This window comes from Delftia sp. WSY_22, assembly GCF_043104185.1.
GTDB classification, from domain to species: Bacteria; Pseudomonadota; Gammaproteobacteria; order Burkholderiales; family Burkholderiaceae_C; genus Comamonas; species Comamonas tsuruhatensis.
The window spans coordinates 1-226,789 of sequence record NZ_JBICKN010000035.1 but is presented as its reverse complement, the minus strand read 5'-3'; the positions used below and the strand labels follow the sequence as shown (position 1 = coordinate 226,789).

The 226,789-nt window shown below is 67.0% G+C and carries 191 protein-coding genes, 13 tRNA genes, 1 other RNA gene and 1 pseudogene (1 of these 206 cut by a window edge); 84 read left to right on the top strand and 122 right to left on the bottom strand.

Annotated elements, in window-relative coordinates; translation table 11 throughout:
• The 18 genes from ACF8NF_RS18975 to folC form a co-directional block, all read right to left on the bottom strand.
• Positions 1-2,669, bottom strand: partial view of an efflux RND transporter permease subunit gene (locus ACF8NF_RS18975; protein ID WP_016450796.1) — the 5' portion only. The gene continues 421 nt to the left of window position 1, outside the view; 2,669 of the gene's 3,090 nt are visible here — the first part of the coding sequence; the start codon lies at positions 2,667-2,669; its stop codon lies beyond the left edge, outside the window.
• A 4-nt stretch (positions 2,670-2,673) separates the two neighbouring features.
• Positions 2,674-3,891: an efflux RND transporter periplasmic adaptor subunit gene (locus ACF8NF_RS18970; RefSeq protein WP_016450795.1), complete on the bottom strand. Its 1,218-nt coding sequence runs from the start codon at positions 3,889-3,891 to the stop codon at positions 2,674-2,676.
• A 41-nt stretch (positions 3,892-3,932) separates the two neighbouring features.
• Positions 3,933-5,387 (bottom strand): TolC family protein, encoded by a 1,455-nt coding sequence (locus tag ACF8NF_RS18965; RefSeq protein WP_016451428.1) that lies wholly within the window; start codon positions 5,385-5,387, stop codon positions 3,933-3,935.
• Positions 5,388-5,613: 226 nt separating this feature from the next.
• Positions 5,614-5,982 (bottom strand): hypothetical protein, encoded by a 369-nt coding sequence (locus tag ACF8NF_RS18960; RefSeq protein ID WP_017407525.1) that lies wholly within the window; start codon positions 5,980-5,982, stop codon positions 5,614-5,616.
• A 278-nt stretch (positions 5,983-6,260) separates the two neighbouring features.
• A tRNA-Asp gene (locus ACF8NF_RS18955) sits at positions 6,261-6,337 on the bottom strand.
• A 44-nt stretch (positions 6,338-6,381) separates the two neighbouring features.
• Positions 6,382-6,457, bottom strand: a tRNA-Glu gene (locus ACF8NF_RS18950).
• A gap of 39 nt (positions 6,458-6,496) precedes the next feature.
• Positions 6,497-6,572: transfer RNA gene (locus tag ACF8NF_RS18945), tRNA-Ala, on the bottom strand.
• A 13-nt stretch (positions 6,573-6,585) separates the two neighbouring features.
• Positions 6,586-6,662: transfer RNA gene (locus tag ACF8NF_RS18940), tRNA-Asp, on the bottom strand.
• Positions 6,663-6,706: 44 nt separating this feature from the next.
• Positions 6,707-6,782: transfer RNA gene (locus tag ACF8NF_RS18935), tRNA-Glu, on the bottom strand.
• A gap of 71 nt (positions 6,783-6,853) precedes the next feature.
• Positions 6,854-6,930, bottom strand: a tRNA-Asp gene (locus tag ACF8NF_RS18930).
• A gap of 44 nt (positions 6,931-6,974) precedes the next feature.
• Positions 6,975-7,050, bottom strand: a tRNA-Glu gene (locus ACF8NF_RS18925).
• Positions 7,051-7,088: 38 nt separating this feature from the next.
• Positions 7,089-7,164, bottom strand: a tRNA-Ala gene (locus tag ACF8NF_RS18920).
• A 70-nt stretch (positions 7,165-7,234) separates the two neighbouring features.
• Positions 7,235-8,641: a glutamate--tRNA ligase gene (gene gltX / locus ACF8NF_RS18915; protein ID WP_392451029.1), complete on the bottom strand. Its 1,407-nt coding sequence runs from the start codon at positions 8,639-8,641 to the stop codon at positions 7,235-7,237.
• Positions 8,638-9,852 (bottom strand): O-succinylhomoserine sulfhydrylase, encoded by a 1,215-nt coding sequence (locus ACF8NF_RS18910; RefSeq protein ID WP_017404950.1) that lies wholly within the window; start codon positions 9,850-9,852, stop codon positions 8,638-8,640. The genes gltX and ACF8NF_RS18910 overlap by 4 nt, the downstream gene beginning before the upstream one ends.
• Before the next feature lie 195 nt (positions 9,853-10,047).
• Entirely contained in the window at positions 10,048-11,556 is a 1,509-nt protein-coding gene (gene purF / locus ACF8NF_RS18905) for an amidophosphoribosyltransferase (protein ID WP_016449259.1), read from the bottom strand.
• 133 nt (positions 11,557-11,689) lie between these two features.
• Positions 11,690-12,181 (bottom strand): CvpA family protein, encoded by a 492-nt coding sequence (locus ACF8NF_RS18900; protein WP_016451425.1) that lies wholly within the window; start codon positions 12,179-12,181, stop codon positions 11,690-11,692.
• Positions 12,182-12,230: 49 nt separating this feature from the next.
• Positions 12,231-13,163, bottom strand: coding sequence for an SPOR domain-containing protein (locus tag ACF8NF_RS18895; protein ID WP_016449257.1), 933 nt, complete (start codon positions 13,161-13,163; stop codon positions 12,231-12,233).
• A gap of 71 nt (positions 13,164-13,234) precedes the next feature.
• Positions 13,235-14,557, bottom strand: coding sequence for a bifunctional tetrahydrofolate synthase/dihydrofolate synthase (gene folC / locus ACF8NF_RS18890; protein WP_016449256.1), 1,323 nt, complete (start codon positions 14,555-14,557; stop codon positions 13,235-13,237).
• 79 nt (positions 14,558-14,636) lie between these two features.
• Here folC and ACF8NF_RS18885 point away from each other — a divergent pair, with 79 nt between their 5' ends.
• The 4 genes from ACF8NF_RS18885 to argG all read left to right on the top strand — a co-directional run bounded on the left by ACF8NF_RS18885 (position 14,637) and on the right by argG (position 17,778).
• A complete protein-coding gene (locus ACF8NF_RS18885; RefSeq protein WP_016449255.1) occupies positions 14,637-15,014 on the top strand; it encodes an ArsC family reductase in 378 nt (125 codons plus the stop codon).
• Positions 15,015-15,141: 127 nt separating this feature from the next.
• Positions 15,142-15,882, top strand: coding sequence for a glycine zipper 2TM domain-containing protein (locus ACF8NF_RS18880; RefSeq protein WP_016449254.1), 741 nt, complete (start codon positions 15,142-15,144; stop codon positions 15,880-15,882).
• Between the two features lie 123 nt (positions 15,883-16,005).
• Positions 16,006-16,323: a pyrimidine/purine nucleoside phosphorylase gene (locus ACF8NF_RS18875; RefSeq protein WP_016449253.1), complete on the top strand. Its 318-nt coding sequence runs from the start codon at positions 16,006-16,008 to the stop codon at positions 16,321-16,323.
• 120 nt (positions 16,324-16,443) lie between these two features.
• The gene (argG, locus tag ACF8NF_RS18870; protein ID WP_016449252.1) at positions 16,444-17,778 is read left to right on the top strand and encodes an argininosuccinate synthase; all 1,335 of its coding nucleotides are present in this window, start codon (positions 16,444-16,446) and stop codon (positions 17,776-17,778) included.
• Between the two features lie 201 nt (positions 17,779-17,979).
• Here argG and ACF8NF_RS18865 read toward each other — a convergent pair whose 3' ends face one another.
• Positions 17,980-18,879 (bottom strand): LysR substrate-binding domain-containing protein, encoded by a 900-nt coding sequence (locus ACF8NF_RS18865; RefSeq protein ID WP_392451028.1) that lies wholly within the window; start codon positions 18,877-18,879, stop codon positions 17,980-17,982.
• A gap of 137 nt (positions 18,880-19,016) precedes the next feature.
• Here ACF8NF_RS18865 and ACF8NF_RS18860 point away from each other — a divergent pair, with 137 nt between their 5' ends.
• Together ACF8NF_RS18860 and ACF8NF_RS18855 are read left to right on the top strand one after the other, a co-directional pair.
• Entirely contained in the window at positions 19,017-19,886 is an 870-nt protein-coding gene (locus ACF8NF_RS18860; protein ID WP_017407584.1) for an MBL fold metallo-hydrolase, read from the top strand.
• A 98-nt stretch (positions 19,887-19,984) separates the two neighbouring features.
• Entirely contained in the window at positions 19,985-20,347 is a 363-nt protein-coding gene (locus ACF8NF_RS18855) for an SPW repeat protein (RefSeq protein ID WP_016451422.1), read from the top strand.
• Between the two features lie 101 nt (positions 20,348-20,448).
• Here ACF8NF_RS18855 and murB read toward each other — a convergent pair whose 3' ends face one another.
• Positions 20,449-21,549: a UDP-N-acetylmuramate dehydrogenase gene (gene murB, locus ACF8NF_RS18850; RefSeq protein WP_016449248.1), complete on the bottom strand. Its 1,101-nt coding sequence runs from the start codon at positions 21,547-21,549 to the stop codon at positions 20,449-20,451.
• Positions 21,550-21,653: 104 nt separating this feature from the next.
• Between murB and ACF8NF_RS18845 the strand changes: the two genes are divergently transcribed.
• From ACF8NF_RS18845 to ACF8NF_RS18835, 3 genes are read left to right on the top strand one after another with little or no spacing between them, the layout of a single operon-like run.
• Entirely contained in the window at positions 21,654-22,139 is a 486-nt protein-coding gene (locus ACF8NF_RS18845) for a YajQ family cyclic di-GMP-binding protein (protein WP_012206580.1), read from the top strand.
• A 36-nt stretch (positions 22,140-22,175) separates the two neighbouring features.
• Positions 22,176-22,841 (top strand): TIGR02281 family clan AA aspartic protease, encoded by a 666-nt coding sequence (locus ACF8NF_RS18840; protein ID WP_016451421.1) that lies wholly within the window; start codon positions 22,176-22,178, stop codon positions 22,839-22,841.
• Positions 22,842-22,881: 40 nt separating this feature from the next.
• Positions 22,882-23,871, top strand: a complete 990-nt coding sequence (locus ACF8NF_RS18835) for an HD domain-containing phosphohydrolase (protein ID WP_279494858.1) — start codon at positions 22,882-22,884, stop codon at positions 23,869-23,871.
• A gap of 37 nt (positions 23,872-23,908) precedes the next feature.
• On the opposite strand, the gene ACF8NF_RS18830 is transcribed toward ACF8NF_RS18835, so the two are convergent.
• The 7 genes from ACF8NF_RS18830 to ybaK all read right to left on the bottom strand — a co-directional run bounded on the left by ACF8NF_RS18830 (position 23,909) and on the right by ybaK (position 32,823).
• Entirely contained in the window at positions 23,909-25,669 is a 1,761-nt protein-coding gene (locus ACF8NF_RS18830; protein ID WP_279494856.1) for an FAD-dependent oxidoreductase, read from the bottom strand.
• Entirely contained in the window at positions 25,648-27,192 is a 1,545-nt protein-coding gene (locus ACF8NF_RS18825; protein ID WP_034363641.1) for a polyamine aminopropyltransferase, read from the bottom strand. Before ACF8NF_RS18825 ends, ACF8NF_RS18830 begins: the two co-directional genes overlap by 22 nt.
• 87 nt (positions 27,193-27,279) lie before the next feature.
• Positions 27,280-29,424 carry a TonB-dependent receptor gene (locus tag ACF8NF_RS18820; RefSeq protein WP_392451027.1) on the bottom strand — a complete coding sequence of 715 codons (2,145 nt, stop codon included), beginning with the start codon at positions 29,422-29,424 and terminating at the stop codon, positions 27,280-27,282.
• Positions 29,425-29,611: 187 nt separating this feature from the next.
• Entirely contained in the window at positions 29,612-29,830 is a 219-nt protein-coding gene (locus ACF8NF_RS18815) for a DUF350 domain-containing protein (RefSeq protein ID WP_016449242.1), read from the bottom strand.
• An 18-nt stretch (positions 29,831-29,848) separates the two neighbouring features.
• Positions 29,849-31,381, bottom strand: a complete 1,533-nt coding sequence (locus ACF8NF_RS18810; RefSeq protein WP_151019346.1) for a DUF4178 domain-containing protein — start codon at positions 31,379-31,381, stop codon at positions 29,849-29,851.
• Between the two features lie 98 nt (positions 31,382-31,479).
• Positions 31,480-32,160, bottom strand: coding sequence for a glycerol-3-phosphate 1-O-acyltransferase PlsY (gene plsY / locus ACF8NF_RS18805; RefSeq protein WP_016451416.1), 681 nt, complete (start codon positions 32,158-32,160; stop codon positions 31,480-31,482).
• Between the two features lie 168 nt (positions 32,161-32,328).
• Entirely contained in the window at positions 32,329-32,823 is a 495-nt protein-coding gene (gene ybaK, locus ACF8NF_RS18800; RefSeq protein WP_012206589.1) for a Cys-tRNA(Pro) deacylase, read from the bottom strand.
• Positions 32,824-32,880: 57 nt separating this feature from the next.
• On the opposite strand from ybaK, the gene ACF8NF_RS18795 reads away from it, so the two are divergent.
• Genes ACF8NF_RS18795 through ACF8NF_RS18785 form a run of 3 tightly spaced genes read left to right on the top strand, consistent with a single transcriptional unit; the run spans position 32,881 to position 34,264 of the window.
• Positions 32,881-33,429, top strand: a complete 549-nt coding sequence (locus tag ACF8NF_RS18795) for a DUF2975 domain-containing protein (RefSeq protein WP_016449239.1) — start codon at positions 32,881-32,883, stop codon at positions 33,427-33,429.
• Between the two features lie 2 nt (positions 33,430-33,431).
• Positions 33,432-33,647 (top strand): helix-turn-helix transcriptional regulator, encoded by a 216-nt coding sequence (locus tag ACF8NF_RS18790; RefSeq protein ID WP_013801570.1) that lies wholly within the window; start codon positions 33,432-33,434, stop codon positions 33,645-33,647.
• Complete coding sequence (locus tag ACF8NF_RS18785; RefSeq protein WP_392451026.1) at positions 33,644-34,264, top strand: hypothetical protein; 621 nt, start codon at positions 33,644-33,646, stop codon at positions 34,262-34,264. The genes ACF8NF_RS18790 and ACF8NF_RS18785 overlap by 4 nt, the downstream gene beginning before the upstream one ends.
• Positions 34,265-34,301: 37 nt before the next feature.
• On the opposite strand, the gene ACF8NF_RS18780 is transcribed toward ACF8NF_RS18785, so the two are convergent.
• The 3 genes from ACF8NF_RS18780 to ACF8NF_RS18770 form a co-directional block, all read right to left on the bottom strand.
• On the bottom strand, positions 34,302-35,363 hold the full coding sequence (locus ACF8NF_RS18780) for an aldo/keto reductase (RefSeq protein ID WP_034347720.1): 1,062 nt from the start codon (positions 35,361-35,363) through the stop codon (positions 34,302-34,304).
• Positions 35,364-35,467: 104 nt separating this feature from the next.
• A complete protein-coding gene (gene hppD, locus ACF8NF_RS18775) occupies positions 35,468-36,562 on the bottom strand; it encodes a 4-hydroxyphenylpyruvate dioxygenase (protein WP_016449235.1) in 1,095 nt (364 codons plus the stop codon).
• 21 nt (positions 36,563-36,583) lie between these two features.
• Complete coding sequence (locus ACF8NF_RS18770; protein ID WP_016451412.1) at positions 36,584-38,008, bottom strand: amino acid permease; 1,425 nt, start codon at positions 38,006-38,008, stop codon at positions 36,584-36,586.
• A 320-nt stretch (positions 38,009-38,328) separates the two neighbouring features.
• Between ACF8NF_RS18770 and ACF8NF_RS18765 the strand changes: the two genes are divergently transcribed.
• Positions 38,329-38,976, top strand: coding sequence for a TetR/AcrR family transcriptional regulator (locus ACF8NF_RS18765; RefSeq protein ID WP_016449233.1), 648 nt, complete (start codon positions 38,329-38,331; stop codon positions 38,974-38,976).
• On the opposite strand, the gene ACF8NF_RS18760 is transcribed toward ACF8NF_RS18765, so the two are convergent.
• The 4 genes from ACF8NF_RS18760 to ACF8NF_RS18745 form a co-directional block, all read right to left on the bottom strand.
• Positions 38,949-39,860, bottom strand: a complete 912-nt coding sequence (locus tag ACF8NF_RS18760; RefSeq protein ID WP_061287831.1) for a LysR family transcriptional regulator — start codon at positions 39,858-39,860, stop codon at positions 38,949-38,951. The genes ACF8NF_RS18765 and ACF8NF_RS18760 overlap by 28 nt on opposite strands.
• A gap of 83 nt (positions 39,861-39,943) precedes the next feature.
• The gene (locus ACF8NF_RS18755) at positions 39,944-41,035 is read right to left on the bottom strand and encodes an ABC transporter ATP-binding protein (RefSeq protein ID WP_016449231.1); all 1,092 of its coding nucleotides are present in this window, start codon (positions 41,033-41,035) and stop codon (positions 39,944-39,946) included.
• Between the two features lie 6 nt (positions 41,036-41,041).
• Positions 41,042-42,781, bottom strand: a complete 1,740-nt coding sequence (locus ACF8NF_RS18750) for an iron ABC transporter permease (RefSeq protein ID WP_016451410.1) — start codon at positions 42,779-42,781, stop codon at positions 41,042-41,044.
• A 97-nt stretch (positions 42,782-42,878) separates the two neighbouring features.
• On the bottom strand, positions 42,879-44,207 hold the full coding sequence (locus ACF8NF_RS18745; protein WP_016451409.1) for an ABC transporter substrate-binding protein: 1,329 nt from the start codon (positions 44,205-44,207) through the stop codon (positions 42,879-42,881).
• 209 nt (positions 44,208-44,416) lie between these two features.
• Here ACF8NF_RS18745 and ACF8NF_RS18740 point away from each other — a divergent pair, with 209 nt between their 5' ends.
• On the top strand, positions 44,417-45,394 hold the full coding sequence (locus ACF8NF_RS18740; RefSeq protein ID WP_017404109.1) for an alpha/beta fold hydrolase: 978 nt from the start codon (positions 44,417-44,419) through the stop codon (positions 45,392-45,394).
• 35 nt (positions 45,395-45,429) lie between these two features.
• Here ACF8NF_RS18740 and ACF8NF_RS18735 read toward each other — a convergent pair whose 3' ends face one another.
• Positions 45,430-47,964, bottom strand: coding sequence for a penicillin acylase family protein (locus ACF8NF_RS18735; protein ID WP_244387945.1), 2,535 nt, complete (start codon positions 47,962-47,964; stop codon positions 45,430-45,432).
• A gap of 185 nt (positions 47,965-48,149) precedes the next feature.
• Between ACF8NF_RS18735 and ACF8NF_RS18730 the strand changes: the two genes are divergently transcribed.
• Positions 48,150-48,530 (top strand): hypothetical protein, encoded by a 381-nt coding sequence (locus ACF8NF_RS18730; RefSeq protein ID WP_034363630.1) that lies wholly within the window; start codon positions 48,150-48,152, stop codon positions 48,528-48,530.
• 152 nt (positions 48,531-48,682) lie between these two features.
• On the opposite strand, the gene ACF8NF_RS18725 is transcribed toward ACF8NF_RS18730, so the two are convergent.
• The 4 genes from ACF8NF_RS18725 to ACF8NF_RS18710 form a co-directional block, all read right to left on the bottom strand.
• On the bottom strand, positions 48,683-49,432 hold the full coding sequence (locus tag ACF8NF_RS18725) for a sterol desaturase family protein (protein ID WP_016449226.1): 750 nt from the start codon (positions 49,430-49,432) through the stop codon (positions 48,683-48,685).
• A gap of 19 nt (positions 49,433-49,451) precedes the next feature.
• Positions 49,452-50,444: an LD-carboxypeptidase gene (locus tag ACF8NF_RS18720; protein WP_252653222.1), complete on the bottom strand. Its 993-nt coding sequence runs from the start codon at positions 50,442-50,444 to the stop codon at positions 49,452-49,454.
• A gap of 286 nt (positions 50,445-50,730) precedes the next feature.
• The gene (gene tadA / locus ACF8NF_RS18715) at positions 50,731-52,050 is read right to left on the bottom strand and encodes a tRNA adenosine(34) deaminase TadA (RefSeq protein ID WP_392451036.1); all 1,320 of its coding nucleotides are present in this window, start codon (positions 52,048-52,050) and stop codon (positions 50,731-50,733) included.
• A 60-nt stretch (positions 52,051-52,110) separates the two neighbouring features.
• Positions 52,111-53,370 carry a branched-chain amino acid ABC transporter substrate-binding protein gene (locus ACF8NF_RS18710; RefSeq protein WP_016449223.1) on the bottom strand — a complete coding sequence of 420 codons (1,260 nt, stop codon included), beginning with the start codon at positions 53,368-53,370 and terminating at the stop codon, positions 52,111-52,113.
• A gap of 465 nt (positions 53,371-53,835) precedes the next feature.
• Here ACF8NF_RS18710 and ACF8NF_RS18705 point away from each other — a divergent pair, with 465 nt between their 5' ends.
• A complete protein-coding gene (locus ACF8NF_RS18705; protein WP_016451402.1) occupies positions 53,836-55,842 on the top strand; it encodes a U32 family peptidase in 2,007 nt (668 codons plus the stop codon).
• Here the strand turns inward: ACF8NF_RS18705 and ACF8NF_RS18700 are convergent.
• Entirely contained in the window at positions 55,806-56,087 is a 282-nt protein-coding gene (locus ACF8NF_RS18700) for a hypothetical protein (RefSeq protein ID WP_012206611.1), read from the bottom strand. The genes ACF8NF_RS18705 and ACF8NF_RS18700 overlap by 37 nt on opposite strands.
• A gap of 10 nt (positions 56,088-56,097) precedes the next feature.
• Entirely contained in the window at positions 56,098-58,440 is a 2,343-nt protein-coding gene (locus ACF8NF_RS18695) for an FdhF/YdeP family oxidoreductase (RefSeq protein WP_392451025.1), read from the bottom strand.
• A 128-nt stretch (positions 58,441-58,568) separates the two neighbouring features.
• Here ACF8NF_RS18695 and ACF8NF_RS18690 point away from each other — a divergent pair, with 128 nt between their 5' ends.
• Complete coding sequence (locus ACF8NF_RS18690; RefSeq protein WP_013801551.1) at positions 58,569-59,027, top strand: GNAT family N-acetyltransferase; 459 nt, start codon at positions 58,569-58,571, stop codon at positions 59,025-59,027.
• A gap of 12 nt (positions 59,028-59,039) precedes the next feature.
• On the opposite strand, the gene ACF8NF_RS18685 is transcribed toward ACF8NF_RS18690, so the two are convergent.
• Positions 59,040-61,802 (bottom strand): LuxR C-terminal-related transcriptional regulator, encoded by a 2,763-nt coding sequence (locus tag ACF8NF_RS18685; protein WP_392451024.1) that lies wholly within the window; start codon positions 61,800-61,802, stop codon positions 59,040-59,042.
• Between the two features lie 177 nt (positions 61,803-61,979).
• Here ACF8NF_RS18685 and ACF8NF_RS18680 point away from each other — a divergent pair, with 177 nt between their 5' ends.
• The 15 genes from ACF8NF_RS18680 (at position 61,980) to ACF8NF_RS18610 (ending at position 78,328) form a co-directional block, all read left to right on the top strand.
• A complete protein-coding gene (locus tag ACF8NF_RS18680) occupies positions 61,980-62,762 on the top strand; it encodes an SDR family NAD(P)-dependent oxidoreductase (RefSeq protein ID WP_016451398.1) in 783 nt (260 codons plus the stop codon).
• A 134-nt stretch (positions 62,763-62,896) separates the two neighbouring features.
• A complete protein-coding gene (locus ACF8NF_RS18675) occupies positions 62,897-64,081 on the top strand; it encodes an acetyl-CoA C-acetyltransferase (RefSeq protein WP_012206616.1) in 1,185 nt (394 codons plus the stop codon).
• Between the two features lie 69 nt (positions 64,082-64,150).
• Positions 64,151-64,975, top strand: coding sequence for an ABC transporter ATP-binding protein (locus ACF8NF_RS18670; RefSeq protein WP_392451023.1), 825 nt, complete (start codon positions 64,151-64,153; stop codon positions 64,973-64,975).
• Positions 64,959-65,684, top strand: coding sequence for an ABC transporter ATP-binding protein (locus ACF8NF_RS18665; RefSeq protein WP_343739506.1), 726 nt, complete (start codon positions 64,959-64,961; stop codon positions 65,682-65,684). Before ACF8NF_RS18670 ends, ACF8NF_RS18665 begins: the two co-directional genes overlap by 17 nt.
• A 5-nt stretch (positions 65,685-65,689) precedes the next feature.
• The gene (locus tag ACF8NF_RS18660; protein ID WP_392451022.1) at positions 65,690-66,562 is read left to right on the top strand and encodes a branched-chain amino acid ABC transporter permease; all 873 of its coding nucleotides are present in this window, start codon (positions 65,690-65,692) and stop codon (positions 66,560-66,562) included.
• Between the two features lie 130 nt (positions 66,563-66,692).
• Positions 66,693-67,721, top strand: a complete 1,029-nt coding sequence (locus ACF8NF_RS18655; protein WP_343739504.1) for a branched-chain amino acid ABC transporter permease — start codon at positions 66,693-66,695, stop codon at positions 67,719-67,721.
• Between the two features lie 29 nt (positions 67,722-67,750).
• Complete coding sequence (locus ACF8NF_RS18650; protein ID WP_392451021.1) at positions 67,751-68,629, top strand: enoyl-CoA hydratase-related protein; 879 nt, start codon at positions 67,751-67,753, stop codon at positions 68,627-68,629.
• A 143-nt stretch (positions 68,630-68,772) separates the two neighbouring features.
• Positions 68,773-69,999, top strand: a complete 1,227-nt coding sequence (locus tag ACF8NF_RS18645; RefSeq protein WP_016451392.1) for an ABC transporter substrate-binding protein — start codon at positions 68,773-68,775, stop codon at positions 69,997-69,999.
• 34 nt (positions 70,000-70,033) lie between these two features.
• Complete coding sequence (locus ACF8NF_RS18640; protein WP_043819689.1) at positions 70,034-71,689, top strand: long-chain-fatty-acid--CoA ligase; 1,656 nt, start codon at positions 70,034-70,036, stop codon at positions 71,687-71,689.
• Between the two features lie 12 nt (positions 71,690-71,701).
• The gene (locus tag ACF8NF_RS18635; protein WP_343739501.1) at positions 71,702-72,784 is read left to right on the top strand and encodes a CaiB/BaiF CoA-transferase family protein; all 1,083 of its coding nucleotides are present in this window, start codon (positions 71,702-71,704) and stop codon (positions 72,782-72,784) included.
• 9 nt (positions 72,785-72,793) lie between these two features.
• The gene (locus ACF8NF_RS18630; protein ID WP_034363617.1) at positions 72,794-74,356 is read left to right on the top strand and encodes a long-chain-fatty-acid--CoA ligase; all 1,563 of its coding nucleotides are present in this window, start codon (positions 72,794-72,796) and stop codon (positions 74,354-74,356) included.
• A gap of 25 nt (positions 74,357-74,381) precedes the next feature.
• Entirely contained in the window at positions 74,382-75,530 is a 1,149-nt protein-coding gene (locus ACF8NF_RS18625) for an acyl-CoA dehydrogenase family protein (RefSeq protein WP_047218395.1), read from the top strand.
• A gap of 77 nt (positions 75,531-75,607) precedes the next feature.
• Positions 75,608-76,498, top strand: coding sequence for an SDR family oxidoreductase (locus ACF8NF_RS18620; RefSeq protein WP_216295578.1), 891 nt, complete (start codon positions 75,608-75,610; stop codon positions 76,496-76,498).
• A gap of 17 nt (positions 76,499-76,515) precedes the next feature.
• On the top strand, positions 76,516-77,328 hold the full coding sequence (locus tag ACF8NF_RS18615; RefSeq protein WP_046241661.1) for a crotonase/enoyl-CoA hydratase family protein: 813 nt from the start codon (positions 76,516-76,518) through the stop codon (positions 77,326-77,328).
• Between the two features lie 262 nt (positions 77,329-77,590).
• Positions 77,591-78,328, top strand: a complete 738-nt coding sequence (locus tag ACF8NF_RS18610; RefSeq protein WP_343739500.1) for a 3'-5' exonuclease — start codon at positions 77,591-77,593, stop codon at positions 78,326-78,328.
• Here ACF8NF_RS18610 and ACF8NF_RS18605 read toward each other — a convergent pair.
• The gene (locus ACF8NF_RS18605) at positions 78,325-79,383 is read right to left on the bottom strand and encodes a diguanylate cyclase (RefSeq protein ID WP_227472559.1); all 1,059 of its coding nucleotides are present in this window, start codon (positions 79,381-79,383) and stop codon (positions 78,325-78,327) included. The genes ACF8NF_RS18610 and ACF8NF_RS18605 overlap by 4 nt on opposite strands.
• A 434-nt stretch (positions 79,384-79,817) precedes the next feature.
• On the opposite strand from ACF8NF_RS18605, the gene ACF8NF_RS18600 reads away from it, so the two are divergent.
• A complete protein-coding gene (locus ACF8NF_RS18600) occupies positions 79,818-81,107 on the top strand; it encodes an O-acetylhomoserine aminocarboxypropyltransferase/cysteine synthase family protein (RefSeq protein ID WP_016449204.1) in 1,290 nt (429 codons plus the stop codon).
• 7 nt (positions 81,108-81,114) lie between these two features.
• Here ACF8NF_RS18600 and ACF8NF_RS18595 read toward each other — a convergent pair whose 3' ends face one another.
• The 4 genes from ACF8NF_RS18595 to ACF8NF_RS18580 all read right to left on the bottom strand — a co-directional run bounded on the left by ACF8NF_RS18595 (position 81,115) and on the right by ACF8NF_RS18580 (position 85,598).
• Positions 81,115-82,179, bottom strand: coding sequence for a hypothetical protein (locus tag ACF8NF_RS18595; protein ID WP_016449203.1), 1,065 nt, complete (start codon positions 82,177-82,179; stop codon positions 81,115-81,117).
• Between the two features lie 86 nt (positions 82,180-82,265).
• Positions 82,266-83,576, bottom strand: coding sequence for an ergothioneine biosynthesis protein EgtB (gene egtB / locus ACF8NF_RS18590; RefSeq protein ID WP_203400603.1), 1,311 nt, complete (start codon positions 83,574-83,576; stop codon positions 82,266-82,268).
• A complete protein-coding gene (gene egtD / locus ACF8NF_RS18585; protein ID WP_043790104.1) occupies positions 83,563-84,621 on the bottom strand; it encodes an L-histidine N(alpha)-methyltransferase in 1,059 nt (352 codons plus the stop codon). The genes egtB and egtD overlap by 14 nt, the downstream gene beginning before the upstream one ends.
• 362 nt (positions 84,622-84,983) lie before the next feature.
• Positions 84,984-85,598 (bottom strand): OmpW family protein, encoded by a 615-nt coding sequence (locus ACF8NF_RS18580; RefSeq protein ID WP_016449200.1) that lies wholly within the window; start codon positions 85,596-85,598, stop codon positions 84,984-84,986.
• A 230-nt stretch (positions 85,599-85,828) separates the two neighbouring features.
• Here ACF8NF_RS18580 and ACF8NF_RS18575 point away from each other — a divergent pair, with 230 nt between their 5' ends.
• The 5 genes from ACF8NF_RS18575 (at position 85,829) to ACF8NF_RS18555 (ending at position 92,493) form a co-directional block, all read left to right on the top strand.
• Positions 85,829-86,344: a sigma-70 family RNA polymerase sigma factor gene (locus ACF8NF_RS18575; protein WP_016449199.1), complete on the top strand. Its 516-nt coding sequence runs from the start codon at positions 85,829-85,831 to the stop codon at positions 86,342-86,344.
• Positions 86,341-87,378 carry a FecR domain-containing protein gene (locus tag ACF8NF_RS18570; protein WP_016449198.1) on the top strand — a complete coding sequence of 346 codons (1,038 nt, stop codon included), beginning with the start codon at positions 86,341-86,343 and terminating at the stop codon, positions 87,376-87,378. The genes ACF8NF_RS18575 and ACF8NF_RS18570 overlap by 4 nt, the downstream gene beginning before the upstream one ends.
• Positions 87,379-87,480: 102 nt before the next feature.
• Positions 87,481-89,952 carry a TonB-dependent siderophore receptor gene (locus tag ACF8NF_RS18565; RefSeq protein WP_016449197.1) on the top strand — a complete coding sequence of 824 codons (2,472 nt, stop codon included), beginning with the start codon at positions 87,481-87,483 and terminating at the stop codon, positions 89,950-89,952.
• Positions 89,953-90,231: 279 nt separating this feature from the next.
• On the top strand, positions 90,232-91,755 hold the full coding sequence (locus ACF8NF_RS18560; protein ID WP_343739499.1) for a hypothetical protein: 1,524 nt from the start codon (positions 90,232-90,234) through the stop codon (positions 91,753-91,755).
• Positions 91,756-91,872: 117 nt separating this feature from the next.
• Positions 91,873-92,493, top strand: coding sequence for a glutathione S-transferase family protein (locus ACF8NF_RS18555; RefSeq protein ID WP_016449195.1), 621 nt, complete (start codon positions 91,873-91,875; stop codon positions 92,491-92,493).
• A 36-nt stretch (positions 92,494-92,529) separates the two neighbouring features.
• On the opposite strand, the gene ACF8NF_RS18550 is transcribed toward ACF8NF_RS18555, so the two are convergent.
• Entirely contained in the window at positions 92,530-92,865 is a 336-nt protein-coding gene (locus ACF8NF_RS18550; RefSeq protein WP_141834648.1) for a type II toxin-antitoxin system YafQ family toxin, read from the bottom strand.
• Positions 92,865-93,161 (bottom strand): type II toxin-antitoxin system RelB/DinJ family antitoxin, encoded by a 297-nt coding sequence (locus ACF8NF_RS18545; RefSeq protein WP_043790100.1) that lies wholly within the window; start codon positions 93,159-93,161, stop codon positions 92,865-92,867. Before ACF8NF_RS18545 ends, ACF8NF_RS18550 begins: the two co-directional genes overlap by 1 nt.
• A 262-nt stretch (positions 93,162-93,423) precedes the next feature.
• On the opposite strand from ACF8NF_RS18545, the gene ACF8NF_RS18540 reads away from it, so the two are divergent.
• A complete protein-coding gene (locus tag ACF8NF_RS18540) occupies positions 93,424-93,678 on the top strand; it encodes a hypothetical protein (RefSeq protein ID WP_016451380.1) in 255 nt (84 codons plus the stop codon).
• Positions 93,679-93,711: 33 nt separating this feature from the next.
• On the opposite strand, the gene ACF8NF_RS18535 is transcribed toward ACF8NF_RS18540, so the two are convergent.
• From ACF8NF_RS18535 to ACF8NF_RS18500, 8 genes are all read right to left on the bottom strand, one after another.
• Entirely contained in the window at positions 93,712-94,518 is an 807-nt protein-coding gene (locus ACF8NF_RS18535; protein WP_392451020.1) for a hypothetical protein, read from the bottom strand.
• Positions 94,519-94,550: 32 nt separating this feature from the next.
• Complete coding sequence (locus ACF8NF_RS18530) at positions 94,551-95,201, bottom strand: hypothetical protein (RefSeq protein WP_392451019.1); 651 nt, start codon at positions 95,199-95,201, stop codon at positions 94,551-94,553.
• 318 nt (positions 95,202-95,519) lie between these two features.
• Positions 95,520-96,497, bottom strand: a complete 978-nt coding sequence (locus ACF8NF_RS18525; RefSeq protein ID WP_016449189.1) for a DUF808 domain-containing protein — start codon at positions 96,495-96,497, stop codon at positions 95,520-95,522.
• Between the two features lie 125 nt (positions 96,498-96,622).
• Entirely contained in the window at positions 96,623-97,855 is a 1,233-nt protein-coding gene (locus ACF8NF_RS18520; RefSeq protein WP_016449188.1) for a VWA domain-containing protein, read from the bottom strand.
• Complete coding sequence (locus ACF8NF_RS18515) at positions 97,852-100,419, bottom strand: DUF5682 family protein (RefSeq protein WP_034363577.1); 2,568 nt, start codon at positions 100,417-100,419, stop codon at positions 97,852-97,854. Before ACF8NF_RS18515 ends, ACF8NF_RS18520 begins: the two co-directional genes overlap by 4 nt.
• A gap of 62 nt (positions 100,420-100,481) precedes the next feature.
• A complete protein-coding gene (locus ACF8NF_RS18510) occupies positions 100,482-101,564 on the bottom strand; it encodes an AAA family ATPase (protein ID WP_016449186.1) in 1,083 nt (360 codons plus the stop codon).
• A gap of 66 nt (positions 101,565-101,630) precedes the next feature.
• A complete protein-coding gene (locus ACF8NF_RS18505) occupies positions 101,631-103,385 on the bottom strand; it encodes a DUF5691 domain-containing protein (RefSeq protein WP_016451377.1) in 1,755 nt (584 codons plus the stop codon).
• On the bottom strand, positions 103,382-104,842 hold the full coding sequence (locus ACF8NF_RS18500) for an SWIM zinc finger family protein (protein ID WP_392451018.1): 1,461 nt from the start codon (positions 104,840-104,842) through the stop codon (positions 103,382-103,384). The genes ACF8NF_RS18505 and ACF8NF_RS18500 overlap by 4 nt, the downstream gene beginning before the upstream one ends.
• 481 nt (positions 104,843-105,323) lie before the next feature.
• Here ACF8NF_RS18500 and ACF8NF_RS18495 point away from each other — a divergent pair, with 481 nt between their 5' ends.
• Together ACF8NF_RS18495 and ACF8NF_RS18490 are read left to right on the top strand one after the other, a co-directional pair.
• A complete protein-coding gene (locus ACF8NF_RS18495; RefSeq protein ID WP_016450772.1) occupies positions 105,324-106,643 on the top strand; it encodes a putative DNA modification/repair radical SAM protein in 1,320 nt (439 codons plus the stop codon).
• 15 nt (positions 106,644-106,658) lie between these two features.
• Positions 106,659-107,498 (top strand): TIGR03915 family putative DNA repair protein, encoded by an 840-nt coding sequence (locus ACF8NF_RS18490; RefSeq protein WP_392451017.1) that lies wholly within the window; start codon positions 106,659-106,661, stop codon positions 107,496-107,498.
• Between the two features lie 78 nt (positions 107,499-107,576).
• On the opposite strand, the gene purL is transcribed toward ACF8NF_RS18490, so the two are convergent.
• Entirely contained in the window at positions 107,577-111,611 is a 4,035-nt protein-coding gene (gene purL / locus ACF8NF_RS18485) for a phosphoribosylformylglycinamidine synthase (RefSeq protein ID WP_392451016.1), read from the bottom strand.
• Positions 111,612-111,789: 178 nt separating this feature from the next.
• Here purL and map point away from each other — a divergent pair, with 178 nt between their 5' ends.
• Both map and ACF8NF_RS18475 read left to right on the top strand, forming a co-directional pair.
• Complete coding sequence (gene map / locus ACF8NF_RS18480; protein ID WP_016450769.1) at positions 111,790-112,605, top strand: type I methionyl aminopeptidase; 816 nt, start codon at positions 111,790-111,792, stop codon at positions 112,603-112,605.
• A gap of 89 nt (positions 112,606-112,694) precedes the next feature.
• Positions 112,695-115,328, top strand: a complete 2,634-nt coding sequence (locus tag ACF8NF_RS18475) for a [protein-PII] uridylyltransferase (RefSeq protein WP_046986780.1) — start codon at positions 112,695-112,697, stop codon at positions 115,326-115,328.
• Between the two features lie 81 nt (positions 115,329-115,409).
• Here the strand turns inward: ACF8NF_RS18475 and ACF8NF_RS18470 are convergent, their stop codons facing one another.
• Positions 115,410-116,903 carry a nucleobase:cation symporter-2 family protein gene (locus tag ACF8NF_RS18470; protein ID WP_016450767.1) on the bottom strand — a complete coding sequence of 498 codons (1,494 nt, stop codon included), beginning with the start codon at positions 116,901-116,903 and terminating at the stop codon, positions 115,410-115,412.
• Positions 116,904-117,194: 291 nt separating this feature from the next.
• On the bottom strand, positions 117,195-117,734 hold the full coding sequence (gene def / locus ACF8NF_RS18465) for a peptide deformylase (RefSeq protein WP_016450766.1): 540 nt from the start codon (positions 117,732-117,734) through the stop codon (positions 117,195-117,197).
• Between the two features lie 263 nt (positions 117,735-117,997).
• Here def and ACF8NF_RS18460 point away from each other — a divergent pair, with 263 nt between their 5' ends.
• The 4 genes from ACF8NF_RS18460 (at position 117,998) to ACF8NF_RS18445 (ending at position 118,840) form a co-directional block, all read left to right on the top strand.
• Positions 117,998-118,429, top strand: coding sequence for a YbaN family protein (locus ACF8NF_RS18460; RefSeq protein ID WP_392451015.1), 432 nt, complete (start codon positions 117,998-118,000; stop codon positions 118,427-118,429).
• An 86-nt stretch (positions 118,430-118,515) separates the two neighbouring features.
• Positions 118,516-118,591: transfer RNA gene (locus tag ACF8NF_RS18455), tRNA-Asn, on the top strand.
• A 52-nt stretch (positions 118,592-118,643) separates the two neighbouring features.
• Positions 118,644-118,719 (top strand) — tRNA-Asn (locus ACF8NF_RS18450).
• Between the two features lie 45 nt (positions 118,720-118,764).
• Positions 118,765-118,840, top strand: a tRNA-Asn gene (locus ACF8NF_RS18445).
• 44 nt (positions 118,841-118,884) lie between these two features.
• On the opposite strand, the gene ACF8NF_RS18440 is transcribed toward ACF8NF_RS18445, so the two are convergent.
• The gene (locus ACF8NF_RS18440; RefSeq protein ID WP_016447407.1) at positions 118,885-119,211 is read right to left on the bottom strand and encodes a hypothetical protein; all 327 of its coding nucleotides are present in this window, start codon (positions 119,209-119,211) and stop codon (positions 118,885-118,887) included.
• A 237-nt stretch (positions 119,212-119,448) separates the two neighbouring features.
• On the opposite strand from ACF8NF_RS18440, the gene aat reads away from it, so the two are divergent.
• The 3 genes from aat (at position 119,449) to ACF8NF_RS18425 (ending at position 121,932) form a co-directional block, all read left to right on the top strand.
• A complete protein-coding gene (gene aat, locus ACF8NF_RS18435) occupies positions 119,449-120,234 on the top strand; it encodes a leucyl/phenylalanyl-tRNA--protein transferase (protein ID WP_016451369.1) in 786 nt (261 codons plus the stop codon).
• Positions 120,231-120,980: an arginyltransferase gene (locus ACF8NF_RS18430; protein ID WP_016451368.1), complete on the top strand. Its 750-nt coding sequence runs from the start codon at positions 120,231-120,233 to the stop codon at positions 120,978-120,980. Before aat ends, ACF8NF_RS18430 begins: the two co-directional genes overlap by 4 nt.
• 127 nt (positions 120,981-121,107) lie before the next feature.
• Positions 121,108-121,932: an IclR family transcriptional regulator gene (locus ACF8NF_RS18425; RefSeq protein WP_016447410.1), complete on the top strand. Its 825-nt coding sequence runs from the start codon at positions 121,108-121,110 to the stop codon at positions 121,930-121,932.
• Positions 121,933-122,021: 89 nt separating this feature from the next.
• Here ACF8NF_RS18425 and ACF8NF_RS18420 read toward each other — a convergent pair whose 3' ends face one another.
• From ACF8NF_RS18420 to ACF8NF_RS18390, 7 genes are all read right to left on the bottom strand, one after another.
• Positions 122,022-123,119 carry a serine hydrolase gene (locus ACF8NF_RS18420; RefSeq protein WP_016447411.1) on the bottom strand — a complete coding sequence of 366 codons (1,098 nt, stop codon included), beginning with the start codon at positions 123,117-123,119 and terminating at the stop codon, positions 122,022-122,024.
• A 119-nt stretch (positions 123,120-123,238) separates the two neighbouring features.
• Entirely contained in the window at positions 123,239-124,777 is a 1,539-nt protein-coding gene (locus ACF8NF_RS18415; protein ID WP_016447412.1) for a 2-isopropylmalate synthase, read from the bottom strand.
• Between the two features lie 98 nt (positions 124,778-124,875).
• The gene (gene leuA / locus ACF8NF_RS18410) at positions 124,876-126,561 is read right to left on the bottom strand and encodes a 2-isopropylmalate synthase (protein ID WP_203400596.1); all 1,686 of its coding nucleotides are present in this window, start codon (positions 126,559-126,561) and stop codon (positions 124,876-124,878) included.
• 226 nt (positions 126,562-126,787) lie between these two features.
• On the bottom strand, positions 126,788-127,621 hold the full coding sequence (gene pssA, locus ACF8NF_RS18405; RefSeq protein WP_012206663.1) for a CDP-diacylglycerol--serine O-phosphatidyltransferase: 834 nt from the start codon (positions 127,619-127,621) through the stop codon (positions 126,788-126,790).
• A 210-nt stretch (positions 127,622-127,831) separates the two neighbouring features.
• Entirely contained in the window at positions 127,832-128,848 is a 1,017-nt protein-coding gene (gene ilvC / locus ACF8NF_RS18400; RefSeq protein ID WP_016447414.1) for a ketol-acid reductoisomerase, read from the bottom strand.
• A 73-nt stretch (positions 128,849-128,921) separates the two neighbouring features.
• Positions 128,922-129,413 (bottom strand): acetolactate synthase small subunit, encoded by a 492-nt coding sequence (ilvN, locus tag ACF8NF_RS18395; protein WP_012206665.1) that lies wholly within the window; start codon positions 129,411-129,413, stop codon positions 128,922-128,924.
• A 154-nt stretch (positions 129,414-129,567) separates the two neighbouring features.
• Positions 129,568-131,349, bottom strand: coding sequence for an acetolactate synthase 3 catalytic subunit (locus ACF8NF_RS18390; RefSeq protein WP_016447415.1), 1,782 nt, complete (start codon positions 131,347-131,349; stop codon positions 129,568-129,570).
• Positions 131,350-131,625: 276 nt separating this feature from the next.
• On the opposite strand from ACF8NF_RS18390, the gene ACF8NF_RS18385 reads away from it, so the two are divergent.
• The 6 genes from ACF8NF_RS18385 to ACF8NF_RS18360 are packed head-to-tail and all read left to right on the top strand — an operon-like array spanning position 131,626 to position 135,132.
• Positions 131,626-132,198, top strand: a complete 573-nt coding sequence (locus ACF8NF_RS18385) for an RNA polymerase sigma factor (RefSeq protein ID WP_016447416.1) — start codon at positions 131,626-131,628, stop codon at positions 132,196-132,198.
• Positions 132,195-132,653, top strand: coding sequence for a DUF3619 family protein (locus ACF8NF_RS18380; protein WP_026062765.1), 459 nt, complete (start codon positions 132,195-132,197; stop codon positions 132,651-132,653). Before ACF8NF_RS18385 ends, ACF8NF_RS18380 begins: the two co-directional genes overlap by 4 nt.
• A gap of 20 nt (positions 132,654-132,673) precedes the next feature.
• Positions 132,674-133,525, top strand: a complete 852-nt coding sequence (locus ACF8NF_RS18375; RefSeq protein ID WP_016451365.1) for a DUF3106 domain-containing protein — start codon at positions 132,674-132,676, stop codon at positions 133,523-133,525.
• Positions 133,526-133,547: 22 nt separating this feature from the next.
• Complete coding sequence (locus tag ACF8NF_RS18370) at positions 133,548-134,090, top strand: RDD family protein (RefSeq protein ID WP_338500135.1); 543 nt, start codon at positions 133,548-133,550, stop codon at positions 134,088-134,090.
• Between the two features lie 38 nt (positions 134,091-134,128).
• Positions 134,129-134,542, top strand: a complete 414-nt coding sequence (locus ACF8NF_RS18365; protein ID WP_016447420.1) for a diacylglycerol kinase — start codon at positions 134,129-134,131, stop codon at positions 134,540-134,542.
• On the top strand, positions 134,539-135,132 hold the full coding sequence (locus ACF8NF_RS18360; RefSeq protein WP_016447421.1) for a TIGR00730 family Rossman fold protein: 594 nt from the start codon (positions 134,539-134,541) through the stop codon (positions 135,130-135,132). Before ACF8NF_RS18365 ends, ACF8NF_RS18360 begins: the two co-directional genes overlap by 4 nt.
• 88 nt (positions 135,133-135,220) lie before the next feature.
• On the opposite strand, the gene ACF8NF_RS18355 is transcribed toward ACF8NF_RS18360, so the two are convergent.
• A complete protein-coding gene (locus tag ACF8NF_RS18355; protein WP_012206673.1) occupies positions 135,221-135,559 on the bottom strand; it encodes a P-II family nitrogen regulator in 339 nt (112 codons plus the stop codon).
• Positions 135,560-135,630: 71 nt separating this feature from the next.
• Entirely contained in the window at positions 135,631-137,280 is a 1,650-nt protein-coding gene (locus ACF8NF_RS18350) for an NAD+ synthase (protein WP_016451363.1), read from the bottom strand.
• Between the two features lie 86 nt (positions 137,281-137,366).
• Between ACF8NF_RS18350 and ACF8NF_RS18345 the strand changes: the two genes are divergently transcribed.
• A complete protein-coding gene (locus tag ACF8NF_RS18345; protein WP_016447423.1) occupies positions 137,367-138,584 on the top strand; it encodes a GNAT family N-acetyltransferase in 1,218 nt (405 codons plus the stop codon).
• 3 nt (positions 138,585-138,587) lie between these two features.
• Here the strand turns inward: ACF8NF_RS18345 and ACF8NF_RS18340 are convergent, their stop codons facing one another.
• The 4 genes from ACF8NF_RS18340 to ACF8NF_RS18325 form a co-directional block, all read right to left on the bottom strand.
• Positions 138,588-140,414, bottom strand: a complete 1,827-nt coding sequence (locus tag ACF8NF_RS18340) for a methyl-accepting chemotaxis protein (protein ID WP_392451014.1) — start codon at positions 140,412-140,414, stop codon at positions 138,588-138,590.
• 500 nt (positions 140,415-140,914) lie between these two features.
• Positions 140,915-142,684: a methyl-accepting chemotaxis protein gene (locus ACF8NF_RS18335; RefSeq protein WP_203400591.1), complete on the bottom strand. Its 1,770-nt coding sequence runs from the start codon at positions 142,682-142,684 to the stop codon at positions 140,915-140,917.
• A 180-nt stretch (positions 142,685-142,864) separates the two neighbouring features.
• A complete protein-coding gene (ppa, locus tag ACF8NF_RS18330) occupies positions 142,865-143,392 on the bottom strand; it encodes an inorganic diphosphatase (protein WP_013801496.1) in 528 nt (175 codons plus the stop codon).
• Positions 143,393-143,540: 148 nt separating this feature from the next.
• Positions 143,541-144,083 (bottom strand): DUF962 domain-containing protein, encoded by a 543-nt coding sequence (locus tag ACF8NF_RS18325; protein ID WP_016451358.1) that lies wholly within the window; start codon positions 144,081-144,083, stop codon positions 143,541-143,543.
• A 62-nt stretch (positions 144,084-144,145) separates the two neighbouring features.
• Here ACF8NF_RS18325 and ACF8NF_RS18320 point away from each other — a divergent pair, with 62 nt between their 5' ends.
• The 9 genes from ACF8NF_RS18320 to ACF8NF_RS18280 all read left to right on the top strand — a co-directional run bounded on the left by ACF8NF_RS18320 (position 144,146) and on the right by ACF8NF_RS18280 (position 152,414).
• Positions 144,146-144,985: a Crp/Fnr family transcriptional regulator gene (locus ACF8NF_RS18320; protein WP_026062890.1), complete on the top strand. Its 840-nt coding sequence runs from the start codon at positions 144,146-144,148 to the stop codon at positions 144,983-144,985.
• 61 nt (positions 144,986-145,046) lie between these two features.
• On the top strand, positions 145,047-146,480 hold the full coding sequence (locus ACF8NF_RS18315) for an aldehyde dehydrogenase family protein (protein ID WP_016447428.1): 1,434 nt from the start codon (positions 145,047-145,049) through the stop codon (positions 146,478-146,480).
• 73 nt (positions 146,481-146,553) lie between these two features.
• Entirely contained in the window at positions 146,554-147,228 is a 675-nt protein-coding gene (locus ACF8NF_RS18310; protein ID WP_392451013.1) for a DUF2889 domain-containing protein, read from the top strand.
• Complete coding sequence (locus tag ACF8NF_RS18305) at positions 147,177-147,962, top strand: SDR family oxidoreductase (protein ID WP_016447430.1); 786 nt, start codon at positions 147,177-147,179, stop codon at positions 147,960-147,962. The genes ACF8NF_RS18310 and ACF8NF_RS18305 overlap by 52 nt, the downstream gene beginning before the upstream one ends.
• A 65-nt stretch (positions 147,963-148,027) precedes the next feature.
• Positions 148,028-149,164, top strand: a complete 1,137-nt coding sequence (gene moaA, locus ACF8NF_RS18300) for a GTP 3',8-cyclase MoaA (protein ID WP_016447431.1) — start codon at positions 148,028-148,030, stop codon at positions 149,162-149,164.
• A gap of 62 nt (positions 149,165-149,226) precedes the next feature.
• Positions 149,227-149,922, top strand: a complete 696-nt coding sequence (gene mobA, locus ACF8NF_RS18295) for a molybdenum cofactor guanylyltransferase MobA (protein WP_392451012.1) — start codon at positions 149,227-149,229, stop codon at positions 149,920-149,922.
• Positions 149,923-149,951: 29 nt separating this feature from the next.
• Complete coding sequence (glp, locus tag ACF8NF_RS18290) at positions 149,952-151,289, top strand: gephyrin-like molybdotransferase Glp (RefSeq protein ID WP_392451011.1); 1,338 nt, start codon at positions 149,952-149,954, stop codon at positions 151,287-151,289.
• Between the two features lie 14 nt (positions 151,290-151,303).
• Positions 151,304-151,636 (top strand): thioredoxin family protein, encoded by a 333-nt coding sequence (locus ACF8NF_RS18285; RefSeq protein ID WP_016451353.1) that lies wholly within the window; start codon positions 151,304-151,306, stop codon positions 151,634-151,636.
• Between the two features lie 46 nt (positions 151,637-151,682).
• Positions 151,683-152,414, top strand: coding sequence for a TetR/AcrR family transcriptional regulator (locus tag ACF8NF_RS18280; RefSeq protein ID WP_223275354.1), 732 nt, complete (start codon positions 151,683-151,685; stop codon positions 152,412-152,414).
• Positions 152,415-152,461: 47 nt separating this feature from the next.
• Here the strand turns inward: ACF8NF_RS18280 and ACF8NF_RS18275 are convergent, their stop codons facing one another.
• The 7 genes from ACF8NF_RS18275 to ACF8NF_RS18245 all read right to left on the bottom strand — a co-directional run bounded on the left by ACF8NF_RS18275 (position 152,462) and on the right by ACF8NF_RS18245 (position 159,637).
• On the bottom strand, positions 152,462-153,439 hold the full coding sequence (locus ACF8NF_RS18275) for a tripartite tricarboxylate transporter substrate binding protein (protein ID WP_026062757.1): 978 nt from the start codon (positions 153,437-153,439) through the stop codon (positions 152,462-152,464).
• Positions 153,440-153,493: 54 nt separating this feature from the next.
• On the bottom strand, positions 153,494-154,315 hold the full coding sequence (locus tag ACF8NF_RS18270) for a TauD/TfdA family dioxygenase (protein ID WP_016451352.1): 822 nt from the start codon (positions 154,313-154,315) through the stop codon (positions 153,494-153,496).
• Positions 154,316-154,356: 41 nt separating this feature from the next.
• Positions 154,357-156,600 (bottom strand): molybdopterin cofactor-binding domain-containing protein, encoded by a 2,244-nt coding sequence (locus ACF8NF_RS18265; protein WP_392451010.1) that lies wholly within the window; start codon positions 156,598-156,600, stop codon positions 154,357-154,359.
• Positions 156,578-157,024 (bottom strand): (2Fe-2S)-binding protein, encoded by a 447-nt coding sequence (locus tag ACF8NF_RS18260; protein ID WP_017404538.1) that lies wholly within the window; start codon positions 157,022-157,024, stop codon positions 156,578-156,580. The genes ACF8NF_RS18265 and ACF8NF_RS18260 overlap by 23 nt, the downstream gene beginning before the upstream one ends.
• A gap of 51 nt (positions 157,025-157,075) precedes the next feature.
• Entirely contained in the window at positions 157,076-158,161 is a 1,086-nt protein-coding gene (locus ACF8NF_RS18255) for a porin (RefSeq protein WP_026062163.1), read from the bottom strand.
• A gap of 223 nt (positions 158,162-158,384) precedes the next feature.
• Entirely contained in the window at positions 158,385-158,831 is a 447-nt protein-coding gene (gene rnhA, locus ACF8NF_RS18250) for a ribonuclease HI (RefSeq protein ID WP_016447441.1), read from the bottom strand.
• Positions 158,828-159,637: a class I SAM-dependent methyltransferase gene (locus ACF8NF_RS18245; RefSeq protein WP_160855587.1), complete on the bottom strand. Its 810-nt coding sequence runs from the start codon at positions 159,635-159,637 to the stop codon at positions 158,828-158,830. The genes rnhA and ACF8NF_RS18245 overlap by 4 nt, the downstream gene beginning before the upstream one ends.
• A 19-nt stretch (positions 159,638-159,656) precedes the next feature.
• Here ACF8NF_RS18245 and gloB point away from each other — a divergent pair, with 19 nt between their 5' ends.
• Positions 159,657-160,430 (top strand): hydroxyacylglutathione hydrolase, encoded by a 774-nt coding sequence (gene gloB, locus ACF8NF_RS18240; RefSeq protein WP_016447443.1) that lies wholly within the window; start codon positions 159,657-159,659, stop codon positions 160,428-160,430.
• Positions 160,430-161,968, top strand: a complete 1,539-nt coding sequence (locus ACF8NF_RS18235; protein ID WP_154833864.1) for a transglycosylase SLT domain-containing protein — start codon at positions 160,430-160,432, stop codon at positions 161,966-161,968. Before gloB ends, ACF8NF_RS18235 begins: the two co-directional genes overlap by 1 nt.
• A gap of 67 nt (positions 161,969-162,035) precedes the next feature.
• On the opposite strand, the gene ACF8NF_RS18230 is transcribed toward ACF8NF_RS18235, so the two are convergent.
• The 5 genes from ACF8NF_RS18230 to dnaX form a co-directional block, all read right to left on the bottom strand.
• Positions 162,036-163,121 carry an ABC transporter substrate-binding protein gene (locus ACF8NF_RS18230; protein WP_016447445.1) on the bottom strand — a complete coding sequence of 362 codons (1,086 nt, stop codon included), beginning with the start codon at positions 163,119-163,121 and terminating at the stop codon, positions 162,036-162,038.
• Between the two features lie 84 nt (positions 163,122-163,205).
• Complete coding sequence (locus ACF8NF_RS18225) at positions 163,206-163,637, bottom strand: MAPEG family protein (protein ID WP_374007287.1); 432 nt, start codon at positions 163,635-163,637, stop codon at positions 163,206-163,208.
• A gap of 45 nt (positions 163,638-163,682) precedes the next feature.
• Positions 163,683-164,273, bottom strand: a complete 591-nt coding sequence (gene recR, locus ACF8NF_RS18220; RefSeq protein WP_017404532.1) for a recombination mediator RecR — start codon at positions 164,271-164,273, stop codon at positions 163,683-163,685.
• 146 nt (positions 164,274-164,419) lie between these two features.
• Positions 164,420-164,752: a YbaB/EbfC family nucleoid-associated protein gene (locus tag ACF8NF_RS18215; protein ID WP_012206701.1), complete on the bottom strand. Its 333-nt coding sequence runs from the start codon at positions 164,750-164,752 to the stop codon at positions 164,420-164,422.
• Positions 164,753-164,799: 47 nt separating this feature from the next.
• On the bottom strand, positions 164,800-166,968 hold the full coding sequence (gene dnaX / locus ACF8NF_RS18210) for a DNA polymerase III subunit gamma/tau (RefSeq protein ID WP_392451009.1): 2,169 nt from the start codon (positions 166,966-166,968) through the stop codon (positions 164,800-164,802).
• Positions 166,969-167,068: 100 nt separating this feature from the next.
• Here dnaX and ffs point away from each other — a divergent pair.
• Positions 167,069-167,165: signal recognition particle sRNA small type (ffs, locus tag ACF8NF_RS18205), an RNA gene on the top strand.
• Between the two features lie 65 nt (positions 167,166-167,230).
• Here the strand turns inward: ffs and ACF8NF_RS18200 are convergent.
• Positions 167,231-168,607 carry a TIGR03862 family flavoprotein gene (locus tag ACF8NF_RS18200; protein WP_392451008.1) on the bottom strand — a complete coding sequence of 459 codons (1,377 nt, stop codon included), beginning with the start codon at positions 168,605-168,607 and terminating at the stop codon, positions 167,231-167,233.
• Positions 168,608-168,878: 271 nt separating this feature from the next.
• Between ACF8NF_RS18200 and trxA the strand changes: the two genes are divergently transcribed.
• Together trxA and rho are read left to right on the top strand one after the other, a co-directional pair.
• Complete coding sequence (trxA, locus tag ACF8NF_RS18195) at positions 168,879-169,211, top strand: thioredoxin TrxA (protein ID WP_016447450.1); 333 nt, start codon at positions 168,879-168,881, stop codon at positions 169,209-169,211.
• A gap of 266 nt (positions 169,212-169,477) precedes the next feature.
• Positions 169,478-170,740, top strand: a complete 1,263-nt coding sequence (gene rho / locus ACF8NF_RS18190) for a transcription termination factor Rho (protein ID WP_016447451.1) — start codon at positions 169,478-169,480, stop codon at positions 170,738-170,740.
• Positions 170,741-170,806: 66 nt separating this feature from the next.
• Here rho and ACF8NF_RS18185 read toward each other — a convergent pair whose 3' ends face one another.
• Complete coding sequence (locus ACF8NF_RS18185) at positions 170,807-172,216, bottom strand: CoA transferase (protein WP_288897574.1); 1,410 nt, start codon at positions 172,214-172,216, stop codon at positions 170,807-170,809.
• Between the two features lie 100 nt (positions 172,217-172,316).
• On the opposite strand from ACF8NF_RS18185, the gene ACF8NF_RS18180 reads away from it, so the two are divergent.
• The 4 genes from ACF8NF_RS18180 (at position 172,317) to ACF8NF_RS18165 (ending at position 177,129) form a co-directional block, all read left to right on the top strand.
• Positions 172,317-173,510, top strand: a complete 1,194-nt coding sequence (locus ACF8NF_RS18180; RefSeq protein WP_016447453.1) for a citrate synthase family protein — start codon at positions 172,317-172,319, stop codon at positions 173,508-173,510.
• Positions 173,511-173,624: 114 nt separating this feature from the next.
• A complete protein-coding gene (locus ACF8NF_RS18175; protein WP_012206708.1) occupies positions 173,625-173,870 on the top strand; it encodes a type B 50S ribosomal protein L31 in 246 nt (81 codons plus the stop codon).
• Positions 173,871-174,025: 155 nt separating this feature from the next.
• Entirely contained in the window at positions 174,026-175,765 is a 1,740-nt protein-coding gene (locus tag ACF8NF_RS18170; RefSeq protein ID WP_016447454.1) for a hypothetical protein, read from the top strand.
• Entirely contained in the window at positions 175,762-177,129 is a 1,368-nt protein-coding gene (locus ACF8NF_RS18165) for an MATE family efflux transporter (RefSeq protein WP_154833859.1), read from the top strand. The genes ACF8NF_RS18170 and ACF8NF_RS18165 overlap by 4 nt, the downstream gene beginning before the upstream one ends.
• A gap of 28 nt (positions 177,130-177,157) precedes the next feature.
• Here ACF8NF_RS18165 and phoR read toward each other — a convergent pair whose 3' ends face one another.
• From phoR to pstS, 7 genes are all read right to left on the bottom strand, one after another.
• Positions 177,158-178,552, bottom strand: a complete 1,395-nt coding sequence (gene phoR / locus ACF8NF_RS18160) for a phosphate regulon sensor histidine kinase PhoR (RefSeq protein ID WP_016447456.1) — start codon at positions 178,550-178,552, stop codon at positions 177,158-177,160.
• Between the two features lie 120 nt (positions 178,553-178,672).
• Positions 178,673-179,368 (bottom strand): phosphate regulon transcriptional regulator PhoB, encoded by a 696-nt coding sequence (gene phoB, locus ACF8NF_RS18155; protein ID WP_016447457.1) that lies wholly within the window; start codon positions 179,366-179,368, stop codon positions 178,673-178,675.
• A 20-nt stretch (positions 179,369-179,388) separates the two neighbouring features.
• Positions 179,389-180,090, bottom strand: a complete 702-nt coding sequence (gene phoU / locus ACF8NF_RS18150; protein WP_016447458.1) for a phosphate signaling complex protein PhoU — start codon at positions 180,088-180,090, stop codon at positions 179,389-179,391.
• Positions 180,091-180,103: 13 nt separating this feature from the next.
• A complete protein-coding gene (gene pstB / locus ACF8NF_RS18145) occupies positions 180,104-180,886 on the bottom strand; it encodes a phosphate ABC transporter ATP-binding protein PstB (protein WP_016447459.1) in 783 nt (260 codons plus the stop codon).
• Between the two features lie 38 nt (positions 180,887-180,924).
• Positions 180,925-181,788 (bottom strand): phosphate ABC transporter permease PstA, encoded by an 864-nt coding sequence (gene pstA, locus ACF8NF_RS18140; RefSeq protein WP_034347746.1) that lies wholly within the window; start codon positions 181,786-181,788, stop codon positions 180,925-180,927.
• Between the two features lie 17 nt (positions 181,789-181,805).
• Positions 181,806-182,744, bottom strand: coding sequence for a phosphate ABC transporter permease subunit PstC (gene pstC, locus ACF8NF_RS18135; protein WP_016447461.1), 939 nt, complete (start codon positions 182,742-182,744; stop codon positions 181,806-181,808).
• Positions 182,745-182,916: 172 nt separating this feature from the next.
• A complete protein-coding gene (pstS, locus tag ACF8NF_RS18130) occupies positions 182,917-183,957 on the bottom strand; it encodes a phosphate ABC transporter substrate-binding protein PstS (protein ID WP_016447462.1) in 1,041 nt (346 codons plus the stop codon).
• Positions 183,958-184,206: 249 nt separating this feature from the next.
• Here pstS and ACF8NF_RS18125 point away from each other — a divergent pair, with 249 nt between their 5' ends.
• Complete coding sequence (locus ACF8NF_RS18125) at positions 184,207-185,691, top strand: Ppx/GppA phosphatase family protein (protein ID WP_016447463.1); 1,485 nt, start codon at positions 184,207-184,209, stop codon at positions 185,689-185,691.
• A 116-nt stretch (positions 185,692-185,807) separates the two neighbouring features.
• Here ACF8NF_RS18125 and ppk1 read toward each other — a convergent pair whose 3' ends face one another.
• On the bottom strand, positions 185,808-188,000 hold the full coding sequence (gene ppk1 / locus ACF8NF_RS18120) for a polyphosphate kinase 1 (protein ID WP_370690595.1): 2,193 nt from the start codon (positions 187,998-188,000) through the stop codon (positions 185,808-185,810).
• Positions 188,001-188,461: 461 nt separating this feature from the next.
• Here ppk1 and ACF8NF_RS18115 point away from each other — a divergent pair, with 461 nt between their 5' ends.
• Both ACF8NF_RS18115 and ACF8NF_RS18110 read left to right on the top strand, forming a co-directional pair.
• Positions 188,462-189,433: a Ppx/GppA family phosphatase gene (locus tag ACF8NF_RS18115; protein ID WP_252652159.1), complete on the top strand. Its 972-nt coding sequence runs from the start codon at positions 188,462-188,464 to the stop codon at positions 189,431-189,433.
• A 109-nt stretch (positions 189,434-189,542) separates the two neighbouring features.
• A complete protein-coding gene (locus ACF8NF_RS18110) occupies positions 189,543-191,396 on the top strand; it encodes an EAL domain-containing protein (protein WP_016451338.1) in 1,854 nt (617 codons plus the stop codon).
• Between the two features lie 86 nt (positions 191,397-191,482).
• On the opposite strand, the gene glmM is transcribed toward ACF8NF_RS18110, so the two are convergent.
• The 4 genes from glmM to ACF8NF_RS18090 form a co-directional block, all read right to left on the bottom strand.
• On the bottom strand, positions 191,483-192,826 hold the full coding sequence (gene glmM / locus ACF8NF_RS18105; protein ID WP_252652158.1) for a phosphoglucosamine mutase: 1,344 nt from the start codon (positions 192,824-192,826) through the stop codon (positions 191,483-191,485).
• A gap of 16 nt (positions 192,827-192,842) precedes the next feature.
• Positions 192,843-193,679 carry a dihydropteroate synthase gene (folP, locus tag ACF8NF_RS18100; protein ID WP_016447468.1) on the bottom strand — a complete coding sequence of 279 codons (837 nt, stop codon included), beginning with the start codon at positions 193,677-193,679 and terminating at the stop codon, positions 192,843-192,845.
• A gap of 138 nt (positions 193,680-193,817) precedes the next feature.
• Positions 193,818-195,740, bottom strand: a complete 1,923-nt coding sequence (gene ftsH / locus ACF8NF_RS18095) for an ATP-dependent zinc metalloprotease FtsH (RefSeq protein ID WP_016447469.1) — start codon at positions 195,738-195,740, stop codon at positions 193,818-193,820.
• A 171-nt stretch (positions 195,741-195,911) separates the two neighbouring features.
• Positions 195,912-196,565 carry an RlmE family RNA methyltransferase gene (locus ACF8NF_RS18090; RefSeq protein WP_016447470.1) on the bottom strand — a complete coding sequence of 218 codons (654 nt, stop codon included), beginning with the start codon at positions 196,563-196,565 and terminating at the stop codon, positions 195,912-195,914.
• Positions 196,566-196,596: 31 nt separating this feature from the next.
• Here ACF8NF_RS18090 and ACF8NF_RS18085 point away from each other — a divergent pair, with 31 nt between their 5' ends.
• Positions 196,597-197,070, top strand: a complete 474-nt coding sequence (locus tag ACF8NF_RS18085) for a YhbY family RNA-binding protein (RefSeq protein ID WP_012206726.1) — start codon at positions 196,597-196,599, stop codon at positions 197,068-197,070.
• 13 nt (positions 197,071-197,083) lie between these two features.
• Positions 197,084-197,878: a glycosyltransferase gene (locus ACF8NF_RS18080; RefSeq protein WP_392451007.1), complete on the top strand. Its 795-nt coding sequence runs from the start codon at positions 197,084-197,086 to the stop codon at positions 197,876-197,878.
• 66 nt (positions 197,879-197,944) lie between these two features.
• On the opposite strand, the pseudogene ACF8NF_RS18075 reads toward ACF8NF_RS18080, so the two are convergent.
• The 21 genes and pseudogenes from ACF8NF_RS18075 to rpsB form a co-directional block, all read right to left on the bottom strand.
• Positions 197,945-199,308: pseudogene (locus tag ACF8NF_RS18075) on the bottom strand (IS3 family transposase).
• A 101-nt stretch (positions 199,309-199,409) separates the two neighbouring features.
• On the bottom strand, positions 199,410-199,853 hold the full coding sequence (locus ACF8NF_RS18070; protein ID WP_392451006.1) for a DUF4149 domain-containing protein: 444 nt from the start codon (positions 199,851-199,853) through the stop codon (positions 199,410-199,412).
• A 44-nt stretch (positions 199,854-199,897) separates the two neighbouring features.
• Complete coding sequence (gene greA / locus ACF8NF_RS18065; protein ID WP_016447473.1) at positions 199,898-200,374, bottom strand: transcription elongation factor GreA; 477 nt, start codon at positions 200,372-200,374, stop codon at positions 199,898-199,900.
• A 251-nt stretch (positions 200,375-200,625) separates the two neighbouring features.
• Positions 200,626-203,874, bottom strand: coding sequence for a carbamoyl-phosphate synthase large subunit (gene carB, locus ACF8NF_RS18060; RefSeq protein WP_016447474.1), 3,249 nt, complete (start codon positions 203,872-203,874; stop codon positions 200,626-200,628).
• The gene (gene carA / locus ACF8NF_RS18055; RefSeq protein WP_016447475.1) at positions 203,867-205,039 is read right to left on the bottom strand and encodes a glutamine-hydrolyzing carbamoyl-phosphate synthase small subunit; all 1,173 of its coding nucleotides are present in this window, start codon (positions 205,037-205,039) and stop codon (positions 203,867-203,869) included. Before carA ends, carB begins: the two co-directional genes overlap by 8 nt.
• Positions 205,040-205,213: 174 nt before the next feature.
• Complete coding sequence (locus ACF8NF_RS18050) at positions 205,214-206,005, bottom strand: RNA methyltransferase (RefSeq protein ID WP_046238473.1); 792 nt, start codon at positions 206,003-206,005, stop codon at positions 205,214-205,216.
• Between the two features lie 64 nt (positions 206,006-206,069).
• Positions 206,070-206,777: a ribonuclease HII gene (gene rnhB / locus ACF8NF_RS18045; protein WP_016447477.1), complete on the bottom strand. Its 708-nt coding sequence runs from the start codon at positions 206,775-206,777 to the stop codon at positions 206,070-206,072.
• On the bottom strand, positions 206,740-207,930 hold the full coding sequence (lpxB, locus tag ACF8NF_RS18040) for a lipid-A-disaccharide synthase (RefSeq protein ID WP_016447478.1): 1,191 nt from the start codon (positions 207,928-207,930) through the stop codon (positions 206,740-206,742). Before lpxB ends, rnhB begins: the two co-directional genes overlap by 38 nt.
• Positions 207,931-207,951: 21 nt before the next feature.
• On the bottom strand, positions 207,952-208,749 hold the full coding sequence (gene lpxA, locus ACF8NF_RS18035) for an acyl-ACP--UDP-N-acetylglucosamine O-acyltransferase (protein ID WP_017404505.1): 798 nt from the start codon (positions 208,747-208,749) through the stop codon (positions 207,952-207,954).
• A gap of 7 nt (positions 208,750-208,756) precedes the next feature.
• The gene (gene fabZ, locus ACF8NF_RS18030) at positions 208,757-209,197 is read right to left on the bottom strand and encodes a 3-hydroxyacyl-ACP dehydratase FabZ (RefSeq protein WP_012206736.1); all 441 of its coding nucleotides are present in this window, start codon (positions 209,195-209,197) and stop codon (positions 208,757-208,759) included.
• Positions 209,194-210,201, bottom strand: a complete 1,008-nt coding sequence (gene lpxD / locus ACF8NF_RS18025) for a UDP-3-O-(3-hydroxymyristoyl)glucosamine N-acyltransferase (protein WP_016451336.1) — start codon at positions 210,199-210,201, stop codon at positions 209,194-209,196. The genes fabZ and lpxD overlap by 4 nt, the downstream gene beginning before the upstream one ends.
• A gap of 24 nt (positions 210,202-210,225) precedes the next feature.
• Entirely contained in the window at positions 210,226-210,735 is a 510-nt protein-coding gene (locus tag ACF8NF_RS18020; protein WP_016447481.1) for an OmpH family outer membrane protein, read from the bottom strand.
• Positions 210,735-213,032 carry an outer membrane protein assembly factor BamA gene (gene bamA, locus ACF8NF_RS18015; RefSeq protein WP_016447482.1) on the bottom strand — a complete coding sequence of 766 codons (2,298 nt, stop codon included), beginning with the start codon at positions 213,030-213,032 and terminating at the stop codon, positions 210,735-210,737. Before bamA ends, ACF8NF_RS18020 begins: the two co-directional genes overlap by 1 nt.
• A 45-nt stretch (positions 213,033-213,077) precedes the next feature.
• The gene (gene rseP / locus ACF8NF_RS18010) at positions 213,078-214,448 is read right to left on the bottom strand and encodes an RIP metalloprotease RseP (RefSeq protein ID WP_047470468.1); all 1,371 of its coding nucleotides are present in this window, start codon (positions 214,446-214,448) and stop codon (positions 213,078-213,080) included.
• Between the two features lie 82 nt (positions 214,449-214,530).
• Positions 214,531-215,709, bottom strand: a complete 1,179-nt coding sequence (ispC, locus tag ACF8NF_RS18005) for a 1-deoxy-D-xylulose-5-phosphate reductoisomerase (protein WP_212646540.1) — start codon at positions 215,707-215,709, stop codon at positions 214,531-214,533.
• Positions 215,706-216,560: a phosphatidate cytidylyltransferase gene (locus tag ACF8NF_RS18000; protein WP_034365565.1), complete on the bottom strand. Its 855-nt coding sequence runs from the start codon at positions 216,558-216,560 to the stop codon at positions 215,706-215,708. The genes ispC and ACF8NF_RS18000 overlap by 4 nt, the downstream gene beginning before the upstream one ends.
• A 13-nt stretch (positions 216,561-216,573) precedes the next feature.
• Positions 216,574-217,320 carry a polyprenyl diphosphate synthase gene (uppS, locus tag ACF8NF_RS17995; RefSeq protein ID WP_016447486.1) on the bottom strand — a complete coding sequence of 249 codons (747 nt, stop codon included), beginning with the start codon at positions 217,318-217,320 and terminating at the stop codon, positions 216,574-216,576.
• Between the two features lie 35 nt (positions 217,321-217,355).
• On the bottom strand, positions 217,356-217,916 hold the full coding sequence (gene frr, locus ACF8NF_RS17990; RefSeq protein WP_016447487.1) for a ribosome recycling factor: 561 nt from the start codon (positions 217,914-217,916) through the stop codon (positions 217,356-217,358).
• A 43-nt stretch (positions 217,917-217,959) separates the two neighbouring features.
• Positions 217,960-218,682: a UMP kinase gene (pyrH, locus tag ACF8NF_RS17985; RefSeq protein ID WP_016447488.1), complete on the bottom strand. Its 723-nt coding sequence runs from the start codon at positions 218,680-218,682 to the stop codon at positions 217,960-217,962.
• A 65-nt stretch (positions 218,683-218,747) separates the two neighbouring features.
• The gene (tsf, locus tag ACF8NF_RS17980) at positions 218,748-219,644 is read right to left on the bottom strand and encodes a translation elongation factor Ts (RefSeq protein WP_016447489.1); all 897 of its coding nucleotides are present in this window, start codon (positions 219,642-219,644) and stop codon (positions 218,748-218,750) included.
• Between the two features lie 114 nt (positions 219,645-219,758).
• A complete protein-coding gene (gene rpsB / locus ACF8NF_RS17975) occupies positions 219,759-220,511 on the bottom strand; it encodes a 30S ribosomal protein S2 (RefSeq protein ID WP_016447490.1) in 753 nt (250 codons plus the stop codon).
• Positions 220,512-220,878: 367 nt separating this feature from the next.
• Here rpsB and ACF8NF_RS17970 point away from each other — a divergent pair, with 367 nt between their 5' ends.
• Together ACF8NF_RS17970 and ACF8NF_RS17965 are read left to right on the top strand one after the other, a co-directional pair.
• Complete coding sequence (locus ACF8NF_RS17970; protein WP_212646539.1) at positions 220,879-222,150, top strand: FAD-dependent oxidoreductase; 1,272 nt, start codon at positions 220,879-220,881, stop codon at positions 222,148-222,150.
• Between the two features lie 45 nt (positions 222,151-222,195).
• Positions 222,196-223,776 carry an NAD(P)H-hydrate dehydratase gene (locus ACF8NF_RS17965; RefSeq protein WP_392451003.1) on the top strand — a complete coding sequence of 527 codons (1,581 nt, stop codon included), beginning with the start codon at positions 222,196-222,198 and terminating at the stop codon, positions 223,774-223,776.
• A gap of 6 nt (positions 223,777-223,782) precedes the next feature.
• Here ACF8NF_RS17965 and rnr read toward each other — a convergent pair whose 3' ends face one another.
• Positions 223,783-226,350 (bottom strand): ribonuclease R, encoded by a 2,568-nt coding sequence (gene rnr / locus ACF8NF_RS17960; protein ID WP_392451002.1) that lies wholly within the window; start codon positions 226,348-226,350, stop codon positions 223,783-223,785.
• A 34-nt stretch (positions 226,351-226,384) separates the two neighbouring features.
• On the opposite strand from rnr, the gene ACF8NF_RS17955 reads away from it, so the two are divergent.
• Together ACF8NF_RS17955 and ACF8NF_RS17950 are read left to right on the top strand one after the other, a co-directional pair.
• Positions 226,385-226,469: transfer RNA gene (locus tag ACF8NF_RS17955), tRNA-Leu, on the top strand.
• A gap of 159 nt (positions 226,470-226,628) precedes the next feature.
• Positions 226,629-226,713: transfer RNA gene (locus tag ACF8NF_RS17950), tRNA-Leu, on the top strand.
• Positions 226,714-226,789: the final 76 nt, after the last annotated feature.

Sequence of the window (226,789 nt, the reverse complement as noted above, 5' to 3'; positions counted from 1 at the left end):
TTGACCGAGTTGAACAGCAGGAACAGCAGGAAGAAGATGGCCACGATGGTCAGCGGCACGATGATCTGCAGCGTGCCCATGGCGCGCTCCATGTTCTCGAACTGGCCACCGTACTTGAAGTAATAGCCATCGGGCAACTGCACTTCACTGTCGATGCGCTGCTGCACTTCGGTCACGAAGCCGCCCAGGTCGCGCCCTTCCACGTTGGCTCCCACCACCACGCGGCGCTTGCCGCCTTCGCGGCTGATCTGCGCGGGGCCGTCCACCAGCTCGATGCGGGCCACGCTGCTCAGCGGCACCTGGGCGCCCGTGGCCGTGGTCAGCAAGGTGGCGCCGATGGCGGCGGGCGAGCCGCGGAACGGCTCGGGGAAGCGAACCACCACGTTGTAGCGGCGCTCGCCCTCGTAGACCGTGGTCACTTCCTTGCCGCCGATGGCCGACTCGATCACGCCCTGCACGTCGGTGACGTTCAGGCCGTGGCGGGCGATCGCCTTGCGGTCGATATCCACGGTCAGAGCCTGCTGGCCTGAAAGGCGCTCGACGCGGATGTCCGTGCTGCCCGGCACGCTCTTGAGGATGCGTGCGACCTGCTCGGACACGTCGCGCAGCTCGCTCAGCTCGTCGCCGAAGACCTTGATGGCCAGTTGCGAGCGCACGCCCGTGACCATTTCGTCCACGCGCTCGGAGATCGGCTGGGACAGCACGATCTGCACGCCCGGGATCGAGGACAGGCGCTGGCGGATGTCTTCGTCGATCTCATCCTGGGTGCGGTCGGACTCGGGGTCCAGCAGCACGATGGGGTCGGACTCGTTGGGGCCTGCGGGATCGGCCGGCGATTCGCCGCGTCCGAGCTTGGAGACCACGCTGAGCACGCCGGGCACTTCGGCCACGGACTTCATCGCCGCCATTTCCATGCGGATGGACTCGTCCAGCGAGATGCTGGGCACGCGGTTGATCTGCGGCGTCAGCGCCCCCTCCTTCATGGTGGGCATGAAGGACTTGCCCAGCAGCGGGAACAGTCCCAGCGAGCCCAGCAGCAGCGCCACGGCCACGGCCAGCGTGGCGCGGTTGCGCGCAGTGGCCAGGTCCAGCAGGCGCAGGTAGTGGCGCTTGAGGAAGGCGATCAGGCGCGTGTCATGGTCCGCGCCGCCCTTGAGGAAGTACGAGCACAGCACGGGCGACAGGAACAGCGACACGGCCAGCGAGACGGCCAGCGAGATCGCGATGGTCAGCGCCAGCGGGCCGAACATCTTGCCTTCGATGCCTTGCAGCGTCATCAGCGGCAGGAACACCAGGATGATGATGGCGATGCCGAAGATGGTGGGCGTGGCCACCTCGGTGGTGGCCGACAGCACGGTGCGCACGCGTGCGCCCATGCTGTCGCCGGCCTGGCCGAGCTTGTGGAACACGTTCTCCACCACCACCACGGTGGCATCGACCATGAGGCCGATGGCGATCGCCAGCCCCCCCAGCGACATGAGGTTGGCCGAGATGCCCCAGCGGTTCATCATGATGAAGGTGGTCAGCGGCGTGATGATCAGCGTGGCCACCACGATCAGGCTGGAGCGCACGTCACCCAGGAAGATGAAGAGCACCACGACCACGAGCAGGATGCCCTCGATCAGCACCTTGCCCACGGTCCACAGCGCCGAGTCGACCAGGTCGGTACGGTCGTAGTAGGGAACGATCTGCAGGCCGCCGGGGAGCATGCCCTTGGAGTTGATCTCCTGCACGCGCTCCTTCACGCGGGTGACCACCTCCTTGGCATTGCCGCCGCGCATCATCAGCACGATGCCGGAGACGCCTTCGGTATAGCCGCCCTTGATGATGGCGCCCTGGCGCACTTCCTGGCCCAGCTGGACCTCGGCCACATCGCGCACGAAGACCGGCACGCCGCCTTCCTGCTTGAGAACGATGTTGCCGATGTCATCCAGCGACTGGACCAGGCCCACGGCGCGGATCAGGTACTGCTCGGTGACCTGGGGCAGGATGCCGCCGCTGGCATTGGCGTTGTTGTCGGCGATGGCCTGGACCACATGGCGCACGGACAGGCCGTAGTGGCGCAGCCGGCCGGGATCGACCTCCACCTGGTACTGCTTGACGTAGCCGCCCTGCGAGTTGATTTCGGCCACGCCGGGAATGGAGCGCAGCAGCGGGCGCGCCACCCAGTCCTGGATGGTGCGGCGCTCGGTCAGCTCCTCGGGCGTGAGGGCCCGCTTGCCGTCGTCGGGATGGTCCAGCGTGTACTGGTAGACCTCGCCCAGGCCCGTGGACACCGGCCCCAGCACGGGGATGATGCCTGCGGGCATGCGCGGCGTGACCTCCATCAGCCGCTCGGTGACGAGCTGGCGTGCAAAGTACACGTCGGTGGCATCGGTGAAGACCAGGGTGATGATGGACAGGCCGCTCTTGTTGAGCGAGCGCATCTCCACCAGGCCCGGCATGCCGGTCATGGCGATTTCCAGCGGCACGGTCACGAAGCGCTCGATTTCCTCGGGCGAACGGCCTGGCGCCTCGGTGGCCACCTGAACCTGGACGTTGGTCACGTCAGGAAAGGCATCCACCGACAGATTCATGGCGGCGCGCAGGCCGAAGCCGCACAGCACCAGCGAGAGCACGATCACGATGAGCCGCTGGCTCAGTGCGGCCCGGATCATGGAAGCGATCATGGGCTTACTCCAGCTCTGCGCGCTTGCGCTCGTTGTTCAGGTGGAAGGCACCCGTGGTGACGATGACCGTGCCATCGGCCACGCCCTTGTTCACGGGGCGCATGCCGCCGCTGGCGGTGCCCAGCTCGACGGGCGTGAGGCGGTAGTGGTTCTCGCCCTTCTTGACGAAGACATGGTCGCGGTCGTTCTCGCGCACCACGGCCTCGGCCGGCACGGCCAGCAGCTGGCGCACCTCGCCCTGGATGCGCATGGTGGCCAGCATCTGGGGCTTGAGGTCGCGCTCGGGGTTGTCCACCTGGGTGCGGATGGTGACGGTGCGGGTCTCGGGCGTCACGGTGTCGCCCACATGCACGATTTGGCCGGACAGCACGCGCTCGCCCAGGGCGGGCACGGCGATCTCCACGGCCTGGCCGGCACGCACGCCGCTGGCCATCTGCTCGGGGATCGCGCCCACCACCCAGACGCTGCTCAGGTCGGCCACGGTGAACAGCGGATCGCCGGGCTGGGTCACCTGGCCGGAGCTGACCTTGCGCTCGATCACCACGCCGGCCCCTGTGGACAGCACGGCCGCATGCGACTGCAGCGTGCCCTTGTCGCGCAGCTGGGCGATGGCGCTGTCGGGAATGCCGATCAGGCGCAACTGGTCGCCGGCAGCGCGCTGCTCGGCGCGCGCAATCGACAGCTCGGACTCGCGGCGCTGCAGCTCGGCCGAGCCGATGACGTCGGCGGCTATCAGCTGGCGCGCGCGCTCCACGCCGCGCTCGGCCAGCGTGGCGGCGGAGTGTGCACGCAGATAGGCCAGCTGGGCGGTGGTCAGCTCGGGGCTGGCCACGCGGGCCAGCACCTGGCCCGCGCGCACGCGGTCGCCCACTTCGACCAGCACTTCGGTCACGCGTCCCGTGGCGGCCGCGCCAATGCGGGTGACCTGGCGCTCATTGGCCTCGATGCGGCCGGACACCTCCTGCAGCAGCGCGATCTGCGCCTGCGCCACGGGCTTGACGGCGAAGTTGGGCGCCATCTCGGCGGTGACGCGGACCTCCATCGGGTCCTGCTCCTGCGCAGCGGCCGCTGCGGGCGCCGCCTTGGCTTCGGCCTCTTCGTTCTTGCCGCAGGCGCTCAGCGCCAGCGTTGCGGCCAGCAGGCCGGCCAGGGCCAGGGAGTTCACCAAGGTGCTGCTGCCTGCGCGGGCGGCGATGGGTTGCGGATGCATATTCAAGGACATGTTCGTTTCTGATTTCGGGTGTGAGGCAGGGACGGCGCGCTTCACAGCGCGGACGGATCGTCGTAGCGGCCCGCCAGGTATTCGAGCTGTATGCGCGCCGCCTGCAGCTGGTAGCGCGCGTCGAGCAGGTCTGCACGGATGGAGCGCAGCACGCGCTGCGCATCGAGCACATCGAGAATGCCGCGCTCGCCGAAGCGGTAGGCGGCCTCGGCCACGCGCAGGGCCGACTCGGCCTCGCGCACCGAACCCTGGCTCAGTGCCTGGGTGCGCAGTCGCGCCATCTCCAGCTCCTTCCAGGCCTGCAGCGTCTGCTGGCGCAGCTCGATCTGCCGGCCTTCCAGCTGCAGACGCGCGCGCTCCAGCTCGGAGGCCGCCTCGTCGATGGGGCCGCGGTGCTGGTCGAGCAAGGGGATCTGGATGCTCACGCCCACCGTGTTCAGGCGCACATCGGGCTCGCGCGTCTGGCCGTAGCGCAGCTCCACGCCCGGCCAGCGCGAGGCCTTGGCACCGTCAAGCCGCGCCTGGGCACGCTCGACCTCCGCCTTGAGCTGGCGCAGTTCGGGATGCTCCATGGGATCGATCTCGCCCATGTCCTCGATGCGCAGCGGATCCTCCAGCGACACATCCAGGCGGAAGCGCACGGGCAGCTGGCCTGCGGCCAGGCGGCCCAGCGCCAGCTGCGCCTGCTCGGCACGCAGCCTTGCGGTCTGCTCCTGCTGGCGCGCCTGGATGATTTCGGCATCGGCCTTGATGATTTCGTAGCGTGCCGCCTCGCCGCTGTCCACGCGGACGCGGACGCGCTCATGGGCCTGCTCCAGAAGGCGCACCGCCTCCTTGGCGGCCTCGACCTCCGCCTCGCGCAGCACCATCTCGTAGGCGCGCAGCCTCACCTGGGCCACCAGCGCATTGCGCGTGGTCGCCACGAAGTGCACCGAGCCCTGCTCGCCTGCCCTCGCGGCCTCCACGCGCGCACCGCGCACGGCGGGGTTCTCGATGGGCAAGGCCACGGCCCAGCCCTGCACCGTGCCGGCTGCCGCGCCCGGAACGCGGGCGCTGTTGCGGCCCTGGTTCCATTCGAGCTTGGGATTGGGCAGCGCCGAGGCGCTGACCACGCCTGCGCGCGCCGTGGTCCGGGACTGCTCGACAGCGCGCAGATCGGGGTTGTGGTCCAGCACGGCGCGAACGACCTCGTTCAGGCTCAGCTGGGGCAGGCGCTGTGCGGCGGCCGAAGCCACCGAAGGCGCCTCTGCGGCCGAACCGGCCTTCGGCACGATCGGCGTACGGGACGCCGCGGCCTCGGCGGCCTCGGCGGCGGCCGGAGCCGCCTGCGTCAGGGGCGCCTGGGACGCCTGGGGCTTGCCAGGGGGATGGGCCTGCGCCGAAGCGCCAGCACCCCAGCCCACCAGCAGGCTGCAGATCGCGCCTTGCAGGACCTTGCGCGAACAGGATGGAAAACGGGCGGGGGCCATTCCCGCCAATACCGTTGGATTCACCATGGCATGCATCTGCCGCAAAGCGACAGTCGAGGGGTTGAGTAAGAGATGGGCCCTTCCCTGCGGACCACGCGGGAACGGGCATGGCCGCGCCGTGCGCAGTCAGCGCGCGGACGACGGCATGGCGTGCACGCCAGCAAGGCGCGCACGAGCAGTGATCAGGCAGTGGGATGCGTCAGCCGACTAGGGGCGCAAGGGGCACAAGGCATGCCTGCGCCGCAATATGCGGTCAGCCGAGCAGGGAAGGTCTTGGAGGGCGCAGCAGCTGGCCCGGGGCGGGCGACAGGTGCGCCTGGGAATAGGTCGAAGGCGGGGCCCACAGCGACACCACCTGCACGGCGATGGGCTCGGGCGGCCAGTACATCTCGGCGGAACGGTCCTCGCCGCAGGCCAGCAGGGCCAGCAGCTGGCGCTTGTTGCCGCTGTGTGCCGTCAGCTCGGCAAACTCGGTCTCGTCGTCTTCCTCCACTTCCGCGAGTTCCTCGAGGAATTCCTCATCGATGGTCACGACGGGATGGTGCGCCAGCAGGCCATCGCCTTCCAACCCATCGGAAGATGCCGAAGCTGCCACCTGCCCGCAGAAGATGGACAGCAGCATCAGCAACGAAAAAACAAACGATGGCGCAAGGCGCATGGAGCGGGGCAGACGAGTCGGTGAAAGATGGACGCCCTGCAAACAGGACACCGTCTATTGTTACGAATGTTGAGGGAAAGTTCCGGGTTTGCCCTTAAAAAATCTGGGCAATAGATCGTGTTTTGTGCACAAAGGCTTTCCATGTGAAGAAGTCACACCAAAAACCGCAACAACCAGAAACAAAAAAGCCACCTTGCGGTGGCTTCTTGTCTGCGCAAACACGAGGGTCTGCACAAGGAATCTGGCGGAGTGGACGGGACTCGAACCCGCGACCCCCGGCGTGACAGGCCGGTATTCTAACCAACTGAACTACCACTCCTGGCAGGCAACTTTTGCGCTCTTGCGAGCCAAGTGTTGCAAACTTGGCGACCCTACGGGGATTCGAACCCCGGTACTCACCGTGAAAGGGTGATGTCCTAGGCCTCTAGACGATAGGGTCAATCCTAGAACTTGCGTTACAAACTCAAGTCTCGATTTTTGGTGGAGGTAAACGGGATCGAACCGATGACCTCTTGCATGCCATGCAAGCGCTCTCCCAGCTGAGCTATACCCCCAAGAATTCGATACTGGCGGAGTGGACGGGACTCGAACCCGCGACCCCCGGCGTGACAGGCCGGTATTCTAACCAACTGAACTACCACTCCTGGCAGACAGCTTTTGCGCTCTTTCGAGCCAAGTGCTGCAAACTTGGCGACCCTACGGGGATTCGAACCCCGGTACTCACCGTGAAAGGGTGATGTCCTAGGCCTCTAGACGATAGGGTCACAGCCTGTGATCCGCCGATAAAAAAGCGCCTTCGTGTTTCAAAGGCGCTTACATACCAAGCGGCAAATTTTGGCGGAGTGGACGGGACTCGAACCCGCGACCCCCGGCGTGACAGGCCGGTATTCTAACCAACTGAACTACCACTCCTGGCAGACAGCTTTTGCGCTCTTGCGAGCCAAGTGCTGCAAACTTGGCGACCCTACGGGGATTCGAACCCCGGTACTCACCGTGAAAGGGTGATGTCCTAGGCCTCTAGACGATAGGGTCAATCCTAGAACTTGCGTTACAAACTCAAGTCTCAATTTTGGTGGAGGTAAACGGGATCGAACCGATGACCTCTTGCATGCCATGCAAGCGCTCTCCCAGCTGAGCTATACCCCCTTCATGCTGCAATCGCTGCTTCTTGTTAGTTGCTGCGTTTGCATCAGAGACTCGAATTATAGACAGGTTTTCAGCGGTTTTTCAAACGCGGCAGAATTTTTTCACGACCCAGCAGCTCCAGCACCGCGTCCACCGAAGGCGTGTGCGCCGTGCCCAGCGTCAGCACGCGCACCGGCATGGCCAGTTGCGGCATCTTCAGGCCCTGGGCCTTGAGCACTTCCTTGATCAGGGCAGCAATGGCTTCCTTGCTCCACTCCACCGAGGCGATGCCTTCGGCGAAGGCGTCCAGGGTGGGCGCCACGGCGTCGGTCACGTGCTTTGCCAGGTCCTCGGCGTTGCGGTCGAAGGCGTCCACATAGAACAGGCGCACCCAGCCGGCCAGATCGACCAGGGTTTCGCAGCGGTCCTTGAACAGGGCGCAGATGCGCGGCAGGCGGTCGTCTGCGTCGAGCAGGGCCTGGTCCAGGCCGGTCTTGAGCACGAAGGGGCGCACCAGCTCTGCCAGGGCCGCGTCGTCCAGCGCCTTCAGGTGCTGGGCGTTGACCCAGCGCAGCTTGGCCTCGTCGAACTGGCCAGCGCTGCGGCCCAGATGGTCGAGGTTGAACCACTCCAGGAACTGGGCGCGGCTGAAGATTTCGTCGTCGCCGTGGCTCCAGCCCAGGCGGGCCAGGTAGTTGACCATGGCGTCGGGCAGGTAGCCTTCGTCGCGGTACTGGGTGACGGCCTTGGCGCCGTTGCGCTTGCTCATCTTCTCGCCCTGCTCGTTGAGCACGGTGGGCAGATGGGCGAACACTGGCACGCTGGCGCCCAGGGCCTCGAAGATGTGGATCTGGCGCGGCGTGTTGTTGACGTGGTCGTCGCCACGGATGACATGGGTGATGGCCATGTCCATGTCGTCCACGCAGACGCAGAAGTTGTAGGTGGGCGTGCCATCGGGGCGCGCGATCACCAGGTCGTCCAGCTCGCTGTTCTGGAACTCGATGCGGCCCTTGCACTTGTCTTCCCAGGCCACGACGCCGCCCTTCGGCGTCTTGAAGCGCAGCACGGGACGCACGCCTTCGGGCACGGGCGGCAGCACCTTGCCTTCCTCAGGGCGCCAGGTGCCGTCGTAGCGCGGCTTTTCCTTGTTGGCCATCTGGCGCTCGCGCAGGGCGTCGAGTTCTTCCACGCTCATGTAGCAGGGGTAGACATGGCCCGAAGCCTGCAGGCCGGCCAGCACCTCCTTGTAGCGGTCCATGCGCTGCATTTGATAGAACGGACCTTCGTCATGGTCCAGCTGCAGCCAGGCCATGCCTTCGATGATCACGTCCACCGAGGCCTGGGTGGAGCGCTCCACGTCGGTGTCCTCGATGCGCAGGATGAAATCGCCGCCCGTGGCGCGCGCAAAGGCCCAGGGATACAGGGCCGAGCGGATGTTGCCCAGGTGGATGAAGCCCGTGGGAGACGGGGCAAAACGGGTACGTACTTTTTGTGTCATTGCAGGGTATCCAGTCCGCGGGAGAGATCGTTCTTGAGGTCGCCCAGGTATTCCAGTCCGACGGAGATGCGCAGCAGGCCCTGGCCGATGCCGGCGGCACGGCGCTGCTCTTCGCTCAGGCGGCCATGCGAGGTGCTGGCCGGATGGGTGATGGTGGTCTTGACGTCGCCCAGGTTGGCCGTGATCGAGCACACCCGGGTGCTGTCGGCCACATGGAAGGCGTTGGCGCGCAGCTGTTCGGCGCCCTCGCCCACCACGTCGAAGGACAGCACGCCACCGCCCATGCCGTTTTGCTGGCGCATGGCCAGCTCGTGCTGCGGGTGGCTGGCCAGGCCCGGGTAGTAGACGCGGGCGACCTTGGGATGGGCCTCCAGCCAGGTGGCCAGCTCCAGCGCGGAGGCGCTTTGCGCCTTCACGCGCAGGGACAGCGTCTCCAGCCCCTTGAGCACCACCCAGGCGTTGAACGGCGCCAGGTTCAGGCCGCCGCTGCGCAGAAAGGTGCCCATGACCTTGTCCACCAGTGCCATCGTGCCGCAGACGGCGCCCGACATGACACGGCCCTGGCCGTCCAGCAGCTTGGTGCCGGAGTGCACGACCAGGTCGGCGCCGAACTTGGCAGGCTGCTGCAGCACGGGCGATGCAAAGCTGTTGTCCACGGCCAGCAGCGCGCCATGGGCGTGCGCCAGCTCGGCCAGCGCGGCGATGTCGCACAGGTCGGTCAGCGGGTTGGTCGGCGTCTCGGCGAACAGAAGGCGCGTGTTGGGACGGATGGCCGCCTTCCAGGCCTGCACATCGGTCTGCGAGACAAAGCTGGTCTCCACGCCAAAGCGCGCCATCTCGCCGCCCAGCAGCTTGATGGTGGAGCCGAACATGGACTGCGAGCAGATCACATGGTCGCCGGCCTTGAGCGTGGTCAGCGCCACGAGCAAGATGGCCGACATGCCCGTGGACGTGGCCACCGCGCATTCCGTGCCCTCCATGGCGGCCAGGCGCTGCTCGAAGCTGGTGACCGTGGGGTTGGAGGTGCGGCTGTAGGTGTAGCCGGGCTCTTCATTGGCGAAGCGGCGTGCGGCCGTTGCACAGTCGGGCTGCACGAAGCTGCTGGTCATGTACAGGGCTTCGCTGTGCTCACCCCACTGGCTTCGCTCCACGCCCACGCGCAGGGCCAGCGTATCGGGATGCAGGCCTTCGGGAAGTGTCTTGTTGGTCACGTTGATGGTCCTTGGGGATCGGGCGCAGCCCGCCAGCGGTGGCGGTGCCCGGAAAAAAGGAGCTAGAAGCACTTGTCACCTGGCGGCTTCCAGGGCCTTGCGGCCCTGGACGCTCCAGCACCAGCGCTTTTAGCTCATTTGTCAAAAAAGGCGGGCCACAGGCCCGCCCGACATTGTCACTGAATGCCCTGGCGCTCAGGCTTCCTGGGCATTGGGCAGGGACAGGCGCGACGCATCGCTGGCCTCTTCCTCCCCGCCCCGGTTACGACCCTCGTTGAGCGCCGTGACCTCGTCCTCGGAGATGTCGCCCGTGATGTAGACGCCGTCGAAGCACGAGGCCTCGAAGCCCTGCACCTGCGGATTGATCTTGCCCACGGTCTGCTTCATGGCGGCCACGTCCTGGTAGATCAGCGCGTCGGCGCCGATGACCTGGCGGATTTCCTCGACCGTGCGGCCATGCGCCACCAGTTCGGCGCGCGTGGGCATGTCGATGCCGTAGACGTTGGGATGGCGCACCGGAGGAGCGGCCGAGGCCAGGTAGACCTTGACGGCGCCGGCGTCACGCGCCATCTGCACGATTTCCTTGGAGGTGGTGCCGCGCACGATGGAGTCGTCCACCAGCAGCACCTTGCGGCCCTTGAACTCGCTGCCGATGGCGTTGAGCTTCTGGCGCACGGATTTCTTGCGCGAGGCCTGGCCCGGCATGATGAAGGTGCGGCCCACGTAGCGGTTCTTGACGAAGCCTTCGCGGTAGGGAATGCCCAGCAGCTGGGCCAGTTGCATGGCGCTGGGCCGGCTGGATTCGGGAATCGGGATGATGGCGTCGATCTCGTTGGGCGGCACGGTGGAGACCACGCGCTTGGCCAGCGTCTCGCCCATGTTCAGGCGCGCCTGGTAGACGGAGATGCCGTCGAGCACCGAGTCCGGACGGGCCAGGTATACGTACTCGAACACGCAGGGGTGCAGCTCGCTCTTTTCGGCGCACTGGCGGGTTTCGACCTGGCCGTCGCTGTGCACGAACACGGCTTCACCCGGAGCGACATCGCGCTCGAGCTGGTGCAGCGTGCCTTCCAGGGCCACGGATTCGCTGGCCAGCATCACCGTGCCGTCGGCGCTGCGGCCCATGCACAGGGGACGGATGCCGAAGGGGTCGCGGAAGGCCAGCAGGCCGTAGCCCGCAATCAGCGCGATCACGGCGTACGAGCCCTTGATGCGCTTGTGCACGGCGCTGACGGCCTGGAAGACGTCTTCGCTCTTGAGCGGTGCGCCGCTGCTGGCGCGGGCCAGCTCGTGGGCCAGCACGTTGAGCAGGACTTCGGAGTCGCTCTCGGTGTTGGTGTGGCGGTGGTCGGTGTCCGACAGTTCCTCGCGCAGCTGCTTGGCGTTGGTGAGGTTGCCGTTGTGCACCATGACGATGCCGAAGGGCGCGTTCACGTAGAAGGGCTGGGCCTCTTCCTCGCTGGTCGCGTTGCCGGCCGTCGGGTAGCGCACCTGGCCCAGGCCCACCGTGCCCGGCAGGGCGCGCATGTTGCGGGTGCGGAACACGTCGCGCACCATGCCCTTGGCCTTGTGCATGAAGAACTTGCGTTCCTGCTGGGTCACGATGCCGGCGGCATCCTGGCCACGGTGCTGCAGCAGCAGCAGGGCGTCATAGATCAGTTGATTCACGGGCGCGGTGCTGACTACACCAACGATTCCACACATAGTTGCGTTCCATCCGTTTGCGAAGGTCGCCCTTCGCTGTCTGGGCCGTAGCAGCCACCCATTGGCCACGCCTGCGCCCGATTTCTCTATCCAAACTGTTTCTGCCAGCCGACTCCTGCGCTGCAGCGCCTTGTCATGCAGCCGGCAGATAGCGTCCCCATTCCTGCGGCAGCTGCGGCAAAACCGCAGCCAGCGCCTGCATCAGCCACGGCGCCAGGGCTGAATCCTGCCACCACTGTCCCTGGTGCAGCGGCGTGTAGCTGATCACCATCGTTGCCACCAGGGCCAGCAGCGCCCCGCGCAGCACGCCGAACAGCGCGCCCAGCGTGCGGTCCACGGGCCTCAGGCCCACCGCCTCGATCAGCCGGCGCGACAGCCAGGACACCAGGCCCCAGCCGAACAGCGCCAGCACGAACAACAGCACAAAGCCTGCGGCATAGCGCAGCTGCATGTCCCAGTCCTGCATGGGCAGCCACAGCGCCACGTCGGCCGCCCAGATGCGGGCCACGACGAAGGCCACCAGCCAGCCGAGCAGCGACAGCACCTCATACACCAGCCCGCGCCAGGCGCCTAGCAGCATCGATGCCAGCACGCAGGCCAGCAAAACCCAGTCCACCGTGGACATACGCTATCTCTGTGCGCCTGTGCTGCTTTGCAAGATGTACGTCACCGCCTCAGAGCTTGAGCACCGACGCCGGCAGGCCCTGGCCCTTGACGCGCGCCGCCGCCTTGTCGGCCTCGGCACGGCCGTTGAACGGACCCACACGCACACGCGTGCGCTTGCCGTCCTTGGTGTCCACCACCTGCGTGAAAGTCTTCAGGCCCGCCAGCTCCAGCTTGGCGCGGATTTCCTGGGCCTTGCCGGCATCGGAGAAGGCGCCGACCTGCACGATGAAGCGCTCGTCCGTCGCCGCAGCAGCCGCCGGTGCCGCCGGTGCGCTGCGACCTTCCAGCAGGGCCCGGGCACGCGCGGCGTCGTCGCTCCTGGACGGCTCGGGCTTGGGTTCGGGCTTTGGCTTCGGCTCGGGTTTGGGTTCGGGCTTGGGCTCCGGCTTGTGTTCGGGTTTGGCCGGCTCGGGCTTGGGCCTGGGTTCCGGCTTGGGCTCGGGTTTGGTCTCAGGCTTGGCGGCGGGCTTGGGCTCAGGCTTTGCCTCGGGCCGGGTTTCGGGCTTTGCTTCCGGCTTGACCGGAGCCACCTGCGAGACGGCTGGCGCCACGGGCACGGAAGGCCTGCCCATGGGAACCTCTTCCTCGTCGGCGCCCAGCGAGGCCTGGGCCGGCACGCGGCCTGCCGGGGAAGCGGCGCCCTGGTGCGGATGGGCGTCCACGGCATTGGCGCCGGGCACGACCAGAGGAGCGACCTTGTCGCGGTCGGGAATCTCGATGGGGATGTCCACGGGAATCGGACGCGGCTGGGTGTCGAACAGCAGGGGGAATCCCACCACGCCCGCCAGGACCAGCACGGCCGCGCCGATGAGGCGGTGGCGCGCCCGGCGGCGCATGACATCGACGCTTTCCGCCTGTCCCAGCCGTGTGGGCCGCCTCGATGCGGACGACGAATCACCGTCGTCTTTTTTGCCGGGCCAACGAAAATTGAAAAATGCCATGGAGTGCGGACTCGTTCAGATCGGCCACCACAGGCAGCCACGATGGCCGTTTGCGGTGCGGATCACTGGATTCAGGTGCCCAGATGCTTGGCGTTCAGCCGGGGCGGGCCGTCCTGCAGCACGCCGCCCACCGTGAAGAACGAGCCAAAGACCACGATTCTATCAGTGGGACCTGCGGCAAGAACCGCGGCATCCAGCGCCAGCTGCGGGTTTGCGAAGGTGGCCAGCGAGATCTCGCGTGGCACGCCCGGCGCGGGCGGCAGGGCTTCGATCTTCTGGCGCAGCACCTCGGCGCTCTCGGCGCGCGGCGTGGGCAGGTCGGTCAGATACCAGCGGTCGATCAGCGGGGCAATCCTGGCCAGCATGGGAGCCAGGTCCTTGTCGTGCATGGCGCCGAAGACCGCATGCGTGCAGGGAAAGTAGCCCATGGCATCGAGGTTGGCCGTCAGCGCCGCCACCGAATGCGGGTTGTGCGCAACATCCAGCACCAGCGTGGGCTGGCCCGGAATGATCTGGAAACGGCCCGGCAGCTCGACCATGGCCAGCCCCGTGCGAACGGCCTGGGCCGTGACGGGGAGGCGGCTGCGGATGGCTTCGAGCGCGGCCAGCGCACCCGATGCATTGACCAGCTGGTTGGCGCCGCGCAGCGCCGGATAGGCCAGGCCCGCATAGCGCCGCCCGCGTCCGGCCCAGCCCCACTGCTGCTTGTCGCCCGAGAAATTGAAGTCCTGGCCCAGGCGCCAGAGATCGGCGCCAATGGCCTGTGCATGGTCCAGCACGCTTTGCGGCGGCATGGGATCGCTGACCACCACAGGCCGGCCGGCGCGCATGATGCCGGCCTTCTCGCGGCCGATGCTCTCGCGGTCCGGCCCCAGGAATTCCACATGGTCGATGTCGATGCTGGTGATGACGGCGCAATCGGCGTCGATCACATTGGTGGCATCCAGCCGCCCGCCCAGGCCCACCTCGAGAATCGCCACATCCAGCCTGGACTGGCTCATCAGCCGCAGGATGGCCAGCGTGGTGAACTCGAAATAGGTGAGCGCCACTTCCGTGCCCTGCACGCGCGCCTGCTCCACGGCCTCGAACTGCGGCAGCAGCTCGGCGGCCTTCACGATCTCGCCGCCCACGCGGCAGCGTTCCTCGAAATGCACCAGATGCGGCGATGTGTAGACGCCGGGGCGAAAGCCCGATTGAAGCGCCACGGCCTCCAGCATGGCGCAGGTCGATCCTTTGCCGTTGGTGCCCGCCACCGTGATCACGGGGCAGTCGAAACGCAGGTCCAGGCGCTGGGCAACTTCGCGCACGCGATCCAGGCCCAGCGCAATATTCTTGGGGTGCAGGCGCTCGCAATAGGCGAGCCATGCATCCAATGTGGGAAATGAGGTGTGCATACTGCGCGCTATTGTTACCCAGGGACAGTGTCCTTATGGGGTCCTCGCCATCCATTGACTGCGGCAACTGCAACCAATCATGACCACTGCAAACACTGTGACGCTCTACGGCATTCCCAACTGCGACACCGTCAAGAAGGCCCGCGCCTGGCTCACCGACCAGGGCATCGCCTACGAATTCCACGACTTCAAGAAACAGGGTGTTCCCGCCGAGCAGTTGCCCGCCTGGATGCAGGCTGTCGGCTGGGAAAAGCTGCTCAACCGCCAAGGCACGACGTGGCGCAAGCTCGATGCCGACACCCAGGCCGCCGCCCAGGATGCGGCCGGTGCCGCAGCCCTCATGCAGCAGCAGCCCAGCGTCATCAAGCGCCCGGTCGTCCAATGGCCGCAGGGACGCATCACCGTGGGTTTTGCGCCCGACGCCTGGGCAGAGATGGCCCACGGGGGCAAGCGCTGACTCTGCCATCAGGCCTGGAACAGCTTATTACGTGGATTTACGCGACCGCAAACTGCTTTCCAGGCCCGAGGAATACACTTGCATGGAGCCTGGCAGGAAATACCGCCAGCGCAACAGGAGTGCAATCATGAAATCCCTGGTTCTTTTGACGCTGGCGGCCACGACCGCCACCGTGGCCCTGGCCCAGGAGCAAGGCCGGGTGCTGTCGGTGACCCCGGTGACCCAGCAGGTGGCCGTGCCCCAGCAGGTCTGCCGCGATGAAAACGTCTATACCGGCCAGCGTACCTCGGGCGCGGGCGCCGTTCTGGGTGCCCTGGCGGGCGGCGTGGTCGGCAATGCCATCGGCCATGGCGGCGGACGCGCGGCCGCCACGGCGGCCGGCGTGATCGGCGGCGCCATGCTGGGCAACCAGGCCGAGGCCACGGGCCAGCCCCAGTACCAGACGGTGCGCAACTGCACCACCCAGACCTACTACCAGAACCGCGCCGTGGCCTATGACGTGGTCTACGAGTACGCAGGCCGCAACTACACGACGCGTACCACCACGCCGCCCGGGGACTGGATCGCGCTGAGCGTGCAGCCCGCCGCCAACAGCGCGGCCTATGGCAGCAACGGCTACTACGGCACCAACCAGCCGCCCCAGGCCGCGTACTCCACCGCACCCGTGCCGCCGCCCGTGGTCTACCAGAACAACTACTACGACGGCGGTGGCTACTACGCCCCCCAGCCTGTGCAGCCCGTGTATTCGGCCGGTGACTATGTGGCTCCCGTGGTGATTGGAGCAGCCCTTGCTGCCGGCGTGTACTACGCCTCGCGCCCCAGCTATCACGGCTGGCGCGGCGGCTACCGTCATGGCTGGCGCCGCTGAGACGGACCTGCGCATGCAAAGCCCCGACAAGGGGCTTTTTGCATGGCGGCGGCCAGCACGTACGGGCAGCGGCCGGGTGCTGGCCTAAAATGGGCGGTTTAGTCCACCCTCTGCCCAGCTTCCATGACCACCGAAACCATCTCTGGCATCACCCTGACCACCAAGGCCAATGTCTATTTCGACGGCAAATGCATCAGCCACGGCTTCACGCTGGCCGATGGCACGAAGAAGTCTGCCGGCGTGGTGCTGCCCAGCCAGCTGACCTTCGGCACGGCCGCCGCCGAGATCATGGAATGCGTGGCCGGTTCCTGCGAGTACAAGCTCGACGGCACGGACCAGTGGCTGACCTCCAAGGCCGGCGAGTCCTTCCAGGTGCCTGCGAACTCCAAGTTCGACATCCGCGTGACCGAGGCCTACCACTACATCTGCCACTACGCCTAAGAGCGCCTGAGCGCCTGGGCAGACCGACGCATTCGCCCTGACGGCGCCCAGGCGCCTTCCGTGTTTTCCGGCAGCCGCGTCCCGCACGCCAGCCGCCATCGTTATTGAGAGAAGCATCGTATGGAAACCATCCTGCAAAACGTCCCCGTCGGCCAAAAGGTCGGCATCGCCTTCTCGGGCGGCCTGGACACCAGCGCCGCCCTGCGCTGGATGAAGAACAAGGGCGCCCTGCCCTACGCCTACACGGCCAACCTGGGCCAGCCCGACGAGGCCGACTACGACGAAATCCCCCGCAAGGCCATGGAGTACGGCGCCGAGCAGGCCCGCCTGATCGACTGCCGCGCGCAGCTGGCCGGCGAAGGCATTGCCGCCATCCAGGCCGGCGCCTTCCACATCTCCACGGGCGGCATCACCTATTTCAACACCACGCCCCTGGGCCGTGCCGTGACCGGCACCATGCTGGTGGCCGCCATGAAGGAAGACGACGTCAACATCTGGGGTGACGGCTCGACCTTCAAGGGCAACGACATCGAGCGCTTCTACCGCTACGGCCTGCTGACCAACCCCGCTCTGAAGATCTACAAGCCCTGGCTGGACCAGACCTTCATCGACGAGCTGGGCGGCCGCGCCGAGATGTCGGCCTTCATGACCAAGGAGGGCTTCGGCTACAAGATGAGCGCCGAGAAGGCCTACTCGACCGACAGCAACATGCTGGGCGCCACGCACGAGGCCAAGGACCTGGAGTTCCTGAACAGCGGCATCCGCATCGTCAACCCCATCATGGGCGTGGCGTTCTGGAAGCCCGAGGTCGAGGTCAAGGCCGAGGAAGTGTCGGTGACCTTCGAAGAAGGCCGCCCCGTGGCCCTCAATGGCAAGGAAATCGCCGATCCCGTGGAGCTGTTCCTGGAAGCCAACCGCATCGGTGGCCGCCACGGCCTGGGCATGAGCGACCAGATCGAGAACCGCATCATCGAAGCCAAGAGCCGCGGCATCTACGAAGCCCCCGGCATGGCCCTGCTGCACATCGCCTACGAGCGCCTGGTGACCGGCATCCACAACGAGGACACCATCGAGCAGTACCGCATCAACGGCCTGCGCCTGGGCCGCCTGCTGTACCAGGGCCGCTGGTTCGACCCGCAGGCCATCATGCTGCGCGAAACCGCCCAGCGCTGGGTGGCCCGCGCCGTGACCGGCACCGTGACGCTGGAGCTGCGCCGCGGCAATGACTACTCCATCCTGAACACCGAATCGCCCAACCTGACCTACGCGCCCGAGCGCCTGTCGATGGAAAAGGTCGAGGACGCGCCCTTCAGCCCCGCCGACCGCATCGGCCAGCTGACCATGCGCAACCTGGACCTGATGGACACCCGCGACAAGCTGGCCATCTACGCCAAGGCCGGCCTGCTGTCCCTGGGCACCAGCACCGCCCTGCCCCAATTGGGCGGCAAGGAATGACCTACACCCCCTGAGCGGCTGACGCCGCTTCCCCCTCTCTACTCGCTTCGCGAGGGAGGGGACGACGCCCTCGCTGCGGGGCGGCCCTTGCTCGGCGTCCCTGGCATGGGACGCGCCCGCCAAGCACGCGACGCCATGGGCCAGAAAATCGCACACTTGCATCCCACAAGCCGCCGCAAGGCGGCTTTTTTTACGCCCCGGCTACCAGTGCGCGCCCTCGAAACGCTGCACGAGAAAATCCAGCAGCGCCCGCACGGCCACCGGCAGATGGCGGCGCGAGCTGTACAGCGCATGCACGGTCAGCGGCTGCGGGCGCCAGTCGGGCAGCACCAGCTCCAGCTGGCCGTTTTGCAGCATGGGCTGGACCAGGTAGGTTGGCTGCAAGGCAATGCCGGCGCCTTCGACGGCAGCGGCGGCCAGCACGGTGGCTTCGTTGGCGTTGAACCAGGTGGTGACGGCGATCTGCTGCTCATCGCCTCCATCGTCACGGCGAGTCAATTGCCAGACATTGCGCCCCACGCGCATGTGTCCCAGGCAGCGGTGCGCCTGCAGCTGGGCCGGTGCCTGCGGCCGGCCAGCCGCATCCAGATAGGCGGTCGAGGCCACCAGCACCGATTCGCAGACGGCCAGCGGCCGGCCGATGAGTGCGGCGCCCGGATCGGCGCTGATGCGTATGGCCAGGTCGATGCGCTGCTGCACCAGGTCCAGCGCGCCGTCGTCCACCAGCAGGTCGATCTTGAGGTGCGGGTGCAGCCGCATGAACTGCGCAATGGCCGGCGCCATCTGCGCATGGCCGAAGGACATGCTGCAGGTCACGCGCAGCAGGCCGCGCAACTGGCTGTCGCCGGCGCGCATCTCGCCTTGCACCTCATCGGCCAGGGCCAGCATCTGCTGGCTGTAGCGCAGGCACTGCGCACCGGCATCGGTGAGCGAGACACGGCGCGTGGTGCGGTGCAGCAGGCGCGCGCCCAGCCACTGCTCCAGCGACTCCACATGGCGCGTGGCCATGGCGCGCGACAGGTCCAGCCGCTCGGCCGCCGCCGTGAAGCTGCCGCATTCGGCCACCGTGGCAAACACCTGCATCGCCAGCAATCGGTCCATGGATATGCTCGATTTCTGCAACAAACAAGCGCATATTCTGCCGTTTATCTGCTCGATTTCAAAAACTAAAGTACTACCCATGGCAGCACGGCGCTGCCACCCGTTTCTGTCTTGTGCTTTTTTCAAAGGAAATCGACATGCTTCGCACCACCTTGCTTTCGCTCACCCTGGCCCTGTCGGCCGGCCTGTCCCATGCCCAGGCGCCCGCCCCGCTGCAAATGAAGGTCTACCAGGCCGACGAACACAGCTTTGCCGTGACCTCCACCCTGATCACCGGCGCCAAGGAGGCCGTGGTCGTGGACAGCGGCTTCACCCGCGCCGACGGCCTGCGCATTGCCGCCAATGTGCTGGACAGCGGCAAGCAGCTGACCACCATCCTCATCAGCAATGCCGACCCCGACTACTACTTCGGCGCCGAAGTGCTCAAGAGCCTGTTCCCGCAGGCCAAGGTGGTGGCCACGCCGGCCGTGCGCGAGAAGATCGAGTCCAAGCTGCAGGGCAAGCTGGCCTTCTGGGGCCCCAAGATGGGCGCCAACGCCCCCAGCCATCCCGTGCTGCCCGAGGCCCTGCAAGGCAATACGGTGATGGTGGACGGCCAGGCGCTGGAGCTGCGCGGCACCACCGGCCCGCTGGCCCACCGCCCCTATGTCTGGGTGCCTGCGCTGCAGGCCATCGTCGGCAACGTGGGCGTGTTCGGCAACCTGCATGTCTGGACGGCGGACACGCAAAAGAGCGCCGAGCGCAAGGCCTGGCTGGCGCAGCTGGACGAGATGCAGGCCCTCAAGCCCGCCGTGGTCGTGCCCGGCCACATGCAGGCCGGCACGGCCATGGACGCCAGCGCCATCGCCTATACACGCGACTATCTCCAGCGTTTCGAGGCCGCCGCCGCCAAGGCGGGCAACAGCGCCGAGCTGATCGGTGCCATGAAGCAGGCCTACCCGCAGGCCGGCATGGCGCTGTCGCTGGACATCGGCGCCAAGGTGAACAAGGGCGAGATGCCATGGTAAGCATGCACTTTCGCAAAAATCCTCATGGAACCTGCATGCTGCGCCCTTGATCCAACCAGCTGCCGCCCTCATTCGTCGTGGCGGCAGGAGGTGCAGCCATGAAATACATGAAGCATTGGCAGGACCCGCTCAACGTCCTGCTGGGAGTCTGGTTGGCAGTCTCGCCCTGGGTGCTGGGGTTCCAGGACCAGATGGCGCCCACAGCCAACGGCGTGGTCATCGGACTGGCGCTGATTGCCGCTGCGCTGGGAGCCATCTTCATGCCCCGCGCGTGGGAGGAATGGACCGAAGGCCTGCTGGGTCTGTGGATGGTGATCTCGCCCTGGGTGCTGGGCTTTGCCGGCCAGATGGACGCCATGCGCAATGCCGTGGTGTCGGGCATCGTGGTGCTGGTGCTCGCGCTGTGGGTGCTGATGACCGACAAGGACTATATGGACTGGCGCAGTCACTCCGCCCACTGAGGCGCTGATGCGCAGCGGCCCGCAGGCGGCAATGCCCTGCGGGCCGCTGTTTTTTTGCCGCCGTGCCCCTCAAGAACCGCCCAAGGACCGCCCAAGGCCGCTCAGACCACGACGGGCTCGGGCTCCAGGCGGATGCCGAATCGCTCGTAGACGCTGGTCTGTATCGCTCCGGCCAGCGTCATGACCTCGCCGCCCGTGACGCTGCTGTCCACGCTGTGCCGGTCGCCCCGGTTGACCAGCACCAGGGCCTGCTTGTCATACACCCCGGCGCGGCCCATGGACTTGCCCTTCCAGCCGCAGGCATCGATCAGCCAGCCGGCGGCCAGCTTGATGGAACCGTCGTCCATGGGGTAGTGCACGATGCGGGGCTCGCGCGCAATGATGTCGGCACACTGCTCGGGCGTCACCGTCGGGTTCTTGAAGAAGCTGCCCGCGTTGCCGATGTGCTCCGGATCGGGCAGCTTGGCGCGGCGGATCTCGCACACCCAGTCGAAGATCTGGCGGGCCGTGGGCTCGGCCACGCCCGCCTCGGCCTGGCGGCGCTGCAGGTCCAGGTAGCCCAGGCCGGGCTTCCAGTCCTTGGGCAGGGCCAGGCGCACGCGCGTGATCACGGCGCGGCCCTTGAGGCCCATGCCGCGCGGCGGCACGCCGCTCATGCGCGCACGCGCCACGGGCGTGGGCTCGGCCGGCGCATGCTTGAACACCGAGTCGCGGTAGCCGAAGGCGCATTGCGCGGCATCCAGCGTGAAGGACTCCCCCGTGGCCAGGTCGATGGCATCCAGCGACTCGAAGCGGTCCTGCAGCTCCAATCCGTAGGCGCCGATGTTCTGCACCGGCGACGCGCCCACGGTGCCGGGAATCAGCGCCATGTTCTCCAGGCCGCCGTAGCCCTGCGACAGGGTCCAGGCCACCAGGTCGTGCCAGCGCTCGCCGGCACCGGCCTCGACGATCCAGTGGCGATCGGTCTCGCGCAGCAGGCGCATGCCCGCTATCTCCATCTTGAGGACCACGGGATCGACGTCGCCCGTGATCACCACATTGCTGCCGCCGCCCAGCACGAACACGGGCTGGCGGCCCCACAGCGGATCGGCCAGGAAATGGCGCACGTCCTCGTCGCTGCGCACGCGCACCAGGGTGTGGGCACGGGCGGCGATGCCGAAGCTGTTGCAATGCTGCAGCGGAACATTTTTCTCGACTAACATCAGCCGGATTGTCGCACCGCCTCCCTGCGCCGCCGGCCCCGCGCCCGCATCGCCCGGCCGCGCGCTGCGGTACTTTTTCAGAACATTTACAGGAAATATTTGCCATGCCTTCTTTTGACACCGTGTGCGAAGCCGACTTCGTCGAAGTGAAGAACGCCGTGGAGAACACCGCCAAGGAAATCGGCACACGCTTCGACTTCAAGGGCACCTCGGCCGCCATCGAGCTCAAGGACAAGGAAATCACGCTGTTCGGCGATGCCGACTTCCAGTTGCAGCAGGTCGAGGACATCCTGCGCAACAAGCTGACCAAGCGCAGCGTGGACGTGCGCTTCCTGGACATCCAGAAGGCCCAGAAGATCGGCGGCGACAAGCTCAAGCAGACCATCAAGGTCAAGAACGGCATCGAGGCCGAGCTGGGCAAGAAGCTGCAAAAGCTGATCAAGGACAGCAAGCTCAAGGTGCAGGCCGCCATCCAGGGCGACGCCGTGCGCGTCACCGGCGCCAAGCGCGACGACCTGCAGGCCGCCATGGCCCTGATCCGCAAGGACCTGGCCGACCATCCCCTGTCCTTCAACAACTTCCGCGACTGATCGCCTGGCACCCGCCTCTGCGCCACAAGCCACCCCATGCGCCACCTACGTGCCGTACTTCTGAGCCTGGCCGCAGCGGCCGCGCTGGCTCCACCGTCGGCGACGGCGCAGTCCGTGGCGCTCAGCGGCGTGCTGGGCAGCAAGGCCTTGCTGGTCATAGACGGCGGCACGCCGCGCGCGCTGGCGGCGGGCGAAAGCCTGCAGGACGTGCGCGTGCTGCAGGTATCGGGTGACACGGCCGAGGTGGAAATCAAGGGCCGCCGCCAGACATTGCGCCTGGGCGAGGCGCCCATCAGCCTGGGCGGCCGGGGCGCGGCGGCGGGCGATCCCGCGCTCGGCCGGCGCGTGGTGCTCAAGGCCGACAACCGGGGGCACTTCATCGAACGCGGCCAGATCAATGGCAAGACCATGGTCTACATGGTGGACACGGGCGCCAGCTCGGTCGCCATCGGCCGGTCCGACGCCGAACGCATGGGCCTGCCCTTTCTCAAGGGCCAGCCGGTGATGATGCGCACCGCCAACGGCGATGCCCAGGGCTGGCGCCTGCGGCTGGATTCGGTGCGCGTGGGCGATGTCGAGGTCTTCGGTGTGGACGCCGTGGTCGCCCCTCTTCCCATGCCCTATGTGCTGCTGGGCAACAGCTTTCTTGCCCACGTCCAGATGACCCGCCAGGGCAGCGAGATGGTGCTGGAGCGGCGCTGATACGGCCTGCATGCGCCCCGCTTCCCGCCCCCCGCCAACGATGAGCCGACGCCCCGACGATTCCTACGAAGACCTGCTGGGCCTGTGGTCCGACCTGGAGGCCGCACTGTCCGTGCTGCTGTCCGCGCCGCTGCAGGTGCAGGGCTTCCTGGTCAAGCTGCAGCAGATCGACCTGTGGCTGCAGGAGCTGATCGCCCACGACAGCGATGCCGCGCTGTACCTGATGTTCCAGCGCGCCTGCTCGTCCACCGTGGGCTACAGCGCCTCCCATGCCCTGGTCTGCGCCTGCCTGTGCCATGTGCTGGCGCGCGAGCTGCGCCTGGACGAGTCCGAACACCGCACCCTGGTGTATGGCGCACTGACCATGAACATCGGCATGAACGCGCTCCAGGACGAACTGGCGCTGCAGCGCGAGCCGCTGACCCCCGCCCAGCAGCAGGCCGTGCAGCGCCACCCGCTGCACAGCCAGGCCCTGCTGGCGCGGCTGTTCGTCAACGATGCGCTGTGGCTGGAGCTGGTGGGCCACCACCACGAGGCCGTGCCGCAGCAGCCGCTGTCCACGCTGGCGCCCGTGCAGCGGCTGGTCCGCATCCTGGGCACGGTGGACCGCTACGCCGCCCTGATCAGCCCGCGCAAGTCACGCGAAGGCCGCAGCGCCGCCGAGTCGCTGCGCGCGCTCACCCAGCAGCAGCGCTACTCCGACGAGGTGGGCTTCGCGCTGGTGCGCGCCGTGGGCCTGTGCCCGCCGGGCACCTATGTGCGGCTGGACAACGGTGACATCGCCGTGGTGCTGCGCCGTGGCGAGCCGCCGCAGCCGCCGCTGGTGGCCAGCGTGATCGGCGCCGACGGCGCGAGCCTGTATCCGCCCGTCATCCATGAAGGCGAGGACGGCCCCCGCATCCGCTCAGCGCTGGCGCGCGCCGCCATCACGCTGGAGCTGGACCCGCGCACGCTGGCCCAGCTGGGCGTGCTGGCCGCACGCGGCAGCCAGTCGCTGTACCGCATGGTGCAGATGCCGGGCAACATCTGAAGCGCCTGCCACGCGCATGTGGCCACCGCGAACAGCCTCAGGTCCGCGCGCCAGCCCACAGGCCCGCATGGTGGCCACGCGTGAAGGCCTCCTCCAGTACCGAGTAGCCGGCCCAGTCGGAATGTGCGAACCACAGGCGGCGCGTGCCCGGCGTGGGCAGCAGGGCCACGCGCTCGCCGGCGCACAGCGCGCTGCGCCCCCGGTGCAGCGACTGCAGCGCCACCTGGCTGAGCAGCTGCTGGTCACCGGGCCGGGGTATGGCCATGGCGTGGCCGTAGCGCGTGATCTCCATGCGCGTGGCCTTGTGCAGCAGGTCGGGATGGGGGACGAGCAGGCTGCCGACGATGCGGTCCCGCCAGAAGCCGAAGGGCTGGCCCAGCAGTTGGGCGCGCCCGTCAGGCCAGTCGCCCAGCGCCTGGTAGTAGCTGAGCACCGTGGGCCGGGGCGTGAGCCGGTCCAGGCCCTGGTGGCCCGCGTCCACATAGCCCAGGCCGCCCGCATTCGGATCGGCAAACAGCACGTTGTCCCAGGCCGGATCGGCGCCGGGCCGGTCGGCCAACGGCCGCTGCAGATGGATGTTGGCCACCAGCCAGGGCGCCCAGTCCAGCCGGCCGGCCACCGCGCGCAGGAAGTCCGGCGCATCGCGCACCACGCGTGCCGCGATGAAGCTGGGCAGGGCCACGATGCAGCGCGCGGCCAGCCAGCGCTCGTGCTGCTGGCGACCGTGGTGGTAGACGTCGATCTCCACGCCATCGGCACTCTCGGCAATGGATAGCACGCTGCAATCGGTCTGCAGGTCGGTGGAGCCCAGCCCGGCCACCAGTTGCTGCGACAGCCAGCCATTGCCCTGGGGCCAGGTCAGCACGGCATCACCCGTGTCTTCGGGCGTGCGCTCATCCTGGCGGCGCGGGGCCGAGAAGCCGTGGCGGCTGGCGAAATAGTGCAGGCCCGCCCAGGCCGACACCCGCGCCAGGCCCGCGCCGAAATCGTCGCGGCAGCAGTACTCCAGATACCAGATCAGCTGCGCATCATCGATGCCCTGCTGGACCAGCCAGGCCTGCATGGTCTGGCCGTCCAGCGCGGCATGGGCGGCGGGCAGCCGGCCCTGGCGCTGCCAGACGCGGATGGACGGCATGGCAAAGGGCGCCCTGTCCATCTCCTGGGCCACGCTGCGCGCAAAGAGTTCGTACTGCGCCAGCGTGCGCGGCGCCACGCCATCGACGGGCAGCAGGCCCTCATGCCAGGCGCCCTGCCAGAACAGGCGCTCCTGCGGGCTGTGGCACAGATGGCGCTCGTCGTACTGCCAGCGGCCTGCGCGGCGCTGGCGCAGGCCCAGGGCTTCGAGCCAGTCCTGGACCTCGGATGCATCGTCGCCAGGCAAGGGCAGATAGTGGGCGCCCAAAGGACAGGCCAGCCCGGACATGCTGCCGCCCTGGCTGTTTCCGCCCATGGCCGGCTGCGTGTCCAGCAGTGCCACACCCTGCACCCCCGACAGCTCCAGCGCCCGCGCAGCCGCCAGGCCCGCCATGCCGCCACCGGCGATCACCACGTTGGCGCGGTGCACCACGGCCGGCGCCGGCAGCGCCAGGCCCTGGCCCAATCGCTGCCAGAACGCGCGCAAGGCATGGCCGCGCTCCAGCGCCACGCCGCTGAAGCCACCAGGCAGGTCTTCCAGACGAGGCGGCGTTGGCGTGCAGCCGACCAGGCCTGCGGCCGCACCGCCGGCCAGGCCCTGCAGCCATTGGCGCCGGCTCCACAAAGACGGGCGGTCGGGGCTCAACGCTCCACCCTGCCCCATTCGCGTTCGTAGGTATTGACCAGCACCTGGTTGGACAGGCGGTTGACCTCGGCCGGCACACGCGCCATGTCCAGCGGAAAGTCGAACATCAGCGCCATGGTCTGCGCGCTCAGAAAGCGCAGGCCCGCAGGCAGCGCATCGGGCTCGCGCCAGGGCCGGTGGCTGGCGATGACGAAGCCCCACTCGCCAAAGCTGGGCACATGGGCGTGGTAGGGCGTGGCCTGCAGGCCGATGGATTCGATGGTCTGCACCACGGTCCAGTAGCTCTTGCGCGCTATCAGGGGCGACGTGGTCTGCACCACGGCGTAGCCGCTGGCGGCCAGGCGCTTGTCCAGCAAGGCATAGAAGCTGTTGGTGAACAGCTTGCCGATGGCGAAATTGGTCGGGTCGGGGAAATCGACGATGACCACGTCGAAGGTGTCCCCGCCCTGCTGCAGCCAGTGGAAGGCATCGGTGTTGACGATGCGCACGCGCGCATCGCTGAGCGCATCGCCGTTGAGCCGGCGCAGCATGGCGTTGTCCTTGAACAGGTCGGTCATGGCCGGGTCCAGTTCCACCAGGGTGACCGACTCCACCGAGGGGTACTTGAGCACCTCGCGCACGGCCATGCCGTCGCCGCCGCCCAGCACGGCCACGCGCTTGGGCGCGCCATGCGCGGCCATCACGGGATGGACCAGGGCCTCGTGGTAGCGGTACTCGTCGCCTTGCGCGAACTGCAGGTTGCCATTGAGGTACAGCCGCGCGCCCTGGCGTCCCTGCGTCACCACGATGCGCTGGTAGGGCGAGCTGCTGGAGAGCACGATGCGGTCCTGGTAGAAATGGTCGTCGGCCAGGCGCGTCAGATGGTCGGCTCCCCAGATGCCCGTGCCCAGCAGGGCCAGCACGGCCGCGCAGGCCAGGGCATGGGCGCGCGGGCGCCGCAGTTCATGCCGAAACAGCAGCAGCGCCCAGACCGCCACCGCCGCGTTCATGAAGCCGAACAGCAGCCCCGTGCGCACCAGGCCCAGCTTGGGCACCAGCAGCAGCGGAAATGCCAGCGACACGGCCAGCGCCCCCAGGTAGTCGAAGGTCAGCACCTGGGACACCAGGTCCTTGAGCGTCACATTGCGCTTGAGGATGCGCATCACCAGCGGAATCTCCAGCCCCACCAGCGTGCCCACCACCAGCACCATGCCGTACAGCAGGAACCGGAACGCGCCGGGCGCGTAGGCATTGGCAATGAACAGCGTGGCCGGCAACGCACCGCCGATCAGGGCCACCATCAGCTCGATGCGCAGAAAGTGCGCAGGCAGGTGGTCCTCGAAATAGCGCGACAGCCAGGAGCCTATGCCCATGGCGAACAGGTAGCTGCCGATGATGGTGGAGAACTGCAGGACGGAATCGCCCAGCAGATAGGAAGCCAGCGCGCCCGCAGCCAACTCATAGAGCAGGCCGCAGGCCGCGATCACGAAGACGCTGACCAGCAGGGCGATGTCGATGGGGCGCGCCGGCTGCGCGCCGGCAAGAGAGGCTGAGGTTTGCACGGCCGGTATTGTGCGCGATGCGCCCCCCGTGTGCGCGAGAGGCGCCGTGCAACGGGAGAAGGCGCCGCGCGCCTCCTGGGGGTTCCGTCAGAACTGGTAGTTGGCGCTGACCAGCACGCTGCGCGGTGCGCCCGGCATGGAGCTGGAGCGCCAGTACTGCTTGTCGAACAGGTTGGACAGGGCCACGGTCACGGTCCAGGCGTCCTGGCGCCAGCCCACCAGCGCATCCCAGCGCGAGTAGCCGGGCAGGATGGCCGTGTTGGCGGCGTTGGTGAAGCGGCTGCCCGTGTAGGTCACGCCGACTTCGCCGTACCAGGGTCCCTTGGGCGCATAGCGCAGGAACAGGTTGCCGTTGCGCTTGGCCGTGTCACGCAGGTACAGGCCGACGTTGGCGGGGTTTTGCGCGTCTTCAGCCACCTTGGCCTCCATGAAGGCCACGCCGCCGCGCACATACCAGGAATTGGCCACGCGGCCGGCCGCGCTGAACTCGATGCCGCGCGAACGGTCCTTGCCCCGGATGGCCCAGATGTAGGGATCATTCTCGGGATCGGGGCGGTAGCGGATGTTGTACTTCTCCAGCTGGTAGACGGAGACCTGGGTGGACAGCGCACCGCCCAGCCAGTCGCTCTTGACGCCGACCTCGGACTGGCGCGAGTACTGGGGCTCGTCGTCCGGCACCGCGCCCACGGCGGTTTCCACGGTCAGGATGCCGCGCCCGCCATAGGGCGAGTAGCTCTTGTTCCAGGACGCATAGAAGCTGTGCTCGCGCACCGGCTGCCACACCACGCCCACGCGCGGGCTGAAGCCGTTGCCGTCGGTCTTGCGCGTGAGGTTGGCGATCTTGTTGGTGCTCTGGAAGTCATAGCTGTCGTAGCGCAGGCCCAACAGCAGCTTCCACTGTTCGGTCAGGCTGACCAGGTCCTGCATGTACAGCGCCTGGCCCTTGCCCTTGTGATAGTTGTCCTGGGTCGGCTTGCCCTGCGCCGGACGGCTGGGCCAGACGATGGGCTGCAACGGTTCATAGGCGAAGGTGCTGCCGGGCTGGCCGACGCGCGGCGCGCGCTCTTCCTCGCTGGCCTCCAGGCCCACCAGCAGATCGTGCCGGATGCTGCCCGTGCTGAACTTGCCCGTCAGGTCCAGCGTGTTGGACAGCGTGGTGTTGCGGGTCTGCTGCCAGGCGTAGTTGGGCGTGATCTTGCCGGTCGCGGCACGGTAGGTGCCGGCGAAGTAGTGGTCGAAATCCTGGCTGGCCTCGCGCTTGCTGGCCACCCAGCGCAGACTCCAGCGGTTGTTGAAGTCGTAGGACAGGTCGGAGCGCAGCACGCGCAGGCGGTCTTCCACATAGTCGCCCGGCGCCGCAAAGCCCTTGCGGATGGAGACACCGGCCGGCAGCTGGTCATAGACCGGACCGCGATCGGGCACGCGCCAGACGTTGTCATAGGTGTACTGGCCGGTCCAGCGCCAGCCCGTGCGCGAGTCCACCAGGATGCTGGGCGAGACCATCTCGTTGCGGTTGCGTATGCCTTCGCGGAAGCTGTGGGCCTGCTCGCGGTCGGCCGTCAGTCGCACGGCCACGTTCTCGTTGAGCACGCGGTTGATGTCGATGGTGCCGCCCACGTTGTCCCAGGAGCCGCCGCGCAGCGTGATGCTGCTCTTGGCATCGAAACGCGCCTGCTTGCTCACCATGTTGACCACGCCGCCGCCTGCGCTGCGGCCATAGAGCACCGAGGCCGGGCCCTTGAGGATCTCGATGCGCTCCACATTGGCGGTGCTGCGGCGTACCTGGCCGCTCTCGCGCACGCCGTCGCGGTAGATGTCGCTCTCGTCGGCCTTGAAGCCTCGGATGTACACGCCTTCGCCGCGCATGTCATAGCTGGTGTTCACGCCGGGAACGCCGTCCAGCATGGTGGCCAGGTCGTTGATGCCGTAGCTCTTGTACTTGTTGACCTCCAGCGTGTCGATGGTCTGCGGGATGTCCTTGGGCGCCAGGTAGGTCTTGGTCGCCGTGGTCACGCCTTCGGGCCGCACGTCGTCAGGGTCGTACTGGGAGGCGTTGACCTGCAGCGTGGGCAGGGTGTGGGCCTGTTGAGGCTGCGTCTGCGTCTGTGCCTTGGCCGGATCGGCTGGGGCGGCCTCCTGGGCATGGACCGCACCCGCCAGCGCGGTGGTGATGATGCCAGCGGTCACACCCACTGAAAGCCTTGCCCTGCGGGCAGCTTGATGGTCTGTCATGGAAACCCTCTCTTCGAATGAAGGGGGCGATTTTATTTAGAATGCAAACGAATATCATTTGCAAACTCACTATCAACAAGGAATTTGTTGCAACGCAGCAACGCCGCCATGCGCAGCGCAGCCGCACCTTTTCAGGCGGGCTGCGTGTCGGCAGGAGATGGGGAATGCAGGGGCCAGGCGGCCCCGTTCAGTGGATGGCGGCAGCGACGATGATGCTGATGCCCAGGCACATGGCGGCCACCACCATGGCCAGCGCCTTGTTGTGCTTCTCGACGATCTCGGCCCACATGTCCACGGGTGTGATCTTGTCGATGATGAAGAAGCACAGCCAGAACACCACCACGCCCACCAGCGCATAGAGGATCGAGCCGAAGAAGGCGGCGGGGTTGAGCCAGTCGAAGTTCATGATCAGTTTCTCCGTTGTTTACTTGTGGCTGCCGCCCGAGGTGTAGCCACCCCAGGAGCCGCCGCTGCTGCGGGTGTAGCTGTTGCAGTTGGCGTCGGTATTGGGGTCGCAGTTGGGGCGCGATGCGCAGCCGCGCAAGGTGACGAACACCAGCCAGAGGATGAGCAGCCCGATGATGATGGTCCACAGCCCGAAGCGGCTGCCCGACATCACGCCGACCTGCGAGCGGTCACGCAACTGCTTGAGGCCGAAGGCCATTGCCAGCGTGGTTGCCGAGACGGCGCTGCCATGCGACCAGGTGGTCTCGCCGCTCTCGGTCTCGCTGGCCAGGAAGGCCTTGTTCTGCGCGCCTGCGCTCACATAGTCCACATTGCGCGTGGTCTGGCCGCGCTGCACGGGCCAGTAGAACTCGCCCAGGGCGTAGGTGGTCTCGGCCGTGTAGCGCGATTCAAGCTGGTACTGCCGGCCCATGTACTTGGCCGTGCTGCGGTTCTTGGAGAGCTTGGGCACGCCCGTGGTCACGCGGGCCATGCTCCAGCCATCGGAGGAATCGACCAGGAATGCGAAGCCGGCCTTCTGGTTGAACAGCAGGTACTCCTCCCAGCCAAAGCTCTCGTCGTCGCCAGGCTCCTGGCCCATGCGGTGCTGAAAGCCCACCACCTGCCATTGCTGGCCTTCCAGCACACCCTTGCTGCCCAGCGGGATGGCCGGGCGCACGGGCTCGTTCTGTTCCGCATAGGCCAATTCCTTGCCAATGCCCTGGCTCAGGTCCACCAGCGATCCGCAGCTGGGGCAGCTCAGGCTCTTGGTGGTGGAAAAGCGCACGGGCACCACGGCGCCGCACTTGGGGCAGTTGAAGTGCCGGCCCTGCTCACCCTTGAGCGAGGCGCCGTCGCGCAGCCCCTGCATCCTGAGGTCGTCCAGCACCACGCGCTCGCCCAGGCTCAGCGCGGGCGGCTGGACGGAGAAGTCCACGGACAGCACCTGGCCCTGCTCGCTGCGCAGCTCCACCAGCCGGTACGGTGTGCCGGGCTCGGGCAGCTGCGCCAGCTCGCCCTGGGCCGATACCAGCCGCGCGTTCTGCACGCTGCTGACCGTGAAGCTCTTGCCGCCCAGCACACGCTGCGAACCCAGCAGCCAGTCGGAGGCCTTGAACGACCCGTTGCGCAGGGCCTCGGCCTCCCAGGGCCAGGACCAGACGAACTGGCCGTTGTCCTCGCTCAGGAAGCCCAGCGCGCCATCGCTGAACGCGGCCACCCATTCGCTCCAGGCGCCCGCCTCGCTCTTGAGCTGCAGCCGCCCGACCAGGGTGAAGTGCTCGGGCTTGCCGTTGCGCAGCATCTGGCCCGTGGCGCCGATGCGCAGGGGGCTGTAGTCCTCGAAGACCTCGGCCATGGAGCCACGGCGCTGCAGCACATCGCCCTGGCGCACCACGGTGCTGCGGCAGAACTCGCAGACGGCATAGCTGGCCTGGGCGCTGGCAAATTCCACGGGCGCGCCGCAGCCGGGGCATGGTGCGCGGTATACGCGCTGCGATGGACTGGATGCCATGTGTGAAGGTCGTCAGTGAAGAGAGGGCCTGGAGCGTGACCGGCCGGCCACGCCCCGCACGCAAGCTGCGCCCGTGGTGCGCAGCGCGGCGGCGACGGTCAATGCGGCTTGCCTTTGGCCGTGCCGGGCTTGGCCGCGGCGGCTGCCGGGTCGGCCTTTTTGCTGCCCAGCCTGGATTCCTTGCCGGCCATCAGGCGCTGGATGTTCTCGCGGTGGCGCCAGATCAGCAGGGCCGCCATGGCGACGATGGCGGCGGCAATCGGTGTCTCGGCATACCAGACCACGCCGCTGCACAGCAGGTAGTAGACGGGAGCGAACACGGAGGCCACCAGGGCCGCCAGCGAGGAATAGCGGAAGAACACGGCAATGATCAGCCAGGTCAGCGCCACCGCCAGGCCCAGCCAGACGCTGATGCCCAGCAGCACGCCCAGGGCCGTGGCCACGCCCTTGCCGCCCTTGAAGCGGAAGAACACCGGGTACAGGTGGCCCAGGAAGGCAGCCAGCGCCACCATGGCCACCGTGCCATCGCCCATGCCGAAGCGGCTGCCGAACCATTGCACCAGGGCCACGGGCAGCCAGCCCTTGGCGGCGTCCAGCAGCAGGGTGACGGCCGCTGCCGCCTTGCTGCCGGAGCGCAGCACATTGGTGGCACCGGGGTTGCCGCTGCCATAGGTGCGCGGATCATTCAGGCCCATGGCCCGGCTGACGATGACGGCGAACGACAGCGAGCCGATCAGGTAGGCCGCCACGGTGGCGAGAAGGGGGTAGAGCGCGTTCAATTGAAGTCCTTGGCCGGTCTGTGGAGCGCCGGCGCGCGATCCGGCCGGCCCTGATGGCCCGCCCTCCCTGATCGCCGACACATGTTTTTCATCAGGACCTGCGCGAACCCGGTGGAGGCGGCGGCCGCCTTCCCGTGGGCGCAAGTCGTGTTCATTTCTTCAGGGCATCTATTCTGCCAGCGCGCAGTGCACGGGCCGTGCATCCAGCAGCTGCACGCAGACCTGCGGGTCCAGCTGCACCAGAAAGCCCCGGCGCCCGCCGTTGATGGCGATGCGCGGCAGCGCCAGGATGCTCTCTTCGATATAGACCGGCATGTCGCGGCGCGTGCCGAAGGGCGAGGTGCCGCCGACCAGGTAGCCGCTGTGGCGGTTGGCCACCTCGGGCTTGCAGGGCTCCACGCTCTTGGCGCCGATCTGCCGCGCCAGGTTCTTGGTGGAGACCTTGCAGTCGCCGTGCATGAGCACGATCAGCGGCCTGGCGTCCTGGTCCTGCATCACCAGGGTCTTGACCACCATGTGCTCGTCCAGCCCCAGGCTGGCCGCGCTGTGCTCGGTGCCGCCGTGTTCCAGGTACTCATAGGGGTGCTCGGTGAACTCCACCTTGTGCGCGCGCAGCAGTTGGGTGGCCGGTGTCTCGCTGACATGAGAGTTTTTCTTGGACATGAATTTTTTATCGTTTTACAATAAATATTTATCGATTCATCAATACAAGGCTGCGCCATGAACTATACGCCCCACGCCGCAGGCAACGCCCTGAGGCGCCACTCCCAGGCGGCGCGCATCCTGATTGCGCTCGGTGCCGTCGCGCTGCTGGCCCTGCCGGCAGCCGCCCTGCTGTCGCCGCAAGATCTTTCGGGCCAGGCGCAAGGCCTGCTGGGCATGCCGCCCGGCCAGCCGCTGGACATGGCTGCGCGCTGGCGCACCGCACTGGTCAGCCTGCTGCCCGTGGGCTGCGGGCTGTATGCGCTGCGCCAGTTGTGGACACTGTTCGGCGAATACCTGCAGGGCCGTGTCTTCGGCCAGCAGGCGCAGCACGCCCTGATGCGCTTTGCCTGGACGGTGCTGGCGGGCGCGCTGGCCCTGCCCTTCACGCGCGCGCTGATGTCGGTGGCCGCCAGCATGGGCAATCCGCCAGGGCAGCGCTTCGTCACGCTGGGCCTGTACTGGCACGATGGCCTGCTGGTCCTGCTCGGCGTGGTGCTGGTCTCCATCGCCCATGTGATGCTGCAGGCGCGGCGCATCGCCGACGAGAACGCGGGCTTCGTCTGAGCATGCCCATCATCGTCCACCTCGATGTGATGCTGGCGCGCCGCAAGATGCGTTCGCGCGAACTGGCCGAGATGGTCGGCATCACCGAACAGAATATTTCCCTGCTCAAGAGCGGCAAGGTGCGCGGCGTGCGCTTCGACACGCTGGAGCGCATCTGCGAGGCGCTCCAGTGCCAGCCCGGCGACCTGCTGGAATGGGTGGCAGGGCCCGAGGCTTGAGCAGCGGACGGCTGCGGCTGATCGCGGGCCTGCTGCTGTCGCTGCTGCTTCATGGGGCGCTGCTGTGGCAGGGTCTGGCCCCGGACAATGCGCGGCCCGGCACCGGGCAGGCCGAGGCCCACCGCCTTCAGGTGGTCTGGGTCGAGACGCCGATGCCGATGCCGACGCCGACGCCGGCCCCCTCTCCTGCTCCAGCGGCTGCCCGGCCCGGACCGGCGCCCGCGCCCGCGCCTGCGCGACGGCCGGACACCGCCGCCGTCGCACCGCCATCAAGGCAAGGCGCAGGGGCTGCAAAGGCCACGGAGCAGGCCGCGACAGCCGCCGCGCAAGCGCCTGTGCTCGCCGACACCGAGGCCGCTCCGGACGCCGCGCGCAGCGCCAGGGCCATGGGCCGCCTGCTGGACTCGGCCGCAGGCCGCGAGGCCGTGCAGTCGGCGGCCCGGCAGGGCCTGGTCAGGCCCCAGATCCCTGCGCAGCGCGAGGACCCGCTGGCCAGCGGCATGCGCGAGGCCGCCCAGGGCGACTGCATGAAGGGCGAGTTCAAGGGCGGCGGCATGGGCCTGCTGAGCCTGCCCATGCTGGCGGCCGCCGCGCTCAAGGGCGAGTGCAGCCGCTGAAGGCGCAGAGCCTAGGCCTATTGCGCAGGGCCGAGGCCTATTGCGCAGGGTCGCGCACTTCCCAGCGGATGGCGTCGATGGCCGACAGCAGTTCGGGCGACAGTTGCGTGCCCCAGGCGTTCAGGTCCTCATCGAGCTGGGCCACCGAGGTCACGCCGATGATGGTGCTGGCCACCTGCCACTTGGTGTAGCAAAACGCCAGCGCCAGCTGCGTGGGCGTCATGCCATGCTCGCGCGCCAGCGCGTTGTAGCGGCGCGCGGCGGCCAGGGCTTCGGGCCGGCCCCAGCGCTGCTTGCGCACGGACTCGTAGCGCGCAATGCGTGCGGCCTGCGGCGCAGCGGGATCGGTGGGCGCATGCACGTCGAACTTGCCCGTGAGCAGGCCGAAGGCCAGCGGCGAATAGGCCAGCAGCGAGACACCCAGGCGGTGGCAGCTTTCATCCATGCCGTTTTCCCAGCTGCGGTTGAGCAGGCAGTAGGCGTTCTGCACCGAGGCCACGCGCGGCAGGCCGTGCTGCTCGGCCAGGCGCACGAATTCGTGCACGCCCCAGGGCGTTTCATTGGACAGGCCGATGTGGCGCACCTTGCCTTCCCGGACCAGGCGGCCCAGCGCCTCGAGCTGCTCGTGGATGCCGGTCTGCGAGCTTTCCTTGGCCGGGTCGTAGTACAGCTGGCCGAAGGCCGGCACGTTGCGCTCGGGCCAGTGGATCTGGTAGAGGTCGATCACGTCCGTGCCCAGGCGGCGCAGGCTGCCTTCGCAGGAGGCGGCGATGTCGGCCGCCGTCATGCCCTTGCCCTCGCGCACCCAGGGCATGCCCCGCGAAGGACCGGCCACCTTGGTGGCCAGCACGACCCTGGCGCGCGCGCCGGGGCGCTGGGCGAACCAGCGGCCGATGATGGTTTCGGTGGCGCCGCAGGTTTCGGCGCGTGCGGGCACGGCATACATCTCGGCCGTGTCGAAGAAGTCCACGCCGCGCTCCAGCGCGCGGTCCATGATGGCAAAGGCCTCGGCCTCGCCGACCTGCTCGCCGAACGTCATGGTGCCCAGGCAGATGGGGCTGACTTGCAATGCGCTTTGACCGAGCGCCACCGGTTGCATCGAGGGGGAATTCATGGGCACCGAGTGTAGGGCCGCCCGTGTTTACCCTGACGACAGCGCGCCCACCCGGCCAGGGCCGGGTGGGCGCGCTGCGTCCGTCGGGATCAGGCGCCCTGCGGTGCCTCGGCCTGCAGCACGCCGCGGTTGATCTGGTCGCGCTCCATGGACTCGAACAGGGCCTTGAAATTGCCTTCGCCGAAGCCCTCGCGGTAGTTGCCCTTGCGCTCGATGAACTCGAAGAACACGGGGCCCAGCATGGGCTGGGAGAAGATCTGCAGCAGCAGGCGCGGCTGGCCGCCCTCGGTCGTGCCGTCCAGCAGGATGCCGCGTGCCTGCAGCTCGCCCACGGGCTGGCCGTGGCCGGGCAGGCGGCCTTCCAGGTTCTGGTAGTAGATGTCGTTGGGCGCGGTCAGCAGCGGAATGCCGGCCATCTGCAGCTGGTCGATGGAGTCCAGCAGGTTGTCCGTCAGCAGCGCGATGTGCTGGATGCCCTCTCCGTTGAACTGCATGAGGAATTCCTCGATCTGGCCGCCGCCCTGGCGCGATTCCTCGTTCAGCGGGATGCGGATCAGGCCGTCGGGCGCCGTCATGGCCTTGGAAGCCAGGCCGGTGTACTCGCCCGAGATGTCGAAGTAGCGGATCTCGCGGAAATTGAACAGCTTGCTGTAGAAGTCCGCCCAGTAGGTCATGCGGCCGCGGTAGACGTTGTGCGTCAGGTGGTCCACCACCTGGAAGCCGTGGCCCTTGGGGTTGCGGTCCACGCCGGGCAGGAACTCGAAGTCGATGTCGTAGATGGACTTGCCTTCGTCGAAGCGGTCGATCAGGTACAGCGGCGCGCCGCCGATGCCCTTGATGGCCGGCAGGCGCAATTCCATCGGGCCGGTGGGAATTTCCACGGGCTGCGCGCCCAGCTCCAGCGCGCGCTTGTAGGCCTGGTGCGCATCCTTGACGCGGAAGGCCAGGCCGCAGGCCGAGGCGCCGTGCTCGGCAGCGAAATAGGCGGCCTGCCCCGGCTCATTGTTGATGATGAAGTTGATGCCTCCCTGGCGGTACAGCAGCACGTTCTTGGAACGGTGCCTGGCCACCAGCGTGAAGCCCAGCTTCTCGAACAGCGGCTCCAGCACGCCGGGCGTGGGCGATGCGAATTCCACGAATTCGAAGCCCATCAGGCCCATCGGGTTGTCGAACAGGTCTGCCATGGTTGGTTCTCCTTGAAGGTTTCAACGGGGGATGTGCGCGGGTTCCAGTACGGATTCCAGCACAGGCGTGGGACGTTGGCGGAACACGAGGCGATAGGCCCCGTACACCACCAGGACCCAGATCGGAATGGCCAGCGCGGAGGACCGCACCGACGGTGTCAGCAGCATCACGCCCACCACCAGGGCCATGGCGGCCAGGCAGATGGCATTGGTCAGCGGCGCGGCCGGTGCGGGAAAGCCCAGCACGGTCCCGCGTGCCGCATGGGCCCGGCGAAAGCGCCAGTGCGCCACGATGATGATGGTCCAGGTGATCACCAGGGCCGCCACGATCAGCGACATCAGCAGCTCCAGCACGCCGGCCGGCGCCACATAGTTCAGCACGATGGCCAGCGCCGTGAAGATGGCCGGATAGACGATGGCCCGCACCGGCACGCCGCGGCGGTTGACCTGCATCAGCGAGCGCGGCGCATTGCCTTCGCTGGCCATGCCGTACAGCAGGCGGCTGTTGCTGTAGACCATGCTGTTGTAGACCGACAGCGTGGCCGTGAGAATCACGAAGTTCAGCAGATGGGCGGCCACGTTCTCGCCCAGGCCCGAGAACACCAGCACGAAGGGGCTGCTGCTGTAGGTGTCGCCGCCGGCCTTGAGCTGGCCCAGCAGGTCGGTCCAGGGCATCAGCGACATCAGCACGGCCATGGAGCCGATGTAGAACACCAGCACGCGGTAGATCAGCTGGTTCACGGCCTTGGGGATGACGGTGCGCGGCTGGTCGGTCTCGGCCGCCGCGAAGCCCAGCATCTCCACGCCACCGAAGGCGAACATGATGAAGGCGAAGGCCATCACCAGGCCTGAGAAGCCGTTGGGGAAGAAGCCGCCGTGCGTCCACAGGTTGCGCACGGTCTGCTCGGGCCGGTCGGCGCTGAACAGCAAATACAGGCCTGCGCCGATCATGGCCATCACGGCCACGATCTTGATCAGCGCGAACCAGAACTCGAACTCGCCATAGGCCTTGACGTTGATGAAGTTCACGCCGTTGATCAGCACGAAGAACACCGCCGCCGTCACCCAGGTGGGTATGCCGGGCCACCAGAACTGGATGAACTTGCCTGCGGCCGTCAGCTCCAGCATGCCCACGAGCACATACAGCGCCACACAGTTCCAGCCCGCCAGAAAGCCCGCGAAGCGGCCCAGGTAGCGGTTGGCGAAATAGCTGAACGAGCCCGCGTTGGGCTCTTCGACCAGCATCTCGCCCAGGAAACGCATGATGAAAAAGATGATCAGCCCGCCAATGGCGTAGCCGAGCAGCACGGACGGGCCGGCCAGCTCGATGATGCCGGCCGAGCCCAGGAACAGGCCCGTGCCGATGGTGCCGCCCAGCGCGATGAGCTGGATGTGGCGGTTCTTGAGCCTGCGCTCCAGATGGCCCTGCGAAGAAGAACTGTGCATCAAGGGGGTGCTCCGGCTCTCAGCAAGGCGCGCGGCGGCGCAGGGGTTGGAACACTTCGGTGGTCTTCACGGCAATGTCTCCTCGTGGGGTGCCTGTTGGAATGCGGGGCCTTGTGCGCCCCTTGTTGATGGGTATCAACTATAAAAAACAATAAATTATTATTTCTTGTAATTTATCCCTATGGACAAGCCCAAGAAGAAGGAGTAGCGAAGGCCATCGACGCATTGCCGCCCGCCATGCCGCACTGCGGCAACGGTTGAACGCCCGCAACAAACAAAAACAATCTACTATTATTTTTTTGCCCTCTGGAGCCCAGAACATGACGACGTCCGCCACGCAGCGGCGCGCACGCACGCCGCAGACCGAGCGTGTGGAGACAACGCAACGCAAGATCATCGACTCCGCCCTGGCGCTGCTGCGCGAGGGCGGCTTCAAGAGCGCCACGCTGCAGGCCATCGCGCGCGGCGCCGATGTGTCGCTGGGCGCGCTGCAGCACCACTTCGAGAGCCGCGATGCGCTGATGGAGCGGCTGGTCATCGAGGTCATGGAGCCGCTGAGCGACCAGGGCACGGTCTGGCCCGACAAGGCCCTGCCCCTGCGCGAGCGTGCCGAGGCCTTCGTCACCCTGGCCTGGGACAACATCTTCGGCGCGGCCAACTACCAGGCGGCCTGGAGCATGTTCTTCGGCTGCAAGGCCTCCCCCTCGCTGTTCGACCGCGTGGACGCGCGCCGGGTACATGTGGACAGCGTGTTCTACACCCGCTTCCTGGACGTCTTCCCCGAGATCGCGGCCCACCATCCCCGCCCCCAGGGCTTTGCGGCCATGGCCTTCGCCATCCTGCGCGGCACCGGCGTACTGGAGCTGTTCGAGGTGGGCGAGCAGGAACGCCAGGGCAGCCTCGATGCGCTGGTCGAGGCCATCGTCCAGGCAGGCACCCCTCAGGCCGGCGGCGGCGCCGCCGCCTGAACCTCGGTCAACCCCCAGACCCTGCGCAGCTGCGACAGCGTGGCCACCAGGGCCGGGTCGTGCTCGGCCTCGCGCGGGTGGATGAAGCCCAGCTGCGCCGACACGCGCGCATGCGGCCAGATGGCCACGCAGCCATGCTCGGCCGCGGCCAGGGCGCGGTCCTCGCGCAGCAGCGCCAAGCCCAGGCCGGCGCGCACCAGGCTCTCGGGCGCGGCGGCGGCATCGCTTTCCACGATCTGATTGGGGCTCAGCCCCTGGCGGGCGAACAGCGCCAGCAGCAGGGCCTGCTCATGGTGCTGCGCTGGCGCGCCGATCCAGGGCAGTTGCGCCAGGTCCTTCCAGCCCGATTGCAGGACGCGCTCGCGCAGCGCGGGCGGCGCCGCCACGCGGTAGTGCAGTGTCTGCAGCACCAGCGCGCCCAAGTCGCGCGGCATGTGGGCGCCGATGTAGAACGCGCCCTGCAGGCCGCCGGCCGCGACCTGCGCGCGCAGCTCCTCGGCCCAGCCATGGCGTGTCTTGATGTCCAGCAGCGGCAGCGCCTCCACCAGGCCATGCAGCAGCGAGCCCAGGCGCAGCGCCTCGGGGTCGGCCACCGTGCCCAGCAGCAGCTGGCCGGTGACCTCGCCCTGCAGCTCGCGGGCCTGGCCCTGCAGCCGTCCTGCCGCATCCAGCACCTGCCGGGCGGGCTCCATCAGGGCCTCGCCGGCCCGCGTGAGGCTGATGCGGCCCGGGCGCCGGTCGAACAGCGCCACGCCCAGCTCTTCCTCCAGCGCCTTGATCTGGGCCGTGATGGCGGGCTGCGTCAGGTGCAGGGCCTCGGCCGTGCGCGTGACGCTGCCCAGCGTGGCCGCCGTGACGTAGGCGCGCAGCTGATACATCTCCATGGGCGGCCAGCCTAGCGCAGGCGCCAGGGCCTGCGGCCCGGGCAGGCCCGGGTGTCAGGGAACATCCCTAGCCGTCTCATCGTTCACTCATCGAGGTAGCGCAGCTGCGTGGGCTCGATGCCCAGGCGCACCGGCATGCCCATGGGGAACATGGCAATGCCCGCGTAGTGCGCCTGGTCGGCGACCACCGCCACCTCGCCCACGCGCACGCGGTAGCGCGAGAACTCGCCCAGGAATTCGGCGCTCTCGATCTGCCCTTCCACCCACACGCGCGAGGCATCGCCCGCATCGTCGCGCACCGCAATCTGCACCTGGTGCGGCCGGAAGGCCAGCGCTGCGCGCCCCGGCACGGGCGGCTGGGCCGGGCGCGGCAGGGTCAGCGTGCCCAGGCCCGGCACCTTGAAGACCAGCGACTCGCCTGTCGTCGGCAGCACCTCGCCCTCCAGCACATTGGCCGTGCCGACAAAGCCCGCCACGAAGCGGTTGGCCGGATAGTCGTACAGCCCAGCCGCCGAGCCCACCTGCTGCAGCACGCCCTTGTCGAGCACGGCCATGCGGTCGGCCGTGGTCATGGCCTCTTCCTGGTCGTGGGTGACGAAGATGGTGGTCAAGCCCAGCTTGCGCTGCAGGCTGCGCAGTTCCTCGCGCATCTGCACGCGCAGCTGCTTGTCGAGGTTGGACAGCGGCTCGTCCAGCAGCAGCAGCTTGGGCGCGATGACCACGGTGCGCGCCAGCGCCACGCGCTGCTGCTGCCCGCCCGACAGCTGGCCCGGGCGGCGCTGCGCGTACTGCGACAGGCCCACCAGCTCCAGCACCTCGCCCACCTTGCGGCGGATGGTGTCGCGGCTTTCGCGGCGCTCGACCAGGCCGAAGGCCACGTTGTCGTACACCGTCATGTGCGGCCACAGCGCGTAGTTCTGGAACACCATGCCGATGTTGCGCGCATGCGGCGGCACGCCCGTGATGTCCTGCCCGCCCACCAGCAGCTCGCCGCGCTGGTGCCGGTTGAAGCCCGCGATCAGCCGCAGCAGCGTGGACTTGCCCGAGCCCGAAGGCCCCAGCAGCGCGAAGAACTCGCCGGGCTCGATCTTGAGGTTGACGTCGCGCAGCACTTCGTTGCTGCCGTAGCTCAGGCTGATGTGCCTGCATTCGAGGGAGACAGGGTCCAGGTGCATGGCGTTTCACTCCGAAGTCGATTGCACGGTGGCGCGCGAGCGCTCCACGAAGCGGTGCGAGAAATACGTGCCCAGGCCGACCACGACCACGGCCAGCACGCCCAATGCCGCACCGGGTCCTCGCCCCGAGATGCTTTGCATGTACAGGTAGATGCCGTAGCTCATGGGCGCCTGGCTCTGGGCCGAGGCCAGCATGATGGTGGCCGACAGCTCCACCGCCGCCGTGATGAAGCTGGTGACGAAGCCGGCCAGGATGCCGCCGGCCATCAGCGGCACCATCACGCGCCGTATCACGCTGGTACGGCCCGCGCCCAGGCTTTGCGCGGCCTCCTCCAGCGAGATGTGCACCTGCTGCAGCGCCGCCATGCACGAGCGCAGCGCATACGGCAGCCGCCGCACCGCATAGGCCAGCATGATCAGCACCCAGGTGGTGACGATGGGCGTATCGGTGAAGGGCAGGTTCACGCCCTTGAACAGCCGCAGGTAGCCGATGGCCAGCACCAGCCCCGGAATCGCCAGCGCCACCGAGGCCAGGTAGTCCAGCCACTGCCGGGCAGGCAGCCGGGTGCGCAGGATCAGGTAGGCGATGGCGGTGCCGATCACCACGTCGATGCCCGCCGCCATCAGGCAGTACAGCAGCGTGTTGCCGATCATGTAGCCCGAGTCGGTGAACACCGTGGCGTAGTGCTCCAGCGTGTAGCTGTCGGGCAGCACCGAGAAGCTCCAGACCTTGGAGAACGACATCAGCAAGATGCCGATGTGCGGCGCCAGCACCACCAGCAGCACAAGGGCGATCCAGCCATAGGCCAGCAGCGCCTCCCAGGCCGACAGCCGGCGCTTTTGCAGCGCGCTGCCGCCCTTTTGCAGCGTGGCGTAGTCCTTGCCCTTCATCACCCGCGCAGCCAGCCACAGGGCGACGATGGAGAACGCGATCATGATCACGCTGATCACATAGCCCAGCGGATCATCGAGCCCCACCGAGGTGATGCGCAGATAGGCCTGGGGCGCCAGCATATTGGTCACGCCCATCACCAGCGGCGTGCCCAGGTCGTCGAACACTTTCACGAACACCAGGGCCGCGCCCGCCAGGTAGCCGGGCATGGCCAGCGGAAAGATCACGCGCCGGAACAGCCGGAAGCCACGCGAGCCCAGGTTCAGCGCCGACTCCTCCATGGCCCCGTCGATATTGCGCATGGCCGCCACGAGGTTGAGCAGGATGAACGGGAAGTAGTGGATGCTCTCCACGAAGATCACGCCCGTCAGCCCCTCCATGATGGGCACGGTGAAGCCGAACCAGTCGTCCAGCAGCAGGTTGACCGAGCCGCTGCGCCCGAAGATCAGCTGCAGCGCCACCGCCCCCACGAAGGGCGGCATGATCAGCGGCAGCACGCCCAGCGTCTGTATCAGCAGCGCGCCCCGGAACTCGAAGCGCACGGTCAGGTAGGCCAGCGGCACGGCGATCAGGCTGGCGAAGAACACGCTGGCCAGGGACACGCCCAGGCTGTTGAAGAACGACTCGCGGAAGACGGTCTGGCCGAAGAAATTGCCGAAGTGCCCCAGCGTGAGCCCGCCGCCTTCATTGATGAAGGCGGTGTAGACCACCATGCCCACGGGCACGATGAGAAAGGCCAGCAAAAAGGCCAGGATCAGCGCGAAGGCCAGCCACGGCCCCCAGCCCGACGGAATGCGCCGTGCGCGCGCAGCAAGGGGGGCGGCGCCGGGCGCCGCCATGGAATCGATGCTCATGCGAATGCTCCGCAGCGAAAGAGACTGTCAAGGGGAGTGCATGCAGGCGCCCGGTGCCGGGCCCCTGCGCCACCTACCACGCCACCTACTGCGCCACCTACCGGGCCAGGCCGCGCGCCTCGGCCGCCAGCTTGGCCGCGCGCTCGTAGTTGGCACGCGCCTTGTCGGCCCACATCTGCTCCAGGCCCGTCAGCTCCTTGGACACGGCCACATCGCGCCGGCTCTTGCGGAACAGCTCCAGGAACTGCTCGTCCTTCACATTGGCTTCGCCCACCAGCGGCGAGTAGGCGATGTCGCGCGCCTGCGCCAGCAGCTCCTGTCCCTTGGCATTGGGCTTGGCCTGCAGGGCCTTGTGCGCCTCCTGGATGGCGCGCGTGGCCGCCTGCAGCTCCTTGAGGCGGAAGGTCACCATCTGGTCGAAGAGGCTGATCACCACGGCATAGCGCGACTCGGACAGATTGGCATCGAACTGCACCTTGGCGCGCTGCGCCACCTCCTGCGGCACGGGGTAGCCGGCCGGCGCCTTCAGCTGGCTGTAGGGCAGGATGGGCAGGCGGCTGATCTTGGGGTCGAACAGCAGCTGCTGGCCCGGCACCGACATGGTGAAGGCCATGAACTTGCGCGCCTCGTCGGCATTCTTGGCGCCCGCGATCAGCGCGATGTTGGCCGGCACCACGGCCGTCATCGCCGGGTAGGCGAAGTCCACCGGAAAGCCCGAATACTTGCCCGCCAGCCCGAAGAAATCGATCACGATGCCTATGCCGTACTGGCCGTTGTTCACGCCATCGGGCACGGCAAAGCTGCGGTCGGTCACGGCGGCGGCGTTGCCCATCATGGACAGCAGCTGGCGCCAGCCCTTGTCCCAGCCCTCGCCCTGCAGGATGGTCTCCACCGTCAGCTGCGTGGTGCCCGAGCGCGAGGGCGAGGAGATGGCGATGTGGCCGAAGTACTCGGGCCGCGTCAGGTCGCTCCACTCCTTGGGCGCCGCCAGCTTGTGCGCCTTCAGGTAGCGCGTGTTCCACATGATTCCGTAGCCGGCCAGCGCCTGGCCGTAGTACAGGCCCTGCGGGTCGTTGAGCGGGTAGTTGCCGATCTTGGCGGGCGCGGCCGGATTGCGCGTCTCGGGCGCGGCGGTCAGCAGCTTGTTGCGCGCCAGCACCTCGAAGGCATCAGGGGCGCTGGCCCACATGATGTCGGGCCGCTGGCCCTCGGGCAGCTCGCGCACATAGGCCACGGCGGCCGTGGTGTTCTTGTTCAGGATCTCGATCTTGATCCCCGGATTGGCCGCCTCGAAGGCCTTCTGGTAGGCCGTGGTCAGCTCCTTGGGAAACGAGGTCAGCACCGTCACCGTGCCGGCCTGCGCCGCCATGGCGGCGCCCCACAATCCTGCGGCCATGGCGGCCGTCAGCCATCTGCGTTGCTGCATTGCTGTCTCCTTCGGGTTGTTGTGCGGTCGATCTGCAACCCACTGTAGGCAGCGCCGGCCCGGCCGGCCAATCATTGTTTCTGATGCCGTGCATCAGCGGCGGCGGCGCTCGGGTTACTACCTGCGGGTCTGCCGCCACAGGGAAATCCCGCGCCACCGCTGTCCCGCCCCTGACTGCTGCACAGCAGCAAACCGGAATAATCGGCGGGATGCTGCAAGCCCCCTCTTCCCTCCCCGCCACGGCCGCTGAAGAAGCGCCCATCTACGCTCCCACACGCCCCTGGCGCTCGCGCATGGTGCCGGTGCGCACCATGGAGTACCACGTGCGCGAGTGGGGACCTGTGGATGGCGATCCCGCGCTGGCGCCGCTGGTGCTGGTGCACGGCTGGATGGATGTGGCGGCCTCCTACCAGTTCGTGGTCGATGCCTTTGGCGAGGCCTTCATGGCGGGGCGCCGCATCATCGCGCCGGACTGGCGCGGCTTCGGCCTGAGCCGGCCGGCCTGGCCTGCCGACCGGCATGACTTTGCCGACTACCTGGGCGACCTGGACCATCTGCTGGACACCCTGGCGGGCGATACGCCCGTGGACCTGGTGGGCCACAGCATGGGCGGCAACGTGTCCATGATGTATGCGGGCGCGCGGCCTGCGCGCATACGCCGGCTGGTCAACCTCGAAGGCTTCGGCATGCCGGCCACCCGGCCCGACCAGGCGCCTGCGCGCTATGCGCAGTGGATGGACGAGCTGCGCCAGCTGCGCAGCGGCGGCATGGAACTCAAGAGCTATGACAGCGTGCAGGACGTGGCGCGCCGGCTGATGAAGACCAACCGCCGCCTGCCCGAGGACAAGGCGCTGTGGCTGGCCCACCACTGGGCGGCGCCCAATGCGCAGGGCCGCTGGGAAATCCTGGGCGACACGGCGCACAAGCTCATCAGCGCGCAGCTGTTCCGCGTGGAAGAAATCCTGGCCCTGTACCGTGCCATCACCGCGCCCGTTCTGGCCATCGAAGCCAGCGACGACAGCCTGGGCATGTGGTGGAAGGACCGCTACACGCTGGCCGAGTACCACGAGCGCATCGGGCAGATTGCCGACTGCCGCACGGCCGTGGTCCAGGACGCCGGCCACATGCTGCACCACGACCAGCCGGCGGCCGTGGCCGGGCTGATCGAGCAATTCCTCGGCACCTGAGGCCTGCGCGCGCCGCTGCTGCAACCTACTGCAACCTACTGGGGCCGCAGCATCATGGAATGGCGCCAGCGCGCGGGCGCCATCTGCAGCGGCCGGTAGCGGCCGTCGGCCCATTCGGCAGACATGTCCGCATAGCGGCTGGACAGGGCCACGCCGCTTTGGCCGGTCTGGTAGATGAACAGCGAGCGCTCGGGCTCGGCCAGGTCGTAGATGGCGCGCAGCGATGCCGCATGGCGGTTGGCGAACGGCGCCCTGGCATCGCCGGGCAGGTACTGGCCCACGTTGACGGTGTAGCTGTCGCCGCCCGATGGCACGCTGACATTGAAGATGCCTGCCAGCAGCCCCACGCTGCCCAGCGGCCGGTGGCTGCTCAGGGCCGCATGCACCGCGCCCCAGCGCCAGCGGCCCAGGTCGCTGCCCTGCGTGGCCTGCAGGCGCGCCAGCGCCCGGTCCAGCGCCTGGCTGACCTGGGCGCTGCAGCCCGCCGCTGCGCACCACCAGCCATCGCGGCGCTCCAGCATGCCTTCGATGCCCGCGCGGTAATCGCGCTTGCCATAGGTGGCCGCAAAGGTCTGCGCACCAATGCGCGGGATCACCAGGCCGCGCGTGAGTTCGTCCACCCAGGCGGCAAAGATCAGGGGCGCGGCCTGCGCGGCATCCATGCGGCCGTCGAACTGCGCCATCACCCGGCGCGCCTGCCCGGCCAGCGGATGTGTGGCCGGCGCTTCGTCCAGGGCCTTGAGCATTTGCGGCAGCAGGGCGCGGGCGGCCAGCGAGGTCTGGTCGTTCTGGATGGAGGCCATGCTGACCACGTCGTGCCTGTCCTTCGCATCGATGAGTTCGGTGATGCGCTGGTGCCGGTACGGCAGGCTCCAGTCCTGGGTGAGGAAGTGGGCATAGCCCTCGCGCGTGATGCGCTGGTTGGCGGTGGCCAGATAGCCCTGCGCCGTTCCATCGTCCTGCGGGGCCTGGTCGTAGGGCAGCCAGCCCTGCCAGTCGTAGCGTGCCTCCCAGCCCGGCGCGGGCGCCACGCCGCGCAGGTCGTTGTCGGCCGCGCGCAGCGGCACCCGGCCTGCGGCCTTGAAGCCGATGTCGCCATGGACATCGGCCGCGACGATGCTCTGCATGGGCGAGTGGTAGTCGGCAAAGGCCTCGAACAGCTGGGCCACGCTGCGCGCCTCGTTGGCGCGCAGGCCGGCCTGCACGGTGAGGTTGTCGGTGTCCAGCGCGGCCCAGCGCAGGGCCACGGCGTAGCGGCGCTTGTCGAGCACGGCCTCGTACTGGGGCTGCACATCGCTGATCACGGGGCCGTGGCGCGTGCTGCGCAGCGTGAGCTGCACATCGGCCCGGCCCTTGACCCTGATGCGCTCGCTGCGCTCGGTGAAAGGCGCCCAGCCGTCCGGCGTGCGGTAGCGGCCCGGGTTGCCTGGATCGATCTGCTCCAGGTACAGATCCTGCACATCGGGATTGGTGTTGGTAAAGCCCCAGGCCACCTCGCGCGTGCGCCCCAGCACCACGAAGGGCAGGCCCGGCAGGGTGGCCCCCACCACATCGATGGGCGCCAGCGGCGTGCCGTCCTGCGCATGGCCGGCGGGCGACTGCAGGCGCGCGTAGTACCAGATGGCGGGCGCGCTCAGGCCCAGATGGGGATCGTTGGCCAACAGGGGCTTGCCGCTGACCGTGCGGCTGCCCGACAGCACCCAGTTGTTGCTGCCCTTGCCGTCGTTGGTGCCCGCATCGCGCACCATGTCGCGGGACCAGCGGGCCCAGGCATCGCTCGCCTCGCCGGCAGCAGCCACCTTGGGCGCAGACGCCGCCTGTGCCTCCTGGCGGTACACGCCCAGCCCCCGGTAAAGCGCGGCCAGATCGGTGGCGGTGGCCGGCGCCTCGCCCGGATAAGGCGGCATCAGCTGCCACAGCTGCTGTGTGTCCAGTTGCGAGAGCGCGGCCAGCCGCGCGAACTCGTTGCCCCAGTTGCCGCCCAGGTCCAGCGCCATCATCAGCGCCCAGCCCACGCTGTCCTCGGGCGCCCAGGCCGAGCTGTCGCCTCCGCCCGGCGTGGTGCCCAGCAGCATGAATTCGGGCACCTGCGGATGCTGGCGCATGGGCAGGGCCGCATAGAAGGCCGCGATGCCCTCGCTGTAGGCCTGCAGCGCCTCCCGCGCGTTGGCGGGCAGGGATGCGTACTGGCGCCGCGCCGCGCCGCGTATGTCCAGCGCACGCATGAGCTTGTCGGTGTCCAGCGTGGCCGGCCCGAGGATCTCGGACAGCGTGCCGTGCATCAGGCGGCGGTTGAACTCCAGCTGCCAGCCGCGCTCCTGCGCATGCACATGGCCCAGCGCGCGCCACAGGTCCTGCGGCGTGAAGGCGCTGATGTGGGTGATGTCGGCCTCGTCGCGCCGCACGCGCACGGGCTGCTCCAGGCCGGCCAGCGTGAGCTGTCCGTCGAGCACCGGCTGCACGCGCACGGCATAGATGGCCACCGCGCTGCCGGCCAGCAAGGCCGAGCCGACCAACGCCACGGCGCCCACGCTCCACCATCGCGAGTTCAGGATTCGCATGATTCCCATTCTTCTCCCCTCCCCCTGCCTTTTTTCATATCGTAGTGTTGCAGTTTGTAGCATATGAACTGGTCCATTGCTCACATTGCTCACGACGAATCGTCAGCAAGTCTGGTCCCGCCTTCAGGCGACAATCAGCGCCCGCCCTGCGCAAATGGATGCAGGGCGCCAGACAGAAACAGGAAGTACCAGGAATGTGGCCTTTCAGCCTCTTGAAGAAGCTCAGCCAGGACCCGCCCGTGGGCCAGCCCCGTGGTGACTACATAGGCTGCTACCTGCTGGGAACCGAGGCGCCGGGCCAGGCCGGCGTCAGCTACGTCTCGCTGGCCACCACGCGCGAGCAGCTGCAGGCCGATGCCCGCGCCTACCTTGAAGGCTTCGTGCGCGACCACCCCGAAGCGGCCGACACCGACCTGTCCGCCATCCGCTCCCTGCTGGAGAACCTGCCCCAGCGCCTGGACGCCCACCTGTCCGGCGACACGCGCGCGCCGCTGGCCGAGCAAGGCGGCACCGTGCTCTTCCTGCGCACCGGCATGCGCGCCCGCCGCAAGGAAAACGGCCGGTATCTCGAATAGCAGTCAGCCCCCACCGCCACCGTACAGAGCCTCAAAAACTGGCGCGGCCAAGAACAAGGGACAGCGAGCAAGGGTCTACGCCGGCCGCGCCACCCCGCAGCGAGGCTGTCGCCCCCCCCCCGCGAAGCGAGAGGGGAAAGGCGCGCAGCGCCTCAGGGGGAGTTCTGCTTGTGCACGTCTTGCCAGCGCAGCATGTCGGTCACGCGCTCGGCCTTGTCGGCATCAAAGCCCAGGCGCTCCACCCGCTCGGCCGGATTGGCCCAGGTGCCGAACAGCAGGTCCCAGACGGGCAGGCCGTAGTTCTGCGCATGGTGGCCGTACTGGTGGTGCACGGTGTGCATCTCGGGCCGCTGCACGATGTATCCCAGCCAGCGCGGCGTGCGGATGTCGGCATGCAGGAACAGGTCGAACGCCCCCGTGAGGCCGATGGCGAAGGCGGCAGCCAGCGGGCTGGCCCCCAGCACCCAGTAGCTGGACAGCGCGCTCAGCAGCACGGCGGCGGCCGTGTCCATGGGATGGGCGAAAAACGCCGTGAGCGCCTCCACGCGCGGCGCGCTGTGGTGCAGCTGGTGGAACAGGCGCCACAGCGTGTCCGACCGGTGCGTGGCGCGGTGCCACCAGTAAAAGACAAAGCTGGTGAGCACAAAGCTCAGTGCGCCCACGGCCCAGGCCGGCCATTGCCGGCCCACGTCCAGCAGCGCATGGCGGCGGATGCCGTCCGAGAACAGATGGCCTACCGCCAAGGTGGTGGCCAGCGTGCCCAGGCCCAGCAGCGTGGACAGGATCAGCCAGCGCCGGTCGCAATGGTTGCGCGAGGCCGGCGCGATCACCTCGCGCGTGAAGATGCCGACGAACATCAGCGCCAGCAGCGGGTAGGCCGCGAACTCCCACATCTGCAGCATGCCGTCTGCTCCTTGCCGCTCAGTGCACGTGGCCCCAGTAGATCAGCGCATCGCGCCCTTCGACCGACAGCGACACGGGCGCGCCCACGGGCAGCATCACCTTGGTCGGCACATGGCCGTAGGGCAGGCCCTGCAGCACGGGGCACTTGACCTGGCTGCGCAGCCAGTCGATCACGGTCTGCAGCTTGAAGCCCTTGTCATGCGAGCTGAGCTTGAACTCGCTGAACTGGCCGAACACGATGGCCTTTTGCTGGGCCAGCACGCCCGCATGCAGCAGCTGGGTCAGCATGCGCTCCACGCGGTAGGGATGCTCGCCCACGTCTTCCAGGAACAGGATGCCGCCCTTGATCTGCGGGAAGTACGGCGTGCCCAGCAGGGACACCAGCACGGCCAGGTTGCCGCCCCACAGCGTGGCGCCGCCGCTGATGTAGAAGTCCTTGACGGCAGGCTTGCCGTCTTCGCGCAGGCCGATCTTCGGCATCTGCCAGCCTGCGCCCTCGCCCTGGCCGCTGAGCAGGTCGTTGAAGCAGTCCAGCATGATGTCGTCCACGCCGCCCTCGTCGTCGGGGCGGCCGAAGTCGTGCACCAGCAGCGGGCCGGCCCAGGTGGTGGCGCCGGTCCTGGCCAGCAGGGCCAGCGACAGCGCCGTGAAGTCGCTCAGGCCCACGAAACGCGTGCCGCCTGCGATGGCCTTGGCCACGGCCTTGTACTTGATGCCCGGCAGGATGCGCGTGAGGCCGTAGCCGCCGCGCGTGGGCAGCGCCAGGTCGGCACCGCTGGCCGCCGCACGGTCGATGGCCGCCAGGCGCGTGGCGTCGTCGCCGGCAAAGCGCTGGTGGCTGCTCAGCGCATCGGCATCGATCTCCACCTGGTGGCCCATGGCCTCCAGGCGGCGCACGGCCCGCTTGAAACCGGCCTTGTCGCGCACGGCGCCGGCGGGCGAGTAGATGTAGATGTGGCGCGGACCCTGGTCATGCGCGTGGCCGCAGCAGCTGCCGTCGGCGGCGTGCACATGCTCGTGGTCGTGGGCATCCCCATGGTCATCGGCACGCCCGTGGCCATGCGCGCAGCACTGGCCGTCGGCTGAATGCACATGCTCGTGCGAGTGATCTGCGGGAGCAGAAACGGGGGCTGAAACGGTAGCGGTAGCGGCTGCCGTTTTGCGGGGGGTGCGGGAACTGCGCGAAGTGGCCAAGGTGGTTCCATGCCGGCCCTGGCCGGCATGCTCCATATTGCAAGGGGAGTGAAGACGGGGACCTGGCGCCGCGCAGCCCCGGCAAGGGGCCGGCGGCGCTGGCCTATGGGCGGAAGTATTCCACAGCGTCGGCCACCATGCCGGCTGCGCACAGGGGAACCCAATGGCCGCACGGGGATAGGCGCAGCTGCGCCGGCGGCAGCTGTGGCAGCGCCTGCAGCCAGGCCTGTCGCCATGCGGGCGCGGGCAGCAGCACATCGTGCTCGCCGCCTTGCACCCACAGGCGCTGCTGCTGGCTCCACGGCACCAGCAACGCCATCGGCAGCGGCGGCATTTCGGCCTGCACGCGGGGCCAGGCCTGCAGCGCGGCGCGGTGGCCGGGTTGGGAAAACGGCAGGTTCCAGGCCTGCGGCTGTGCGCCGGCCTCCTCGCCCGCCTCGCGCATGGCGCGGCCCACGGGCCATGACGGCTTGCGCGCCGCCTGCGCAAACCATTGCATGCAGGCATGGGGCGCCGGGCCTGCGGGCCAGGCATTCATGAGCCAGGCGCCGCAAAAACGGGCGGGCTCGGCCTGCGCCACGGCCAGGCCCAGGTGCACGCCATCGTCATGGCCGACCAGCACGATGTTCCGCAGGTCCAGCGCCAGCACCAGCTCGCGCAGCACTTGCACATGCCAGGCCGCGCTGTGCGCCTTGTCCTTCTTGGGCTGGTCGCTGCGGCCAAAGCCCGGCAGGTCGGGGACCACCACGCGATGGCCGGCCTGGAGCCAGCCGGGCAGCATGGGCTGGAACAGCTGGCCCCATGCCGGGCTGCCGTGCAGGCACAGCCAGGTCAGCGGTGCATCGTGCGGTCCTTCATCGACCACGGCCAGGCGCAGGCCTGCCAGCGCCGGCAGATCGCTGCGCCACTGCGGCTGGGCAAAGCCGCCGAAGGTGGAATCCGCATGGCGCAGTGCCGTGTCCTTGAGCGGATGCGGCTGGGCCGCGCGCTGCTCGGCGCGGCGCGTGCGAAAGAAGTCCGACATCAGGGCCGCGCATTCGCCGGCCAGCACGCCGCGCGTCACCTGCGTGTGGTGGTTGATCTGCGGCAGCGCAAACACGTCCAGCACCGATCCGGCCGCGCCCGTGCGCGGCTCGGCCGCGCCATAGACCACGCGGCCCAGGCGCGCATGCAGCATGGCGCCGCTGCACATGGTGCACGGCTCCAGGGTCACGTAGAGCGTGCAGTCGTCCAGCCGGTAGTTGCCCAGGTGCGCGGCCGCATCGCGCAGCGCCAGCACCTCGGCATGGGCCGTGGGATCGCCGTGGGCCACGGGCGCGTTGCGGCCCCGGCCGATGATGGCGCCGTCCTTGACGATGACGGCGCCCACGGGCACCTCGCCCGCCCCGGCAGCGGCGCGTGCCAGCTCCAGGGCGGCGCGCATCCAGGCCTCGTCGTCGGCCTGCGGCAAGAAAGGGGGTTCGGCAGCCACGTTGTCAGCGCGTCAGGGCAGCGCCTTGCGCACGCCCTGCGCGTAGTGGTACAGCGTGACCACCGGCGCCTGCAGCTCGCCCTGGGGCGTGAAGGCAATCGGCGCCGTCACGCCCTCATACCGGGTCTGGCGCAGATAGGGGATATAGGCATCGGGCCGGATGGAGTCGGCCCGCACCATGGCCTGGGCCAGCACCATGGTGGCATCGTAGGCGTAGGGGCTGAAGACCTGGTACTGGTCGGCAAAGCGCTGGTCATAGCGCTGCTTCCAGGCGGTGCCGCCCGGCATGCGCTCCAGCGGGCTGCCGCCGACGGCGCAGGTCACGTTGCGCAGCGGCGCCGCGTTGCCGGCCAGCTCGGGCAGGCGCAGCGTGCACTGGCCGTCGCCGCCCAGAAAGCGCACCTTGTCCATGGCCAGCTGGGCCATCTGCCTGAGCATGGGGCCGGCCTGGGCATCCAGGCCGCCGAAGAAGATGGCGTCGGGCTTCTTGCCCTTGATGGCCGTGAGGATGGGGACGAAGTCCGTGGACTTGTCGCCGGTGTACTGCTTGTCCACGATCTCGATGCCCTGCTCGCGCGCCTGGGCCTCGAACAGCGCCACGATGCCCTGGCCGTAGGCCGAGCGGTCATCGATGATGGCCACGCGCTTGACGCCCAGCTTGCCCACGGCGTGGGACACCAGCGCATCGACCATGGCGCGGTCGTCGGCGATCACGCGGTACGTGGTGTCATAGCCCGACTGGGTGATGGCCGGGTTGCTGGCCGCAGGCGTGACCATGACGATGCCGCAGTCCTGATAAATGGACGTGGCCGGCAGCGTGGTGCCCGACTGCAGGTGGCCGACCACGGCCGCCACCTTCTTGTCGCACAGGCGCCGGGCCAGGGCCACGGCCTGGCCGGGGTCGCCGCCGTCGTCGCCGGCCTCCAGCTTCCAGTGCAGCTTGCGCCCGCCGATCTCCAGGCCCTTGGCATTGAGATCGTCCAGGGCCATGCGCACGCCGTTTTCCTCATCCTTGCCCAGGCTGGCAATGGGGCCGGACACCGGCCCAGCATGGGCAATGCGCACCACCAGGGGCGCATCGGCTGAACCCGGTGCAGCGGGCGCAGCGGGTGCAGCGGCCGTACCGGGTGCAGCCGCCGCAGCGGAAGCCCCTGCCGCCTGCCCGTTGGCCGGGCCGCTTCCCGGCAGCGCCCAGGCCAGGCCGCCGCTGCCCAGCATGGCGCACAGCAGGGCCGGGCCGGCCCACGGGAAATGGCGAATCGAGGCGTGCATGGCAACTCCTGGAAAAAACGGTCAATCAGTGAAACGGCGCCTTGGCCAGCGAAATCCGCTGCGGCGTGGCCAGTCTGGCGCTGCCCGGCCGGTCAAGGACTGGCGCAGCGAAAGCGCACCAGGCAGAGGGCGGAGCAGGCACGGGCCAGGGTGTCCGGCATGGCGGCCCGGCCCGTGCAGTGCGCATCCTAAAGGATAGGCAAAAACCGGCGCTGCGCGTCCGGGCATCGGGCGCATACCCCCTGGCGCGCGTTTTTTCGGGGCTGCGGCGATAATGCTGCGCCTCACCGCAAGCGGGCTGCGAGGTTTTCGTCGCCGGGCCGCCCCAAGACAAAAAGCGGCCCCCTTGGGGGGCAGCGGACCTTGCGCAGCAAGGGTAGCGTGGGGGCCAGTTTCCCCCGCATTGCGCCCGACGCCCGGCCCCCACGCCGGTGCGGGTACGAACACAGAACACCACAAAGCCCCATGTCCCTCCTGCCCCACCAGCTCGAACTCCTGTCTCCCGCGCGCGATGCCGACATCGGCATCGAGGCCGTGAACCATGGCGCCGACGCCGTCTACATCGGCGGCCCGGCCTTCGGCGCGCGCGCCACGGCGGGCAACGACATCCGCGACCTGCAGCGCCTGATCAACCACGCGCACCGCTTCGGCAGCCGCATCTTCATCACGCTCAACACCATCCTGCGCGACGATGAACTGGAGGCCGCGCGCAAGATGGCCTGGCAGATCTACGAGGCCGGTGCCGACGCGCTGATCATCCAGGACATGGGCCTGCTGGAGCTGGACCTGCCGCCCATCCAGCTGCACGCCAGCACCCAGACCGACATCCGCACGCCCGAGAAGGCGCGCTTCCTGCAGGATGCCGGCCTGTCGCAGATCGTCGTTGCGCGCGAGCTGGACCTGCAGCAGATCGCCGCCGTGCGTGCGGCCACCGACCCGGCGCGCACCACCATCGAATTCTTCGTGCACGGCGCGCTGTGCGTGGCCTACTCGGGCCAGTGCTACATCACCCACGCCCACACGGGCCGCAGCGCCAACCGCGGCGACTGCAACCAGGCCTGCCGCCTGCCCTACGAGGTGCTGGACGCGAGCGGCCGCATCATTGCCCACGAAAAGCACGTGCTGTCCATGAAGGACAACAACCAGAGCGACAACCTGCGCGCACTGATCGACGCCGGCGTGCGCAGCTTCAAGATCGAGGGCCGCTACAAGGACATGGGCTATGTGAAGAACATCACGGCCCACTACCGCAAGCTGCTGGACGAAATCATCGAGGAGCGCGAGTTCTCCGACACGCCGCTGGCGCGCTCGTCTTCGGGCAGCACCACGTTCAGCTTCACGCCCGACCCCGACCAGAACTTCAACCGCGAGTTCACCGACTACTTCGTCAACGGCCGCAAGGACGACATCGGCGCCTTCGACACGCCCAAGACACCGGGCCGCGCCATCGGCTGGGTCACCAAGGTGGGCGAGAACTTCGTGGAGATCGAGACATCGAGCCGCGACACCGAACTGCACAACGGCGACGGCCTGTGCTACTACGACCTGCAAAAGGAACTGGTGGGCCTGCAGATCAACCGCGCCGAGTCGGTGGATGCGAAGAAGTCGCTGTGGCGCCTGTTCCCCAAGGACCCCATCGCCGGCTTCAAGGATCTGCGCAAGGGCCTGGAAGTCAACCGAAACCGCGACATGGCCTGGGTGCGCACGCTGGACAAGAAGTCCAGCGACCGCCGCATCGGCCTGTGGGCCGAACTCAAGGAAACGCCCGACGGCTTTGCGCTCACGCTGACCGACGAGGACGGCTTCACCGCCACCGCCGCCATCGTGCAGGAACACCAGGCCGCCACCGACGCAGCCCGTGCCGAGGCCACGCTGCGCGAGCAGCTGGGCCGCTTCGGCGCCACCATTTTTTCCGTGCATGACATCGGCCTGCAACTGAGCCAGCCCTGGTTCGTGCCGGCCTCGGCCCTGAACCAGCTGCGCCGCGACGCCGTCGCCGCGCTGGAGGCCGCGCGCCAGGCCGGCTTCGTGCGCCTGCCGCGCGCCCTGCCCGTGGAGCCGCCCGTGCCCTTCCCCGAGGACACGCTGACCTACCTGGCCAACGTCTACAACCAGAAGGCGCACGACTTCTACATCAAGCACGGCGTCAAGGTCATCGACGCGGCCTACGAGAGCAAGGAAGAAGAAGGCGAAGTCAGCCTGATGATCACCAAGCATTGCGTGCGCTTTTCCATGAGCCTGTGCCCCAAGCAGGCCAAGGGCGTCATCGGCGTCAAGGGCACGATCAAGGCCGAGCCGCTGCAGCTGATCAACGGCAAGGAAAAACTCACGCTGCGCTTCGACTGCAAGCCCTGCGAGATGCACGTGGTCGGCAAGATGAAGCGCGCGGTGATCAACCAGCACGCCAAGGAAATGCAGGAGTTTCCGATGCAGTTCTACCGCACGCGTCCCGTGCCCTCGGCCAGCGCCTGACAGGCCTCGGCCTCCACCCACAAGCGCCCGCGCTCCGTCAGGGCCGCCAGCCACCGCCCCTCTTCCTGCTCCAGCCTGACCCAGCCCGGCCCCGGTGTGCCGGCAATGGGCGCATCGCCCATCAGCGCCAGGCAGCGCATGAGCACGCTGGCGCCCTGCCCCAGTCGCTTGCCCAGCCTGGGCAGGGACATGGGTGCGGGCTCGGTGGCCAATTCGCGCAGGATGGCGGCGGCCAGTTCTTCCATGCCTTGCACTTCAGGCCGCCATTTCTTCCAGCGCGGGAGACGGCACGGCAGGCAGCCGGTGCGCCACCAGCTGCACGGGAATGGACTTGGAGCTGGGCGTGCCGGCCACGATGGCCGTGGCCGACAGCGGCACCAGCGGATTGGTCTCCGGATAGTAGGCAGCGATGCAGCCGCGCGGAATGTCGTAGGCCACGAGCCTGAAGCGCTCGGCGCTGCGCTGCTGGCCGTCATCCCACACCGTCTGCAGGTCCACCCAGTCGCCATCCCTCATGCCCAGGGCGCGGATGTCCTCGGCATGGATGAAGACCACGCGGCGCTGTCCGAAGACGCCGCGGTAGCGGTCGTCCATGCCGTAGATGGTGGTGTTGTACTGGTCGTGCGAGCGCGTGGTGAACAGCGTGAACACCGGCGATGCGCCGGGGCTGCGCGCGGCGCGTGCGCGGTGCACGGGCGTGTCGCGCGGCACGGCGTGCACGAAGAAGCCGGCCTTGCCCCGGGGCGTCTCCCAGATGCGCTCGCTTGCCGCATTGCGCAGCTTGAAGCCGCCCGGCACGGCCACGCGCGCGTTGAAGTCGTGGAAGTCGTCGAAGACCTGCTCGATCAGCTCGCGTATGCGTGCATAGTCGCCAGCCAGCTCCAGCCAGGGCACGGGCCGCTGCGCGCCCAGCGTGGCGGCAGCCAGGCGCGCGACGATGGCGATCTCGCTGAGCAGGTGCTCGGACGCAGGCGGGTTGATGCCGCTGGAGATATGGACCATGCCCATGGAGTCCTCCACCGTCACGCCCTGCGGCCCGGTGGCCTGCATGTCGATCTCGGTGCGGCCCAGGCAGGGCAGGATCAGCGCCTCGCGGCCGTGCACCAGGTGGCTGCGGTTGAGTTTGGTGGTCACATGCACGGTCAGGTCGCAGCGGCGCAGCGCCTGCCAGGTGGCATGCGTGTCGGGCGTGGCCGCCGCGAAGTTGCCGCCCAGCGCGAAGAAGACCTTGCCCCGGCCCTCGAGCATGAGGCGGATGGACTCGACCACGTCCACGCCGTTGGCGCGCGGCGGCTCGAAGCCGAAGACCTGCTGCAGCCGGTCCAGCAGCGCGGCCGGCGGCTTCTCCCAGATGCCCATGCTGCGGTCGCCCTGCACATTGCTGTGGCCGCGCACCGGGCAGGCGCCCGCACCCGGGCGGCCGATGTTGCCGCGCAGCAGCAGCAGGTTGACCAGCATCTGCACGGCGGCCACCGAATGCATGTGCTGCGTGATGCCCATGCCCCAGCAGACGATGGTGCTGCGGGCGGCGATGTAGACCTCGGCCGCCGTCTGCATCTGCGCGCGGCTCAGGCCGGACTCGGCCTCGAGCAGGCCCCAGTCCTCGGCCCGCAGGTCCTCGGCCAGGGCCTCGAAGCCGGTCGTGTGTTCGGCGATGAAGGCATGGTCCAGCACGCCGCCGCACCCGTGCCCCAGTGCATCGTCCTGCGCGATCACATGCTTCATGATCCCCTTGACCGCCGCGATGTCGCCGCCCACGCGCAGCTGGAAGTAGTGCGTGCTGATGGGCGTGGCGCCCAGGGTGGCCATCTCCAGCTTGCTTTGCGGGTCCTGGAAGCGCTCCAGCCCGCGCTCGCGCAGCGGGTTGAAGCTCAGGATGCGCGCGCCGCGCTTGTGGGCTGCGCGCAGCTCGCCCAGCATGCGCGGGTGGTTGGTGCCGGGGTTCTGGCCGAAGATGAAGATGGCATCGGCCTGCTCGAAATCGGCCAGCTGCACCGTGCCCTTGCCCACGCCGATCTGCGGCTTCATGCCGCTGCCGCTGGGCTCGTGGCACATGTTGGAGCAGTCGGGGAAATTGTTCGTGCCGTAGGCGCGCACGAACAGCTGGTACAGGAAGGCCGCCTCGTTGCTGGCGCGGCCCGAGGTGTAGAAGATGGCCTGGTTCGGGTCGGGCAGCGCGTTCAGGTGGCGGGCAATCAGCGCAAAGGCATCGTCCCAGCCGATGGGCCGGTAGCGGTCGCTGGCCGCGTCGTACACCATGGGCTCGGTGAGCCGGCCCTGGTCTTCCAGCCAGAAATCGCTTTGCGCCATGAGCTCGGCCACCGTGTGCCGGGCAAAGAATTCGGGCGTCACGCGGCGCGCCGTGGCCTCGGCCGCCACGGCCTTGGCGCCGTTCTCGCAGAACTCGAAGGTGGAATGGTGGTTGCGGTCGGGCCAGGCGCAGCCCGGGCAGTCGAAGCCGTCGGGCTGGTTGGCCGACAGCAGCGTCTTGGCGCCCTTGACGGCGATATCCTGGCGCATCAGGGCCTGGCTCACGCTGCGCAATGCGCCCCAGCCGCCAGCGGCGCCCTTGTAGAACTCGATCTTTTGTTCGGACATGGGCCGGGAGTGTTCCGCCTGTCCATGATCCAGGTCAAATCACATCTCCAAATGGAGAGATTCAGCAAAGATATGAGCACGGCATCCTTGCCCTGCGCCATGCTGGCAACCTCCGCCCCGGACCACCGATGAACTCCACAGCCATACACACCGCCATCCCCGAAGACGCCGCGCTGATCGCGCCGCTGTTCGATGCCTACCGCCAGTTCTACGAGCAACCTGCGGATGCCGACGCGGCGCTGGCCTTCATCACGGCGCGGCTGGAGCGCGGCGAATCCGTGATCCTGCTGGCCCGCCGACCGGACGGCAGCGCCCTGGGCTTTTGCCAGCTCTATCCCTCGTTCTGCTCGGTGCTGGCCGCGCCCATCTACGTGCTCTACGACCTCTTCGTGGTGCCCGATGCGCGCCGCCTGGGCGTGGGCCGCGCCCTGCTGCTGGCGGCCGAAGCCCATGCCCGCGCCACGGGCCATGCACGCATGGACCTGACCACGGCACGCAACAACCTGCGCGCCCAGGCGCTGTACGAGTCGCTGGGCTGGGTGCGTGACGAAGTGTTCCTGACCTATGCGCGCCATCTGCAGGCTTGAGACGCCAGCGGCCTAGCGCAAAACCCGCAGCTCCCGCGCCAGCGCCACGGCCTGGGTGCGGCTGCGCGCGCCCAGCTTGAGGTTGATGCTGCGCAGGTGGGTGCGCACCGTGCTGTCGGAGACGAAGAGCTTCTCGGCCATGGCCGCATTGGAGTAGCCCGAGGCCAGCAGTTCCAGCACGCGCAGCTCCTTGCGGGTCAGGGGCTCGGCAAGCGCCGTGGCCGGCGCCGGGCCCTGGGGCGCATCCGCTGCCTGCAGCTCGGGGGGATCGGCGGGCTCGGCAGGCTCGCCCAGGGCAGACAGCAGCCGCTGCGCATGGGCGGCCGCCTCCGGCTCCGCCGCTTCCGTGCGGCGCGACAGTGAGGGCGACAGTGAAGGAGACAGTGAGGGCGACAGCACGCGCTGCAGCACGGGCGCGAGCAGCGGCCCCTCATCGAGCATCAGGCGCACAAAGCCTTCGCTGGCACCGTGGCGCAGCGGCTGGGCCAGCATGGCGGCGGCGGCGTCCAAGTCGCCGCAGCCTGCCTCGGCCAGCGCGCACAGCACCTGCAGCTTGAGGCTGCGGTGGCGGCGCCCGCGCAGTTGCGCATCGGCCAGCAAGGGGGCGATGGCATCGCGCACGGCACGGCAGTCGCCAAAGTGCAGACCCCAGCGCAGCCGGGCGATGGCGATGTCCTCCACCTCGTGCGGCGGCAGGCGCAGGCGTTCCACGCGCGGCCATACGCCAGGGTCGTCGGCACGCTCCAGCGCCTCGGACGCGGCCGCCCGGTTGCCCTGCAGCACGAAGATGCGCGCATGTTCCAGCCGCGCGCTGGCCGTCACGCGCGGCAGCTGGCGCTCGTGCCCCAGGTATTCCAGTTCGGTGAGCAGGCCCACGGCGGCATCCACGTCGCCGCGCAGGAAGGCGATGCGCGCGCGCATGCGGTAGCTGGCGATCACGTGGTCGGGCAGGCCCACATCGCGTGCCAGCGGCAGGTAGACCTGCAGCAGGTGATCGGCGCCATCGATGTCATTGCCCTCGTAGAGCACCCCCGCGTACAGGACGCCTGCCCAGGCATTGCCGTTGGTGGGGTTGTAGGCCGCGCTGCGCGGCGTGGCAGCCAGCGCCACCCTGAAACGCGCTGCCGCCTGGCGCAGCCGGCCGGCGGACAGGTCCAGCACGCCTTCCATGGCCTCGGTGTACATGCGGCTGAACAGGCTGCCGGCCTGGGTGCTGCGTGCCGCATCCAGCAGGCGGCGGGCCTCGTCGGTATCGCCCAGCACCGATGCCACGTAGGCCATGGCATTGGTCAGCGAGCTGTCCGCAAAAGGCCGGCAGCTGGGCAGGCGCGCCAGCGCCTCGCGGCCCAGTGGTGCAGCCTCTTCCACGCGGTCCATCATGGCCAGCAGCAGCGGCCGCAGGGCGATGACCAGGGCCTGCGCGGCAGGGTCGGCGGCCATGCCGGGCTCCAGCGCATCCAGCCACAGCTGTGCCTGCACGGGACCGCGGGTGAAGCAGTCGGCATAGGCGGCCACGGCCTGCAGCAGCGGCTCGCGCGCCAGCAGCGGCGCCGGCAGGGCCGTGAACCAGCGCGACAGCAGGCGCATGCGGCCCTGCTCCATCAGCGCCTCGGCATGGCGCCGCAGCAGCGCCAGCGCATGGGGCGGGTCGCCGCCCTCCAGCGCATGCTCGATGGCCGGCACCGGCCGGCCGCAGGATTCGTACCAGCCGCTGGCCGCCAGGTGCAGGCGCTGCACCTCGCCGGGGCGCTCGCGCTGCAGCTGGGCGCGAAGGAAGTCGGCAAACATGCTGTGGTAGCGCCAGCTGCGCCTGCCCTGCCCTTCGTCGGCCAGCGGCAGCAAGAACAGATGGGCCTGCTCCAGCGCCTGCAGCATGGCGGCGCCATCGGCGCGCGGCACCAGGGCCTGGCAGACCTGGGCATCCAGCGTGCGCAGGATGCTGGTGCGCAGCAAAAAATCGCGCACGGGCGCGGCCTGCTGTGCCAGCACGTCCTCGGCCAGGTAGTCGGCCACGGCACGCTCCGAGCCCGAGAAGCGCTCGATGAAGTCGCTGTGCGCCCCATACCGCTCCAGCGCCAGCGAGGCCAGCCACAGCGCGCCTATCCAGCCTTCGGTCTTGTCCACCAGGCGCGCCACGGCCTCGCGCGGCAGCGCGCAGCCGCGCAGGCGAAAGAACTCCTCGGCCTCGGCCGCTGAAAAGCGCAGCAGCGCCGCATCGATCTCCAGCAGCTGGCCGCTGGTGCGCAACCGCCCCAGCCCCAGGGCCGGCAGCGCGCGCGAGCCTATGACCAGCCGGCCGTGCACGGGCAACTGCTCCATCAGCTGGCGCACCAGGCCCAGCACGGCATCGTTGTGCAGCACCTCGAAATCGTCGATGAACAGCGCAAACGACCGGCCTTCGCCGGCCAGCGACTGCAGCGCCCGGGACAGCTCGCCCGGCCCGTCCGCCTCGCGCTCGGCCATGCCGCCCAGGCCGCGCACGGCCGCACCCAGGCATTGCAGAAAGCGCGAGACATCGTTGTCGGCGGCATCCAGCGTGAGCCAGGCCGTGGCCTGCCCTTCGGCCTGCAGGCGCTCGCGCATCTGGCGCATGGCCGTGGTCTTGCCGAAGCCGGCCGGCGCACGCACCAGCACCACGCGGGCGCGCAGCGCCTCGGGCCAGCGCGCGGCCACCGCCAGGCGCGCCACCTGGGCTGCGGCCGCGCGCGGCGGGCTCAGCTTGGCCTGGGGCACATAGCCGGAACCGGGAGCAGGAATGGGCACTGGGGACGGCATGCGGGCGAGGAGCACATGGCAGGAGTGAAGGAGCGGGCACTTTCGTCGGTTTCGACGATGGCGGCAATGCGGGGTGATTCCTAGACTGGCCTGCAGATCATAGGCAGCGCAGCGCGCCCTGTCGCGAGCCAAGGCGACAGAGCGCGCGGCAAAGACTCTCACAAAGGAGACCCACACATGAAGCTTGACGCAAGCATCAGCGCCGTCGTCACGGGCGGGGCATCGGGCCTGGGCGCGGCCACCGCGCGCCGCCTGGCCGCCAGGGGCGTGCGCGTCGCCCTGTTCGACCTCAACGAGACGGCCGGGCAGGCGCTGGCGCGCGAGACAGGCGGCCTGTTCTGCCGCGTGGACGTGACCGACGAGGCCAGCGTGGACGCGGGCTTTGCCCAGGCCCGCGCGGCCCACGGGCAGGAGCGCATCCTGGTCAACTGCGCGGGCACGGGCAATGCCGTCAAGACGGCCAGCCGCGACAAGGCCACGGGCGAGATCCGGCACCTGCCCGTGGCCAATTTCGACCGCATCATCCAGATCAACCTGGTGGGCACCTTCCGCTGCATCGCCAAGTCGGCGGCGGGCATGCTCACGCTGGAGCCGCTGGCCGACGGCGAGCGCGGCGCCATCGTCAACACGGCCTCGGTGGCGGCGCAGGACGGGCAGATGGGCCAGGCCAGCTACTCGGCCAGCAAGGCCGGCATCACGGGCATGACCCTGCCCATTGCGCGCGACCTCATGGGCGAGGGCATCCGCGTGAACACCATCCTGCCCGGCATCTTCGACACGCCGCTGCTGCAGGGCGCGCCCGACAACGTGAAGGCGGCGCTGGCCGCCTCCGTCCCCTTCCCCAAGCGGCTGGGCCAGCCCGACGAATACGCCCACCTGGCCGAGACCATGATCACCAACGGCTACTTCAACGGCGAGTGCGTGCGCCTGGACGGCGCCATCCGCATGGCGCCGCGTTAGGCGTACCGCCCAGGCACCACGGCAGGCACCGTCCCCGCGTTTTCCCTGGCCGGAATCGTCGCTTGCGACGATGCCCGGCCCGCGCCGGCCGGGCCACCATCCCCCCCAGGAATACAGGAACAGGAGACATATCCATGGCACAGGCATACATCGTCGCCGCCACGCGCACGGCAGGCGGCAAGCGCGGCGGAAAGCTCTCGGGCTGGCATCCGGCCGATCTCGCGGCCCAGGTGCTGGACGAGCTGGTGCGCCGCAGCCAGGCCGACCCGGCCCAGGTCGAGGACGTGATCATGGGCTGCGTCAGCCAGGTCGGCCAGCAGGCGACGAACGTGGCGCGCAACGCCGTGCTGGCCTCGTCCCTGCCCGAGTCCGTGCCGGGCACCACGGTGGACCGGCAGTGCGGGTCGTCCCAGCAGGCCCTGCATTTCGCGGCCCAGGCCGTGATGTCGGGCAGCATGGACATGGTGATCGCCGCAGGCGTGGAGAGCATGTCGCGCGTGCCCATGGGCACGCCCAACGCCCTGCCCGCCAAGGCCGGCCTGGGCGTGTACATGAGCCCGGCCATGCAGCAGCGCTATCCGGGCGTGGAGTTCAGCCAGTTCATGGGCGCCGAGATGATGGCCGGCAAGTACGGCCTGGCCAAGGACCAGCTGGACGCCTATGCGCTGCAAAGCCATGAGCGCGCCGTGCAGGCCGCGCGCGAGGGCCGCTTCGACCGCGAGATCCTGGCCGTGCAGGCGCGCAGCGCCGAAGGCGGTGCCGAGGGCGAAGGCCAGCCGCACACGGTGGATGAAGGCATACGCTTCAACGCCACGCTGGAAGGCATTGCCGGCGTCAAGACCATCCGCGAAGGCGGCTGCGTGACCGCCGCCACGGCCAGCCAGATCTGCGATGGTGCCAGCGGCGTCATGGTGGTCAGCGAGCGCGGCCTCAAGGCCCTGGGCGTGCAGCCGCTGGCGCGCATCCACCACATGAGCCTGCTGGGGCATGACCCGGTGATCATGCTGGAGGCCCCCATCCCCGCCACCCAGGCCGCGCTGAAGAAGGCCGGCATGCGCATCTCCGACATCGACCTGTACGAAGTCAACGAGGCCTTTGCCCCCGTGCCCCTGGCCTGGCTGCAGGCCACGGGCGCGGATCCGGCGCGGCTCAACGTCAACGGCGGCGCCATTGCGCTGGGCCATCCGCTGGGCGCCTCGGGCACCAAGCTCATGGCCACGCTGATCCACGCCCTGCATGCGCGCGGCGGGCGCTACGGCCTGCAGACCATGTGCGAGGGCGGCGGCATGGCCAACGTCACCATCATCGAGCGCCTGTAGGCGCCGCCATGCCACCGTGCGACCGGCGCGGCCCGCGCCGGTCACCCACCATCGGGGGGAGGGAAAGCCATGAGCCAGGACTCGCAGCCCCTGCTGCGCATCGAAGGCGTTTCGCTGCGCTTCGGCGGCATCGTCGCGCTGGACGGCGTGAGTTTCGATGTTGCGGCAGGCCAGATCTGCGGCCTCATCGGCCCCAACGGTGCGGGCAAGAGCAGCCTGTTCAACTGCCTGTCGCGGCTGTATGCCTGGCAGGCCGGCCACATCCGCTTTCGCGGCCAGCCGCTGGCCACGCTAGCGCGCCACCGCATGGCCGCGCTGGGCATGGGCCGCACCTTCCAGAACCTGGCCCTGTTTTCCAGCATGACGGTGGCCGACAACGTGCGCCTGGGCACGCACAGCCACCAGCACGCCGGCTTTGTGCGCGACGCCCTGCGCCTGCCCGGCGTGCGCAGGTGCGAGGAAGAAGCCCGCGCCCAGGCGCAATCGCTGATGGCCCTGCTGGAGCTGACGGGCGTGGCAGAGCGCCGCGTGGCCGACCTGCCCTTCGGCACGCAAAAGCGCGTGGAGCTGGCACGCGCCCTGGCCTGCCGCCCGCAGTTGCTGCTGCTGGACGAGCCGGCCTGCGGCCTCAACCATGAGGAGCTGGCCGGCCTGGGCGACCTGATCCTGTCGCTGCGCGACCGGCTGGGCCTGACCGTGCTGCTGGTGGAGCACCACATGGGCCTGGTCATGCGCGTGAGCGACAAGGTCGTGGCGCTGAACCTCGGCCGCAAGATCGCCGAAGGCACGCCGGGCGAGGTCCGCTCCGATGCCGAAGTCATCCGCGCCTACCTGGGTTCGGACATGCAGCCGCAGGATCAGGACAGGGAGGTGGCGCATGCCGGCACTGCTTGAAATCCGCGGACTGCATGCGGCCTACGGGTCGGTGCGCGTGCTGGACGGCATCGACATGGACCTGGCCGAAGGCCGCGTCACGGCCCTGCTGGGCGCCAATGGCGCGGGCAAGACCACCACGCTGCGCGCCATCTGCCGCCACCTGGTGGACACACGCGGCGAGGTGCGCCTGGCCGGCGAACGCATAGACCGGCACAGCACCGAGCGCATCGCGCGCCAGGGCGTGGGCCATGTGCCCGACGGGCGCGGCACCTTCGCCCAGCTCAGCGCCGAGGAGAACCTGCGCCTGGGCGCGCAGGCCCGGCCCACGCGCGCTGCCCGTGCCGACGTGGGCGGCGATATGGAGCGCATGTTCGGCTACTTCCCCCGCCTGCGCGAGCGCCGCACCCAGCAGGCCGGGACGCTGTCTGGCGGCGAGCAGCAGATGCTGGCCATTGCCCGCGCCCTCATGGGCCGCCCGCGCCTGCTGCTGCTGGACGAGCCCTCCTTCGGCCTGGCGCCGCTGGTGGTGCGCGACATCTTCGGCATCCTGCGGCGCATCAACGCCGAGCAGGGCATGACCATCCTGCTGGTGGAGCAGAACGCGCGCCTGGCGCTGGAGCTGGCGCACAGCGCCTACCTGCTGGAGACCGGCCGCATCGTGCTGCACGGCCCCAGCGAAGCCATGCGCCGCAACGATGCGGTGCGCCAGGCCTATCTCGGGGAGTAGCGGCCATGGACGCCTTCATCCACCAGTTGCTGGCCGGCCTGGCCACGGGCGGCATCTACGCCACCGTGGCCCTGGCCCTGGTCATGATCTACCAGGCCACGCACCACATCAATTTCGCGCAGGGCGAGATGGCCATGTTCTCCACCTTCATCGCCTGGGCGCTGCTGCAGGCGGGGCTGCCGTACTGGTGGGCCTTCCTGGCCACGGTGGCGCTGTCCTTCGTGCTGGGCGCGGCCGTGGAGTTCGCCATCATCCGCCCCATGCACAAGGCGGCGGACCTGGCCCAGGTGGTGGTCTTCATCGGCCTGCTGATCGTCTTCCACAGCCTGGCCGGCTGGATCTTCGGCTACACCATCAAGGAGTTCCCCAGCCCGTTCCCGGCCGACGCCTGGTACGGCAGCGCCCTGATGTCGGCCCATGAGGTGGGCACCATCTTCGTGGCGCTGTCCATCGTGGCCCTGCTGTTTGCCTTCTTCCGGCTCACGCCGCTGGGGCTGGCCATGCGCGCGGCCGCGCAGAACCCAGCCTCCTCGCGCCTGGTGGGCATCTCCGCGGGGCGCATGCTGATGCTGGGCTGGGGCCTGGCCGGCGCCATCGGCGCGGTGGCCGGGATGATGGTGGCGCCCGTGGTTTTCCTTGATCCGCACATGATGAGCGGCGTGCTGCTGTATGCCTTTGCGGGCGCGCTGCTGGGCGGCATCGACAGCCCCGCGGGCGCCGTGCTGGGCGGCTTCATCGTGGGCGTGCTTGAAAACCTCGTGGGCAGCTACGTGGTCGGCACCGAACTCAAGCTCTCGGTGGCCCTGGTGCTGATCGTGGGCGTGCTCATCGTGCGGCCGGCCGGGCTGATGGGCCGCAAGGTCGTCAGGAGGGTTTGAACAATGTCCCCCCTGAGCGGCTACGCCGCTTCCCGTTGCACGGCGCCCCCTCTCTCGCTACGCGGGAGGGGGACGACACCCTCGCTTTTGGGCCACGCCAGTTTTGTGCCAAACGCCCTGGAGAACAATGATGTCCACACGATCCGCCTCCTCGTCTGACGCGCTGGTCGCCTCCACCAGCGCGCGCCGCCCCCTGCCCCTGGGCACGGTACTGATCGCGGCGCTGGCGCTGGCGGCCTGCTCGCTGGTCTTCGTGGCCAAGGGCTACCAGCTGTTCCAGGCCACCATGGTGCTGGCCTATGCCGTGGCCCTGGTGGGGCTGAACATCCTCACGGGCTACAGCGGCCAGATCTCGCTGGGCCATGGCGCCTTCTTCGCCATAGGCGCCTATGCGGCCGGCATCCTGATGGACCGCGCAGGCCTGGCCTACTGGCTGGCCGTACCTTCAGCAGGCCTGGTGAGCCTGGCGGCGGGCTACCTGTTCGGGCGGCCCGCGCTCAGGCTGGAAGGGCTGTACCTGGCGCTGGCCACCTTTGCGCTGGGCGTGGCCATGCCCCAGCTGCTCAAGTACCGCCACCTGGAGGCCTGGACCGGCGGCGTGGGCGGCATCGTGCTGACCAAGCCCGAGGCGCCCTGGGGCCTGCCGCTGGATGCCGACCAGTGGTTCTACCTCTATGCATTGGCCGTGGCGGCGCTGCTGTTCTGGATGGCGCGCAACCTCATAGACAGCGGCAGCGGCCTGGCGCTGCGCGCCATCCGCGACCACGCCATGGCGGCCGAGGCCATGGGCGTGGACAACGCGCACTGCAAGTCCATGGCCTTTGCGATTTCGGCCGGCTACACGGGCGTGGGCGGCGCGCTGTCGGCCATTGCCGTGCAGTTCGTGGCGCCCGACTCCTTCACCATGTTCCTGTCGATCTCGCTGCTGGTGGGCGTGGTGGTGGGCGGCGTGGGAACGCTGTGGGGCGCGCTGTTCGGCGCCCTGTTCATCATGTTCATCCCGGGGCTGGCCGAGCAGGTGTCCAAGGCCGCGCCCTGGGCCGTCTACGGCACCGTGCTCATCGTCTTCATGTTCGCCATGCCCGGCGGCGTGATGGGCCTGCTGCACCGACTGGGCCGACCGGGCCTGCACCTGCCCCGGCAGCGGCCGCGTGCCTGACTTTCCATCCCCACCCACAGGAGTCCCCCATGAATTCCAGTCCGGCCGTCCGCATGGAACGCCACGGCCACAACGGCGACAGCGGCAACAACGGCGAGATCGCACTCATCGTCCTCCAGGACAGCGCCCGCATGAATCCGCTGGGCAGGCCCTTGCAGCTGCGGCTGCGCGAACTGCTGGCCGAGGTGCGCGAGGACACCTCCCTCCGCGCCCTGGTGCTCACCGCCGAGGGCCGGGGGTTTTGCGTGGGCGCGGACCTGTCGTCCATGGGCGGCGCACAAGGCGGGGCACAAGGTGGGGCACAAGGCGGGGCCCAGGCCGATGGCCGCACGCTGGGCGCGCAGACGGCCGACAACATGCAGCAGCTGTCCAACCGCCTCATCCTGGACCTGCAGCAGCTGCCCGTGCCCGTGGTCTGCGCCATCAACGGCGCGGCAGCCGGGGCCGGCGTGGGCCTGGCCCTGGCCGGCGACGTGGCGCTGGCGGCGCGCTCGGCCTACTTCTACCTGCCTTTCCTGCCGCGCCTGGGCATCGTGCCGGACCTGGGCACCACCTGGTTCATCGAGCGCCGGCTGGGCCGTGCGCGCGCCCTGGGCCTGTCCCTGCTGGGCGACAGGCTGGGCGCGCAGCAGGCCGCCGACTGGGGCCTGGTCTGGGCCTGCGTGGACGACGAGGCCCTGCGCGAGCAGGCCCTGGCCACGGCCGCCCGCCTGGCGCGGCTGCCGGCCGGTGCCGTGCTGGAAGCCCGCCGCGCACTGGACCATGCAGCCGCTTCCACGCTGGAGCAGCAGCTTCACTACGAGGCCGAACGCCAGCGCGAGCTGGTGGGCGCGCCGGCCTTCATGGAAGGCGTGCAGGCCTTCATGCAAAAGCGCGAGCCCGTGTTCGCGCCACGCCAGCCGGGCTGACCACCGCGCCTTCCCGACGCACCTTGCTGCGCCCGCACATGCATTCGTCGGAATCGACGATGGGCGCGCTCCGGGCCGGTTCCTACCATGGACCGGCCAACACAAGAAAAGCGGGCACGGCGCCCGCAAGCCAGGAGACCACCATGCGCAACCCCTTCGCCCGCGGCCCCCGGGCCCTGATCGCCTGCCTGGCGCTGGTCCTGCCGGCCGTCACCCCGGTGCCAGCCCAGGCCCAGACCCAGACCCAGACCCAGAAGAAGTACGACACCGGCGCCAGCGACACCGAGATCCGCATCGGCAACTTCGTGCCCTACTCAGGTCCCGTGTCGGCCTATGGAACCATAGGCAAGACCCATGCGGCCTACTTCGCCAAGATCAACGCCGAGGGCGGCATCAACGGCCGCAAGATCACCTACCTCTCGGCCGACGACGCCTACAACCCCGCCCAGAGCGTGGAGCAGACGCGCAAGTTGGTCGAGCGCGACGGCGTGCTGCTGATGTTCGGCGCGCTGGGCACCTCGCACAACCAGGCCGTGCATCGCTACATGAACCAGCGCAAGGTGCCCCAGCTGTTCGTCTCCACGGGCGCCACGCGCTGGGGCGATCCGAAGAACTTCCCCTGGACCATGGGCTGGCAGCCCACCTACCAGCTCGAAGGCCGCACCTTCGCCCAGCACATCCTGGCCACGCGGCCCCAGGCCAAGGTGGCCGTCCTGATGCAGAACGACGACTTCGGCAAGGACTACCTCAAGGGCGTGCTCGACGGATTCGGCGAGCAGGCCAAGCAGCGCATCGTCGTGCAGCAGACCTACGAGGTCGGCGACCCCACGGTGGACAGCCAGATGGTGGCGCTCAAGGGCTCGGGGGCGGACACCTTCATCAACATCAGCACGCCCAAGTTCGCGGCCCAGTCCATACGCAAGGCCGCCGACATCGGCTGGAAGCCTGCGCACTACCTGGTCAGCGTCTCGCTGTCCATCAGCTCGGTGCTCAAGCCCGCGGGCCTGGACAACGCGCGCGGCGTGATGACAGCCAGCTACCTGCGCGAGCCCTCGGACCCCACCAACCAGGGCACGCCCGAGCTGGCCGGCTACCTGGCCTTCATGAAGCAGTTCTACCCGGCCGGCGACCCCAACGATTCGCTCAACGTCATCGGCTACTCCCAGGCCCAGACCCTGGTGCAGGTGCTCAGGCAGGCAGGCGACGAGCTCACGCGCGCCAACATCATGAAGCAGGCCGCCAGCCTGAAGATGGACCTGCCCATGCTCTACCCGGGCATCAGCCTGCAGACCGGTGCGGACGATTTCTTCCCCATCAAGAAGATGCAGCTCGTGCGCTTCGACGGCAGCCGCTACGCGCCCGTGCAATGACCCCGGCCTTCAGGACAACGACAGGAGACACCCCATGCCCGCCTTGCAAGGACTGATGCAGGACCGCCCGCTCATGATCTCGTCGCTGATCGAGCATGCGGCGCGCTTTCATCCGCACACCGAGATCGTCTCGCGCCTGCCGGAAACCCGGGACGGTGGCCTGCACCGCACCGACTGGGCCGGCATGCGCCGCGCCTCCTGCCAGGTGGCCAACGCCCTGCAGTCGCTGGGCGTGCAGCCTGGCGAACGCGTGGGCACGCTGGCCTGGAACAGCTGGCGCCACCTGGCGCTGTACTTCGGCGTCTCGGGCAGCGGCGCGGTGCTGCACACCATCAACCCGCGCCTGTTTCCCGAGCAGATCGAATACATCGCCAACCATGCCGAGGACCGGGTGCTGTTCTTCGACGTGACCTTCGCGCCGCTGGTGGAAAAGCTCGCACCGCATCTGAAGACCGTCACCACGTATGTCTGCATGAGTTCGCGCGAGCACATGCCCGCGCTGGACCTTCCCGGCCTGCACTGCTGGGACGAGCTGGTGGGCAACCAGAGCGAGGACTTCGACTGGCCCGAGTTCGACGAGCGCACGGCCTCCTCGCTGTGCTACACCTCGGGCACCACGGGCCACCCCAAGGGCGTGCTGTACTCGCACCGCTCCACCGTGCTGCACACGCTGATGGAGCTGGCGCCCGACACCTTCGGCCTGAACGCGAGCGAGACCGTGATGCTCATCGTGCCCATGTTCCATGCCAATGCCTGGGGCACGCCCTATGCGGCGGCCATGGCCGGCGCACGGCTGGTGCTGCCCGGCCCCCACCTGGACGGCCAGAGCGTCTACGAGCTCATGCGCGACGAGAAGGTCACCTTCTCCCAGGGCGTGCCCACCGTGTGGCTGATGCTGTTCCAGTACCTGGATGCGCATCCTGACATCGACCCGCGCGCGCTGGGCGTCAAGAGCATAGGCATCGGCGGCGCGGCCGTGCCGCGCGCCATGCTGGAGCGCTTCGAGAACCAGTTCGGCGCCCAGGTCGTGCAGGGCTGGGGCATGACCGAGACCAGCCCCATCGGCGTGGTCAGCAAGCTGCTGCCCCGGCACGACGCGCTATCGGGCGAGGAACTGGTCAAGGTCAAGCTCAAGCAGGGACGCGGCGTCTGGGGCGTGGACCTCAAGATCGTGGACGACGACGGCCGGCCCCAGCCCTGGGACGGCCAGGCCCGGGGACACCTGCGCGTGCGCGGCCCCTGGATCGCCAGCGGCTACTTCAAGGGCGAAGGCGGCTCGCCCGTCGATGAGGAAGGCTTCTTCACCACGGGCGACGTGGCCACCATCGATGCCGACGGCTTCCTGCAGCTGGTGGACCGCGCCAAGGACGTGATCAAGTCGGGCGGCGAGTGGATTTCCTCCATCGACGTTGAGAACGCCGCCATGGGCCATCCCGGCGTGGCCGAGGCCGCCATCATCGGCGTGGCCCATCCCAAGTGGCAGGAGCGGCCGCTGCTGCTGGTGGTGCCGCGCGCAGGCCACAGCGTCAGCCGCGAGTCCATGCTCGACTTCCTGTCCACGCGCATCGCCAAATGGTGGCTGCCCGACGATGTGCTGCAGGTGGCCGAGCTGCCGCACACGGCCACGGGAAAACTGCTGAAGACCAAGCTGCGCGAGCAGTACAAGAACCATCCACTGCCCACGGCCTGAAAGGAGACCTCCATGCCAGGACCGCTTGAAGGCGTGCGCGTGGTCGAGTTCGCGGGCCTGGGCCCGGGGCCGTTCTGCGCCATGCTGCTGGCCGACATGGGTGCCGAGGTGCTGCGCATCGCGCGGCCCGGCACGCCGGTCGATGCGCAGGACATCACCACGCGCAGCCGCAGCCAGGTCGAGATCGACCTGCGCGGCGAGGAAGGCCAGACCTCGGCCCTGGCGCTGATCGCACGCGCCGATCTGCTGATCGAGGGCTTTCGGCCCGGCGTGATGGAGCGCCTGGGCCTGGGCCCCGAGCCCTGCCTGGCGCGCAACCCGCGCCTGGTCTACGGCCGCATGACGGGCTGGGGCCAGCACGGGCCGCTGGCGCATGCGGCGGGGCATGACATCAACTACATCGCCATCTCCGGCGCCCTGCACGCCATCGGCCGCGCGGGCGAGGCGCCCGTGCCGCCGCTCAACTACGTGGGCGACTTCGGCGGCGGCGGCATGCTGCTGGCCGTGGGCCTGCTGGCCGCCCTGCACGAGGCCGGGCGCAGCGGCCGGGGCCAGGTCATCGACGCGGCCATGACCGATGGCACGGCCCTGCTGTCGGCCTTCATGTACGGCTTCAAGGCCAAGGGCCAGTGGAGCAACCAGCGCGGAGAGAACCTGCTGGACGGCGGCGCGCACTTCTATGACACCTATGCCTGCGCCGACGGCAAATACATCGCCATAGGCGCCATCGAGCCGCAGTTCTACGCCGAGCTGCGCCAGCGCTGCGGCATACAGGACCCGCTGTTCGACGCGCAGCTGGACGCCGCGCGCTGGCCCCTGCTCAAGCTGCGCCTGGCCGACGTGTTCCGCACGCGCACGCGCCAGCAGTGGTGCGAGCTGCTGGAAGGCAGCGATGCCTGCTTCGCCCCCGTGCTCGACTGGGACGAGGCGCCCCAGCACGCCCACAACCGCGCGCGCGCCACGTTCACCGAGGCCGGCGGCGTGCTCCAGCCCGCGCCGGCGCCGCGCTTTTCGCGCAGCGTGCCCGAGCAGCCCCGCCCCCCGCGCGCCGCCAGCCTGCAGGACACGCTGGCCGCCTGGAATGCCCGCTCCTGAGGAAACCCCATGCCCATGTATCTCACCCAGGCCATCCACAAGGGCCGCCGCGAAAGGGCCGGCGCCACGGCAGCCATCTGCGGCGCAGAGCAGGCCAGCTGGTCGCAGCTTGCGCAGCGCATCGAACGCTGCGCCGGCCTGCTGCGGGCGCTGGACGTGGCGCCCGGCGACCGCGTCGGCATGATGGGCCTGAACTCCATCCGCTACCTTGAATACTTCTATGGCTGCTGGTGGGCAGGCGCCGCGGTCAACCCCGTCAACATCCGCTGGAGCGCGCACGAGGTGGCCTACTCGCTGGACGATTGCGACACGCGCGTGCTCTTCGTGGACGATGCCTTCGCGCCCCTGGTGCCCCGGCTGCGCGAGCTGTCCTCCAGCCTGCGCACCGTGGTGTTCTGCGGCACGGGCGCCGCGCCCGAAGGCGCGCTGCACTACGAGCAATTGCTGGCCGCCGCCACGCCCTGCGCCGACGCGCTGCGCAGCGGCACCGACCTGGCCGCCGTGATGTATACGGGCGGCACCACGGGCCGGCCCAAGGGGGTGATGCTCAGCCACGACAACCTGTTCATCAACGCCCTGTCCAATGCCAGCAACGTGCCGCGCCAGCATGTGAAGGTGGGCATGGTGGTCACTCCCATGTTCCATGTGGCCGGCTGCGGCCTGGCCCTGCTCATGGCCCAGCGCCTGGTGCCCCAGGTCATCGTGCCGGCCTTCGACGAGCTGGCCATCCTGAACGGAGTGCAGCAGCACGGCGTGAACGAGCTGTTCCTGGTGCCCACCATGATCCGCCGGCTGATCGAGCATCCGCGCATGGCCGAATTCGACCTGTCCAGCCTGCGCCTCATGCTCTATGGCGCAGCCCCCATAGACGCCAGCCTGCTGGAGCGCGCCATGCAGGCGCTGCCCGGCGCCGACTTCGCCCAGGCCTACGGCATGACCGAGCTGTCGCCCACCATCGTGTCCATGGGCCCGGCCGAGCACCGCCCCGGCCCGCAGCGCGAGCGCCTGCTGCGCGCGGCCGGCCGGCCCGTGACCATTGCCGAGGTGCGCATCGTCGATGGCGAGGGCCGCGAGCTGCCTGCCGGCGAGGTGGGCGAGATCACGGCACGCGGCCCCATGGTCATGCAGGGCTACTGGAACAGGCCCGCCGAGACGGCCGCCGCGCTCAAGGACGGCTGGATGCACACGGGCGACATGGGCCGGCTGGATGCCGACGGCTACCTCTTCGTCGTGGACCGGCTCAAGGACATGATCGTCAGCGGCGGCGAGAACGTGTATTCGGCCGAGGTCGAGAACGCCATCGCCCAGCTGCCCCAGGTCGCCATGTGCGCCGTCATCGGCGTGCCCGACGAACGCTGGGGCGAGCGCGTGCACGCCGTGATCGTCGCGCGCGAGGGCCAGCCGCTGACCGAGGCCGAGGTCATCGCCCACTGCCGCGAACGCATCGCGGGCTACAAGTGCCCGCGCTCGGTGGAGTTCCGCAGCGAGCTGCCGCTGTCGGCCGCCGGCAAGCTGCAGAAATTCCAGCTGCGCGAGCCCTACTGGCAGGGCCGTGAACGCCGCATCAACTGAACCCCTCAATCCACCGGTCCAAGCCATGCCACTGCAACTGACACGCTCCTGGAGCACCCCCGAACTGGAAAGCCTGCGCGCCACCGCCGTGCGCTTTCTGGAAACCGAAATGCAGCCGCAGGACGAGGCCGCACGCCAGCGCGGCAACGTGGGCCATGCCATCTGGCGCCGCGCCGGCGAGCTGGGCCTGCTGTGCACCGACATCCCCGAGGACTACGGCGGCGGCGGCGGCGACTTCCGCCACGAGGCCGTGATCCACGAGGAGATGGCGCGCCGCGCCCTCTCGGGCATGAGCAACTCCGTGCATTCCATCGTGGCCCACTACCTGCTCAACCACGGCACCGAGGCGCAAAAGCGCAAGTACCTGCCCGCCATGGCGCGCGGCGAGCTGGTGGGCGCCATCGCCATGACCGAGCCCGGCGCGGGCTCGGACCTGCAGGGCGTGCGCACGCGCGCAGAACTCAGGGACGGCCGCTACCGCATCAACGGCAGCAAGACCTTCATCACCAACGGCCTGCTGGCCGGCCTGATCCTCGTGGTCTGCAAGACCGACCCGGCCCAGGGCGCGCGCGGCACCTCCATCCTCATCGTGGAGACCCGGGACTGCGCGGGCTTTCGCGTGGGCCGCGTGCTCGACAAGATGGGCATGAAGGCCCAGGACACCTCGGAGCTGTTCTTCGACGACGTGACCGTGCCGCAGGACGCGCTGCTGGGCGGGCGCGAAGGCCAGGGCTTCTACCAGCTCATGGGCGACCTGCCCTACGAACGCCTGATCATCGGCCTGGCCGCCCTGGCCTGCATGGAAGGCGCCTACGAGGCCACGCTGGCCTACGTGCGCGAGCGCCGCGCCTTCGGCCAGGCCATTGCCGACATGCAGAACACCCGGTTCAAGCTCGCCGAGGTGGCCACCACCCTCACCGTGGGCCGCGCCTTCATCGACCGCTGCGTGGAGCAGCTGGTGGCCGGCACGCTGGACACGGCCACGGCCTCCATGGCCAAGCTGTGGGGCTCGGAAGCGCAGGGCCGCGTGCTCGACGAACTCGTGCAACTGCATGGCGGCTACGGCTACATGAACGAATACATGGTCACCCGCATGTACGCCGATGCGCGCGTGCAGCGCATCTACGGCGGCACCAGCGAAATCATGAAGGAAGTGATCTCGCGCGCGCTCTGACGCTCCGATCCCCTGGCGGCGCCAAGCGCTGCCGCAGTCCCCCTATACCTTCCCCGGCAGCACAGGAGACAGCAGCCATGACCCTCGACGACCTCATCTACAAGCCCGGCCTGCTCCAGGGCGAACGCATCCTCGTCACCGGCGGCGGCACCGGCCTGGGCCGGGTCATGGCCGAGGCCTTTCTCATGATGGGCGCCGACATCCACCTGTGCGGCCGGCGCGGCGCCGTGGTCGAGCAGACCGCCCAGGAGCTGATGCAGCAGCACGGCGGCCGGGCCGTGGGCCATGCCTGCGACGTGCGCCAGCCCGAGGCCGTGGAGCAGATGATCGAGGCCATCTGGGCCGACGGCGGCGCGCTCACGGGCCTGGTCAACAACGCGGCCGGCAACTTCGTGAGCCGCACCGAGGACCTGTCCATGCGCGCCTTCGACGCCGTGGCCAACATCGTCATGCGCGGCAGCTTCAACCTCACGCTGGAGTGCGGCCGCCGCTGGCTGGCCGAGGGCCGCAAGGCCAGCGTGCTGTCCATCCTCACCACCTGGGTCTGGAACGGCTCGGCCTTCACCGTGCCCTCGGCCATGGCCAAGTCGGGCGTGCATGCCATGACGCAGTCGCTGGCCGTGGAATGGGGCAACCGGGGCATACGCTTCAACGCCATCGCGCCGGGCCTGTTTCCCACCGAAGGCATGAGCGCGCGGCTGAACCCGCAGGGCGGCGAGCATGTGCGCGCCGACAACCCCATGGGCCGCAACGGCCGCATGCCCGAGCTGGCCAACCTGGCCGTCTTCCTCATGAGCCGCCAGGCCGAGTACCTGACGGGACAGACCATCGCCATAGACGGCGGACAATACCAGGCGACGGGCGGCAACTTCGCCGGGCTGGCCAGCTGGAGCGACCAGGACTGGGCGAATGCGCGCAGCGCCATCGAATCGCGCAACGCGGCCGACCGCCAGCAAAGAACCGCATAGACACAAGGAGACAAGCCATGAGCCAAGAACGCGTGCGCATATCGGTGGACCACGGCGTGGCCGAGGTGACCCTGGCCCGGCCCGACAAGATGAATGCGCTGGACCCCGCCATGTTCGACGCCCTGATCGACGCATTGGCGCGTCTGCGGGACACGTCCGGGTTGCGCGCCGTGGTGCTGCATGGCGAGGGGCGCGCCTTCTGCGCGGGCCTGGACATGGGCAGCATGGCCGGCATTGCCGACGGCCAGCAGACGGCAGACATGACGGACCTGGCCGCGCGCACGCACGGCATTGCCAACCGCTTCCAGCAGATCTGCTGGGGCTGGCGCGAACTGCCCGTGCCCGTGATCGCCGCCGTGCACGGCGTGGCCTACGGCGGCGGCCTGCAGCTGGCGCTGGGTGCGGACATCCGCCTGGTGGCCGAGGATGCGCGGCTGTCCATCATGGAAATCAAGTGGGGATTGGTGCCCGACATGGCCGGCTGCGCGCTGGCCGCGCCGCTGGTGCGCGGCGACGTGCTGCGCGAGCTGGTCTACACGGGCCGCATCGTGCCCGGCCCCGAGGCCGTGGCCCTGGGCCTGGCCACGCGCGTGAGTTCCGCGCCGCTGGAGGAAGCGCGCCATCTGGCCCGTCAGATCGCGGCCAGCAGCCCGCACGCCATGCGTGCGTCCAAGCGCCTGATGCAGCTCAGCGAAACGGCATCGCCCCAGGACATCCTGCTGGCCGAGGCGCGCGAGCAGCAGGCCCTGCTGGGCAGCGCCAACCAGGCCGAAGCCGTGCGCGCAGGCCTGGAAAAACGGGCCCCGGTGTTCAGCGACCAAGGCCTTTAGACACCTCTTGAAACAACCACCGGACCCTGCCCACGGGTCCGGCGCGGCCATCCGTAATTACCCTTAATCGACGCCCTTTCGCCACTGCGCTGATTTTTTAGGCATTCCGTGGAAAGCCTTGCGGGGCGCGGATTCGGCAAGTTACACCCGGAGTTTTCCACAACTCCGTCCACATGCATCGGGGATAAAAACCCGGGGCCGAAGGGACATGCAGGAGCAGGCATACTTGACGGCTCGCCTCGGCCTCCCCCCCCCCTTTCCCATGCCCCGCCTGCACGCCCCCAGCAAGGAAGACAGCCGCCTGCTGCCGCCTTTTTCCGCCCTGCCGGAACGCTGCATCCACGTGCCCGCCACCGACGCCGAATTCGCGGCCGCCCGCGCCGCGCTGATGGCCGCGCCCGTGCTCGGCTTCGATACCGAGAGCAAGCCTCTTTTCCACGCCAGCCAGACCGACACCGGCCCCCATGTGGTGCAGTTGGCCACCTGCGACCAGGCCTGGCTGCTGCAGCTGCACCATACGCAGGCACGCGCGCTTGCGGCCGACGTGATGGCCAGCGAGGCCATCTGCAAGGCCGGCTTCGGGCTGGACCATGACCGCAGCGCGCTGCCCGCGCGCCTGGGCGTGGCGCTGAACAACGTGATCGACCTGGACCGCGTGTTCAAGCGCCATGGCTACGCCAGCTCGGTAGGCGTGCGCGCGGCCGTGGCCCTGGTGCTGGGGCAGAACTTCCAAAAGTCCAAGAAGATCTCCACCTCCAACTGGGCTGCACCGCAACTGAGCCTGGCCCAGCGCCACTATGCGGCCAACGACGCCCACGGCGCCGCCATGGTGCATGCCGCGCTGCCGGGCTGGGAGCTGCGCCAGCCGGCAGCGGCCCAGCGGCCTTCCAGGCCTGCGCTTGAACCGCGCGGGCCGCGCGAGTCCAGCGCCCCGCAGACACCGCGTCCGCCCCGCACCGCTCGCCTGCTGCAGGCTGCGGTCGCGCCGGCCAAGTCCTAGAGCGTTTCTTCTTCCTTCACCAGCCGCACCCGGTCCCGGCCTGCGCGCTTGGCCTCGTAGAGCATGGCGTCGGCACGCGCGAGCGCCTGCTCCAGCGTCTGGCCCGGCGCCATCCAGGCCACGCCGAAGCTGGCGGTGATGCGCACCTCGTCGGGCAGCCCGCTGAAGCCCATCAGGCGCAGCTGGGTCTGTATGCGCCGGGTGATCGACTGCACGGCCAGAGGGTCCGCACGCGGCAGCAAGGCCACGAACTCTTCCCCGCCAAAGCGGGCCACCAGGTCCTGCTGGCGCGTGCTGCGCAGCAGCAGTCGCGCAAAGCGCTGCAGCACTTCGTCACCGGCCGCGTGGCCCCAGCCGTCGTTGACCCGCTTGAAATGGTCCAGATCACAGACCAGCACGGCGGCTGAAAGCTGAGGGTGCTCGGCCCGCCGGCGCTGCACCTCCTCCTTGAAGGCGCGCCGGTTCAGCAGCCCTGTCAGCGGATCGCGGTCGCGTTCCTCATGCAGCTCCTGCACGGTGTCGCGCACCGCCGCCGCCAGGAACACAATGGCGAACAGCAGGCCGAACACCAGCAGGCTCAGCTGCTTCGCCAGGCACGCGGAAGAAACGCCCAGCCATTCACTGGCCGCGTCGGCCGGTGGCGAGGCGCCAGGCGGTGTCAGCCACAGCGCACGAACGAAAAAGCTCAGCGCAAAGACCACGAACACCCCCAGCAGCAGCCGGTCCCAGTCCGTACCGGGATGCCTGCGCGGCAAACGCCACAGCGGCAGGGCCAGTTGCAGTCCCAGGCCGAAATTGAGCACATGCTGGCGCGCCTGCGCATCGGGAACGACCCAGGCGTAGTAGCCCAGCACCGCCAGCACTGCGCTGCCAAAGACAGCCGCCAGCGGCGCATCCGGTCGCACGCCCTGGCGCATGGCCATGGCCTCGGTGATGAACCAGGCCGCACACAGCTGCAGCGCGGCCGTGGCCAGCGCATTGACGGGCACGGCCGCAGGCCGCTCCAGGACCTGCAGCAGCAGCGCCAGGCTGAATCCGGTGAAGGCGAGGGACATGCTGCGCAATTCGCGCCGGGCACGCAGATGCCGCCAGCAGACATAGAAACAGCCGGCCAGCAGCGAGGTGCACAAGGGCACCGCCAGCGCCAGAAAATGTCTTGCTGTCAACGTCACCATCAACTCCCGAATGGAGTCTAGCGATCAGGTCACGTTACAACACGTTGTTAACAAAAATACACATTCACTCACGATCCTGGCAAAGCCAGGCCGGACATATCTGCGCACGGCAGAGGAGCAACCGGTCTGCGGCGTATATGTTCGTAACCAACGCATCGTTGGGCACCGGAGGCCGGCACGCCACAATGCCAACCGTCCTCCGCTTGTAAAACCTCAGGACTTACGCAAACAGGATGCGGGAACGCGCCGCTGCCCATGGCAAATGGCCCGCCCTGCCCTTCTTGCGTAAGCCGTCACCAGAAAGGCAATCTTCCATGCGCATCGAAACCCTGGCCGTCCACGCCGGCTACTCGCCCGACCCCACCACCAAGTCGGCCGCCGTGCCCATCTACCAGACCGTGGCCTATGCCTTCGACAGTGCCCAGCATGGCGCCGACCTGTTCGACCTCAAGGTGGCCGGCAACATCTACACGCGCATCATGAACCCCACCACCGACGTGCTGGAAAAGCGCGTCGCGGCGCTGGAAGGCGGCATTGCCGCCGTGGCCGTGGCCTCGGGCATGGCCGCCATCACCTATGCCATCCAGGCCATCGCGGAGGCAGGCGACAACATCGTCTCGGCCAGCACGCTCTACGGCGGCACCTACAACCTGTTCGCCCACACCTTCCCGCAGCAGGGCATCACGGTGCGCTTTGCCGATCCGCGCGACCCGGCCAGCTTCGCCCAGCACATCGACGAGAAGACCAAGGCCATCTTCATCGAGTCCATCGGCAACCCGCTGGGCAATGTCACCGACATCCGCGCCCTGGCCGACGTGGCCCACGCCCATGGCGTGCCGCTGATCGTGGACAACACCGTGCCCAGCCCCTACCTGCTGCGCCCCATCGAGCATGGCGCCGACATCGTGGTGCACTCGCTGACCAAGTACCTGGGCGGCCACGGCAACAGCGTGGGCGGCGCCGTCGTGGACAGCGGCAAGTTCCCCTGGGCCGAGCACAAGGCCCGCTTCAAGCGCCTGAACGAGCCCGATGTCAGCTACCACGGCGTGGTCTACACCGAAGCCCTGGGCGAGGCAGCCTACATCGGCCGCGTGCGCGTGGTGCCGCTGCGCAATACCGGCGCCGCACTGTCGCCGCACAATGCCTTCCTCATCCTGCAGGGCATAGAGACGCTGGCCCTGCGCATGGACCGCATCTGCGAGAACACCCAGAAGATCGCCGAGACGCTGCAAAGGCATCCCAAGATCGAATGGGTGCGCTACGCCGGCCTGCAGGACCATCCCGACCACGCCCTGGTGAAGAAGCAGCTGGGCGGCCGCGCCTCGGGCATCCTGTCGTTCAGCCTCAGGAACGGCAGCGGCGACAGCGACACCCGCGCCGCCGGTGCGCGCTTCCTGGATGCGCTGCAGCTGTTCACGCGCCTGGTCAACATCGGCGACGCCAAGTCCCTGGCCACGCACCCCGCATCGACCACGCACCGCCAGCTCGACGCCGAGGAACTGGCCAAGGCCGGCGTCACCGAAGGCATGGTGCGCCTGTCCGTGGGCATCGAGCACATCAGCGACCTGCTGGCCGACCTGGAGCAGGCGCTGGACAAGGTCTGAGACGCCCTCAGCGCCTGCGCGAGCGCTCGCGCAGTTCCTGCGAGGAATAGAAGATCAGCGGGTCCGGCGTGCGCTGCGGATTGGCGCAGGGCTCGATGGCATGGCCGCGCGGCGGGGCGCAGCGGGCCAGGTCACGCAGCTGGGCCTGGGTTCGTTCGGCATGGCGCGCGGCGGTCTCTCCTTCGGAGGGGCGGCTGCCGGGCACGATCAGGCGCAGCTCCATCTTGCGGATGGCCGGCTCCACGGCGTAGGTGCCCTGGAACTGCAGCACCACGCGGCGCTCGGGCAGGTCCACCGTGGCCAGCACGGCACGCATGGGCACGGGAATCATCGCTCCCGACTGGTAGCGCACCAGCACGAAGGGCGCAAAGGGCTTGGGCAGCTTCAGCGCCAGCGTCTGGCCCTTGCCGTTTCCATTGCCGTTACGCGCATCGGCACGCACACGCAGCTGTCCGCCATCGGGCAGATAGCGGTCCAGCCGCCAGCCGGTGGCCACGCGCTGCGCGCCCACACAGGGCGCGTAGTAGTACTCGGTGGGGTCGGCATCCTTGCCCGTGTACAGCATCTGGGCGCCTTCATGCTCGGTCAGCGTCTTGATGGCCGCATCGGCGCCATCCGCCTGGGCGCCGACCAGCGTGCCGCCGCGCACGAACACGCCCGTATACGGGAACCAGGTGGTGCGCTGGTTGGCCACGGCGCCATAGGGCTTGCATTCGGTGGACATGCTCTGGTCCTGCATGTCGGCATGCGGGGCCACGGGCTCGCCGCCCTGGCCGCCGCCCTGGTCGGCCAGGGTCAGGCGGCCATCGGACTCGATGGTGAAGGTGGCCTTGGCCACCATGGAGTAGTAGCGGCCGGCTGCGTCTTCGCCGATCAGCAGCAGGCTGGGCAGGGGCGTGAGGTTGGCCACCTCGGGCTCGGCGCGCGGCGTGTCGGCCGGGGCCTGGGCAGGCACCTGGGGCCGGGGCTGCTCCTGTGGCTGGCTGGGCGCCGGAGCCTGGGGCGGCGCAGTGGCGCAGCCGGCAAGGACCAGGGACAGCGGCATGGCAAGAACAAGCGAACGCAACAACATGGAACTCCCTCGGATCATTGAGGCCGACGATGCTACTGCATGCACCGGCGGGCGGCGCAATGCATGGGGATGCGGCAGGGGCAGGCTCAAGCCGGATCCCGCGCCAGCCGCAGGCCGGTCATCTGCCAGCGCGCCTGCGTGGGAAAGAAATTGCGGTAGCTGGCGCGCACATGGCCTGGCGGCGTGAGGCAGGAGCCGCCCCGCAGCACATACTGGTTGACCATGAACTTGCCGTTGTATTCACCCACGGCGCCCTCCGCGATCTGGAAGCCCGGGTAGGCGCCGTAGGCGGACTGGGTCCATTCCCAGACCTCGCCCAGCGCAAGGCTGCCGGGCTGCATGGCGCGCGGGTGCACGGGGCCGGGAGGCTCGTCGTGCTCGGGGCGCTGCGCCATGGGCGCGGCAAAGGCCGCCTCCCATTCCGCCTCGGTAGGCAAGCGCGCGCCGGCCCAGCGCGCATAGGCGTCGGCCTCGAAAAACGAGATGTGGCAGACGGGGCGGCGCCCGTCCAGCGCCAGCGCGCCATGCAGGCTGAACTCCTGCCACGTGCCGTCCGATGCGCCATCCAACGCGCCGCCTGCATTGCGCCGCCAGTACCAGGGATGCTCCAGTTGCTGCGCGCAGCGCCAGTCCCAGCCTTCGGCCAGCCACCACTGCGGCTGGGCATAGCCGCCGTCCTCGACGAAGCGCAGGAACTCGGCATTGCTCACGGGCCGCTGCGCGATCTCGCAGCCTTGCACAAACACCTCGTGGCGCGGGCGCTCGTTGTCGAACGCAAAGCCCTCGCCGCCATGGCCCACGGCATGCATGCCACGCGGCACGGTCTGCCACTGCAGCGGGGCAGGCGTTCCATCTGCCGGCCCAGGCGCAGGCATGCCCTCTTCCTGCTCTCGATAGGCAGGCCACAGCGGGTGGCACGACAGCAGGTGCTTGATGTCGGTCAGCAGCAGTTCCTGGTGCTGCTGCTCATGCTGCAGGCCCAGCTCCAGCAACGCGGCCAGACGCGCAGGCGGCTGCGTGCCCCAGTCCTCGAACATCTGCAGCATGCGCTGGTCCACCGCCTCGCGGTAGGCCAGCACCCGCGCCAGCGAGGGCCGGGTCAGCAGCCCGCGCTGGGCACGCGGATGCCGCGCACCCACCTGCTGGTAGTAGGAGTTGAACAGCACGCGGAAGTCGGGATCGAAGGGCGGCACGCCGGGCGCGTGCTCGGCCAGGACAAAGGTCTCGAAGAACCAGGTGGTATGCGCCAGATGCCATTTGGCAGGGCTGGCATCGGGCATGGACTGTACGCAGGCATCCTCGGCAGACAAGGGGGCGGCCAGCAGCACGGTGGTCTGGCGCACGGCCTCGTAGCGCTGCACCCAGCGGAAGACGGCGGGCATTTCACGCATGGGCATGGATCACGGCAAACCACTGGCGCTCATCGGTCCAGACCTGGCAGGCCCCGAAACCCGCACAGGCCAGCATGTCCAGGAAGTCGGGCAGCGGGTATTTGTAGCTGTTCTCGGTGTGTATGGTCTCGCCGGCCGCGAAGTGCCGCAGCCCCTGGGGCCAGCCCACGATCAGCGGGCGCCGCGCGCGCAGGTGCATTTCGATGCGCGAGTGCTCGGTGTTGAAGAAGGCCACATGTTCCCAGTCGCTCTCGTTGAAGTCACTGCCCAGAAGGTGGTTCACATGGCTGAGCAGGTTGAGGTTGAAGCGCGCCGTCACGCCCTGGGCATCGTCATAGGCAGGCTCCAGCCACTGTATGGGTTTGGGCAGGTCTATGCCGATCAGCAGCCCACCGTCGTCGCTGAGCAGGGCCCGCATCTGGCCCAGCATGCGCTGGGCCTGTTCAGGGTCGAAGTTGCCTATGGACGAGCCCGGGTAGAACAGCAGCCGGCCGGCCTGCGGGATATAGGGCGGCAGGGCCAGCGGCTCGGTGATGTCGGCCGTGACGGCATGGGCCTGCAGCTGCGGAAACTCCTCGGCCAGGCGCCGCACGGACTGGCGCAGGAAGGCGCCCGCAATGTCCACGCCCACGAAGTGCCGTGGACGCAGGCTGCGGCACAGGCCGCGCACCTTTTCGCAGTTGCCGGCACCCAGCTCGATCAGCACCTCGCTGCCGCGCAGGGCCTCGGCCATGGCCGGACCGGAGTCGGCCAGGATGGCAGCCTCGGTGCGCGTGGGGTAGTACTCGGGCAGCCGCGTGATCTGCTCGAACAGGTCGCAGCCGCGTGAGTCATAGAGAAACTTGGGCGAGACCCGGGCCTGCGGCTGCATCAGCCCGTGCTGCAATTCGGCCAGGGTTGCTCGCAGGGCGCTGTCTGCCAGCTCCGGCGCAGCCTCTCTCCTGCCACCTTCGGCCGGTGTGCGCGGGGCCGAAGGCAGGGGCAGGGGCACGCGCTGGGCGCGCGACGCCAATGGAGGGGAAGACACGGAATGATCGTGGGCATACAGCATGGTGGGGGCCTCGCGTTGTGCGCCGACCGCCTCAGCATGGTGAATGCCGCGCCCCCGCCTTGCAGCGGGGAGCGGTCGCCAAGGGGGCGGGCAGCCAGAATGAAGCCTGCAAACTGGCGTCCCGCCTCGCAAGGCGCGCGCCGACAGGCCGAGGCACCAGCCTAGGCGCCCGCCCCGGGCACGCGGGTAGGACAGTTTCCAGCGAGCGTGTCTTTTTCATGACCTGCAGATCTGGTGCGCTGCAGCATGCCGGACGAAAAAAATCCGGTATGCCGCGAACGGCATACCGGACCAAGTACCCATCCTTGCCTCACTACGCGCTGCCGGATGAAGCAGCGCGTGCCTCGCTCATGATCCGAAGATCAGAAGCGATAGCCCAGTCCCACGCCAACCAGCACGGGGTTCACCTTGAAGGTGCCCACCTTGGTGCCGCCAGCGCGCACGTCCGTCTCGATGAAGACCTTCTTCACGTCGAAATTCAGCGACCAGTTCTTGTCCAGCGCATAGTCGAAGCCGATCTGCAGCGCGCCGCCAAAACTGTTCTTCTTGATGGAGGGGTTCAGCGCGGCCTGCACGGCGGGATCGAAGTTCACGCTGGAAAAGCGCGTGAAGTTGACACCGGCGCCCACGTAGGGCTTGAACGCGCCGAAATTGGTGAAGTGGTATTGCGCCAGCAGCGTGGGCGGCAGGTGCTTGAGGCTGCCGATCTGACCCAGGCCGTTGGCACGCAGGTCATGCTTTTGCGGGTAGGTCAGCACCAGCTCGGCCGCGATGTTGGGCGTGAAGAAGTAGGACACGTCCAGCTCGGGCATCCACTTGTCATTGATCGACAGGCCCAGGCCCGTGCTGTCCTTGTTGACGCTGTCCAGGTGGACGGCGCGCACGCGCACCATCCAGGGGCCTTCGGCCTGCTGCGCAAAGGCGGCACCCGACGACAGGGCGCAAACGGCAGCAACGGCGAGCAGAGTTCTTTTCATGATGGAGAGTCTTGGAGTAGCCCGGGGCAAATCCCGTAGCTGTATTGCAGCAGGGGCAGGCAAGGCCGGTCTTGTCCTAGCTCAAATCCGAAGGTGGGCGCCGTCGCATGGCCGGATCGCGTTGGATGCATGCAACGCCATGCGCGGCAGGCCAGTTGCGGCCAGGCTGCAGCCATTGCTCAAATAGAATGCGAATCATTATCAAATCCGCTTTCCCAGGAACCCGCTCCATGGCCGCCGCGCCTTCGCACCCCGATATCGCCCTGCTCTACAGCGACCACCACGGCTGGCTGGTGGGCTGGCTCAGGCGCAGGCTGGGCAATCCCTGCGATGCGGCCGACCTGGCCCAGGACACCTTCATTCGCGTGCTGGGCAAGCCCCAGTCCCTGCATGGCGTGCGCGAGCCGCGCGCCTGGCTCACCACCATCGCCCACGGCCTGGTCGTGGACCACACACGCCGCGCCGCGCTGGAGCGCGCCTGCCTGGACGCCATCGCCAGCCTGCCCGAGCCGCTGGCGCCCTCGGCCGAGGAGCGCCATCTGCTGATCGAATCCCTGGTGCGCATGGACAACCTGCTGGCCGGCCTGCCGCCCAAGGCCCGCAGCGCCTTTCTGCTCTCCCGCCTGGAAGGCCTGAGCTACCCGGAAATCGCCCTGCAGCTGGGCGTGTGCCTGAGCTCCGTCGAGAAATACATGGCCACCGCCATACGCCACTGCCTTGCCCTGCGCAGGGAACTGACGGCGTGAGCACAGACCAGGCCCCCCAGGCGCTGGAACAGGCCATTGCCTGGGCCGTGCGGCTGGCCTCCGGCACGGCCACCGATGCCGACCGCGCCGCCTGCCAGGCATGGCGCAGCAGCCACGCCGCGCACGAACAGGCCTGGCAACAGGTCCAGGCTGTCGAGGCCCAGTTCGCCCTGCCCGCCGGCCAGGCGGGACTGGCCCACGGCGTGCTGCGGTCCGCCGGCCCAGGGCCGGCGCGAGGCCGGCGCGCAAGCCTGCAGCGGCTGCTGTTCCTGGGCCCCGCTGCCCTGCTGCTGGGATCCATGGCTTGGCGCTGGGCTGCACCGCGCGAGCAGATCGCGCTGGAAACGGCCATTGGTGAGCGCCGCAGTACCCTGCTGGCCGACGGCAGCCGCCTGCACCTGGCACCGGACACGCTGGTGCAGGTGGATTTCACCTTGCTGCGCCGCGTGGTCCGCCTGGCACGCGGAGAGATCTTCATCGACACCGGCAGCGACCCGCGCTCCCTCGCGGGCCGACGCTCCTTCTGGGTGGAAACGCCGCTGGCCCGCTTCGAGGCCCTGGGCACCAGCTTCGGCGTGCGCCACGAAAAACACCCGGACACGGCCACGCGCCTGTACGTCACCGAGGGCCGCGTGGCCATCCATGTCAGGGCGCTGGACGGCACTGCGCCAGACCTCCTCGACGCCATCGTCGCCACCTCCGGCGAAACCCATGTGCTGCACGCCGGCCAGCACCGCCCTGTGCGCCTGCCCGACGAAGGCCTGGTGCCCGACGCATGGACCGACGGCGTACTGGTCGCCCGCCGCATGCGCCTGGACGCCTTCGTGACCGAGCTGTCACGCCAGACCGGCATGCCCATGGAATGCGCCGACGACGTGGCTGCCCTGCGTGTTTCAGGCGTATTCCAGCTGGACGGGCCGGATCCGGCGGGTCGTGCGCTGGCCGCCATTGCCCGCACGCTGCCTGTGCGTGTGGAGCGCGGACAAGGTGCAGCCAGCGGTGCCCGCAGCGCCATGCGCCTGGTCAAAGCCTGAGCCGGAATTTTTTCAGGCAGTCATTACGGGTTTCACACCGCCCGTTCGGCATAGGAGCAAAGACATCGCTTTTTCCTTTGCCGCTTCTCAAGGACTGCCTCCATGCCCAGCCTGCCCAGCACCCGCCGCGCCGCCCATCCACCCTCGTGCACACGCCCCACGGCGCTGGCTGCACAGGCCTTGATGCTGGGCCTGTTGATCACGCTGGGCCTGCCCATGACCGCCCTGGCCCAGAGCCCGAGCTCCGCCCCGGATGCCAGATCCATCCGGTTCGACCTGCCGGCCGGTGAACTGGAGACCAGCCTGCACAGCCTCGCGCGCCAGGCAGGCATCACCCTCTCGTTCGATCCAGCCCTGGTCCAGGGCCGACAGTCGGCGGCGCTGAGCGGTACGCGCGGCGTGCACGAAGGGCTTGCCGCCCTGCTCGCCCCGCACCAGCTGCAGGCCACGCGCACGGCCGAAGGCGGCTGGGCCGTGCACCGTGCGCGGCCCGGGGCCGCGGCCGAGCATGCGCTGCCCACCGTGAACGTGCTGGCCGATGCCGAGCATGAAAGCGCCTGGGGCGCCGTGCCCGGCTACGGGCCGCGCCGCAGCGCCTCGGCCATGAAGATGGATGTGCCGCTGCTGGAGACGCCGCAGCAGGTCAGCATCATCGGCGAGGCCCAGATCCGCGACCAGGCCATCTCCAGCGTGGCCGAAGCCGTGCGCTACAGCGCGGGCGTGCGTCCCATGGACTACGGCATCACCGATGACGACGTGGCCGTGCGCGGTTTCTATCTGACCGGCACGGGCCTGTACCGGGACGGCATGCGCATGGTCCACAACGGCTTCATGACCAACCTGGAGCCGTATGGACTGGAGCGGCTGGAAGTCGTGCACGGCCCGGCCTCGGTGCTGTACGGCCAGTCCGCGCCCGGCGGCCTGATCAATGCCGTCACCAAGCGCCCGCGCGCCGGCATGCAGCGCGAAGTGGGCGTGGAATTCGGCAGCCACGACCGGCGCCAGCTCACGGCCGACATCGGTGGCGCCATCAATGAACAGGGCACGGCGCTGGCACGGCTGACCGTGCTCAAGCGCGAATCGGGCACGCAGTGGAACGGCCTGCGCGCCGACCGCAGCTACATCGCCCCCTCCTTCACACTGCTGGGCGAGCGCACCAGCCTCACCGTGCTGGCGCAGTACCAGGAGGACGAAACCGGCTTCGTCATCCCCTACTACCGCCAGACGCCTGCGGGCTGGTCGGCCACGGACATCAACGTCAGCGGACCGGGATCTGGCCACCACAAGCGCAACGCCAGCGTGGGCTGGCTGCTGGAGCACCGGCTGAACGACCAGCTCACGCTGCGCAACAACCTGCGCTACCTGGACGGCCGCAACGACCGGCGCGAGATGCGCAACCGGGGCCTGACGGCCGACCAGCGCGGCATGGCACGCCTGGCCATGGTGCGGCCCGACGCCGAACAGACCTGGGTCATGGACACGCAGATCGAAGGCCGCCACCGGACGGGTGCCGTCTCGCACCAGTGGGCCGTGGGCTTCGACTACTACCGCTCCAGGCTCGACTGGCGCATCTACTCGCTCAACGGCGCCGTGGCGCCGCTGGACCTGGTCAACCCCATCCACATCGCGCCGAACTGGAATGACAACTACCTCAGCGACCGCGCGCTGGCCCGCACGCACCAGGCGGGCCTGTACGTGCAGGACCAGATCAAGTTCGGCGAGCGCTGGGTGCTCAGCGCCGGCCTGCGCCGCGACAGCGCACGCATAGACACCGACTACGACGCGCGCGCCGCAGCCAACGCGCCCTTCGCCATCACCACCGTGCGCCGCACCGACAGCGCCGTCACCGGACGACTGGGCCTGATCTACCTGGCGCCCAGCGGCCTGGCTCCCTATGTGTCCTTCAACAACTCCTTCCAGCCGCCGCTGACCACGGTCACGGCCACCGACGCCAACGGCAGGCCCTACGAGCCCGAGACTGCGCGCCAGTTCGAGGCCGGCCTGCGCTACGCGCCGCCGTCGACCGGCTACACGCTCAGCGCCGCCGTGTTCGACCTGCGCAAGCGCAATGTGCGCACGCCATCCACACTCAACCCGCGCTTCGACGTGCAGACCGGCGAAGTGCGCAACCGGGGGCTGGAGCTGCAGGCCCAGGGCGAGATCGGCGGCGGCTTCTCGGCCATTGCGGCCTATACCTACCTCGACTCCAGGGTCACGCGCAGCAACAACGCCATCGAGATCGGCGCGCGCCCCGGCGCCACGCCGCGCCATGCCGCATCGCTGTGGGGCAAGTACCAGCGCGGCGCCCTGGAGCTGGGCCTGGGCCTGCGCCACATCAGCGCCACGCCTGGCGAGCTGCCCATGGACGGCGTGAAGACCCCCATGAACGACGCCTACACGCTGTGGGACGCCATGGCCGCCTACACCACCGGCCCGTGGCGCTTCTCGGTCAACCTCAGCAACCTCACCGACAGGCAGTACCGCACGCAATGCAACACCTTCCGTGGCGGCGCGCAATTCTGCGCGCTGGGCTTCGGGCGTGAGGTGCGTGTGGCTGCGGCCTATCGGTTCTGAGTGCCGCCATTGCTGCCCGCCAGGGCGGGAGCAATGCAGGCCCCGCTCTTGGAACAACGCCTGGCGGACAGCAACAGACCGCCCACTCGGCATGCATCTGCAGCACGCTCGGTGCAGCTTCCATCCGGCACAGCGCATCGCGGACCTGCTCGTCTGGATCGGATGGCGTTGCACCGCCGCAGCTGCATTGGTTCAGCCGCGCACCACGCCATCGACTTGACATTTCGCCCAGTCCACACCGCGCTCTGCTGGCGACAATCAGGTCTTTGAAAGGCGCGCATGCACTACGGCAAATCCCAGGCCATTGGAGACAAGAGCATCTTCATCATCGACACCGCCATGAGCGTGGTCGATGGCCGGCTCTACTACGAGTACTGCAACAAGGGGGACAGCACAACGTCCTTTCTGCGCGCCGTTGATGTGGCCACCGGCAACGTGCTCTGGGACCACCGCATGCGCGAGAGCGAGGGCATGTCGTGGTTCGTGGACGAGCGGCATCTGATGCTCTGCGACCAGGTGCTTGATGCCCGCACCGGCGAATGCCTGTTCGACTTCCATGCCGTGCCGGGCATGCAGGCCAGGCATTGGCCCGTTCCCGTGGAGCTGGACGCGCATCGCTGGCTCGTCGCGATGGAGGAGAGCAGTCCCGAGGGCCGCTATCTGCTGCTGGACCGTCGCACCTGGCAGGGCAGCACGCTGGCGCTGGGCCTGCAGGGTGCGTTTGTGCTGGAGGGGGCGGTCTACGGCTGGATCGTCCACCCTGAGCGCTCGGAGCTGCGGCGCTGGCATGAAACAGACGGGCACACCGAGCATGTGCTGTGGGTGGACAGTGCCCGCGACCTGTACTCGCCCGCCATTGCAGGCGCGTGGGCCGTGTTCGGCCCCGGCAGCAGAGACCACGTGGACATCGATGCACCCTGGCTTCGCATCCATCCTTGCAGCGGCGAAGTCCTGGCCATCACACCTCCCGTTCAACCTGACGATGAGCGCCGGCATGTGCATGCCCAGCGGGCAGCGCATCGTGACGGCGTGGTCTATTTCTGCTTTGCACGCCAGGGCATGTATGGCTATGACATTCGCAGCAACCGTTTCGGACCGTGCCTGTCGCCTACCCATGTCAGCGCGCCGCAATGCCATGCCGGCGTCCTCTATGGAATACAGGACAGGCACGAGGACGGCATGGAGCGGGCCTATCTTGTCGCCGTGGACCCGGACACCGGCGCCCCGCTTTGGGAAACCCCGTGCAGCAGCCGCAACTACAGGCATCTGAGCGTGAGCGAATGCGGTGTCTTTCTAGGCATTGCGGGCGGCAAAATCCAGCACCTTCCGCCAGCGGGCCGCAGGCGCAGCACCCCAACGGCAGAGCCTGCCAAACGCGCCGAAAGCGCCAAAAGCGCCAAGGCAGCCACCGGGCCGGTACGCACCGTGCCGCCCGAGTCTCCCTATGCACACATGCTGGACGACATGCCCACGCTGCTCGATGCCCTGCAGGCGCGCGCCTGCGCGCAGAGCCCGAATAGCACCCTCACGGCCGTGGCCGTCTCCAAGCCCTGGGCCATGGTGGCCTGCATCGAATATGGCGAGGACCCCGACTTCCCCCATCTGCGCCTGCTGGATCTGCAGACCGATGCCTGGATCGCGCTCGACTGCAACGACCTGATCGACGCCCCCATGATTGAAGGCATCACGTTCGTGGATGGCCAGGACGGGAAGCTGGACCTGCTACTGCATGACGGCGGCCGCCACACCATCCACATTGACCTGCCCGCACGCACCGTGCGCTGGAATGCCGAGCAGGCATAGGACAAGACAACGATGCCGCTTGCACGACCGTGCAATCCGCACTAAGTTGGAGGGCCGGTCCGGCCATCGGCGCCGACGGCAGAATCTGCCCGTATCCCACTCCTACCCGTCTCTTTCATGACCACCCTCAAGCTCTACTACGCTCCCGGCACCTGCGCCCTGGCCGCCCGCATCGCCCTGATCGAGGCCAATGCGCCCCATGAAGTCGTCAAGCTCGATTTCTCCAAGGGCGAGCAGCGCAGCCCCGAATACCTGGCCATCAATCCCAAGGGCCGCGTGCCCGCCCTGGTGACCGAGCGCGGCGTGCTCACCGAAACGCCGGCCCTGCTCGCCTATATTGCCCGGCGCTTTCCCGAAGCCCGGCTTGCCCCGCTGGACGATGCCTATGCCTTCGCCCACATGCAGGAGTTCCACGGCTACCTGTCCTCCACCGTGCACGTGGCCCACGCCCACGGCCGGCGCGCAGGCCGCTGGGCCGATGACGAGGCGGCCATTGCCTCCATGCAGCGCAAGGTGGCAGCCAACATGGCCGAATGCTTTGGCGTGATAGAGCGCCATTACCTGGGCGACGCGCCCTGGGTGCTGGGCTCCGACTATTCCGTGGCCGACGCCTATCTGTTCACCATTGCCGGCTGGCTGGAGGGCGACGGCGTGGACATCGCCGGCTTCCCCAAGGTGCAGGCGCACTTCAAGCGCATGGGCGAGCGCGCTGCCGTGCGCGGGGCGCTGGGGAGCTGAGAGGGAGAGGCTGCCCGCGGCCTGCGATGGCCGCGCTCAGCCAAACAGATCGCTGTGGGTTCCAAGGCGCTTGAAGATGACGATCTCCATGTCCTTGGCTTCGGGATGCGGATCAATGCGATAGATCAGCAGGAAGTCCCCTCCCAGATGGATATCCCGATCGCCCGCGTCCCATTCATCGTCGGCGATCAAGGCGTGATCGCTCCACTGCGCCGCCAGCACCTGCTGCGCCGTGTGGGCAATGAGCAGGCCGCCGACCTGGTTCACCAGTGTCATGTCGTAGCGGCCTGATGCCGCCATGCGCTGGTAGTCCTTCTTGAAGGTCTTGGTGTACGCGATGGTGCGCAGCCTGTAGCCCTTCTTGCCGGCCATCAGGCTTCATCCCTTTCCATGGCCTGCAGCATGGCTTCAACAGAGGCATGTCCAGGTTCACCGCCTCTGGCGATTTCTCTCGCCTCCAAAGTGGCCTGCCGGTTTGTCTCTCTACGCAGCCGCATCGCCTGCACCTGCTCCGCCGTCAGCCGCAGGTCAAAGGGAATCCCGTTGTGCAGCACAACGCCCTGCAGAAACATGCGCACGGCGGCGTTCACATCCATGCCCAGCGTAGAAAGTATGTCGGCAGCGCTGTCGTAGATCTTGTCATCTACGGTAGTACGGATGATGGTCATTTTTTGCTCCTTTGAGGTCACTTGCCGACATATTCTAGGCAATCTCAAATCAACTGTTGCTGCAACCTTCCACACGCATTCACTTGCAAAAACAAAAAACCAGACAGCCATTCGTAAATTTCCCTTGGCAGTCCACCAAGCCCCGGGCCTCTACCGCCGCCCCCAAGCCTTGCCTACAGTCGCCAGGACAGGCAGGGGCGTTGCGCAAGGCGGCGCCTTTTCGCCATTCCAGAAACGACGGATTCAGACGACAGGGTGGAGCATGCAAAGACAAGCCAGGGTGATTGCCATCAACAACCAGACAGGGCTCATCGGTCTGCAGCCGGAGGGAGAGGACAGCTGCGTGCTGGCGCAGCAGCTCGATACCCGCCCCGTGAATACGGGCCAGATGCTGTCAGGGGAGATGGACAGCGTGGGCATGGAGACGTTTGTGAACGCGCAGACGCAGGACCGCATCGAGGTCTTTGTCGAGGCCTACGGGCTGTCTGCGGAGGCCGTGGAGCTGGCGATGCGCTGAGTGGGCCGGCCAGCGAAGGCGCGGGTGCCGGTCTCAAGGCCGCGCCCACTGCGCCAGCGTGTGCCGCGCCAGCGCCTCGACATCCAGCGGAGACCGGGGGTCCACCGCCAGCTCTCCCAGCATCACCATGGCCTCGGGAATCTGGTTGCGCTCGCGCAGCAGCAGGGCCTTGTTCAGCAGCAGAAAGCCGCGGGTCTGGGCATCGGGGCCGGCCTTCAGGCCGCTGTGCAGCAGGGCAAGGCATTGGTCGGGGTCGTCCTCCATCAGGGCGGCTGTCTTCCAGGCGGGAGCGAAGCCAGGGGTTTCGCGGGTCATGGCCAGGGCGGCCTGGCGCACCTTGCTCCTGTCGGTCTCCCACTCCAGGGCGAGGTAGCGCAGATAGGTGCCTTGCGGGAGCTTGCCATCGCGCTCCATGCGCAGGCTGTGCACGGCCGTCTTGGCCGTGAAGAAACCCCTGGGAGCCATTGCATCCACGCGCCGGTAGTGGCGATAGGCCGCATCGAAGTCCTTTTGCAGCAGGTAGGTGAATGCGGCGTCGTAGACGGGATAAGGCCAGTCCGGCGCCAGCTTCGAGGCGGTCTCGAAATGCGCCAGCGCAGCCCGGTTGTCACCGCGCTGCCCTGCGGCGCGGCCCAGGGCATGGGCATCGCGCGCCGCCTGGCTGACGGGTGTGGCGCGGGGCAGTTCCCAGCTGAAACGGCCATCGGCCTTGTCCAGGTCGCTGCGCTTGAGCACGCGGCCGGCGCTGTCCTTGAAGACGATGTCGTCGGCTGCCATGGCGGGCGCTGGCGCCATCAGCTGCAGTGCCAGGGCCATGGCGGCAAGCAAGGGGAGCTTCATGGTGTGCTGAGCTTGGTTCGGGAAAGCCGATATTAGGGCGCAGACGCAGACGCAGACGCAGACGCAGACGCAGGAGCGGAGCCGGCAGAAGGGGATTCACCTGCAGGCCTGCCAGTTGAGGGGGCCGTGGCGGCGGCACGCCTTCCCCTGCCCCTGGCGCGCGGGCGGGCAAGGTGATTCATTTGCCATTCCAGCGATTCGGTATCGAAGTCGAAGGCATCCAGCAGGGCAATGGCTTTCCTGGCCTCCCTGAAGTCCACTTCCGTGACGGGCGGACTGTGCCGCAGCGACAGATCGTGCTTGAGCAGCCATTGCTGCAGATCGGCCAGCGCGACGATGGAGATGCCCTGGTTGATGAGCTGTGACGCGGTGACTTGCGCCAGCATGGCCGGCGTCAGTTGCCTGCAGGAGCGCAGGCCCAGGACCTGCCTGAGCTTGGCCACCAGGGGAGTGCGCAGCTCGAACTGGGGCAGGCTCTCGAAATGGGCCAGGGATTCGAGGTACAGGTCCGGCTCCGCATGTATGGCGTCCAGGTCGTTGGGCAGATTCAGCAGTTCGCAGATGCGATTGAGGGCGGTGCGTGCGCGTTCGGTGCCGAGTTTCTCGGCCTTGCCCGCTTGCGCGACCGAGCAGCCGGCGATGACGGAGCGCAGCACATTGGCCTTGGTGAGATTGGAAATCATGGAATCCCCCTGATGAAAATCCAGGGACCCGCGCGGAATCAGCTTCAGCCGCCCGGTCCCGACAATGGCTCTGGCGCGGCGATGGGCCGTTCACGGAACCTCGGAGGCCGGCAGGCGCAAGTGCATTGCGCCGCCGCCAAGGGACAGGAGGACGCCAGGCCTTGCAGAGTTCCAGGGGAAATGCACGTGCTTGCGCCCACAGTCAAATGCAATGCGCTGAGGTGCAAATTCCATGCAGATTCCATCGAAAAGGGGGCCTGACGGCCCCCCTGGTGTGCTCTGCCGGCTGCAGCCCCGGCAGGCCTTGCTTGCGGCGACTCAGCGGCGGCGCAGGCGCTTGATGCCTTCGACAGCCGCCAGCACGATGGCGCCGGCCACGATGCCGGCCACCGCGTTGAGCACATTCACCGCCAGCACGCGCCACAGGCCGCCCAGCGCGCCCTGGGCCACGGCATCGCCCAGGCCCTCCACGGCGTGGTGCAGCGCAGGCACGCCGTGTACGAGGATGCCGCCACCCACCAGGAACATGGCGGCCGTGCCCGCAACGGACAGCCCCTTCATGAGCCAGGGCGCGGCGGCGACGATGCCCCGGCCCAGCGCGCGGGCCGCGGCGCTGGCACGCTGGCCCAGCCACAGTCCCAGGTCATCGAGCTTGACGATGCCGGCCACCAGGCCATAGACGCCCAAGGTCATGATGAGGGCAATGCCCGCCAGCACGGCGACCTGCTGCCCGAACGGCGCCGAGGCCACGGTGCCCAGGGTAATGGCGATGATCTCGGCCGAGAGGATGAAGTCGGTGCGCACGGCGCCCTTGATCTTGTCCTTTTCCATGGCGACGAGATCGACGCTCGCATCGGCATTGGCCTGGGTGAGGCGCTCGCGCTCCACGGCATCTTCCTCGGGCGAATGCAGGAATTTGTGGGCCAGCTTCTCGCAACCCTCAAAGCAAAGAAAGGCGCCGCCGACCATGAGCAGCGGCGTGACAGCCCAGGGAATGAAGGCGCTGATGAGCAGCGCCGTCGGCACGAGGATGACCTTGTTGACCAGCGAGCCCTTGGCCACGGCCCAGACCACGGGAATCTCGCGCTCGGCGCGCACGCCCGTGACCTGCTGGGCGTTGAGGGCCAGGTCATCGCCCAGCACGCCGGCCGTCTTCTGCGCAGCCACCTTGGTCATGACGGACACATCGTCGGCCATGGCCACGCTCTTGCGGGCCGCGACCTTGGTCATGAGGGCCACGTCGTCAAGGATCGCTGCAATATCGTCAAGCAGCATCAGCAAACCAGCACCAGCCATCGCGTTTCTCCAGTGAATTGTTGGGGGGCCTTGCGGCCTGGGCGCCATCATGGGGCACGGGCATGTCCTGCCCGTGTAGGAGAGGCCCGGCGGCCGGCCGGGCCACCGGCCTGAGCGGCCATCCGCTACTTGCTTGTCTTGAAGCCCTGCCCTGCCGCCCAGGCCGCCACGTCGTCGCGGCGGATGGCGGCGGCCATGAGCTGCGGGAAGGCGTCCGGCGTGCAGGCAAACGAGGGCACGCCCAGCGCGGCCAGCTTGGCGGCCAATTGTGCATCGTAGGCAGGCGCGCCTTCGTCGCTGAGCGCCAGCAGCGTGATGAACTGCACGCCCGACTCCACCAGCTCGGAGGCACGTCGCAGCAGGCCGCTTTCCACGCCGCCTTCGTAGAGGTCGGAGATGAGCACGACGATGGCATTGCGCGGCTCGCTGATCAGGCCCTGGCAGTAGCCCACGGCGCGGTTGATGTCGGTGCCGCCGCCCAGTTGCACGCCGAACAGCACGTCCACGGGGTCGGAGAGTTTGTCGGTCAGGTCCACCACCGCCGTGTCGAAGACCACCAGACGGGTAGCGACGGCCGGCAGGCTGGCCATGACGGCACCGAAGATGCTGGAGTAGACGACGGAGTTGGCCATGGAGCCGCTCTGGTCTATGCACAGGATGACTTCGCGCTGCGGGCGGCGGACCTTGCGGCCGTAGCCGACCAGGGTCTCGGGCACGATGGTGCGGTAGTCGGGCTGCCAGTGGCGCAGGTTGGCGCGGATGGTGCGGTTCCAGTCGATCTCGGAATGGCGCGGGCGGCGGTTGCGCTGGCTGCGGTCCAGCGCGCCCGAGACGGCGCTGCGCATGGGCTCTTCCAGGCGGCGCATGAGGTCGTCCACCACCTTGCGCACGACGATGCGCGCGGTCTCCTTGGTGTTCTGCGGGATGACGGAGCCCAGGGAGATGAGGTCGGCCACCATGTGCACGTCGGGCTGCACATGCTCCAGCATTTCGGGCTGGAGCATGAGTTCGCGCAGGTTCAGGCGCTCCATGGCGTCGCGCTGCATGACCTGCACGACCTGGCTGGGAAAGTACTTGCGGATGTCGCCCAGCCAGCGGGCCACGCTGGGCGAGGAATTGCCCCGGCCGCCCCGGCGCGAGAGGCTGCCGTCCTTGTTGTCTTCTTCGTAGAGCGCGGCCAGGGCCTTGTCCATCTCTTCGAGGGAGCCGCCCTTGGCGCCCAGCCCGCCGCAGCTGCCCTCGGCCGGCTGGCCCAGCACCAGGCGCCAGCGTTGCAGCCGGTTGGTGGGCTGGACAGCGGGGTCCTGCGGATCGGCGTCGGCAAGGGATGCATCGTTCACGGTGGCAGCGGTGTTCATGGCTGGGCCTCCTGCGGGCTGGACAGCAGTTGCGCGGGCAGGTTCAGGCCCAGCAGTTGATCGAGTACGGGAAGGGCAAGCACGGCGCGCGCCTCGTTCCAGGCGCCGTCGTCACCGCCGCCTGCCGCGCCTGCGGCACCTGCGGATGCAGCCGCCACGACGGCCGCACTGCCCTGCCCTCGCCGGGCCTTTTCGCCCAGACTCTGGCGGTCATGGTTGGAGAAGGCCGAGAAGCTGCGGCGCACCAGCGGCAGGATCTGGGTGAACTGGGTCTCGCCCAGCTGGGCCAGCCAGGCATCGACGGCGCCCCAGATGGCGTCGTCGTGCAGCAGCACCAGGGCCTGGCGGTTGAGAAAGCCGTCCAGCCAGGCGGCAGCGTCCAGCGGCGGCACGCCCAGCGAGAGATTGCGGCCCAGTTGCGTGGCCACGGCCTCGCTGTCCAGGCGGTGGGCATCCAGCAGCAGGCGGCAGGACGTGCCGCGCAGCAGGGCCGCGCCGGCGTCGCCCAGTGCAATGCTGCGCAGGGCGCCGAACCAGACCTCGCGCGGCTCCTCGGCATCGCGCAGGCGCAGGGCTTCATGGGCCTGCAGCACCGTGGCCTGCATGTGCCTTGCGGCGTCTTCATCCAGCGCCATGCAGGCCAGGGGCAGGCCGATGGCGGCACGCAGCGCCATGCTGTCGATCACCGTGGCCAGCGCCTGGGTGTCGGTCTGGCGCACGCTGCCGTAGCGCAGCACATTGGCCAGCGGCGGCAGCGCCTGCATGAGCTGGGAAACGTCGCCGGTGCTGGCAGAGCGGTCGGCCAGGTCGTGCATGAGGGCATCGACCAGGTGCGGCAGGTCGGCCAGCAGGGCGTCGTCGATGGTCTTGGCCAGCTCGGGCAGCGGTGTCTCGGGCGTCAGCGCCTGGCGCACCTTGGCGGCTGCAGCCTGCACCAGGGTGCCGCCGTAGCGGCTGGCCTCGATGACGCGCACGGCCAGCTCGGGCTCCCACTGCAGCTGCCAGCTTTCGCGGAAGGTGCCCCGGTTGCGCTGCTGGTCGGTGGTGACGCTGCCCCACTCTATGCCCAGCAGGCGCAGCCGGTGCAGGAAGTGGCTGCGGTCGCGGTCCGTGTCCTTGCGCAGGTCCAGGGCCAGGACCTTGGCGGCCGCCTCGGGCTTGAGGCGCAGGCTTTTTTGCTGCTGCTCGATGTCGCGCTGCAGCGGCACCTGGGGCACGTCGGCGGGCACGCCGCCGATGCGGTCGCCCACGCTGAGTTCGCGCTCGATCAGGCGCAGCGGAGCGCGCTCGCCCATGCTGATGACGGTGACGATGGCCTCGTCCAGCTCGGGCAGGCCCGGGCTGGCGTGGCCGCGCAGGGCGGCCAGGCTTTCGGCCAGGCGCGTGGCCTCGATGATGTGGGCGCTGGAGCAGTCCAGGTCCTTGGAACGCAGCAGATGGGCCACGCGCGCCAGCCAGCCGACGGTGCGCCGGGTGCTGGCGCGTGCCGGGTCGGCAGCAGGTGCGGACTGGAGCAAGGACTCGGGCGCAGGCTCGGAGCAGCGCCACAGGTGTTCATACCAGCCCGGCGAATCCACGCCCGCTCCATAGCCGCTGGACGAGCACAGGTTGCGGTAGGTCCAGGGCGCCCAGGTGGCCTGGACCTTGGCCTTGGGCAGGCCCTTGAGCGTGGCGGCATCGGCCTTGGCGGTGACCTGGGCCTGCAGGGCCGGCACATGCCATGCGCCGCAGACCACGGCAATGCGCTGATGGCCGGCCTTGACGGCCTCGCGCATGCACTGGCGCATCCAGGCTTCGCGCAGCGCCTCGCGCCGGGCGTGGCGTTCTCCGCGCACTTCGTTGGGCAGCTCGGCGCGCACCACGGCCATGGCTTCGGCAATGCCCTCGAACAGGGTGGCGCCGTCGCCGCGCTCCTCGACCATGCGGTTCCACCAGCTTTCGCCGTCGGGGTAGCCTGCGGCCTCGGCCAGCAGGTCCAGCGGATCGCGCCAGTCCCGCCTGCCGGGGTCCGAGGGATCGACGGCGAGGTCGGCAGCCGGCACGGACTGCGTGGTGTCGTCGCGGTCCAGGGCCTCGGCGGCATTGCTCTGGAGCTGGCCGCCGTCTGCCGCAGCGGCGCCGGAATCGGAGCCGGTGTCTGCATCCTGGCCTTCATCGCCCGCATCCTCGCCTGCATCACCTGCATCTGCTGCCGCCGCCTCGGCCCGGCGCCGCTCCTGCTCGGCCATGTCCAGCGCCATGCGGTGGGTCTGGGGCAGGTCGATGAAGCGCGTGGCCACGCCCTGGCGCGCCGCCCATTGCAGGGCCTGCCATTCGGGCGAGAACTCGGCGTAGGGATAGAAGGCGGCATGGGCCGGGCTGTCCTGCACATAGACCAGCATGGCCACGGGCGGCTGCAGGTCGGCATGCTGGAGCATGGGCAGCAGGGACTCGCCCTCGGGCGGGCCTTCGACCAGCAGGCAGTCGGGCTGCAGCTGCTCCAGGGCCTGCAGCAGGCTGCGCGCGCAGCCCGGGCCATGGTGGCGGATGCCGAAGAAATGAAGCGGATTGGCAGAGGTGGCCATACGGGAAGTGCGCAGGAGATGCGCAGAAGATGCGGTCGGTCAGCGGAGCGGGAGTGCGGGCTTCAGAGCTGCTCGCGGCAGGCGCGGTACAGGTCCTTCCAGTCGCTGCGCTCCTTGACCACGGTCTCCAGGTATTCCTTCCAGACCACGCTGTCCTGCACCGGGTCCTTGATCACGGCGCCCAGCAGGCCCGAGGCCACATCGCCCGCGCGCAGCACGCCGTCGCCGAAATGCCCGGCCAGCGCCATGCCGCTGTTGATGACCGAGATGGCCTCGGCCGTGGACAGCGTGCTGCTGGGCGACTTCACGCGCACGGTCTTGCCGTCCTCGGTCTGGCCGTTGCGCAGCTCGCGGAAGATCTGCACCACCCGGCGCACTTCCTGCAGGGCCGGCGGCTCGGCGGGCAGGGCCAGGGCGCGGCCCTGCTCGGCCACGCGCTTGGTGACGATCTGCACTTCCTCGTCCTGCGATGCCGGCACGGGCAGGACCACGGTGTTGAAGCGGCGCTTGAGCGCGCTGGACAGCTCGTTCACGCCCTTGTCGCGGTTGTTGGCCGTGGCGATGACCGAGAAGCCCTGCACGGCCTGCACCTCGGTGCCCAGCTCGGGCACGGGCAGTGTCTTTTCGGACAGCACGGTGATCAGCGTGTCCTGCACGTCGGCCGGGATGCGGGTCAGCTCTTCGATGCGGGCGATCTTGCCCAGCTTCATGGCGTTGACCAGGGGGCTGGGAATCAGCGCCTTCTCGGACGGGCCATGGGCCAGCAGCTGCGCGTAGTTCCAGCCGTAGCGCAGTTGCTCCTCGCTGGTGCCGGCCGTGCCCTGCACCAGCATGGTGGAGTCGCCGCTGACGGCGGCCGACAGGTGCTCGGACACCCAGGACTTGGCCGTGCCCGGCACGCCGTACAGCAGCAGGGCGCGGTCGGTGGCCAGGGTGGAGACGGCGATTTCCATCAGGCGCGGATTGCCGATGTACTTGGGGCTGACCTCGAAGCCGTTGCCGAGCTTGCCGCCCATCAGGTACTGGAGCACGGCCCAGGGCGACAGCTTCCAGTTGGGCGGACGCGGACGGTCGTCCACCTTGCGCAGGGCTTCGAGTTCTTCGGCGAATTGCTGTTCGGCATGCTGGCGCAGGACTTGGCTCATGGTGTGCTTCCGGAAAGGGATGGGAATGGGATTCGGTAGGGGGTGGGTGGCAAAGCGGGCCCGGCCTCAGGCCTGGCCGCGCAGTGCGATGAAGGCCTGGTGCAGGCCCAGACGCAGCTCGACGATGCGCTCCAGGTGGCCGCGCATGCGCTCCTCGTCCCAGGGCCGCGCGCGGCTGCGTTCGAGGCGCGCCTGCTGCTGGGGCGTGAGGGGAATGGCCGGGGCGGCTGTTGCTGCAGATGCCGAAGCGGCTGCGGTCTCTGCAACAGGCTCGGCCGGGGGCTCCGGCGCGGGCTCGACCTGTGCATCCAGCACCGAGGGCTTGCGCCACAGCTCGGCAAAGCGCTCCAGCGCGGTCACGTCCAGCATGCGCGCGCAGGACAGCAGGGCCTGGTCGGCGCGGTAGCTGTGCCAGTTGCCCGTGATCTGCTTGCCGCCCACGGCCACATGCAGTGCCTCGGTCAGCCGCGCCGACAGCGCGGGCGAGAGCAGTTCGGCACCGCCCAGCGACTGGGACATGCCCTCGATGGCGTCGATGAGCTTGTGCCTGTCGCGCTCGAACTGGGCAATCCAGCGGGACTCGCGTTCTTCGGGGGACAGCCGGGCCATGAGGGCGGGCAGCAGCGCATCGTGGCGCATGTCGCGGCCCAGGGCCTGGGCGGCATCGATCCATTCCACGTCCAGCTGGTACTGCAGGGCCCGCACCCAGCCCTGGCGCAGCGAGGATTTCCAGTCGCTGCGACGGCTCCACTCCATCACTTCCAGGGGCGTCAGGCCCAGGGCCCGGGTCCAGAAGGACACCGGGGTGAGCTGCACCATCTGCTCCAGCAGCCAGGCCTTCTTGCCGCCACGGAAGTAGGCATCAGGCTTGAGCGTGATGCCGTCGCGCTCCCATTCCTTGAGGCCTTCCTCGGGAGGCTCCACGATCCACTGGCCCTTGTCGTCCTGCTGAAGCATGGACTGCATCCAGCCCATGACGCGCTGGCTGTGCGCGCTGTCCGGCAGGCACGAGAGCATTTGTGCGGCGTTCTCGCGGATTTCCTTGCTGCGGTCGGACAGCAGTTTTTCGAGCAGCGGCTCGTCGTCCATGCCCAGCCCCACGGTCAGTGCCTGGACCATGGGCAGGCGCTCCTTGGCGCCCAGTTCCTTCAGGCTGCCTTCCAGCCGCGCACGGGCCTGGGCGGCATCGGCCGCGCGCTCGCTGCGCAGCAGGGCCACGCGCTGCTCGACCGAGCCCTCCTGCCAGACCAGTTCGGGGTCGGCGGTTTCCTCCACGCCGCTGGCATAGCTCCATTGCGGATTGAGCGCGCCCAGCCAGCGCCCGCGCTCGCCCAGCACCGGGGCCAGCCACTGGCGCAGCTCCACGGACTGGCGGCCCTGCTCCAGCGCAGGCACCAGCAGGTCATGGGGCAGGCGCTGGCCCGCCTGGTCCAGGGTGCGCAGCATCGAGGCCTGCAGCTCGAACGGCCCGTCCTTGAGCACGTCGCCCATCAGGGTCTGCAAGCGAGCATCGGCAGGCGCGGGGCGCGATTCTGCAGGCGCCGCGGCCGGCACGGCCAGCGGCGCCGGCAGGCGCACCTGCGCGCCGGGCTGCCAGCCTGCGCGCTCGAACACGGCCGCCACGGCGCTGGCGCGCAGCAGTTGCTGGGCGGGCGAGTCGCCGGGCAGGTCCGCCCGGGGCAGCAGCGCGGCCTGCACGGCCTGCTGCGACCACGGGGCAGACGGATCAACGCCCGAAGCCAGCGCAGGCGGCACGGCCAGCCGGTCCGAGCCGACCATGGCCGATTGCTGCAGCGCAGTCCAAAGTTGTGTGTTGCTCATACCGGTTCACCCTGGTTCTGCCAGATACATTGCCGGGCGCTTTCGCCCTCGCGGGCCTGCCAGGCGCTCAGCAGGCGCCAGCGGCCCACGGCCGGGCCGGGCTCCCATTCGCCAAACAGCTGCATGGGCGCGCCGCCGCTGAGCGCCAGCAGGCGCCAGGCTTCGGCATCGTCAATGGCCACGGGAACGGGTTGCACAGGCGCGGCAGTGCCGTCGGCAGACACGCCGGGCGCAGCCGCCGATGCGCCCGGCGCATCGGGCCAGGCCGCAAACCATTGGCCCTGGGCAGGCACCAGGCGCAACCCGTCCTGGCACAACGGCTGCGTGGCCTGCAGCGGGTTGGCGGCAATGCGCCGGCCCATCTGCTGCAGGACGTCGCCCACGGCCGAGGTGTCCAGCGGGCTGGCGCCCTCGGCAGGCAGCGCAGGCCCGTTGCCGTTGGCGGCAATGGCGCGCAGCGGCGCATGGCCCGGGTAGAAATTCAGCGCGCAACCGTAGCGATGGCCAGGCACCCAGGCCGATTCGAAGCCGCGCCCGCCCTGCGCATAGTCCAGCACCAGGGCCATGCGGCCCGTGCGCTGCCCGTGCAGCCAGACGCGGCGCTCCATGAGCCGGCCTTCGCGCTCGATCATGCGCAGGCCGGCCACCAGCCATTCGTCCTCGACCAGCTGGCCGCGGGCCTGCACCTCGGCCTTGTCCATGGGCCAGCCCAGCGCGGCCATCACGTCGGCCTTGACCTCGGGGCTGAGCGATTCACGGCGGCGCACGGCGTCGATGATCAGCTGCCAGTGGCCCAGCTGCACCAGCATGTCGCGCGGCCAGTCGCGGTGGCTGCCCACCAGATCCCGGCAGTCCTTGATGCGTGCCGCCATGCCCGTGGCCTGCGCATCGACCATGCGCGCGGCCATGGTGTTCCAGCGCTGGCGCATCTGGGAGTCGCCGGCCTGGTTGGCCAGGCCCGCGCGCACCATGTCCTGCATCCACAGCGACAGTTCCTGCAGGCCCGCCTCGACCTTGTCCCAGCGCTTGTCTTCGCGCCTGGCCTGCTGCCTGGCCGCAACCTCGGGATCGGGTGGCGGCTCGGCCGCCGCGGCGGCTGCCTTGGCCTCCTTCTTCTCGGCCTTTTCCTGGCGGCTGTCCAGCCAGGTCTGCACCCAGGCCGGTGGATCGCCGCCCTCGGTGACCTGGCCGCCCGCACGCATCAGCATCAGCGCCAGCCCATGCTTGCAGGGGAACTTGCGGCTGGGGCAAGAGCATTTGAAGGAGGGTCCCGACAGGTCCACCTGGGTCTGGTAGGGCTTGCTGCCGCTGCCCTGGCACTCGCCCCACACCGCCACATCGTTGGCACCCATGGTGGGCCATTTGGCGGGCGATTGCAGCCCCTTGGCGGCCTTGCTGGAGGAAGCGTCCGGCGATAGCGCCAGCACTTCGCTCTCTGTTCCTAATACACGCGACACCGAAGCTCCCTCTCCAAGTGTTTGTCATCGCCAGGCGCATTGAATGAAGAAACGACCGCGCCCGGCAAGCCCGAAAGCCTATCAGCAATAGTTATCGGCAATTTGAAACAAATCACAACAACGTCAAACCTCTCTCCCATGAACCGGGAACCCCATGGCGCGCAGCCAGCTGCGCTATATCAGCGCATGCATTGATGGCACCAAGCCGTACCAGCCTTCAGACATTGCAAAAAGACGCAGGAAACACGCATTCACCATTTCCTGCGATGCACATCGCCACCCATTGAAAGCAAGCACTCATTCCGCACTGAAAACGGTTTCATTCCATTGCACTGGCAACCATTGCAATCCGCTGGCCATTGCGATAGCCCGACAGTGCGTTCAAACCGGAGCCAGGCAAGGCCGGACCAGACCCTGGCTGGGGGATGGGCTCTCGAAAAACCGGATGTGCCAGGCAAATATACTGTATATTCATACAGCAATGGAGCTGCAACGCAAACTTTTCATCCTCGCCGACGCCGCCAAGTACGACGCCAGCTGCGCCTCCAGCGGATCGCAGGGGCGCGACTCGCTGGACGGCAAGGGCATGGGCTCGGTCACCGGCATGGGCATCTGCCACAGCTATGCGCCCGACGGGCGCTGCATCTCGCTGCTCAAGATCCTGCTGACCAATGTCTGCATCTTCGACTGCCGCTACTGCATCAACCGCAAGAGCTCCAACGTGCAGCGCGCCCGCTTCACGGTGGCCGAGGTGGTGCAGCTGACGCTGGACTTCTACCGGCGCAACTGCATCGAGGGGCTGTTCCTGTCCAGCGGCATCATCCGCTCCAGCGACTACACCATGGAGCAGCTGGTGGAAGTGGCCCGCCGCCTGCGCGAGGAGCATGACTTTCGCGGCTACATCCACCTCAAGACCATCCCGGATGCCGCCCCCGAATTGCTGGCCCAGGCAGGCCGCCATGCCGACCGCCTGAGCATCAATGTGGAACTGCCCACGGCCAGCGGCCTGGCGCAGTTCGCGCCCGAAAAGGACGGCCGGCGCATACGCCAGGCCATGCAGGGCGTGGACCGGCATGTGCAGGCCTGGCGCGCGGCCACGCGCGAGCAGCGCCAGGCGCAGTCCCTGCCCGGCGCGCCCGCGCAGCGCGCCGCCGTGCCGCGCTTCGCGCCGGGCGGGCAGAGCACGCAGATGATCGTGGGCGCCGACCGCGCAACCGATGCCGACATCCTCGAGTCCAGCCATACGCTGTATGCGGGCTACGGCCTGCGCCGCGTGTACTACTCGGCCTTCAGCCCCATTCCCGATGCCTCGCGCGACCTGCCGCCGCAGGCGCCGCCCCTCATGCGCGAGCACCGGCTCTACCAGGCCGACTGGCTCATGCGCTTTTACGGCTACGGGGCGGGCGAGATCGCGGCGGCCAGCCGCCACGGCATGCTGGACCTGGAGATCGACCCCAAGCTGGCCTGGGCACTGGCCAACCGCCAGCAGTTCCCCGTGGACCTCAACCGTGCTCCGCGCAGCCTGCTGCTGCGCGTGCCGGGCCTGGGCACGCAGACGGTGGAGCGCCTGCTGGCGGCGCGCCGCGTGCGCCGGCTGCGGCTGGACGACCTGCTGCGGCTGCGCGCCCCCGTGCAAAAGGCCCTGCCCTTCGTGCTGATCGACGGCCACCGGCCCCTGCTGGGCGAGACCGACTCGGCCGCGCTGCGCACGCGGCTGATCGCGCAGTCACAGGCCAGCCAGGCCCAGGCGCGGCACAGCGGCATGCGCGTGCAAAGCGCACTGCAGGCCAGCCTGTTCTAGAACCTGGAGCACGCCATGCACGGACAGGCCCTCACCATCGAACTCGACAGCCCTGACGACTGGCCCGGCTTTCGCGCAGCCTGCCGGGCGCTGCTGGCCCACGGCGCCGACCCCGCCCTGGTGCGCTGGCGGTGGCCCGACACGCGGGGTGCGCAGCCACTCGGCGCGGGGGTGGATCTGTTTTCCAGCGCGCCGCAGCAGGCCATGCCCGCCTCGGCACTCGCCGGGCTGGCCGGCCCCGGCGAGGCAGGGCTGTCCCTGTCGGACACCCAGATGTCCGCCCTGCGCCATGCCTGCATGCACCGCGCGGCAGGCCGCTTCGAGCTGTGCCACCGCTGGCTGGCGCGCATGCAGGCCCGGCCCGAACTGCGGCTGGATGCGCTGGATGCGGAATGGCGCGCCATCGAGGCCCTGGCCCGCCCCGTCTCGCGCGAGATCCACAAGATGCACGCCTTCGTGCGCTTTCGGACGACACAGCGACCGGACCTGCCCGAGCTGCACATCGCCTGGTTCGAGCCCGAGCACCACATCGTGCGCGCGGCGGCACCCTTTTTCTGCAAGCGCTTTGCCAACATGCACTGGGCCATCCTCACGCCGCAGTGCAGCGTGCACTGGGACGGCCATGCGCTGCGCCTGGCGCCCGGCGCGCGCCGCAGCGATGCCCCGCCAGCCGACGCGGGCGAGGCCCTGTGGCTGACCTACTACGCCAGCACCTTCAACCCCGCGCGCCTGAAGGAGCAGGCCATGCTGCGCGAGATGCCGCGCCGCTACTGGCACAACCTGCCCGAGACGGTGCTGATCTCCACCCTGGTCCAGCAGGCCCGCGCGCGCACGGCGCAGATGCTGGCGCCGTAACGGCAGCCGCCAAAAAGAAACAGAAAAAAGAAAAGGCCCCGAAGGGCCTTTGTCTGCTTTGCAGCGTCGCTCAGTGCATCAGCCCAGCCACTTGCGGGCGTTGCGCCACACGCGCATCCAGGGGCTGAATTCCGACTTGTCGCCGTTGGTCCAGCTCATCTGCACGTTGCGGAACACGCGCTCGGGGTGGGGCATCATGGCCGTGAAGCGGCCATCGGCCGTGGTCACTGCCGTCAGGCCGCCGGCCGATCCGTTGGGATTGAACGGGTACTGCTCAGTGGCCTTGCCGTGGTTGTCCACGTAGCGCATGGAGGCGATGGCCTTGTCCGCATTGCCGCGGAAGCGGAAGTTGGCAAAGCCTTCGCCGTGGGCCACGGCGATGGGCAGGCGGCTGCCGGCCATGTCCTGCAGGAACAGGCTGGGCGACTCCAGCACTTCCACCATGGACAGGCGCGCCTCGAAGCGGTTGCTCTGGTTCTGCGTGAAACGCGGCCAGTCCTGGGCGCCGGGAATGATATCGGCCAGTTCGGCAAACATCTGGCAGCCATTGCACACGCCCAGGCCGAAGGTGTCGCTGCGGCCGAAGAACTGCTGGAACTGCGCGGACAGGCTGTCGTTGAAGGTGATGGAGCGCGCCCAGCCGATGCCGGCGCCCAGCGTGTCGCCGTAGCTGAAGCCGCCGCAGGCCACCACGCCGGCGAAGTCCTGCAGCTGCGCGCGGCCGCTTTGCAGGTCGGTCATGTGCACGTCCACGGCGTCGAAGCCGGCCTCGGTGAAGGCGTAGGCCATTTCCACATGGGAGTTCACGCCCTGCTCGCGCAGCACGGCCACGCGGGGCCGCGCGCCCAGGTTCAGGAAGGGTGCGGCCGGGTTCTCGGCCGGGTCGAACGTCAGGTGCAGGTGCATGCCCGGGTCGGCAGGCTCGCCGGCTGCGGCATGCTCGCTGTCGGCGCAGGCCGGGTTGTCGCGCTGCTGGGCAATCTTCCAGCTGACGGCATCCCAGACCTGGTGCAGGTCGCTGAGCGAGGCGCCGAAGACGGACTTGGCATCGCGCCAGACCTGCAGCTCGCCCTTGCCCGCATCGACCTTGGACGAGACGGGGCGCGTCTTGCCGATGATGTGGCTGCAGGTGGACAGGCCATGCTCGCGCAGGGTCTGCAGCACGGCGGCGCGGTCGGCCGTGCGGATCTGCAGCACGGCGCCCAGCTCTTCGTTGAACAGCGCGCGCAGCGTCATGTCGTCGCGGCGGCCGCTGATCTGGGAGGCCCAGTTCTTGCCTTCGCCCGAGTCCATGCGGCTGTCGCTGATGCCGTCGCCTTCGGTGACCAGCATGTCCACGTTGATGGCCACGCCCACATGGCCGGCAAAGGCCATCTCGGCCACGGTGGCCAGCAGGCCGCCGTCGCCCTTGTCGTGGTAGGCCAGGATCTGGCCCTTGGCGCGCAGGTCGTTGACGGCATCGACCAGGGCAATCAGGTCCTTGGCGTCATCGAGGTCGGGCGTCTCGTTGCCGGTCTGGCCCAGCACCTGGCCCAGGATGGAGCCGCCCATGCGCATCTTGCCGCGGCCCAGGTCCACCAGCACCAGGGTGCTGTCGTCTTCCGAGGCGTCCAGCTGGGGCGTGAGCGTGCCGCGCACATCGTCGATGGAGGCAAAGCCCGTGATGATCAGGCTGACCGGCGAGGTCACCTTCTTGACCTGGCCGCCCTCGTTCCACTGGGTGCGCATGGACAGGCTGTCCTTGCCCACGGGGATCGAGATGTCCAGCTGCGGGCACAGCTCCATGCCCACGGCCTTGACGGTGGCGTAGAGCGCCGCGTCTTCGCCGGGCTCGCCGCAGGCCGCCATCCAGTTGGCCGACATCTTGACCCTGGACAGTTCGATGGGCGCGGCCAGCATGTTGGTGATGGCCTCGGCCACGGCCATGCGGCCCGACGCCGGCGCGTTGATGGCCGCCAGCGGCGTGCGCTCGCCCATGGCCATGGCCTCGCCCTTGAAGCCCTGGAAATCGGCCAGCGTGACGGCCACGTCGGCCACGGGCACCTGCCAGGGGCCGACCATCTGGTCGCGGTGGGTCAGGCCGCCCACGGCGCGGTCGCCGATGGTGATCAGGAAGCGCTTGGAGGCCACGGTGGGGTGGGCCAGCACGTCGATCACGGCCTTTTCCAGGGGCACGCCGGTCAGGTCCATGGGGGGCAGCTCCCGCTGCACGGTGGCCACGTCGCGGTGCATCTTGGGCGGCTTGCCCAGCAGCACGTTCATGGGCATGTCCACGGGGAACTTCTGGTCGCCCGAGGCCACGGCCGTGTCCTCCAGCACCAGCTGGCGCTCCTCGGTGGCCGTGCCGATCACGGCAAACGGGCAGCGCTCGCGCTCGCAGAAGGCCGTGAATTCGGCCAGCGATTCGGGCGCGATGGCCAGTACATAGCGTTCCTGGCTTTCGTTGGACCAGATTTCCTTGGGCGCCAGGCCGGATTCCTCCAGGTTGACGGCGCGCAGGTCGAAGCGCGCGCCACGGCCCGCATCGTTGGTCAGCTCGGGGAAGGCATTGGACAGGCCGCCGGCACCCACGTCGTGGATGGCCAGGATGGGGTTCTTGTCGCCCTGGGCCCAGCAGTGGTTGATGACTTCCTGGGCGCGGCGCTCGATCTCGGGGTTGCCGCGCTGCACGGAGTCGAAGTCCAGCTCGGCCGCGTTCGTGCCGCTGGCCATGGAGCTGGCAGCGCCGCCGCCCATGCCGATGCGCATGCCGGGGCCGCCCAGCTGGATCAGCAGGGTGCCGGCGGGGAACTCGATCTTGCGCGTCAGCTCGGAGTCGATCACGCCCAGGCCGCCCGCGATCATGATGGGCTTGTGGTAGCCGCGCATCACGGCATCGGCACCCACGCCGACCTGCTGCTCGTACTCGCGGAAATAGCCGGTCAGGTTGGGACGGCCGAACTCGTTGTTGAAGGCCGCGCCACCGAGCGGGCCCTCGATCATGATCTGCAGCGGGCTGGCGATGTGCTCGGGCTTGCCCACTTCGCTGCCCCACAGCTTGGAGACCGTGAAGCCCGACAGGCCGGCCTTGGGCTTGGAGCCGCGGCCCGTGGCGCCCTCGTCGCGGATCTCGCCGCCCGCGCCGGTCGATGCGCCGGGGAAGGGAGAGATGGCCGTGGGGTGGTTGTGCGTCTCCACCTTCATGAGGACGTGGTTGACGGCCTTCTTCTTCTGGTAGCTGGGCGCCTTGATCTTGTCCAGGGCTGCCTCGAAGGTGGCGACGAAGCGCTCGACCTCATGGCCTTCCATGATGGAGGCGTTGTCCGAGTACGCGACCACCGTGTGCTGGGGCGAGACCTGGTGCGTGTGGCGGATCATGCCGAACAGGCTCTTGTCCTGGGCCACGCCGTCAATGGTGAACTGGGCGTTGAAGATCTTGTGGCGGCAGTGCTCGCTGTTGGCCTGCGCGAACATCATCAGCTCCACGTCCGTGGGATTGCGCTTGAGGCCCTTGAAGGCGTCGACCAGGTAGTCGATCTCGTCGTCGGCCAGGGCCAGGCCCCATTGGCGGTTGGCAGTCTCCAGCGCCGCGCGGCCGCCGCCCAGCACATCGACGAACTCCATGGGAGCGGCTTCCAGGGCGGAGAACAGCTGCTCGGCCTCGGCGCGCGTGGCGAAGACCGATTCGGTCATGCGGTCGTGCAGCAAGGCGGCGATCCGTGCAGTCTGCTCGGCCGAAAGTTCAGGCGCGCTGCCCAGCACATTGCTCAGCAGGCCCGTCTTGAAGGCGATGCGGTATTCGGTGATGCGCTCCACGCGGAACACGCCCAGGCCGCAGTTGCGGGCAATGTCCGTGGCCTTGGAGGCCCACGGGGAGATCGTTCCCAGGCGCGGCGTGACCACCAGGGCGGCACCGTCGGCCGGGCCTTCGTAGGGATCTCCATAGGTCAAGAGCGCCTGGAGGCGCTCTTGCAATGCGGGCGTGGGTGCGGCGTCCGTGGCCACCAGGTGCACGAAGCGCGCGGCAATGCCGGTGATTTTGGGATGGATGGCGACCAGGTCGGTCAGAAGCTGCTGGGCGCGGAACGAGCTGAGAGCGTTTCCACCCTCGAACTGTGTCAGATGCAAGGTCACGTGGCGGCCTGTTGGGTGAGGAGGCTTGTGAAAAGCGCCCTGCGGCCCCGCCCGGCTGGGGGCAGGCCGCAAGGCGCTGAATCGGTGAGGCCGCCATTTTACCGGGCTGCGCCGTCCCGGTGGCGACAGCCGCCCCTTACCCCTGCACGTCCAAAGGCGCAATGGGATAATTGCGGGCATGAGCATCACCATCAAGAGCGCCGAAGACATCGCAGCCATGCGCGTGGCATGCCGCCTGGCTTCGGAAGTGCTGGACTACATCACCCCCCACATCAAGCCCGGCATCACCACGGCCGAGATCGACCGGCTGGGCGCCGAATGCATGGCGCAGCAGGGCACGGTCTCCGCCACCATCGGCTACCAGCCGCCTGGCTACCCGCCCTATCCCGGGCACCTGTGCACCTCGGTCAACCATGTGGTCTGCCACGGCATCCCCAACGACAAGCCGCTCAAGAAGGGCGACATCGTCAATGTGGATGTCACGGTCATCACCAAGGACGGCTGGTACGGCGACAACAGCCGCATGTTCCTGATCGGCGAGTGCTCCATCGCGGCCAAGCGCCTGTCGGCGCTGACCTTCGACGCCATGTGGCTGGGCATCCAGCAGGTCAGGCCCGGCGCCACGCTGGGCGACATCGGCAACGCCATCCAGACCTTTGCCGAAGGCCACGGCCTGTCGGTGGTGCGCGAGTTCTGCGGCCACGGCATCGGCCAGAAGTTCCACGAAGAGCCGCAGATCCTGCACTATGGCCGCCCCGGCACGGGCACCGTTCTCGAAGAGGGCATGGTCTTCACCGTCGAGCCCATGCTCAACCTGGGCAGGCGCGAGATCAAGGAACTGGGCAAGGACGGCTGGACCATCGTGACCAAGGACCACAGCCTCTCGGCCCAGTGGGAACACACCCTGGTGGTCACCAAGACGGGCTACGAAGTCATGACCCTGTCGGCCGGCTCGCCCGCGCTCCCGCCCTTCGTGACCGCCACGAGCTGCTGAGGCTCGGCATGTTTCTTGCGTGATGCGCAGGCAAAATGGCACTGCGCCCGGGGCACCCGCTCCAGGCGCCTCCCCTGCCCTGGCCGCGCATGAAACAGATCACTGACCACACTCCTTCCAACTCTGCGCCCGCAGCCCCGGATTCGCTGGAGCAGTTGCGCGCGCAGTACGCCCTCGATCGCGGACGCTGGATAGGCTCGCTGCTGGCGCCCACCATGGGCCGGCGCGGCGTGCGCCTGGTGCTGCAGCACCTGAGCGATCTGGCCGACACGCTGCTGCGCGCGCTGTGGCACCGCGCCGGCATGCCTGCCGAGGCCTGCCTGGCCGCCGTGGGAGGCTATGGCCGCGCCCAGCTGTTTCCCTACTCCGACATCGACGTGCTGGTGCTGCTGCCGGCCACCGGCACGGCAGACCCGGAGCTGACCTCGCGCATAGAAAAGTTCATCGGCAGCTGCTGGGACGCGGGCCTGGAGATCGGCTCCAGCGTGCGCACGCTGGCCGAATGCCTGCAAGAGTCCGGGCGCGACCTCACCGTGCAGACCGCCTTGCTGGAGTCGCGCCGCATCTGCGGAAACGAGCCGCTGTTCGGCGAGTTCCAGCAGCGCTACCAGGCACAGATGAATGCGCGCGCCTTTCTGTCCGGCAAGCTGCTGGAAATGCGCCAGCGCCACAACAAGTACGAGAGCACGCCCTACTCGCTGGAGCCCAACTGCAAGGAATCGCCCGGCGGCCTGCGCGATCTGCACACCATGATCTGGCTGGCCCGCGCCGCAGGCCTGGGCCACAGCTGGCAGGCCCTGGCGGAAAAGGGACTGATCACCGATTTCGAGCGCCAGCAGCTCGAAGACAACGAGGCCATGCTCAGCCTGATACGCGCGCGCCTGCACGCCGTGGCGGGCCGGCACGAGGACCGCCTGGTCTTCGACCAGCAGACCGCCGTGGCCGAGGCCTTTGGCTACCGCTCCACCTCGGCCGAGGGCCGCAAGCTGGCCATGCGCGCCAGCGAGACGCTGATGCGCCACTACTACTGGGCAGCCAAGGCCGTGACCCAGCTGTGCCAGATCCTGCGGCTGAACATCGAGGAGCGCCTGAACCCGCGCCCCACGCCGCGGATCCGGCTGAACTCGCGCTTCTACGAGAAGGCCGGCACCATCGAAGTGGCCAGCGACGATCTGTACGAGCGCGAGCCGCATGCCATCCTCGAAACCTTCCTGATGTACGAGACCCATGTGGGCCTCACCGACCTGTCGGCACGCACGCTGCGCGCGCTGTACGGCGCGCGGGACCTGATGGATGCGGCCTTCCGGCGCGACCCCGTCAACCGCGCCACGTTCATGAAGATCCTGCAGCAGCCCAGCGGCATCACGCATGCCATGCGGCTGATGAACCAGACCTCGGTGCTGGGGCGCTACCTGTGGCCCTTCCGGCGCATCGTGGGCCAGATGCAGCACGACCTGTTCCACGTCTACACGGTGGACCAGCACATTCTCATGGTGCTGCGCAATGTGCGGCGCTTTTTCATGGCCGAGCATGCGCATGAGTACCCGTTCTGCTCCCAGCTGGCCAGCGGCTGGGACAAGCCCTGGCTGCTGTACGTGGCCGCGCTGTTCCACGACATCGGCAAGGGCCGCGGCGGCGACCACTCCATCATCGGCGCCGTGGAGGCCAAGCGCTTTTGCCGCGCCCACGGCATTGCGCGCGCCGACGCCGAGCTGATCGAGTTCCTCGTGCGCGAGCACCTGACCATGAGCCAGGTCGCGCAAAAGCAGGACCTGTCGGACCCCGAGGTGATCCAGGCCTTTGCCGAGCGCGTGGGCAACGAGCGCAACCTCACGGCGCTGTACCTGCTCACCGTGGCCGACATCCGTGGCACCAGCCCCAAGGTGTGGAGCGCCTGGAAGGGCAAGCTGCTGGAGGACACCTATCGCCTGACCCTGCGCGTGATGGGCGGCCGCGCGCCCGACGCGGCCGCCGAGATCGAGGCGCGCCGGCGCGAGGCGCTGGTGCAGCTGGCGCTGACGGCCCAGCCCTTCGAGTCCCACAAGAAGCTCTGGGACACGCTGGGCGTGGACTACTTCATGCGCCACGAGGCCGCCGACATCGCCTGGCACACACGCCACCTGTCGCGCCACGTGGGCACCACCCGCCCCGTGGTGCGTGCGCGCCGCTCACTGGCGGGCGAGGGACTGCAGGTGCTGGTCTACGCACCCGACCAGCCCGATCTGTTCGCGCGCATCTGCGGCTACTTCGACCGCGCAGCGTTTTCCATCCTGGATGCGCGCGTGCACACGGCCCACAACAGCTATGCGCTGGACACCTTCCAGGTGGTGGCGCCCGCCATGCAGGAGCAGTACCGCGAACTCATGCACATGGTCGAGAACGACCTGGTCGCCGCCCTGATGGAGGGCGGACCGCTGCGCGAGCCCTCGCCCCGGCGCCTGTCGCGCCGCGTCAAGAGCTTCCCCTTCGCGCCGCGCGTCACGCTGCGACCCGACGACAAGGCCCAGCACTGGCTGCTGTCCATCTCGGCCACGGACCGCGCCGGCCTGCTCTACACCGTGGCGCGCATCCTGGCCCAGCACCACCTGAGCGTGCAGTTGGCCAAGGTCAGCACGCTGGGCGAGCGCGTGGAGGACAGCTTCCTCATCGAGGGTGCGGAGCTGCAGAACAACCAGCGCCAGCTGCTCATAGAGACCGAGCTTTTGCAGGCCCTGGCAGTCTGAGCCGATTGCGCAAAAAAAGCCCGCCCTGTTGTGCAGGGCGGGCTCGTCGGGTTCATGCGCTGGCAGGCGGGGATGCAGCCATCAGTGCATGGCGGACGCAGGCGCCGACACCGTGGCCACTTGCTTGCCCTCGCGGTCATAGAGCTTGCCGTCGACCACCCGGTCGCCATCGGCCAGGGCAGACAGCACAGCCTCGCTGAGCACGCGCTCCGATCCGGCGCCGAACACCGATGGCTCTTCGGGGTTGCCCTGCTTGAAGTGGTTGAAGACCAGGTTCAGCAGCAGCACGGTCACCGCAGTGGAGCTGATGCCCGAATGGAACATGGTGGCGAACCAGTCCGGGAAGTGGTGATAGAAGTCCGGCTTGACCATGGGCAGCACGCCCATGCCGATGGACGCCGCCACGATGATCAGGTTCATGTTGTTGTGATAGTCCACCTTGGCCAGCGTGCGGATGCCGCTGGCTGCCACCGTGCCAAAGAGCACCAGGCCCGCGCCGCCCAGCACCGAGGGCGGCACGCAGGCCACGATGCGCCCCATGATGGGCAGCAGTCCGAAGGCGATCAGGATCAGCCCGCTGAAGGCCACCACATAGCGGCTCTTGATGCCCGTGACCGCGACCAGGCCCACGTTCTGGGCAAAGGCGCTCTGCGTGAACGAACCGAAGAACGGGGCCACCACGCTGGACAGCATGTCGGCACGCAGGCCGTCGGCCAGGCGGCGCGAATCCACGCGGGTGCCCACGATGTCGCCCACGGCCAGGATGTCGGCCGAGGTCTCCACCAAGGTCACCAGGATCACGATGGACATGGAAAGCGTCGCCGCCAGGCTGAAGGTCGGCCAGCCGAAGTGCAGCGGCATGGGCACGGCGAACCACGCACCGCTGCCCACCTCGGAAAAGTCGGACTTGCCGATCATGGCCGCCACCGCCGTGCCGATGACGATGGCCAGCAGGATGGACAGGCGCGAGATCATGGCGTTGCCCAGCTTGCTCAGCGCCAGCACGATGACCAGGGACAGCCCGGCCAGGCCGATGTTGCCCATGCTTCCGTAGTCGGCCGCCTGGGGATTGCCACCCATGGCCCAGTGGGCGGCCACCGGCATCAGCGACAGGCCGATGATGGTGATCACGCAGCCATTGACCAGCGGAGGAAAAAAGCGCGTGAGCTTGGAGAAGATGGGCGCGATGATCAGGCCGAACACCGAGGCAAAGAGCACGGCGCCCAGCACCCCCTGCATGCCGCCGCCCGTATGCAGGATGCTGACCATGGTGGCCACGCCCGAGAAGGACACGCCCTGCACCAGCGGCAGGCGCGAGCCGAAGAACGGAATGCCCAGCGTCTGCAGCAGCGTGGCCAGCCCGCCCATGAAAAGGCAGGCCGTGATCAGCAGGCCCGTGTCGGCCGCCGACATGCCCGCCGCATTGGCCATGACCAGGGGCACGGCCACGATGCCGCCGTACATGGTCAGCACATGCTGCAAACCATAGAGGGTGTTGGCCGTGAGGCCGAGTTGCTCGTCCTCCGGGCGGATGTCTGCGCCCAGGGCCGGCGCATTGCCAGAACTTTTTTCCATCGCTGTCTCCTTGTCCTCTTGTTCACAGAACGCCGGACAAGTACGCGGCAGCCGGATGGCGGCAGGCGCGCCCCCGCGCACCCTTTGCCGCCGACCCGATAGGCCGCGCTCTCCTGCATCCTGCATCGCGAAGCCCGGTGGCTGCTTGGCAGCTCTTGGCGGGCGCACGCACACAATCCCCGCCTTCGCGGGAAGTGCCACTGTACGGCGCCAGCATGGAAAAATTGTCTACCGATTTGTATACAAAGACCTGACCGCAGATCCTGGAATTACAGCGGCAAGCAAGTCCGCTCAGTCATCCTCGGCAGCGCTGATGCCGGGGAACAGCACATCGGTGAAGCCGAACTGGCGGAAGTCGCGCATGCGCATGGGATAGAGCTTTCCCCAGAGGTGGTCGCACTCATGCTGGACCACCCGCGCATGAAAGCCATCCACCGTGCGATCGATCGCATCGCCAAAGACATCGAAGCCCGTGTAGCGGATACGGCTCCAGCGCGGCACCATGCCACGCATGCCGGGTACGGACAGGCAGCCTTCCCAGTCCATCTGTTCGTCTTCGCCGATGGGCGTGATGACCGGGTTGATGAGCACGGTGCGCGGCACCACCGGTGCATCGGGGTAGCGCGGATTGGGCAGGCCGGAGCCGAACACCACCATCTGCAGGTCCACGCCAATCTGCGGCGCGGCCAGCCCCGCGCCATTGGCGGCATGCATGGTGTCCAGCAGGTCGCTGAGCAGCAGGTGCAGTTCGTCGGTGTCGAATTCGGTCACGGGCTGGGCGACGCGCAGCAGGCGCGGATCACCCATTTTCAATATGGTGCGTACAGTCATGGCAGTGCACGGTGATGCAGGAAATGCGGGTCGCCAAGCATAGCGGGCGCACCGCGCACCTTGACCACACCCACCTGCTTCGCCCCCCCGATCCCCCCCTCTCGGCCCCCTTGGCCGCCATGGCCACACCGCGCTGGCACAATCGCAGCATGCCCAGCACCGCCAGAGAGTCAGCCGCCGCGTCCCCAGAGGACCGTGACACAGGCGCGCAGCAAACACCCGCGGCACAGGCCCGGCAGCCGGATGCCACTGCGCAGGCAGGCATGGCGCAGGCGCAGGCGCAGGCGCAGGCCTTCAATGATGATGATCCCCCTCCCCTGCACCGCATGCCGGCCGCGCCGTTGCGCTGGGCGCTGCAGCTGTTTGCCTGCCTGAGCCTGGCGACGGGCATTGCCGGCATCTTCATTCCAGGATTGCCCACCACGGTGTTCGTGCTCATGGCCGGATGGGCCGCGGCGCGCAGCTCGCAGCGCATGCACACCTGGCTGTGGCGCCATCGCCTGTTCGGGCCCATGCTGCGCAATTGGGCGCGGGGTGGCTGCGTGAGCCGGCGCGCCAAATGGAGCGCCAGCGCCATGATGAGCCTGTGCGCCGTCATCCTGCTGTGGACACGCCCGCCCGCCTGGGTACAGGCCGTGGCGCTGACGTCCATGGGCTGCGTGCTGGTGTGGCTGTGGTTCAGGCCAGAGCCCTGAGAATGAAGGCCTGCGGCAGGCCTGCTGAAAAAAATTCCCCGAGTTTTCTGTGACGTGTTTTTTACGTCATATAATCTAGGTCTTGTTCCTCAATAGCTCAGTTGGTAGAGCGCCGGACTGTTAATCCGTAGGTCCCTGGTTCGAGCCCAGGTTGAGGAGCCAAAGAATTTCAAGACCCTGCAATCGCACAGGATCTTTGTCGACAGACACGTATTCCTCAATAGCTCAGTTGGTAGAGCGCCGGACTGTTAATCCGTAGGTCCCTGGTTCGAGCCCAGGTTGAGGAGCCAAATTTCAGCGGCCTTGCAATCGCACAGGGCCCAGCACCAACATATTCCTCAATAGCTCAGTTGGTAGAGCGCCGGACTGTTAATCCGTAGGTCCCTGGTTCGAGCCCAGGTTGAGGAGCCAGATGAAAAGCCCGCATGCCAGCGCATGCGGGCTTTTTTGTTTGCTCAGGCGGCGCGCACCATGCCGACAGTCGGCGTGCTCGGCGCTGCGGCAGGGGCGGCCGACTCTACGGTGACAGGCTTGCCGTGCTTGGCATGTGCGCGACGCGCACCGTGCGCAGCGCGCGCTTGCTCCACGCCCTCTTCCCATGCACGCAGCTCTTCCTCCAGCCGCGCAGCCCGCTCCGCATACATGTCCGCAGAGGACTTGTAGTATTCGGCAGCAATGGTGTGCTCCAGCATCGCCATGCGTGCCTCCTGCAGGTAGGCCCGGGTGCGACGGATATAGCGCGGCTCGGCAAGGCTTGCGCCAAAGATTTTGCTGAAAAACATCGCTCATCCTCCTTCGATGTCTTCGCAGCGAAAGCCATGCATCCGCAAGAAGACAAGCCCAGGATAGCCAACCCGGCCTGGCGGCGCTGTCCCCTGGCGGGACAAGGCCGCGTAGGAGGTTCACTTACCCCGGCCAGGCGATGCTCTCGCATCCACGCAACCCTCTTCACCATGGTTTGTGCAAGACTGCGGCTGCAGAGAAGCACGAATCCATTATTTTTCAGTCCGTACCCGATCATGTCCCACCCCCTCCCATGGCTCATTCCCCACCAGGCCTTCCCTCCTGTGGAAACGGCATGGGGCCCCAACGACCCGATTCCGGGCCTGCTGGCCGCAGGCGGCACGCTGGATGCGGCGCACCTGCGCATCGCCTACAGCCAGGGCATTTTTCCCTGGTTCAGCGAAGGCCAGCCCACGCTATGGTGGTCGCCCGATCCACGCATGGTGCTGCAGACATCGCAGTTCCGGCTGCACCGCAGCCTGCGCAAGACATTGCAGCGCTTTCGCTCCACCGCCGGCTGCGAGATCCGCATCGACAGCGCTTTCGAGGCCGTGATGCAGCACTGCGCCCAAACGGTGCGCCGTGATCAGGATGGCACCTGGATCGTGCAGGAAATTCTCGACGCCTATACCGAACTGCACCGCCAGGGTGCAGCCCACAGCGTGGAAACCTGGATCGACGGGCGCCTGGTGGGCGGCCTGTACTGCGTGGCGCTGGGCCGCGCCGTATTCGGCGAGTCCATGTTCGCGCATGCCACAGACGCATCCAAGATCGCACTGTCGGCACTGGTGGCGCTGTGCCGGCACCAAGGCGCCGCGCAAATCGATTGCCAGCAGGCCACGCAGCACCTGGCTTCGCTGGGCGCGCGCGAGATGCCCCGCTCCCAGTTCCTGCGCACCGTGGCAGAGCAAAGCCAGCTGCCGCCCATGCACTGGCAATTCGAAAACGTATACTGGAACGAGTTGCTGCCGCCGTCCGGTGATGCCGGCAGCACATCACCGGCTGCCGCCAGCACACCATGACGCACCCGAACGATCTTCCGCTGCAGGCCCTGCAGTTCTACGCCACAGCCGCCTATCCCTGCAGCTACCTGGATGGCCGGCTGGCGCGTTCGCAAGTGGCCACGCCCAGCCACCTGATCCAGAACAGCGCCTATTCGGAGCTGGTCTCCCTGGGGTTTCGCCGCAGCGGAATGTTCACCTACCGGCCGTATTGCGATGGTTGCCGGGCCTGCGTGCCCATGCGCATCCTGGTCCACGATTTCCGCCCGGACCGCAGCCAGCGCCGCGCCGCCGTGCGCCACGCCGATCTCACGGCATCGATCCAGCGCCTGCATTACTCGAACGAGCATTACCAGCTGTACCTGCGCTACCAGCAAAGCCGTCACAGCGGCGGCGGCATGGACCACGACAGCGTGGACCAGTACACGCAGTTCCTGCTGCAAAGCCGCGTCAACTCACGGCTTGTGGAGTTCCGCGCACCGGCGGCCGACGGCGCAGTCGGCAGGCTGAAGATGGTCTCCATCCTCGATGTGCTGGAAGACGGGCTGTCCGCCGTCTACACCTTCTACGAGCCCGATGACCAGGCCAGCTACGGCACGTTCAACGTGCTGTGGCAGATCGATCAGGCACGCTCCATGAGCCTGCCCTATGTCTATCTGGGCTACTGGATCGCCGACAGCCAGAAGATGAATTACAAGGCGCGCTTTCTTCCCCATGAAGTGCGCGTGGACGAGCGCTGGCAGCGCGTGGATCAGCTCCCACGCTGATATGGCGCCACCGCGCCCTTTTCAGCGACATTTCTTATGCACATGGCCGCTGTTTGCAGGCGGCACATATGCCGCCAAGCCATGCCCGCCGCTAGAATGACCGAATCCCGAAATCCCCTTGCGCCTCATGAAAAAAGACGATAACGCGGCCTCGCCCAAGCCCAGCGTCCAGGTCCTGGAACGCATGTTCACGTTGATCGACGTGTTGGCCTCGCGTGAGGAAGCGGTATCGCTCAAGGAGATCAGCGAGCGCACCGGCCTGCACCCCTCCACCACGCACCGCATTCTCAACGACCTGGCCATTGGCCGCTTCGTCGACCGCCCCGAATCGGGCAGCTACCGGCTGGGCATGCGCTTCCTGGAGCTGGGCAACCTGGTCAAGGCCCGCCTGAGCGTACGCGAAGCGGCCCTGATTCCCATGCGCCAGCTGCACAAGCAGATCCAGCAGCCGGTCAGCCTCAGCGTGCGCCAGGGCGATGAAATCGTCTATGTGGAACGCGCCTACAGCGAGCGCTCGGGCATGCAGGTGGTGCGCGCCATCGGCGGCCATGCGCCGCTGCACCTCACATCCAATGGCAAGCTGTTTCTCGCGGCCGATGATGCGCAGCAGGTGCGCGCCTACGCCACACGCACCGGCCTTCCCGGCAAGACGCACTTCAGCATCACGCGGCTTGCCGACATGGAAAACGAGCTGGACAAGGTACGCCACCATGGCGTCGCCCGCGACAACGAGGAGCTGGAGCTGGGCGTGCGCTGCATGGCCGCCGGCATCTATGACGACCAGGGCAAGCTGGTGGCCGGCCTGTCCATCTCCGCTCCCGCCGACCGGCTGGACGAAAGCTGGTTGTCCAAGCTCCAGGCCACCGCGCAGGAGATCTCGGGCGCCCTGGGCTTCAATGCGGTCCGCCCTGCAGCCCCGCCCCCCAATCCCTACGCGCGCAGCAGCCACTGATCTGCAAGCAGCCATCCGCAAGCAGCAAGACCGGTCATCAAAAACAACAAAGGCGCCCAGGGCGCCTTTGTTGTTGAGGGGGAGGAAACTCAGCCCTTGACCTTGTGGATCATGGAATCGCCGGCCACCTGCCCCATGGATTCCACCCAGTGGCGTACGCGCTCGGCATCGCCCAGGCGGCTGAACTTTCCGGCGGAGTCCAGGAAGACCATGATGATCTTGCGGCCAGCCACCTGCGCCTGCATGACCAGGCAGCGACCCGCTTCGGAGATGTAGCCGGTCTTTTGCAGGCCGATATCCCAGGTCGGGCTCAGCACCAGGCGGTTGGTGTTGTTGTACTGCAGCGTGCGGCGGCCCACGGCCACTTCATAGCCGGGCGAAGTGGTGTACTCGCGCACCAGCGGATCACTGTGCGCCACATTCACGAGCACGGCCAGATCACGGGCGCTGGACTGGTTGCGGCTGGACAGCCCGGTGGGCTCCACGTAACGGGTATCCGTCATGCCCAGCAGGCGCGCCTTGGCATTCATCTGCTGGACGAAGGCATCCAGGCCACCTGGGAAGGTGCGACCCAGCGCATGGGCAGCACGGTTTTCGCTGGACATCAGGGCCAGGTGCAGCATTTCGGCACGGGTGAGCGTGGTACCCACGGCCAGGCGCGAACTGCTGCCCTTTTCGGTATCCACATCATCCTGCGTGATGGTGATGGATTCATCCATGGGCAGATGGGCCTGGGAAATCAGCAGACCCGTCATCAGCTTGGTCAGCGAGGCGATGGGCAGCACGGCATGGTCGTTCTTGCTGAGCAGCACTTCGTGGGTGTCCTGGTCCATGACCAGGGCCACGCTGCTCTTGAGATCAAGAGGATCGGCCACTGCATGCAGCCCGGCCATCTGCCCGAACGACAGGCGTGGCTCGTAGGCAACGGCACGAATGGGGCTGGCAGCGCTGCGGGCGGCCACGCGGCTGGGCTGGCGCGCGCTCTTGGCAACGCGCTTGCCCTGGGGAGCCGCCGTGGCGCGCTCCTTCACGGCCTTCTTCTTGACAGGGGCCACGGCCACCTGTTTCTTGGCAACTTTCTTGGCCGGTGCGGCATGCGCGCCCGGGGCAGTGAGAGCACAACTCAGGGCCAGCAACGAGAGAACCTGAGCAAATCGACCGAGGCGGGCACGGCGTAGGGTGGGCATGAGAAATGCTCCAAGCAGCAAGAATTTGTGACTAGACCTTACATTAATCGAAAAAGTCGCACTGTGACAATAACTTGTGCGACTTTTCGATAATTTAAATGAAATTATAAGGCGAGTGCTTACCCCTGCGCAGCCACGACCTCTGCATTGCTGTGTAATTTGTTCAACGCGCTCAGATAGGCCTTGGCCGAGGCCACGACGATGTCCGGGTCCGCGCCCACGCCGTTGACCACGCGCCCGCTGCGCTGCAGGCGAACGGTCACTTCGCCCTGGCTCTCGGTGGAGCCGCTGATGGCGTTGACCGAGTACAGCAGCATCTCGGCACCGCTCTTCACCTCGGACTCGATGGCCTTGAACGAGGCATCGACCGGGCCATTGCCGTCGGACTGGGCCTTGATCTCACGGCCATCGCGGCTGAACACCACCGACGCGTGTGGGCGCTCACCCGTTTCGCTTTGCTGGGCCAGCGAGATGAACTGGAAGGGATCGGCCTGCTGATGCGCATCCTGCTCGGTCACCAGGGCCAGGATGTCCTCGTCGAAGATTTCACTCTTGCGGTCGGCCAGTTCCTTGAAGGCCGCAAAGGCAGTGTTGATCGCGGCCTCGCTGTCGAGTTCCACGCCCAGCTCCTGCAGGCGCTGCTTGAAGGCATTGCGGCCGCTGAGCTTGCCCAGCACGATCTTGTTGGCGCTCCAGCCCACATCCTCGGCACGCATGATTTCGTAGGTGTCGCGCGCCTTGAGCACGCCATCCTGATGGATGCCCGAGGCGTGGGCGAAGGCGTTGGCGCCCACGACGGCCTTGTTGGGCTGCACCACGAAGCCTGTGGTCTGGCTGACCATGCGGCTGGCAGCCACGATGTGCTGGGCGTCGATGTTGACGTCAAGGCCGAAGTAGTCCTTGCGCGTCTTGATGGCCATCACCACCTCCTCGAGCGAGCAGTTGCCCGCGCGTTCGCCCAGGCCGTTGATGGTGCACTCGATCTGGCGCGCCCCGCCAAGCTTGACGCCGGCCAGCGAGTTGGCCACGGCCATGCCCAGGTCGTTGTGGCAATGCACGCTCCAGACGGCCTTGTCGCTGTTGGGCACGCGCTCGCGCAGGTTCTTGATGAAGGCGCCGTACAGCTCCGGAATGGCGTAGCCCACGGTGTCGGGCACGTTGATGGTGGTCGCGCCTTCGGCAATCACCGTCTCGATGACGCGGCACAGAAAGTCCGGGTCGCTGCGGTAGCCGTCTTCGGGGCTGAACTCGATGTCGGCGATCAGGTTGCGCGCAAATCGCACCGACTGGCGCGCCTGCTCCAGCACCTGCTCGGGCGTCATGCGCAGCTTTTTCTCCATGTGCAGCGCACTGGTGGCGATGAAGGTGTGGATGCGCGCGCGGCTGGCGTCCTTCAGAGCCTCGGCCGCACGGGCGATGTCGCGGTCATTGGCACGGGCCAGCGAGCAGATGGTGGAGTCCTTGATGGCGCGCGCAATGGCCTGCACCGACTCGAAGTCGCCATTGGAACTCGCCGCAAAACCGGCCTCGATCACATCGACCTTCAGCCGCTCGAGCTGGCGCGCGATGCGCAGCTTTTCGTCGCGGGTCATGGAGGCACCGGGCGACTGCTCGCCGTCACGCAAGGTGGTGTCGAAAATGATCAATTGGTCGGTCATGGGAGTCTCGTCTTTCTTGTGGATGCGAATCTCCTGCCCACGGGCAGGTGATGAAAAAAGCCGGTGCGCTTGTGGCTGCACCGGCTAGGCAATGGAATTTAAGCGGCAACCGCCTCCTGCACCGTCACCTTCTCGGCAGAGGGCACGCGCTGCAAGCCCGACATGATGGCCCGGAACGAAGCGGAGACGATATTCGCATCAACCCCGACGCCGTAGCACACGTGCAACTCGTCCACACGCAGTTCCACGTAGGCAATGGCCTTGGCATTGGCACCCTCGCCGATGGCATGCTCGTTGTAGTCCAGCACGCGCACGGTCCGGCCGCTGTGCTCGCTCAGCGCCTGCACGAAGGCATCGATGGGCCCCGTGCCTTGCGCCTCGACCGTGCGCTTGCCGCCGTCAACGGACAGATCGGCCGACAGGCTGACCACGCCGTCGTTCTCGCTCAGGCGGTAATGCGGGGCCTGTACGGATTGCAGGCCGTACTCGCGCTGGAACAGCGCCCACAGGTCGGCCGCGGCCAGCTCCTTGCCGCTGGCGTCCATCTCGCGCTGCACCACCTGGCTGAACTCGATCTGCAGGCGGCGCGGCAACTGGAGGCCATACTCGCTTTCAAGCAGATAGGCGATGCCGCCCTTGCCGGACTGGCTGTTGACGCGGATCACGGCCTCGTAGCTGCGGCCCAGGTCCTTGGGGTCGATGGGCAGATAGGGCATGTCCCAGATGTCGCCGTCCTTGCGATCGGCGAAGGCCTTCTTGATGGCATCCTGGTGCGAGCCCGAGAACGAGGTGTAGACCAGATCGCCCACATAGGGATGGCGCGGATGCACGGGCAGCTGGTTGCAATGCTCGACCGTGCTGCGGATGCCGTCGATATCGGAGAAATCCAGGCCAGGAGACACGCCCTGGATGTACATGTTCAACGCCACGTTGACCACATCGAGGTTGCCCGTGCGCTCGCCATTGCCGAACAGGCAGCCTTCAAGGCGGTCCGCACCGGCCATCAACGCCAGCTCGGCCGTGGCCGTGCCCGTGCCGCGGTCATTGTGCGGATGCACGGACAGCACGATGGAGTCGCGGCGCTGGATGTGGCGATGCGTCCACTCCACCATGTCGGCGAAGATGTTGGGCGTGGAGTGCTCCACGGTGGTGGGCAGGTTGATGATGCACTTGCGCTCGGGCGTGGGCTGCCATACATCGGTGACGGCATCGATGACGCGCTTGGAAAACTCCAGCTCGGTGTCCGAATACATCTCGGGCGAGTACTGGAAGGTCCACTGCGTCTGGGGATAGCCGGCAGCGATCTCGTTGAACATGCGGGCATTGGTGGTGGCCAACTCGACGATCTCGTCCTCGCTCATGTTCAATACCACGCGGCGCATCACGGGCGCGGTGGCGTTGTAGAGGTGGACGATGGCCCGGGGCACGCCTTCGAGCGCCTCGAAGGTACGGCGGATGAGGTGCTCGCGCGCCTGGGTCAGCACCTGGACGGTCACGTCATCGGGAATGCGGTTTTCCTCGATGAGCTTGCGCATGAAGTCGAACTCGACCTGGGACGCGGAAGGAAAGCCGACCTCGATTTCCTTGAAGCCGATCTTCACCAGCTGCTCGAACATGCGCATCTTGCGATCGATGTCCATGGGCTCGATCAGCGCCTGGTTGCCATCGCGCAGGTCCACGCTGCACCAGACCGGGGCCTGGGTGATCACCGCATCGGGCCAGCGGCGGTCTTGCAGGCGGACCGGAGCGAACGGACGGTACTTGGTCGAAGGGTTTTGCAACATGGCTGAAGTGCTTTCTATCGTCTAGGTAAAAACAAGACCCACCTGCTCCAGCGACCCCACAAACGCAAAACGGCCCGTCGCTGGTGCAAACGGGCCGTGAAAGTAGGAATGTACGCGCGCGCTACTGTCTCTGCCCGTGGGACATCAGTAGTAGAGCTAGCGACAGGTATTGCATGCGGGTCACTTTAGCACAGGTTCTCAGGCGCTGTGAAGATGCTGCGGCGCATCATTTGTGCAGGCCGCGCTCTTCAGGCTCATCGGTCGAGGTGCTGATGACGCTGGTGCGCTGGCCCTTGGCCTTGCGCCATGCATAGACGCCGTAGCCCGAGAAACCGTAGAGCAGGAACACGCCGAACAGCACGATGGGCGGATGGATATTGATGATGGCAATGCCCAGGGCGATCAGCACGATGGCCGCAAAGGGCACGCTCTTCTTGAAATGCACGTCCTTGAAGCTGTAGAAAGGCACGTTGGTGACCATGGTCAGGCCCGCGTACAGCGTCAGGAAGAACATGATCCAGGTGATCTGCGTCCAGCTCAGCCAGGCATCCTGGCCGCGCAGCAGGCCCGCCTCGTCCAGCAGCCAGATGAAGCCGGTGACCAGCGCTGCAGCGGCGGGCGAAGGCAGGCCCTGGAACCAGCGCTTGTCCACGGTGCCGGTGTTGACGTTGAAGCGCGCCAGCCGCAGCGCAGCGCAGGCGCAATAGACGAAGGCTGCAATCCAGCCCCAGCGGCCAATGCCCTTGAGCGCCCACTCATAGGCGATCAAGGCGGGAGCGGCCCCGAAGGACACCATGTCCGACAGCGAGTCCATCTGTTCGCCAAAGGCGCTTTGCGTATTGGTCATGCGTGCCACGCGGCCGTCAAGGCTGTCGAGCACCATGGCGCAGAACACGCCTGCGGCAGCCAGTTCAAAGCGGCCATTCATGGCCATCACGATGGCGTAGAAGCCACCGAACAGCGCAGCCAGCGTGAACAGGTTGGGCAGGATGTAGATACCCTTGCGGCGCTTGCGCACCACCACGCCTTCGATTTCGTTGGACTCATTGTGGTTTTGCATCAATCCGGCCTCCAGCACAGCGCACGCAAGCGTGAGCAGCTATTAAAACGATAGTATTCTAAGGGAGCGGACAGTGCCGCCCCGAAAGGGTCAGTGTACCTGCGCGCTGCCCCCCTTCTGTGCACGAAAAAGGCCACCCGTCGGGGTGGCCTTGTCCTGCACCTTGCGTAGGCCGCATGCGCGACCCATGCAAGATGGAATGCAGCAATCTCAGTTGCGGCTCTGGTCAACCAGCTTGTTCTTGGAGATCCAGGGCATCATGGCGCGCAGCTGACCGCCCACCTTTTCGATGGCGTGTTCGGCGTTCATGCGGCGGCGGGCCGTCATGCTCGGGTAGTTGGTGCGGCCTTCCTGGATGAACATCTTGGCGTATTCGCCGGTCTGGATGCGCTTGAGGGCAGCACGCATGGCTTCGCGCGACTTGTCGTTGATGACTTCTGTACCCGTCACGTACTCGCCGTATTCGGCGTTGTTCGAGATCGAGTAGTTCATGTTGGCGATGCCGCCTTCGTACATCAGGTCCACGATGAGCTTGAGCTCATGCAGGCACTCGAAGTAGGCCATTTCGGGAGCGTAGCCGGCTTCGGTCAGGGTCTCGAAGCCCATCTTCACCAGTTCCACCGCGCCGCCGCACAGAACGGCCTGCTCGCCGAACAGGTCGGTCTCGGTTTCTTCCTTGAAGTTGGTTTCGATGATGCCGCCCTTGCCGCCACCGTTGGCCATGGCATAGGACAGGGCCAGGTCACGGGCCTTGCCGGACTTGTCCTGGTACACGGCGATCAGCGAAGGCACGCCGCCGCCCTTGAGGTATTCGGAGCGCACGGTGTGGCCAGGGCCCTTGGGGGCGACCATGATCACGTCCAGATCGGCGCGCGGCACAACCTGGTTGTAGTGGATGTTGAAGCCGTGGGCAAAGGCCAGCGTGGCGCCTTGCTTGATGTTGGGGGCCACGTTGTTGGTGTAAACCTCGGGGATGTTCTCATCCGGCAGCAGGATCATGACCAGATCGGCGGCCTTCACGGCGTCGTCGACTTCAGCGACGGTCAGGCCAGCCTTGGCGACCTTGTCCCAGGAAGCGCCGCCCTTGCGCAGGCCGACCACGACCTTCACGCCGCTTTCGTTCAGGTTTTGAGCGTGTGCGTGGCCCTGGCTGCCGTAGCCGATGATGGCAACGGTCTTGCCCTTGATCAGGCTCAGGTCACAGTCCTTGTCGTAGAAAACTTTCATGTTGGCTCCAGGCTTCGTGTGTGTGTAGGGGTTGAAAGGGGAAGGGGACAGGTTTCAGGTGCGTTGCAGCGCATCAAACGCGCAGAATGCGTTCGCCGCGGCCGATGCCGCAGGAGCCGGTACGCACGGTTTCCAGAATGGCCGTGCGGTCCAGCGCCTGCAGGAAGGCGTCGTTCTTGGATTGGTCGCCGGTCAGCTCGACCGTGTAGCTCTTTTCGGTCACGTCGATGATGCGACCGCGGAAGATGTCGGCCATGCGCTTCATCTCCTCGCGTTCCTTGCCCACGGCGCGGACCTTGACCATCATGAGCTCGCGCTCGGTATAGGAGCCTTCCGTCAGGTCCACGACCTTGACGACCTCGATCAGGCGGTTCAGGTGCTTGGTGATCTGCTCGATCACGTCTTCGGAGCCATTCGTCTGAATGGTCATGCGCGACAGCGATGCGTCTTCCGTGGGAGCCACGGTCAGCGATTCGATGTTGTAGCCGCGGGCCGAGAACAGGCCCACCACGCGCGACAAGGCTCCCGGCTCGTTTTCGAGCAGCACGGCAATGATGTGTTTCATGAAAGAAAGATTCCTCTTTTCGCCGCCCTCCCCCGGCGCCGGTAAACGTCGGGCTTGGCAGGCAATAGATTCGTCAAGGGGTTGCCGCCTTGAGGGCGGCTACTGAAGAAGATGCGGCAGGAACAGGCCCTGGCGAACCCAGCCAAGGGCTCGCTCAGAGGTCGTCAGCTCCCAGCAGCATCTCGGTGATCCCACGGCCGGCCTGCACCATGGGGAATACATTCTCGGTGGGATCGGTGCGGAAGTCCATGAACACCGTCCGATCCTTGAGCTTGCGGGCCTCGCGCAGGGCGGGCTCCACGTCCTCGGGGCGCTCGATCAGCATGCCCACGTGGCCATAGGCCTCGGCCAGCTTCACGAAGTTGGGCAGCGAGTCCATGTAGCTGCTGCTATAGCGGCCCGAGTACTCGATCTCCTGCCACTGGCGCACCATGCCCAGGTAGCGGTTGTTCAGCGACACCACCTTGACCGGCGTGTTGTACTGCAGGCAGGTGGCCAGCTCCTGGATGTTCATCTGGATGGAGCCTTCGCCCGTGATGCAGAACACCTCGGATTCAGGCTTGGCCAGCTTGATGCCCATGGCGTAGGGCAGGCCCACGCCCATGGTGCCCAGGCCGCCGGAGTTGATCCAGCGGCGCGGCTCGTCGAAGCGGTAGTACTGCGCAGCCCACATCTGGTGCTGGCCCACGTCGGACGTGATGTAGGCATCGGCGTCGCGGGTCATGTTCCACAGCGTCTCCACCACGTACTGCGGCTTGATGACCGAGCCGTCGCCACGGCTGTACTGCAGGCAGTCGCGGCTGCGCCAGCCTTCGATGGTCTCCCACCACTGGCCCAGGGCCGCCGCGTCGGGACGGGCGCTGGCCTCGCGGATCATGGAGATCAGCTCGGTCAGCACTTCCTTGACGTCGCCGACGATGGGCACGTCCACCTTCACGCGCTTGGAGATGGAGGAGGGATCGATGTCGATATGGATGATCTTGCGCTCCACCGACATGAAATGCTTGGGGTTGCCGATCACCCGGTCGTCGAAGCGCGCACCCACGGCCAGCAGCACATCGCAGTTCTGCATGGCGTTGTTGGCTTCGATGGTGCCGTGCATGCCCAGCATGCCCAGGAACTTGCGGTCGCTGGCCGGATAGGCACCCAGGCCCAGCAGCGTATGCGTGACCGGGTAGCCCAGCATGTCCACCAGGGTGCGCAGCTCGTTGCAGGCATTGCCCAGCAGCACGCCGCCACCCGTGTAGATATAGGGACGCTTGGCAGCCAGCAGCAACTGCAGCGCCTTGCGGATCTGGCCGGCATGGCCCTTGCGCACCGGGTTGTAGGAGCGCATCTCCACCTTTTCGGGGTAACCGGTGTAGAGAGCCTTCTTGAAGGACACATCCTTAGGGATGTCCACCACCACGGGGCCGGGGCGGCCGGTGCGCGCGATGTGGAAGGCCTTCTTCATGGTGTCCGCCAGCTCGCGCACATCCTTGACTAGGAAGTTGTGCTTGACGATGGGGCGGGTGATGCCGACGGTGTCGCACTCCTGGAATGCATCGGTGCCGATGTAGGCCGTCGAGGTCTGGCCGCTGATCACGACCAGGGGAATGGAATCAGTGTAGGCGGTGGCAATGCCGGTGACGGCGTTGGTCAGGCCGGGACCCGAGGTCACCAGGGCCACGCCGACTTCACCCGTGGCACGGGCAAAACCGTCTGCCGCATGCACAGCCGCCTGCTCGTGGCGCACCAGCACATGCTGAATGGTGTCTTGCTTGTAGAGGGCGTCGTAGATGTACAGGACCGCACCGCCCGGATAGCCCCAAAGCTGCTTGACGCCTTCGGCCTGCAGGGACTTGACGAGGATCTCGGAGCCCATCAGCTCCTGGGATGCATGGGACTGCGACGCCGCTGCTGCCGCGCTGGAGTACTCGGCTTTGGAAATTTCCATGATCAACCTTTGTGAATTTCTCTAACGAAAAACCTTGGGTGCCCCTTGCCTGAAGCCCTTGTGAGGCCGGTGCGGGACTTAGGACCAACAGACATGGGCGAGTGAGTAAACGCCGGACCGTGACCCGTTTGCCTTTTTGAATTGCAGCAGACATTATCGCACTGCAACAAGCCTGTGCGCCATCGTGCGAAAAAAATTGACACTGCGGTGCGATAATCGGGTCCCGCGTCCGTTCAGCCCCCCTCAACGAGCCCCTCATCCGGGCCTGCGTTCCTTTTGGCAACCGAGCAAGAACTATCCGACTTCCTCAAAAGCGTAGAAAAGCGTGCCTTCAAGCGCAGCTTTTTCCACGTCCGGGACGAGGAGGCGGCGCTGGACATCGTGCAGGACAGCATGCTCAAGCTGGCGCAGCACTATGGCGACAAGCCCATCACCGAGCTGCCCATGCTCTTCCAGCGCATCCTGTCCAACAGCACCCTGGACTGGTTTCGCAGGCAAAAGACGCAGAACGCCCTCTTCACCCGCATGAGCGATCTGGAGGCCTCGGCCGGCGACGATGCGGACTTCGACTGGCTCGAGACCTACGCCGACTCCGCACAGAACGGCGAAACCGCCCGCAGCGCCGAGGATCTGACCGAGCGGGCGCAGATTTTGCAAAGCATTGAAAAAGAGATACAGGAGCTGCCGGCGCGTCAACGCGAAGCATTCCTGATGCGTTATTGGGAAGAGATGGACGTTGCGGAGACCGCTGCCGCGATGGGGTGTTCCGAAGGAAGTGTAAAAACACATTGTTTCCGCGCCATCCAGACATTGAGCAAGGCACTGAAGGCCAAAGGAATCGAGCTATGAAGACTGCGCCCACTCTCACTCTCCACAGCGAAATGGCGGCCGACCGCATCGCACGCCGGATCACCGCGCGCCTGGGTGACGGCGAGGCGTTGCTGCCATACGACATCACCGAGCGGCTGCGCGCTGGGCGCGAGCGCGCCCTGTCCGTTCGCCGGCGCGAACTGCGCGCTGCGCCCGTGCAGGCTGCCAGCGCAACCCAGGCTCAGGGTGGCACCATGACGCTGGGCTCTGGCGACGAAGGCGGCACCTGGTGGCGCGCGCTGATCTCGGCCGTGCCGGTGCTGGCCCTCATCATTGGCCTGGTGGTCGTCAACGTGCAGACCGATCAGATTGGCCTGACCGAGGTTGCCGAGGTCGATACGGCCCTGCTGACCGATGACCTGCCCCCTGCCGCCTATGCCGACCCCGGTTTCATCCAGTACCTGAAGACTTCGGCCACCAACACGGAACGCTGATACCCGCCTTGCCTGCCTGCATGCCCACTGATTCACGCGCCGCGTTCCACCGATCACCCGCCGCCATCCTGGCGGCGGTGCTGTTGATGGCGCTGGCCTGGACCGGCTGGCGCGTCGTGCAACAGGTGCGGCTGGCGCCCAGCACGGTGTCGCCGGCCACCATTGCGGCCTCCAAGACCCTGCATGGCGACGCAGCCACGCGCCAGCGCGCCACGGCCCTGGCCTCAGGCCCACGCTGGGCCGAGCTGACGCCTGCGCAAAGCAGGGTGCTCGAGCCCCTTTCCGAGCGCTGGTCCATGATGGACGCGCTGCAAAAGCGCCGCTGGATGGCATTGGCCGAAGGCTGGGACAAGCTCAGCGAAAAGGAGCAGGAAAAGCTGCGCGACCGCATGCAGACCTGGTCCAGCCTCAGCGCCCAGCAGCGCAGCCAGGCCCGCCTGAATTTCGCCCTGACCAACCGCCTTGCCACGGACAAGCGAGCCCAGTGGGAGGCCTACCAGGCGCTCAGCGACGAAGAAAAACGCCTTCTGGCTGCACGCGCCGCGCCCAAGGTCAAGGGCGCCGCCAACGCCATACAGCCCGTGGCGCCCAAGCGTCTGGCGCGGATTCCTGCGGCCTCGGTGGCACCGGCCACCATTCCGAATCCCCCCAAGATTCCACCAGCCACCATCTACAATCCGCCGCCTCCGGTTCCACCGGTCGCGCCGCCTTCGGCCGTGGAAACCCATCCCGTGCGCCCGCCTGCGCTGGTGGAGACAGCCCCGGTGGAAGTGCCTTCGGCCACACCCATGCCCTTGCCGCCCATGGAACTGCATGACGGCGCCGAGGCCACCCCACAGCCCTCGCACGGCGAAGCAGCCCCTTCGCATTGATGCAGCGCCCCGACACGCCCGCATGACGAACGCCACCTCCCCCGCCTCCACGGCAGCCGGCTCCGCCGCCGATCCACGGATGGCCCCGCGCCTGGCCCGGCGCATGGCCTGCTGGCTATATGAGGGCATGCTGCTGTTCGGCGTGGTCTTCATCGCCGGATATCTGTTTGGCACCTTGTCTCAGACGCGCAACGCCATGGACAACCGCCATGCGCTGCAGGCCTTCATGTTCGTGGTGCTGGGCATCTATTTCGTCTGGTTCTGGTCCAAGGGGCAGACATTGGCCATGAAGACCTGGCACATCCGCCTGGTGGATGCTGCAGGCCAGCCCGTCAGCCAGCCGCGCGCACTGCGGCGCTATGTGCTGAGCTGGATCTGGCTGCTGCCACCGCTGGCGGCCTACTCCACCGGCGTGCCGGCCTTGACCACCTTGGTGCTGCTGGTGCTGTGGGTGGCACTCTGGGCCCTGCTCAGCCGCCTTCATCCGCGCCGCCAGTTCTGGCATGACGCCTGGGCCGGCACACAGCTGATCCACCAGGCCCCGCCGCCCAGGAAAAAACGCTGAGCGGCAAAGGCAGCATCGCATCTCCTACACTCCCCAGCATGCCCGCCGCTTCACCCAAGTCCAACGACAGCACGCCTGTCAATCCCCAGAAAAGCCGCACGGGCCTGAACCGTGTCTGGCACGCTGCGGGTTATTCGCTGTCCGGCCTTCGTGCCGGATGGAATGAGAAAGCCTTCCGCCAGGAAGCGCTGGCCGCCATCGTGCTGATCCCTGCCGCCTTCTGGCTGGGACGCAGCTGGATCGAGGTCTCGCTGCTGGCGGGCACGGTCTTGCTGGTGCTGATCGTGGAATTGCTCAACAGCGGCATCGAGGCCGTGGTCGATCGCATAGGCCCCGAATGGCACGCCCTGTCCAAGCAAGCCAAGGACATGGGCAGCGCCGCCGTGCTACTGGCGCTGCTGCTGTGCACGGGTGTCTGGCTGGCGGCTCTCTATCAACGGTTCATTGCATGACAAATCCCACGTTTTCCATTTGTGTGTATTGCGGCTCGCGCCCCGGCGACCAGCCCGGATTCATCGAGGCCGCCCGCGCCACCGGCCGCTGGATTGGCGAGCACGGCGGCCAGTTGGTCTACGGCGGCGGGCGCAGCGGCCTGATGGGCGAGGTGGCCGAGGCCACGCGGCAGGCCGGTGGCCGCGTCGTGGGAGTGATCCCGCAGGCGCTGGTGGACAAGGAGCTGGCCAACCATGCCTGCGACGAACTGCACATCGTCCAGACCATGCACGAGCGCAAGGCCATGATGGCCGAGCGCAGCGATGCCTTCGTCGCCCTGCCCGGCGGCATAGGCACCTTCGAGGAATTGTTCGAGGTCTGGACCTGGCGCCAGCTGCGCTACCACGACAAGCCCATCGGCCTGCTCAATGTGGACGGCTACTACGACAGCATGCTGCAGTTCCTGCAGACCTGCGTGGGCCATGGCTTCATGGGCGAGTGGCAGATGGGACTGATAGAAAGCGGCAGCGACATCCCCGCACTGCTGCAATCCCTGGTGCAGAACGCCGGCACGGGCCTGGAAACGGCCCCCTTGCGCGCCGTGATCTGAAACGGAAACGGCCACCCGTTCAGGGGTGGCCGCTGGAATCCGGATGTCGAGCCCAGGGCGCCGCGCGCGCCCTGCACTGCTGCCGGGTTCAGATGGCTCCGTCGTCGAGTTCGCCAGTACGGATGCGCACCACGCGCTCCACGGCGGTGACGAAGATCTTCCCGTCACCGATCTTGCCCGTGCGGGCCACGTTGACGATGGCATCCACGCAGCGGTCCACGTCTTCCGTGCGGACCACCACCTCGATCTTCACCTTGGGCAGGAAGTCCACCACGTACTCGGCGCCACGGTAGAGCTCGGTATGGCCCTTCTGGCGACCAAAGCCCTTGACCTCGGTGACGGTCAGGCCGTTGACGCCGCAGTCGGCCAGTGCCTCGCGGACCTCTTCCAGCTTGAACGGCTTGATGATGGCGGTGATCATTTTCATGGGGTGAACTCCTCAGTGCATGCAATACGGGGCAAGACGGCCGGCCAGGAAACCCCGCCGCCTCAGGTGCTTCAAGCGCGAAAGCGGTTGGTGATCGGGTAGCGCCAGTCCTTGCCGAAGCTGCGGCGCGTCAGCCGCGGCCCCACGGGCGCCTGGCGGCGTTTGTATTCGTTGATCTGGATGAGGCGCGTCACTCGCTCCACATCGGCGCCGGCATATCCGTCGGCCACGATGGAGGCGATGCTTTCGTTATTTTCCATGTATCGGCGCACGATGGCGTCGAGCACCTCATAAGCGGGCAGGCTGTCCTGGTCTTTCTGGTCCGGGCGCAGTTCGGCGCTGGGCGGGCGCGTGATGATGCGATCCGGAATGGGGTCCAGCCCCGTGCCGAACGGATCGTTGGCATTGCGCCAGCGCGCCAGCGCAAAAACCTCGGTCTTGAGCACGTCCTTGATCACGGCAAAGCCGCCGGCCATGTCGCCATAGAGCGTGCAGTAGCCGGTGGACATCTCGCTCTTGTTGCCGGTGGTCAGCACCACGGAGCCGAACTTGTTGGACAGGCCCATCAGCAAGGTGCCGCGGATGCGGGCCTGCAGGTTCTCTTCGGTCGTGTCCTCGGCGCGGCCCGCGAAGGCCGGGGCCAGGGCGGCCTTGAAGGCCTCGAACTGGGGCGCGATGGAGATTTCGTCATAGCGCACGCCCACACGCTCGGCCATATCGCGCGCATCGATCCAGCTGATGTCCGCCGTATAGGGCGAAGGCATCATCACCGTGTGCACCTTGTCCGCGCCCAGCGCATCGACCGCAATCGCCAGCACCAGGGCCGAGTCGATCCCGCCCGACAGGCCCAGCAGCGCGCCGGGGAAACGGTTCTTGCCCACGTAGTCGCGCACGGCCAGCACCAGGGCGGACCACAGCGCCGGCAGGTGCTCCACCGGTGGCTGCACATCGGCGGCCAGCGTCAATTCCTGCGCGCCGGCACGCACTTCCACCAACGGCAGCGCCTCGGCAAAGGCCGCCGCGCGTGCGGCAATGCTGCCGTCGGCGTGCACGGCAAAAGAGCTGCCATCGAAGACAATTTCATCCTGGCCACCGACCAGATGTGCGTAGACCAGGGGCAGGCCGGTCTCACGCGCACGTGCAGCCAGCGTGGCTTCACGTTCGGCCTGCTTGCCCTCATGAAAGGGCGAAGCATTGATCACGGCCAGCAATTGCGCACCCGCCGCGGCAGCCGCGCTTGCCGGCCCGGGATGCCAGGCGTCCTCGCAGATCAGCAAGCCCACGCGAACTGCCTGGACCTCGACCACGCAAGGCGACTGGCCGGCCACAAAGTAGCGCTGCTCGTCGAACACGCCGTAGTTGGGCAGGCATTGCTTGGCATAGCTGCATTCCACGCGCCCGTCGCGCAGCACGCTGGCCGCATTGCGCAACGCGCCACCAGCGCCGGGGTCGCGCCAGGGATGGCCCAGCACCAGCGCCAGGCCCGGCCATTGCGCGGTCTCCAGCGCCAGCTGCTGCACGGCCTGATCGCAGGCGTCCAGAAAGGCGGGACGCAGATAGAGGTCTTCGGCCGCATAGCCGCACAGGGCAAGCTCGGGAGTCAGCAGCAAGCGCGCTCCCGTGGCATAAGCTTCACGGGCTGCGGCAATGATTTTCTGGACATTGCCGGGCAGATCGCCCACGACAAAGTTGAGCTGGGCAGTGCAGATGGAGAGCGTCATGGAATGCAATGGAGCCAACAGGGCCGACAAGGCCACCCCACAGCGCAAGGCGGCAGCGCGCGTCACACGGGCCTGCAAGGAATGGCATGGCTGAAACCGCAATTATCACCCGCGTGCTGGACAGCGTGCAGCAGCTCGATGCCCAGGCCTGGAATGCGCTGCTGGCATCGCAGGCTGCGCCCACCCCCTTCATGCGCCACGAGTACCTGAGCGCGCTGGAATCCAGCGGCAGCGCCGTACCGCAAACCGGCTGGGCCGCCCGCGTGGTCACGCTCTGGCAGGGCGGCGAGCTGGTCGCCGCCTGTCCGGTCTACGCCAAGGCGCATTCCTATGGCGAGTACGTGTTCGACTTTGCCTGGGCGCGCGCCTACGCCCAGCATGGGCTGGATTACTACCCCAAGGGCGTGCTCGCCGTGCCTTTCACGCCTGTGCCGGGCAGCCGGCTGCTGGCACGCACGCCGCTGCTGCGTGCGGCCCTGGTGCGCGCCGTGCGCGAATGGGCCCAGGCGCAGCAGCTGTCTTCCCTGCATTTGCTGTTCAGCGATGCCGAGGATCTGGCCGCCTGCGATGCCGACGGCTGGATGCAGCGCAGCACCGTGCAGTTCCACTGGAGCAACCAGAACGCCGGGGGTGCGGGCCACCGGGACTTCGACCACTTTCTGTCCACGCTGAACCAGGAAAAGCGCAAGAAGATTCGCCAGGAACGGCGCAAGGTGCACGAGGCCGGCGTGCGCTTTCGAGCAGTGCACGGCCCCGACATGAGCGCCCAGGACTGGGCCTTCTTCTACCGCTGCCACGAACGCACCTATCTGGAACACGGCAACGCCCCGTACCTCCAGCCGGCCTTCTTCGAGGCCATGGCGCACCAGATGCCCGAGAACTGGCTGATGTTCGTCGCCGAGCGCGACGGCCAACCCATGGCCTGCAGCCTGATCGCACTCGATGCGGCAGCCGCACGGCTTTCGGCCGGCAGCTGCGACCGCGACACGCCGCAGATCCCGCAGGGCACGGCCTACGGCCGCTACTGGGGCGCGCTGGAGCGCGTGGACTGCCTGCATTTCGAGGCCTGCTACTACCAGCCTATCGCCTGGTGCATAGAACGCGGGATTGCGCACTTCGAGGGAGGCGCCCAGGGCGAACACAAGATGGCGCGGGCGCTGCTGCCCGTGGTGACGCCCAGCGCCCACTGGATTGCCCACCCGTCCTTCGCCGACGCCATCTCGCGCTTTCTGGACCGCGAGGGCGAAGGCATGGCCGGCTACCTGCAGGAGCTGCAGGCGCACAGCCCGCTGCGCCAGGACTGAGGCTCAGAAGGTTTCCCAGTCGTCATCGCCCTGACCGAGCTGGCGCGGAGCCGGCTTGCCTGTTGCTGCGGGCCCAGGGCGTGGCTGGATGGGAGGCGTGGCATCGCGTTCAAGCCGGCGGGCCAGTGTCTCGCCACCCGCTGCAGCACCGCCGCCCCCCAAGGCCGCAGGCCGTGCGGGGCTGGCCGGCGGGTTCGGCCGGACAGGCTGCGCTGCGGCGCGTGGCGCGGCGCCGGCCTGCGCCACCATCCTGTTGGGCGCATGCGCATGGCTGTCCATGGCACCGCGCGGCAGCTGGAACACGGCCACGGCCTCGACCAGGTCCTGCGCCTGCTTGCGCAGCGAGGCAGCGGCGGCCGCGCTTTCCTCGACCAGGGCAGCGTTTTGCTGCGTGGTCTGGTCCATTTGCGTGACGGCTTCGCTGACCTGGGCGACGCCGGAGCTCTGCTCGGTACTGGCCGCGCTGATCTCGCCCATGATGTCGGTGACCTGGCCGATGGCAGCCACCACTTCGGTCATGGTCGTGCCTGCGCGGTCCACCAGTTGCGAGCCCTGCTCCACACGCTCCACGCTGGCCGTGATCAGCGCCTTGATTTCCTTGGCCGCCTCGGCGCTGCGCTGCGCCAGCGAGCGCACCTCGCCCGCGACCACGGCAAAGCCCCGGCCCTGCTCACCGGCACGCGCAGCCTCCACCGCGGCATTGAGCGCGAGGATGTTGGTCTGAAAGGCAATGCCGTCGATCACGCCGATGATGTCGCCGATGCGCCGGCTGCTGTCATTGATGCCCTTCATGGTTTCCACGGCCTCGGCCACCACGTCGCCGCCGCGGCGCGCAACGCTCGATGCATTGAGCGCCAGCTGATTGGCCTGGCGTGCGTTGTCGGCGTTCTGGCGCACGGTGGAGCCCAGCTCTTCCATGGATGCCGCCGTCTGCTCCAGCGCGCTGGCCTGCTCTTCCGTGCGGCTGGACAGGTCGGCATTGCCGGAGGCAATCTGCGCACTGGCCGAGGCCACGCCTTCGGCGTTCTGGCGCACGCTGCGCACGGTCTGCACCAGGCTCGATTGCATGCGCTGCAGCGCGCCCAGCAGCAGGCCGGTTTCGTCATGGCGGTCGATGTGAATGGTCCCGCCCAGATCGCCATTGGCCACGCGGTCTGCGGCATCGACCGCATGGGCCAGCGGCGTGCGGATGGAGCGCGTCAGCCACAGCCCGGCCAGCACGGCCAGCAGCACGGCGGCCAGCGCCGCCACGCTGAGGACGACGACCGAGCGCCCATAGACAGCCTCGGCATTGCGGCTTTCCTGCACGGCCGCATCGCTGTTGAGCTTGACCAGCAGATCCAGCGTGTTCGACGAATCGTTGTAGAGCTTCAGCGACTCGCCGCCCAGCACGGCCTGGGCCTTTTCCTTTTCGCCCTGGCGTGACAGCGCCAGCACCTGCTGGCTCAGTTGCTGGTAGCGCTCGCGTTCCTGGAGCAGTTGGGCGTAGAGCCTTCGCTCTTCGTCGGAAGACAGCAGCGGCTCGTAGGCCTTCTTGCGCTCGGCCAGGCGGCGCTGCAGTTGCTCCAGCTGCTTTTCCGAATCGTTCTTGTAGGCGACATCATCATTGTTGACGTGGCGCACCTCCAGCAAGCGGGTACGCACGACATCGGTGCCTATCTGGTTGATCACTTCCACGCTGGGCATGGCATTGCCGGTGATGACTTCCATGCTGGTGCGCATGGAGCGCAGTTGCACCAGGGCCGCGGCCACCACGGCCAGCAGCAGCAGCACCAGCAGGCCGAAGGTGCCCAGCATGCGCGTTGAAATCTTGAGGTTTTTCACATTCATCTCTCTTGTAGAGGTCCCGTCATCTTGTTGCGTCTTGCTCTGTCTCGCGCCATGGGCAGGCTATCAGCCAGGCCCGGCGCGAACCTTGCAGAAACAGCCCAGCCGCACCGGCCGATGGCAGCTGGCAGGCAAGGCTTGGGGAGGGGGAGGACGGGACCCCGCGGGAGCGCGGTCTGCTGGATGGCCGATGGCCGCCAGGCCAGGCGGCCATGAGAACAAGGTAATCATGGGATATCCCTTCGTTCCGAGCGAACGAGGCCAGGAGCGGCCGTTCCTCAATCTGTAAGAATAGGACTACATCTATTTACATTCTGCCAGTATCCAAGCATTGTTCAGGACAAGTTCAGGTACTTGCAGTAGGCAGAAACCTTCACTGGAGGATTTGCGCCACAGCCTCCTGCCACCCGGCGTGCGCAAGCTCAACGCAGCACGCAAAAAGAAAGCGGCCCCATGCAGGGCATGGGGCCGCCAGAGGATGGGGCACAGCTGCGGGCAAGGCCTCAGAACGCGGCCCACTCCTCGTCGTCGGCGGTCGCGGTCCTGCTGACCTGGGCTGGCGTGGCAGTTTTCGCTGGCCGGGCTGCGATGGGCGCCAGGACCGGCGGTGATGCCAAAGGGGCGGCCGCCGTTGCGCGCGGCACCGCCACGGCCGCCTTGGCGGTCTCAGCCACCTCGGGGACCGCTGTCGAGTCTCCCGGCGCCGTGCGAAACACCGATACCGATGCCACCATGGCCCGCGCCTGCTGCTGCAGCGACTGGGCAGCGGCCGCACTTTGCTCGACCAGGGCGGCGTTCTGCTGGGTGGCCTGGTCCATTTGCGTGATGGCATCGCCCACCTGGGCCACGCCCGCGCTCTGCTCGCTGCTGGCGGCGCTGATCTCGCCCATGATGTCGGTCACGCGCCGGATGGCGGCGACGATTTCGGACATGGTCTCGCCGGCCTTGTCCACCAGCTGCGTGCCCTGCTCCACACGCTGCTCGCTGGCCTGGATCAAGGCCTTGATCTCCTTGGCCGCCTCGGCACTGCGCTGGGCCAGCGTGCGCACCTCGCCGGCCACCACGGCAAAGCCCCGGCCCTGCTCGCCAGCGCGGGCCGCCTCCACGGCGGCGTTCAGCGCCAGGATATTGGTCTGGAAGGCAATGCCGTCGATCACGCCGATGATGTCGGCGATCTGGCGGCTGCTGTCGTTGATGCCCTTCATGGTGTCCACCACCTGGGCCACAACCTCGCCGCCACGCGCGGCAATGCCCGAGGCGGAGGCAGCCATCTGGTTGGCCTGGCGCGCGTTGTCCGCGTTCTGGCGCACGGTGGCGCCCAGCTGCTCCATGGAGGCTGCGGTTTCTTCCAGAGCACTGGCCTGGCTTTCGGTGCGCGCCGACAGGTCCGCATTGCCCTGGGCGATCTCGCCAGCGGCCAGCGCCACGCCGTGCGCATTGCCGCGCACATCGCCCACCAGCTCGGCGAGCTTGCGGCGCATGTCCTCCTGTGCGTTGATGAGCTGGCCCATTTCATCCCGGCGCCGGCTGGTGACCGGCTTTTCCAGATGGCCGGCCGCCACATTGCGCGCCACGGCCACGGCCTGGGCCACCGGGCCGGTGACCGCACGCGTGATGGCCCAGCCCACCAGGGCCGCAATCGCCACCACCGCGGCCAGCGTGCCCAGCACCCAGATGCGGGCCAGGTCAAAGCCTGCCTGCGCCTGCTGCCGCGCCTGCTCGCCCGCCTCGCGCTGCAGGGTCAGCAGGCGGCCGGCGCTTTCGGCCAGCTTGCCGAACTGCGCCTCGGACTCGCCGGCGAACATCAACCCCATCTCGTCGGCCATGAAGGCCTGCTCCTCGGTGGTGGAATAGTTGCCGGCGCGCGCACGCTCCAGCAATCGCGCATGCATGGCCAGGAACTGTTGCTTGAAGCCGAGGTAGTCGTCGAAGGCCGCGCGCAAGGCCTGCTGGTCGATCAGCGAACGCAGGGCCGTCTCATGCTCGCCAATGGTCTGCAGCCGGTCCTGCACCTGCTTGGCAAAGCCATCGACCTCGGCCAGGCTGCGCGCGGAGGCAATGCCGGCCTCGTGGCGGCGCAGGCGGTTGTATTCGGATCGCATGGCGCCCGCATGGAACATGCTGGGCAGGGCCACATCCGACAAATGCAATGCGTTGCGGTGCATCTGCGCCAGTTGCAACCAGGCTACCGCCCCCAGAACCGCCGAGAACAGGACCATGATGAGGAATCCCATGCCCAGCTTCGTGCCCATGCGCCAATCTGCCACCTTCATTTGCTCGCTCCCGGGCCGATGTCCCCATCAGCGCCTGATTGATCTGTCCAAACCCTGATCCATGACAAAACAAAAAACGCACCCGGCGCCTAGGCACTGGGTGCGTTTCAAATTGTATCAACTGCGAAGCGGGCATTTACCTCAGCGCAGTTGAGACTCCCTCGACGGGAGTGAAAGGGATCAGCCCTTGTAGTTGGCGATGCCGTCCACGACTTCCTTCTTGGCCTCGTCCACGCCCTTCCAGCCCAGAACCTTGACCCACTTGCCCTTTTCCAGGTCCTTGTAGTGCTCGAAGAAATGCTGGATCTGCTTGAGGGTGATCTCGTGGATGTCTTCCAGCGTGTTGATCTTGTCGTAGGCGGGCAGCAGCTTTTGCGTGGGCACGGCCAGGACCTTGCCATCCACGCCGGACTCGTCTTCCATGAGCAGGATGCCGATGGGGCGGCAGGCCACGACCACGCCCGGGGGCAGCGGGAAGGGCGTCATCACCAGCACGTCCACCGGATCGCCGTCGCCGGACAGCGTCTGGGGCACATAGCCGTAGTTGGCCGGGTAGTGCATGGCCGTGCCCATGAAGCGGTCCACGAAGACGGCGCCGCTTTCCTTGTCCACTTCGTACTTGATGGGATCGGAGTTGGCCGAGATCTCGATCACGACGTTGAAGGATTCAGGAGCGTTCTTGCCCGGTGTGACTTTGTCGAAAGACATGATGGATGAGGAGAGTTGAAACAAAAAAGCCCCCGCAGGGGGATAGCAGCGTGATTTTAGGCGCAGGCACACGCCCCCACGGATGGCTCCGCAGGAACGCCCGCCATGCTAAGGGCGCAAGCCTGCGCCAAGCTTGCAGCGCCCGGTCTCAGGCGTGTGCCCCGCCCGCGCGCCGGCGCACGGGGCCGCTGCGCTGCTCCACCGCATGCTGCACTTCGCGGCGCAGGCCCAGTGCAAAGCCCAGCTCGGCCAGCACGAACAGGGGTCCGATGACCAGGCCCAGGATGTCGTCCAGGAAGGCTGGCTTGCGGCCCTCGTAGTAGTGGCCCACGAACTGGATCACCCAGCCCACGGCAAAGATGCCCAGCCCCCATCCCAGCCAAGCCCCCAACGGCAGCATGGCGATGGGCTGTGCCAAGGCCAGCATCAGGGCAAGCACCACAGCCATGGCAATGCCGTAGCGCAGGTCCAGCAAACAGTAGTAGATGCCTGCCGCCAGCGCCGCCAGCAAGGCCAGGCTCAGCGGCAGGGCAGGCAGGCCGTCGCCCAATGGCATCGCCCATTGCAGACGTGCCAGCAGGATCACCACGGCCCACATGATCAGCGGCACGCCAAAGAAGTGCGTGAGGATGTTGCGTGGATCACGGTGATAGTCCGCGTACTGGGACAGTTGGTCGATGAGGGTTTTCATAGGCTGCACCGGCAGTGGATGTTGCGCAACCATGGTGGTGTCATCAAGGATTGGCGTCTGTCATGAATCCGACACAAGCCTCATCGCACACCTCGGGCTTACCCGCACCGGCAGCTCCGGCAGCCACGGCAACTGCCGCCGCCACGCGCGGCGTACGGCGCCGCGCAGTGGCCGGTCCGCCGGGCATGGCCGATCTCTGGGCCACCGTCGAGGCAGGCCGCTGGTTCCACGCCCTGCCGCCAGAGCTGGCCGCGCAGCTCAAGGCACTGGCCCAGCCCCGCACGCTGGCCGCAGGCGACTGGCTGTTTCGCCGGGGCGACCCGCCCTGCGGCCTGTACGCGGTGGCGCGTGGCGCCCTCAGCATCTCGGGCACGGCCGCCTGCGGCGAGCAGGCCCGCACGGCGCTGCTGGCCCTGGTGGAGCCGCCGATGTGGCTGGGAGAGATTGCCCTGTTCGATGGCGCACAACGCACGCACGATGCCCAGGCCGCCACGGCCTGCATCGTGCTTCACGTGCCCCAGGCACCGCTGATGGAGTGGCTGGCCGCCCACCCCGGACACTGGCAAGCGCTGGCGTTGCTGCTGACGGACAAGCTGCGCGTGTGCCTGGTGGCGCTGGAAGAGCACACGCTGCTGCCGGCCCCCCAGCGCCTGGCGCGGCGCCTGGTGCGCATGGCCGAAGGCTTTGACCAGTGGCAGCCCGACGGCCAGGGCCGCCAGCGCTGGCGGCGCGAGCTGGATGTGTCCCAGGAGCAGCTGGCGCGCATGCTGGGCCTGTCACGCCAGACCACCAACCAGATCCTGCAGGAGCTGCAACTGGCCGGCTGCCTGCAGTTGCGGCGCGGCAAGATGGAGGTGCTGGACCGCCAAGGCCTGCGCGACGCGGGCTGGCCTGCGCAGTAAGCAGGCGCGCTGCAACGCCCGGGACTGGACAAGCGTCCCGGGCGCCCCACAATCGGGCTCCATGCAATACCACCACATCGGCAATGCGTCCGTGCCCACGGAATCGGGACGCACGATCCCCGTGCTGGACCCGTCGGACGGGCAGGCTTTCGACGAGCTCCAACGCGGCTCGCCCCAGGACATCGACCTGGCCGTGCGCTCTGCGCGCGAATGCCAGGACAGCGTCTGGAGCAAGCTCTCGGCCGCCGAACGCGGGCGCCTGCTGATGCGCCTGTCGGGCAGCGTGCTGCAGCATGCCGATGAACTCACGGCCATCGAGCAGCGCGACTGCGGCAAGCCCACGCGCCAGGCCCGCGCCGATGCGCTGGCGCTGGCGCGCTACTTCGAGTTCTATGCAGGCGCCTGCGACAAGCTGCACGGCGAGACCCTGCCCTATCAGCAAGGCTACAGCGCCCTGACCTGGCGCGAGCCCCACGGAGTGACCGGCCATATCGTCCCCTGGAACTACCCCATGCAAATCCTGGGCCGCAGCGTGGGCGCGGCGCTGGCCGCGGGCAATACCTGCGTGGTCAAGCCCTCGGAAGACGCCTGCCTGTCCGTGCTGCGCGTGGCGCGGCTGGCCACCGAGGTCGGCTTTCCGGCAGGCGCCTTCAATGTGGTCACCGGCCTGGGGCACGAGGTGGGCGAGGCCCTGGCGCGCCATCCAGGAGTGGACCACCTGAGCTTCACGGGCAGCCCCGGCGTGGGCACGCTGATCCAGCAGGCTGCGGCCGAACGGCACTGCCCCGTCACGCTGGAGCTGGGCGGCAAGAGTCCGCAGATCGTGTTCGCGGATGCGGACCTGGACGCCGCCGTGCCCGCCATCGTCAACGCCATCGTGCAGAACGCCGGCCAGACCTGCTCGGCAGGCTCGCGCGTGCTGATCGACTCGCTGATCTACGAGCCGCTGCTCGAACGCCTGGGCCAGGCCTTCGAGGCGCTGCGCGTGGGTCCGGCCGCCATGGACCTGGACCTGGGTCCGCTGATCCGCGCCAGCCAGCAGCAGCGTGTCTGGGATTTCCTGTCCGACGCCCAGGTGGCAGGCATTGCCGTGGTGGCGCAGGGCCAGATCGTGGAGCATGCGCCCGACAGCGGCTTCTACCAGGCGCCCACCCTGCTGCGCGACGTGCCACCCGAGCACCGGCTGGCGCAGGAAGAGATCTTCGGCCCCGTGCTCTGCGCCATGCCCTTCCATGACGAGGACCATGCCGTGCAACTGGCCAACGGCACGGCCTACGGCCTGGTGGCCGGCCTGTGGACCCGTGACGGCGCGCGTCAGCTGCGCCTGGCGCGGCGCCTGCGCTGCGGCCAGGTCTTCGTCAACAACTACGGGGCGGGTGGCGGCGTGGAGCTGCCCTTCGGCGGCGTCAAGTCCAGCGGCCATGGCCGCGAAAAGGGCTTCGAGGCGCTCTATGGCTTCACCACGCTGAAGACCGTCGCCATACGGCATGGCTGATCTTTGCGCATGACGGAAAATCGCAAGGTGCCCGGCGCCAGCCGACCGCACGCGACAGAAAGAAGAATTCCCCATGCCCTTGTCTCCCGTTCCCGACCGCACGCCCCAGCATGAACGCGACGTGCGCTACCGCAGCTACGCCCGCGCCGATGGCCTCTGGGACATCGAAGGCGAGCTGCGCGACAGCAAGACCCATGACATCGAACTGAGCGGCGGCCGCCACATGCCGGCCGGCACGGCCATACACCACATGTGGATACGCACCACGGTCGATGCCCGCCTGGCGGTGCAGGCCATCGAGGTCGTCATGGACTCCCATCCGCTGGGCCACTGCCCCGAGGCCACGCGGGCCCTGCAGAAAATGGTCGGCTGCAGCATGGCGCGCGGATGGCGCAAAGCCATCAACGAGAACCTGGGCGGCGTGGCCAGCTGCACGCATCTGCGCGAGCTGCTGTTCAACATGGCCACGGCCGCCTTCCAGTCCGTGCCCGGCGTCTTTGGCGATGCCGACCCCAACCAGCCGCCACGCCACCTGGGCCAATGCCTGGGCTGGGACTTCAATGGCCCCGGCGTGGCGCGCTACTACCCGCAGTTCGTGGGCTGGCAGCCTGGCACAGACGGCGTGGCCCCGACCCCGGCGACCACAGCAACCACCGAAACCCAGGGGCCTGACCCCCGACCGAGGAGCAAAGCCCGATGCGTGTCCAGGACAAATCCATCATCGTCACAGGCGCCGGCAGCGGCATAGGAGCCGGCATCGCCATGCGGCTGGCCGCCGAAGGCGCGCATATCGTCGTCAACGACATCGACCGCGAGGCCGGCACGCGCGTGGCACAGGCCATCAACGCCGTGGGCGGCCGCGCGCTCTATGTGCAGGCGGACATGACGCAGGGCGAACAGGTCAAGGCCCTGGTGGCCGCCACGCTGCAGGCCCACGGCCGGCTCGATGTCTTCGTCAACAACGCAGGCTGGACGCACCGCAACCGTCCCATGCTCGAAGTCAGCGAGGCCGAGTTCGACCGGGTCTATGCCATCAACGTCAAGAGCATTTATCTCTCGGCCATCCACGGCGTGCCGGCCATGCGCGCCAATCCGCCGATGGCCGATGGCCGCCCCGGCGGCGGCAGCTTCATCAACATCGCCTCCACGGCAGGCCTGCGCCCGCGCCCGGGGCTGACCTGGTACAACGGCTCCAAGGGCGCCGTCATCGTGACCAGCAAGTCCATGGCCGCGGAACTGGGCCCGGAGAACATCCGCGTCAACTGCATCAACCCCGTCTTCAACCCCGACACAGGCCTGGCCGCCGAGTTTGCCGGCGGCCCCGTGGACGAGGAGCGCCGCGCGCGCTTTCGCGCGACGATTCCGCTGGGCCGCTTTTCCACGGCGCTGGACGTGGCCAATGCCGCGCTGTATCTGGCCAGCGACGAGGCGGCCTTCATCAGCGGCACCTGCATCGAGGTGGACGGAGCGCGCTGCGTCTAGACGCAGATCAAGATCTGCAGGCTTGCGCAGAGCCTGGACATAGGCATTCGGGCAAAATCGCGGGCATGGCAGAACGAGTGATCCCCCTGGTCGACGAGCGCGCCCCGACTCGCCCGGCCACCGTGCCAAGACTGCTGCAGGCGCCCACCGGCGATCTGCGTGACAGGCTTGGCCGGCCGCTGCGCGACCTGCGCATCAGCATCACCGACCGCTGCAACTTCCGCTGCAGCTACTGCATGCCCAAGGAAGTCTTCGACAAGAACTACCGCTACCTGCCGCACGGCTCGCTGCTGAGCTTCGAGGAGATCACGCGCACGGCCCGCCTGTTCGTGCAGCATGGCGTGCGCAAGATCCGCCTGACCGGCGGCGAGCCGCTGCTGCGCAAGAACGTGGAAACGCTGGTGGAGCAGCTGTCTGCCCTGCGCACGCCCGACGGCCATCCGCTGGACCTGACGCTGACCACCAACGGCTCGCTGCTGGCGCGCAAGGCCCGGGCGCTCAAGGCGGCCGGCCTGAACCGCGTCACCGTCAGCCTGGACGGGCTGGACGACGCGGTGTTCCGCAGCATGAACGACGTGGACTTCCCGGTCTCCGACGTGCTGGCCGGCATCGAGGCGGCCCAGGCGGCAGGCCTGGGCAACATCAAGGTCAACATGGTGGTCAAGCGCGGCACCAACGAGGACCAGATCCTGCCCATGGCGCGCCACTTCCAGGGCACGGGCGTGACCTTGCGCTTCATCGAATACATGGACGTGGGCGCGACCAACGGCTGGCGCATGAACGAGGTCCTGCCCTCCGACGAAGTCATCGCCCGGCTGCGCGCCGAGCTGCCCCTGGTGCCGCTGCAGGCCAGCAGCCTGGGCGAGACCGCCGTGCGCTGGGGATATGCCGATGCGCAGGGCCTGCACGATCCCTCGCTGGGCGAGGTCGGCGTGATCAGCAGCGTCACCCACGCCTTTTGCGGCGACTGCAACCGTGCGCGCCTGTCCACCGAGGGCCGGCTGTACCTGTGCCTGTTCGCCTCCGAAGGCTGGGACCTGCGCAGCCTGCTGCGCAGCGGCGCCAGCGACGAGGAAGTGGCAGCCGCGCTGGCCCCCATCTGGCAGCAGCGCACCGACCGCTATTCCGAACTGCGCGCCAGCCTGCCGTCCAGCACGGACACGCAGCGCAGGCGCATAGAGATGAGCTACATCGGCGGCTGAGCCCGCGCGTCGCGCGCGGCTCCCTTTCCCCTTCCCCTCGGTTTCTCCATCACAAGCCACACATGCCCGTTTCCTCCCTGCCCGACACCCTGCCCTTGAGCGACATCACGGGCTGCGTGCTGGCAGGCGGGCGCGGCATGCGCATGGGCGGCATCGACAAGGGCCTGCAGCCCTTTCTGGGCCAGCCGCTGGCAGCCCATGCGCTGGACCGCCTTGCGCCCCAGGTCGGGCATCTGATGCTCAACGCCAATCGCCATGCCGAGGCCTATGCGCAACTGGGCGCCCTCTATGGCGCCCCGGTCTGGCCCGATGCCGAACCCGACTACCCCGGCCCGCTGGCCGGCTTTCTGAGCGGCCTCACCCATTGCCAGACACCCTGGCTGGTCTGCGTGCCCTGCGACACGCCGCTGTTCCCCCTGGACCTTGTACAGCGGCTCGCGCAGGCTGCGCTGGCGCAGCAGCCTGCGGCCGACATCGTCGTCGCCCATGGCTGGGAACGCTCGCTTGATACAGATCAATCCAGGCTGCGTGCCCAGCCCGTGTTCTGCCTGATGCGGTCATCGCTGCGTGATAGCCTGCAGTCCTTCATACGTTCGGGCGGCCGCAAGATCGATGCCTGGACGGGCCAGCACCGCTGCGCCACCGCCCTCTTCGATCGCGCGGACGACAGCCCGCTGGCCTTTGCCAACGCCAACACGCAGCAGGAGCTGCAGGCCCTGGCGCAGGCCGCGGCCTGTGTGCCCGTGACGCCGCCGTGACCGGCCTTGCCCCACCGGATTCCGTTCTGATGACCGCCACCTTCCAGCCCGCCTCCGCCCCCATCGCCTCCGCCCAGGACCTGAGCGTTGATCAGGCACTGTCCCAGCTGGCCAGCCTGCTGCAGCCCCTGGGCCCGGTGGCGGATGTGGAAACACTGGCGCTGGCCGACGCGCTGGACCGCATGCTGGCCGAAGACATCGTCTCCCCCATCGACGTGCCCGCACATGACAACGCCGCCATGGATGGCTATGCCTTCGACGGCAACCAGCTGCAGGCCGGCGCCCCGCTGGTGCTGCGCGTGGTCGGCCAGGCCCTGGCCGGCAAGCCCTGGCATGGCACGGTGCGGGCGGGCGAGTGCATCAAGATCATGACGGGCGCCGTGCTGCCGCCCGGTCTGGACACGGTGATCGCGCACGAACGCACCGAGCCCGCCGATGCGGCCTCGCCCGACCATGTACGCATCCCCGCCGGCAGCGTGCGCACCGGAGACAACCGCCGCAGGCGCGGCGAGGATCTGAGCCAGGGCTGCGTGGCGCTGGCGGCGGGCCAGCGCCTGCATCCGGCAGCCCTGGGCCTGATCGCCAGCCTGGGCCAGTCTCAGGTGCATGTTCGCAGGCGGCTGCGCGTGGCCTATTTCTCCACGGGCGATGAAATCCTGCACCCCGGCACGGCGCTGCGCGAAGGGGCGGTCTACGACAGCAACCGCTTCAGCCTCATCGGCCTGCTGCAGCGCATGGGCGTCAAGGTGCTGGACCTGGGCGTGGTGGCCGACCAGCCCGAAGCCTTGCAGGAGCGCCTGCGCGAAGCCGCCTCCCTGGCCGACGTGGTGCTGACCAGCGGCGGCATCAGCGCGGGCGAGGCCGACCATACGCGCGCCATGCTGCAACGCATGGGCAGCGTTCATTTCTGGCGCTTGGCCATGCGGCCCGGCCGGCCGCTGGCCGTGGGCCTGTTGCAGCCCGATGCAGGCACGCCATTTGCCGCCAGCCGGCCACCGGCACGCACCACGGTACTGATCGGCCTGCCCGGCAATCCCGTGGCTGCCATGGTGAGCTTTCTGGTCTTTGTACGGCCGGCGCTGCTGCAGCTCATGGGCGCCGCCGCCGTGGACGGTGAACCGGCCGCCCTGCCCCAGGCTGTGGCTGCGCAGGCCCTGTTCAAGCGGCCAGGCCGCACCGAGTACCAGCGCGGCATTCTGTCCAAGGGCGCCGATGGCCGCTGCATGGTGCGCACCACGGGGCCGCAGGGCTCGGGCGTACTCAGTTCCATGGCCGGGGCCGACTGCCTCATCGTGCTCGAACATGAGCGCGCTGCCGTGCAAGCCGGCGAAACCGTGTCCATCCTGCCGCTGCAGGCCTTTCCCTGACAGGAGATTGCCCCATGCCCTTCCAGTCCAAGCACCTGACCGACGCCCCCGATCGCAGCACCGTCGAAGCGCTGCCCGGCGCTACCTTGCTGGAGTTCGGCACCGCCTGGTGCGGCCACTGCCAGCGCGCGCAACCGCTGATTGCCCAGGCGCTGGATGCCGCCCCGCAGGTGGCCCACATCAAGGTGGAAGACGGCCCCGGCAGGGCCCTGGGACGCAGCTACCGCGTCAAGCTCTGGCCCACCCTGGTCTTTCTGCGTGACGGGCAGGAGGTGCAAAGGCTGGTGCGGCCCCAGCAGGCCCGCGAGATCGAGGACGCGCTGGCCCGCATCACCGCCCAGCCCTGACACTTGCGGCGCAGCCGCTGCCTGTGTATCGCCGACAATGGCCCGCATGCCGTCCCAAAAGAAGCCTGCCGATTCCGCGCCCAAGAAGCCCCGCCGCAACAGCGGCCGCCCGCTGGCTGACGATGCCGTCGGCCGGGACATCATCCTGCAGACCACGGTCAACCTGCTCAAGACCCGCACGCCGGAGCAACTGAGCATTCTGGAAATCGCGGCGGCGGCCGGCGTCACGCGGGCGCTGGTGCGCTACTACTTCAGCAGCCTCAAGGGACTGCTGCAGGAAGTGACGGAGTCCCTGATGCGCGAGTTGCAAAACCGCATGGAAGTGGCGCTCAGGACGCAGGGCACGGTGGAAGAGCGCGTCTACCAGCGCCTGCTGCTGCGGCTGGATTTCATGCGCGAGCACCCGCAGTTCGAGCGGCTGGCGCTGTCCGAGATCTACCACTATGAAAGCGAAGAAGAGCCTCCGCCCTCGGGCACGCCGCTGCAGCGCATCACGCGGCGCGGGCTGGAGCTGACCTCGACCATGCTGATGGACGGAGCGCAGGCCAGCCACCCGGCACAGGTGGACCCGCGCTTCATCCACCTGGCCATCCTCAGCATTTCGGCCTTCCTGCCCACGGCACGGCCGCTGCTGGCCGAACTGTTCGGGGAAGGGCCGCAGGCAGACCAGCAGGTCGAGCACTATCTGCGCTTCATGTCCCACCTGCTGGCCGAGCGCATCAGGCAGGATGCGCCGGCGCAAGACCACCCACCACACCCGGGCCACCACCCGGATTGACTTGCGCCGGCGCCCGCTGCTCCCTCCTTTCGTCCGGTGCGCCGCCCTCAGTCGGACTGTATGCCCAGCTCCTTGACCAGCCGCCCGAAGCGCTCGAAGTCGCTGGCATTGGTCTTGCCCAGGCGCTGCGGCGGGCCGCCCACAGGGACGGTTCCCAGCGTGGCCATGCGTGCCACCACGTCGGGCATCTTGAGGACCTCGTTCAGGTGCGTATTCAGCAGCCTGACCACGTCGGCAGGCATGTTCCTGGGGCCGAACAGGCCATACCAGGCCGTCAGCTCCACGTCCTTGTAGCCCAGCTCGGCCAGCGTGGGCACGTCAGGCGCCAGCGGCGAGCGCTGGGCGTCGGCCACGGCCAGCGCCACGAGCTTGCCGCCGGGCAGGTAGGGCGCGATGGAGCCCAGCGTGCTGTAGGTGAAGGGCACATGGCCGCCCACCACGTCCGTGACCGCAGGCGCCACCCCCTTGTAGGGGATGGACTCGAAGCGGGCGCCCGTGGCGCGCCGGACCATCTCGCCCAGAAAGTGCATGGGCGAGCCATTGCCCGGGGTGGCGTAGCCCAGCGAACGGCCCTGGCTCGCGGATACGGCCTCCTTGAGCGTGCGCACGCCCGCGCCGGGTCCGGCGACAAGGAACAGCGATGTGGAGCCGACCTCGATCACGGGCGTGAATCCGTTGAGCACGTCATATCCGTGGCCTGCGCCCAGCTTGAGCACCAGCTGGGCCATGGCAAAGGTATTGGGCGCCAGCAGCAGCGTATAGCCATCGGCCGGCGCCTTGGCCACATAGCTGCTGCCGATGGTGCCGCTGGCGCCTGCGCGGTTGTCCACAAGCACCGACTGTCCGATGCGGGCCGACAGCTTCTCGCCCAGCAGGCGCGCCAGCGCATCGGTGTCACCGCCTGCGGGATAGGCCACGACGATGGTGACGGGCTTGTGGGGATAGGCCTGCGCCTGGGCAGGACCGGCCAGCAGGGCCATGGCCAGGGCCATGCCTAGGGCAAGCGTTTTGCGTTTCGCTTTCATGGGGTGGGCTTTCATCGTGGGTTTTGTCATTTTCAGCAAAGGCCGGGGCCGGGCTCACGCCTGGCGTATCGCCACGCGGTGCATGCGCCGCGCTGCGGGGTGGTAGTCGTTGACCGCGTAATGCTGCGTGGCCAGGTTGTCCCAGATGGCCACCGAGCCCTTGCGCCAGCGAAAGCGCACCTGCCATTCAGGCACCTTGGCCAGGCCGCTGAGCATGGCGATCAGCGCCGCGCTCTCGTCGCTGGTGACGCCCTCAATGTGCGTGGTGTAGAGCGAGTTCACAAAGGCCACGGGCAGGCAGGTCACCGGGTGCACCAGGACCACGGGCTGCTCCAGCGGCGGATGCTTGAGGCGCGTGGCGCGATAGGCCTCGCCCGAGGGATCGCGGCGCATCAGGCTTTGCCTCAGGGCCGGCGCCTCCCAGTTGTGGGTGGCGCGCAGCGTGCGCAGATAGGCCTGCAGCTCGGGCGCCAGCGAGGCGAAGGCCGTGGTCATGCTGGCCCACATGGTGTCGCCGCCCGTGGGCGGCACGTCCACGGCGTAGAGGCAGGCACCGGCGGGCGGCTTGGTCTGCCAGGTCAGGTCGGCATGCCAGATGTCGGTGCCGGTGCGCGTGCCCTGGCTGATCAGCAGCTCGACATGGGGATCGTCCGGGTGCGAGGGAAAGGTGGAGGACACGGGCTCGACCTTGCCGAACACCTGGGCCACGCGCACCTGCTGCGCAGGGTCCAGCGTCTGGTCGCGGAAGAAGATGACCTGGCGCTCGGCCAGCAGCTTGCGCAGCGCGTCCGCATGGTCATGCACCTGCGCCGGGTCCGAGAGATCGATGCCGTAGATCTCCGATCCTATGCACGGGGTGATGTGTTCGACTTGCATGAAATTCCTTTTCTCAAAAAAAGCCGGGGTTGGGGTGGTGATCAGGTGGACGCGATGTCCTGCGGCAGCGGCATGGAGCGGAACCGGCGGCCCGTGGCATGGAACATGGCCGTGGCCACGGCAGGCGCCGTGGGGCCCAAGGCCACTTCGCCGCAGCCCTGGGGCGGCCGGTCGCTTTCGACCAGGACCACCTCCACGCGGGGCATTTCGGACAGTTGCAGCAGCGGGTAGTCGTGGAAGTTGCTTTGCTGTACCGCGCCCTTGTCGAAGTCCAGCCGGCTCTTGAAGGTGTTGGTCAGCGCAAAGCCGATGCCGCCTTCCACATTGGCCTTGACCAGGCCCGGATTGACCACGCGGCCCGCATCAATGGCGCAGATGGCACGCTCCAGCCGCACGCGGCCTTGCACAACACGCAATTCCATGACCAGTGCGACGAAGGTCTGGAAGCTCTCGCCCCGCCCCGTGTAGACGTTGAAGGTCATGGCGCGGTGCAGGCCTGCCGGCGCGGGCTGCTCCCAGCGCGCGGCGCGCGCCGCCGCATCCAGCACGCCCAGCGCCAGCGGCTGGCCGGCCAGCAGGCGGCGCCGGTACTGGTAGTCGTCCACGCCTGCGGTGTGGGCCAGCTCGCTGATGAAGCTTTCCAGGAAGAACACGCTGGACGTGGTGCCCACGCTGCGCAGGTAGCTCAGCGGTATGGGCTGCTGCACGTCCACGGCATCCACCAGCAGGTTGGGCACGCCGTAGATCAGGTCGTAGATGGACTCGACCATGGTCTCGTCCCAGCCGCCGGCATCGGCCATCTTCTTGGGGTTGATGGCCCCGTACAGCGACTGGCCCGAGATGCGCGCATGCAGAGCGGCCGGCATGCCGTCGGCGCCGAGCACGGCGCTCAAGCGCCCCGATGCGCCGGGCCGGTAGTAGGAATGCCGTATGTCGTCCTCGCGCGAGCGGATGACCTTGACGGGCCGGCCTACGGCCTTGGATGCCGCCGCCGCATGCAGTGCGAAGTCGGGCATGTATTTGCGCCCGAAGCTGCCGCCCAGGAACGTGGTGTGCACGATCACCTTGTCTGCAGGCACGCCGCAGGCCTTGCCGAGTTCGCCGCGCAGGAAGTCCTGGCCCTGGTAGGGCCCCCAGGTCTCGACCTCGCCGTCGCGCACATGCACGGTGGCGGCCAGCGGCTCCATGGTGGCGTGCGTGATGTAGGGCGAGTGGTAGTCGGCCGTGATGGTCTTGCCGGCCGCCAGCACTTCACGCGGCTTGCCCAGACTGCGGGCAACGACGGCCTTGTCGTTCGACAAGCCTGCGACGAACTGCGCATGGATGCGCTCGCTGTCCAAGGCTGCCGCCGCGCCGGCGTCGAATTCGATGTCCAGCGCATCGGCAGCCTGCTTGGCAATCCAGTACGAATCGGCCACCACGACCACGGTGCTGGGCTCGGGGTCGGGCCACTGCGTGGTGCGCACGACGGCATGCACGCCGGGGCGCGCGCGCACCTCTGCCTCGTTGCGGATGCGCACGATGCGCCCCGTCACGCTGGGCGCCATGCGCACGGCGCCGATCAGCATGCCGGGCACCTCGACATCGATGCCGAACACCGCGCTGCCGTCGACCTTGGAAGGCGTATCCACACGGCGCAGGTTGCGGCCGATCAGGCCCTGCTCGGAAGCCGACTTCATGCGCGGCCGCGCGGCCAGGGGCAGCCTGGAGGCATCGGCCACGATCTCGCCATAGCCCACGCTGCGGCCCGTCGCGGGGTGCAGCACGCGGCCGGCACGCGTCATGCACTGGGAGGCACGCACACCCAGACGGCTTGCGCCGGCGCGCAGCAGCACATCGCGCGCCTGGGCGCCGGCCAGGCGCATGCGTTCATAGAAATAGTTCATGGACATGGAGGCACCCACGAACTGCTGGAACGGCATCTCGCCCGCATCGTTGCGGTAGGCATCGCGCCCCGTGACGAAGCGCACGGTCACGCTGGCCCAGTCGGCATCCAGTTCATCGGCCAGCACCTGGGGCAGGCCTGTGTAGATGCCCTGGCCGACCTCGCACTGCGAAACGCCGATCACCACCTGGCCCGAAGGCTCGATCCAGACCCAGTCGCCGATGGCTGCTGCCGCCGCCGCACCGGCTGCCGGCGGCGCGGCCTGCGCCAGCGGAATCAGCAGGCTGCCGACAGCAGGGGCCACCAGCAGCGCAGCAGCGCTCTGGAGCAGGTGCCTGCGCCGCAGCGAGATGGCCGAATCGGCCACGCGGCCCCGTTCATTGCTTGGACGCTGCGGCATGGATGGCCTCCCGGATGCGGTGGTAGGTGGCGCAGCGGCACAGATTGGTCATGGCCTCGTCGATCTGCGCATCGGTGGGCTGCGGATGGGCCTTGAGCAGTGCGGCAGCGGCCATGACCATGCCGGACTGGCAGTAGCCGCACTGCGGCACGTCCTTGTCCATCCAGGCCTTCTGGATGGGGTGGGAGCGGTTGCTGGACAGTCCTTCGATGGTCGTTACCGCCTTGCCGCCCACCGTCGAGACGGGCAGCACGCAGGAACGCACGGGCTCGCCATCGACATGGACCGTGCAGGCCCCGCACATGCTGATGCCGCAGCCGAACTTGGTGCCCGGCAGCTTGAAGTGGTCACGCAGCACCCACAGCAAGGGGGTCTGCCCGTCGCCGTCAAAGGCCACGCTTCGGGAATTGAGGGTGAATTTCATCGTGGGGTCTCCAATGCGCCCGCATCGACCGGGCTGCATGTCTCATGCCTCTCAGAACGAGTGGTGTATGCCTGCCGCAATCACGGTCTGCGTGCGCCCGCTGGCAACGCCCACGGAATTCATCGCCGCCACGCCATCGGAGGTGCGCTGGTGCGTGACCGAGGCATGCAACTGCGTGCGCTTGGAGAAGGCGTAGCGCGCGCCCAAGTGGACCTGGTTCCACTTCGTCTGCTCGAAACGGCTGAAGGAGTAGCCGGTGTTGATGGTCACCGCCTGGCTGGTCTGCCAGGCCAGGCCCAGGTCGAGCGCGCTCATGTGGCTGGAGGCTGCGCCGTACTTGAGCGTGGAGCGCGTGAGCAGCGCGTTGAGCCGGACCGGAAGCGCATCGAGCTGGTAGCCGCCGCCGATGCCCAGCACCTGGAAGGTATCGAGCACCAGCGGCCGGCCCGCCACTAGGTCCTGGCCCAGCGCGTTCGCCAGGCCCGTGCGCCCGGCGATATCGAAGGCACGGCCACGCGCATCGGTGTAGGCCACGGCCAGATTGAGCTTGGCACTGGAATAGCTGCCCATGACGCTGTAGGTGCGGTTGGCCTGCGAGCGGCCCGGCACCTCGCCAAATCCATACTGCGCGCCGAACTGCATCCCGCCCATGCGCGGCGTCAGGTAGACCACGGAGTTGTCCACGGGGAACTGGCTGGACAGGCCGTCCAGGTTGCCCGGGTGGTACAGATAGAAGTTGTAGAGCTGGTAGCCATTGCCCCATTGGCTCAGCGTGCCGGCCGTGAAATCGACCTGGCGCCCCAGCCGCAGCGTGCCCAGCGAAGCACTGTCCAGGCCCACCCAGGAAGCCCGGTTGAAGTAGCTGGTGGGCGAGATCGGCGAGCCGATGTCCGTGAGGAATCCGTTTTCCAGCTGGAACGAGGCCTTCAGGCCGCCCCCCAGGTCCTCGGAGCCGCGCAGGCCCCAGAGGTCAGGCTGGGAGATGGCCGAATCCATGCGCGTGAGCCGGCTCCCTCGCACATCGCTGATCCAGGGCATGGTCAGGTCCATGCTGCCGTACAGCGTCACCGAACTCTGGGCAAGCGCCGCTCCCGCGCCGCCCAGCATCGCCAATGCGGCAATTGCTTTGTATTTCATCGCAAGGCTCTTTCATCGTGAGATGGTTTAAAAATTCCACAAGTGGCAATTTCAAACACCACACCACGGAAGATGCCTGGCAGGGCGTGCATTAATTTCCACTTATGGAAATATTAGCTGCACCCATCGAGTCCTGTGTCTGGGGTTTTCATCTACCGCGTTTGAGGTAGTCCTCGGGAAGAGGAGCAAGGGACAGGCATTGCACCTGTCCCGCACAAGGCGTTCAGCGTCCCAGCGCCTGATCCACGCCCATGTTGGCCAGCGCGTCGGCGCGCTCGTTGCCGGGATCGCCCGCATGGCCCTTGACCCAGCGCCAGTCGATGCGGTGCCCGCCACCCTGCACCAGGGCGTCCAGCCGCTGCCACAGCTCCACGTTCTTGACGGGCTCCTTGGAGGCCGTCTTCCAGCCCTTGGCCTTCCAGCCGTGGATCCACTCGGTGATGCCCTTGAGTACGTACTGGCTGTCGATGTAGAGCACCACGTCGCAGGGCCGCCTGAGCGCAGACAGCGCCTCGATCACGGCCATCATCTCCATGCGATTGTTGGTGGTGTTCAGCTCGCCGCCGAACAGCTCCTTCCTGGCGCTGCCAGCCTCCAGCACCACGCCCCAGCCGCCAGGACCCGGATTGCCCTTGCAGGCACCGTCCGTATAGATAACAACTTGATTCAAAAAAAATCCTTGATATGAATGGCCCGGCCGCCAGGCCGGTTGGAATGCAGATCACCGTCGGGCGCGGCCTGTGCCTGCATGCGACGGGCGACCGGCACCGTGGCGCCCGACACGACCGCGCGGCCGCGCCAGGCAGGCTCCAGCATGCGCGCACCCGGCACACGCTTGACGGCCACCACGCAGTACACACCGCCCAGCATGGGCCAGCCCAGCCGTCCCACGCGGTCCATGAACTGCCAACGGCGCAGCCAGCGATCCGTCTGCACGGCGGGACGATAACAGCCGAATTGCACGGCCTCGATCTCGAAGGCCAGCAATCGCAGCCAGTCGCGCAGCCGCCAGTAACCCACGCCCCAGCCCACATCGGGCAGGTACACGCCACGCTCGGCACGCCGCTGCACGCCCAGCAAACTGGCAGGATTGAGTCCGCACACCACGATGCGGCCTTCAGGCATCAGCACCCTGGCCGCCTCGCGCAGCACGGCATGCGGGTCCGGCGAGGTCTCCAGCGTATGGGGCATCACGACCAGGTCGAGGCTGGCCTCGGGAAATGGCAGCGCGGCGGGATCGGCCAGCAGCGCCACGGGAACCTCCAGCGGGGCGGCGCCGTCCGCTGGCGCCGCATCCTGCGTGGAATCCAGCGCCAGCCAGCGGTGCGGCATGCGGTTGGCACGCAGCCCCTGGAGCATGGGCATGCCCAGCTGCAGGCTGTGATAGCCGAAAATATCGGCCACCGCCTCGTCGCAGCGCTGCTGCTCCCATTCCAGCAGGTAGTGGCCGAGGGCAGATTGCGTCCAGTGATGCATCCCTATAATTTTGCTGCTCATGAACCTGTTGCCCATTCCTGCTTTTTCCGACAACTACATCTGGCTGCTGCATGACGCCGGGCAGGCCCTGGTCGTCGATCCCGGCGATGCAGCGCCCGTGCTCGCCACGTTGCACCGGCTGGGCCTGCAGCTGCAGGGCATTTTAGTCACCCACCACCATGCCGATCATGTCGGTGGCGTGGCCCAGCTGCACCAGGCCACGGGCGCCCAGGTCTGGGGTCCTGCCTACGAGCAGTTGCCCGAACCCGTTCAGCGCGTGCAGGGAGGCGATGCCGTGCAGGCACTGGGCGGCCCCTGGCAGGTCATCGATGTACCAGGCCATACCAGCGGCCACATTGCCTTCTACAGCACGGCGGCACAGGCACAGCCCGTGCTGTTTTGCGGGGACACGCTGTTTTCCGGGGGATGCGGCCGCCTGTTCGAGGGCACTGCGCAGCAGATGCAGCAATCGCTGGACGATCTGGCCTCGCTGCCGGGCAATACACTGGTGTGCTGCGCACATGAGTACACAATGTCCAACCTGCGCTTTGCCCAGGCCGTGGAACCAAACAACGAAACCCTGGCTCACTACCAGCGGCATTGTCAGGCGTTGCGCGAGGCCGGTCGGCCCACGCTGCCATCCCTGATGGAGACCGAGCGCTCCATCAATCCCTTTCTGAGAACGCGCGAATCCGCGGTGGCCGCGGCCGCCGCAGGCTTCGACGCACAGGTGAGACAGCAGGACCCAGCCAGCGTGCTGGCCGGCCTGCGCCAATGGAAAAACGTCTTCTGATGAAACTGCTACACACCCTGCTGCTGGGCAGCCTGCTGGTTCTTGCCGGCTGCGCCACCACCAGCGGCCCGGACTTGGCCGGCACGACGGATACCTCCCCCAGCCCCGCACCGCACTCCCCCATGTATCCCAAAGGGCCGCTGAGCCCGCTGGGCACAGGCAGTGCCAGCAACGGCGACGTGGCCTCGCTGGAGACCACGGGCGATCTGTGGGTACGCATACGCCAGGGCTTTGCCATGCCCGACCTGGACCAGGATCTGGTCAAGGACCGCGAGCAGTGGTACGCCAGCCGTCCCGACTACATACAGCGCATGACCGAGCGCTCCAGCAAATACCTGTTCCACATCGTCGAGGAACTGGAGCGGCGCAACATGCCCACCGAGCTGGCGCTGCTGCCCTATATCGAGAGCGCCTTCAACCCGCAGGCCGTCTCCACCGCCAAGGCGGCCGGCATGTGGCAGTTCATGCCGGCCACCGGCACCTATTTCGACCTCAAGCAGAACGCCTTCCGCGACGACCGCCGCGACGTGCTGGCCTCCACGCGCGCCGCGCTGGACTACCTGCAAAAGCTCTATGACATGTTCGGCGACTGGCACCTGGCCCTGGCCGCCTACAACTGGGGCGAAGGCAGCGTGGGCCGCGCCATCAAGCGCAACGAGAAGCTGGGGCTGCCCACGGGCTACACCGACCTGCAGATGCCGGCCGAGACCCGCATGTACGTGCCCAAGCTGCAGGCCGTCAAGAACATCGTGGCCAACCCCGATGCGTTCAACACCGAGCTGCCGGTGATCGAAAACCACCCCTACTTCCAGACCGTCACCATCACCCGCGACATCGACGTGGAACTGGTGGCCAAGCTGGCCGACGTATCGACCGAGGACTTCAAGGCGCTGAATCCCAGCTTTCGCAAGCCGGTGATCTTTGCGGCCGGCACGCCGGAGATCCTGCTGCCCTGGGACAACGCCAAGGTGTTTCGCCGCAACATGCAGGCCTTTGACGAAGGCCAGTACGCGAGCTGGACCGTCTGGACCGTGCCCTCCACCATCAGCGTGGCCGAGGCAGCCCAGCGCGTGGGTCTGGGCGAGTCCGACCTGCGCGCCCTCAACAACATTCCGCCGCGCATGCTGATCAAGGCCGGCTCCGCGCTCATGGTGCCGCGCGGCGCCAACGTGCGTGCCGACGTGGCTGGCCACGTGGCCGACAACGGCCAGATCAGCTTTGCCCCCGAGATCATCACGCGCCGCACCACCATCAAGGCACGCAAGCGCGACACGCTGATCAGCGTGGCCAACCGCTACGGCGTCAGCGTGTCCAACCTGGCGGACTGGAATGACCTGAAGTCCTCGGCCACGCTGCATGCAGGCCAGTCGCTGGTGGCCTATCTGCCGGTACGCGCCAGCAGCGGCGGCAACGCCCGCGCAGCCAAGTCCACGGGAACCGCACGCAAGGTGGCCGTTCAGCCGCAAAACCGCAACGCCAAGACGGCCGTCACCACGGCACAGCGCGGAGGCAAGCCATCCAAGGTGAAAAAGCGCTGAGGAATCCCTCTGGCACCCGCTTCACGGAGCCCGCTTTCGCGGGCTTTTTTGCGTGCGGCCGCCGGGCTCAGGTGTGAAAGCGCTGGCGGGACTGGCGCACGAATTCGTTGGTGTACGAGCGCTCCAGGTCAATGCCGCCGCGCGCCAGCGCAGGGTCGAGCCGGACCAGCGCACGCAGGGCCGTGGCGGGCCCGTCATCGGGCATCATCCCATCGGGCGAAATCGTGGTGCGCATGTGCTCGAAGGCCGACAGATAGGCGCGCCGGGAGCCCAGCAGATAGGGCGCAGGCACGGCCCGCAGCACATCCATGGGCGCGGCAGTCTGCAGCCACTTGAGCGAGCGCACCATGGCGTTGCTGAGCGCCTGGGCCTTGGCCGGGTTCCTGCGCAAGAAGGCCTGTGTCGCATACAGCGTGCCCGAGGGCATGGAGCCGCCGTACAACTGCGCGCTGCTGCGCAGATCACGCAGGTCCCGCACGATGCGCACGGCGCCCTTGTCCTCCAGCACGCTCATCAGCGGGTCCGCATGGCACAGCGCATGCACACGCCCGGTGCGCAGCGCCTCCATGGCATCGGGCCCCGAGCCCACGCCCACCAGTTGCACCGCAGCGGGATCCAGGCCATCGCCCAGCAGCATCAGCTGCATGGCCCGGGCCGTGGATGCGCCCAGCGAGGAAACACCCACGCGCCGCCCGCGCAGATCGGCCAGCGTCTGGTAGCGCGGCATCCAGCGCGCAGCCACGCCCAGCGCGATCTGGGGTGCACGCCCCTGCACGACGAAGGCCCGCAGCTGGCTGCCGCGCTGCTGGGCAAGAAGCGTGTGTTCATAGGCGCCCGCGCAGACATCGGCGGCGCCCGACTCCAGGGCCTGCAGCGACTGCGATCCGCCTGGATAGTCCTCAATGCGCACGGCCAGGCCTTCGGCCTCGAAATAACCCAGCTGCTGCGCAATCACCAGCGGCAGGTAGTACAGCAGGCCCTGGCCGCCCACGGCAATCGTCAGCAGCTCGGCCGAGCCGAGCACAGGGAGCGACCAAAGAGGAGCCAGCCCCAGAAGGCTCAACAAGGTTCGGCGATCAAGCACGTGGGAAGACATGATGGTTATTTTGCTGCAGTGCAACACGATCATGCCCAGAGCCCGCATACGCAGCATCGGTGCTTGCCCGTACGTGAAACACCGCAGGGCCTGTGGTGCAGGCCCTGCGCGGGACGAGGGCGCCGGATGTGGCCGCAGGCCTCAGCGGTAGCCTGCGAAAAACAGCAGCAGATTCACCACCAGGGCCAGGGCCCAGGCCAGACTGCGCAGCGTGGCGCGGTCCATCACATAGAAGGCGATGTAGGCGATGCGCAACACCACGAAGGCCACGGCAAGGCCATCAACCCGCGCAGCTGGCGCGCCCAGTTGCCAGGCAACCACCAAGGCGCCAATGAAGAACGGCAGGCACTCGAAACTGTTGGACTGCGCCGCATTCGCCCGCGCCTGGTAGCCGGTCTGCTGGGCGAGCCAGGCGCGGGGGTCGTGGTTGTCGAAGCCGCGCTGCCCCGGCCGGTGCTTCATTCCGGGCGCCTTGGCGATATAGGCGCAGACCAGCGGCAGCAGGGCCGCCACCAGCAGGCACCAATGGGCAAGGGAAAAACCGCCGGGCGGCAGGACGACAGAGGTCGGCATACGGGCTCCTGATGAAAAGACAAGGAATGCTGGCCGCCTCCACCACTACCGGCGATCCACCAGCGCATGGGCGATCGTACCCAGGTCCACGTACTCGAGTTCGCTGCCGATGGGCACGCCGCGCGCCAGCCGCGTCACATGGATGCCGCGCGCTTTCAGCGCCTCGCTGATCGCATGGGCCGTTGCCTCGCCCTCGGCCGTGAAACTGGTGGCCAGGATCACCTCCTGCACCTTGCCGTCGCCGGCGCGCTCCAGCAGGGATGACAGATTCAGGTCGCGCGGACCTATGCCGTCGAGCGGCGACAGCCGCCCCATCAGCACGTAGTAGTAGCCGTTGTAGGCCCCCGTGCGTTCCATGGCCCCCATGTCGGCAGGCGCCTCCACCACGCACAGCCGGGCCGCGTCGCGCCCTTCGTCCTGGCAGATGGAGCAGATGCGGCCTTCGGTGAAGGTATGGCAGCGCTCGCAATGGCTTACCGACTCCACGGCCGTGGTCAGGGCACGGGCCAGCTGCCGCGCGCCGTCCTGGTCGCGCTGCAGCAGGTGAAAGGCCATGCGCTGCGCAGACTTGATGCCCACGCCCGGGAGCCTGCGCAGGGCTTCGATCAGACCATCGAGCGATTGCACATCCGACATGGCGGCTTCCTTTCAATGAAGAAGATTCTCAGAAAAAAAGCGACCTGCAAGGGCAGATCGCTCGATGGCCGCTCAACGCAATTGAGTGGCTGGGGAAACCGTCACGGCCTCTCCTGGCTGTTCGGCACAACCTCTCGGGGCCAGCCTCAGAAAGGGAACTTCATGCCGCCCGGCAGGCCGGGCATGCCGGCCGTGAGCTTGCCCATCTTTTCGTTGGAGGTTTCTTCTGCCTTGCGCACGGCAGCGTTGAAGGCGGCAGCCACCAGGTCTTCCAGCATGTCCTTGTCTTCGGCCAGCAGGCTGGGGTCGATGGTGATGCGCTTGACGTCGTGCTTGCAGGTCATGACCACCTTCACCAGGCCCGCGCCGGACTCGCCTTCCACCTCGATGTTGCCCAGTTCATCCTGGGCCTTCTTGAGGTTGTCCTGCATGGCCTGGGCTTGCTTCATCAGGCCGGCCAGTTGTCCTTTGTTGAACATGTGAGTTCCTTCTTCTGTAGGGTAAAAACGAAACGCTCTAGAGCGTGTCAGGGCTGAATGGATACGGGCTTGATACTGCCAGGCACGATTTTCGCGCCATGGCTGCGGATCAGGGTCTGCACCAAAGAATGATTCATCACGATGTCTTCGGCAATGCGCTGGCGCTCATGGCTGGCCACCGCATTGCGCCGCGCGGGGCTGTCCACCACGGCGCCCTGCTCGACATGCAGCTGCCGGGCCAGGCCGGCAGCCTCCAGCGCCACACGCAGGCGCTCGCGCGTGGCGGGCTGGGCCAGCGAGCTGCTTTCCACACGCAGCGTCCAAGTATCGCCCTCGCGCGCCACCAGCTGCGACTGCAGCGCCAGCTGGCGCGCCAGCGCAGTGACGGCCTCGGCCTGCACCAGTTGCTGGACGGCAGCGTGCCAGACATCGCCCTCGGCCGTGCGCTCCACGGTCGGCGCGGGAGGCGCATCCGGGGACTGGCGGCCACGTTCGGGAGCGAAATCCTGCACATCGATCTGAGTGTCGATCTGCGGTTCGGACTGCCGTGCCACGGCAGCGGCAGGCGGCTCCAGGGCCAGATCTCCGTCATCGCTCCAGCGGCCTTCGTCGGCCCAGCCTTCATCGGGCATCCCGGCCCAGGCACCCTCGTCCGGCGCATCGGCATCCTGCACCTGCGGCGCCTCATCGGCAGAAGAGTCTTCGTCTTCCTGCACATCGTCCACGGGCTCGTCCAGGGGCTCTTGGGCGACACCGGCGGCCGGCTTCAGCTCTGGAGCAACGGAAGGCCTGGCCTCCTGGACATGCGCAAGCACAGGTTCCGGCCTGGCAACTGCGGCCACGGGCGCCTGAACAGGCGCTGGAGCCGCAACGGCTTGCACCACGGGAGCGACCACGGCGGGCGCAGCGGTCACGGGAGATGCGACAGGCGCGACGGGAGCAGGAGGCGCGACCGGGACGGGCATGGCCGCCTTGGCTGGGACAACGGGGGCCTCGGGCACAGCGGGCTGTGCGGGCCGCGTCTGCGCAACGGGCGCGGGAGATTCAGGCTTCGCCGTGGAGGGGGTCAGCGCTGGAGTTTTTTTTTCAGCCGCGCCCGGGGCGGGCTCTGCAGATTGCGGCTTGAACGCCAGCAGCCGCAGCAGCGCCATGGTCAGCGCCGCGTACTCGTCGGGTGCCAGGCCCAGTTCGGCCCGACCATGCAGGCAGATGCTGTAGAGCAGCTGGGTTTCGTCGCGCGGCATCAGCAGCGCAAGACGGGCAATTTCAGCGGCCTCCGGATCGCTGGCGTCGGCGGCCATCTGCGGCACAGCCTGCGCCACAGCCATGCGTTGCAGCACGGCGCACATCTCCTCCAGCGTGGAGGCTGCAGACAGGCCGTTGCGGCGCAGCGCCTCGGAAGTCTCCACCACCACCTGGCCATCGCCTTGGGCCAGTGCCTCGATCAGGCGGAACACATGGCTGCGGTCCACGCTGCCCAGCATCTGGCGCACCATGGACTCCTGCAGCTGGCCGCTGCCAAAGGCAATGGCCTGGTCGGTCAGCGACAGCGCATCGCGCATGGAGCCGCGCGCGGCGCGAGACAGCAGGCGCAGGGCCTGGGGTTCGGAAGCCACGCCTTCCTGGCCGAGCACCTGGCCCAGATGCTCCAGCACGGTCTCGGGCGCCATGGGCCGCAGGTTGAACTGCAGGCAGCGGCTGAGCACGGTCACGGGCACCTTCTGCGGATCGGTGGTGGCCAGCACGAACTTCAGGTATTCGGGTGGCTCTTCTAGCGTCTTGAGCATGGCGTTGAAGGCCGTGTTCGTGAGCATGTGCACTTCGTCGATCATGAAGACCTTGAAGCGTCCCTGCACCGGCTTGTAGACGGCCTGCTCCAGCAGGCTTTGCACCTCGTCCACCCCGCGGTTGGAGGCAGCGTCCAGCTCGGTGTAATCGGGAAAGCGGCCGCTGTCGATTTCGGTACAGGCCGCACAGACGCCGCAGGGCGTTGCCGTGATGCCGCCCTGGCCATCGGCGCCCTGGCAGTTGAGCGACTTGGCCAGAATGCGCGAGACCGTGGTCTTGCCCACGCCGCGCGTGCCGGTGAACAGATAGGCATGGTGCAGGCGCTGCTGCGTCAGGGCATTGGTGAGCGCCTGAACGACATGCTCCTGCCCCACCATTTCGGAGAAATTGCGGGGGCGGTATTTGCGGGCCAGCACAAGATAAGACATCCCGCGATTCTACGGGGCTGAGCACCCTCGCCCGGTGCGCCCCGGGTTTGGCCGGCCTTGTCGCCCGGGCAGCCCGGTGTTTGCCCCTATAATCGAGAGTGACGGGCCTCCTCGCATGGGGAAGCGGCCAACCGGGTCAGGTGGGGAACCAAGCAGCCCTAACCGTGAAACCAGTGCCGAGGGCAAGGCTCGTCACCTTCCATTGAACAGCAGGCCCTGCGGGCGCCTGCCCCGTCCACGCCCGCAGCGGCCCCTTCTCTCCTCAATGCGTCTCGCCATCCACCTTCAGATAGCGGGCGACGCCCTGTGCCGCGTGCACGCCGCTGGCCATGCATGCCGTCAGCAGGTAGCCACCCGTGGGAGCCTCCCAGTCCAGCATTTCGCCGGCACAGAAAACGCCGGGCGCAGCCACGCACATGCCATTGGCATCCAGCGCCTGCAGCCGCACGCCACCTGCGGTGCTGATGGCCTCGTCGATGGGCCGGGCCGCCACCAAGGTGATGGGCAGGGCCTTGATGGCCTGGGCCAGCCGCGCAGGATCGGCCACGCCGTCCTTGCCCAGCACCTCATGCAGCACGGCGGCCTTGATGCCGTCCAGGCCCAGGCGCCCCTTCAGATGGCTGGCCAGGCTGCGTGAGCCACGCGGATGGCGCACCTCCGCCAGCACGCGCTCGGGTGTCAACTGGGGCAGCAGGTCGAGATGGACGGTGGCATGCCCGTCGCGCGCAATGGCTTCGCGCAGCGCGGCAGAGACGGCATAGACCAGGCTGCCCTCCACGCCCGTGGTTGTGGCCACGAATTCGCCCTTGCGCGAGAAAACGTTGCCCCGGCCATCATCAAAGGACAGCGCCACCGACTTGAAAGGCTGGCCGGCAAAGCGCTCGGTGAAATAGGGGCTCCAGCCGCGCGCAGGCTGGGGGCTGGCCCCCAGCAGCTCGGCCATGAATTCCCGGCGATCGATCTGCCCGCCCGGCGCCGCATCGCCCAGGCCCACATCGAACCCGCAGTTGGAGGGCTTCAACGCAGCGACTTCCACGCCGCGCTGCTCCAGCCAGGGCATCCAGGCGCCATCCGAGCCCAGCCGCGCCCAGCTGCCGCCGCCCAGCGCCAGCACCACGGCCTTCGCGCGCACCTGCAGCCGCCCTTCGGGGGTATCAAAGCCCAGCGCATCGCCATCCTGCCAACCCAGCCAACGGTGGCGCGTGTGCAGGACCACGCCCTGGGTCTGCAGACGCACCAGCCAGGCACGCAGCAAGGGCGCAGCCTTCATGTCCTTGGGGAATACGCGGCCCGAACTGCCCACAAAGGTTTCCACGCCCAGCTCGCCGGCCCAGGCACGCAGCTGATCCGGGGGCAGCAGCTCCAGCCAGCGCGACACCTCGGCACTGCGCTCGCCATAGCGGGAGACAAAGGCGGGCAGGTTTTCGGAATGGGTCAGGTTGAGCCCGCCCTTGCCGGCCATGAGGAACTTGCGTCCTGCGGAGGACTTGGCCTCGAACACATGGACAGTCAGCCCCTTGCCAGCCAGCCCTTCGGCCGCCATCAGGCCCGCAGGCCCGGCGCCGATCACCGCCACATCGCAGTCCATCGTGCGCGCCGCCGCGCTGTGTTCAAAAGCATCCATCACATCAGTTCCCATTCCAAGCTCGCATTCAACTTTGCGCTGCCGGCAGACTCATATGCCTGCAGCGCGGGCGCGCAGAATACCCTGCCGCAGGCCGACCTGCGCGCAGGCGCCACTAATTCCCGATGACCCCGCAACCCTGCTGCCGCCCCGTAAACAGCTATGACAGTCATAGCATCCAGCTACCGCCCATACGGTGCAGCAGGTGATAGGTTTCTGTCACAATCATTTCGCGGTGCGGATTTTCCTGCGCCTTCCTCATTGCGAAAAATCAAGGACATCACCCATGGCCAGCGAACTGATCAAACACATCTCCGACGCAAGCTTTGAAGCTGACGTCTTGCAACCCGGCTCCACGGTGCTGGTCGATTACTGGGCCGAATGGTGCGGTCCCTGCAAGATGATCGCCCCCATCCTCGACGAAGCAGCCCAGACCTACAAGGACAAGCTGTCCATCGCCAAGATGAATGTGGACGAGAACCGCGAGATCCCGGCCAAGTTCGGCATCCGCGGCATCCCCACGCTGATGCTGTTCAAGGACGGCCAGCTGGCTGCCACCAAGGTCGGCGCCCTCAACAAGGCACAGCTGTCTGCTTTCCTGGACCAGCACCTGGCCTGATTCTTCTGGCTGCCCCTACACCGGGGCAGCCAAACATGCGGCCCGGCGCCGACCGCTGCACCGCATAGCACTGGCGCACAAACCCTGCGCCAGCGCAAATTTCCCTATGACCTGCGGATTTTTTCCTGTCATAATGCCCTTCATCACCGGCCTTATGCATCGAAGGCCGCGCTGAGACCCTCAGGCAAGCCAGCCCACTTCCACAGTGTTTCGCTTGGCTCAACGCCTCCCCCTGGTTTCTTTCCACTCCGTTCTGGAGTCTCTCCATGCACCTTAATGAACTCAAGGCACTGCACGTGTCTGAAGTCCTGAAGCAGGCCGAAGCGCTTGAGATCGAAAACGTCGGTCGCATGCGCAAGCAAGAGTTGATGTTCGCCATCATCAAAAAGCGCGCCAAGGCCGGGGAACAAGTGTTCGCCGACGGCGTGCTGGAAATCCTGCCGGATGGTTTCGGCTTCCTGCGCAGCCCCGACACCAGCTACACGGCCAGCACCGACGACATCTACATCTCGCCCAGCCAGGTCCGCCGCTTCAACCTGCACACCGGCGACATGATCGAAGGCGAAGTGCGCACGCCCAAGGATGGCGAGCGCTACTTTGCCCTGACCAAGCTCGACTCCGTCAATGGCGGCTCGCCCGAGCAGAACAAGCACAAGGTGCTGTTCGAGAATCTGACCCCCCTGTTCCCCACCCAGCAGCTGCGCCTGGAGCGCGAGATCAAGGGCGAGGAGAACATCACCGGCCGCATCATCGACATCATCGCCCCCATCGGCCGCGGCCAGCGCGCGCTGATCGTCGCGCCGCCCAAGAGCGGCAAGACCATGATGATGCAGAGCATCGCACACGCCATCACGGCCAACCATCCCGACGTTCACCTGATGGTGCTGCTGGTCGATGAGCGCCCCGAGGAAGTGACCGAGATGCAGCGCTCGGTCAAGGGCGAGATCATCGCCTCCACCTTCGACGAGCCCGCCACGCGCCACGTGCACGTGGCCGAGATGGTGATCGAGCGCGCCAAGCGCCTGGTCGAACTCAAGAAGGACGTGGTCATCCTGCTGGACTCCATCACCCGCCTGGCCCGCGCCTACAACAACGTCGTGCCCTCGTCGGGCAAGGTGCTGTCGGGCGGCGTGGACTCCAACGCGCTGCAGCGCCCCAAGCGCTTCTTCGGCGCGGCGCGCAATGTGGAAGAAGGCGGCTCGCTGACCATCATCGCCACGGCCCTGGTCGATACCGGCAGCCGCATGGACGAAGTGATCTTCGAAGAGTTCAAGGGCACGGGCAACAGCGAACTGGCCCTGAACCGCCGCCTCTACGAAAAGCGCGTGTTCCCCGCCATCGAACTCAACAAGAGCGGCACGCGCCGCGAAGAACTGCTGCTGGCTCCCGAGATCCTGCAGAAGACGCGCATCCTGCGCCAGTTCATGTACAACATGGACGAGATCGAGGCCATGGAGCTGATGATCAAGAACATGCGGGCCACCAAGACCAACGTGGACTTCTTCGACATGATGCGCCGCGGCGGCTGATCTCAGAGATCCAGCCCACGGCCCCTCTGCGAACGCCTCGCTCACGCGGGGCGTTTTGCATTCAGCTCACCATACAGCGGCAGCCGTACCCAGGGCGCAAGCCGCACGCTCCCAGTGCATGGGAGCGCCCGCCACCTCCACCGGCGCCCGCAGGCGCCGCGCGGGCCCCCAGGAAGTGGCCTCGACGGCCGCGCCGAAATCCGCACAACGGTCCACCGGCGCCAGCGTGCAGGAGTCCGGATCACCGACGCCCTGGCCCGCCAGGAGATGGGCCGTGCGCGCCAGCGAGGCTTGCACCGTGCTGCCGCCCAGCCCCTGGCTGCGCCGCACCAGCGCCATCACCACGGCGGCCGCCATCAGATAACCCGTTGCATGATCCAACGCCTGCAGCGGCAACGGCGTGGGCCGGTCGCGACCCAGCTGACGCATGCCCGCATCGGCAATGCCGGCGCTCATCTGCACCAGACTGTCGAAACCGCGCCGCTGCAGCCAGGGCCCGCTCCAGCCATAGGCATTGAGCGACACGTCGATGAGCGAAGGATTCACCTGCCGACGCCACGCGGCACCGAATCCCAGGCCTTCCAGCGCGCCGTCCCGGTAGCCATGGACCAGCACATCGGCCCCGGCCAGCAGTTGCTCGAACACGGCACGATGCTGTGGCGCCCGCAGATCCAGCCGGGCACAGCGCTTGCCCAGCGTGACCTCGGGCACCGTGCCGGGCTCCTCCCAGCCCGGCGGATCGATGCGCAATACCTCGGCGCCGTGACCCGCCAGCCATCGCGTGGCAGCGGGGCCGGCCAGAATGCGCGTCAGGTCCAGCACGCGCAGCCCCTGCAGCGGCCGCCTGGCCGATGGCTGCCAGGCACCCGCATGCCGGCTCGATTGCGGATGCGGATGTGGATGCATCTGCCACGCCAGCAAGGGCTCCCGCTGCACTGCGCGACCCTGCGGGTGCGCGGCCCATTCAGACAGCCCGCGCATGGCTGCGGCACAGCCGCCTTGCGCCACAACGGCCGACTCCAGTTCTTGTGCTGCCCAGCGCTCGACCGCGGCAGCCACGGCCTCGCGTTCGGCGGGCGCATCCAGAACGGCCAGTGCCGCTGCACGGTGATGGGGCGCATTGGTATGCAGGCGAATCCAGCCGTCCGCCGTGCGGTAGTCGCCGGCCACGGAATCCCACAGCGCGGGCATCTCCCAGCCCTGCGGATGCAGGCTATGGCCAAACCACAAGGAGGCAAGCCTGCGATCCACCACCACACGCGGCGCTGCAGCGTCGAGCTGCGCGATCAACTCGGATAGGCAAAGGCCTGCCACGCCCAGGCTGGCGGCCGCCAGATCGGAGACCGGGAACACGGAGGCCAAGGAGCCACGACCTCGCTGCTCCAGACGTTGGAGCGCCGCCGGATCACCATCCAGCGCCTCCCAGATCTGGCCGGTGCAATGGTCGAAAGCGCAGGGAAAAGGGAGACGGGACATGGAGCACTCCTGGCAGCTGAAACAAGGCTTGGAACTCGCACCATAGGTTCCTGGTAAATATTGTCAATATTGATTCAATTAATCAACATATGATCGACCCATGCCCGACTACCTGAACTCCACCGAGGCCACCGCGCTGCTGGGCGTGAGCCGTGCCACGCTGTACGCCTATGTCAGCCGAGGCCTGCTGCAGGCCCACGCCGCAGACACGCCGCGCCAAAGCCGCTACCTGCGCGAAGAGGTCGAGCAGCTCGCACGCCAGCGCGGCCAGGGCCGCAAGCCGCGCGAAGTGGCGCAGGCCGCGCTCAGCTGGGGCCTGCCGGTACTGGAGTCCACGATCACATTGATAGAAAAGGGCCGCCTGTACTACCGGGGCGAGGACGCCGTGCACTGGGCGCGAACCCGCACGCTGGAGGAGACAGCCGCCCTCTTGTGGCAATGCCCGACCCAGGCAGCCTTCGCTGCAAACGCCGTGGAGGCCGCGCCTTTGCTGTCCGACCTGCAGCAGCGCATGGCAGGCCAACCGTGCGAAAACACATTGCTGCCCCTGTTCACCGTCGCCAGCGATGACACGGCCACCGCTGCCTGGCAGCAATCACCCGAACGGCTGGCGGCAGGCTGCGGTGCGCTGTTGCGCCTGCTGGCTGCCTGCCTGCTGGGCACCGTGCCGGACAAGGCCGCCATCCATCTGCAATGCGCACGGGCCTGGAAGCTGGATGCGCCAGGCGCGGACCTCGTGCGCATGGCCCTGGTGCTGTGCGCCGACCATGAACTCAACGCATCAGGCTTCACGGCGCGCTGCGTGGCCTCCACGGGCGCAAGCCTGCGCGCTGCCGTGGTGGGAGGCCTTGCCGCTTTGACAGGCGGGCGCCACGGCGGCACGACCGCGCGCGTGGAAGCGCTGTGGGACGAGGTGGGCGAGCAGCAGATCGCCACCCGCCTGCGCCAGCGTCTGGCGCGCGGCGAATCCCTGCCCGGCTTCGGCCACCACCTCTACCCTGATGGCGACGTGCGTGCCGCCCTGCTGCTTGACATGCTGCCGGCGCATGGCCCGGCAACGATGCTGGCCAAGGAGGTGATGGCGCTGACGGGGCAGGCGCCTTCGGTCGATTTCGCGCTGGTGGCCCTGCGGCGGCATCTGCAGCTGCCGCCGGGCAGCGCCTTCGGCCTGTTCGCGCTGGGCCGCTGCGCCGGCTGGCTGGCGCAGGCGCTGGAGCAGCGTGCCACCCGGCAAATCATCCGTCCGCGCGCGGCGTACACGGGCCCCAGGCCTGCCGGTTTGGCACGGAACTGAGTACTATGCGATAATGCAGGGCTTTTTCTTGCGGAAAGTACGCTTGATTTGAACCGCTACAAAGGTTGCAGCGGGTCAGGCACGGCTACCGCACTTGCATCAGAAGGAAAGATCATGAAAGAAGGCATCCACCCCAACTACCGCGAAGTGCTGTTCGTGGACCTGTCCAACGGCTTCAAGTTCGTGACCCGCTCCTGCGTGAACACGAAGGAAACCGAAACCTTCGAAGGCAAGGACTACCCCCTGTTCAAGCTGGACACCTCGTCCGAGTCGCACCCCTTCTACACCGGCACGCAAAAGTCGGTGGACAACATGGGCGGCCGTGTGGAGCGCTTCCGCAACCGTTTCGGCAAGAAGTAAATCCTGCTTCTCCGGCCAGAAGGGCAGCACGGGCAACCGCGCTGCCCTTTTGTTTTTCGCAGTCCGGCCAATCCATGCCGGCCAGGCATGCCCCATTCTTTTCGAGGCCCTTGCTTCGCGTATTCTTGCGCCCTCCGTTGCAGAAAGTCCTGTGAGTGAACCAGCCCACCCCTGCCATCGTTGCCCAAAGCGCCGTGCGCCGCCTGCCGCGCTGGTCGCTGCTGCTGCTGTGCCTGGCCTATGTCGTGCCCGGATATGTGGGGCGCAGCCCCTGGCGCATGGCCGACATGGAGGCCTTCGGCTACATGCGGGAGCTGGCCCTGGGCCATACCTCCTGGCTGGCACCGCGCATGGCGGGGCTGCTGCCCGAATCCGAAGGCCTGCTCTCGTACTGGCTCGGTGCGCTGGCCATGCAGGGAGCACCTTCCTGGCTGCACCCGGAGATGGCGGCACGCCTGCCCTTCATCGCCATGCTGGTGATCACGCTGGCGGCCACCTGGTGGGGCGTGTACTACCTGGCGCGCACACCGGGCGCACGCCCCGTGGCCTTTGCCTTTGGCGGTGAGGCCCAGCCTACCGACTATGCGCGCGCCATGGCCGACGGAGGGTTGCTGGCCCTGGTGGCCTGCCTGGGCCTGGCCCAGCTCTCCCACGAAACCACCAGCTACATGACCCAGCTGGGCTGCGCGGCCCTGCTGTTCTTTGCCGCCGCCGCCATGCCCTACCACGGCCGCACGGCCACGCTGGCATTGCTGCTGGGCCTGCCCGGCCTGGCACTGAGCGGCGCGCCGACCGTGGCCACGCTGTTCGGCCTGGGCGGTACCGCCATGGCATTCTTCTCGCGCACCTGGGGCGACGAAGCCACGCCCGCCCCACGCGCATCACGCCTGTGGACCGTGCTGTGGCTGGCGGTGACGATCTTGGCGGCCGCACTGTCCTGGTGGCTGGACCAGTGGGCCTGGCGCGTGGTGGACAGCGGCACTGCCAAGGAATGGCAAAGCCTGGTCAGGCTGCTGCTGTGGTTCAGCTGGCCCGCCTGGCCGCTGGCACTGTGGACGCTGTGGGTCTGGCGTCGCCAGATCGCCACGCCCCGGCGCTATCCCCATCTGGCGCTGCCGCTGTGGTTTGCCATCATTCCGGTGATCGCTTCGTTGAGCACGCTGCCAGCAGACCGCGCCCTGCTGCTGGGCCTGCCCGCCATCGCCACGCTGGCGGCCTTTGCCCTGCCCACGCTGCGCCGCAGCATCAGCGCCCTGATCGACTGGTTCACCCTGCTGTTCTTCAGCGCCGCGGCCATTGCCATCTGGGTGATCTGGCTTTCGCTGCAGACCGGCATTCCCGCCAAGCCCGCCGCCAATGTGGCAAGGCTGGCCCCGCAGTTCACGCCGGAATTCTCGGTGCTGTCCTTCGCCGTGGCGGTGGCCGCCACCCTGGCCTGGTGTGTGCTCGTGGCCTGGCGCACCTCGCGCAACCGTGCGGCCATCTGGAAGAGCCTGGTGCTGCCCGCCAGTGGCGCCACGCTGGCCTGGCTGCTGCTGATGACGCTGTGGCTGCCGCTGATGGACCATGCGCGCAGCTTCGAGCCACAGATGCGCCTGGTACTGGCCGAACTGCCCAGGGACGGCAGCTGCGTTCAAACCTATGGCCTGCCGCGCGCCCACATTGCCGCGCTGCGCTACTACGGTGACATCGATACCCAGCGCCTGAGCATGGCCGGTGCCGCGCGCTGCGACTGGATGGTGGCCGAGGAAGAAACCTGGCTGGATCCTCACAGCGCACGTCTGCAGGCCACCTGGGAGACCGTGGCCCGCGTGGTACGCCCCACCGACCGCAAGGACTTCCTTCTGGTCTTGAAACGCAGGCCTGAGGCGAGGCCCGTCCAGGTCAAGCCATGAACCTGCCAGCGCACGCCCCCCTGAGCGCTGAGCGACGCACCATTGCCCAGCATGCCTTGACCGTGCTGGCCGGGCAGCTGGCCGTGATGGCCTTCGGCGTGACCGACACCATCGTGGCGGGCCGCTATTCAGAAGAGGCGCTGGCGGCGCTGTCCGTGGGATCGGCCATCTTCGTGAGCGTCTACGTCTCGCTGATGGGCATTTTCCAGGCCCTGCTGCCGCTGTGGGCCGAGCACCGCGGCGCCGGACAGCCCCAGGTCATAGGCCGCACGCTGCGGCAGGCCATGTACATGCTGCTGGCGGCCTGCGCCGTGGGCATGGGCGTGCTGCTGTTTCCCGATGCACTGCTGCGCTGGGCCGATGTTCCGCTGCCGCTGCAGGTGCAGGTGCGGGCCTATCTCTCGGTGCTGGCCTGGAGCCTGCCGGCCGCCCTGCTGTTTCGCATCTACAGCACGCTCAACCAGGCGCTGGGCCACCCCTTGCTGGTGACCTGGCTGCAGCTGGTGTCGCTGCTGATCAAGATCCCTTTGTCCATCTGGCTGGCCTTTGGCGGAGCCGGCCTGCCGGCCTTGGGCGCCGAAGGCTGCGCCTGGGCCACGCTGATCGTGAACTACGCCATGGTCGCGCTGGCCTTGTCTTTGATGCGCAGCCAACGCCTGTACGCACCGCTGGCGCTGTGGCAGCGCATGGAGCCGCCGGACTGGCCCCAGCTGGCGCAGTTCGCGCGCCTGGGCATTCCTGCGGGACTGGCGATTCTGGTGGAGGTGACATCGTTCACGCTGATGGCCTTGTTCGTGGCGCGCCAGGGCACGCTGGCCTCGGCCAGCCACCAGATCGCCGCCAACCTTGCGGCGCTGTGCTACATGGTGCCTCTGTCACTGGCCATTGCCACCAGCGCACGGGTCAGCTACTGGCGCGGCGCCGGCGACGAGGTCACGGCGCGGCGCCTGGTCGCCATGGGCTGGCGATTGGCGGCAATGGGCGGGTTGGTGCTGGCCTGTGCACTGTTGCTTTCCCGCGAGGGCCTGGCCCGCATCTACAGCGGCAACCCCGAGGTGGTGGCCATCACCGCCAGCCTGCTGGCCTGGGTGGCTGCCTACCATGTGGCGGACGCCATCCAGACTTTCTGCATCTTCGTGCTGCGCTGCTACCGCATCACCGTGGCGCCGCTGGTCATCTATTGCCTGCTGCTATGGGGTGGCGGTCTGGCCGGCGGATACTGGCTGGCCTATGGCACGGACAGCGTCCTGCCCGCCTGGCTGCACCCGGGCACGCCCGCCCCCTTCTGGGCCGGCAGCGCCTGTGCGCTGCTGGTGACCGCAGTGGTGTTCAGCGCGGTCGTACGCAAGGCCACGAACCGCTGAGCGGGTAGCGGCCATCCGTCAGAGCGCGCTATGCGGCGCGGCTGCCCCGGCTGTCGCTGCTGTCACGGGCCTCGGGCGCAGGAATGCGCACCCGGCTGGCCGGAAAGGTCACCGAAAACTCCGATCCCTGGCCCGGCGCGCTGGTGATGCCCAGCTTGGCACCATGGCGCTGCAGCACATGCTTGACGATGGCCAGGCCCAGGCCCGTGCCGCCGGTATCGCGCGAACGGCTGCGGTCCACGCGGTAAAAGCGTTCCGTCAGGCGCGCCAGGTGCTTGGGCTCGATCCCTGGCCCGGAGTCCTGCACGGCAAAGCGTGCCGATCCATCGGGCAAGGTCTCCCAGGTGACGTCGATGCGCCCGCCTGCCGGTGTGTAGCGCATGGCGTTGGCCAGCAGGTTGGAGAAGGCGCTTTGCAGCTCGGCGCTGGCGCCAGCAACCTCGCCGGCCTGCGCCAGCATCTCGGCCGACGGAAAGCTCAGCGCATGCGGCAGGGATTGCTTGCGCGTCAGCATGGACGACAGGCCGCGCGCCTCGTTTTCGCAGCGCTGCATGAGCTGGGCCACGGGCACCCATTCGTTGCTGCTGGGCAGCGGACTGCCCTCCAGGCGCGACAGCGCCAGCAGGTCTTCCACCAGATGCTGCATGCGCTCGGCCTGCTGGGCCATCAGGCCCAGGTAGCGGTTGCGTTCCTCGGGCTCCAGCGGCAGGTTCTGCAGCGTCTCGACAAAGCCCACGAGCACGGTCAGCGGCGTGCGGATTTCATGCGAGACGTTGGCCACGAAGTCACGGCGCATGGCCTCGGCCTGCTCCACCGCGGTCACATCGCGCGCCAGCAGCAGCTTGCGCCCTTCGCCATAGCCGTACAGTTGCACCGACAGCTTGACGGGGCGCGAGGCCGTGCTTTCGCGGCCCTGCATGACCAGATCGCGCGAGAAATCCTGGGTGGCGAAATAGGCGCTGAACTCGGGGTCGCGCACCAGGTTGCCAATGCTTTGCAGCAGGTCGCGTTCGGCATCGAAGCCGAACTGGCGCGCCGCGATCTGGTTGCACCATTCGATGCGGCCGTCGGCATCCAGCAGGACCACGCCGTTGGGACTGGCCTGCAGGGCAGAAAGAATGTCATTGAGCCGCTGGTCGCCCTGCTGCACCTGCTGCACGCTCTGGCGCAGCCAGCGGCGCATGCGCACGCTGGCTTCTCCCCAGATGCCGCTGAGTTCAGGCGCCTCCCGCAGCTCCGACTGGCGCAGCCAGGACAGCAGGCGCATGGCGTTCCAGCTGTCCACCAGCCACCAGATCCAGCCCGCGCACAACGCACCCGCCAGGGCCGCCACGGCCTGTGACGCCATGCCGGGGCTGGAGGCCGCCATGGCGCCCCACAGCCACCATCCCAGCAATGCGCCCGCGATCTGGGACGCCAACAAGCGAAAACCTCGCCAACCCATACTTGCGCCTTCTTTGCGTTGTATTCGCTGCCTGGGGCAGCGGCGCCCGGGCATGGCCTGCGGGGGCCATGCGTGGATTCATTGGAACGCAGGACCGCCTCAGGCCAGCGCCTGCGCGCTGAGCCGGTAGCCGGCGCCCCGCACCGTTTCGATCAATGCACCGGCCATGCCCAGCGCCTCGCGCAGCCGCTTGACGTGGACGTCCACCGTGCGCTCCTCGATGAAGACGTGATCGCCCCAGACTTTGTCCAGCAACTGGGCACGGCTGTGCACACGCTCGGGGTGCTTCATCAGATAGTGCAGCAGCTTGAACTCGGTGGGGCCCACCTTGATCATGTCGCCCTGCCAGCTCACGCGGTGCGCGGCGGCGTCGAGCACCAGCTCGCCGATGCTGACCTTGTCCTGGATCTGCTCGGGCGCGCGGCGCCGCAGCACGGCACGGATGCGCGCCAGCAGCTCCTGGGTCGAGAAAGGCTTGGTGATGTAGTCATCGGCACCCGCATCGAGCCCCGCCACCTTGTCCGGCTCATCGCCGCGCGCCGTGAGCATCAGGATGGGCACGGCCTTGGTGCGGCTGTCGGCGCGCCACTTGCGCGCCAGGGCCAGACCGCTGGCACCGGGCAGCATCCAGTCGAGCAGGATCACGTCGGGCAGCACGGCATCGAGCTCGCGCTGCGCGGTCACGCCGTCCTCGGCCCAGACCGGCTGGAAGCCGTTGTGCCGCAGGTTGACAGCGATCAGCTCCGCGATGGCGGGCTCGTCCTCGACGATAAGGACCATGGGCATCTTCTTCATCCGTTGTTCGCCTCCGGCACTTACAGCACTGCCGACTCGATGGCATCCATGGTCTGGTGGCGGACATCCTTGCCCTCCACCAGATAGATGATCAGCTCGGCCACATTCTTGGAGTGGTCACCGATGCGCTCAATGGCCTTGGCCAGGAACAGCAGGTCCAGGCTGGCCGAGATGGTGCGCGGGTCTTCCATCATGTAGGTGATGAGCTTGCGCACGAAGCCGTCGAACTCCTGGTCGATCAGGTCATCTTCCTTGAGGATGGCCACGGCCGCCTTGGTGTCCAGCCGCGCAAAGGCGTCCAGCGTCTTGCGCAGCAGGCCCGAGGCCATCTCGGCCGCAGTGCGCAGGTCGCCCGTGGGCAGGGAGCGTGCGGCGCCGCTTTCGATGATGGACTTGACCATGCGCGCCATCTTGTGCGCTTCGTCGCCCATGCGCTCCAGGTTGGCCGTGGCCTTGGAGAAGGCGATCAGCAGGCGCAGATCGCGCGCCGTGGGCTGGCGCCGGGCAATGATGGACGACAGTTCGTGGTCGATCTCCACTTCCATGGCATTGACGCGCTTTTCTGCGGCATCGACCTGCTCCACGGCCTCGATGCTGAAGCGCGACAGCGCATAGACGGCCTGGCGGATCTGGGACTCGACCAGGCCGCCGAGTTCCATGACGCGCGCCGAGACGCGGTTGAGTTCGCTGTCGAACTGGCTGGAAAGGTGTTTTTCGGTCATCGATGGCTCCTGCTCAGCCGAAGCGGCCGGTGATGTAGTCTTCCGTTTCCTTGCGCTGGGGCTTGAAGAACATCTGCTCGGTGTCTCCGAATTCCACCAGGTCGCCCAGGTACATGTAGGCCGTGTAGTCGCTGCAGCGGGCCGCCTGCTGCATGTTGTGCGTGACGATGACGACGGTGTAGTCGTTCTTCAGTTCGGCAATCAGCTCCTCGATCTTGGCCGTGGAGATCGGGTCCAGGGCCGAGCAGGGCTCGTCGAGCAGCAGCACTTCGGGCTTGATGGCAATGCCGCGTGCAATGCACAGGCGCTGCTGCTGGCCGCCGGACAGGCCCGAGCCGCTTTGCTGCAGCTTGTCCTTGACCTCGCCCCACAGGGCCGCCTTGCGCAGTGCCCATTCCACACGGTCGTCCATGTCGGAGGAGCTGAGGTTTTCAAACAGCTTCACGCCGAAGGCGATGTTGTCGTAGATGGACATGGGAAACGGCGTGGGCTTCTGGAACACCATGCCGACCTTGGCACGGATCAGCGCCACGTCCTGCTTGCTGGTCAGCAGGTTCTCGCCGTCCAGCAAGATCTGGCCTTCGGCGCGCTGCTCGGGATACAGCTCGAACATGCGGTTGAAGGTGCGCAGCAGCGTGGACTTGCCGCAGCCCGACGGGCCGATGAAAGCCGTGACCTTCTTTTCGGGAATGTCCAGGTTGATGCCCTTCAAGGCGTGGAACTTGCCGTAGTAGAAGTTCAGGTCGCGCACCGTCAGCTTGGAAGAGGTCAGCGCGCTGGAAGAGGTCGCAGTCATTGCGGAATCCTTGTCCTGGTTGATTGCTTGTTGCTGCATTACTTCTGGCGTGTCAGGAAACGCGCCAGGATATTGAGACCGAGCACCGCCACGGTGATCAGGAACACACCGGCCCAGGCCAGTTGCTGCCAATTCTCGTAAGGGCTCATCGCGAACTTGAAGATGGTCACCGGCAGGCTGGCCATGGGCTTGGACAGGTCGGCATTCCAGAACTGGTTGTTCAGCGCCGTGAACAGCAGCGGGGCGGTCTCGCCGGCAATGCGGGCCACGGCCAGCAGCACGCCGGTGATCACGCCGGCGCGCGCTGCACGCAGCGTCACCATGATGATGACCTTCCACTTGGGCGTGCCCAGCGCGTAGGCGGCTTCGCGCAGGCTGGCAGGCACCAGCACCAGCATGTTCTCGGTGGTGCGGATGACCACGGGAATCACGATCAGCGCCAGCGCCACCACGCCCGCATAGCCGGAAAAGCTCTTGAAGCGCGCCACGACCACGGTGTAGACGAACAGGCCGATCACGATGGACGGCGCCGACAGCAGGATGTCGTTGACGAAGCGTGTGGTATTGGCCAGCCAGCCACGCGCATCGTATTCAGCCAGGTAGACACCGGCCATCACGCCGATGGGCGTGCCCACGAACGTGGCCAGGGCCACCATGATCAGCGAGCCGAAGATGGCGTTGGCAATGCCGCCGGCCTCATTGGGCGGAGGCGTCATCTCGCTGAACAGTGCCAGGCTCAGGCCGCCGATGCCCAGGGTGATGGTCTCCCACAGAATCCAGATCAGCCAGAACACGCCGAAGGCCATGGCAGCCAGGGACAGGGTCAGCGCCACCTGGTTCACACGCTTGCGCTGGGCATACTTGGCCTGGCGCACGCGCGACAGCTCGGCGGCATTGATCATCTTGGTGGAGGTGCTGCTCACGAGCGTGCTCCTTCATTCTTTTGCAGGCGGTTGAGCAGGACCTTGGAGCAAGCCAGCACCACGAAGGTGATGAAGAACAGCACCAGACCCAGATAGATCAGCGAAGCCTGGTGCAAGCCCTCGCCCGCTTCGGCGAACTCGTTGGCCAGGGCCGAGGTGATGCTGTTGGCAGCCTCGAAGACCGACAGCGAGTTGAGCTGGTTCATGTTGCCGATCACGAAGGTCACGGCCATGGTCTCGCCCAATGCACGGCCCAGGCCCAGCATCACGCCGCCGAGCACGCCGGTCTTGGTGTAGGGCAGAACCACCTTCCAGACCACTTCCCAGGTCGTGGAACCCAGGCCATAGGCGGACTCCTTGAGCAGGGCCGGAGTGACCTCGAACACATCGCGCATCACGGAGGCGATGAAGGGAATGATCATGATGGCCAGGATGATGCCGGCCGACAGGATGCCGATGCCCACCGGCGGGCCGGACACGAAGGCCTCCAGATAGGGAACGCCCTGGAACAGCTTTTGCAGGGGCTGCTGCACGTAGGTGGACAGCACGGGGCCGAACACCATCAGGCCCCACATGCCGTAGACGATGGAAGGCACGGCGGCCAGCAGCTCCACGGCCGTGCCCAGCGGGCGCTTGAGCCAGGCCGGCGACAGCTCGGTGAGGAACAGCGCGATGCCGAAGCTCACGGGCACCGCAATCAGCAAAGCGATGGCCGAGGTGGCCAGCGTGCCGTAGATCATGACCAGGCCGCCGAATTCGTTGCGAACGGGGTCCCAGACACTGCGGCCGAGGAAACTCAGGCCGTATTCATAGATGGCGGGCCAGGCACCGACCAGCAGCGAGGCCAGGATGGCCAGCAGCAGGCCCAGCGTCAGCAGCGCGGCCAGACGCGCGAGAGCGCCAAACAAGCGATCCGCCACGCGCCCCGACAGCATCGGGGGGCGTAGCGGAGAAGGTGTGCGTCGCTGGGAAGCCTGTGCAGAGGCGGCCAGCGAGTTCGAGGGCGACGTTGTGGACACGTGAGGCGCCTTTATTCGCGGTTTGTGAAGGGATCAGGGGAGCCATGATGCACCTGCCGGCGGTGCGCCATGGCCCCCTTTTCAGGGTTTACTTCAGGGAAATGGCAGTGCCGGAGGTGTCCTTGATCTGGCCCCAGGATTGGAAGATCACGTTCTTGACGGCGTCAGGCATGGGCACGTAGTCCAGGTCGGTGGCGGTCTTGTCGCCGGACTTGTAGGCCCACTCGAAGAACTTCAGCGAGGCAGCGGCCTGTGCAGGCTTGTCCTGGGCCTTGTGCATGATGATGAAGGTCGCCGAGGTGATGGGCCATGCCTCCTTGCCAGGCTGGTTGGTCAGGATCTGGTAGAAGCTCTTGGCCCAGTCGGCACCGGCAGCAGCGGCCTTGAAGGTGGCGTCATCAGGGGACACGAAGGTGCCGCCTGCGGTCTGCAGCTGGGTGTAGGTCAGCTTGTTTTGCTTGACGTAGGCGTACTCGACGTAGCCGATGGAGTTGGGCAGGCGACCCACGAAGGCGGCCACGCCTTCGTTGCCCTTGCCGCCTGCGCCCGTGGGCCAGTTCACGGCCTTGCCTTCGCCAACCTTTTCCTTCCACTCGGCATTGACCTTGGACAGGTAGTTGGTGAAGCCGAAGGTGGTGCCCGAGCCGTCAGCGCGGCGCACGGGAGCGATGGTGGCGTCAGGCAGGTTCACGCCCGGGTTCAGGGCCTTGATGGCCTCGTCATTCCACTTGCTGATCTTGCCCAGGTAGATGTCGCCCAGCACCTGGCCGGTCAGCTTGAGCTGGCCGGGCTGGATGCCCTTGATGTTGACCACGGGCACGATGCCGCCGATCACGGTGGGAAATTGCACCAGACCCTTCTTAGCCAGTTCTTCATCCTTGAGCGGCTCGTCGGAGGCGCCGAAGTCCACGGTCTTGGCTTCGATCTGCTTGATGCCGGCGCTGGAGCCCACGGACTGGTAGTTGATCTTCACGCCGGTGGCCTTGTTGTAGTCCGCAGCCCACTTGGAGTACAACGGAGCCGGGAAGCTGGCGCCTGCGCCAGTGGCTTCCTGCTGAGCCAGGGCCTGGCCCACGCCGCCCGCAGACAGAGCACCAGCCACCAGAATGTGAATCACAGACAACTTCATGTACAGACCTCTTAGGGGTTGAAAGATGCGATGGCTGGACTGTAAGAAGGCTTTGTGACATTGATGTGACATGGAAAAAAGGCGTCACAAACAGCAGGACTTCCCATGTAAGAACCCGGTCATCGCGATGTCACAATTCCGTCTTAGTCTTGTGTGTCGCACGAGCAGGCACCAGACAGGTGCAGCCCTGCCCCCCCTCGGACATCGCTGTGCAATCGTGCTCGACGAATCTTGATTGGCGTTTCTTTCATGGCACCAGAATCCCTGCTCGCTGCCGTTGACCTCGGGTCCAACAGCTTTCGCCTCGAAATAGGCCGCGTCGGCAGCCACCAGCGCATAGAGCGCGTGGAATACCTCAAGGAAACCGTGCGCCAGGGCAATGGGCTCAACGAGCGCCATGAACTGACTGACGAAGCCATGCAACGCGGCTGGGACTGCCTGGCACGCTTTGGCGAACGGCTGGCCGGCTTTGCGGCCGACCAGGTCCGCGCCGTGGCCACACAGACCCTGCGCGAGGCCCGCAACCGCGATGTCTTCATCGCGCGAGGCAGCACCCTGCTGGGCTTTCCCATCGAAGTCATCTCGGGCGAGGAAGAGGCCCGGCTGATCTATCGCGGCGTCTCCAGCCTGCTGCCGCCGTCGTCTCAACGGCGTCTGGTGGTGGACATTGGCGGGCGCTCCACCGAAGTCATCATCGGCCAGCATGGCGAAGCGCGCCAGGTGGCCTCCTACCCCATAGGCAGCGTGGCCTGGAGCACGCAGTTCTTTGGCGAGGGCACGCTGTCGCGCGCGCACTTCTCGGCCGCCATCAAGGCGGCGCAGGCAGCCCTCACCCAGACCGTATCGGCCTATCCAGCCACCGCCTGGGACTGCGCCTATGCATCGTCAGGCACGGCCAACGCCGTGGGCGACATCCTGGCTGCCAACGGATATTCCGGCGGGCTGATCACGCCCGACAGCCTGCGCTGGCTGCATGAGCAGCTGATGGAGGCCGGCCATGTGGACCGCATCCGCCTGGCCGGACTCAAGGAAGACCGGCGAGCCGTCATCGCCGGCGGCCTGAGCATTCTGATGGCCGCCCTGGGCCTGCTGGGCATCGACGAACTGGAGGTTGCACAGGGCGCGCTGCGCCAGGGCGTGCTGCACGATCTGCTGGAACACGAGCCGCCTGCCGACCGCGAAGCCGCCGAGATCGCGGCTCTGCAACAGGACTTCGGCATTGACGCATCCCACGCACTGCGTGTTCGCAAGGTGGCACGCTGGGCCTGGCAATCGCTGCAGGCGCAGCAGCCGCCCGATGCACTGGCCACGCACGCACTGGACACGGCTGCCAGCCTGCATGAGATCGGCATGCGCATCTCTCTGAGCGCCTACCACCGCCACGGCGCCTACATCACCGAACACTGCAGTGCCGCCACCTGGCCCGTGGAGCTGCGCGAACGCATCACCCAGCTGGTGCTTGGCCACCAGGGCAAGCTGCGCAAGCTCGAGGCAGCCATCGAGGACCGGGCCGTGGCCTGGCCATTGCTGGCGCTGCGCCTGGCCGTGCAGCTGTGCCACGCCCGGCGCGATCCCGATCTGCAGGGCATGCGCCTGCACCGCTCGGACAGCGTCTTTCACCTGACCGTGCCGGAAGGCTGGACCAGGAGCTACCCCCAGTCCGCCCAGTTGCTGCGCACCGAAGCCGTGGCCTGGCAGAAGACGCCCTGGACGCTGCAGTTGCATCTGCACTGAACACCGAACGTCTCCGGCTGCCGCAGCGACAAGCAAAAAGCCCTGCCAGCGCAATGCGTTGGCGGGGCTTTTTCGATTGCACAGGGCAGGCGCGCGGCACCCTGACAGGATACGGCTCAGGCCCGAGGGCCGTAACGCTCCATCAAGGCGTTCTGCGCCCCCAGGCCCGTGGTCGGATAGGGTGCGCGCTGGTAGGCACCATTGGCTTCAAGCGTCCAGGCGTCGCGGTTGTCATGCAGGCTGGCGACAAGACATTCGTCTATCACCTGCTGGCGCAACGCCGGATCGCGCACAGGCCAGGCCAGCTCCACCCGGCGCATCATGTTGCGGTTCATCCAGTCCGCACTGGACAGCAGCAACTCCTGCTGATTGCCCCAGGCAAAGTAGAAGACGCGCGAATGCTCCAGGAAGCGGCCGATGATGGAGCGCACGCGGATGTTGTCCGTCCAGCCCTTGCGCTGCGGCGGCAGCATGCAGGCGCTGCGCACGATGAGATCGATGCGTGCGCCCTGCTGACCGGCACGCACCAGGGCCTGCATGAGCAGTTCGTCAGTCAGCGCATTCATCTTCAGCACAATCCGCGCCTCTTCGCCGCGCTGTGCGGCCTCGCCCACCTGGGCAATCAGCGCCAGCATGCGATCGTGCAGCTGGAACGGTGCAATCACAAGCTGGTGCAGCTTGGGCAAGCGGTTGTGGCTGGACAGGTGGCTGAACACGGCATCCATGTCGGCCGTGATCTGCGCATCGCAGGTCAGCTGGCTGATGTCCGTGTACAGGCGCGCCGTGCGCACGTTGTAATTGCCGGTGGACAGGTGGCCGTAGCGCTTGAGCTGGCCGCTGCGCTTTTCGCGCCGGGTAATCAGCAGCATCTTGGCGTGCGTCTTCAGGCCCAGCACGCCGTAGACCACCTGGGCGCCCAAGGCCTCCAGCTTTTCGGCGGAGTTGATGTTGGCCTCTTCGTCAAAGCGGGCCTTGAGCTCCAGCACGGCCAGCACTTCCTTGCCGCGGCGAACCGCCTCGGCCAGCAACTGCATGATCTCGGAGTCCGATCCCGTGCGGTAGATGGTCTGCTTGATGGCCAGCACCTCAGGGTCATTGACGGCTTCGCGCAGCAGCTCCAGCACGCCGTCGAAGCTCTCGAAGGGCTGGTGGATCAGCACATCACGCTTGCGGATCTGGGCCATCACCGAGCGGCCCGGCTGCAGCTGGCGCGGCCATGCCGGACGCCAAGGCGGAAACAGCAGCGCGGGGTCATCGACCAGATCCACCAGTTGCGACTGGCGCACCAGGTTCACGGGCCCCTTGACGCGGAACAGTGCCTCGGTCGGCAGGCCGAACTGGCCCAGCAGCAGGTCGGACAGCATGGGCGAGCAGGCAAAGGACACCTCCAGCCTCACCGCCTGGCCGTAGTGGCGATGGTGCAGACCCTGGCGCAGGGCCGTGCGCAGGTCGCTGACGTCTTCCTCATCCACTGCCAGGTCCGAATGGCGCGTGACACGGAATTGCGCAAACTCCGCCACCTCACGCCCCGGGAACAGCTCGACGAGATGGGCGCGCACGATGCTGGAGATGCTCACGAACAGGCGCTGCTTGCCCGCGATCTTCTCGGGCAGGCGCACCAGGCGAGGCAAGACACGCGGCACCTTGACGATGGCCACCTCGTTGGCACGGCCAAAGGCATCGACACCTTTGAGGCGCACGATGAAGTTCAGCGCCTTGTTGGCCACCTGGGGGAATGGATGGGATGGGTCCAGGCCCACGGGCATGAGCAGCGGCTGGACCTCGCGCAGGAAGTACTCGCGCACCCATTTGCGCTGGGCGCTGCTGCGCTCGCCATGGGATACCACGCGTATGCCCTGCCCCGCAAAGGCCGGAATCAGCGACTGGTTGTACAGCGTGTACTGGCGCAATACCAGCTCATGCGCCTTGTCCATCAGCGAGCGGAAGCTCTGCAGGGTGTACAGGCCCTTGGCGTCGCCGGCCTTGGCGGCCGTCACATGCGGGGCGCAACGCACCTCGAACCATTCGTCGAGATTCGAGGAGACGATGCACAGATAGCGCAAACGCTCCAGCAGCGGCACATCTTCACGCACGGCCCAATCCAGCACGCGCTCATTGAAGGCCAGGATGCAATGGTCACGGTCAAGAAACTGTTGCTGCTGCTCTTGCACTTCACCGCTTTCGGCTGTGGCGTGCAGTCCAGTGTATCCGGGGGCGGGAAGCCTTGCAGAAGAAGCAGAGGCAGAAGCCGCAATAGCCTGGCCCTGCAGCTCCGACAAGGCGGTGGAGAGGCTTTTCGCCAGGGGCATCATCGGGACATTCAGGGGTGCAGAGACGGGTATGGGAGCTGTCTGGCGGGCCATGCCCAGCGAAGCCGGCCCTTCGGGCACGGCACGCGCTCCCTGTTCATGTTCTGGTTCGGCAGGTGCGGCAGAGGCGCCACCGGGAATCGGCGTGAATGTCTGGGGCATGGATGCAGGGGCCCGGCCTGGGCAGGACCCGGTAGTCACCCCGCTAGCCGGGGATTCGGGCAGTCTGCCCCGGATTTATGACATGTTCATGACATGCATTCCTCTGTTCATGACATCTGTCATACAAGCCAAGCCAGGCGCAAGCAACGGCGCAGAAACCGTCACGCAAAAGTCATGACCCAGTCACACCGGCACGAGAGCGACGCGAGATCGCCGGGGTGCTAAGCTAGCTGCCTTCCCCTGGATGCCGTTGGCTGCTGCAAACCTGCCGCAGCCGTGCCGTCGTCCGCCTTTCGCGCATGCCCTCTTCCAATCCCCCCGAAAGCCGCCTGGCCGCCATCGACATTGGCTCCAACAGCTGCCTGCTGGCCATGGCCCGCAGCGACGGCGCAAAGGTACAGCTGCTCAGCCATCGCAAGGAAGCCATACGCCTGGGCAGCGCCCTCGACGCCCAGGGCGCCTTGAGCCTGGAGGCCATGCAGCGCGGCTGGGCCTGCCTGGAGCGCTATGCGCAGGTGCTGGGTGATTTGCCCCGCCACCGCGTACGTGCAGTGGCCACGCAGACGCTGAGAGAGGCATCGAATCGCCAGATCTTCCTGGACGAAGGCCAGCGCATCCTGGGCTGCCCCATCGAGGTCATTGACGGCGAGGAGGAAGCACGCCTGATCTATCGCGGCGTCGCCCAGTTGCTGCCGCCCGGCGCCCAGCGGAGGCTGGTGGTGGACATCGGCGGCCGCTCGACCGAGCTGTGCCTGGGTCAGCAGCGGCAAGTACTGCAGGCACGCTCCTTCGCCTTCGGCAGCGTGACCTGGGCCTTGCGCCACTTCCCCGATGGCGAGTTGTCGGCCCAGGCCCTGTCCCAGGCCGAAGCAGCCGTGGCCGACATCATTGCGCCCGAAGCAGGACTTTTCGCTGCCGGGCAATGGAGCCATGCCTATGGCTCCTCGGGCACGGCCGGTGCCATTGTCAAGGTCCTGGCCCATGCGCCCGGGGGCACGGCCGGCTGGATCACGCGGCAAGGGCTGGACTGGCTGCATGCGCAGTTGCTGCGCGCAGGCCATGTCGACCGTGTGAACATGGACGGACTCAAGGAAGAGTTGCGCCCCATGATCGGCGGCGGCATGAGCGTGATGCGGGGCATCTTCTCCAGCCTGGGCATCGAGCGCATGCGCGTCACGCACGGAGCCCTGCGCCATGGCGTGCTCTATGAATTGGCCTACAAGCTCGATGCGCAGTCCAAGGGCCGGCAACGACAGTCCACCGGCACCTGAAAACCAAGGCCCTGCCCTCGCCAGGGAACGACAAAATGCTGTTTTGCGCGCAAGTGCTACACTTTGTAAGTTCCCCCTCATCCCTTTACCACCGCCCTACCGCTTCGCCATGTCCGCGCCGACGATTGCGTACGACCCTGTACTCGAACGTCCGTCTTCGATGATGGCGGCGTCGCTGCAGCGCAGCCTGCGCGAGCAGCAGGCACTGCTCGACAATGCCGGCGTGGGCATCGTCTTCATCCGCCAGCGCGTCATCGTCCGATGCAACCAGTGCTATGCCGACATCTTCGGCTACGCGGGCGAGCATGCGCTGGTCGGCATCAACAGCGAGCACCTGCACCCCAGCCGCGACGAGCTGCGCAGCCTGGGGCGCGAGGCCTATCGCACGCTGAGCGCGGGCCTGTCCTTTCGCACGCAGCGCCGCCTGCGCCGCAAGGATGGCAGCCTGTTCTGGGGTGAACTGACGGGCCGGCTCATCAATCCGGGCGATGCACGCGAAGGCTCCATCTGGATCGTCAGCGACATCGACGACCGTCTGCGCGCCCAGCAGGCCCTGAGCCAGGCCCACGAACTGCTGGAGCAGCAGGTGCGCGACCGCACACGCGAACTCAGCGCCACGGTGGAGAACCTGCACCGCGAGATCGCCGACCGCAAGCTGGACCAGGAACGCATCTACTGGATGGCGCACTACGACGCGCTCACCGGCCTGCCCAACCGCACGCTGCTGGCCGAGCGCAGCGCCCGCGCCATCGAGCTGGCCAAGGTCAACGACACGCCGCTGGCCGTGATGTTCCTGGACCTGGACCATTTCAAGCATGTCAATGATTCGCTGGGCCATCGCGTGGGCGATGCCCTGCTGGTGGAGATTGCCCGCCGCCTGCGTGCCGTCGTGCGCGACCGCGATACGGTGGCCCGCATCGGCGGCGACGAATTCGTGCTGCTGCTGCCCGGCGCCAATGCCCAGGGTGCGGCCCGCGTGGCAGGCAAGCTGCAGGAGGCGTCGCGCCAGGCCTACCAGATCGACCGCCACGAACTGACCATTGCGCCGTCCATGGGCATCGCGCTGTACCCGCGCGACGGCCACGACATCGACTCGCTGACACAGGCCGCCGATGCGGCCATGTACCACGCCAAGCAGGCCGGCCGCAACACCTACCGCTTCTTCACTCCGCAGATGCAGGCCCAGTCCCTGCGCGCCCTGCAGCTGGAGAACGCCTTGCGGCGGGCGCTGGAACGCAATCAGCTGTATCTGCATTACCAGCCGCAGATCACCCTGAGCACCGGACGCGTGCGCAGCGTGGAGGCACTGCTGCGATGGGAGCATCCCGAGCTGGGCTCGGTTTCGCCCGCGGAGTTCATCCCCGTCGCCGAGGATAGCGGCCAGATCCTGCAGATCGGCGAATGGGTGCTGCGCAGCGCCATGCAGCAACTGCAGGCCTGGCGCAATGCGGGGCTGCGGGACCTGAAGGTGGCCGTGAACCTGTCGGCCATCCAGTTCCACCAGCAGCAACTGCCCGAAATCATCAACCGCATCCTGCTCGACAGCGACCTGCCGGCCGATTCTCTGGAGCTGGAGCTGACCGAGGGCGTGGCCATCCATGATCCGCGCCAGGCCACGGCCACCATGGACCGGCTGCGCGAGCATGGCGTGCGCCTGGCCATGGATGACTTCGGCACCGGCTATTCATCCCTGAGCCAGCTCAAGCGCTTTCAGATCTACAAACTCAAGATCGACCAGTCCTTCATCCAGGACCTGGACCACGACAGCAATGACCGCGCCATAGTCAGCGCCATCATCCGCATGGCCCAGGCCCTGGGCATGCAGACCACGGCCGAAGGCGTGGAAACGGAGGCGCAGCTGCAGTTCCTGCGCGAGCAGGGCTGCGATGAAGCCCAGGGCTACCATTTCAGCCGCCCGCTGCCGCCCCAGGCGCTGGAGGCCTTTCTGCGCAGCCAGGGCTGAACGGCTCACCGCGCCACGGTCTGCAGACGAAAAAGCCGAAGACTGCAGCTTCGGCTTTCCATGGCCGGGAACGTGCCGCCCGCCGCTCAGGGCGTGGGTGAATTCTTCGCCACGCTGGCCAGGCGCTCGGCGCAGCGGCTGGCCTGGTCACCATCGCGTGCCTCCACCATCACGCGCAGCAAAGGCTCGGTGCCGCTGGCGCGGATAAGCACGCGCCCCGTATCGCCCAATTCGGCCTTGACGGCCTCGGTGGCTTCCTCAAGCTGGGTGTTGCGCTTCCAGTCCTGGCCCGGCTGCAGCCGCACGTTGAGCAATACCTGGGGAAACAGCTGGACTGAAGACAGCCACTGCGACAGGCTCTTGCCCGAACGCACGCAGGCCTGCAGCACCTGCAGCGCGCTGACCAGGCCATCGCCCGTGGTGTGCTTGTCCAGCGCCAGCAGATGGCCCGAGCCCTCGCCCCCCAGGGTCCAGCCCTGGCGGTGCAGCTCCTCCAGCACATAGCGGTCGCCGACCTTGGCGCGCACAAAGCCCACCCCCTGGGACTTCAGCGCCACCTCCACGGCCATATTGGTCATCAGTGTGCCCACGGCACCCGGCACGGCCTCGCCACGCGCCAGCCGGTCGGCCGCCATCAGGTACAGCAGTTCGTCGCCGTTGTAGAGCCGGCCAGCCGCATCGACCAGCAGCAGCCGGTCGGCATCACCATCCAGCGCCACACCGAAGTCGGCCTTGTTCGCTCGCACGGCCAGCACCAGGGCCTCGGGATGGGTGGCACCCACGCCTTCGTTGATGTTCAGTCCATCGGGCGCACAGCCAATGGCCACCACATCGGCCCCCAGTTCATGGAAGACCTTGGGGGCGATCTGGTAGGCCGCGCCATGGGCCGCATCGACCACGATCTTCACACCCTTGAGCGTGAGCGCATGGTCGAAGGTGCTCTTGCAGAACTCGATGTAGCGCCCTGGCGCGTCTTCAAGGCGCCGGGCCTTTCCCAGAGCGGCAGAGTCGACCCATACGGGATCTTCGGTCAAGGCCTGCTCGACCTCTTCCTCCCAGGCATCGGGCAGCTTGGTGCCCTGTGCGCTGAAGAACTTGATGCCGTTGTCGTAATAAGGGTTGTGGCTGGCGCTGATGACCACGCCCAGGCTGGCGCGCTGGGCGCGCGTCAGATAGGCCACGCCCGGCGTGGGCAAGGGGCCCAGCAGCATCACGTCCACGCCGGCAGAGTTGAACCCGGACTCCAGCGCGCTCTCCAGCATGTAGCCCGAGATCCGCGTGTCCTTGCCGATCAGCACCATGGGACGGGCTTCCTTGCGCCGCAGCACACGGCCCACGGCATGCGCCAGACGCAGCGCGAAGTCGGGGGTGATGGGCGAACGGCCCACCAGGCCGCGAATTCCATCGGTACCAAAATATGTGCGTGCCATAGTGCTCCTTTGTTGTTCAGTCGTTGTCGTGCATGGTCTGCCAGACCGTCAATGCCGCCACCGTATCGGCCACGTCGTGCACGCGCACCACGCGCGCGCCACGCTCCACCGCCAGCAGTGCCGCCGCCACGCTGGGCACCATGCGCTGGCCCTGTGGACGGCCACTGACCTGCCCGAGCGAGCCCTTGCGCGACCAGCCGGCCAGCAGCGGGAAGTCTAGGCCCAGCAATTCATGCTGGCGTGCAAGCAGGGAAAAATTCTGTGCCACGCTTTTGCCGAAGCCGATGCCATAGTCCCAGACGATGCGCTCCCGCGCCACGCCCCGGGCCAGCAGGGCATCGCTGTGCAACTGCAGGAAATCGCGCACGGCGGGCACGGCATCGCCTTGCATGGGCGTGGTCTGCATGTCCTGCGGCGTGCCATGCATGTGCATGAGACAGATGCCGCAGCTCGGGTGCGCGGCCACCACCTGCTGCGCGCCCGGCTGGCGCAGCGCCCAGATGTCGTTGACGATGTCGGCCCCCAGATCCAGCACGGCCTGCATGACCTCGGGCTTGTAGGTATCGACGGAGACAGGCACGCCCAGTTGCACTGCGCCCTGTACAACAGGCAGCACGCGCCGCAACTCCTCATCCAGCGGAACAGCCGGTGAGCCGGGCCTGGTGGACTCGCCGCCAATATCGAGGATGTGCGCGCCCTCACTGACCAGTTGCTCTGCATGCCGCAAGGCCTGCTCCACCGTGTTGTGCCGCCCGCCGTCGGAAAACGAGTCGGGCGTCACATTGACGATGCCCATGACCAGTGGACGCTGAAGGTCTAGAACAAAGCGCGAAGTCTGCCATTGATGCGGCATGGGATTTCCTGAAGGTAGGCGCCCGCCGGACCGGGTTCATCGCTGGCCGTTGCGGGCAATTGAACACATCCTGCAAGCAAAGCAAAAGGGCCCCTCAGGGCCCTTTGCATGGGATTGGCCGATTCTGCGGCAAGCAGCTCAGGCCGTGGTGGGCGCAGGGTCGGCATCCACTGCCGGCGTGCCGCCGGACGAGTTGCCACCGTCGGACGACGGAGGGTTGCGCGGCACCCAGTCCTTGGGAGGACGCGGCTCACGGCCGGCCATGATGTCATCGAGCTGCTCGGCGTCGATGGTTTCCCAGTCGAGCATGGCCTTGGCCATGGCATGCATCTTGTCGGAGTTGTCCTCGATCAGCTTGCGCGCCAGTCCGTACTGCTCGTCGATGATGCGGCGAACCTCCTGGTCCACCTTCTGCATCGTCTGCTCGCTCATGCTGTTGGTCTTGCTCATCGAGCGGCCCAGGAAAGGCTCGCCTTCCTGCTCCGCATAGACCATGGGACCCAGCGCGTCGGTCATGCCGTAGCGGGTGACCATGTCGCGTGCGATCTGCGTGGCCCGCTCGAAGTCGTTGCTCGCGCCCGTGGTCATCTGGTTCATGAACACTTCTTCGGCAATGCGTCCACCGAACAGCATGGCGATCTGGTTGAGCATGAACTCCTTGTCGTAGGAGTAGCGGTCCTTCTCGGGCAGGCTCATGGTCACGCCCAGCGCACGGCCGCGCGGGATGATGGTGACCTTGTGCACGGGATCGCACTTGGGCAGCAGCTTGCCGATCAGTGCGTGGCCTGCCTCGTGGTAGGCCGTGTTGCGGCGCTCTTCCTCGGGCATGACCATGCTCTTGCGCTCGGGGCCCATGATGATCTTGTCCTTGGCCTTCTCGAAATCCTGCATCTCGACAGTGCGCGCATTGCGGCGCGCGGCCATCAGGGCTGCTTCGTTGCAGAGGTTGGCCAGATCGGCGCCCGACATGCCAGGCGTGCCGCGCGCGATCACGCCCGGGTTCACGTCCTGGCCTACAGGGATCTTGCGCATGTGCACATTGAGGATCTGCTCGCGGCCACGGATGTCGGGCAGCGTCACATACACCTGACGGTCGAAACGGCCGGGGCGCAGCAGCGCCGCATCCAGGATGTCGGGACGGTTGGTTGCAGCCACGACGATCACGCCGAGGTTGGTCTCGAAGCCGTCCATCTCGACCAGCATCTGGTTCAGGGTCTGTTCACGCTCATCGTTACCACCGCCCAGGCCTGCGCCACGCTGGCGGCCCACGGCATCGATTTCATCGATGAAGATGATGCAGGGTGCATTCTTCTTGGCGTTCTCGAACATGTCGCGCACGCGGGCCGCGCCCACGCCGACGAACATTTCAACGAAGTCGGAGCCCGAGATGCTGAAAAACGGAACCTTGGCTTCACCAGCGATGGACTTGGCCAGCAGCGTCTTGCCGGTACCGGGAGGACCGACCAGCAGCAGGCCGCGCGGAATGCGGCCGCCGAGCTTCTGGAACTTGTTGGGGTCCTTGAGGAAGTCCACGACTTCCTTGACCTCTTCCTTGGCTTCGTCGCAGCCTGCGACGTCGGCAAAGGTCACGGTGTTGTTGTTCTCGTCCAGCATGCGCGCCTTGCTCTTGCCGAAGCTGAAGGCACCGCCCTTGCCGCCGCCCTGCATCTGGCGCATGAAGTACACCCACACGCCGATCAACAGCAGCATGGGCCCCCAGCTGACGAGCAGGGTCATGAGGACCGAGCCTTCTTCGCGGGGCTTGACGTCGAACTTGACGTTGTTGTTGATCAGGTCACCCACGAGCCCGCGATCCAGGTAGGTGGCGGTGGTGCGCACCTTGCGGTCATCGTTGGTCGTGGCCACGATCTCGGTGCCGCCGGGGCTTTCCTGGATGGTGGCGCTCTTGATGCGATTGCTTCGCACCTCTTCCAGGAACTCGGAGTAACCGACATGGGACGCGCCAGCGCCGCCACGGGTGTCAAATTGCTTGAACACCGTAAACAGCACCATGGCGATGACCAGCCAGACGGCAATTTTTGAAAACCACTGATTGTTCAAGCGGGGCTCCAATGGGGGATACAGATAAAACGACTTCCAGCGTGCTCGAAGCGTATTTGCGGTCCATTTTAGGTGTTTCAAGCTGGCTGGTCGCCTATATCCCTCTATAGCAGCCATAGCTTGAATACGGTCTTGACCCGGGTCAGGGCAGCGCCGGGCGGCTGCACAGGCCTACTTGAGCCCCATGCCCACCAAAAACGTCTCCGAAGACTTGTCACGCGAGGACTTGGGCTTGATCGGCTTGACCACCTTGAAGGTCTGCCGGAACAGCGCAACCAGGTCATCGTAGGCCCCGCCGTGGAAGAGCTTCACGACCAAGGCGCCTTCAGGTTTCATATGGTGGATTGAAAAATCAACCGCCAGTTCGACCAGCAGCGCAATGCGCGCCGCATCCGTCGTGCCGTTGCCCGACAGGTTGGGAGCCATGTCGGAGACCACCACGTCGGCCTTGCCCCCGCCCAGGGCCTCCTGGAGCTGGGCCAGAACCGGCTCCTCGCGGAAATCGCCCTGGATGTACTGCACGCCCTCGATGGGCTCCATGGGCAGCAGATCCAGCGAGATGATGCGGCCGTTGAGCGCGCCGACGGCCGCCCCGTTGGGCGACAGGCAACGGCGCACATACTGGCTCCAAGCCCCGGGTGCGCAGCCCAGGTCCACCACCGTGGCACCCGGCCGGATGAGCTTGAGCTGCTCGTCGATCTCCTTGAGTTTGTAGGCCGCGCGAGCGCGGTAGCCGTCCTTCTGGGCGGCCTTGACGTAAGGATCGTTGACGTGGCTGTTGAGCCAAGCCTTGTTGACCTTCTTGCTTTTTGTGTTGACTTTCATGCTGGATTCTTTCAGCCTCGATAATACGGCCATGCCCCAAATTCAATTGACTCCCGCCGAGCGCCGGGAACACCGCGCCAACGCACACCACCTGGACCCCGTGGTCCTCATCGGGGGTGACGGCCTGACGGCTGCCGTGCAAAAGGAGGTCAACGCCGGCCTTAACGCACATGGCCTGATCAAGGTCCGTGTCTTCAACGACGACCGCGCCGCACGCGAGCAGATGTATCTGCAGCTGTGCGACGAGCTTGGCGCTGCACCCATTCAGCACATCGGCAAGCTGCTGGTGCTCTGGCGCCCCATGCCGGAAAAGGAAAAAGCCATCGACGAGAACCGCATGCCCGGCCCTCGCGATGTCAAGCTGCTCAAGTTCAGCAAGCGCTCCGGCCAGAAGCCCGAGGTCAAGCAGATCCGCGTGCTGGGCAACCAGCGCCTGACGGCAGGTGGCCAGGTCAAGCGCGCCAAGCCCAAGCAGAAGTCGGTCAAGAAGCGTCAGGCAGACTGAGTCCGCCGCATCCATGACCGTAGCATCCCATGCCGCCAGCGTGGCCCAGGCCGCGCAACCGCCCTCCGCCTCCCCCTCTGCGCAGCAGCGCTTCGTGATCTGCATGAAGTGGGGCAAGAAGTACGGTCCGGAGTATGTCAACAGGCTCTACGCCATGGTGCGTCGGCATCTGAAGGGCGATTTTCGCCTTGTCTGCCTGACCGATGACGGCGTGGGGATTCGCGACGAGGTCGAATGCCTGCCGATTCCTCCGCTGAACCTGCCCGCGGGCATTCCGGAGCGTGGTTGGAACAAGCTGGCCACCTTCAGTGCCGACCTGCACGGCCTGCGCGGCACGGCGCTGTTTCTTGACGTGGACGTGGTCATCACCGGGCCGCTGGACGATTTTTTCACCGAGCCCGGCGAGTTCCTGATCATCCACGACTACAAGCGTCCGTGGCGCATCACGGGCAATTCCTCGGTGTACCGCTTCGAGCTGGGTGCCCACCCCGAGGTGCTGGACTACTTCCGCACGCATTTCGAAGAGATACGCCGCAACTTTCGCAATGAGCAGGCCTATCTGTCCGACATGCTGCACAAGCAACGCAAGCTCAAGTACTGGCCGCAGGCCTGGTGCCCCAGCTTCAAGTACCACTGCATTCCCGCATGGCCGACGAACTACTGGAAGCCGCCCTTCGTGCCGGATGGTGCGCGCGTGGTGATCTTCCACGGCGAATGCAACCCGCCTGACGCGTTGGCCGGCCGGCGCAATCGGCGCTTTCGCTATATCCGGCCTGCCACCTGGGTGGCCGAGCACTGGCACGAGTGAGCAGCTCGACCCACAAAAAAACGCCCGCGCTTGTGAACTGACCCCAAGAAGTTGGACGGTTGGAAGCTAGCGGCTCAAGGCCTGAGTTCGGTACTGCACCGGGCTCAGGCCTTTTAGTTTGAGCTTGATGCGTTGGTGGTTGTAGTAATGAATGTAGCGGCGCAGGCCGCGCTGCAACTCCTGAACGCTTGCGAACTTGTTCAGGTAGAAGAATTCCGATTTCAGCGTACCGAAGAAGCTTTCCATGGCCGCGTTGTCCAGGCAGTTGCCTTTGCGGGACATGCTTTGCGTCAAGCCGTGCTCGTGGAGCTGCTCTCGATAGTGGGACATTTGGTACTGCCACCCCTGGTCGGAGTGCAAGAGTGGCGCATCGCCGCGGGTCTTCAGCTTGCGCAACGCCTTCCTGAGCATGTTCCCTACGAGCGAGTACACAGGGCGCTCCTGCATCTCGTAGGCCACGATCTCCCCGTTGTAGAGGTCCATGATCGGCGACAGGTACAGCTTGTTGCCTCGGACATTGAATTCGGTCACATCGGTCACCCACTTCTCGTTCGGTCGCTCTGCACCGAACTGGCGATCGAGCAAGTTGGGCGATGAGGCGCACTCGCCTCGGTGGGAACGGTACTTCTTTGGCCGAACCAGTGACTTCAGGGCAAGGCTGTTCATCAGCCGCTGCACGGTCTTGTGGTTCACAGCCTGGCCTGCTTGACGAAGCTGGGCAGTGATGCGCCGATAGCCGTAGCGGCCTTTGTGGCTCTCATAGATTGCCCTGATGCTTGTCTTCAAGCTGGCGTATCTGTCGCCAGACCGCAGCACCTTGGCCTGGTAGTAGAACGTGCTGCGCGACAGGCTTGCCGCACTCAGCAGTGCGCGTAACGAATGCTCTGGCCTCAGCTCGAGGACGGCTTGCGCTTTTTGGGCGCAGCCTGCCGGCCTTCCCGAACCAAGGCCTGCACTTTTTTTAGGTAGGCCACCTCCGCACGCAGATACTCGTTTTCTTTGCGCAGCGTCTACAGTGCGCTGGCATCGTCAGCCTGCGGCGGCAGGTTCTTGGGGGGGGTGGGAGTCGGCATCTTCTTCGGACGGCCCCGAGGCTTGGGTTTGAGTGCCTCGGGACCACCTTCATGATACTGGCTCAGCCACTTCGATACGACACCTGATCCGCCACGCAAATCGAACAACGCGGCCACTTGCGTTTGCGATAACCCCTGCTGCTTCATGCGTTGCAGCACCGAGATCTTGAACTGCGCGCTGTACTCGCTGCGCTTCTTGCGCAACGCGCTCTCGCCGTGCTCCCGGTAGGCGTTGACCCATCCGCGCAGGCAGGAGCGGCTCACACCGTACTGCTGCGCCAGCGTCCTGTAACCGGCCGACCCCGATAAATATTTCTGAACAACTTCGAGCTTCAAGCGCTCATCGTGCTTCGCCATGAAAAACACCCCATAGGTTGGACTGGTGTCCAACTTTTGGGGTGCAGTTCAAAGCTGCGGGCCTTTTTGTTTGGCATGGTGCCGAACCAGCAGGACCGGGATCAGGCCGTGGCCCGGGTGTTCGCTTGAGACGAACGGCCTATGCGCCACAGCACGACGAGCGCACACAGCCACTGCAGCGCATACATCACCGTGCCCACGCTGTGCCACAGCTTGAGGTTGTCGCGTGCAACGATGCGCGGCGACACGCCGTACTGGACGACAAATGCCAGCAGCATGCCTGCGATCACAAAGCCCAGGCAGGCCTTGGCCCAGGGCTGCGGGACCGACTCCTTGCTGCGCCGGGAAAGGACCAGCAGCACGGCCGCGCAGGCGATGGACACCCAGGTCTGCGCGGCAAACAGCTTGGCAGCCATGAAGCCCGCGACAGCCGGCGTGGGCAAGTGGGCGAACAGCATGGGCACGGCCATGAAGCCGATGGCCGACAGGCTGCCCCACCACAGGGCAGCAGCCAGCAGGGGAACGCGCTCGTACAGGTTGCTCATGGGCTTAGGCCTTCCTCAACGATCGAGGCACAGGCACCGACGCATCAGAGGTAGCGCACCGACACCACTTCATAGCGGCGCTCGCCGCCCGGTGCCTGCACGACAGCGGTATCGCCTTCTTCCTTGCCGATCAGCGCGCGTGCGATGGGGCTGGAGACGTTGATCAGGCCCAGCTTGAGATCGGCTTCGTCCTCGCCGACGATCTGGTACTTGACCGTGTCGCCGCTGTCCTCGTCTTCGAGTTCAACCGTTGCACCGAAGACCACGCGGCCGCCGGCATCCACGGCGGAGGGATCAATGATCTGGGCTGCGGACAGCTTGCTCTCCACCTCGGCAATGCGGCCCTCGATGAAGCCTTGGCGGTCCTTGGCGGCCTCGTACTCGGCGTTTTCGCTCAGGTCGCCCTGGGCACGGGCCTCGGCGATGGCCTGGATGATGGAAGGACGCTCCACGGTCTTCAGACGGTGCAGCTCGTCCTTGAGTTTCTCGGCTCCGCGCTTGGTGATGGGAATGGTGGCCATTGAAAAGTCTCCATGTGCAGCAAACGCCGCGCGTTGCGCGGCTTCTTTGGCACAGGCGGGCCGGCAGTATGGCGGCAGGGCCTGCGCCCCAAAAGCAAACCGCCGCACGTTGCCGCGCGGCGGTTTCATCAAGTCATGTGGTCCATTATGCCGCGTTTGACCACCAGCTTCGGTGGGAAAACCCGGCGGCACTGTCGGACAGTGCCGCCGGCTGCACCTCGTCAGAAACGAGGGGCGGCAGTGCGGAAGGATCAGGCCGTCTGCAGCTGGGCGTGCAGTTCCTGGACGGAGTGCACATCCATGTTGCCCATGGACTTCATGCCTTCGACGGCGGCTTCGGCACCGAAGATGGTGGTGAAGGTGGTCACGCGCGCCAGCAGGGCGCTGGTGCGGATGGCGCGCGAGTCGGCGATGGCGTTGCGGCGCTCTTCCACCGTGTTGATGACCATGGCGATCTCGCCGTTCTTGATCATGTCCACGATGTGGGGGCGGCCCTCGGTCACCTTGTTGACGAGCTGCACTTCGATACCTGCCTCGGAGATGGCCGCTGCCGTGCCGCGCGTGGCGCACAGCACGAAGCCCATGGCAGCCAGTTCCTTGGCCACGGCCACGGCGCGCGGCTTGTCGGCGTTCTTCACGGTCAGGAAGACCTTGCCCTGGGTGGGCAGTGCCACGCCGGCGCCCAGCTGGCTCTTGACGAAGGCTTCGCCAAAGGTCTTGCCCACGCCCATGACTTCGCCGGTGGACTTCATCTCGGGGCCGAGGATGGTGTCCACGCCCGGGAACTTCACGAACGGGAAGACGGCTTCCTTGACGCTGAAGTACGGCGGCGTGACTTCCTTGGTGATGCCTTGCTGGGCCAGCGTGTCGCCGGCCATGCAGCGCGCAGCCACCTTGGCCAGCTGGATGCCCGTGGCCTTGGAGACGAAGGGCACGGTGCGCGAGGCACGCGGATTGACTTCCAGCACGTAGATCACGTCGCCATCGGCCGTTTCCTTGATGGCGAACTGCACGTTCATCAGGCCGACCACGCTCAGCGCGTTGGCCATGGCAGCCGTCTGGCGCTTGATCTCGGCCACGGTCTCGGGCTTGAGGTAGTAAGGCGGCAGCGAGCAGGCGGAATCGCCCGAATGCACGCCGGCCTGCTCGATGTGCTCCATCACGCCGCCGATGAAGACGGCGCCTTCGCGGTCACGCACGCAGTCCACATCGCACTCGATGGCGTTGGACAGGAAGTGGTCCAGCAGCACGGGCGAGTCATTGCTGACCTTGACGGCTTCGCGCATGTAGCGCTCCAGGTCGCGCTGCTCATGCACGATTTCCATGGCACGGCCACCCAGCACATAGCTGGGACGCACGACCAGGGGGTAGCCCAGGCCGGCCGCCTTTTCCAGCGCTTCGGGCTCGGTACGGGCCGTGGCATTGGGCGGCTGGCGCAGGCCCAGTTCATGCAGCAGCTTCTGGAAGCGCTCGCGGTCTTCGGCCGCGTCGATCATGTCGGGCGTGGTGCCGATGATGGGCACGCCTTCCTTTTCCAGGCCCAGGGCGAGCTTCAAGGGCGTCTGGCCACCGTACTGCACGATGACGCCGACCGGCTTCTCGACAGCCACGACTTCGAGCACGTCTTCCAGCGTCAGCGGCTCGAAGTACAGGCGGTCCGAGGTGTCGTAGTCGGTGGACACGGTTTCGGGGTTGCAGTTGACCATGATGGTTTCATAGCCGTCCTCGCGCATGGCGAGCGCGGCATGCACGCAGCAGTAGTCGAACTCGATGCCCTGGCCGATGCGGTTCGGGCCACCGCCCAGCACCATGATCTTTTTCTTGTCCGTCGGCTCGGCTTCGCACTCCTCGTCATAGGTGGAGTACATGTAGGCGGTGTCGGTGGCGAACTCGGCAGCGCAGGTGTCCACGCGCTTGAACACGGGGCGCACGCCCAGTGCCTTGCGCGCCTCGCGCACGGCCTTGTCGGTGCTGTGCAGCAGCTTGGCAAGGCGGCGGTCGGAGAAGCCCTTTTGCTTGAGCGTGCGCAGCGTGGTAGCGTCCAGTGCAGCCAGCGCGGCATCGCCCTTTTCCTCGTAGACCTTGTCCAGTTCGAGTTCGATCTTGACGATCTCTTCGATCTGCACGAGGAACCACTTGTCGATCTTGGTGATGTTGTGCACTTCGTCCAGCGTCCAGCCGGCAGCAAAGGCGTCACCCACATACCAGATGCGGTCCGGACCTGGTTCACCGAGTTCCTTTTCGAGGATCTCGCGGTCCTGGGTCTTTTCGTTCATGCCGTCCACGCCGACTTCCAAGCCGCGCAGCGCCTTCTGGAAGGATTCCTGGAAGGTGCGGCCAATGGCCATGACCTCGCCCACGGACTTCATCTGCGTGGTCAGGCGGTTGTCGGCAGCCGGGAACTTCTCGAACGCGAAACGCGGGATCTTGGTGACCACGTAGTCGATCGAGGGCTCGAACGACGCAGGCGTCTTGCCGCCCGTGATGTCGTTCTTGAGTTCGTCCAGCGTATAGCCCACGGCCAGCTTGGCAGCGACCTTGGCGATGGGGAAGCCCGTGGCCTTGGAGGCCAGCGCCGAGGAACGCGACACGCGCGGGTTCATCTCGATGACGATCATGCGACCGTCCTTCGGATTCACCGAGAACTGCACGTTGGAGCCACCCGTGTCCACACCGATCTCGCGCAGCACCGCCAGCGAGGCGTTGCGCATGATCTGGTATTCCTTGTCGGTCAGCGTCTGCGCGGGCGCCACGGTGATCGAGTCGCCGGTGTGCACGCCCATGGGGTCCAGGTTCTCGATGGAGCAGATGATGATGCAGTTGTCCGCCTTGTCGCGGACGACTTCCATCTCATACTCCTTCCAGCCGAGCAGCGATTCCTCGATCAGCAGCTCATTGGTCGGCGACGCTTCCAGGCCGCGCTTGCAGATGGTCTCGAACTCTTCGGGGTTGTAGGCAATGCCGCCGCCCGTGCCGCCCAGCGTGAAGCTGGGGCGGATGACGGTGGGAAAGCCCATCTCCTTTTGCACGGCCCAGGCTTCGTCCATCGAATGGGCGATGCCCGAGCGTGCCGAACCCAGGCCGATGCGCGTCATCGCATCCTTGAACTTGAGGCGGTCCTCGGCCTTGTCGATGGCCTCGGGAGTTGCGCCGATCAGCTCGACCTTGTATTTGTGCAGCACGCCGTTGCGCCACAGGTCCAGCGCGCAGTTCAGCGCGGTCTGGCCGCCCATGGTCGGCAGGATGGCGTCGGGACGCTCCTTGGCGATGATCTTCTCGACCGTCTGCCAGGTAATGGGCTCGATGTAGGTGACGTCGGCCGTGGCCGGGTCGGTCATGATCGTGGCAGGGTTGCTGTTGATCAGGATGACCTTGTAGCCCTCTTCGCGCAACGCCTTGCAGGCCTGCACGCCGGAGTAGTCAAACTCGCAGGCCTGGCCGATGACGATGGGACCGGCGCCAATGATCAGAATGCTTTTGAGGTCGGTGCGCTTAGGCATTTTTGTGTTTCTCCATCAGCGCCGTGAAGCGGTCAAACAGGTAGGCGATATCGTGCGGGCCGGGGGAGGCCTCGGGGTGGCCCTGGAAGCAGAACGCAGGCTTGTCCTTGTGCTCAAGGCCTTGCAGCGTGCCGTCGAACAAGCTGATGTGCGTGGCGCGCAGCGTGTCGGGCAGGGACTCCATCTCCACGGCAAAACCGTGGTTCTGGCTGGTGATGCTGACCCGGCCGTTGTCCAGGTCCTTGACGGGATGGTTGGCGCCGTGGTGGCTGTTGGCCATCTTGAAGGTCTTGGCGCCAGCGGCCAGGGCCATGATCTGATGACCCAGGCAGATGCCGAAGACGGGCTTGCCGGACTCCACCAGTTCCTTGGTCGCGGCAATGGCGTAGTCGCAGGGCTCCGGGTCGCCAGGGCCGTTGGACAGGAAAACGCCGTCGGGGTTGAGTGCCAGCACATCCTTGGCGGGCGTCTTGGCCGGCACCACGGTCAGCTTGCAGCCGCGCTCGGCCAGCATGCGCAGGATGTTGAACTTCACGCCGAAGTCATAGGCCACCACATGGAAACGCGGGGCCTGCTGCTGGCCGTAGCCTTCGCCCAGCTTCCACTCGGTTTCCGTCCATTCGTACTGTTGGGCGGCGCTCACCACCTGGGCCAGATCCAGGCCCTTCATGCTGGGGGCCGCCTTGGCCGCAGCCAGTGCCTCGTCGATGCGCGCCTGGGTCACTTCTTCGCCAGCGGCCAAACCGACGATGGCGCCGTTTTGTGCGCCCTTGTCGCGCAGCAGCCGTGTGAGCTTGCGCGTGTCGATGTTGGCAATCGCCACCGTGCCGCTGCGCGTGAGGTAGTCGGGCAGGGTCTCGGACTTGCGGAAGTTGCTGGCCAGCAGCGGAAGGTTCTTGATGATCAGGCCCGCCGCATGGACCTTGCCAGCCTCGACATCCTCTGCGTTGACGCCGTAGTTGCCGATGTGCGGATACGTGAGCGTCACGATCTGCTGGCAGTAGCTGGGGTCGGTGAGGATTTCCTGGTAGCCGGTGATCGCCGTGTTGAAAACGACTTCACCAACCGTGGTGCCTTGCGCACCGATCGAGTTGCCAACAAAGACCGTGCCGTCTGCGAGCGCCAGGATGGCGGATGGGAATGCTCCCTTGAGAGACAAAAGCACTGGGTTCTCCGGTTCTAATTACGGTTACGCCCAGCGTGCCGCACGGACGGGTCCGTGCGGTTTACAGCTTGTCTGCAGGGGGTGGCGAGGAAGCGTCGCTAGGCGTATTGTGGAATGCTTGAAAGCCGCCCATTATAGGCTGGTCGCGCTTCAGCCTCCTGACAGGAGGCGGGATTACCCTTGACGTGAGCCGGCACTCACGCTGCTTGCGTGCAGGCATATCGCCGCTGCCGCAGCCACGTTCAGAGACTCTTCACCACCCGGCTGGCCGATGCGCACATGCTGCGCCGCCTGCTGCATCAGCGCCTCGCCAACGCCCTGCCCTTCATGGCCCATGGCCCAGGCGCACGGCCAGGGCAGAGCGGCGCTCTGGATCAGTTCACCTTGATGGGAACTGGTCACGATCAGGGGCAAGCCAAGCGCACTCAGATCCTCGGGTGACGCCGACTCCACCAGGTGCAGCCCGAAATGCGCGCCCATTCCGGCGCGCAGCACCTTCTGGCTCCACAGCGCAGCCGTGCCCTTCAAGGCCACGATCTGGCCGAAGCCGAAAGCGGCCGCACTGCGAAGAATGGAGCCCACGTTGCCTGCGTCCTGCACACGGTCGAGCACCACGGTGGCCACGCCGGCACGCACGGCCGCCGACGCCTGCCAGTCCATCAGAAAGCCGATGCGCGCCGGAGACTCCAGTCCGCTGACCTCGGCAAACACGGCATCGGACAGCACCACGCACTTGCCTGCGCCCTGCACCCACTCCAGCGGCACCTGAGGCCAGAAGGACTCGGCCACCACGGCCACGGCGGGCTGCATGCCGCGCGCCAGGGCAGCACGGCACAGATGGTCCCCCTCCAGCCAGACACGTCCTTGTTTGCGGTAGGCCCCGCTGTCCTGGGCAAGCCTTCGCAAATCCTTGACCAGGGCGTTGTCACGGGACTGGATCGATGTAGCGGCAGGTTGTCGGCTCATGGCAAGGCTTCCGGGCAAAGAGAACAGCGAAGAACAGCGCCACGGGCGCAGAAAGCGAAGGCGCTCAGGCCGACAGCAGCAAGGCCTGCGCGCCCTGCGCCGCAGCGGCCACGCGGGCGGCTGCCAGCGGCTCGGCCCTGCGGGCAATGCTCACGACATGGGCCACGGGCGCGAAGGTTCGTCGGTGCTCCTGGCAGGCGCCATGCAGGCGCAGCGCGGCAAGATGGGCCGCCGTGCCATAGCCCTTGTGGCCGTCGAAGCCGTATTCCGGGTATTGCTCATGCAGGCGCTGGCACCACCGATCCCGCGTGACCTTGGCAAGAATGGAGGCCGCCGAGATGGACTGCACCAGGGCGTCGCCCTTGACGATGGCCTCGGCCTGCACATCCAGCACGGGCAACTGGTTGCCATCCACCAGAACCAGTACCGGCTTCAATCGCAGGCCCAGCACCGCGCGGCGCATGGCCAGCAGCGTGGCCTGCAGGATGTTCAGGCGATCGATCTCTTCGACCGAGGCCTCGGCAATGCTGCAGCACAGCGCCTTGGCACGGATCTCGTCATAGAGTGCCTCGCGGCGCGCAGCCGTGAGCTTCTTGGAATCGTTCAGGCCCTCGATGGGATGGAGATCGTCAAGAATGACAGCGGCGGCCACCACGGGGCCGGCCAACGGGCCGCGGCCCGCTTCGTCCACGCCCGCAACCAACCCCGGCGGATGCCAGGGCAGGCACGCCTGTTCAGGCGGCAGTGGGGGCAATGATTTTCTCGATCGCATGGGCGGCCAGTTCGGCAGTATCGCGCCGCAATTCATGGTGCAGCGCTGTGAAGCGCTGTACCAGCGCTTCGACGGTTGAAGGGGAATGCTCGCAGGCCTGCAGCCATTGCAGCACGGCCGCGCTCAGCGCCTGGGGCGTTGCCGCATCCTGGATCAGCTCGGGCACGACGAAATCGCCGCACAGGATGTTGGGCAGGCCCACCCAGGGCTGCAGCTGCTTGCCACGCATCAGACGCCAGCTCCACGGGTGCATGTTGTAGCCGATCACCATGGGCCGCTTGTACAAGGCGGCTTCCAGCGTGGCCGTGCCGCTGGCTATCAGCGTCACGTCACAGGCTGCCAATGCGTCATGGGACTGGCCGCGCACGATGTGCAGCGACGAAGCCATGCCGGCTTGCGCGGCAATGCGCTGCAGCTCGTCGAATTGCGAAGGCACAGCAGGCACTACTATTTTAATAGCTGGCAGCGCCTTCCGAACCAAAGCTGCCGCCTGAAAGAAGCGGGCAGCCAGGTAACGTATTTCAGAGCGCCGACTGCCGGGCAGCACGGCCAGCACCAGACCATCTTCGGGCAGCCCTAACCGGCGGCGCGCAGCTGCGCGGTCGGGCTGCAGCGGAATCACGCTGGCCAGGGGATGGCCCACGTAGGTCGCGTCTATGCCATGGCGGGCCAGCAACTCGGGCTCAAAGGGGAAGATGCACAGGACATGATCGGCCGCGCGGCGGATCTTGTCGACGCGATCGGCACGCCAGGCCCAGATCGAAGGACAGACGAAATGCACGGTCTTGATGCCCGCAGCACGCAGATCGGTTTCCAGCCCCAGGTTGAAGTCCGGCGCGTCGATGCCGACAAAGACGGCCGGCCGCTGCTGGAGCAGTCGCTGACGCAGCTGGCGTCGGATATTCAGAATCTCGGCCAGCCGGCGAAACACTTCCCAGCTGTATCCATGCACGGCCAAGCGCTCGCTGGACCACCAGGCTTCAAAGCCGCGCTGCTGCATCTGCAGCCCGCCGATGCCAAAGGCCGAGGCCTCTGGCCAGCGGGACTGCAGCCCCCCCAGGAGCAAGGACGCCAGCAGGTCGCCAGAGGTTTCTCCGGCGACCATGGCAATCGATGGACTCAGGCGCGCCGATGGCGCCGCGTTCTCTGTCATGCCGTCCTTTCGCGCGCCAGATCAGCGCGCAATGCCCCGGGTCGAAGCCGCCAGGAAATCCAGCATCAGCGATACATCGGCCGCGGCCTCGGGCAGTTCACCCTCCAGCGAAGCAATGGCTTCTCGCGCAGCTTCAAGGGTCAGTCCCTGGCGATACAGCAGACGGTGCATCTGCTTGACGGCCTGAATGCGCTGCGGCCCGAAGCCGCGACGGCGCAAGCCTTCGATATTGAAGCCGCGCACGGCCAGCGGATTGCCATCCACCATCATGAAGGGCGGCACATCCTGCGAGATATGGCTGGCAAAGCCGGCCATGGCATGGGCACCCACCTTGGTGAACTGGTGCACGCCCGTCAGGCCCCCCAGGATGACATGGTCGCCCACGTGCACGTGGCCGGCCAGGGTAGCGTTGTTGGCCAGGATGGTGTGGCTGCCGACAACGCAGTCATGAGCCACATGCACATAGGCCATGATCCAGTTGTCGTCGCCGATGGCCGTGACGCCCTGGTCCTGCACGGTACCGGTGTTGAAGGTGCAGAACTCCCGCACCGTGTTGCGGTCACCGATAACCAGCCGGGTAGGCTCGCCTGCGTACTTCTTGTCCTGGGGCTGCGCGCCCAGGGACGCGAACTGGAAAATCCGGTTGTCGCAGCCAATGCGGGTATGGCCTTCAACAACGCAATGCGCGCCGATGGTGGTGCCGGCGCCGATTTCCACATGCGGTCCGATGACGGCATAGGCGCCGACCGACACCGACGAATCCAGCTGCGCAGCGGAATCTATCAGTGCCGTGGGATGGATGCGTTCAATGCCAGCCATGCGCCCGTCAGCCCACGTTGCGCATGGTGCACATCAGCTCGGCTTCGCAGGCCACTTCGTCCTCGACGCGGGCCACGCCCTTGAACTTCCAGATGCCGCCGCGCACACGGTCGATGGTGATCTCCAGCACCAGCTGGTCGCCCGGCTCCACGGGACGCTTGAAGCGCGCCCCGTCGATGCCCACGAAGTAGTAGATGTTGTTCTCATCCGGAACTTGGCCCATCGCATCGAAGGCCAGAAGGCCGGCCGCCTGCGCCAGCGCCTCCAGGATGAGCACGCCAGGCATGACAGGGCGGCCCGGGAAATGGCCCATGAAATAGGGCTCGTTGAACGTGACGTTCTTGATCGCCTTGATGCGTGTATTGCGCTCAAGCTCCGTGACCTTGTCCACCAGCAGGAAGGGGTAGCGGTGGGGCAGTTGCTTGAGAATTGCGTGAATATCCATCATTGCGTTCCGTTATGGCCTTGATCCGCCGATTGCTGCAGTTGCCGCTCCAGGGCCTTGATGCGATCGCGCATGGAGTGCAGCTGCTTCAGCGTCGCAGCATTTTTTTCCCATTTGGCGTTTTCATCCACGGGAAACATGCCCGTGTAAACACCTGATTGTGTCAGCGAACGGGTCACTACCGTCGCTGCCGAAATATGCACCCGGTCAGCCAGCTGCAGATGGCCCAGCACGATGGCCCCGCCTCCCACGGTGCAATGCGCGCCAATGCGCGCGCTGCCGGCCACCCCCACGCAGCCGGCCATGGCCGTATGCCTGCCGACGTGCACGTTGTGACCGATCTGGATCAGGTTGTCGAGCTTGACCCCATCCTCGATCACCGTGTCGTCCAGCGCACCCCGGTCTATGCAGGTATTGGCGCCGATTTCCACATCGTCGCCGATCCGCACGCCGCCGAGCTGCTCGATCTTCACCCATGCGCCGTTCTCGGGCGCGAACCCAAAGCCGTCCGCCCCCAGCACCACGCCGGAATGCAGCAGACAGCGCGCGCCCACATGGCAGTTCTCGCCAATGGTGACGCGCGACTTGAGCACGGTGTGGGCACCGATCGTGGCACCCTCCTCGACCACGCACAGCGGGCCAATGGTGGCCGATGCATCAACGATGGCGCTCTCGTGCACCACGGCGCTCGGATGGATACCGGCCGGCGCCACGGGCCTGCAGTTTCGCTTCCACCACTGCGTGGCCCTGGCGAAATACGCATACGGATCAGGGACCACGATGCAGGCACCCCGCTGCTGCGCCAGCTCACGCATGGCGGGCGCCACAATAACGCAGGCCGCCTCGGAGGCGGCCAGTTGCTGGCGGTAGCGGGGGTTGCTCAGAAAACTGAGATCCCCGGCCCCGGCAGAGTCCAGCGGTGCGATGCGGGAGATGGACATCTCCCTTTCGCCACCGACCAACTCGCCACCGAGTGCATCGAGGATCTGGCCCAACAATACGCTCACGGCATGCAGCCCTGGACAGCTGGCTTACTTGCCGCCGCCGTTCAGCGCCTTGATCACCTTGTCAGTGATGTCGTACTTGGGGTTGATGTAGACGGCTTCCTGAAGGATGACGTCGTACTTCTCGGATTCGGCCACTTGCTTGACCACCTTGTTGGCGCGTTCCAGCACCTGGGCCAGTTCTTCGTTCTTGCGGGAGTTCAGGTCTTCCTGGAACTCACGGCGCTTGCGCTGGAACTCGCGGTCCTGATCCACCAGCTGGCGCTGGCGCGAGACGCGCTGGCTTTCGGCCATGGTGGGAGCTTCACGCTCGAACTTCTCCGAAGCGCTCTTGAGCGAGTTGCCCTGGTCAATCAGTTCCTTCTCACGCTTGGAGAATTCCTGCTCCAGCTTGGACTGCGCAGCCTTGGCAGTCGATGCTTCACGGAAGATGCGATCCGTATTCACAAAGCCGGCCTTGAACTCCTGGGCGTGCGCGGAAACGGCCATGGCGCCAAGCAGCACAGCCAGGGAAAAATGGCTAGATAGAGATTTCATTAGAAAGAGGTTCCGATTTGGAATTGCAGTCGCTGGATTTTATCCCCGGTCTGCTTGCGGATGGGTTGAGCAAAGGCCAGGCGCAGGGGACCCAGCGGGGAAATCCAGCTGATGCCCAGGCCCGTGGATGCCCGCAGCTCCCCGAGATCGAAGTTCTCGTTGGCTCCGTAGACATTGCCCACATCGAGGAATGTAAAAAGACGCAAAGTCCTGTCATTGCCGGCACCAGGGAACGGAACCATGAACTCGGCGTTCAATGTCACCTTCTTGGAGCCGCCAAGCGCCAGGTTTTCCTTGGTGTCGCGCGGACCCAGCGAGCCCTGCTCGAAGCCACGCACCGAGCCCAGGCCACCCGAGAAGAAGTTCTTGAACAGCGGGAACGGACGGCCATTGAGGCCCTTGCCGTAGCCCAGTTCACCGTTCAGTGCCAGCGTGTACTTCTTGCTCAGCGGGATGTACTGCTGGATCTGGTAGTTGGCTCGCACATACCGGGCCTCGCCACCCACCGACCATTCGGTGTTCAGGCGCTGGTAGAGACCGGAGTTGGGCGCCAGCGCGCTGTCGCGGCTGTCGCGCGACCAGCCCAGGGTCAGCGGTATGCCCGTGTTGGAGTAGCCGTACTTGTCGGCATAGTCCTTGTACGCCTGGGGCAGGTAGGTGCCGGGCTTGATTTCGGAGCGTTCAACGCCGCCGCCGAAGTAAACGGTGTCGATCTCGCTGAAGGGAACGCCAAAGCGGACGCTGCCGCCCGAGGTGACGATCTTGTAGGCCGCATCGTCGTAGTAGGGACGGTCAGTGCGGTAGTACAGGTCGTAGGTGCGCGAGATGCCGGTGTCCGTGAAGTACGGGTCCGTGGTCGACAGCACCATGGTGCGGCGATACTTGCTGGTGTTCACGTCCACGCCCAGGTAGTTGCCTGAACCGAACACGTTTTCCTGCTTGATGCCGAAGGACAGCGAAACCTTTTCAGCGCTGGAAAAACCAGCGCCCAGCTGCAGCGAGCCGGTGGGCTTTTCAGCCACCGAGATGACCAGATCCACCTGATCAGGCGAACCCGGCACTTCCTGGGTTTCGACGTTGACTTCGGTGAAGAAGCCCAGACGGTCCACCCGGTCGCGCGACAGGCGAATCTTGTCGCCGTCGTACCAGGAAGCCTCGTACTGGCGGAATTCGCGGCGGATCACTTCGTCGCGCGTGCGGTTGTTGCCGCTGAGATTGATGCGTCGCACATAGGCGCGGCGAGAAGGCTCGGCGTGTAGCACCAGGGCCACCCGGTTGGTCGCACGGTCGATGTCCGGCACGGCCTCGACGCGCGCGAAGGCAAAGCCGAAGTTGCCGAAGTGCTCGGTGAAGGCCTTGGTCGTTGCCGTGACCTGATCGGCGTTGTAGGGCTCGCCGGGCTTGATCTTGACCAGGGACTTGAATTCGTCGTCGCGGTCCAGGTAGTTGCCTTCCAGTTTGACGCCGGAGACCACGAAACGCTCGCCTTCATGGATGTTCAGGGTCAGCGAGATGGTCTGCTTGTCGGGCGAGATCGCCACCTGGGTGGAGTCCACGCGGAATTCCAGGTAGCCACGCTGCAGGTAGTAGGAGCGCAGCGTTTCCAGGTCGGCGTTGAGCTTGTTGCGCGCATAGCGGTCCGACTTGGTGTACCAGCTCATCCAGTTGCCGGTGTCCTGGTCAAAAAGGTCCTTGAGCGTGGATTCGCTGAAGGCCTTGTTACCGACGATATGGATCTCGTTGATACGGGCGGGATCACCTTCGGTCACCGTGAAGGTCAGGTTAACGCGGTTGCGCTCGATGGGCGTGACCGTCGTGACGACTTCGGCGCCATACAGGCTGCGGTTGATGTACTGGCGCTTGAGCTCCTGCTCCGCGCGGTCGGCAAGTGCCTTGTCGAACGGACGCCCCTCGGCCAGGCCCACATCGCGCATGGCCTTTTGCAGGGTTTCCTTGTCGAATTCCTTGGTGCCGGCGAAGTTCACTTCGGCGATGGTCGGGCGTTCTTCGACCACGACAACGAGCACGTTGCCGTTGGCTTCCAGGCGGATGTCCTTGAACAGGCCCAATGCGAACAGCGAGCGGATGGCGGCTGCACCCTTGTCGTCGTCATACTGGTCACCGACGCGCAGGGGGATGGAAGCGAAGACCGTGCCCGGCTCCACGCGCTGAAGACCTTCGATGCGGATGTCCTGTACGCGGAAGGGCTCCAGTGCCCAGGCTGCATTGGCAGCCAAAACCATGGCAGCCAGGGTCGATGCAGCGCGCACGCCCAGGCGATTGATACGTTTAGTCATGAATGGATTTGCCGCCGCTGCGGCTTGCCGAAAACGGCTGAAAAGTTAGCCCCAAAGCCGGTTGATATCGTTGAAAAAGGCGACGGACATCATCATCATCAAAACCGCCACGCCTGCACGCTGCAAGCGTCCGGCCCAGACTTCCGACACGCTTCGGCCAGTCACGCCCTCCCAAAGATAATACATCAGGTGCCCACCATCGAGCACCGGCAGGGGGAGCAAGTTGAGAACCCCCAGGCTGATGCTGATCAGCGCCAGGAACGAGAGATATTGGACCAGGCCCATGCTGGCCGAACGCCCCGCGTAGTCGGCAATGGTCAGGGGCCCGCTGATGTTCTTGAGCGAGGCCTCGCCGATCACCATGCGGCCCATCATGCGCAGTGTCAGCGACGACAGCTCCCAGGTGCGCTGCACGCCGGCCCACAGGCCCTCCAGCGGACCGCGCTGCACCAGCGCCATTTCCGGGGCGCTGCCGATATAGGCGCCGATGCGGGCGATGCTTTCCTTGCCGTCTTCCGATCGGCCCAGGTCGGGCAGCACCGGGATCTGCAACTGCCGCCCCTCGCGCTCCACCAGCCAGATCTGCTGCTGGACCTGGCCCGATGCGCCCATCTTGCGGATGAGATTGCGCAGCTGCGTGCCATCGTCCACCGAGGTGCCACCCACGCGCAAAACCAGATCGCCCGGGCGCAGGCCCGCCTTCTCGGCGGCACCACCGGCAATCACCTTGTCCAGCACAGGCTGCGTCCAAGGACCAAGCAAGCCCAGGCGCTCGAAGAAGGCGGCATCGGGCTCGCCCTGAACCTGCCCAGCCAGCGCGAGCCGCAGTTCGGACGGGGCGGTGCGGCGAGCCTGGAGCACCTCCATGCGCACGGACTCGTCATCGAGCGCTGCACGGGTCAGCGTCCAGCGCAGATCATTGATGGAGCGGACCTCTTCCCATTCCTGGTCACCCAAAGCCATGCGCAGCACACGATCGCCGCCTTGAACACCCGCCATCTGCAGCACCGTGCCTGCTGGCGGTGTTGCCAGCCGTGCAACAGGCTCCTGCATGCCGACCCAATTGACGATGGCCAGCAGCGCAATGGCCAGCACGAGATTGGCCACAGGACCTGCGGCCACGATGGCTGCACGCGCACGCAGCGGCTGGGTGTTGAATGCCAGATGGCGCTGGTCGGCAGGCACCTCGCCCTCACGCTCATCGAGCATGCGCACATAGCCGCCAAGGGGCAGTGCACCGATGACAAATTCCGTGTCCGAACCCTTGCGCTTCCATCGCAGGATGGGGCGGCCGAATCCGACGGAAAAGCGAAGCACCTTCACGCCGCAAGCCACGGCGACGCGGTAGTGGCCCCACTCATGCACGGCAATCAGCAAGCCCAGTGCGACCACGAATGCGACAACGGTCAGCAACAATTGATACTCCTTTGAATCCAATGCGCCTCTGGATTCCGCCGCAGGCCCATCAAGAAAACCCTCCTGACCTGCGAAGCCGGCATCACAGCTGCCACTGCCGCGCCACGGTCTGCGCGATTTCGCGCGCCTGCGCGTCCAGGGCCAGCAGGTCTTCCAGGCTGCCCAGTGTAGGCGGCAGCACGGTCTCGAGCGTGCGCAAATTCACAGCGTGGATACGGTCAAATGCCAGGCGCCGCTCCAGGAAGGCGGCAACGGCGACTTCGTTGGAAGCGTTGAGAACCGCCGTGGTTCCCTCGCTGGCGTGCAGCGCCTGCCAGGAAAGGTGCAGGCCCGGAAAGCGCACGGCATCCGCCTCCTCGAAGGTCAGGGCCGACAGCTTGGCGAAATCCAGGGGTGCCGCACCGCTGGCGATGCGGCGGGGCCAGGCCAGGCCGCAGGCGATGGGCACGCGCATGTCGGGCGTACCCAGTTGCGCGAGCACCGAAGCATCCTTGAACTGCACCATGGAGTGCACGATCTGCTGCGGATGGATGACGACCTTGATCTTGTCAGGCGCCATGTCGAACAGCCAGCGGGCCTCGATCACCTCCAGCGCCTTGTTCATCATGGTGGCCGAGTCCACGGAGATCTTGCGCCCCATGGAGAAATTCGGGTGCGCGCAGGCCTGCTCCGGCGTGATCCCGGACAGGGTGGACGGATCGCGCAGGCGAAAAGGCCCGCCCGAGGCTGTGAGCAGCAGACTGTCCACGCGATCGGGCCAACTGGTGCGGTCTTCGGGCAGGCACTGGAAGATGGCCGAGTGCTCACTGTCAATGGGCAGCAGCGTTGCGCCGTGGCGCTTGACGGTGTCCATGAACAGTGCACCGCCAACCACCAGCGCCTCCTTGTTGGCCAGCAGCAGGCGCTTGCCGGCGCGTGCGGCGGCCAGGCAAGGCGCCAGGCCCGCCGCACCGACGATGGCCGCCATGACGGCATCGGCTTCAGGATGCGAGGCGATCTGCTCCAGCGCGTCAGGCGACTGCAGCACTTCGGTGGCCAATCCATTGCTGCGCAACTGCTCAGCCAGCAGCCTTGCATGCGGCGCGCTGGCCATGACGGCGTAGCGGGGCTTGAATTCGGCACACTGGCGCAGCATCAGGTCCACCTGCGTGGCCGCGCTGAGCGCAAAGACTTCGTAGTGATCGCGGTGGCGCGCCACCACATCCAGCGTATTGGTACCGATGGAGCCTGTGGAGCCCAGGACGGTGATTTTCTGCTTCATGAATGCGCGAAAGAGGAAAGCATCAGGGCCAGCGGCAGGGTCGGCAGCAGGGCATCGACGCGGTCGAGGACGCCGCCATGACCGGGTAGCAGGCCACTGCTGTCCTTGACGCCGACGCTGCGCTTGACCAGGGATTCGACCAGGTCGCCGACCACGCTCATCGCGGCCATGAAAACAACCGCCAGCAGCAGGAACCAGGCCCCGCGCGCCAGCAGCAATGAATAGAAACTGGGCACGGCCACCGCGTAGTGGCGGTCGGCCCAGACCCAGACCAAGGCCAGCACCAGAACGCCTGCCATGCCGCCCCATACGCCTTCCCAGCTCTTGCCGGGGCTGATCGTGGGAGCCAGCTTGGATTTGGTGAATTTCAGGCCCAGGGTCCGTCCTGCGAAATACGCGAACACATCGGCCACCCAGACCAGCACCAGCACCGACAGCAGGAAGTTGATGCCCATCATGCGCGCCTGCACCACGGCGACCCAGGCCAGCCACAAGGCAAGCACTCCACCGACCAGGCGCACAGGCGCTGCAATGCGAGGCCAGCCAGCCACGCCGGCACGCAGCAGCGCCCCGCCACCCAGCACCCAGGCAGCACCGGCAACAATCCAGAGCGCTGACAGCGGACGCTCCAGCCAGCCGGCAGCCCAGGCGCCCAGGCACATCGCCGTGCAGATGGCGCCTATGCCGATGGCGCCCGCGGTGCCAAAGCCGTTGAGACGCCCCCATTCCCAGGCACCTGCCGCCATGAGCACGAGCACGACCACGGCGAACGGAATGCCCGTGGGGTAGAACAGCGCAGGCAACAGGATGGCCAGCAGGATCAGGGCGGTGATGACTCGCTGCTTGAGCATGGCTCCCCCTTGTTCAGGACGTCTGCGGATGGGACGACGTCGGTTGTGATTGTTGTACTTGCGCGGAAGTCTGGCCGAAGCGCCGCTCGCGTGAAGCGAAAGCCGCGATGGCCTCGTCCAGGCAGGCCTCATCGAAATCAGGCCACAAGCTGTCACTGAAGAAAAGCTCGGAATACGCAGCCTGCCACAGCAGGAAGTTGCTGATGCGCATTTCCCCGCCGGTACGGATCAGCAGATCCGGGTCGGGCACATGGGCCAGCGCGAGCGCGCGGTCCAGGCTCTGTGGGGTGATGGGCTCGCCCTTCTCTGCCAGCCGGGCAGCTGCCTGTGCAATGTCCCAGCGTCCGCCGTAGTTGAAGCAGACGTTGAGAACCAGGCGATTGTTGTGCGCAGTGACGGTCTCGGCCTGCGCAAGGCCCGCGCACACTTTATCGCCCAGGCCACTGCGGTCACCGATGAAATGCAGGCGCACGCCGTCGCGGCTCAGTTGCTGCACTTCCTTGGCAAGCGCATTGGCCAGCAGGCCCATGAGACCGGAAACCTCCTCTTCGGGACGGTTCCAGTTCTCGGAAGAGAAAGCGAAGACGGTCAGGACCTGCACGCCGCGCTGGACGCAGGCGCGGGCGCAGCGGCGCAGTGATTCCACGCCCTGCTTGTGGCCGGCCAGTCGCGGCAGAAAGCGGCGATTGGCCCAGCGTCCATTGCCGTCCATGATGACGGCAATATGGCGCGGCACCGCGCCGGAGTCTTGTTTGGTCAAAGGTACGGACCCTGAGGCAAATGAGGCAAGAAGCCTCAGACCGCCATGATGTCTTGTTCCTTGGCCGCCACCAGCGTATCGATCTCGGCGATGTGCTTGTCGGTCATCTTCTGGACATCGGCTTCGCAACGCTTTTGATCGTCTTCCGAGGCTTCCTTGTCCTTGACCAGCTTCTTGACGGCTTCGTTGGCATCGCGGCGCAGGTTGCGCACGGCGACCTTGGAAGCTTCGCCTTCATTGCGCGCCAGCTTGGTCATTTCCTTGCGGCGCTCCTCGCTCATGGGAGGCATGGGCACGCGGATCAGGTCGCCCAGCGAGGCGGGGTTCAGGCCCAGATCGCTTTCGCGGATGGCCTTCTCCACCTTGGCCGACATGCTCTTTTCCCAGGGCTGGACGCTGATGGTGCGCGCGTCAAGCAGGGTGACGTTGGCCACCTGGGACAGCGGCACCATGGAGCCGTAGTACTCCACATGGATGGAGTCCAGCAGCGATGGATTGGCACGACCGGTGCGCACGCGCGCAAGATTGTTCTTGAGCGCTTCGATGGACTGGCCCATCTTGGACTCGGTGGTCTTCTTGATGTCTGCAATCGTCATGTTCTTGTTCCTTGAAGAGCTGTGTAACGCGGTATCAAAACGCTCAAGCGTACACCAGCGTGCCCTCGTCCTCGCCCATGACCACGCGCTTGAGCGCGCCGGGCTTGACGATGGAGAACACCCGGATCGGCAGCTTCTGATCGCGGCACAGCGCAAAGGCGGTGGCGTCCATGATGCCCAGGTTGCGCGAGATGGCCTCGTCGAAAGCCAGCTTGTGGTAGCGGGTCGCGTCGGGGTTCTTCATCGGGTCGTCGGTGTAGACACCGTCGACCTTGGTGGCCTTGAGCACCACCTCGGCGCCGATTTCAGCGCCACGCAGCGCGGCGGCCGTGTCGGTCGTGAAGAACGGGTTGCCGGTGCCGGCAGCGAACACCACCACCTTGCCCTCCTCGAGGTACTGCAGGGCCTTGGGGCGCACATAGGGCTCCACGACCTGCTCGATGGCAATGGCCGACATCACGCGGGCTGTCAGCCCCTGCTTGTCCATGGCATCGGCCAGGGCCAGGGCATTCATGACCGTGGCCAGCATGCCCATGTAGTCGGCGGTGGCACGGTCCATGCCGACCGAGCCGCCAGCCACGCCGCGAAAGATGTTCCCCCCACCGATCACCACCGCCACCTGGACACCAACCTTGGTGACCTCGGCAATTTCGGAAACCATGCGCTCGATGGTCGCACGGTTGATGCCGAACGAGTCATCCCCCATGAGTGCCTCACCGGACAGCTTGAGCAGGATGCGCTTGTGGGCCGGTGTGGCGTGGGTCATGGTGTTTCTCCGAAGTGGTGGATGATGATGGATGGTGAAGGGAACGGTTCGGTCGCCCGGAAGGATCAGGCGCCGGCCTTGGCGGCAGCCACCTGGGCAGCCACTTCGGCAGCGAAGTCGTCGACCTTCTTTTCAATGCCTTCGCCGACCACGTACAGGGTGAAGCCCTTGACGTTGGTGTTGGCGGCCTTGAGCATCTGGGCCACGGTCTGCTTGCCGTCGGCAGCCTTCACGAAGACCTGGTCGGCCAGCGAGACTTCCTTCAGGTACTTCTGCACCGAGCCTTCGACCATCTTGGCGACGATGTCGGCAGGCTTGCCGGACTCGGCAGCCTTGGCGGCAGCAACGGTACGCTCCTTCTCGATCAGCTCGGCGGGCACGTCGGCGCTGGTCACGGACACGGGCTTCATGGCGGCCACGTGCATGGCGACATCCTTGGCAGCCGTGGCATCGCCGTCGAACTCGACGACCACGCCGATGCGCGAGCCGTGCAGGTAGGAAGCCAGGCTGGAGCCTTCGAAGCGCTTGAAGCGGCGGAAGGACATGTTTTCGCCGATCTTGCCGATCAGGCCCTTGCGCACGTCTTCCAGCGTGGGACCGAAGCCGTCCTGCTCATAGGCCAGTGCGCTCAGCGCGGCCACGTCGGCGGGGTTTTGCTCGGCGACCAGCTTGGCGGCGGCGTTGGCCATCGCGATGAAGCTGTCGTTCTTGGACACGAAGTCGGTTTCGCTGTTGACTTCGATCATGGCACCCTGGTTGCCATTGATGAAGGCGGCGATCACGCCTTCGGCGGTCACGCGCGAGGCAGCCTTGCCAGCCTTGGTGCCGAGCTTGACGCGCAGCAGCTCTTCCGCCTTGACCAGGTCGCCTTCGGCTTCGGTCAGAGCCTTCTTGCACTCCATCATGGGCGCGTCAGTCTTTGCGCGCAGTTCAGCCACCATGCTTGCGGTAATTGCAGCCATCGTATTTCTCCAATGTCAGTTCGATTCGTTACAGGATTTCGGCTTAAAAAAACGGGGCTACCCTGAGCCCCGCTTTTTATTCGGCGACGAGGTCGCTCAGCCGGACAAGCTCAATCAGGCAGCGGATTCTTCCACTTCCACGAACTCGTCACCGCTCTCGCCGGATGCGGCCTTGACCACGTCGGTCAGTGCAGCAGCACGGCCTTCCAGGATCGCGTCGGCGATGCCTTGGGCGTACAGTTGCACGGCCTTGGCAGAGTCGTCGTTACCGGGGATGACATAGTCGATGCCTTCGGGATTGTGGTTGGAGTCAACCACGCCGACCAGGGGGATGCCCAGCTTCTTGGCTTCGGCCACGGCAATCTTGTGGAAGCCCACGTCGATCACGAAGATGGCGTCGGGCAGGCTGTTCATGTCCTGAATGCCGCCGATGTCCTTTTCCAGCTTTTCCAGTTCGCGAACGAACATCAGCTGTTCCTTCTTGCTCATGGCTTCCAGACCGGCTTCCTGCTGGGCCTTCATTTCCTTCAGACGCTTGATGGACGTCTTGACGGTCTTGAAGTTGGTCAGCATGCCGCCCAGCCAGCGCTGGTCAACGAAAGGAACGCCAGCGCGCTGGGCTTCGGCAGCCACCAGCTCGCGGGCCTGGCGCTTGGTGCCGACCATCAGGATGGTGCCGCCGTTGGAAGCCAGCTGCTTCACGAACTTCTGGGCGTCCTGGAACATCGGCAGCGACTTTTCCAGGTTGATGATGTGGATCTTGTTGCGGTGGCCGAAGATGAAGGGGGCCATCTTGGGGTTCCAGAAACGGGTCTGGTGACCGAAGTGGACGCCTGCTTCCAGCATATCGCGCATAGTGACGGACATATGAATACCTCAAAGGTTAGGTCTAAAATCCAGCCCGACAATTGCCCCCTGTATACAGGAAGCAACACCTTGAAGGGACTGGTTTGCGATTGACTTTGCAACGGGGGTTGCAAGCATGGGCAGGCATTCATGACGAACACCTCGCACCCCAAAGCCATCACCTGATCTCCGGCAATTCCGAAGAAAATCAGGGTGAACCCCTAGCAAAGCCGCAAGATTCTAGCATACGCCATCCCAAGACTGAGGCTTCGCACCCAACGCGCGCTCACACCCCGCATAGCCACGGCTGCCGCATCCGCCACACACTCCTGTAGTGATAGCTACATCCGCTTGATAATTCAGGCACTTCAGCAGATTCCACCCCAAAATGAACATCGCGATTGTGGGCGCCGGCAGCATTGGCGTTGCGACAGCCCACGCACTGGCCCAGGTCGGGCACGAGGTCACCGTCTACGAGCGCCATGGCACGGTGGCCGAGGAAGCCAGCTTCGGACATGCCGGCTGGCTGGGCCCCAGTCTGCTCCAACCGTGGAGCGTCCCCGGCCTCTCCACCATAGAACGCTCACCCACGCTTCCCGGCCGGCAGGCTTTGCCACGCCCCGGCTCCGGAAACCTCGCAGCCCAGCTGCGCTGGCTATGGCAATGGCGCCAGGCTGGGCGGCGCCTGCGCAAAGCCGGCGAACCCACAGCCACGATGGCGGCACTGGAGACACTCACCCAGCGCAGCCAGCAGTTCCAGCAATCGCTGTGGCGGCAGTGGGAGCTGGACCCGGAATATGTCTCCGGCAGCCTGGTGCTGCTGGGCAGCGAGGCCGACCATGAGCAACTGAAACCTGCACTTGCAGCGCTGGCCGAGGCCGGCACGCGCTGCGAGGCACTGGATGCCGCCCAGACCCGCCTGCGTGAGCCCGCGCTGGGCGAGGAGACCGCACTCGCAGGCTCCTTGTATTTCCCGCAGGCTGGCGCCGCCAACGGCCGCCTGGCCACGCTGATGCAAAGGCAGGCCGCACAGTCCACAGGAGCACGATTCGAGACGCAACGCCTTGTGCAGCGACTGCAGCCCGGCGGCGCTGGGCGCACCGCTCGCCTGCAGCTGCAAGGCGAAGACACGCCCCGGTCGCACGATGCCATCGTCGTCTGCGCTGGCGCCGAGGCCGCAAACCTGCTCGCGCCGCTGAGCCTGCGCCTGCCCATGATCGCCCTGCGCGGCTATGGCATCAGTGCTCCGCTGCGCGAACAAGGCTACGCGCCCCGCCACGCCATCGTCGACTGGAGCGAGCAGATGACCCTGGTGCGCCTTGGCCAGCGCATGCGGGTCGTGGCCGGCGCTGAACTGGGCAGCCACGGCCCCATGCACGAGGCCACGCTGCAGCGCATGTACCACCGACTCAACATGGTCTTTCCCGGCAGCGCCGTGCTGACCTCGGGCGTTCAGATCTGGCATGGCACACGCATGTGCACAGCCGATGGACTGCCGTTGCTGGGCGCCAGCGGTTTGCCCGGCATCTGGCTCAACCTGGGCCATGGCAGCTGTGGTGCTGCCATTGCCCAAGGCTGCGCCAGCATGCTGAGCGACCTGATGGACAACCGCACCAGTTTCCTGGACAGCGCATTGCTGGATCCGCGCCGCTTCGGCTGACCGCTGCGGACACCCCGCCCTGCGGCTGGCGGCTATGCTCAGGCTATGCTGCGCATTCCCACATCCACCGCATTGCCACTGTTCGATACAGTGGCCACACGCACCCTGGAACAGCAGGCCGCGGCCCGACTGCCCGAACACTGCCTCATGCAGCGCGCAGGCATGGGGCTGGCACGCCTGGCACGCGCCATCGCCCCTCACGCCCGCCGCATCTGGATCGCCTGCGGCCCTGGGAACAACGGCGGAGACGGCTTGCAGGCAGCCGCCTGGCTTCAACAGCACCTGAACACGATGCCGGCACGATCCTGCAATTGCCGCATCCTGGTCAGCTGCGTGCGCGAACGCGACCGCATGCCCGCCGACGCGCGTGCCGCATGGGATGCGGCCCACAAGGCCGGCGTGCAATGGATCGCCCACATGCCCCCTGACATGGGGCCTCAGGATCTGTGCATTGATGCCTTGCTCGGCATCGGCCTGCGCCGACCCGACACGGCAAGCCCACCCACCCGAAAAGATGACCGATTGCTGCCGCTGCTGCGCAGCCTGCAGTCCGGCATCAGCCCCGTCCTTTGCGTGGACATCGCATCCGGCCTGGATGCCGACACCGGGCAATACCTGCCTGGATTCGAGCCCATGAACCTCCCGGTCAGCGCACGGCATACGCTGGCTCTGCTGACACTGCATCCCGGCCTGTTCACAGGAAGCGGCCGCGACGCCTGCGGCCAGATATGGTGGGGCGATCTGGACACAGGACTGGCAAGCAGCGCGCCACCCTTCGCCATCTCACCGTGCGCACAACTTTTCTCCCCGGAAGCCCGCGCCCCGCGTCCGCATGCCAGCCATAAGGGGAGCTTTGGCGACGTGGCCATTCTGGGCGGAGAGGGGCTGGAACACCGCGGCCTGTCCATGACCGGCGCCGCCTGGCTGGCCGCACTGGCAGCCTTGCACGGCGGGGCGGGACGCGTGATGCTGGCACTGCTCGATGCCTCGCACGGGTCAGGCCAGGCTATCTCCCCCTGGCCCGAAATCATGTTGCGCAGCCCCGAAGCACAAGACTGGCGCGGCGCCACTGTCGTGTGCGGATGTGGCGGCGGCATGGCGGTGCGCGCCTGGCTGCCCCAAATTCTGGATCAGGCGCCCAGGCTGGTACTGGACGCAGACGCACTGAACGCGGTTGCCGAAGATGAGTCGCTGGCCCTGCTTCTGAAAGAACGCAGCCGACGCAGCCAGCACACGGTGCTGACACCGCACCCGCTGGAGGCCGCCCGCCTGCTGAAAATGAGCACTGCCCAGGTCCAGGCCCAGCGACTTTCAGCAGCCAGGCAACTGGCGCTCCAATTCAACTGCACGGCGTTGCTGAAGGGCTCGGGCACCGTGATCGCCGGACCGCAGGGCGACGGCAATGCATCGCCGCCCTGCTGGATCAACCCCACAGGCAACGCCCGGCTGTCCACCGGAGGAACCGGAGATGTTCTCGCCGGGCTGATTGCCGCGCTATGGGCGCAAGGGCTGGACTCCGCGCAGGCCGCAACACTGGCGGCCTGGCGCCACGGCCATGCGGCAGACCAATGGCCCGCGCAAATGCCGTTCAGCGCCAGCGCGCTGGCCCAGCGGCTGGGCCAATAGACGCCCTCAGGGCTTGCGCCGGGGCCTGGATGTCTTGCCTGCCACCTTGGACTTGACGGCCCCCAAGGCCTTCTTACCCAAGGCGCGCAGCGCCTGCACCGGCGATGGCGGCGGCAACTGCGGCAGACCGTGGTCAGCATCGACGGCGACAGACTTGCGCGCTTCAGCCGCCCTGCCCCTGCGGGAAGCGCGTGCCGCAGGTGCGGACGAACCCGGCACCACGGCCGGCTCACTCACGTCGCTTTGACGCACTGGCGCGGCCGGGCGGGACTGGGCACTCGCATATTCAGCCTCCAGCGCGGCCAGGTTCACGCCCTTGACCATGGCCTTCTTGGACGCCTTGCGCCCCTGCTTGCCGGAAGACACCGCGCCATCGGATTCAGACCGGGCTCCGCCGGCAGCGCCGGAGTTACGCTGCGCACGCTTTTCCTTGGCGTCGCGGCGCCCCCATTTTTCGCCCTGATGGGCTTCCGTGCGCGCCGGCGCCCTGCCGGAACGACCCGAAGCCGGCTGCTCTTCGCCGTCGCGCACCAGGCGGAAATCGATGCGCCGGCCATCCAGGTCCACACGGCTGACCTGAACGCGCAGCCGCGTACCTATGCCGTAGCGAATGCCCGAGCGCTCGCCCCGCAGTTCCTGGCGCGCCTCATCAAAGCGGAAGTAGTCCCCCCCCAGCTCGGTGATGTGGACCAGACCCTCCACATACATGGCATCGAGCGTGACGAAGATGCCGAAGGTGGTGACCGCAGAGACCACGCCTGCGAACTCCTCCCCCAGATGCTCACGCATGTACTTGCACTTGAGCCAGGCCTCGACATCTCGGCTGGCCTCATCGGCGCGGCGCTCGTTCGCGCTGCAGTGCAGGCCTGCAGCCTCCCAGGCCTGGACCTCGGCGGCAGGCGCGCGCTTGCGCGGCTTCTGGCCGGGTGCACTGACACGCGAGGCCAGACGCTTGGCCAACTTGGCTTCGGCCTCTCCAGGCGTGGGCAGCTCGGGCAGGCGATAGTGCGTGCCTTCAAGCTCGGCCTTGATCACGCGGTGCACGAGCAAGTCGGGATAGCGGCGAATCGGACTGGTGAAGTGCGTATAGGCATCGAAGGCCAGCCCGAAGTGGCCCGAATTTTCAGGCGTGTAGAAGGCCTGCATCATCGAGCGCAGCAGCATGGTGTGGATCTGCTGGGCATCAGGCCGATCCTTGGTGGCATTGGCAATGGCCTGGAATTCGGACGTGGCCGGATTCTCGCCAAGCGCCATACCCACTCCCATGGCCTTGAGGTAGTTGCGCAGGATGTCCTGCTTCTCCAGCGAGGGCTTGTCGTGCACGCGGAACAGGCCAACGCGGCCGCTGTGCTCGATGAAGTCCGCGCTGCAGACGTTGGCGGCCAGCATGGCCTCCTCGATCAGCTTGTGCGCCTCGTTGCGCGTGCGCGGCACGATCTTCTCGATGCGGCCGTTCTCGTCACAGACGATCTGCGTCTCCGTGGTCTCGAAGTCCACGGCGCCGCGTGCTTCGCGCGACTTGAGCAGCGCCTGGTACACCCCATGCAGATTCAGCAAGTCGCCCACGCGATCGGAGCGCTTGGCAGCCTCCGGGCCACGCGTATTGGCCAGGATGGCAGCCACCTCGTTATAGGTGAAGCGCGCATGGCTGTGCATCACCGCGGGGTAGAACTGATAGGCATGGATATCGCCCTTTGCAGTGATCAGCATGTCGCAGACCATGCACAGGCGATCCACATCGGGATTGAGCGAGCACAGGCCATTGCTGAGCTTCTCGGGCAGCATGGGGATCACGCGGCGCGGGAAATAGACGCTGGTGGCACGGTCATAGGCATCGATATCGATGGCACTGCCCGTGGTCACGTAGTGACTCACATCGGCAATCGCCACCAGCAGGCGCCAGCCCTTGCCGCGCCCGACCTTGGCAGGCTCGCAGTAGACGGCGTCGTCGAAGTCGCGCGCATCCTCGCCATCGATGGTAACCAGGGGCACATCGGTCAGATCGATGCGATTCTTGCGATCGGCAGGCCGCACCCTGTCCGGCAGGGCCTTGGCCTGTGCCAGGCAGGCATCGGAAAACACATGGGGCACGCCGTACTTGCGCACCGCAATCTCGATCTCCATGCCGGGATCGTCGACCTCACCGAGCACTTCAATGATGCGCCCCACGGGCTGGCCGAACAGTGCAGGCGCCTCGGTCAACTCCACCACGACCACCTGCCCGATCTTGGCCGAACCCGTCGCGTTGGCAGGGATCAGGATGTCCTGGCCATAGCGCTTGTCTTCGGGAGCGACCAGATACACGCCGCTTTCCTGCAAGAAGCGGCCAATGATGTTGTGCGCAGGCCGCTCGATGATCTCGACCACGCGGCCTTCAGGCCTGCCGCGGCGGTCCTGCCGCACGATGCGAACCTTGACACGGTCCTTGTGCAGCACCGCACGCATTTCATTGGGAGGAAGGAAGATGTCGCCTTCGCCGTCATCACGGATGACGAAACCATGTCCGTCGCGGTGCCCCTGCACACTGCCCCCGATTTCGTCGTTCGCGTCGGCACTTTTTGCGTGAGGGTTCATTTTCTTGGTATACAATCTAAATCTTTCCTGAGATGCCCAGGTGGCGGAATTGGTAGACGCACTAGTTTCAGGTACTAGCGGGTAACTCCGTGGAGGTTCGAGTCCTCTCCTGGGCACCAAGTTTAACGACAACCTGCAGAGGTTGCGGTGAACTGAGGAACTATCTTCACAAGAAGGTGGCTCCCTGGCTTCATGACTTGGCCGATCACAGTCTCAAGAAAAAATCGAAGATCAGGACTTCGCTGCAAAAAAATGCAGTAGAATTTCAGCTTCAGCAAGCCCAGGTGGCGGAATTGGTAGACGCACTAGTTTCAGGTACTAGCGGGTAACTCCGTGGAGGTTCGAGTCCTCTCCTGGGCACCAAACATGAAAAGGCCGTTGCACATGCAACGGCCTTTTTCTTTGCCGTTTCCGAAAAGCGACGTCACGCGCCTCTCGC

What these genes read in the sequence shown, in the direction of transcription:
- ACF8NF_RS18575 (WP_016449199.1), top strand. Translation starts at nt 85,829, where the DNA reads ATGGCCGCCGCGCCTTCGCACCCCGATATCGCCCTGCTCTACAGCGAC.
- tadA (WP_392451036.1), bottom strand. Translation starts at nt 52,050, where the DNA reads ATGCGCGCCGCCCTGGAGCTGGCACGCGCCGCTGCCGGGGCGGGCGAG.
- ACF8NF_RS18165 (WP_154833859.1), top strand. Translation starts at nt 175,762, where the DNA reads ATGAACCTGCCAGCGCACGCCCCCCTGAGCGCTGAGCGACGCACCATT.
- ACF8NF_RS18390 (WP_016447415.1), bottom strand. Translation starts at nt 131,349, where the DNA reads ATGGAAATTTCCAAAGCCGAGTACTCCAGCGCGGCAGCAGCGGCGTCG.
- ACF8NF_RS18625 (WP_047218395.1), top strand. Translation starts at nt 74,382, where the DNA reads ATGCCACTGCAACTGACACGCTCCTGGAGCACCCCCGAACTGGAAAGC.
- ACF8NF_RS18875 (WP_016449253.1), top strand. Translation starts at nt 16,006, where the DNA reads ATGACCACCGAAACCATCTCTGGCATCACCCTGACCACCAAGGCCAAT.
- ACF8NF_RS18640 (WP_043819689.1), top strand. Translation starts at nt 70,034, where the DNA reads ATGCCCGCCTTGCAAGGACTGATGCAGGACCGCCCGCTCATGATCTCG.
- pstC (WP_016447461.1), bottom strand. Translation starts at nt 182,744, where the DNA reads ATGCTGTCGGGGCGCGTGGCGGATCGCTTGTTTGGCGCTCTCGCGCGT.
- ACF8NF_RS18695 (WP_392451025.1), bottom strand. Translation starts at nt 58,440, where the DNA reads ATGTCCGAACAAAAGATCGAGTTCTACAAGGGCGCCGCTGGCGGCTGG.
- ACF8NF_RS18835 (WP_279494858.1), top strand. Translation starts at nt 22,882, where the DNA reads ATGAGCCGACGCCCCGACGATTCCTACGAAGACCTGCTGGGCCTGTGG.
- ACF8NF_RS18510 (WP_016449186.1), bottom strand. Translation starts at nt 101,564, where the DNA reads ATGAGCCAAGTCCTGCGCCAGCATGCCGAACAGCAATTCGCCGAAGAA.
- ACF8NF_RS18730 (WP_034363630.1), top strand. Translation starts at nt 48,150, where the DNA reads ATGTGGCCTTTCAGCCTCTTGAAGAAGCTCAGCCAGGACCCGCCCGTG.
- ACF8NF_RS18540 (WP_016451380.1), top strand. Translation starts at nt 93,424, where the DNA reads ATGCAAAGACAAGCCAGGGTGATTGCCATCAACAACCAGACAGGGCTC.
- ACF8NF_RS18185 (WP_288897574.1), bottom strand. Translation starts at nt 172,216, where the DNA reads ATGTCCCGTCTCCCTTTTCCCTGCGCTTTCGACCATTGCACCGGCCAG.
- ACF8NF_RS18810 (WP_151019346.1), bottom strand. Translation starts at nt 31,381, where the DNA reads ATGGCATCCAGTCCATCGCAGCGCGTATACCGCGCACCATGCCCCGGC.
- egtB (WP_203400603.1), bottom strand. Translation starts at nt 83,576, where the DNA reads ATGCCCATGCGTGAAATGCCCGCCGTCTTCCGCTGGGTGCAGCGCTAC.
- ACF8NF_RS18440 (WP_016447407.1), bottom strand. Translation starts at nt 119,211, where the DNA reads ATGTTTTTCAGCAAAATCTTTGGCGCAAGCCTTGCCGAGCCGCGCTAT.
- ACF8NF_RS18680 (WP_016451398.1), top strand. Translation starts at nt 61,980, where the DNA reads ATGAAGCTTGACGCAAGCATCAGCGCCGTCGTCACGGGCGGGGCATCG.
- ACF8NF_RS18000 (WP_034365565.1), bottom strand. Translation starts at nt 216,560, where the DNA reads ATGCTCAAGCAGCGAGTCATCACCGCCCTGATCCTGCTGGCCATCCTG.
- ACF8NF_RS18595 (WP_016449203.1), bottom strand. Translation starts at nt 82,179, where the DNA reads ATGTTGTTGCGTTCGCTTGTTCTTGCCATGCCGCTGTCCCTGGTCCTT.
- ACF8NF_RS18325 (WP_016451358.1), bottom strand. Translation starts at nt 144,083, where the DNA reads ATGAAAACCCTCATCGACCAACTGTCCCAGTACGCGGACTATCACCGT.
- ACF8NF_RS18780 (WP_034347720.1), bottom strand. Translation starts at nt 35,363, where the DNA reads ATGCAACCGGTGGCGCTCGGTCAAAGCGCATTGCAAGTCAGCCCCATC.
- ACF8NF_RS18555 (WP_016449195.1), top strand. Translation starts at nt 91,873, where the DNA reads ATGACCACCCTCAAGCTCTACTACGCTCCCGGCACCTGCGCCCTGGCC.
- ACF8NF_RS18430 (WP_016451368.1), top strand. Translation starts at nt 120,231, where the DNA reads ATGACGCACCCGAACGATCTTCCGCTGCAGGCCCTGCAGTTCTACGCC.
- ACF8NF_RS18270 (WP_016451352.1), bottom strand. Translation starts at nt 154,315, where the DNA reads ATGCAAGTCGAACACATCACCCCGTGCATAGGATCGGAGATCTACGGC.
- ACF8NF_RS18110 (WP_016451338.1), top strand. Translation starts at nt 189,543, where the DNA reads ATGTCCGCGCCGACGATTGCGTACGACCCTGTACTCGAACGTCCGTCT.
- ppk1 (WP_370690595.1), bottom strand. Translation starts at nt 188,000, where the DNA reads ATGCCCCTGGCGAAAAGCCTCTCCACCGCCTTGTCGGAGCTGCAGGGC.
- ACF8NF_RS18665 (WP_343739506.1), top strand. Translation starts at nt 64,959, where the DNA reads ATGCCGGCACTGCTTGAAATCCGCGGACTGCATGCGGCCTACGGGTCG.
- recR (WP_017404532.1), bottom strand. Translation starts at nt 164,273, where the DNA reads ATGTCGGATGTGCAATCGCTCGATGGTCTGATCGAAGCCCTGCGCAGG.
- ACF8NF_RS18305 (WP_016447430.1), top strand. Translation starts at nt 147,177, where the DNA reads ATGCGTGTCCAGGACAAATCCATCATCGTCACAGGCGCCGGCAGCGGC.
- ACF8NF_RS18600 (WP_016449204.1), top strand. Translation starts at nt 79,818, where the DNA reads ATGCGCATCGAAACCCTGGCCGTCCACGCCGGCTACTCGCCCGACCCC.
- ACF8NF_RS18535 (WP_392451020.1), bottom strand. Translation starts at nt 94,518, where the DNA reads ATGAAGCTCCCCTTGCTTGCCGCCATGGCCCTGGCACTGCAGCTGATG.
- hppD (WP_016449235.1), bottom strand. Translation starts at nt 36,562, where the DNA reads ATGGCAGACCTGTTCGACAACCCGATGGGCCTGATGGGCTTCGAATTC.
- aat (WP_016451369.1), top strand. Translation starts at nt 119,449, where the DNA reads ATGTCCCACCCCCTCCCATGGCTCATTCCCCACCAGGCCTTCCCTCCT.
- ACF8NF_RS18215 (WP_012206701.1), bottom strand. Translation starts at nt 164,752, where the DNA reads ATGTTCAACAAAGGACAACTGGCCGGCCTGATGAAGCAAGCCCAGGCC.
- ACF8NF_RS18620 (WP_216295578.1), top strand. Translation starts at nt 75,608, where the DNA reads ATGACCCTCGACGACCTCATCTACAAGCCCGGCCTGCTCCAGGGCGAA.
- ACF8NF_RS18320 (WP_026062890.1), top strand. Translation starts at nt 144,146, where the DNA reads ATGAATCCGACACAAGCCTCATCGCACACCTCGGGCTTACCCGCACCG.
- ACF8NF_RS18650 (WP_392451021.1), top strand. Translation starts at nt 67,751, where the DNA reads ATGAATTCCAGTCCGGCCGTCCGCATGGAACGCCACGGCCACAACGGC.
- ACF8NF_RS18610 (WP_343739500.1), top strand. Translation starts at nt 77,591, where the DNA reads ATGCCCCGCCTGCACGCCCCCAGCAAGGAAGACAGCCGCCTGCTGCCG.
- ACF8NF_RS18515 (WP_034363577.1), bottom strand. Translation starts at nt 100,419, where the DNA reads ATGGCCACCTCTGCCAATCCGCTTCATTTCTTCGGCATCCGCCACCAT.
- ACF8NF_RS18365 (WP_016447420.1), top strand. Translation starts at nt 134,129, where the DNA reads ATGCCCGCCGCTTCACCCAAGTCCAACGACAGCACGCCTGTCAATCCC.
- ACF8NF_RS18830 (WP_279494856.1), bottom strand. Translation starts at nt 25,669, where the DNA reads ATGGGGCAGGGTGGAGCGTTGAGCCCCGACCGCCCGTCTTTGTGGAGC.
- ACF8NF_RS18770 (WP_016451412.1), bottom strand. Translation starts at nt 38,008, where the DNA reads ATGCACAGTTCTTCTTCGCAGGGCCATCTGGAGCGCAGGCTCAAGAAC.
- ACF8NF_RS18265 (WP_392451010.1), bottom strand. Translation starts at nt 156,600, where the DNA reads ATGCCGCAGCGTCCAAGCAATGAACGGGGCCGCGTGGCCGATTCGGCC.
- ACF8NF_RS18655 (WP_343739504.1), top strand. Translation starts at nt 66,693, where the DNA reads ATGTCCACACGATCCGCCTCCTCGTCTGACGCGCTGGTCGCCTCCACC.
- ACF8NF_RS18900 (WP_016451425.1), bottom strand. Translation starts at nt 12,181, where the DNA reads ATGTCCACGGTGGACTGGGTTTTGCTGGCCTGCGTGCTGGCATCGATG.
- ACF8NF_RS18050 (WP_046238473.1), bottom strand. Translation starts at nt 206,005, where the DNA reads ATGAGCCGACAACCTGCCGCTACATCGATCCAGTCCCGTGACAACGCC.
- tsf (WP_016447489.1), bottom strand. Translation starts at nt 219,644, where the DNA reads ATGGCTGCAATTACCGCAAGCATGGTGGCTGAACTGCGCGCAAAGACT.
- ACF8NF_RS18275 (WP_026062757.1), bottom strand. Translation starts at nt 153,439, where the DNA reads ATGAAAGCGAAACGCAAAACGCTTGCCCTAGGCATGGCCCTGGCCATG.
- dnaX (WP_392451009.1), bottom strand. Translation starts at nt 166,968, where the DNA reads ATGTCTTATCTTGTGCTGGCCCGCAAATACCGCCCCCGCAATTTCTCC.
- ACF8NF_RS18370 (WP_338500135.1), top strand. Translation starts at nt 133,548, where the DNA reads ATGACGAACGCCACCTCCCCCGCCTCCACGGCAGCCGGCTCCGCCGCC.
- phoB (WP_016447457.1), bottom strand. Translation starts at nt 179,368, where the DNA reads ATGAAGAAGATGCCCATGGTCCTTATCGTCGAGGACGAGCCCGCCATC.
- phoU (WP_016447458.1), bottom strand. Translation starts at nt 180,090, where the DNA reads ATGACCGAAAAACACCTTTCCAGCCAGTTCGACAGCGAACTCAACCGC.
- ACF8NF_RS18895 (WP_016449257.1), bottom strand. Translation starts at nt 13,163, where the DNA reads ATGGCATTTTTCAATTTTCGTTGGCCCGGCAAAAAAGACGACGGTGAT.
- folP (WP_016447468.1), bottom strand. Translation starts at nt 193,679, where the DNA reads ATGCCGCATCAATGGCAGACTTCGCGCTTTGTTCTAGACCTTCAGCGT.
- ACF8NF_RS18085 (WP_012206726.1), top strand. Translation starts at nt 196,597, where the DNA reads ATGCCCCAAATTCAATTGACTCCCGCCGAGCGCCGGGAACACCGCGCC.
- ACF8NF_RS18745 (WP_016451409.1), bottom strand. Translation starts at nt 44,207, where the DNA reads ATGCAGCAACGCAGATGGCTGACGGCCGCCATGGCCGCAGGATTGTGG.
- purF (WP_016449259.1), bottom strand. Translation starts at nt 11,556, where the DNA reads ATGTGTGGAATCGTTGGTGTAGTCAGCACCGCGCCCGTGAATCAACTG.
- ACF8NF_RS18970 (WP_016450795.1), bottom strand. Translation starts at nt 3,891, where the DNA reads ATGTCCTTGAATATGCATCCGCAACCCATCGCCGCCCGCGCAGGCAGC.
- ACF8NF_RS18560 (WP_343739499.1), top strand. Translation starts at nt 90,232, where the DNA reads ATGCACTACGGCAAATCCCAGGCCATTGGAGACAAGAGCATCTTCATC.
- ACF8NF_RS18090 (WP_016447470.1), bottom strand. Translation starts at nt 196,565, where the DNA reads ATGAAAGTCAACACAAAAAGCAAGAAGGTCAACAAGGCTTGGCTCAAC.
- ACF8NF_RS18115 (WP_252652159.1), top strand. Translation starts at nt 188,462, where the DNA reads ATGCCCTCTTCCAATCCCCCCGAAAGCCGCCTGGCCGCCATCGACATT.
- ACF8NF_RS18200 (WP_392451008.1), bottom strand. Translation starts at nt 168,607, where the DNA reads ATGGGAACTGATGTGATGGATGCTTTTGAACACAGCGCGGCGGCGCGC.
- ACF8NF_RS18020 (WP_016447481.1), bottom strand. Translation starts at nt 210,735, where the DNA reads ATGAAATCTCTATCTAGCCATTTTTCCCTGGCTGTGCTGCTTGGCGCC.
- ACF8NF_RS18755 (WP_016449231.1), bottom strand. Translation starts at nt 41,035, where the DNA reads ATGCACCTGGACCCTGTCTCCCTCGAATGCAGGCACATCAGCCTGAGC.
- ACF8NF_RS18580 (WP_016449200.1), bottom strand. Translation starts at nt 85,598, where the DNA reads ATGAAAAGAACTCTGCTCGCCGTTGCTGCCGTTTGCGCCCTGTCGTCG.
- carB (WP_016447474.1), bottom strand. Translation starts at nt 203,874, where the DNA reads ATGCCTAAGCGCACCGACCTCAAAAGCATTCTGATCATTGGCGCCGGT.
- ACF8NF_RS18415 (WP_016447412.1), bottom strand. Translation starts at nt 124,777, where the DNA reads ATGACCGACCAATTGATCATTTTCGACACCACCTTGCGTGACGGCGAG.
- ACF8NF_RS18685 (WP_392451024.1), bottom strand. Translation starts at nt 61,802, where the DNA reads ATGCCGTCCCCAGTGCCCATTCCTGCTCCCGGTTCCGGCTATGTGCCC.
- ACF8NF_RS18350 (WP_016451363.1), bottom strand. Translation starts at nt 137,280, where the DNA reads ATGACGCTCTCCATCTGCACTGCCCAGCTCAACTTTGTCGTGGGCGAT.
- ACF8NF_RS18725 (WP_016449226.1), bottom strand. Translation starts at nt 49,432, where the DNA reads ATGCTGCAGATGTGGGAGTTCGCGGCCTACCCGCTGCTGGCGCTGATG.
- ACF8NF_RS18180 (WP_016447453.1), top strand. Translation starts at nt 172,317, where the DNA reads ATGCCCGACTACCTGAACTCCACCGAGGCCACCGCGCTGCTGGGCGTG.
- ACF8NF_RS18125 (WP_016447463.1), top strand. Translation starts at nt 184,207, where the DNA reads ATGGCACCAGAATCCCTGCTCGCTGCCGTTGACCTCGGGTCCAACAGC.
- pstB (WP_016447459.1), bottom strand. Translation starts at nt 180,886, where the DNA reads ATGACTGCGACCTCTTCCAGCGCGCTGACCTCTTCCAAGCTGACGGTG.
- trxA (WP_016447450.1), top strand. Translation starts at nt 168,879, where the DNA reads ATGGCCAGCGAACTGATCAAACACATCTCCGACGCAAGCTTTGAAGCT.
- ACF8NF_RS18815 (WP_016449242.1), bottom strand. Translation starts at nt 29,830, where the DNA reads ATGAACTTCGACTGGCTCAACCCCGCCGCCTTCTTCGGCTCGATCCTC.
- moaA (WP_016447431.1), top strand. Translation starts at nt 148,028, where the DNA reads ATGGCAGAACGAGTGATCCCCCTGGTCGACGAGCGCGCCCCGACTCGC.
- ACF8NF_RS18340 (WP_392451014.1), bottom strand. Translation starts at nt 140,414, where the DNA reads ATGAATGTGAAAAACCTCAAGATTTCAACGCGCATGCTGGGCACCTTC.
- ACF8NF_RS18880 (WP_016449254.1), top strand. Translation starts at nt 15,142, where the DNA reads ATGAAATCCCTGGTTCTTTTGACGCTGGCGGCCACGACCGCCACCGTG.
- ispC (WP_212646540.1), bottom strand. Translation starts at nt 215,709, where the DNA reads ATGAAGCAGAAAATCACCGTCCTGGGCTCCACAGGCTCCATCGGTACC.
- ACF8NF_RS18530 (WP_392451019.1), bottom strand. Translation starts at nt 95,201, where the DNA reads ATGATTTCCAATCTCACCAAGGCCAATGTGCTGCGCTCCGTCATCGCC.
- ACF8NF_RS18885 (WP_016449255.1), top strand. Translation starts at nt 14,637, where the DNA reads ATGACCACTGCAAACACTGTGACGCTCTACGGCATTCCCAACTGCGAC.
- ilvN (WP_012206665.1), bottom strand. Translation starts at nt 129,413, where the DNA reads ATGAAACACATCATTGCCGTGCTGCTCGAAAACGAGCCGGGAGCCTTG.
- ACF8NF_RS18765 (WP_016449233.1), top strand. Translation starts at nt 38,329, where the DNA reads ATGACGACGTCCGCCACGCAGCGGCGCGCACGCACGCCGCAGACCGAG.
- murB (WP_016449248.1), bottom strand. Translation starts at nt 21,549, where the DNA reads ATGTTAGTCGAGAAAAATGTTCCGCTGCAGCATTGCAACAGCTTCGGC.
- pstS (WP_016447462.1), bottom strand. Translation starts at nt 183,957, where the DNA reads ATGAAGTTGTCTGTGATTCACATTCTGGTGGCTGGTGCTCTGTCTGCG.
- ACF8NF_RS18660 (WP_392451022.1), top strand. Translation starts at nt 65,690, where the DNA reads ATGGACGCCTTCATCCACCAGTTGCTGGCCGGCCTGGCCACGGGCGGC.
- ACF8NF_RS18615 (WP_046241661.1), top strand. Translation starts at nt 76,516, where the DNA reads ATGAGCCAAGAACGCGTGCGCATATCGGTGGACCACGGCGTGGCCGAG.
- gloB (WP_016447443.1), top strand. Translation starts at nt 159,657, where the DNA reads ATGAACCTGTTGCCCATTCCTGCTTTTTCCGACAACTACATCTGGCTG.
- ACF8NF_RS18750 (WP_016451410.1), bottom strand. Translation starts at nt 42,781, where the DNA reads ATGAGCATCGATTCCATGGCGGCGCCCGGCGCCGCCCCCCTTGCTGCG.
- glmM (WP_252652158.1), bottom strand. Translation starts at nt 192,826, where the DNA reads ATGGCACGCACATATTTTGGTACCGATGGAATTCGCGGCCTGGTGGGC.
- ACF8NF_RS18070 (WP_392451006.1), bottom strand. Translation starts at nt 199,853, where the DNA reads ATGAGCAACCTGTACGAGCGCGTTCCCCTGCTGGCTGCTGCCCTGTGG.
- ACF8NF_RS18960 (WP_017407525.1), bottom strand. Translation starts at nt 5,982, where the DNA reads ATGCTGCTGTCCATCTTCTGCGGGCAGGTGGCAGCTTCGGCATCTTCC.
- gltX (WP_392451029.1), bottom strand. Translation starts at nt 8,641, where the DNA reads ATGACACAAAAAGTACGTACCCGTTTTGCCCCGTCTCCCACGGGCTTC.
- ACF8NF_RS18645 (WP_016451392.1), top strand. Translation starts at nt 68,773, where the DNA reads ATGCGCAACCCCTTCGCCCGCGGCCCCCGGGCCCTGATCGCCTGCCTG.
- leuA (WP_203400596.1), bottom strand. Translation starts at nt 126,561, where the DNA reads ATGTTGCAAAACCCTTCGACCAAGTACCGTCCGTTCGCTCCGGTCCGC.
- ACF8NF_RS18505 (WP_016451377.1), bottom strand. Translation starts at nt 103,385, where the DNA reads ATGAGCAACACACAACTTTGGACTGCGCTGCAGCAATCGGCCATGGTC.
- ACF8NF_RS18235 (WP_154833864.1), top strand. Translation starts at nt 160,430, where the DNA reads ATGAAACTGCTACACACCCTGCTGCTGGGCAGCCTGCTGGTTCTTGCC.
- ilvC (WP_016447414.1), bottom strand. Translation starts at nt 128,848, where the DNA reads ATGAAAGTTTTCTACGACAAGGACTGTGACCTGAGCCTGATCAAGGGC.
- rnr (WP_392451002.1), bottom strand. Translation starts at nt 226,350, where the DNA reads ATGAACCCTCACGCAAAAAGTGCCGACGCGAACGACGAAATCGGGGGC.
- ACF8NF_RS18230 (WP_016447445.1), bottom strand. Translation starts at nt 163,121, where the DNA reads ATGCTGCGTATGCGGGCTCTGGGCATGATCGTGTTGCACTGCAGCAAA.
- greA (WP_016447473.1), bottom strand. Translation starts at nt 200,374, where the DNA reads ATGGCCACCATTCCCATCACCAAGCGCGGAGCCGAGAAACTCAAGGAC.
- ACF8NF_RS18635 (WP_343739501.1), top strand. Translation starts at nt 71,702, where the DNA reads ATGCCAGGACCGCTTGAAGGCGTGCGCGTGGTCGAGTTCGCGGGCCTG.
- ACF8NF_RS18840 (WP_016451421.1), top strand. Translation starts at nt 22,176, where the DNA reads ATGCGCCACCTACGTGCCGTACTTCTGAGCCTGGCCGCAGCGGCCGCG.
- frr (WP_016447487.1), bottom strand. Translation starts at nt 217,916, where the DNA reads ATGACGATTGCAGACATCAAGAAGACCACCGAGTCCAAGATGGGCCAG.
- ACF8NF_RS18820 (WP_392451027.1), bottom strand. Translation starts at nt 29,424, where the DNA reads ATGACAGACCATCAAGCTGCCCGCAGGGCAAGGCTTTCAGTGGGTGTG.
- ACF8NF_RS18790 (WP_013801570.1), top strand. Translation starts at nt 33,432, where the DNA reads ATGCCCATCATCGTCCACCTCGATGTGATGCTGGCGCGCCGCAAGATG.
- rpsB (WP_016447490.1), bottom strand. Translation starts at nt 220,511, where the DNA reads ATGTCCGTCACTATGCGCGATATGCTGGAAGCAGGCGTCCACTTCGGT.
- ACF8NF_RS18255 (WP_026062163.1), bottom strand. Translation starts at nt 158,161, where the DNA reads ATGAAATACAAAGCAATTGCCGCATTGGCGATGCTGGGCGGCGCGGGA.
- ACF8NF_RS18525 (WP_016449189.1), bottom strand. Translation starts at nt 96,497, where the DNA reads ATGGCTGGTGCTGGTTTGCTGATGCTGCTTGACGATATTGCAGCGATC.
- map (WP_016450769.1), top strand. Translation starts at nt 111,790, where the DNA reads ATGAGCATCACCATCAAGAGCGCCGAAGACATCGCAGCCATGCGCGTG.
- ACF8NF_RS18310 (WP_392451013.1), top strand. Translation starts at nt 146,554, where the DNA reads ATGCCCTTGTCTCCCGTTCCCGACCGCACGCCCCAGCATGAACGCGAC.
- ACF8NF_RS18420 (WP_016447411.1), bottom strand. Translation starts at nt 123,119, where the DNA reads ATGCCCACCCTACGCCGTGCCCGCCTCGGTCGATTTGCTCAGGTTCTC.
- ACF8NF_RS18315 (WP_016447428.1), top strand. Translation starts at nt 145,047, where the DNA reads ATGCAATACCACCACATCGGCAATGCGTCCGTGCCCACGGAATCGGGA.
- ACF8NF_RS18495 (WP_016450772.1), top strand. Translation starts at nt 105,324, where the DNA reads ATGGAGCTGCAACGCAAACTTTTCATCCTCGCCGACGCCGCCAAGTAC.
- ACF8NF_RS18865 (WP_392451028.1), bottom strand. Translation starts at nt 18,879, where the DNA reads ATGGACCGATTGCTGGCGATGCAGGTGTTTGCCACGGTGGCCGAATGC.
- ACF8NF_RS18080 (WP_392451007.1), top strand. Translation starts at nt 197,084, where the DNA reads ATGACCGTAGCATCCCATGCCGCCAGCGTGGCCCAGGCCGCGCAACCG.
- ACF8NF_RS18285 (WP_016451353.1), top strand. Translation starts at nt 151,304, where the DNA reads ATGCCCTTCCAGTCCAAGCACCTGACCGACGCCCCCGATCGCAGCACC.
- ACF8NF_RS18670 (WP_392451023.1), top strand. Translation starts at nt 64,151, where the DNA reads ATGAGCCAGGACTCGCAGCCCCTGCTGCGCATCGAAGGCGTTTCGCTG.
- ACF8NF_RS18335 (WP_203400591.1), bottom strand. Translation starts at nt 142,684, where the DNA reads ATGAAGGTGGCAGATTGGCGCATGGGCACGAAGCTGGGCATGGGATTC.
- ACF8NF_RS18475 (WP_046986780.1), top strand. Translation starts at nt 112,695, where the DNA reads ATGAAACAGATCACTGACCACACTCCTTCCAACTCTGCGCCCGCAGCC.
- ACF8NF_RS18740 (WP_017404109.1), top strand. Translation starts at nt 44,417, where the DNA reads ATGCTGCAAGCCCCCTCTTCCCTCCCCGCCACGGCCGCTGAAGAAGCG.
- ACF8NF_RS18760 (WP_061287831.1), bottom strand. Translation starts at nt 39,860, where the DNA reads ATGGAGATGTATCAGCTGCGCGCCTACGTCACGGCGGCCACGCTGGGC.
- ACF8NF_RS18260 (WP_017404538.1), bottom strand. Translation starts at nt 157,024, where the DNA reads ATGAAATTCACCCTCAATTCCCGAAGCGTGGCCTTTGACGGCGACGGG.
- egtD (WP_043790104.1), bottom strand. Translation starts at nt 84,621, where the DNA reads ATGCTGTATGCCCACGATCATTCCGTGTCTTCCCCTCCATTGGCGTCG.
- argG (WP_016449252.1), top strand. Translation starts at nt 16,444, where the DNA reads ATGGAAACCATCCTGCAAAACGTCCCCGTCGGCCAAAAGGTCGGCATC.
- ACF8NF_RS18965 (WP_016451428.1), bottom strand. Translation starts at nt 5,387, where the DNA reads ATGGTGAATCCAACGGTATTGGCGGGAATGGCCCCCGCCCGTTTTCCA.
- bamA (WP_016447482.1), bottom strand. Translation starts at nt 213,032, where the DNA reads ATGACTAAACGTATCAATCGCCTGGGCGTGCGCGCTGCATCGACCCTG.
- lpxA (WP_017404505.1), bottom strand. Translation starts at nt 208,749, where the DNA reads ATGGCTGGCATTGAACGCATCCATCCCACGGCACTGATAGATTCCGCT.
- fabZ (WP_012206736.1), bottom strand. Translation starts at nt 209,197, where the DNA reads ATGATGGATATTCACGCAATTCTCAAGCAACTGCCCCACCGCTACCCC.
- ACF8NF_RS18360 (WP_016447421.1), top strand. Translation starts at nt 134,539, where the DNA reads ATGACAAATCCCACGTTTTCCATTTGTGTGTATTGCGGCTCGCGCCCC.
- ACF8NF_RS18355 (WP_012206673.1), bottom strand. Translation starts at nt 135,559, where the DNA reads ATGAAAATGATCACCGCCATCATCAAGCCGTTCAAGCTGGAAGAGGTC.
- ACF8NF_RS18735 (WP_244387945.1), bottom strand. Translation starts at nt 47,964, where the DNA reads ATGGGAATCATGCGAATCCTGAACTCGCGATGGTGGAGCGTGGGCGCC.
- ACF8NF_RS18675 (WP_012206616.1), top strand. Translation starts at nt 62,897, where the DNA reads ATGGCACAGGCATACATCGTCGCCGCCACGCGCACGGCAGGCGGCAAG.
- ACF8NF_RS18705 (WP_016451402.1), top strand. Translation starts at nt 53,836, where the DNA reads ATGTCCCTCCTGCCCCACCAGCTCGAACTCCTGTCTCCCGCGCGCGAT.
- ACF8NF_RS18845 (WP_012206580.1), top strand. Translation starts at nt 21,654, where the DNA reads ATGCCTTCTTTTGACACCGTGTGCGAAGCCGACTTCGTCGAAGTGAAG.
- ACF8NF_RS18245 (WP_160855587.1), bottom strand. Translation starts at nt 159,637, where the DNA reads ATGCATCACTGGACGCAATCTGCCCTCGGCCACTACCTGCTGGAATGG.
- ACF8NF_RS18700 (WP_012206611.1), bottom strand. Translation starts at nt 56,087, where the DNA reads ATGGAAGAACTGGCCGCCGCCATCCTGCGCGAATTGGCCACCGAGCCC.
- ACF8NF_RS18375 (WP_016451365.1), top strand. Translation starts at nt 132,674, where the DNA reads ATGCCCACTGATTCACGCGCCGCGTTCCACCGATCACCCGCCGCCATC.
- ACF8NF_RS18710 (WP_016449223.1), bottom strand. Translation starts at nt 53,370, where the DNA reads ATGCACGCCTCGATTCGCCATTTCCCGTGGGCCGGCCCGGCCCTGCTG.
- ybaK (WP_012206589.1), bottom strand. Translation starts at nt 32,823, where the DNA reads ATGTCCAAGAAAAACTCTCATGTCAGCGAGACACCGGCCACCCAACTG.
- ppa (WP_013801496.1), bottom strand. Translation starts at nt 143,392, where the DNA reads ATGTCTTTCGACAAAGTCACACCGGGCAAGAACGCTCCTGAATCCTTC.
- ACF8NF_RS18520 (WP_016449188.1), bottom strand. Translation starts at nt 97,855, where the DNA reads ATGAACACCGCTGCCACCGTGAACGATGCATCCCTTGCCGACGCCGAT.
- ACF8NF_RS18795 (WP_016449239.1), top strand. Translation starts at nt 32,881, where the DNA reads ATGAACTATACGCCCCACGCCGCAGGCAACGCCCTGAGGCGCCACTCC.
- ACF8NF_RS17970 (WP_212646539.1), top strand. Translation starts at nt 220,879, where the DNA reads ATGAACATCGCGATTGTGGGCGCCGGCAGCATTGGCGTTGCGACAGCC.
- mobA (WP_392451012.1), top strand. Translation starts at nt 149,227, where the DNA reads ATGCCCGTTTCCTCCCTGCCCGACACCCTGCCCTTGAGCGACATCACG.
- ACF8NF_RS18280 (WP_223275354.1), top strand. Translation starts at nt 151,683, where the DNA reads ATGCCGTCCCAAAAGAAGCCTGCCGATTCCGCGCCCAAGAAGCCCCGC.
- rho (WP_016447451.1), top strand. Translation starts at nt 169,478, where the DNA reads ATGCACCTTAATGAACTCAAGGCACTGCACGTGTCTGAAGTCCTGAAG.
- def (WP_016450766.1), bottom strand. Translation starts at nt 117,734, where the DNA reads ATGACTGTACGCACCATATTGAAAATGGGTGATCCGCGCCTGCTGCGC.
- ACF8NF_RS18345 (WP_016447423.1), top strand. Translation starts at nt 137,367, where the DNA reads ATGGCTGAAACCGCAATTATCACCCGCGTGCTGGACAGCGTGCAGCAG.
- folC (WP_016449256.1), bottom strand. Translation starts at nt 14,557, where the DNA reads ATGCACACCTCATTTCCCACATTGGATGCATGGCTCGCCTATTGCGAG.
- pstA (WP_034347746.1), bottom strand. Translation starts at nt 181,788, where the DNA reads ATGATCAATGCCGCCGAGCTGTCGCGCGTGCGCCAGGCCAAGTATGCC.
- ACF8NF_RS18690 (WP_013801551.1), top strand. Translation starts at nt 58,569, where the DNA reads ATGAACTCCACAGCCATACACACCGCCATCCCCGAAGACGCCGCGCTG.
- ACF8NF_RS18630 (WP_034363617.1), top strand. Translation starts at nt 72,794, where the DNA reads ATGCCCATGTATCTCACCCAGGCCATCCACAAGGGCCGCCGCGAAAGG.
- ACF8NF_RS17965 (WP_392451003.1), top strand. Translation starts at nt 222,196, where the DNA reads ATGCTGCGCATTCCCACATCCACCGCATTGCCACTGTTCGATACAGTG.
- pyrH (WP_016447488.1), bottom strand. Translation starts at nt 218,682, where the DNA reads ATGACCCACGCCACACCGGCCCACAAGCGCATCCTGCTCAAGCTGTCC.
- ACF8NF_RS18380 (WP_026062765.1), top strand. Translation starts at nt 132,195, where the DNA reads ATGAAGACTGCGCCCACTCTCACTCTCCACAGCGAAATGGCGGCCGAC.
- ACF8NF_RS18550 (WP_141834648.1), bottom strand. Translation starts at nt 92,865, where the DNA reads ATGGCCGGCAAGAAGGGCTACAGGCTGCGCACCATCGCGTACACCAAG.
- ACF8NF_RS18175 (WP_012206708.1), top strand. Translation starts at nt 173,625, where the DNA reads ATGAAAGAAGGCATCCACCCCAACTACCGCGAAGTGCTGTTCGTGGAC.
- ACF8NF_RS18565 (WP_016449197.1), top strand. Translation starts at nt 87,481, where the DNA reads ATGCCCAGCCTGCCCAGCACCCGCCGCGCCGCCCATCCACCCTCGTGC.
- rnhB (WP_016447477.1), bottom strand. Translation starts at nt 206,777, where the DNA reads ATGCGATCGAGAAAATCATTGCCCCCACTGCCGCCTGAACAGGCGTGC.
- ACF8NF_RS18855 (WP_016451422.1), top strand. Translation starts at nt 19,985, where the DNA reads ATGAAATACATGAAGCATTGGCAGGACCCGCTCAACGTCCTGCTGGGA.
- ACF8NF_RS18860 (WP_017407584.1), top strand. Translation starts at nt 19,017, where the DNA reads ATGCTTCGCACCACCTTGCTTTCGCTCACCCTGGCCCTGTCGGCCGGC.
- ACF8NF_RS18490 (WP_392451017.1), top strand. Translation starts at nt 106,659, where the DNA reads ATGCACGGACAGGCCCTCACCATCGAACTCGACAGCCCTGACGACTGG.
- pssA (WP_012206663.1), bottom strand. Translation starts at nt 127,621, where the DNA reads ATGCAAAACCACAATGAGTCCAACGAAATCGAAGGCGTGGTGGTGCGC.
- glp (WP_392451011.1), top strand. Translation starts at nt 149,952, where the DNA reads ATGACCGCCACCTTCCAGCCCGCCTCCGCCCCCATCGCCTCCGCCCAG.
- ACF8NF_RS18605 (WP_227472559.1), bottom strand. Translation starts at nt 79,383, where the DNA reads ATGTCCCTCGCCTTCACCGGATTCAGCCTGGCGCTGCTGCTGCAGGTC.
- ACF8NF_RS18470 (WP_016450767.1), bottom strand. Translation starts at nt 116,903, where the DNA reads ATGGAAAAAAGTTCTGGCAATGCGCCGGCCCTGGGCGCAGACATCCGC.
- lpxB (WP_016447478.1), bottom strand. Translation starts at nt 207,930, where the DNA reads ATGACAGAGAACGCGGCGCCATCGGCGCGCCTGAGTCCATCGATTGCC.
- ACF8NF_RS18460 (WP_392451015.1), top strand. Translation starts at nt 117,998, where the DNA reads ATGGCGCAGGCGCAGGCGCAGGCGCAGGCCTTCAATGATGATGATCCC.
- ACF8NF_RS18545 (WP_043790100.1), bottom strand. Translation starts at nt 93,161, where the DNA reads ATGACCATCATCCGTACTACCGTAGATGACAAGATCTACGACAGCGCT.
- ACF8NF_RS18425 (WP_016447410.1), top strand. Translation starts at nt 121,108, where the DNA reads ATGAAAAAAGACGATAACGCGGCCTCGCCCAAGCCCAGCGTCCAGGTC.
- ACF8NF_RS18225 (WP_374007287.1), bottom strand. Translation starts at nt 163,637, where the DNA reads ATGCCGACCTCTGTCGTCCTGCCGCCCGGCGGTTTTTCCCTTGCCCAT.